Origin of the sequence: Nitrospirillum guaranorum, assembly GCF_034653275.1 — a bacterium.
Classification (GTDB): domain Bacteria; phylum Pseudomonadota; class Alphaproteobacteria; order Azospirillales; family Azospirillaceae; genus Nitrospirillum.
On sequence record NZ_JAYEES010000003.1, the window covers coordinates 5,001 to 230,877 of the forward strand.

The following is a 225,877-nucleotide window of genomic DNA, read 5'->3' on the forward strand; positions in this document are numbered from 1 at the left end:
TTTCATCGTGCGGCGTTCACCGCGTCGATGGCCAAACATCTAATCGCTCATCACGTCGCCGTCAAGTATCTTTTTTCGTCGTCGTTCATTTTCTCAAATCAACGTCGACGCCGCAGATATGACACGGGCCATTCTATGGCTATTTGCGGCGAGACCATGAACTATAGGTGATCCATTTAGATCGCCACTAACCCATAAGATCCGCGACAAGACCCACGTTACTGGCCGATGCAGCGTTAGATGTTTTTACTTTTCAGAGAACCATGTCGCCGTTACTTGCGACGCCTAACCCACTGTTCGATTGCTGGGCAACCGCCCCTGGGGTCAGGGCGGCGGGTTATAGGGGAAGGTCCGGGGGCTGTAAAGCGCTTTCTTCACCCTTTTCGCTCCGCCGCCGCTGAAGGCTGCCTTGAGCGAATTCGGCATGTCGCCGGCTTGAATTAGCGGGGTGACCGCCACGGGCGGATGCGGGTCGCGTGTCCACGCGCCGCCATGGCCCGTCTCACGCGCTCTGCTTCTTTGCGCCGAAGGTGGGATTTTCCGACAGGTCGCCCTCATGCGGCACCACGTCCAGGATTTCATACCCCTGGGCGGCAGGGAAACGCAGCTGCGCCTTGCGCCGGGCCCGCGTGAGGTCGCTGGCGAAGAAGAAGAAGTAGCGTCCCTCCTCCCACAGCTTCACCACCCGGGTGGGCTCCATGGGCAGGCCCTCGGTGCGGCGGATCAGGACGATCCAGCCGGTTTCCTGCAAGCCGCGCCGCTCATCCGTCACCAGGATGCGGCGGTCCACCGATTCCAGGCTGTTGACCTGGTCGGCCAGCCCTTTCACATGACTGGTCAGTTCGGCCGATTCCACATCGTCGGCGGCGCTGGTCAGGCGCTGGGACAGGCTTTCCCGCGCCAGGGTGCGCACCTGCTGGCTCAGCACGAAGCGCCGGCGCTGCAGATCTTTGATGTTGCGGCGGGTGCGCCTGATCTGGCGCTGCGCCTTTTGAAAGGCGGGCTTCACACCGATGAGGACGATCATCACGCCCAGGACGATGCCGAACCAGTTCACGGCGCCGCCTCCAGCGCCATGGTGGCCGGATCGGTCAACGCCACGTCGGTGGGCAGGGACTGGGCATGGGTGATCTTGAAGCCCAGGGTCCGGGGAAAGGCGCGCTCGAACTCCGCGCGCGCCTCTTCCATGTTGGCGGCCCAGACATGGACCGGCACCGGCCGCGCCCAGCTGCTGTCGAAGAAGGCGTGCCGCTCCCCCCGCTTGACCTGGTGGGAGACGGAGCTGTTCATGACCAGGAATTCGAAAGGGCGGTTGGGCAGCAGCTCATGCCCCAGGATGCGCACGAAACGGTGGGGCGACGCCTCCAGCTCCCGCACCTTTTTCTTGAGCTGGGCTTCCTGGCGTTGGGTGGAAAACAGGACGGTGGCGGCCCCGGCCGCCGTGGACTTGCGCGCCTCCACCCGGTCCGACAGGCCGCTGGCGATGCGGGCGTAGCGGGCCAGGCGCTGGCGCAGGCCGCTGACGTCGGCCGTATGCTCCAGCACCATGCTATAGACGTGGGCGACCAGGGACACGAGCACGCTTATTCCGGCGGTGGCCAGAAAAACGAAAAGCCCGAACTCCAATATGGCGATAACGCCCTCGCCCACCCCAACGCCCCCTGGCGATGTTCTCAACCCCCAATACTGTAAATTATCCGGTGGCGGCGGCAAGCGATTATTTGAACCGGCCAATATAGTTAATGGCCGGTTCACGCGACTACATGAACAACGCTTCCTTCTCCAATCCCTTGTATAGTCCGGCCACCTGGGCACCATAGCCGTTGAATATCTGCGTAGGCACCGACTCGTTGCTGCCCAGCAAACGCTCGTGCGCCTGGGACCAACGGGGGTGGGGCACAGCCGGGTTGACGTTGGCCCAGAAGCCATATTCGTCGGCGTTCAGCAGGGCCCAGAAGGTCTTGGGCTTCTTGTCGGTGAAGCTGATTCGCACGATGGACTTCACCGACTTGAAGCCATACTTCCACGGCAGGGTAAGGCGTAGCGGCGCGCCGTTCTGGCCCTGCAAGGGCTTGCCGTACAGGCCGGTGGAGATGAAGGCCAGGTCGTTCGTCGCCTCCGCCATCGTCAGGCCCTCGACATAGGGCCAGGGATAGAAGGGCTGGCGCAGGCCGGGGGCGGCGTAGGTGTCGCGGCCGAAGGTCTGCAGCTCCACATAAGTGGCGGACGAGAGCGGCTTGGCGAAGGCCACCAGCTTGGCCAGGGGGAAGCCCATCCACGGCACGGCCATGGCCCAGGCCTCGACGCAACGGTGCCGGTAAAGGCGCTCTTCCACCGGCATGGCCTTCAGCAGGTCGTCGATGCCCAGGGTCAGGGGCTTTTCCACCATGCCGTCGATGCGCAGGGTCCAGGGACGCAGCGGCATCTTCTGCGCCGCCGTCACCACATCCTTGGACGTGCCGAACTCATAGAAATTGTTGTAGCTGGTGGCGGCGGCCTCCGGCGTCACCGGCCGGTCCAGCGTATAAGCGGGATTGCGCACCGGGGCGTCGGCCGCCCGCGCGACCCCACCGCCCCCCAGGGCCAGGCCACCGGCGATGGCGCCGGCGCCGGCCATGAGCGCACGGCGGTTGATGTAGACCGATTCCGGCGTCGCCGCCGATTCCGGCAATTCCCAGTCCCGCGTGGTCCTGATCAGCATGATGCCGTTCCCTCGTTTCCGTCGCGCTGGGCGATGTCCGCCCATTCCCGGCGCACCTTATAAAGAGGGGACGGCCGTGGCCATATCAAGGACCCAGCCGGCTATGGATTCGATAGCCGGCCGCGGCATCGGCCCCGCCCGCCGCCGAATCGGCCCTGGACTCGCTTTTCACTCGACAGCCGGGCGGGGCGGGTGTGTCATCATGCCTCGGGAGGAAGCGGGTGCCCGGACTGGATCCGGCCGCCGTTCCCCGGGCGCCCCAACGTTCCTGTCAGCAACGTTTCCATCGCCAGCATCTCGTCACCGCCTTCGCGTACCATGGCGCCCCCGGCTCGGCATGACCGCCCAGCACCAGGCCCCGGACAACGAGATCCGGAGGCTAAGGATGAGCAACGGCACAAGAACGGCGCCGCGGTGCGCGGCCCTGGTGGGGCCCTACCTCAGCGGCAAGACCACTTTGTTGGAAAGCCTGTTGATGGCCACGGGCCAGATCGTCCGCAAGGGCAGCGTCCAGGACGGCACCAGCGCCGGCGACGCCAGCGCCGAAGCCCGGGCGCGCCATATGAGCACGGAGGTCAGCGTCCACACCTGCGCGTATCTGGGCGACCCTTGGCACATCCTGGACTGTCCCGGTTCCATCGAGCTGGCGGGCGATGCCGCCCGCGCCCTGATGGTGGCCGACGTGGCCGTGGTGGTGTGCGAGCCGGTGCCGGACAAGGCCGCCATGCTGGCCCCCCTGCTGCGCTTCCTGGATGAGAACGCCATCCCCCATCTGCTGTTCGTGAACAAGGTGGACCAGCTGGGCAGCGGCGACGTGCGCGTGGCCGATTTGATGACGGCACTGGAGGGGGTGTCGCAGCGGCCCCTGGTACTGCGACAAGTCCCCATCCGCCAGGGGCGGGCCGTCACTGGCTATGTCGACCTGGTGAGCGAGCGCGCCTATCGCTATTGCGCCGGCGCCAGGTCCGAGACGGTGCCCATGCCCGACGCGGTGCTGTCGCGGGAACGGGCCGCCCGCCAGGATTTGCTGGAGGCCCTGGCCGATTTCGACGACGCCCTGCTGGAACAGCTGCTGGACGACGTGTCGCCGCCGCCGGCCGACGTCTACCGCCAGCTGAGCCGCGACCTGGCCGATGACCTCATCGTCCCCGTCTTCCTGGGGTCCGCCCAGAACGACCACGGCGTGCGCCGCCTGTTGAAAGCCCTGCGGCACGAGGCGCCGCCGGTGGACGTGACCGCCCGGCGCCTGGGCCTGGACGGCCCAGGGGGAACGGGGTCCGCGTTGGTTCAGCCCTTCCGCATCCACCATGCCCCGCACAGCGGCCGCCTGGCCTATTGCCGCGTCTGGCAGGGGGATGTGGCGGACGGCCAGGTCCTGGGGCCCGACCGGGTGGGCGGCATCTTCGCCCTGGGCGGGAGCACGCCCACCAAGATCATCGGCGCCGGGCCGGGGGCGGTGGTGGCGCTGGCCAAACTGGAGCATGCCCAGCCCGGCGCCCTGTTGTCCGCCAAGGGTGAGGCGGGCACGCCCCCGTCGTGGCCGGCGCCGGCGGAGCCGGTGCACGCCCTGGCCGTGCGCGCGGAGCAGCGTGCCGACGAGGTGAAGCTGACGGGCGCCCTGGCCAAGCTGCTGGACGAGGATCCGGATCTGCGCCTGGCGATGGAGGACGGGGAGATGGTGCTGTCCGGCCAGGGCACGGTGCATCTGGGCATCGCGCTGGACCGGCTGCGCGGCCGCTTCGGCCTGGCCGTCACCGGGCGACCGCCGGCCGTGCCCTACCGCGAAAGCATCCGGCGTATGGTGGCGGAGCACGCCCGTTTCAAACGCCAGTCCGGCGGCCACGGGCAGTTCGCCGACGTGCACCTGACGGTGACGCCCCTGGGCCGCGGCGACGGCTTCCGTTTCGAGGACAAGGTGGTGGGCGGCGCCATCCCCCGCCCCTTCATCCCGGCGGTGGAGGACGGGGCGCGGGAGGCCCTGGCCTGCGGTCCCCTGGGCTTCCCGGTGGTGGACGTATCCGTCACCCTGACCGGTGGCCAGTTCCACGCCGTGGACAGCAGCGAACAGGCCTTCCGCACCGCCGGCCGCATGGCGGTGCAGGAGGCGCTGGCCAAGGCGGAACCGGTGCTGCTGGAACCCGTGCTGCTGGTCACGGTCCACACGCCCACCGAGTTCACGGCCAAGGCGCAGCGGCTGCTGAGCGGCCGGCGGGGGCAGATCCTGGGCTTCGACGTGCGACCGGGCTGGACCGGCTGGGACCAGGTGACGGCCTACGTGCCCCAGGCCGACATGGGCGACTTCATCGTCGACCTGCGGTCCCTGACCCTGGGCCTGGGCGGCTATACCGCCCGCTTCGACCACCTGGCGGATCTGATGGGCCGCCTGGCAGACCGCGTGGTGGAAGGGCGCCAGGCCGGATATGCCGCGCAATGAGGAAAGAAAAGCGTTATGGTTAGCGATCGATAACTTCAAACAACAGGGAGGGGCCGGTGGCGGACACGGTGTTCGAGCGCCAGATGGCCATGTACACGACCTATCATCGCGACCGCCGCAACAAGGCCACCCATGCCGTGGGCATTCCAGTGATCGTCTTTTCCGTGGTGCTGGCCTGTAGCCTGGTGCGGCTGGGCGAGGTGGCGGGCCTGGGGACGGTGACCCTGGGCCTCGCCCTGTCGGCCGTGGTCTGGGCGCTGTGGATCGCCCTGAACCGCCCGGTGGGCCTGGCGCTGGGCCTGCTGGTGGTGCCGTCGGTGCTGCTGTCGGACTGGCTGGTGGAGCGGCTGTCCGTCGGCGCCGTGCAGGGGCTGGCCGGCGGCCTGTTCGTGGGCGGCTGGGTGCTGCAGTTGCTGGGCCACGTCTATGAGGGCCGCAAGCCGGCCCTGGTGGACAATCTGTTCCAGGCCCTGATCGGCCCCATGTTCGTGGCGACGGAGGCCCTGGTCGCCCTGCGCCTGGCCCCCGCCGGCCTGCATGAGCGCATCGAGCGGCAGGCGGCGCTTCGTTGAGGGGCCCTCAAGCGCCGGGCGTGGTCGCGCCCTGTTGAAAGAATGAATGGCTTGAAAGAACGAAAGGCGGCCCCGCGAGGCCGCCCTTCCCATAAGTACCGATGATCGGCCGGTCAGCCTTCCAGCATGGCCCGCAGCATCCAGGCGGTCTTCTCATGCACCTGCAGGCGCTGGGTCAGCAGGTCGCAGGTCGGCTCGTCACTGGCGCTCTCCGCCACCGGGAAAATGGAGCGGGCGGTGCGGGCCACCGCCTCCTGCCCCTCGACCAGCTGCTGGATCATCTCTTCCGCCTTGGGCACGCCGCGCTCTTCCCGGATGACGGTCAGCTCGGCGAACTGGGCGTAGGAACCCGGGGCCGGAAAGCCCAGGGCGCGGATGCGTTCCGCGATGTCGTCCACCGCCACCGACAGCTCGGTATACTGGGTCATGAACATGGTGTGCAGGGTGTTGAACATCGGCCCGGTAACGTTCCAATGGAAGTTATGGGTCTTCAGGTACAGCGTGTAGGTATCGGCCAGCAGGCGGCTGAGCCCCTCGGCGATGGCCTTGCGGTCCTGTTCGGAGATGCCGATGTCGATAGCCATTCTTGTTTCCTTCCGTTCTCTGGTCTGCCGGTCAAGGTAACCCCTTGGACAGTGGTCGGCAAGGGGATTTAGAATTATTCTAAATTCCGCCGTCGCACCGTTCCCCCTCCCCGCCTCGTCTCCGGGGGCCGGAATAGCGAGGCGGTTTGTCACCCCCGATGGACTTTTCCGGCGCCTGTGCTTAGGGAAAATGTCCACGGATCGGCGCGCGGATTGTGGCACACTTGCGCGTCGAAAATACAACCTGCCTTCGAGGGGCGCTTTATGGGTTTCGCCGGCGGCACCGATCACGGTCGCGCGATGATGAAGACCGGCCGGCGGGCCGGCACCGCCTTGGGTTCCTGCGTGGCGGCTTGCTTGGCGCTGACCCCCATGGTCCGCGCCGCCGCCGCCGACCTGACGGTGACGGTGGTCGACGGCGCCGGCCATCCCGTCGCCGACGCGGTGGTCACCGCCACGCCGGACGGCCCGGCCCTGCCGCCCGCCACCCCGCCGTCGTCGCTGATCGTGGACCAGATCGACGAGGCCTTCGTGCCCTATGTCATGGTGGTGCCCAAGGGCGGCACGGTCACCTTCCGCAACAGCGACCTGACCCGCCACCACGTCTATTCCTATTCCGAGGCCGCGAAGTTCGAGTTCGTGCTGTCGCCCGGGCAGATCGGCCAGCGCAAGTTCGACCAGGCCGGCATCGTGGCGCTGGGCTGCAACATCCATGACCATATGATCGCCCACCTGTACGTGACGGCCGCCCCCTTCGCCGCCGTGACGGGCAAGGACGGCAAGGCCGTGCTGGGCGGATTGCCCGCCGCGGGCGTCACCGTGGCCGCCTGGCAACCGCGCCTGAAGCCCGGCGGCACGGCGCCGCAGCAGACCGTGGCCGCCGCGGCGATCGGCACCCCCGTCACCCTGACCCTGCCCGCCCTGCTGCCCGACACCCGGCAGGGCGTCGACCCTGAACGCGGCGGTTACTAAGAAACGACAGGACGCGCCCCCGTGGCTCTCGGCTTTCGAAATCGACTGGTGTTGTTCCTGGTCGCCAGCCTGGCCGTCGTGCAATTGGGCACCATGGTCATCCTGTACGGCGTTGCGCGCTCGGCCCTGATCGACACCGGCAAGCAGCAGTTGGTGACCAGCGCCCAATCCTTCTCGCGCCATCTGGACACCCTGGCCGGCCATCTGGCGGAAGACGCCAAGATCATGTCGCTGGACTACGCCCTGCGCCAATCGATCGCGGTGCATGACAGCGGCACGGCCATCAGCGCGTTGCGCAATTTCGGCCGGCGCGTGGGCGCCAGCCGGATGATTCTGATCAACCTGGACGGCACCATCGCCGCCGACACCGCCCGCCCGCGCGAGTTGACCGGCCTGGGCCGCTTCGCCTTCCCCGACCTGCTGCCGCTGGCGGGCGAGTCCGGCCGGGCGGCGGCCTCCGGCGTGGTGGACGGTGTGCCCTACCGCCTGGTGGTGGTGCCGGTGCTGCTGCCCGATCCCATCGCCTGGATCTGCATCCTGGTGCGGGTGGACGACCGCTTCGCGGAGGAGCTGCGCGCCCTGTCCCCCCTGCGCAAGGATATCGCCCTGGCCGGCCAGACGGCGCCGGACGCGCCCTGGTCCGTGGTGGCCTCGGCCGGCGACCCCATGGACCCGCTGGCCGGCATCGCCGCCCCGGGGCAGCTGGCGGCGGCCGAGCCGCAGCTGCTGACCAAGCGCGGCGCCGAATACCTGGTGCTGACCACGCCCATCCCCACCGCCCCGGGCAGCCTCCCCATGATGGCCGTGCTGCAATACCCGCTGGACGAGGCGCTGGCCCCCTATCGCAAGATCATGCTGTACATGGGCGCGCTGATGGCCGGCGGCCTGGTGGCAGCGTTGATTGGCATCGGCCTGATCGCGCGCGGCGTCACCCGCCCGGTGACGGCCCTGGCCGCCGTGGCCCGGCGCATCGCCGACGGCGACTACACCCCCCTGCCGCCGGTGCGCACCAGCGACGAGATCGGGCAGCTGACCGCGGCCCTGGACGACATGGCCCAGGCCATCGCCGACCGTGAGGAGCATATCCGCCACCAGTCCCTGCATGACGCCGTCACCGGCCTGCCCAACCGCCTGAATTTGGAAGAGCAGGTGGACCAGGCCATCGACCAGGGCCACGGTGTGGCCCTGCTGCTGGTGGGACTGGACCGCCTGCGCGAGGTGACCAACACCCTGGGCCACGACCTGGCGGACCGCGTCGCCCGCGATGCCGGCGACCGCCTGGCCCGCGCCCTGGCCGCCAACGGCGCCGGCGACGCGGTCATCGCCCGGGTGTCGGAACACGGCTTCGCCGTCCTGCTGGTGGACCGCGACGCCGCCGCCGCCCATGCGCTGGCCCCGGCCCTGGTCGCCGCCTTCGACGCGCCCTACACCGAGGCGCCGTATGGCGAGGCGGACGTGACCGTGGACCTGGCGGCGGGCGTGGGCATCGCCGTCTACCCCGACCCCAACCCGGGCGCGCCGCCCTCCGACACCGCCAGCATCCTGCTGCGCCATGCCGACGTGGCGGTGTTGAACGCGCGCGCGGCCGAACCATACGTCCGCCTCTACGACCATGCCGCCGACCCGCACCGGCCGGAACGGCTGTCCCTGATGGGTGATTTGAAGATCGCCATCGAGCAGGACGCCCTGGAATTGGCCTATCAGCCCAAGCTGGAGCTCCAGACCGGCCGGGTGGTGGGGGCGGAGGCGCTGGTGCGCTGGACCCATCCCCGGCGCGGCTTCGTCCCACCTGACAGCTTCATCCCCCTGGCGGAAGAGACGGGCGCCATCCGCCACCTGACCCGCTGGGGCCTGCGCCGGGCCCTGCGCCAGTCCGCCGCCTGGGCGGCGGCGGGCCATGACCTGCGCATGTCCGTCAACCTGTCGGTGCGCGACCTGGGCGACGCCGGCCTGCCGGACCGCATCGACGCCCTGCTGGCGGAGACCGGCCTGAAGCCGGACCGGCTGATGCTGGAGATCACCGAAAGCGCCATCATGGGCGAGCCGGAGGCGGCCATCGTGCTGCTGCGCCGCTTGGCCGACCGGGGGGTGGAGTTGTCCATCGACGATTTCGGCGTGGGCCAGTCCTCCTTCGCCTATCTGCGCCGCCTGCCGGTGCGGGAGATCAAGATCGACCGTTCCTTCGTCAAGGCGCTGGATGAGACGGCGCAGGACCAGGCCATCGTCGATTCCATCATCAAGCTGGGCCACAGCCTGGGCTACAAGGTGACGGCGGAGGGGGTGGAGAACGGCGCCAGCCTGAACCTGCTGGCGAAGATGGGGTGCGACTTGGCCCAGGGCTATTATATCGCCCGCCCCCTCATGCCAGGCGCCTTCAACGACTTCCTGGCCAGCCACGCGGCCGGCGAGATTCCCTGGCAGGCCACCCTGCGGGAGGCGCGCGCATGAGCCACCGCGCCGCCCCGCGGCCGCTCCTTTTGGCCGCCGGGGCGATGCTGCTGGCCGGCGCTTCCGCCGTGGCGCCCCCCGCCCAGGCGGATGACGGCTTTCCGGATATCGAGTTCCACGGCCTGCTGGACGCCCGGGTGGCGCGAACCCCCGACGACCGCAGCACCTTCGACGGCGGCCTGGGCAAGCTGCGCACCGGCGGCGACCCGGGCTCGCGCACCACCACGCTGGAAGAGGCGTCGCTGACGGCGACCGCCCACCTGATCCCTGGCCTGGACGTCTACACCCATGTGCGGGCGGAAGGGGAACAACGCACGGCGGTGGACATCATCGAGGCCTATGCGCGCTGGCGCCCCGCCCCCACCAGCCCCTTGTCCTGGCAGGTGAAGGCCGGCGCCTTCTTCCCGCCCATCTCTCTGGAAAACGACGGGATCGCCTGGACCAGCCGTTACACCCTGACGCCCAGCGCCATCAACAGCTGGGTGGGGGAGGAACTGCGCACCGAAGGGTCGGAGGTCACGTTGACCTGGCGGCCGGACGGGCCGGGCGGTAGTCGTTTCGACCTGATCGGCGCCGTCTTCGCCGGCAATGACGGCACGGGCGAGATGCTGGACTATCGCGGCTGGGCCCTGATCGAGCGGCCGGCCGGCCTGCTGGACAAGTTGCGCCTGCCGGACGAGGTGCCCATGCACCAGCACCGCAGCCCGCCCGCCAGCTTCCAACCCTTCGCGGAGATCGACCACCAGCCGGGCTTTTATGTCGGCGGGCGTTGGACGGACCCGCTGGGAGGTGAGCTGTCCTACCTGCATTGGGACAATCGGGGCGATCCCAGCGTCACCAACGGCAAGGGCTACGCCTGGGACACCGACTTCGACAGCGTCGGCTACAGGATCACGCCGGCACAGGGCCTGACCCTGCTGGCCCAGGCCATGCGCGGGGGCACCCGCATCTACCCCACCGCCGCCAGCGAGAGCGACGGCCGTTTCCAGGCGCTATACCTGCTGGCCAGCCAGGAATGGGGCCGCTTCCGTCTCAGCGGGCGCTTCGACGCCTTCGGCACGCACGAGGACACGCCCGTCACCTCGCGCCCCCATTTCGATGAACACGGCAAGGCCTACACCGCCGCCCTCTCCTACCGGCCGCTGGCCTGGATGCGCTGGACCCTGGAGGGCGTGCACATCGACAGCCGCCGGCAGCAGCGCCTGAACGTCGGCCTGCCCATCGAGGCGCACGAGAACCAGGCGCAGCTGGGCGTCCGCCTGTTCTTCTGACCCCCACCCGGGTATCAGGCGGTGAAGGCGGGTTCCGCCAGCCGCAGGGCATGGGTGCGCACGTCGGTGGGCCAGCCCTGGCTGTACGTCTCCAGCCCCGCGCGATCGCCGGCGAACAGGGCGCGCGCCGCCTCCTCGAAGCCGGGGCGGTCGCCGGCCATGGTGGACATGAAACGGTAGGCCGCCTCCCGCGCCTGGCGCACACGGTCGGCGCCTTCGTTGGCGTGGCGGGCGGCGTCCACCAGCTTGCGCAGGGCGACGGAGGCCCCGCCCGGCTGGCTGTTCAGCCATTCCCAATGCCGGGGCAGCAGCGTGACCTCGCGCGCCACCACGCCCAGCTTGGGCCGGCCGGGACGCGGCGGGGTCGGCGGCGGGGGCGCCAGATCGGCCGGGAACACGGGCGCCAGGCGGCCGCGCACGGCCTCCACGGACCCGCGCAGGTCCACGTCCACCGCCCGCCCCGTCGCCTCATTGAAGATGAAGATCAGGCCCTCGTCGCCGGCGTCCTGCGCCCCCTTGGCCGCCAGCGCCGCCTCCATCAACGTGCCGGTGGCGAGAAAGCGCGTGCCGGCAAAGGCGGTGCAGCGCATGTCCGGATCCAGGCCCATCACATCCTCCATTCCCATGAACGACGCGATACCTAGGCCCGAAAACGCCTCAAGTCAATATTACCCGGGTAAATTTAATTACGGCCCCTTGCGCCGCCGCCCGCCGGGCTTGCTGCCGGCCGGACGGCCGGCGGGGATGGGCGCCTTGATGTTGGACCTCTCGCCCACGGTGCTGGCGCGCCCCTTTTCTCCCATGGCGCTGGCCCGCAGGGGTGTGGCGCCGGGATCCAGGCCCAGGTCGATGGCCTCCAGACGGCGGATCTCGTCACGGATGCGGGCGGCCTCCTCGAACTCCAGGTCGGCGGCGGCGGTGCGCATCTTCTTTTCCAGGTCGGCGATGGCGGCCTTGAGGTTGTGGCCCACCAGGCTGCCCTCTTCGGCGAAGCCGGTGTTCACGTTCACCCGGTCGCCGCGTTCGTAGACCGAGTTCAGCACGTCGGCGATCTGCTTCTTCACCGATTCCGGGGTGATGCCGTGGGCCTCGTTATAGGCGCGCTGCTTTTCCCGGCGGCGGCTGGTTTCCTCCAGCGCTGCGGCCATGCTGGCCGTCGTCTTGTCGGCATACAGGATGGCGCGGCCGTCGACGTTGCGCGCCGCGCGGCCGATGGTCTGGATCAGCGAGGTGCGGGAGCGCAGATAGCCTTCCTTGTCCGCGTCCAGGATGGCGACCAGGCCGCACTCCGGAATATCCAGTCCCTCGCGCAGCAGGTTGATGCCGATCAGCACGTCGAAGGCGCCCAGGCGCAGGTCGCGGATGATCTCGATACGCTCCAACGTTTCGACGTCGGAATGAATGTAGCGGACCTTGATCCCGGCCTCGTGCATGTAGTCGGTCAGGGCCTCGGCCATCTTCTTGGTCAGGGTGGTGACCAGGACGCGTTGGCCCTTGGCGATACACTCGCGGCACTCCGCCATCACGTCGTCCACCTGGGTCTCGGTGGGGCGGATGATGACCTCAGGGTCGATCAGGCCGGTGGGCCGCACCACCTGTTCCACGAAGACGCCGCCCGTCCGTTCCATCTCCCACGGGCCGGGGGTGGCGGAAACGAAGACGGACTGGGGCCGCATGGCGTCCCATTCCTCGAACTTCAGGGGGCGGTTGTCGATGCAGGCCGGCAGGCGGAAGCCGTAGTCCGACAGGGTCGACTTGCGCATGTAGTCGCCCTTATACATGCCACCCACCTGGGGCACCATGACATGGCTTTCGTCCACGATCAGCAGGGCGTCCTGCGGCAGATATTCGAACAGGGTGGGCGGCGGCTCGCCCGGGGCGCGGCCCGACAGGTAGCGGGAATAGTTCTCGATGCCGGCGCAGGAACCGGTGGCCACCATCATCTCGATGTCGAAGGTGGTGCGCTGTTCCAGCCGCTGGGCCTCCAGCAGCTTGCCTTGGGCGGTGAACTCCTCCAGCCGCAGCTTCAGGTCACGCTTCATCTGCTCCACGGCCTGCAGCAGGGTGGGCTTGGGCGTGACGTAGTGGCTGTTGGCGTAGATGCGCACCTCTTTCAGGCTGGCGATCTTCTCGCCCGTCAGGGGATCGATCTCCTGGATGGCCTCCAGCTCATCCCCGAACAGGGAGAAGCGCCAGGCGCGATCCTCCATGTGGGCGGGGAACAGCTCGATGGTGTCGCCGCGCACACGGAAGGAACCGCGGCCGAAGCCGATGTCGTTGCGGCGGTACTGCAATTCCACCAGCCGCTGCAGGAAATGGGTGCGGTTCAGCACATGCCCCACCTTCACCGGCAGGGTCATCTCCGAATAGGTCTCGACCGAGCCGATACCGTAGATGCACGACACCGAGGCCACGATGATGCAGTCGCGCCGCTCCAGCAGCGAGCGCGTGGCGGCATGGCGCATGCGGTCGATCTGCTCGTTGATCGAGCTTTCCTTCTCGATATAGGTGTCGGTGCGCGGAACGTAGGCCTCGGGCTGGTAATAGTCGTAATAGCTGACGAAGTACTCCACCGCGTTGTCGGGGAAGAAGCTCTTCATCTCCCCATACAGCTGGGCCGCCAGCGTCTTGTTGGGCGCCAGGATCAGGGTGGGCCGCTGCAGCCGTTCGATGACGTGCGCCATGGTGAAGGTCTTGCCCGAACCGGTCACGCCCAGCAGCACCTGGTCGCGCTCCCCGCCATGGATACCTTCCAGCAATTCCTTGATGGCCTGCGGCTGGTCGCCGGCCGGCTGGAATTCAGAGTGGATGCGCAGGGGGACGCCGTCCATGGCCGGCGGCAGGGCGCTTCCCCGCGGCATGGTCATGGGCAACGGCAGGTTGGGTTCGATCGTATGGGCATCGTGCGGCATGGCCTCAAGGTAGGCTGCGCCGCGCCACTTTTCCAGGCCGCTTGGCGGCTTTTGCGGGGGGCCGCCCTTTCGCGCCGCCTTCCTCGTCGCGGCCGGCGTTGCTGGTGTTGGCCCCGCTGCGCGCCAGCGCCTTGGACAGGGGCTCCCACGCCGCGGCCATGGCCTCGCTCTCCGTTCCGTCCTCGCGCGCCATGGACTTCAAGGTCGCCAGGAAATCACCCGCCAGGCAGGCGGTGCTGGGCACGCCGCTGGTGAACTCCGTCCCGTCGGGGAACACCACCAGCACGCGCAGGCGCACCATGGGGAAGCGCGCCTTCATGATGTGGATCAGCGGCTGGACCTGGACCACGGGGTTCACGAAGAAACCGACCCGGCCGCTGGCCGCCAGATAGCGCCACTGCCCCGCCTTGGTCTGGGCGCTGATGCGGCCACCCATGTCGGCCGGCGCGCTCATCACCATCAGCACGCTGGCCGGCAGGCGGATCAGGTGGTCGACGCGCAGCGCCTTGCCCTGCTTGTCCCGGATGTAGATGCCATGCACCACGGAATAGCCGGCGTCGTCCAGCGCCAGCTTGCGGCGGTAAGCCTCGGCGTTGTAGCGCCGGCGGGACAAGGCGCGGGTCTTGGGCCGCAGGGCCCACATCACCACCAGCATGAGCACGATGATGACAAGCGCCACCGTGCCGATGGTGACCATCTGGCTGACGCCCATGAGCTGGGGGGCCTGATCGCTGATATCCTGCGCCATGCCGGTTGATTACCCCATCCGCGCCCGGGCTGTCATCATGGCCACGCGTGGCGGCACGCATCTTAATGTCGCGGGTCCCACGGCGGGGCAGGCGCGGCATGCGCGGGCTGCGGTTGTGCCCATTTTTTGCCGGGCGTAAGGTCCGCCGCGGATTTTCCTTTCCCAACAAGGGTAGCCGTCATGTCGATCGTTGCCGAGCGTCTCGCCCGGATTAAACCGTCCCAGACCATCGCCGTCACCGCCAAGGCCCGCGCGCTGAAGGCCGCCGGCCGCGATATCATCGGCCTGGGCGCCGGCGAACCGGATTTCGACACGCCCGACAACATCAAGCAGGCCGCCATCCGCGCCATCCAGCAGGGGCAGACCAAGTACACCGACGTCGACGGCACGCCGGAGCTGAAGCGCGCCGTCTGCCTGAAGTTCAAGCGCGAGAACGGCCTAGACTACAAGCCGGAGCAGGTCAGCGTCGGCACCGGCGGCAAGCAGGTGATCTTCAACGCCATGATGGCCACCCTGTCGCCCGGCGACGAGGTCATCATCCCCGCCCCCTACTGGGTCAGCTATCCCGACATCGTGCTGATGGCCGAGGGCACCCCGGTGTTCGTGGAGTGCGGGGCCGAGAGCGGCTTCAAGATGCGGGCCGACCAGCTGGAGCGCGCCATCACCCCGCGCACCAAGTGGGTCATGCTGAACAGCCCGTCCAACCCGTCGGGCGCGGCCTACACCTATGACGAGATGAAGGCCCTGACCGACGTGCTGGTGCGCCACCCGCACGTCTGGGTGTTCACCGACGACATGTATGAGCACCTGGTCTACGACGGCTTCACCTTCGTGACCCCGGCCCAGGTGGAGCCGGCCCTGTACGACCGCACCCTGACGGTCAACGGCGTGTCCAAGGCCTATGCCATGACCGGCTGGCGCATCGGCTACGGCGCCGGTCCCACGCAGCTGATCAAGGCCATGGCCAACGTGCAGAGCCAGTCCACCAGCAACCCCTCCTCCATCAGCCAGGCGGCGGCGGTGGAGGCCCTGGTGGGCCCGCAGGACTTCATCAAGGAACGCGCCGAGGTCTTCCGCCAGCGCCGCGACCTGGTGGTGTCCATGCTGAACCAGGCCACCGGCATCCATTGCCCGCGCCCCGAAGGCGCGTTCTACGTCTATCCGTCCTGCGCCGGCACCCTGGGCAAGACCACGCCCAGCGGCGCCGTGCTGAACACGGATGAGGACTTCGTCACCTATCTGCTTGAATCGGAAGGGGTGGCCGTGGTCCAGGGCAGCGCCTTCGGCCTGGCCCCGCATTTCCGCATCAGCTACGCGACCTCGACCGAGGCGCTGGAGGAAGCCTGCCGCCGCATCCAGCGCGCGACCGCCGCGCTGCGCTGAGCAGCGGCTTCATAGCGAACGGCAACGGCCGCCCCATCATTGGGGCGGCCGTTTTCGCTTGGGGCTTACTTGGGACTCCACCGTGGGCTGTCGGGCGATTCCGCCGGGGTGCGCAGGGGCTGGGCCAGGACCACCACCCAGATGTAGGCGTCGTTGGGCCCATTGGGCGTGGGGTTGGCCACGCGGGCCACGCCCACGTCGGTCATGCCGGGGGTGGCCAGGGCGCCGACGGTGGAGCCGGTGTCCTGCCAGATGGCCAGCGGCTGGCCGGGGTCGCCGGACGCCCGCGCCTCCAGCGCGATGTCCTGCATGGGAACGTAGAGCGAGTGGATCAGGCCCTGGCGCAGGTCCGGCGTCTCCGTCCCGCTGGCCAGCGCCATCGCCCGGGCGGCGGCGGCATCGTCCAGCACCGGCTGGCGGCTGAGCGCCGGCAGCCCGGCCTGGATGCGTGTCTTCTGCAGGAAGTCGACGAGCGTCTCCGCCGCCTGGCGGTCGGCGGCGTTCATCGTGACGGGCGTGCCGGCGGGCACGGCCGCCACCGCGTGGTTGAACAGGCCATCCATCGCACCACCCGACGCCAGCAGGGCGGTCGTGAGCATCAGGGTCTTCAGCACGCGCATGGGGTACTCCATTCTTATTTGTCGTGTTGGGCGACCCGCCGCTGGCGGGAATGGCAGCCATCGCCTATCGCGATCCAAACCCAGCTTAGGATGTGAGTGTGGCGGAAAATCGACCATGGGTGGCAAGGCATACTTGCGTATGAGCTTGGTCCGCCTTGGTGATTCTTTCCCGGCGTTCAAGGCCGCCCCAAGCCCGCCCTAGGAAATCCCTGGAAATCGGCGTACGGGGTGAGTTTTACACAACGGCCGGACGCGGTTGGCGGCCAACCCTGTCAATCCCTTTTTTGCCTATAATGAACTATTTGTTAGATATTGACAGATCGTGTTTCCATAAAAATCAACGCGTTAGTGTTTTATGCCTATTTTATAGGCAAAATCCGGAAAGCCTTGCGGCGCCTGCGTCGGCACACGCTATCAAAGGCTTTTCCGCAAACTTATCCACAGCTTCCGTGGACGACAGCGGCGTTTTCCCCACCCCCTCGAACAGGGGATGATTCGTTCCCCCTTACCCCGGAAGCGATAGGGGGTGACCGGACGTTTTCCAGGCGGGCCGCCGCACAACCGGGGGAGCGCGAACGCGACGCGATGGCCATTGACCCGGGGCCGCCAATGGGCAGAGTGTCCGCCCCATGGCCATGACCGACACCACCCCCGACACGCCCATTGAAACGCCCGAGGCGGCGCCCCCGGACACCGCGTCCGGCCAGACGGCGCCCAAGGTGCGCCGCCGCACCGTGGCCGACCTGAACCGGGGGGTGGAGACCATCAAGGCCTACCTGCGCACCCTGCCGGTGACGCCGGGCGTCTACCGCATGATGAACGAGGGCGGGGACGTCCTGTACGTGGGCAAGGCGCGCAACCTGAAGCGCCGGGTGGCCAACTACACCGTGCCGGCCAAGCTGCCCGTGCGGCTGCAGCGCATGGTGGCCGAGACGGTGACCATGGAGTTCGTCACGACCCATACCGAGGTCGAGGCGCTGCTGCTGGAATCCAATCTGATCAAGCGTCTGATGCCGCGGTACAACGTGCTGCTGCGCGACGACAAGACCTTCCCCCACATCATGATCACCCGGGACCATGACTACCCGGCCCTGATCAAGCACCGGGGCGCGCGCGACCGGGCCGGCGACTATTTCGGGCCGTTCGCCTCGGCCGGGGCGGTCAACCGCACCATCACCGCCCTGCAGCGCGCCTTCCTGCTGCGCAACTGCACCGACAGCGTGTTTTCCACCCGCACCCGCCCCTGCCTGCAGTTCCAGATCAAGCGCTGCACCGCCCCCTGCGTCGGCCGCGTCAACCGCGCCCAGTATGGCGAGCAGGTGGACGAGGCCGCCGCCTTCCTGGCGGGCAAGAGCCGCGACATCCAGACCCGCATGGCGCGCGCCATGATGGCGGCGTCGGAGGCGCTGGACTTCGAGACCGCCGCCAAGATGCGCGACCGCATCCGCGCGTTGACCGCCATCCAGGCGCACCAGGACATCAATGTCGAGGGCATGGAGGACGCGGACATCATCGCCGCCTACCAGGACGGCGGCAGCACCTGCATCCAGGTCTTCTTCTTCCGCGGTGGGCGCAACAACGGCAACCGCGCCTATTTCCCCAGCCATGACAAGAACCAGGGCACGGCGGAGGTGCTGTCCGCCTTCATCGCCCAGTTCTACGACAACCGCGCCGCCCCCGGCCTGGTGCTGATCAGCGAGGACGCGGAGGAGCAGGCGTTGCTGGCCGAGGCCCTGACCCTGCGCGCCGGCCGCAAGGTGGAACTGGCCGTGCCCAAGCGCGGCGACAAGAAGCGCCTGATGGACCACGCCCTGACCAACGCGCGCGAGGCCCACGGCCGCCGCCTGTCCGAGACGGGCAGCCAGGCCAAGCTGCTGGCCGGCGTGGCCGAGCTGTTCGGGCTGGAGGCGCCGCCCACCCGCATCGAGATTTACGACAACAGCCACATCCAGGGCGCCCACCCCATCGGCGGCATGGTGGTGGCGGGGCCGGATGGCTTCATCAAGAACGCCTACCGCAAGTTCAACATCCGCGACCCCAAGGCCGCCGGCGACGACTTCGCCATGATGCGCGAGGTGCTGACCCGCCGTTTCGAGCGCGCGCTGAAGGAGGATCCGGAGCGCACGGGCGACACCTGGCCCGACCTGCTGCTGATCGACGGCGGCGAGGGCCAGCTGGGCGTGGTGGTGGAGGTGCTGGCCGAGCTGGGCCTGTCCGATATCGCCCTGGTGGGCATCGCCAAGGGCCCCGACCGCGACGCGGGGCGCGAGCGTTTCTTCATGCCGGGCCGGGCACCCTTCGGCATGGATCCGCGCGACCCCGTGCTCTATTTCCTGCAGCGCCTGCGCGACGAGGCCCACCGCTGGGCCATTGGCAGCCATCGCCAGCGCCGGGAAAAGGCCATCAGCGCCAGCCCGCTGGACGAGGTGGCAGGCATCGGACCCAAGCGCAAGAAGGCCCTGCTGCTGCATTTCGGCTCCGCCCAGGCCGTTTCGCGCGCAGGACTGGCGGACTTGCGCGCGGTGGACGGGATATCGGACGCCGTCGCCAAAATCATCTATGACCACTTCCATCCGGACGGCTAAACTCCCGTCCAACGGACTCTCACCCGACGGACCGCCGCCCGTGGGCTTCCGTCAGGTGCCACCGACCTGCCGGCAATTCCATCGTGCCGCCTGAGATCGCCCCAGGACCGCTTCATGCTGACCAGCCTGCCCAACCTGTTGACCCTGTCGCGGATCGTGCTGATCCCCGTCATCCTGGCCCTGCTGTGGTTTCCGGCGACCTGGACGGCCTGGACGGCCGCCGGGCTGTTCGCGCTGGCCGCCATCACCGACTATTTCGATGGCTACCTGGCCCGGGCGTGGCACGAGGAATCCATCATCGGCCGCTTCCTTGACCCCATCGCCGACAAGCTGCTGGTGGCGGCGGTGCTGTTCCTGCTGGTGGCCGATCACAAGATCGTGGGCCATGCCGTGCTGCCCGCCGTGATCATCCTGCTGCGCGAGGTGGCGGTGTCGGGCCTGCGGGAGTTCCTGGCCGGCCTGCGCGTCGGCGTCCCCGTCTCGCGCTTGGCCAAGTGGAAGACCGCCATCCAGCTGATGGCCATCGGCTGGCTGATCGTGGGCGACCACGGGCCCGACTGGCTGTATGTCCGCCCCATCGGGGAAATCGGCCTGTGGGCCGCCGCCGCGCTGACGCTGATCACGGGCTGGGATTACCTGCGCGCCGGCCTGCGCCACATGCTGGCCCCGGCGGGCGCCCCCGCCCAGGTGGAGCCGGCGGCCAAGGCGCCGGCGGCCGCCCCCGTGCGCACGGGGGCCTGACCGCCATGCGCATCCTCTATTTCGCCTGGCTGCGCGCCAAGATCGGCACCGCGGAGGAAGAGGTGGCGCCGCCCGCCGGCGTGGCCACCACCGGCGACCTGATCACCTGGCTGCAATCGCGCGGCCCCCATTACGCCGACGCGCTGGCCAACCGCGCGGTGGTCAAGGTGGCGGTGAACCAGGACTACGTCGGCCTGGACCATCCCGTGGCGCCGGGGGACGAGGTCGCCCTGTTTCCGCCGGTCACCGGGGGCTGACATGGCCATACGTGTCCAGGCGGAAGACTTCGACGTCGGCGCCGAACTGGCGGCCCTGACCGACGGCAACCCGTCCATCGGCGGCGTGGCCAGCTTCGTCGGGCTGGTGCGCGACATGTCCAAGGGTGACGGGGCCGGCGGCGACACCGTCAGCGCCATGACCCTGGAGCACTATCCCGGCATGACGGAGCGGCAGCTGGCCGCCATCGAGGCGGAGGCGCGGGCCCGCTGGCCCCTGGACGGCGTGCTGATCATCCACCGCCATGGCCGCCTGCTGCCCGGCGACCGCATCGTGCTGGCCGCCTGCGCCAGCGCCCACCGCGCCGCCGCGTTCGAGGCCTGCTGGTTCCTGATGGACTGGCTGAAGACCAAGGCGCCCTTCTGGAAGCAGGAGGAGACGCCGGCCGGGGCCCGCTGGGTGGCTGCCAAGGAGGAGGACGACCAGGCGGCGGAACGTTGGTACAAACGCACGCCGTGATACCGGTCTCACCACCCTAAGCGCTCACAAAACCTTGAAAAATACCGGGAAATTTTTAGGCAATGAGTCAACCGAGTCGTTTACGCCCGGTTCACATACCGAATCTAATACCTCTTGGCTAGTCTCTGACTCGTTAACTAAACCTTTGGCCAAGACTTTGCTTTTAGTGCCGGCCACGCTCACGGCCCGGGACAAAGGTACGGGAATCCTGTAAAGTGGGGGATCAGCTTTAGAGACCCCATGTCCGAACTATTCAAGACCTCGGCCAACCTCCTGGCCCAAGATCAACGCAACGCCACCGTCCTGCTGGTCGACGGCAACCAGGGATTGCTGATCTCCCTGGTGGATTTGTTGCGCCAGGGGGGATTCCGCTTCGTGCATTGCCGGCAGGATCTGCGGGATCTGCCGCAGTACTGCCGTGACCTGTCCCCCGACGTGCTGGTGCTGAACCAGCCGGGCGACAGCCCAGCCGCCGTCAGCGCCCTGATGGCCACCCTGGGCATGGTGGCCCAGATGCCGTCGGGCGAGCGTCCCACCCTGCTGCTGCGCACCGGCGTGCTGGACGCCGCCGCGCGCGAGGAAGCGCGCCGGCGGGGCGTCAGCGATTTCATCGCCCACAATTGTGACCCGGTGGAGGTGGTGACCCGCGTGGCCGGCGCCGCCCACCTGCAGTTCCTAAGCCGCCAGGTGGCGCAGCAGCAGCGGCAGGTGGACATCCAGGTCAAGGACCGCACCGCCCGCCTGCTGGAGTCGCTGGAAACGATGCAGGAGCGGGAGCGGACCCTACTGGCGGCGCTGGAGCAAACCCGCACGGAAATTCGGCAGAAGGCGGAGTTCCTGGCCCATGCCACGCACGAACTGCGCACGCCCCTGAACGCCATCCTGGGCTTCGCCGACCTGTTACGGCGGGAGTTCCATGGGCCGCTGGGCGACGCCCGTTACCTGGAATATGCCGAGGATGTGCACGCCGCCGCCAGCCACATGGCCGCCGTCGTCGATGACACGCTGGATCTCAGCCGCGCCGAATCGGGCCAGGTGACCCTGGACATCCGCGACATCGACATCGGCCGCGCCGTGCAGGACAGCACCCGCATGCTGCGCACCCTGGCGGCCGACTGCGGCGTGGACCTGACGGTGAAGGTGCCGGAGCAGCCGTTGCGCCTGCGCACCGATCCGGAGAAGGTGCGCCAGATCATCCTGAACCTGGGCTCCAACGCCCTGAAGTTCACGCCGCGCGGCGGCCGGGTGACGGTGGAGGTGCAGGCCGACGACAAGGGCGGCGCGCTGATCCTGATCGTGCGCGATACCGGCGTGGGCATGGCCCCGCATGAACTGCCCATCGCGCTGAAACCCTTCGGCCAGGTGCGCGGGGCGCAGCAGCCGGGCGTGCGCGGCACCGGCCTGGGCCTGCCCCTGACCAAGCGCTTCGTGGAGATGCTGGGCGGCAGCCTGGACATCGCCAGCGTTCCCGGCCGGGGCACCATCGTCACCGTGCGCCTGCCCGCGCCGGAGAATGAGGCCGGCAACGCGCGGGCGACCGCCTGACGTCACGCGGGTCGCAGGGGAGCACCTGCGCCCGGAAGGGCCGATCAAGGCCAGCCCCCACCCACCCCTTTACGTTTAGGGAAACTTGACCGGCGCCATTTTTGCCGGTGAAAAAGGAAAAGCCTGCGGGAGGTGCGTCCTTCCTCCCGCAGGCTTTACGCGTCCGGTGGACCTGAACCCGACCGGATGCGATCTCGATGGTAGCCGGCCCATCAGGGCCGGGTATCGGCGGCGGGGGCGCGTCCCCCGCCGCCTGTCCCTTCTAGACCTCAGGCCTCAGCGCACGCCGGACCGGCGCAGGCTGTCCGGCGAGAAGTCGGCCGCCGTCAGGGTGACGTTGAAGTTGTAGGGCTTCTCCTGGTTGGTGAAGCCGCTGGCGGTGTACCGGCCCGACTGCAGGTCGTACACGGCGAACAGGCCCGCCCAGAAGGTCTGGACATCGTAGAAGTTGATGCCGTGGGCCTCGGTCACGCGCCACAGCTGGTCGCGGCTGTCGTACTGGTCGGCGACCAGGATGCCCCAGCTGTCCTCGTCCACGTAGAAAGTGCGGCGGGGATAGATGTGGCTGGTGCCGGACTTCAGCTTGCCCTCGACCACCCACACCCGATGCAGCTCATAACGGGCGTAGTCCTGGTTGATGTGCTTGGCCTTGATCAGCTGGTCGTAGGTCAGCTTGTCGCTTTGCAGCTGATAGGCGTTGTAGGGGACGTACATCTCCTTCTTGCCCACCAGCTTCCACTCGTACCGGTCGGGGGAGCCGTTGAAGACGTCCAACTGGTCGGAGGTGCGCAGGCCGTCCGAGGCCGTGCCCGGGTTGTCGTAGGCGACGTTGGGCGCGCGGCGCACGCGGCGCTGGCCGGGATTGTAGGTCCAAGCGTTACGCGGCTCCTTCACCTGGTCCATGGTCTCATGCACCAGCAGGATCTCGCCCGCCAGGCGGGCCGGCGCCGTCACTTCCTGCTGGAAGAACAGCGAGGTCTGGCCTTCCGGACCGGTGTCGGAGTACAGGAACTTCGACTTCTCGTTGATGTTGATCATCGTGTACGAGCCGTCGGACTGCGGGTTGGCGGCGCCGTAGCTGCGCTCCAGCTGCTTACCCTTCCAGCGCAGGATGTGGTTCCACACCACCTCCACGCCCGTCTTGGGAATCGGGAAGGGCACGCCCACCTTGGCGCCCTCGACGCCGTTGCCGTCGTCCACCAGCTTGGCGCGGGTGGCGTTGGCCAGCGTCTCGTCATAGACGCTCTTGGGCAGCGAGGCGCTGCGGTGCGTCGGATAGACGTTCATCTTGTAGTCGGGGTACTGCTTCAGCAGGGCCTTCAGGCCCTCCGGCAGCTTGTCCGCGTACTGGGCCATGTTCTGGCCGGTGATGGTGAACAACGGCTTGTCGCTGGCGTAGGGATCGACGTAGACGCCACCAGCCTTGTACCCCGCCGGCGGGGCGGTGATGCCGCCCGTCCATTCCGGGATGGTGCCGTCCTTGTTGCCCGCCTTTTCGGCGCCGTTCGGCGTCAGGGTCTTGCCCAGATCAGCCGCGGACTGCGCCATGGCGACGCCCGCCATGCCCCCCAGAAAGACGGCGAAGGCGCCGCCGACCAACGCGGTGTTGCTCCACTTCATCCTTTTTCCTCCCTTATGCGGCCGGCTGTCCGCCGACGCGCGCGTCTCATTAGCCGAGTGGGTCTTGGTTCAAACGCACATTCCCAAACGCCCAATTCAAGGATCCCCCACCTCTGGGACAACCGTCCCGGGATTGGCGTTTGATCCTCTCATTTCAATAGTTTGGTCGATGCCGGGGCGACGCGCAATGGCTGTCGAACCGGCGTCGACGGAGAAAAAGCGGGTGTGAGCCTCAGAACAGGTCGGCCTCCAGGTCCATGACGGTCTTGGCCCCCGACATCAGGGCCTTGAAGCGGAAATCCACCTCCGGCAGCAGGCGCTGGACGAAGAAGCGGGCGGTCTTGATCTTGGCCTCGTAGAAGCCGGACTTGCCGTTGCCGCCCTCGGCCAGTTTGGCGTTCGCCACCTTGACCATGCGCAGCCACATCCAGCCCAGGGCCACCAGGCCGAAGATGCGCAGGTAGTCGGTGGAGGCGGCACCGGCCTCGTCCGGGTTCTTCATCCCCCTCTGGGCGACGATGGCCGTGGCCTGCTGCAGCTTGCCGAAGGCCTTGGCCAGCGGACCGGCGAATTCCAGCAGGTCGGTGTCTTCCATCGCCGACTCAAGCTCACCCGCCAGCGGGTGGAAGAAACGGCGCAGCAGGCGGCCCATGTCCTGGCCCAGCTTGCGGCCCACCAGGTCCAGCGCCTGGATGCCGTTGGCGCCTTCGTAGATCATGGCGATGCGGGCATCGCGCACGAACTGCTCCATGCCCCATTCGCGGATGTAGCCGTGGCCGCCATACATCTGCTGGGCCATGGTGGCGCACTCATAGCCCATGTCGGTGAAGTAGGCCTTCACCACCGGGGTCAGCAGGGCCACGAACTCGTCCGCCTCGGCGCGGGCCTTGGGGTCCGGGTTGTGGTCGGCCTGGTCCAGCTGGATGCCCACCCAGTAGCCCAGCGCGCGGGCGCCCTCGGTGAAGGCCTTGATGGTCATCAGGTTCTTGCGCACGTCCGGATGGACGATCAGCGGATCGGCCGCCTTCTCCGGCTCCTTGGCGCCGGTCAGCGCGCGGCCCTGCAGGCGCTCCTTGGTGTAGGTCAGCGCGTTCTGGTAGGCGACGGTGGCGATGCCCAGGCCCTGCATGCCCACGCCCAGGCGGGCGGCGTTCATCATGGTGAACATGGCGCGCATGCCCTTGTGGGGCTCGCCCACCAGCCAGCCCTTGGCGTCGTCGAAGTTCATGACGCAGGTGGCGTTGGCCATGATGCCCATCTTGTGCTCGATGGAGCCGCACATGACGCCGTTGCGCGGGCCGGGCTGGTTGTCCTCGGTCGGCAGGAACTTGGGCACCAGGAACAGGCTGATGCCCTTCACGCCCGGGGGCGCGTCCGGCAGCTTGGCCAGCACCAAGTGGATAATGTTGCTGGTCAGGTCGTGCTCGCCGGCGGAGATGAAGATCTTGGTGCCGGTGATGCTGTAGCTGCCGTCGTCGTTGGGGACGGCCTTGGTCTTGATCAGGCCCAGGTCGGTGCCGCAGTGCGGCTCCGTCAGGCACATGGTGCCCGACCACTCGCCCGTGGTCATCTTGGGCAGGTAGGTGTCCTTCAGCTGATCGTTGGCATGGGTGTGGATGGCGTTCCACGCCCCCTGGGTCAGGCCCGGGTACATGGCGAAGGCCATGTTGGCGGAGATCAGCAGTTCTTCCAGCACGAAGGTGATGGCGTGGGGCAGGCCCTGGCCACCGTACTTCGGATCCATGGACAGGCCCTGCCAGCCGCCGTCGACGTAGGCCTGGTAGGCTTCCTTGAAGCCCTTGGGCGTGCGCACCACGCCGTTCTCGTAGTGGCAGCCTTCCTCATGGCCGGGGCGGTTCAGGGGCTGCAGCTCGTTCTCGCAGAGCTTGGCCGCCTCTTCCAGGATGCTGGAGACGAGGTCGCGGGTGGCGTCCTCGAAGCCCGGCAGCTTGGTCAGATTCTCGGCCTGCAGCAGGTCGTTCAGGACGAAATCGATGTCTTCGAGCGGCGCCTTGTAGGTCGGCATCGGAGAATTCCTTGAATTCCAAGGGTTCTGGGGGAAGACGCCGGGGCGATCGCCCGCCCCGGCCCCCATGAGAACGTCAGTTGCGCAGCGGCTTGCCGGTGGACAGCATGTGGTCGATGCGGTCGATGGTGCCGGGCGTGCGCACCAGGCGCATGAAGGCCTCGCGCTCCAGATCCAGCAGGTCGTCCTCGGTCAGCACGGTGGTGATGTCGGTGTCGCCACCGCTCAGCACCCAGGCCAGTTCGCCGGACACCACCACGTCGTGGTCGGTGGCCTTGCCCTGGCTGTGGAAGCCGTCCACCGCCATTTCCAGCGCCGTGCGGGCGCCGGGACCGGGCAGGCGGATTTCCAGCGGCTCCGGCGCCGTGTAGTCCTTGGCCAGTTCCAGGGCCTTGGCCTTGGCGTCGGCCAGCAGCCGGTCGCGGTTCATGGTGATGCCGTCGGTCGGGCGCAGGATCAGCATCTCCTTCGCCTCGAACGCCGACTTCGCCACCTTGGCCGTGCTGATGTACTCGAAGGCCTTGGCGATGGGGGGCATGGGGCCGCCCGGGCGCTTCTTGTTGTAGGTGTGGCGGAACAGCATTTCCTTGCAGCCGCCCCAGCCGGGGACCAGGCCGACGCCGACCTCGACCAGGCCGATGTAGCTTTCGGCGTGCGCCTGCACCGCGTCGCAGTGCAGCAGGATCTCGCAGCCGCCGCCCAGGGCCATGCCCGAGGGCGCGCCCACCACCGGGAAGGGCGCGTACTTCAGCGCCTTGTAGGTCTGCTGGCCTTCGGCGGTCGCCTGCTCGATCTGCGGCCACAGGGCGATGTTCAGCGCGAACAGGGCCAGGCCCAGGTTGGCGCCGACGGAGAAGTTGTCGCCCTCGTTGTGGATGACCAGCGCCTTGTAGGCCCCGGACTTGCCGTCGCCGATGATCTCAATGGCCTTGCGGTAGAGCGCCATCACCTGGTCGTCCAGGGCGTTCATCTTGCCGGTGAATTCCAGGCACAGCACGCCGTCGCCGATATCCCACAGGGCCGCCGACGCTGTCTTGGCCACGGGCTTCGACGCCCGCTTGACGTCCGACAGCAGCAGCACGCCCTCGGGCCGTTCCACCACGGCGTACTCGCCCTGCGTGGTCAGGTAGTGCAGGCGGCCGTCCTCCACCTTGTAGAAGGGGCGCCCGGCGGCCAGCGTCACCAGGGCCGGCACCGGCAGGCCGGCCTCGGTCAGCTTCTCGGCGAACCAGGCCGTGCCCAGGGCGTCGATCATCTCGAACGGGCCCTGCTTCCAGTTGTAGCCGAGGCGCATGGCGGCATCGACGTCCAGGATGGTGTCGGCGATCTCCGGCACCAGGCTGGCGGCGTAGGCCAGCGCCTGGCTCAGCACCTTCCAGGCGTACTGGCCGCCCTTGTCGCTGTGGGTCACCAGGCCCTTCAGGCTGCGCTCCTTGGCCGACGCCAGCTCGGCCTTCACGGTCGGGCGGTAGGCGCCGGTCTTCAGGTCGATGGTCTCGCGCACCCGCTTGCCGTCCGGCGTCTTGGTCTGGCGGTAGAAGCCGCCCTTGCCCTTACGGCCGGTGTAGCCCTCCGCGATCATCTTCGCCTGCAGCGGATTCTCACGATAGACGCGGCGGTAGTCGTCCTGCGCCGGCAGGGTGGACAGGAGGCTCTTGGCGATGTGCGGCCCCAGGTCGATGCCGACCAGGTCCAAGAGGCCGAAGGTGCCGGTCTTGGGCAGGCCCATGGGCTTGCCGGTGATGAGGTCCGTCTCCTCCACCGTCAGGCCCAGATCCTCGGCCGCGTTCACCGCCGCCTGGAACCAGTAGGTGCCGATGCGGTTGGCGATGAAGCCGGGGGTGTCCTTGCAGTGCACGACGCCCTTGCCCAAGCGCACGTCACACACCTGGCGGATGATGTCGACGGCATCCTTGCGGGTCTTGGGGCCCGCCACGATCTCCAGCAACCGCATATAACGCGGCGGATTGAAGAAGTGGGTGATCATGAAGTCGGCGGCGAACTGGTCGCTGGCGCCTTCCAGCAGGATCTCCAGCGGGATGGTGGAGGTGTTGGAGCTGACGACCGAGCCCGGCTTGCGCACCGCGTCCAGGCGGCGGTACAGCGCGTGCTTGATGTCCTTGTTCTCGATCACCGCCTCGATGATCCAGTCGACGTCCTTCAGCTTCTCCAGGTCGTCTTCCGTGTTGCCCGGGGTCACCAGGCGGGCGGCGTCCTTGTGCATGAAGGCGGCGGGTTCCGTCTTCAGCAGCTTTTCGACCGCCCCCTTGGCGACGACGCTGCGGTCACCGCCATTGTCCTTCACCGCCTGGGGAACGATGTCCAGCAGGAAGACGGGAATGCCCGCGTTGGCGATGTGGGCCGCGATGCCGCTGCCCATCACCCCGGCGCCGATGACGGCGGCGCTTTTGATTTCCATGGGGTCTCTCCTCAACCGGGGCCGATCAGACCGCTTCCAGGACGGTGGCGATGCCCTGGCCGCCGCCGATGCACTGCGTGGCCAGCGCGAACTGCTTGCCTTCGCGCTTCAGCAGGCTGGCGGCCTTGCCGGTGATGCGGGCGCCGGTGGCGCCCAGCGGGTGGCCCAGGGCGATGGCGCCGCCGTCCAGGTTCACCTTGGCGGGGTCGAAGCCCAACTCGCGCGCCACGGTCATGGACTGCACGGCGAAGGCCTCGTTGCTTTCGACGATGTCGATGTCTTTCACCGTCAGGCCGGCGCGCTCCAGCGCCTTGCGCGAGGCCGGCACCGGGCCGTAGCCCATGATGGTGGCGTCGCAGCCGGACACGGCGACGGAGCGGATACGGGCCAGGATGGGCAGGCCGTGGGCCTTGGCGTATTCCTCGCTGGTCACCAGCGTGGCCGACGCGCCGTCGGTCAGCGGGCTGGAGGTGCCGGCGGTGACGGTGCCCTCCTGGTCGAAGGCCAGCTTCAGGCCGGCCAGGCCCTCGGCGGTGGTCTCCGGACGGATGCAGCCGTCCTTGTCCACCAGCTTGCCCTTCACGTCGATGCCGACGATCTCATCGGCCAGGCGGCCAGCGGCCTGCGCGGCGGCGGCCTTCTGGTGCGAGGCGACGGCGTAGGCCTCCTGGTCGGCGCGGCTGAAGCCGAACTTCTTGGCCAGGTTCTCCGCCGTGATGCCCATGGCCATGTAGGCGCCGGGGTTGGCGGCGTGCAGGGCCGCGTTGGGCATGGGGTTGAAGCCGCCCATGGGGATGCGGGTCATGCTCTCGACACCGGCGGCGATGAAGGCCTTGCCGGCGCCCAGGGCGATGGCGCCCGCCGCCATGTGGATGGACTGCATGGAGGAGCCGCAGAAGCGGTTCACGGTGGTGCCCGCAACCGCCTGGGGCAGGCCGGCGATCATGCCGATCAGCTTGGCGACGTTGAAGCCCTGCTCCCCTTCCGGGAAGGCGCAGCCGACGATCAGATCTTCCAGATCGGCGGTGTTCACGCCCGTGCGCTCGACCAGCGCCTTGACCACCGTCGCGGCCAGATCGTCGGGGCGGACCTTCACCAGGTCGCCCTTGTTGGCCAGCGTGAACGGGGACCGGGCGTAACCGGCGATAACGGCTTTAGTCATTGGTGTGTTCCTCGCCTTGGCAAACGGGGCGGCGCCTCATTTGGCGGGCGCCGGATGGGGGATGACGCGGGAAAGGCCGGACCGGGATGCGTCCCCGGTACGGCGTGAATGAATGTGGGAAGGCGGCGGCCGTCTTTTCAGACGTCCAGGGCGCCCTTGCGAGCCAGGTGATCGACCACCAGGCCCTCGATCTCCTTCAGGTCGACCAGGGTCTGCTGCACGTCGCGCAGCTGCTGTTCCAGGGTGGCGATGCGGTCGCGGGCGCTGCTCAGCAAGAAACGCATCTGCGGCACCTGGGCGTCGCCCACCTCATAGAGGTCGAGGAAGTCCTTGATGCCGGCGATGGTGAAGCCCAGGCGCTTGCCGCGCATGATCAGCTTCAGGCGCGCCCAGTCGCGGTGGGTATAAACCCGCTGCTGCCCCTCGCGGCGCGGGGCCAGCAGGCCTTCGTCCTCGTAATAGCGGATGGTGCGGGGCGTCAGCTCGAACGCCTCGGCCAGTTGACTGATGGTGTAGGTTTCTTCCACCGCCGTCACGGGCGCTCCATCGGGCATCTGTCCTCTCCCTGGGCTAGCCGAACTCCTCTCTTTCAGTGGAGGGACGGCGCCTTACGTTTACGTAAACGTAAAGTGAGAGGCGGCCGATGTCAATCGCCTGAATCAACTTTCAACTTCACCCGTTCGGGGTAATGGTTGGCTTCATAAATCACGCCATCAAGCGCCGGGCGCCAGCATCCGCTGGTCCCTCCGCCCAACCAGGAAAGTATCCGTAGACTGCGGCCGCCGTAGCGAGCACCGCAGGGCGCAGCGAGGATAGCCAAAGGCCCGGATAGGCCTGCCGGCGCCAGTGGGTCAGATGAAAAAGTGTATCTGCGTCCGGTCGTAGCCGGTGCCCAGCAGCATGGGCTGGCCCTGGGCCACCGGGAAGTCATGGCCGAAGAAGTAGACCGCCTGCTTCCAGTGGTTGGTACGGGCGGCGGAGCGGGAGCTGTAGACCACCTCCTCGTCCATGTGCAGGTCGAACCAGAAGGCGACACCCTGGACCAGGCCCGGCTTGGTCGCCTGGATGGTCAGGCTTTTCAGGTCGCTGTCCGGCATGCTGACGCGGAAGTCGAAGAACCAGGCCGGGAACGGATCGGACAGCATCTGGTGGGTGTCGGCGGCCAGGTCGATCTGCTGGTAGCCCGGGGCGCGGAACTGGTCGAAACGGCTCATGTCGAAACCGCTGACGCTGCGGATCGGGCTGACGTTGCGCAGGTCGTCGGCCTGGATCAGCTGGGCCCAGACGGTGGCGGCGGCGGGGATGACGCGGGCGCCGGGGCGGGCCAGGTTGCGGCGGGCATGGTCCAGGATGGCCAGCATGTCGGGCGCCAGCATGCCGACGTTGACGATGTCGGACACCAGCACGTCGGCCGGGCGCGGCAGATCCACGCCCAGCTTCAGATCCTGGGGCTTCTTGGCCACGATGGTGACGCGGTCGGCGTAGCCGTTCAGGGCCACGGTCTCGCGCGCCACGGTGGCCAGCGCGGCCAGCGGCTCGGACGCCACCACGCGGGCGGCACCGGCGCGGGCCGCCATCATGCTGACCAGGGCGGAACCGGCGCCCAGTTCCAGCACCAGGTCGCCCGGGCGGATGGCGCGCAGCAGGGCGGCCTCATAGGCGTCGTTGCGCTCGTGGTCGTTCAGGCGGGGGATGTGCCAGGCCGGCACCTGCGTGCTGCGCAGCAGCTGCAGGGCGTACTGCACCGCCTGGTTTTCCGGCAGGCGGGTCTGCACGCCGGTCAGCAGGGCGACGGCGTCCTCCGTGCGGTCCTGGCCCTGGAACACCTGGGCCAGGCAGATCGCGGCCTCATACCGGCTGCTGTCGGCGGCCAGCACCTGGGCGAACAGGCCGCCGGCCTCGTCCAGCCGGCCGGTGTAGAGCAGCAGGGTGCCGAGGTTGTACAGCGCGTCGAGATTGTCGGGCAGCAGACCCAGGGAGTGGCGCAGGCAGAACTCCGCCTCCTCCAGGTTGCCCAGCTCACGCAGGGTGTTGCCCAGGTTGTTGTGCGCCTCGGCATAGCGGGGGTTGATCTCCACCGCCTCGCGGAAGCGGGCCTCCGCCTCGGCCAGGCGGCCCAGGGCGCGCAAGGCGTTGCCCAGGTTGTTCTGGCTGATGGCGTCATCGGGGTTGAGGGTGACGGCGGTGCGGAAGCAGACCTCCGCCATCTCGAACTGGCGGCAGCCGTACAGCAGGACGCCACGGCTGTTGTGATATTGGAAGTTCTCGCCATCCAGCTCGATGGCCCGCTCAAACAGGTCGTTGGCCTCGATCGGCCGGTTGGCCTTCAGCGCGATGACGCCCAGCAGGTGGGTGGCCTCGGCATGGACGGGGTTGGTCGCCAGCGCGGTGCGGCAACTCATCTCGGCTTCCGCCAGGAAACCGGCCATCAGATGCTGGCGGGACAGGTCCACACAATCCTGGACGAAGGACATCCACTCCTCCTCGGGGGCTAGGTCGCGTCTTTGCGCGGGGAGGAGAGCAAGGGGTGTGCCACTTGGGCATGCCCCCGAAGGCCTTGGATTTCCACACAGGATTGCAAGGAACTTGCCCGGTGGCGGTGGTCCCGAACCGCCGCCGGGCAAAGCTTGCCGGGTAGGTTTAGACCAACAGGGCCAGCACCTCGTCGGCGGTGGGCATGGCGTCGCCCGCCCCCACCCGCGTCACGGCGATGCTGGCCGCGACGTTGGCGTGGCGCATGGCCTGGGGCAGCGTGTCGCCCAGGGCCAGGCGGGCGGCCAGGGAGCCCACGAAGCAGTCGCCGGCACCGGTGGTGTCCACCGCCTTGACGCTGCGGCCGGGAACGATGACCTGGTCATCCGCCGTGACCGCCAGCGCGCCGCGCACACCCAGGGTGGCCACCACGGTCTGGCCCGGGCGGCGCATCAGGCGGCGGGCGGCGGCGGCCACCTGATCCTCCGGCGCGTCGCCGGCCAAGTCCACGCCGGCGAAGTGGCCCAGTTCCGTCTCGTTCACCACCAGGATGTCGACGTCGGCCCACAGGCTGTCGGGCGCGTCGTCCAGCGCCGGGGCGGCGTTGAGGATGGTGGTGGCGCCGACCGCGCGGCCCCGGCGGAAGAAATCGGCGATGGTGGCCCGGGGAATTTCGAACTGGCTGACCAGGATGTCGCCCGCCTGGAGGGCGACGGCGTCCAGGTCGGCCGGCGCCACCTCGCCATTGGCGGCGGGGATGACGACGATGCTGTTCTCCGCATGAGCGTCCACCATGACGATGGCGGTGCCGGTGGCGGTGTCCGTCCGGGCGACGCCGAGGGTGCCCACGCCATTGGCCTGCAGGAAGGCCAGCGCCTGGTCGCCGAAGGCGTCACGCCCCACACGGCCGATGAAAGCCACGTCCACACCCTGCCGGGCGGCGGCCACGGCCTGGTTCAGGCCCTTGCCGCCCCGGCCGAAGGCCACGGTGTCACCGCTGACCGTCTCCCCCGGGCGTGGCGCGCGCTGCATGGTGGTGAGCACATCGGTGTTGATGCTGCCGGCGACGACGACTTTGGGCATAAGTGAACCTGATCACGGGGGTGGAAAAAGATCGGCGGCGATGCAGGGCACCGCCGCCGATCCAGTCTACAAAATCAAACGCGGCGGTGTCAGGAGGCCTTGGCCTTCTGCGCCTCCAACTCGTCCAGCAGGGCCTTGCGCGACAGCTTGCCGATCATGGTCTTCGGCAGCTCGGTGCGGAACTCCACCTGCTTGGGCAGCTCGATGGCCGACAGCTTGTCGCGCAGGAAGTCGCACAGCTCCGCCTGCGTCAGGGTGTGGCCCTCGGTCAGCTTGATGTAGGCCTTCACCGTCTGGCCGCGGTAGGGATCGGGCACGCCCAGCACGATGCACTCGTTCACCGCCGGGTGCAGATAGATCGCCTCTTCCACGTTGCGGGGATAGACGTTGTAGCCGCCGGCCAGGATCATGTCCTTGATGCGGTCGACGATGTAGATGTAGCCGTCCTCATCCATGTAACCGACGTCGCCGGTGTGCAGGCGGCCGTTGCGCAGGGTCAGCGCCGTCTCATCCGGGCGCTTCCAGTAGCCCTTCATGACCTGCGGGCCACTGATGCAGACCTCGCCCCGTTGGCCCTGGGCGACCGGGGTCTTGCCGTCCTCCACATCGATGATCTCGATGACGGTGCCGGGCACGGGCAGGCCGATGGAGCCCACCTTGACCTTGCCGCCCACCGGCCCGTCGATGGGATTGACCGTGGCCACGGGCGACGACTCGGACAGGCCGTAGCCTTCCACCAGCTTGCAGCCTGTGTGGCCCTCGAAGGTCTGGCAGACATCCAGCGGCAGCGGCGCGCCGCCGGAAATGCTGAAGGCCAGCGAGGACAGGTCGTACTTGGCCCGGTCCTTGTAGTTGTTGATGGCGGTGTAGATGGTGGGCACCGCCGGGAACTGCGTCGGCTTCTTCTTGTCGATGGTGTCCAGAACCTGCTCGATCTCGAACCGGGGCAGCAGGATCATCTCCGCGCCCAGGTAGATCGACAGGTTCATGACGCCCGTCATGGCGAAGACATGGAACAGGGGCAGCACGCCCAGCATGCGTTCCTGCCCCGGCCGGCCCTGGTAGAACCACAGCGCCGACTGCACCGTGTTGGCGGTCAGGTTGGCGTGGGTCAGCATGGCGCCCTTGGGCACGCCGGTGGTGCCGCCGGTGTACTGCAGCACGGCCACGTCCTCGACCGGGTTGATGGTCACGGGGGCGTAGCGCCCGTCGTTGGCCGTCAGGGCGCGGAAGCTGAGGTTATGGCCGTCGGCCGGCGGATGGGCGATGTCCTTCCGCTTCACCAGCGGGTACAGCAGGCTTTTGGTGAAGGGCAGGATGTCGGCCATGCGGCCGGTGACGATGGTCTTCAGGCAGGTCTGGCCCAGCATCAGGACCAGCTTGTCATAACACTGCGGCACGTCGACCGTGATCATGATCTCCACCTCGGAGTCATTGATCTGCTTGACGAGCTCGCGCTCCGCGTACAGCGGATTGAAGTTCACCACCGTGGCGCCGGTCTTCAGGATGCCGTAGTAGCAGAAGACGGAATAGGGGGTGTTGGGCAGGAACAGGCCCACGTTGCTGCCCCGGCCCACGCCCCGCGCCTGCAGCCCCTTCGCCACCCGGTCCACCATGTCGGCGCCCTGCCGATAGGTGTAACGTTTTCCCAGGAAATCGATGAAGGGCCGGTCGGCGAAGCGCGCGGCGGAGCTGTCGAACAGGTCCGTCAGGGGCTTCACCGGTATGGGCGCGTTCCAGTCCACGCCCGTCGGATAGCTATGTTCCCAAATGTGCGCCGCACTCACGGCCGGGTCGGCCATCATACGTTTTCTCCCCAGGGGCGGCCCCCCACTCAGGTATGGGGGTGCCACCGCTCCAATTCGTGATTTGAAGCTCAGGGTGCCGACCTGGCGACGAGGGACGCATACCCGGCGGTCGTATCGGCAACCGATATGCCGGGGCATCCATCCCCGGTCTAGGGCGGTAACGTGCCTGCATCGCGGACGCTACTCAAGCGTTTCGTGCGGCGGAGGGGTGCGGGGCCACGCCTATAGGGGCCGGCGACCGGCAACCCCAAGTTGCCGCCAGGATTTGGGCGCCGCCATGAAACCGGCCCCAGCCGGAGGCCCAAGCCCTGTGGATGAAAGGAACGAAGCCCCTGCCGCAGCGCAACATTTCCCCACACATTACAGTAGCGGTCCCCAGGAGTTTATGTTTACCATTAAGACGGGTTAAGCTGCCGCATTGAAGAAAACCAGGGACCGTTCCGGACGCACCGGACGCACCCGGAACGGCGGTTGTTGGGAGGTGAGATCATCGGGCCGGCGCCCGTTCGGGCGAACCCGGCGCAATCGGGAAGGTACTGCCTCGTGCCACGCTTCGGATCGTATGACGCCTTCAGCCAGGAGGAGGGTCTCCCGGCCAAGGCCCAGGTTAAATGGTTCAATACCTCGAAGGGATTCGGCTTCGTCGCCCTGGAGGATGGAACGCCTGACGCCTTCCTGCACATCTCGGTGATCAGCCGCGCCGGCTTGGCCGACATCACCGAGGGGACGGAACTGCTGTGCACCATCGGCGCGGGCCCCAAGGGGCCCCAAGTGCTGCGCATCGTGGAGGTGACGGGCACCGCGGCACCGCCGGAACGCGGCGGCGGCCCCGCCCCCCGCACCCGCGACCGGGTCCCGACCGGGTCGGAGATCGAAATCGACGGCACCGTCAAATGGTTCAAGGCCGACAAGGGCTTCGGCTTCGTCCTGGCCGACGACGGCGGCAAGGACGTCTTCGTGCACAAGAGCGTCCTGCGCCGCTGCGGCATGGACCACCTGGACGAAGGCCAACGGGTGCAAATGCGCATCGCCGACGCGCCCAAGGGCCGTGAAGCGGTCTGGGTGGCCCTGGCCTAAGGCCCGCCCCTCCCCCGCCCCGAAAAGATCACAGCCCCGGAAGCCATGGCCTCCGGGGCTGTTTTTTGCCCAATTCCACGTTTTCGGGGAGCGGCACGAACCGGAAGACGAGGATCAGGCAGGCGGGTGGGCGGATGCCCGCGCCCGCCGCCCGAGGTTGCAATCAAGGGACAATCGTCAGGCTGCCGGCGGCGCTGGTGGCCTGGTGGTTGGGGGAGGCCCATTCCTCCACCTGCGACGGCGCCAGGGAGTAGGTGCCGGGCAGGACGGCCCGCACGAGATAGACCAGGCGGAATTCGCGGCGGTCCACCGGCAGGTCCACGGCGGCGACGTAGCGATCCTCCCGCGCCTCGACATGGGTGGCGTCGCTGAGGTCGCCCACCGCGCCCGCCAACTCCGGCGGCAGGCCGCCCCGGGCGATGCGCACCGTCTCGATGGCGAGTCCGGCGGCCACCGGGTCGCTGACCAGCACCTGGGTCGGCGCCGTGCCCTCCACCTTGCCGGACAGCACCACGGCCAGCAGGTCGTTCTGGTGGATGCGCGCCGGGTCCACCGGATGGCCCTTCAGGTCCAGCAGGCGTCGTTCTATGGTATAGCCCTGGCCATTCGCGTTGGGGCTCGCCGGGGCCGGTGCTTCCGCCAGGGGAACGCCGGCAACGGCAACCGTGCGTTGTATCGGCGCCTGGCCACCATTGTTGACGGCCAGGGGGCGGCCACCGATCTCCAGCCGGCGGACCAGCGGACGGGTCTCGGCCGGCGCCTGGCCGGCCAGGCCCAGGGTCATGGACCCGGCCCGCTGCATCAGGCCGCGGCTGGCCACCAGCAGCCAGGCGCGTTCCTGGCTGCTGATCAGCGCCGGCTCACGCAGCAGGCCCTGCACTTCCTTGGCCTGGGCGGTCACGCGGTCCAGCGGGGCGTTGCCCTCCGCCAACAGCGCCAGGCTGGCCGCCCGGTCGCGCAAGTCGGAACCGAAGTCGCGCATGCCAGGCAGGGTGATGCGCAGGCCGTCGACGCGGTTGTAGGCGTCCTGGGCCTGGGGCAGGCCCACGGCGGCCAACGCGGCCGCGACGTGGGCGCGGGCCAGGCGGGTGGGCAGCTTGTCCCAGAAGGTTTCGTAGAAATAGCGGACCGGCGTGGCGTCTACCGCCTTGGCCTTGGCCACCACGGCCAAGCCGTAGGCGCGGGCCGGCAGATCCGCCGGTTCCACCCAGCTGTTGCCGATGCTGCGCACCAGCCAGTCCAGGCCCTTGCGATAGGGCGCGTCCGGCACGGCATGGCCGGCGTCGCGCGCCCGGGTCAGCACGTCCATGACATAGGCGGACAGCCAGGGCTCCGCCGGGCCATCGGCCGACCACAGGGCGAAGCCGCCGTCGGCCCGTTCCAGAGTCAGCAGCTTGTCGATCGCGCGGTCGATGCGGTCCCGTAAGGTGGCGTCGGTGTAAAGGCCCAGCGCCTTGCCGGCGTCCCCCAGGTAGAGCAGCGGCAGGGCGCGGCTGGCGATCTGTTCCGACGAGCCGTAGGGGTTGCGGTCCAGGGTCATCAGCAGGCCCGGGACGTCCAGCTCCGGCAGGGGGCTGAGCGCCAGGCCCGACACTGCCGTCTCCGGGCGTAGGCCCTGGGCCGACTCGGCCGGAACCTGGACGGTCGTGGCGGGGCGGATGTCCACGGTCTGGTGCCGGGTGACCACGGGCAGGTTGCCCCGCACCGGCACGGCGAACTCGCGGGTCAGCACCACGCCCTCCGGCCCCTTGACCGTCATCAGCAGGCGCCCGGCGCCCACGGCCACCCCCTTCACCACGCGGTTCAGGGTGACCTTGCCGCCCTTGGCCAAGCCGTGGAAGACGACGACGATCTCACGGGGTTCCGGCCGCACCACGTCCTTGCCCTTGCGCTTCTTGGCGCCCACGCCGCGGTTCGCGGTGTCGACGGGGAAGGACAGCGGCCCCTCGGCCTGCAGGGTGACGGTGTAGCTGCCGCGCGTGCCGCTGACATTGTTCAGGGTCAGGGCGAGACGGGCGGTGTCGTCCGGCGCCAGGAAGCGGGGCAGCGCCATGTCGGCCTGCACCGGGTCGCGCACCGACAACACCCGGTCGGCATGGCCCACGGCGCCGGCGGACCAGACGGTGGCCATCAGGCGCAGGTGGCCCTGGAAGTCCGGCAGGGCCAGCGGCACCTGCACCTTGCCGTCGTTGCCCACGGGCAGGATGCCGGAATAGAGCGCCACCACCGGGGCGCCGCGCGGCGGCACGGCGTCGGAGGAGGTGGGGGCCGGCGCCGGCGGCGCGGTTCCAGCGGCACCGTGGGGCGCCGTCAGGCGGCCGTAGACATCATGGATGTCCACGCCCAGTTGGCGCTGGCCAAAGAACCAGGCCTCGGGATCGGGCGTCTTGTAACCCGTGAGGTCCAGCACGCCCTGGTCGACGGCGGCCAGCACCAGGTGCACGCCCTGGCCCGCCGCCACGCCCGGCACCTGGATGGGGATGTGCACGGTCTGGCGCGGCTTGGCCTCCGCGGGGCCGTCCACCTTGGGCGCCAGCGTATGGCCGGCCATGGCGACCGGCAGATAGTCCACGCCCACGGCGCGGCGCGGCAGCGAGCGTCGGCCGGCCTCCACCGGGGCGAAGGCGTTGGCGATGACGTAGGCGCCGCCGCCGATATCGGTATCGACCGGGATTTCCACCAGGGCGCCCTCGGCCCCGATCTCGCGGGTCAGGGTCTGGCGCACGGCGCGGTCGGCCAGGGTGATCAGCACGGTGCTGCGGTAGGGCGGGCGCACGAATACGGCCGCCTTGGCCCCGGGCACCAGCGGGCCCCCGCCCACCGCGCCCTTCACCGTCACCTCCACCGCGTCCGGCGTCTCACCCAGCCGGGCGCTGACCCAGGAACCGGCGGCGAATTGCACGCTGCCCGCCACGCCGGTGGCCGGGTCGTACACCTCCAGCCGGTAGCGGCCGGAGGACACGGGCACCTCGACGCCCGCCGGCGCCTTGGCGCTGGCCGCCAGCGTGCCGCCCGTCACCTTCTGGTCGTGCACCTGGGGCTTGTAGTCCCAACTGCCGTTGGCCTCGAACCAGACGTAGTCCAGGCGTTCCTCATAGAGGTCATAGGACAGCTGGCCCTTGTCCAGCTGCTTGCCGTCCGGCGACACGGCGATGACGTCGAAGGCGGCGGTCGCCCCTTCCGGCACGGCGTCGTCGTTGAAGCGGGGGCGGATGCCGATGGTGTAGGGATGGCGTTCCACCGGCACCACCAGGTCGTGGCCGGTGGTGCCGCCGCCCACGTCGAACAGGGCGGCGTGCACCACCGCCTCCAGCGGGCGGGAGCCGTCCAGCTTGCCCTTCAGCGACACGGCCACGCTGGCCACGCCATTGGCGTCGGTGGCGAAGCCGGGCAGCGTCTCCTGCCGCGGGGTCGCGTCCTCCTGCGCCAGGCCATAGCGATAACCCTGGAACTGGGGGCCCTTCAGGTCGGGGAAGGGATCCGCCGCCGGGCGCAGGGTCACCGACAGGGTGCCGGCCAGATTGGCGGCCGGGGCGCCGCTGGGCGTGCGGCCGGTGATGTCCAGCGTCAAGGCGCCGTCCGGCCCCACGCGGGGCTGGTCGGCGGTCAGGTCCAGGTTCACGCGCGGCGGCACGAAGTCGGCCACCTGGAAGCGCAGGGCGCCCACGGCCGGGCCGTCGGGATCGGCATGGACCGTCACCGTCCAGGCGCCGGTGGCGGCGTTGCCGGGCAGGTCCACGGTGGCGGCGAAACCACCCATGCCCCTGTCGGTCAGGGCGAAGCGCTCGATCTCCAGGCCGTCGGGCCGCTGCACCTTCAGGGTCAGCGGACGCCCCGCCACCGCCAGGCCGGCGGCGTCACGCAGCAGGGCGGTGACGTGCACCGTCTCGCCCGGGCGGTAGATGCCGCGCTCGGCGAAGACGTAGGCATCCAGCGCCCCGGGGGAGGGCCGGCCGGCGGCGCCGCGCGCGGCCAGGTCCAGGCCGGGGGCCGACAGGTCCAGGAAGCTGAAGTCGCCGTCCTTGGTGCTGGCGAACAGGGCCTGGCCCTTGGCGGCGCCGGAGGCCGGGTCGAAGCGGGCGGCGCCGTCGGCGCCGGTCAGGTTCTTGCCCAGTTCCTTGTTGTCGCGGGCGGCCACGCGCACCTCCACCCCCGCCAGCGGCGTCGCCGTACGCAGGGAATGGACGTAGACCAGCAGGCCGTTGCTGCCCGACAGGGTGGTCAGGCCCAGGTCGGAGACGATGAACCACTGGGTGGCGCGCCCTTCCCAGCCGGCGGTCTTGGCGCCGGCATCCTCCGCCACCGCCACGTAGACACCCGGCTTCAGCTGGCCCAGGACGGCATCGATGGGGAAGGGCGTCACCTGCGCCTGGTTGCGCTTGGCGCCCACGGCCATCTCACCGCGCCACACCAGCTCCCCGTTCTTTTCCACCAGGGAGCCGACGTCCAGGTCGTTCAGCGTCTGGTTCAGGCGGCCGTAATAAATCTGCTCCACCAAGGAACGGTCCTTGATGTGCAGCACCTGCAGGCGGGCGCGGTCCACGTTGATGGTGCGCAACGGCAGGCCGTCACGGCCGATGCGCGGCAGGATGTAGCCGCCGCCGCGGAAGGACAGCACCGGCCGGCGGTTCAGCACCTCGATCTCGCGCGTCTGCGGCTGGGACAGGGTCTCGGTTCCGCCGGCGGCGGGCAGGCCGGCCTTCAGGGTCACGGTGTAGTGGTGGCCGTGCTCCAGCTTCTGGACGCACAGGGTTCGGTCGCGCGCCACCACCGGCTTCTGCGTGGGCGTGCCGGGATCGGCGCCGGCGCCGCTGGCGGCTGTCTTGGCCAGCACCTCGACCTTGCCGGCATAGGGATCCTGCAGGCCGGGGCGGGCCTTGGCCAGAGGACGGTTGAAGGTGAAGCAGGCCTCCGGATCATCCCGCTCGGCATTCACCTCCAGCCCGGTCAGGCCGAAGGGGCCCGTGTCCGCCGGCGCCTGAGTCGCCCCGGCGGGAGGTGCCCCAGGGGGGGCGCCCGGGGGTGTGCCGGCGCCGGGCTTGGCCGGCTGGGCCGGGGCGGTCGGCGGGGACGCCGGCGCGCGCTCTTGGGGGAAGCTGTGGCGGCGGCGGGCAGGAAGACAGCCAAAGCGAGGGCCGCGGCGAAGCTACGCACCATGGGCAGCGGGGCCTCCACCCCGATAGATAATAACGGCAAGAAACCAGGAGGACCGGCGCCCGTATAGATGGGCATCCGGCCAGTCAGGGCGCCAGAGGACGATGTTTTGGACGGTATTGCAACAGGCGCGTTGTCGGTACGGCCCGCCATTCGACCTTGCCCCGGTAGGCCAAAGGCCATAGCGGGCGCTGAAACGGGATGAAACGGCGATAGGGCGCCACCGCACCGCCTTTGACCCCCGGCTTATTCCCTCGGTCGAAACGCCGGGCCGGCCTTTCCTCTTGTCCTCTTGCCCCGCGCGGGCCGGCGGCTTAACGCTGGACTTCCCCTTCCCCAGATCGCCGGGGCCGTCGTCCATGGCCGTTTTCAATCCGCTTCAGCCCTTCCGCCACCACCCCAGCCTGTACATCGGCCTGGCTTTCAGTATCGCCGCCGGCTTGGGCGCCTCGCGCGCGACCGCACCGGTCAGCGCCGTGCTGATCGGCTGGTGCGCCGGTATCATCCTCTATATCGCCCTGGTGCTGATCCATTTCGGCCGCGCCAACCTGGACAGCATCCGCGCCCGCGCGCGCGAATTGGAATCGGGCAAGTGGATCATCCTGCTGGTCACCAGCACGGCGGCGCTGGCGTCCCTGGCCGCCATCGTCATGGAGGTGGCGGACGCCAAGGGCACGGCCCATGTGGGTGGCAGCGCCGCCCTAGGGGCGGCCACCGTTTTCTGCTCGTGGAGTTTCGTCCACGTCATCTTCGCCCAGCACTACGCCCATTCCTATTGGCTGGAGGGCAAGGGCATCGACTTCCCCGGCTGCAAGCAGCCCGACTATTGGGAATTCCTGTACTTCGCCTTCACCGTCGGCATGACCGCCCAGGTGTCGGACGTGACGACCCAAGGGCCCGCCATCCGCCGCGCCGTGCTGGCGCACAGCCTGCTGTCCTTCGTCTTCAACACCGCCATCCTCGCCCTGGGCGTCAACCTGGGGGCGGGATTGTTGGGGAACTAGTTTTGGTCCCCCCTCAAGCGCCGGCGGCCCCGGTGGGGGCCTGCATACAATGAAAACGGACGGGCCCCGAAGGACCCGCCCGCCTCAATTTCACGCGCAAACTTGAAGCTTACTCGGCACCCTTCACCACCGGGTGCAGGGGAATGGCCTGGGCCGGGCCGTCCTTCGGGGTGATGAAGCGGCCGAATTTGGGCGACAGCCACTTGTTGATGTCGTCCACGATGGTGAACACCGCCGGCACGAACACCAGGGACAGCAGGGTCGAGGTGATCAGGCCGCCGATCACGGCCGTGGCCATCGGCTGCTGGAAGGAGCTGTCGTTGCCCACGCCGACGGCGATGGGAACCATGCCCGCCACCATGGCGATGGTGGTCATGATGATGGGGCGGGCGCGCTTGGCGCCGGCGTCCAGCAGGGCCTCGCGCCGGCTCATGCCCCGGTCGCGCATCGAGACGATGGCGTATTCCACCAGCAGGATGGAGTTCTTCGTCACGATGCCCATCAGCATCAGGATGCCGATGAGGGCCGGCAGGGACAGCGACATGTGGCCGATCAGCAGGGCCGCGAAGGCGCCGCCGAAGCTGAGCGGCAGGGCGGTCATGATGGTCAGCGGCTGGAAGAAGTTGCGGAACAGCAGGACCAGCACCGCCAGGATCAGCAGGAAGGCGGTGGCCAGGGCGATGGCGAAGCCGATCATCATGTTCTGCATCTCCTGCGTCTGCCCGTAGGCGGGCTTGGAGATGCCAGGCGGCATGTGGGCCATGGAGGGCAGCTCATTGATCTTCTTCATGGCCTCGCCCACCTCGATGCCGCGCAGGTCGGCCTCGACCGCGATCTTGCGGGCCCGGTCGAAGCGCTCGATCTCCACGGCGCCGGCGCCCATGCCGATGTTGGCCACGGCGCGCAGCGGCAGCAGGTCGCCGGCCGAGGTGCGGACGCGCAGGTTCTCCATCACGTCCATGTCGGCGCGGTACTTAGGATCGATCTGCACCCGGATGGGAACCTGGCGATCGCCCAGGTTGAACTTGGCCACACTGGTGTCCAGGTCGCCCAGGGTGGCGATCTTGGCCACCTGGCCGATGGCGGCCACGGACACGCCCTGTTCCGCCGCCCGGTCGAAGAAGGGTCGGATCTGGATTTCCGGGCGCAGCAGGGCCGCGGTGGAGGTGACGTTGGCCAGGAAGGGCTGCTGCCGCATCTCGTCCAGCACCTGGTTGGAGAAGCGTTCCAGCGCGGGGCCGTCGTTGCTGGTCAGCAGCACGCTGATGTCCTTGGCCCCCCAGCCGATGGACGAGTTGAAGCCGATGTGGGCGCCCGGCACGCGGTTCAGGTCCGGCGTCACGGCTGCCTCGAAGTCCTGCTTGCTCATGCGCTCGGACTTGGGCTTCAGGATGGCGGTGACGGCACCGTTGCGCAGCTGGTTGTTGCGGCCGGCGCGGGTCCAGACGTGCAGCACCTCGGGCCGCTTGGCCAGGATGTTGCCCACCATCTGGGTGGTGGCGTCCGTCTCCGCCAGGGTGGCGCCCGGGGGCAGGATGACCTGCACCGTGGACAGGCCATTGTCGCTGGGCGGCACGAAGCCGGAGGGCAGCATGGCGGCCATGAACAGCGACACCGCGAAGATGCCGATGCCGGCCAGCACGGTCAGCCAGCGGTGGTTCATGCTCCACCCCAGCAGCCGGCTGTACTGGCGCATCCAGCGGCCGTCCTCGCTGTGATGGTCGGGCTGGGCCGGCTTCAGCATGTAGGCCGCCATCAGGGGCGTGATCAGACGCGCCACCAGCAGCGAGAACAGCACGGCCACGGCCACCGTGACGCCGAAGGACTTGAAGTACTGGCCGACGATGCCGGACATGAAGGACACGGGCAGGAAGACCACGACGATGGTCATGGTGGTGGCGACCACCGCCAAGCCGATCTCGTCCGCCGCCTCAAGCGCCGCCTGGAAGGGGCGTTTGCCCATGCGGATGTGGCGGACGATGTTTTCGATTTCCACGATGGCGTCGTCGACCAGGATGCCGACCACCAGCGACAGGGCCAAAAGGGTGATGCCGTTGAGCGAGAAGCCGAACCACTTCATGGCCAGGAAGGTCGGGATGGTCGACAGCGGCATGGCCACGGCCGAGATGAAGGTGGCGCGGCCGTCACGCAGGAACCACCACACCACCAGGACCGCCAGGAAGGAGCCCAGGACCAGGGCCTCGACCGAACCGGCGAAGCTCTGCTTGGTGTACTTGACGTTGTCGAAGATCAGGTTGAAGTGGACGTCGGGATACTGCTTGCTGAGCCTGTCGATTTCCTCGTCCACACCCTTGGCGATGGTCACTTCCGAGGAGTGGGGGGCGCGGCGGATGCTGAAGCCCACCGTGGGATGGCCGTCATAACGGGAGATGTAGCGCATCTCCGACGTGCCGTCGGTCACGGTGCCCAGGTCGCTCAGGCGGACCTTGGCGGCGGAGCCGGCGAAGGTGCCGAAGTAGACCGGGATGGTGATCTCGGTATTGGCCAGATCCTCCACCGTGCGGGCGGAGCCCAGGGTGCGGATGGACTGTTCCTTGGTGCCCACGGCGCCGCGGCCACCCGGCAGGTCGACGTTCAGCGCCCGCAGTTGGGAATTGACCTCGTCCGCCGTGATGCCCCGCGCCATCAGGCGGTTGGGATCCAGGTTGATGCGGATTTCACGGTCCAGGCCGCCGAAGCGATCCGTCGCGCCCACGCCGGAGACATGGGTGATGGCGCGGCTGATGTCGTTGTCGATCAGCCATGACAGCTCTTCCACCGACCGGGTGTCGGACGAGACGGCGTAGGTCAGGATTTCGTCGCCGGTGACGTCCTGGCGTTCCACCTGCGGCTCGTAGATGTCGCCCGGCAGGTTGGAGCGGATGCGGGCCACGGCGTTGCGCACGTCGTTCACGGCGCGATCGGTGTCGTAGCCGATCTTGAATTCCAGCACCGTGTTGGACAGGCCGTCGGTGATGTCGGACGACACGTGGTCCAGGCCCACGATGTTGGACACCGCATCCTCGACCAGCTTGGTCACCTGGACTTCCATTTCCGACGGCGCGGCACCCGGCCGGCTGACCGTCACGGTGACCACGGGGAAATCGAGATCCGGGCTGCCGGTCACGTCCAGGCTGAAATAGGCGACGATGCCCGCGATGATCAGGACGATGAACAGGACGATGGGCGGGATGGGATGGCGGATGGCGACCGCGGAGATATTGCCGCTGCTCATGATAGGGCCCCCTTTTCCCGGTTCACTGCTGCACCGGCAGCGGCTTGACCGCGCCGTCAACGGCCTTGTCGACCACGGTGACCACGTCGCCGTCCTTGAGGTAGCCGGCGCCGGACAGCACCACCTTCTCGCCCGCCTTCACGCCGGACACGATGGCGATGTTGCCGTCTTGCCGGGCGCCGGTGGTGACGCTGCGGGCAGCGACCTTACTGTCCTGGTCCACCACGAAGACGACCGGTCGCACCTCGCGATAGACGATGGCGGCTTCCGGCACCACCAGGCCGTCGGCCTGGCCCACGGCCACGCGGCCGGTGACGAACATGCCGGGGCGCAGGTCGGGGTTCCGTTCCAGGTCGATACGCAGGCGGCCCAGGCGGGTCTTGTTGTCCACCGTCGGCTCCACCACGCGGATGGTGCCAACGTAGTGGTGGGCCATGTTGTCGCCGTCGATGGTGATGTTCACGGTCTGGCCGGCCTTGGCCACCATCATGTCGTTCTCGGGCACCTCGGCCACCAGCTCCACCCGGTTCTCGCGGATCATGCGGAACAGTTCGGTCCCGCCGGCGGACAGCACGGCGCCGATGCGGGCGGAGCGGGCGGTGATGGTGCCGTCGGACGGCGCCCGCACCTCCGACTGCTTCAGCCGGGCGATCGACAGGTCGCGGTTGGCTTCGGCCACGCCGACGCGGGCGCGCATGCTGACAGCCAGGGCCCGGCGGTTGTCCAGGTCACGCGCGCTCATGGCGCCGGTGCGCACCAGGTCCTGGGCGCGGGCGTAGTTGGCGTCGGCCTCGACCACGTTGCCCTTGGCCTCGGTCAGCAAGGCTTCTTTCTCGGCCAGGTCGGCGCGCAGCACGCTGTCGTTGAAGCGGGCCAGCAGCTGACCCTTCTTCACCGCGTCACCGATGTCGACCAGCACCTCGGACAGGGCCAGGCCCGACGTTTCCGTGCCGATGGGCAGATCGTCGAAGGCGGCCAGCGAACCGGTGACCAGCAGGGTGCGGGTGACGGGGGCCACGACGACCGGCGCCACCGTCACCGGCAGGGCGGACACCTTGGCGGGGGCGGCGGCCGGGGCCGCCGGCTTGGCGCCCGAGCGCATGAGGACGGTGGCGGCGATGGCGCCCAGGACGACGACACCCCCGGCCAGCAACCACCAGCGGTAGCGCTTGAGCCCCGACCGGCTCCGCAGGCGGCCAGGGGCCCCCGCCGGTGCGTAGGCGCCCAGGTCGGTCCGATCGGCCGGAAGTTCTGCGGAATGGATGCTCATCGTCTTTTAGCCTTCTGTCCAGCCGGCACCCAAGCTGCTGCCGCGTTGGGATGACGGGATTGGCGGTGGCACGGACGATGGAAGCAAGGGCTCGTGCGGGCACAGTCCAGCGCTTTTGGGGGAACCCAAAAGGGGCGTGCCTGCCAGCGAACCCACGGCCCCCGCGACCGTGGTGGCGGACAACGCCTGATTTACAGCGGAAGATCTGACCAAAAGCCTAATCTCCGCAGGTCCGCCTGTTTCGAGGCTGAACCTACAGAGGGTTGTGTTACGGGAAAAGCCGCTCTTTGTATCGTTTTGTAACGGAGCTTTACGGGCCCCTTCCGAGCCTCCCGGCCGCTACCTCCAGGGAAGTAGGCTTTCCCCCTCGCCCCCCTTTATTTTGTATGCGACCCTGGGTCCAGAGGCCAACCGCTTGACATGGGGGGGTGATCGGCCATCTACAACGGGTGTGTATCGGATAGGGTCGGACCGGTGCCGCGGCCCCGCCGCGCGTTTACGCGAAATCGGGATGCCCATCCCTACGTAGGGGATGAAAACGGTAATGGGAATGTGGACCTTTACCGGCGTATACCGGGTTCCCCCGGGGCGGGCGGCTTCTCGCCCCCCGGGCTCAAGGGTGGGACGTTGATGCTCAGCGGTTCGTTGATCGCCGAACGGATGGAGGCGGAGGGGCCCGGCCAGCAGCCGGCCGACCCGCATCACGGCCTGGCCGGCGCCCAGACGCTGGCGGCCCTGTTCCTGGCGCGCGTGGCCGCCACGCCGGCCCTGCCGGCGGTGGAAACCGGCGACGGCTTCATGCTGACCTGGGGCGACATGGGCGAACGGGCCCGCCGTGTCGCCGCCACCCTGGCCGCCCGGGGTGTGGGCCCCGGCGCGCGAATCATGCTGCGCGGCCGGGGCAACGCCGAGTTATACGCCTGCCTGTTCGGCATCCTGTTGCGCCGCGCCGCCTATATTCCCATCGACGCCAGCTGGCCCGCCGCCCGCGTGGCCAGCATCGCCGAACAATCCGACAGCCTGCTGATGGTCGACGCCGCTGGCGACTTCGCCGTGCCCGGTGTCGCCTCGGTGGCGCCGGAGGATCTGATCGGCACCGCCCTGTTGGACGATCCCATCGTCTCGGCCCATGGCCTGCCGGACGCGGTGTTGCCGGCCACGCCGGCCGACACCTGCTATCTCATCTTCACCTCCGGCACGACCGGCCTGCCCAAGGGCGTCGTGTTGTCGCACGGCGCCGTCATGACCTACGTGCGCGGCGCCTCGCAGGTCTATCAGCTGACCGAAACGGACCGGGTGTGGCAGGGCTTCTCGTTGGCCTTCGACGCCTCGGTGGAGGAGGTGTGGCTGGCCGTGGCCGCCGGCGCCTGCCTGCTGCCGGCCTCGGGCCTGGTCATGCGCGACCCGCAGCTGCTGGCCAGCGAGCTGCGCTGCCGCCGCGCCACCTTCTTCTCCACCGTTCCCACCCTGCTGGGCCTGATCGACGAGGATCTGCCCGACGTCCGCCTGCTGGTGGTGGGGGGTGAGACCTGCTCCGCCGCCCTGGTCGACCGTTGGGCGCCGGGCCGGCGCATGCTGAACACCTATGGCCCCACCGAGGCCTCGGTGGTGGCGACGGCCGACGAGGCCCGTGCCGGCCAGCCGGTGACCATCGGCCGGGGGCTGCCGGGCTACCGCGTGCTGGTGCTGGGCCCGGACGGCCTGCCGGTGCCGGTGGGCGAGACGGGGGAGATCCACATCGGGGGCCCGGCCCTGGCCGACGGCTACCTGAACCGGCCGGAGGAAACGGCCAAGCGCTTCAAGGTGGACGCCGCCGGCCAGCGGCTCTACGCCACCGGTGACCTGGGCCGCCCCCTGATCGACGGCCGCGTCGATTTCCTGGGCCGGGTGGACAACCAAGTGAAGCTGCGCGGCTTCCGCATCGAGCTGGGCGAGATCGAGGCCATTGCCGCCGGCTGCCCCGGCGTGCAGCTGGCCGCCGCCGCGGTGCGCCCGGTGGCCGGCGTGGACAGCATCGTCATCTGGTACGTCGGCGCGGCCGACCGCAACACCCTCGCCGCCCACGTCGCCGCCTCCGTCCCCGCTTACATGCGCCCCAGCTTCCTGGTGAAGGTGCCGGCCATGACCCGCACCGTGGGCGGCAAGATCGACCGGCGTGAGCTGCCAGAACCCACGCCCCGCGATGTGCCCGAGGACATCGGCGACCCGCCCCAGGGCGAGGCGGAGGAAGAGGTGGCCGACGCCTTCGCCCATGCGCTGGGCCGGCCCATCCGCGCCCGCGACGCCGACTTCTTCATTGATCTGGGCGGCCATTCGCTGGCCGCGGCCTCGGCCATCTCGCGCCTGCGCCTGCGCCACCCCGGCGCCACCGTGCGCGCCCTGTACCTGAACCCCACCGTGCGGGGCCTGGCGCAGGTGCTGGCGGCGCCGCCGACTCCCAAGGTCACCAGCGAGACACGGCGCGCCAGCACCCGCCGCCACCTGGCCTTCGGCCTGGCCCAGGCGTTGACCCTGCCCCTGGTGACGGCGCTGGGCGGCCTGCCCATGCTGGTCATGCTGGGCGTGCTGGTCCACCACGGGATGACCGGGCGGCTGAGCCCGCTGTCCTTCGTCATCATGGCCGGGCTGTCCATCGCCGCCCTGCCGGTCTCCTTCGCCCTGGCCATCGCCGCCAAATGGCTGCTGCTGGGCCGGATACGCCCGGGACGCCACCGCCTGTGGGGCCTGTGGCACTGGCGCTGGTGGACGGTCAGCCATATCGAGGCCGCGCTGCCCATGTCCTGGATCGCCGGCACGCCGCTGATGCGGCTGTACGCCCGCGCCATGGGCGGGCGCATCGGCCACGGCAGCTTCCTGGGATGCCACGGCGGCATGCTGTGGGACCTGATCACCATCGGCGATCACGCCACGGTGGGCGAGGACACGCTGCTGCTGACCCACCATGTGCGCGCCGGCCATATCGAGGTCGGCACCGTGGCGATCGGCGCCAACGCCACGGTGGGCGCCGCGTCCATCGTCGGCCTGGGCAGCGCGCTGGAGGCCGGGGCCGGCCTGGACGCGCGCAGCTGCCTGATCGACGGGGCCGTGGTGCCGGCGGACGCGGTATGGGCGGGGTCTCCCGCCGGCCCGTCGTCGCGGCCGGACTGGATGGTGGGCCGCGCGGACGGCCCCTTGCGCCCCCGCGCCGGCCGCTACCTGCTGGGACTGGCCGGGCTCAGCCTGGTGCGCTTCCTGACCCTGCTGCCCTTGGCCGTCGCCTTCGCCCTGGTGCTGGGCACCGAGCTGCCCATCGCCCGCATGGGCCCGCTGCTGGTGCTGGCCGGCGTGGTGGGCGGGGCGGTGTGCATGCCCTGGACCGCCCTGGTGCTGCTGGCCGCCCGCCGTCTGGTGCCGCCGGTGGTGGGCCGCGCCAGCGTGCGCCTGGACAGCATGGTGGAATGCCACCGCTGGTTCGCAGACCGCGTCCACCGCATGGCGGTGGAGCAGCTGTACACCGTCTACGGCAGCCTGTTCTCCGCCACTTGGCTGCGCCTGCTGGGCGCCAAGATCGGCCACGCCTGCGAGGTGTCGACCGTGGCCCATGTGGTGCCGGAACAGCTGGAGGTGGGGGACCGCGCCTTCCTGGCCGACGCCTCGCTGGTGGGCAGCCCCGCCATCCACGGCGGGCTGGTGCGCTTCGCGCCCACCCGCGTGGGCCACGACACCTTCGTCGGCAACTCCGCCTTCCTGCCGGCCGGGGCGGACCTGCCGGACAATTGCCTGGTGGGTGTGCTGTCCACCGCCCCCTCGGATGCCGACCGCCAAACCGACTGGCTGGGCCTGCCGCCGGTGCGCCTGCCCCGGCGCCAGAAGGTGGAAGGCATTTCCGAGGCCTACACCGTGGCGCCCACCGCGCGCCTGGTCGCCACCCGCGCCGTCATCGAGGCGCTGCGCATCCTGGTGCAGGGCGCCATCACCGGCACCGCCACCGTGGGGGCGTTGTGGCTGGCGGCCCACGCCCTGGCCGTCTCCAGCCTGTGGCTGGCCCTGCTGTGGCTGGGCCTGGGCCCGCTGGTCATCTGCGTCAGCGCGGCCCTGCTGCTGGCCTGCGTGAAGTGGGGGGTGATCGGCCGCTTCCGCCCCGGCATCCACCCGCTGTGGAGCACGGCCGTCTGGCGCATCGAGTTCGTGACCTCGCTGTACGACGCCCTGGCGGGCTGGGTCCTGGGCCCCTTCCTGGGCACGCCCTTCCTGCCGCTGTACATGCGCCTGCTGGGTGCCAAGGTGGGCCGCCGCGTCTATCTGGAAACGGCCTATCTGTGCGAACTGGACATGATCCACATCGGTGACGACGCCGCCATGGGACCCGGCGTCACCCTGCAGACCCACCTGTTCGAGGACCGGGTCATGAAGCTGGGCCCCGTCACCATCGAAGACGGCGCCCATGTCGGCGCCGGGTCGGTGGTGCTGTACGATTCGGTGCTGGGCCGGGGCTCCGAGCTCGGTCCCCTGTCGCTGGCCATGAAGGGCGAGCATCTGCCCGCCGGCAGCCGCTTCATCGGCTGCCCGGCGCAGCCGGTCTGAGTTCCTTAGGCGACAATAAAGGGCGCCCAACATGGGGCGCCCTTTATTATTTCGACATCAGAATAAATTAGAGGGGAATACCCTCGATGCCCTGCTGCACCGACTTGAACTCACCGGTGGCCTGGTTCAGCAACAGCAGGTCGGCATCGGCGACGTCGAACAGGCAGCCGTGCAGGCGCAGGCCGCCGGCCTCCACCGCCGCCTTGATCCAGGGGAAGGTCAGCAGGTTGGCGATGGTCAGGCGGATGACCTCGCGCTCGGCGTCGGCCACGTCGTTCGCCTTGCCGCGCACGCTCTTGGCGATGGACATCCAGTGGCCGATGAAGTCGCCGTCGGCCTCCCCCTCCGCCATCAGGGCTTTCACGCCACCACAGTGGGTATGGCCCATGACGATGATGTCGCCCACGCGCAGCTGGCGCACGGCGAATTCCAGCGCGGCGCTGGTACCGTGGAAATCGCTGTTGGGTTGGTAGGGCGGGATCAGGTTGGCGACGTTGCGGATGATGAACAGGTCACCCGGCCCCGCCGAGAAGATCATCTGCGGGTCCACCCGGCTATCGCAGCAGGCGACCACGGCCGCGCGCGGATTCTGCCCGACCTCGGCCAGCCATTGGAAGCGGCGTGCGTATTCGGGAAGGGCGCTGGCGCGGAAATTCAGAAATCCCTCGATGAGCTTCCGCATAAAGGTGTCTCCCGAAGTCACTGCTGGCCCGACGTCACTGCTGGACCATCGGAGCCGCCCCGATTGGTGGCCGTCGGTCCTTGGTCTACTGGCTGACGGCGGCAAAATCCAGTCCCGTCGGCGGGACGGGCCCTTGCGCCGAGAGCGACCGGCACCCTCCACGGCCTGGTTAACCCGGTCGGCGGGGCCCACATAAAGGGGTGGCCCGGGCGGGGGAAAGTCCGCAAGCTGATCGGCCAGGAAAGTTGCAGACCCTGAACACGCCCGCATGAACCATCGCCAAATCCTGGATGCGGCCCTGCGCAGCCAGCCCGCGCCCCGCAGCCGCTACCTGAACCTGGTCGCCGACCGGGTGGAGCGCGACGGCCGCTTCGCGGACCGCACCCATCTGCTGTACCCCGTGCTGGCGCGCGCCGCCGGGACGGTGGAACCCATGCTGGAACCTGTGGAATTCGTCGATCTGCTGGCGGAGTTCCTGGCCCACCACGGGGCGGCCATTGGCGCCGCCCTGTACGACCGCACCTACCTCAAGGACCCGGACCGGGCATTGGCCGGGCCCGCCAGCCTGCTGTCGGGCTGGATATCCGCCCGCATCCTGGACGGCCTGCAGTCCGGCCGCTATCGCCCGCCGGCCGACCGCACCTATTGCTTCCATTCCGACAGCGGCGACATGGACGGCGCCCTGCGCGGCTTCCCCTTCCAGGAGGAGGATGCCGCCGCCGACTGACGGGCCGGCGGCTGATCGCCGCAACCCGAGGCGGCCATGGGAACCGGCCGCCCGCCGTCGGGGTTTCGACGGGGCGGGTGGTTCCGTCCCGTCGGGGCCATATGGTCCGGGACAGCGCCGCCGGGCGCCGTCATCATGAGGCTCGTCACACCCCTCGGGATGCCCATGCCTGACCATTCCCTGCCCCTGCCCTTCGACCCCGCCACCGCCGGCGACCGCGCCGCCGCCCTGCGCCGCTGGCGGCGCATCGCCGGCCTTTACCTCGCCATCGTCGCCTGCCTGTGGCTGGCCGCCCGGCTGGTGCCGCGCCTGCTGCCCGACTATATCGGCTGGCCCTGGCCCGGGTTCTGGAGCCTGCTGCGCGCGGTGGGGGAAGCGGGACTGGTGGGCGGGCTGGCCGACTGGTTCGCCGTCACGGCCCTGTTCCGCCATCCGCTGGGCGTGCCGGTGCCGCATACCGCCCTGGTGCCACAGAACCGCGACCGCATCGCCGACGGTATCGCGACCTACATCGACAGCGAATTCCTGGCCCCCGACCGGCTGCGCGGCCAGGTGCAGCGCCTGAACGCCGCCGACCAGCTGGCCCGCGCCCTGGCCGACCCCGCCAACCGCGCCCAGCTGGCGGACCTGGCCCTGGCGTCCCTGCCCCGGCTGCTGTCGCGAGGGCGGGCCCGGGGACAAGAGGCGGCGCTGCGGGAGGCGCTGGCGCGGGCGGCGATGGAGGGCCTGCGCGCCATGGACATGCGGCCCATGGTCGCCCGCCTGCTGCGCGACGCCATCAACAGCCCCCTGTTCGAGGCCCTGATCCAAGAGGTGTCGGACTACGGCGTGGTGCTGATCCACGGCAGCCGGTCACACATCCGCGACGCGGTCGCCAACCGGTCGAAATGGTGGATGCCGCGAACCCTGGACCGCAGCCTGGCCGACCAGGTGACGGACGCCTTGGCCGGCCACCTGTTCGACCTGCGCAGCCCCCACAGCGAGGCCGGCCACGCCCTGCGGCAATGGCTGGCGGAGATTCCCGACCGCATCCTGGACGGCGATCCGCTGGGCGACCGGCTGGCGTCGGTGCTGCGCAACGCGGTGGACATCAAGACCCTGCGCCTGTTGCTGCATCATCTCATCGGCCGACTGAAGTCGGCGGCGCTGGAGGACGCGGCCAAGCCGGACGGCGTGTTGCGCGACGCCCTGGACGCCATGTTGTTGTCGTTGGCGCAGGAACTGGAGCAGCCCGCCACCCGCGCCCGGCTGGACGCGGCGGTGGAGGGCGCCTTCCTCGCCGCCATTCCCGGCTGGCGCGTGTCCATCCGCAGCTTCATCACCGACACCCTGAAGGCGCAGGACGCGGCCGATTTCGCCCGCCGCCTGGAGGAGGGCGTGGGCAAGGACCTGCAGTTCATCCGCATCAACGGCACGGTGCTGGGCGCCCTGATCGGCGCCGCCCTGTACCTGCTGGACCTTACTTTCGGCTAAGCCGTCCCCAACCCCATTGGCTCTTTTGCGCCGCCCCGCTTTTGACAGAAGACGGGTGTAGGGGTTGACGAGCACCCGTTCCATCCCGCAGGGTCGCCCCGCCAGGGATTAACCCTATCCTTCCGTGGCAGCGGTGTCCCCATCGGGGGCCGCGGCGATGGGGGAGGCGGTTGCCCCCGAAATTCGACCTTGGCCCCTTCGACGCGACGCCGGACCGGGCCATCACGTGATTGCCATCGACGAGGACCGAATGCGCGCCAAATTCTATCCCCTCATGCTGGGTGCCCTGCTGGCCGCCGGCATCGGGTCCGCCCAGGCCAAGGACAAGGACAAGGCCGACGCCACGCCGCCGGAAAAGCAGATCAGCAAGGAGCTGACCCCGTCGCTGCAGGCCGCGCAAAAGGCGCTGGACGAGAAGAACTACCAGGCCATCATCGACGCCACGGCGCAGGCCGAGGCCGCCAAGGCCGACCGTACGCCGTACGAGAACTTCTTCATCGCCGAGATGCGCGTGCAGGCCTACCTGGGCCTGAACGACACGCCGCACCTGATCGACGCGCTGGAAGCCGAGCTGGCCACCAACCAGCTGCCGGAAGCGGACGCCGCCAAGCGCGAGCGGACCCTGTCGCAGCTGTACTACCAGAACAAGGATTACGCCAAGTTCCTGGCGAAGTCGGACGCCGTGATCCAGAAGGGCGGCGCCACGCCGGAAATGTACACCCTGCGCTGCCAGGCCTCCTGGTCGCTGAAGGACTGGGCCGCGACCGACACGAACTGCAAGCAGGCCATCGACGCCGACGAGAAGGCCGGCAAGCCGGCGCAGGAGCAGGTCTACCAGATGCTGGTGGACAGCGCCGCGCAGCGCAAGGACTACAGCAGCTACGTCGACTACATCGCCATCCTGCTGCAGCACTACCAGAAGCCGGACTATTGGTCCGACTATCTGGCCTTCCTTCCGCGCAAGCCCGGCTTCTCCGACCGGCTGGCGCTGGACCTGTACCGCCTGAGCGCGCGCGTCGGCGCCCTCAAAGGCGGCAACGAGTACCTGGAGTACGCCGACCTCGCCACCCGCGCCACCCTGCCGGGCGAAGCCAAGGCCGTCCTGGAAAAGGGGCAGAGCCAGCTGGCCGGCAACCCGACCGCCAAGCAGATGCTGGCCGAGGCGACGAAGGCCGCCGCCGAGGACCAGAAGGGCATCGACAAGCAGGTCGCCGAGGTCTCCAAGGCCCCCACAGGCCTGCCGCTGGAGAAGCTGGGTGAGGCCTATGCCAGCTATGGCAACCAGGCCAAGGCCATCGAGCTGATCCAGAAGGGCATCGACAAGGGCGGCCTGAAGAACCCCAACGACGCCAAGCTGCACCTGGCCGTCGCCTACCTGAACGCCGGCCAGAAGGACCAGGCCCAGAAGGCGTTCCAGGAACTGACCAGCGCGCCGGAAGGTGTCGGCGAACTGGCCAAGGCCTGGCTGCTGTACCTCAACCAGCCAGCGTAACATTGGCCCCGGGGCATTTCCCCCAGACCTCTCCTGTGCCGATGAAGGCCAGCGACCGCTGGCCCCGCAGCGAGCACCGAAGGCCGGAGCGAGGATAGCCAAGGCCACGAACGTGGCCGCCCGGCGCCTGAGGGAACAAAAAAGCGCAATAAAGTAAGGAACGGGGTCGGCCCAGCGCCGGCCCCGTTTCTTTTTGGCGGGAAAGCCCCGGATTCTGGCCTTGTCCGCCCTGGCCGATCTCGACGGGGCGGGGGGCGCCCGCTAAACTCCCCGCCCATCCAGTCCGGCGCCCGCTTGAAGGGGCTCACAAAAAGCGGCCGGCGCCTACACGACGACGTCGATACGACGCAGATGGGGATTCCTCACATATGACGGATTTCATCCGATGACCCGGTTCGCGCGCAGCTCGATTAGGGAACTGACCCTGCGCGGCATCATCCTGGGTGCCCTGATCACCGTGGTGTTCACCGCCGCCAACGTCTACCTGGGCCTGAAGGTGGGCCTGACCTTCGCCTCCTCCATCCCGGCGGCGGTCATCTCCATGGCGGTGCTGCGCCTGGCCAAGGACAGCACCATCCAGGAAAACAACTTCGTGCAGACGCTGGCCTCATCCGCCGGCACCCTGTCGTCCGTCATCTTCGTGCTGCCCGGCCTGGTCATCGTCGGCTACTGGACGGGCTTCCCCTTCTGGCAGTCCGCTGGCATCTGCGCCGTGGGCGGCATCCTGGGCGTCATGTACACCGTGCCCCTGCGCCGGGCCATGGTGGTGCAGGGCAACCTGCCCTACCCCGAGGGCGTGGCGGCGGCCGAGGTGCTGAAGGTTGGTTCCCCCGACACGGCCGGCGAGGCCGGCGCGGATGAGGCCGCCAAGGGCGCGGGCCTGCGCGACGTGATCGCCGGCACCCTCGTTTCCATCGGGTTCTTCCTGATGACGGCGATGCGTTTCTTCACCGAGCAGTTCCAGGGCTTCCTGCGCATCGGCAATGCCGTCACGGGCCTGGGCACCGGCCTGTCCATGGCCCTGCTGGGCGCCGGCTATCTAGTGGGCGCCACCGTGGGCTTCGCCATGTTCGTGGGCGTGGCCATCGCCTGGTTCGGCGCGGTGCCCATCCTGACCTGGCTGCATCCGCCGGTCGACGGCATGGACCTGATCAAGTACGCCAACGGCGTCGTCTGGCGCCAGCAGGTCCGGCTGATCGGCGCCGGCGCCATCGCCGCCGCCGCCATCTGGACCCTGATCGTCCTGGCCAAGCCCATGACGGACGGCATCCGCGCCTCGCTGAACGCCATGAAGACCGTGCGCGCCGGCAACGCCCACTCCGTCCCCCGGGTGGAGCAGGACATCCCCTTCCACTACGTCATGGCCATCGCCGCCGTGCTGCTGGTGCCGCTGGCGGGCCTGTTCATCTCCTTCATCCTGGGCACGCCGCTGTCCACCCACCTGGTGGTGCTGGTCCTGGCCGGCGTCGTCTTCGCCGCCGTCATGGGCTTCATCGTCGCCGCCGCCTCGGGCTACATGGCGGGCCTGATCGGCAGTTCCAACAGCCCCATCTCCAGCATCGGCATCCTGGCGGCCATCGCCTCGTCCCTGCTGCTGGTGTCCCTGCTGGGCAAGGACGGCGTGGCCGATCCGGTCATCCGCGCCGCCGCCGTGGCGCTGGCGCTGTTCACCACCTCGGTCGTGCTGACCATCGCCACCATCGCCAACGACAACCTGCAGGACCTGAAGACAGGCCAGCTGGTGGGCGCCACGCCCTGGCGTCAGCAGGTGGCCCTGGTGCTGGGCTGCATCGTCGGCGCCGCCGTCATCCCGCCGGTGCTGAACCTGCTGCAGCACGCCTACGGCTTCGCCGGCGCGCCGCTGGATCCGGGCATGGACCCGGCCAAGACCCTGGGCGCCCCGCAGGCGACGCTGATGGCCACCCTGGCTACCGGCATCCTCAGCGGCAAGCTGGACTGGTCCATGCTGGGCATCGGCGCCGTGGTCGGCATCTGCCTGGTGGTGGTGGACGAGGTGCTGAAGGCCACCACCCGCCGCTTCCGCCTGCCGCCGCTGGCCGTGGCCCTGGGCATCTACCTGCCCATGACGGTCACCGTGCCCGTCAGCCTGGGCGCCCTGCTGGCCTATATCGTCGACCGCGTGCTGGCCCAACGGGCCAAGGCGGCCGGCGTGCCCTTCGAGAAGTTCGCCGACGTGCCCCAGCGGCGCGCCATGCTGCTGGCCTCGGGCATGATCGTGGGTGAAAGCCTGTTCGGCGTGGCCCAGGCGGCCATCATCTCGCTGACCGGCAACCAGGAACCGCTGGCGGTCATGGGCGACGGCTTCGCCGGGGCGGCTGAATGGCTGGGCGGCGCCGTCTTCCTGGTGGCCTGCCTGTGGAGCGTCCGCTGGGTGCTGGCCGAACGGAAGTAACCGGCACCGGATAACAAGTGGGGCGAAAAGCCTCATCCCGAAAGGATTAGAAAGGGGGTCCCAATGGGGCCCCCTTTTCTATCCATAGTTCCTACCGCTACTGGCGGACGCCGGGTTGGAGGCGGAAATAGAGTAGCATGGGGGTCGGATCGATTGATCGAAGGAGGGCCGGGAATGGTCGTCCCCACCCCAGTTGCGGCCGCTGGCGCCGCCCCGTCGCAGGAATGGATATTCCTCAACCGCTTCGCCTATGGCCCCCGGCCGGGTGACGCGCAGGCCCTGAAGCAACAGGGCATCCCGCATTGGCTGGACGAGCAGCTGCGCCTGGCCGCCGCCGGCACCAGCCCCGGGCCGGAATGCCAGCAGAAGCTGGACAGCGCGGTCATGCGCATCAAGTACGACGCCGGCGAAGGATGGGCCGCGCTGGACGAGATGCGGCCGCTGCGCACCCTGGACCAGCCGGTGGACGCGCTATGGTCGCTGAACCAGCCGGACCGCAAGCTGCCCTACCAGGAACGGGTGCGCCCGCGTCTGGACCTGGCCGCCGCCACCGTCATCCGCGCCGTCTATGACCCCGCCCAGCTGCGCCAGGTCATGACGATGTTCTGGCACGATCACTTCTCCGTCAACGCGGCCGACAGCTACACCGCCCCGGCGCTGCCCGCCTATGACGCCGCCTTGCGCGCTCACGCCCTGGGCAATTTCCGCGACCTGCTGGAGGCGGTGGCGACCAGCCCCGCCATGCTGATCTACCTGAACAACCGGTCCTCGCGCGGCGGGGCCGCCAACGAGAACTACGCCCGTGAGCTGTTCGAGCTGCACACCCTGGGCCGCGACGCCTACCTGAACACCCAGTACGACCGCTGGCGCGACGTGCCCGGCGCCCTGAAGGGCGCGCCCGAGGGGTACATCGACCAGGACGTCTATGAGGCCAGCCGCGCCTTCACCGGGTGGAGCATCCAGAGCGGCCAGGACCTGGGCGGCTACAAGGCGCCCAACGACGGCCGCTTCACCTACATCGAATCCTGGCACGACAATTACCAGAAGCGCGTGCTGGCGGCGGAGTTCGACAGCTACCAGCCGCCGCAGAATGACGGGCACAAGGTGTTGGATCTGGTGGCCAACCATCCCGCCACCGCCCAGTTCATCTGCACCAAGATGGTGCGCTCCCTGCTGGGTGGGGAACCGTCGCCAGAGCTGGTCAGGGCCGCCGCCGCGACCTGGCTGGACAGCCGCCAGCGCCCCGACCAGATCGCCCGGGTGGTGCGGCTGATCGCCCTGTCGCCCCAGGCCACGGCCAACTGGGGCGCGCGGCCCAAGCGGCCGCTGGAGTTGGTGGCCAGCTTCGCGCGCGCCACCGGCATCCCCGTCACCGCCAGCGAGCCGCTGGTGGGCACCATGGATAGCGCCGGGCAGAAGCTGTACGCCTGGCCCAGCCCCGACGGGCACCCCGTAGCCGACGATTACTGGCTGGGCGCGCAGAACATGCGGGCGCGCTGGAATCTGGCGCTGGGCCTGGCCGAAGGGTGGTGGATGCCCCCGGGGCTGTCCGCCACCGCCCAGATGGGGCCGGCCGCCGCCCACAGCGGCCAGGCGGTGGCCTTCTGGTCCGACCGCCTGCTGGGCAGCCCCACGGCCGTCGACACCGCCGCGCTGCTGGGCGGCCTGTCGCTGACCGCCGACGCCCCGCCCATGGTGGACAACAAAACCGGCGAGTTCGCCAACCGCCGCCTGGCCGCCTACGTGGCGATGAGCCCGGCGTTCCAGCTGCGCTGAGCGGGAGGAGGAGACGATCATGGCGTTCAATACAGGCGGCGTCCGGCGCCGCGACATCCTGAAGACCCTGGCCGCCGCCGGCGCGCTCACCACCATGCCCGGCCTGGGCCAGCTGGCCTTCGCGGCACCCGGCGGCGCGCAGGAGGCGAACGGCAAGATCCTGGTCGTGCTGTTCTTCCGCGGCGGCATGGACGTGCTGAACTTCATCGGCCCGGCCAACGACGCGGTTTACATCGACGCGCGACCGGCCGACCTGCGGCTGCTGGACAGCGGCGACAAGGCCGGCATCGCGCTGGACAGCGGCCTGGCCCAGGGTGTGGACTTCCGCCTGCATCCCGAGGCGGCCGCCCTGCACGAGATTTACCGCCAGGGCGACCTGGCTATCGTCCATGCCACCGGTCTGTCCAACGCCACGCGCAGCCATTTCGAGGCGCAGGAACTGATGGAACGCGGCTTGGCGGAGGAGCCCAAGGGCAACGGCGTCCTGGGCACGGAGGGCGGCTGGGTCGCCCGCCTGTTGCGCCAGATGGGAAGCAATGGCGAGCTGGTGGCGGTCAGCACCGCCGGCGGCGTGCCAAAGCTGCTGCAAGGCTATCCCGAGGCCCTGTCCATTCCCGATCTGCGCGGCGGCTTCGGTCTGCCGGGGGGCCCGAGCACCCAGGCGGTGCTGGAGCGGCTATACCCGGCCGGCGGTCAGCCGGCTGGGTTCAACCCCAACGTGGCGCGCGGGGGCCGTGTGGCGCTGGACGCCGCGCTGCGCCTGAACGGGGCCCTGCCCAAGGGGCCGGACGGCAAGGTCCTGGCCTACCAGCCAGAGCATGGCGGCGCCTTCGAGGGGGATGTCGGCCGCTCGCTGGAAACGGTGGCCCGCCTGATCCGCATGGACGCCGGCCTCAAGGTCGCCTGCGTCGACATGGGCGGCTGGGACACGCACGAGGGTCAGGCCGGTCGCTTCAAAAGCCTGGTCCACCAGCTGTCAGGCTCGCTGGCCACCTTCTGGAACGACCTGTCGGCCTATCACGACCGCATCACCCTGGTGACGGTCAGCGAGTTCGGCCGCCGCCTGCGCGCCAACCGCAGCGGCGGCACCGACCACGGCCATGGCTCGCTCATGATGGTGCTGGGCGGCGGTGTGGCGGGCGGCCGCCTGCTGGGCCGCTGGCCGGGCCTGCAGCCGCAGGACTTGGACGAGCGGGTGGACCTGGCCGTCACCACCGACTATCGCGAGGTGCTGACCAGCGTGCTGAAGCATCGCATGGGCGTCGGTCAGGTTGACGGCGTCTTCCCGGGCTTCCACCCGGGCAGCGGCGATCCGGCCCTGTTCCGGGCGTAGTTCGCTTCCAGAAGCGACAGGCGGGCGGCCCAGGCGGGCGACGTGGGGGGAGACCTCACGCCGCCCGCAGCTGTTCAGCGCGCCAGGACGTTCGCGGCCTCCTTGGTGGTGGCGACGGCCCCGCCCACCTGTGCGATGGCCGCGGCGATGCTGCCGAGGTTGTTGGTCACCGTTTCCACCGCCGCGGCCATGCCTTGCATGCTGGAGGACATGTTGCGGGTCACCGCACTCTGTTCCTCCACGGCGCCGGCGGTGGAGGTCACGAATTCCCGCACCGTGCCGATGGACTGGCGGATGGTGCTCAAGGCGCCCACCACTTCGCCGGAGACGGCCTGCATGCCCTCGATCTCATCGGAGATCTGCTGGGTGGCGTTGGCGGACTGGGTGGCCAGGTTCTTCACCTCCGTCGCCACCACGGCGAAGCCCTTGCCGGCGTCGCCCGCCCGTGCCGCCTCGATGGTCGCGTTCAGGGCCAGCAGGTTGATCTGGCCCGCGATGCCCCGGATGACCTCGACCACCCCTTCCATGGAGCGCGCCACCTCGGCCAGCCGCTGGGTGGAGGCGTCGGCCTGGTCGGCCAGTTCGGCGGCACTTTCGGCCGCCGTCCGCGATTGCGCCATGCTTTGCGAGATTTCTCGGATGGACGCCGCCAGTTCCTCGGCGCTGGACGCCATCATCTGCACGGCGCCCGAGGTTTCGCCGGCGGCGGTCAGGGCGTCGCCCGACTGCTGCGTCGTCTGGTCCATGGCGCGGTCGATCTCCCCGAAGTTCTTGTCGATCAAGACCTTCAGGTCGGCCAGCATCTGCACCTGGCGGGTGATGTCGGTGGCGTACTTCACCACCTTGAACGGCCGGCCATTCAGATCAAAGATCGGGTTGTACGACGCCTCGATCCAGACCTCCTTGCCGCCCTTGCCCAGGCGGCGGAACTGCGCCGCCTTGTACTCGCCACGGCGCAGCGCGTCCCAGAAGGCGCGGTAATCGGCGCTGTCGCGGTAGGCGGCGTCCACGAACATAGCGTGCCGCTTGCCCTGCACCTCCGCCAGCGTATAGCCCAGGGTGTTGAGGAAACCCTCGTTCGCGGTCAGGACGGTACCGTCCATGGTGAACTCGATCACCGCCTGCGACTTGCGGATGGCGTCCATCTGGCCCCGCAGATCGGCGTATTCCATCTTTTGCGCGGTGACGTCGGTGGCGTACTTCACCACCTTCAGCGGCCGGCCCTTGGTGTCGAGGATGGGGTTGTACGAGGCCTCGATCCAGACCTCCTTGCCGCCTTTGCCGATGCGCTTGAACTGCGCCGCCTGGTATTCCCCGCGCCGCAGCGATTCCCAGAATGTCTTGTACGCGGCGCCGTTCCGCTCCGCCTCTTCCACGAACATGCCGTGGGACTTACCCTGGATCTCCGCCAGGGTATAGCCCATGGCCTTCAGGAAGTTCTTGTTCGCGGTCAGCACCGTGCCGTCCATGGCGAACTCGATCACCGCCTGGGACCGGTCCAGGGCCGTCAAGGTGGCCGCCATGACCCGGAACTTCTGAAGGAAACCAGCCAGCACGATTCACACTCCCAAAAAGAGATCCAAGATTTCCAACCCCGCCACCACGGCGGAGTCACGATATCCCTAATGCTCGTTTGTCGACGCCATGATTGGAGCAATCCAGGAGCATTGGATACTTTATGAGGTATGACAAAAATCTTGCCAACTTCCTAATGTTCGCGCGCCGTTAACATCTCCAGGGGGATATATACGCGAAAGGTTATGTGGCGCCCTGCCTCAGGCAGGCCTTCGATGGAAGGCCCAGGTGCTGCGTTCCCTTGGACGCGGCGTCATAAGGTTAAATCCCGAGCGAAAACCGACGCCCCTGCGCCGTGGCCGTCACGATCAGGGCAAGGGCGACCAAGCCGCCCGCCGCCAGGAAGGTGACGCGCATGCCGGTGGCGACCGCTCCCGCCGGGGCGGTGGTGATATCGGGCACGCCGGCGGCCAGGGCGAACACCGCGCCCAGGGCCGAGGCGCCGGTGATCAGGCCCAGGTTGCGCGCCAGGTTCAGGATGCCGGAGACGACGCCTCGCCGGTCGGCCGGCACACCCGACATGACGGCGGTGTTGTTGGCCGCCTGGAACAGGGCGTACCCGGCGGTCAGCACGGCGATGGGCCCGACATAGCCGGCGGCGCCCAGGATGGGCCCCCGCAAAACCAGCCCCGCCAACGCCATCAGCACCGTCCCCGCCACCATGGCGGCCAGGCCGGCGACACTGACGCGCGCCGCGTCGAAGCGGTCGACCAGCCGGCCCGCCGGCACACCGGCCAGGGCGGACATCAGGGGTCCGGCCGACATCACCAGCCCCACCCCGGCGGGGCTTAGGCCCAGGGCGCGGGCCAGATAGAATGGCCCCACCACGAAGGTGGTCGCCATCACCGTCGCCACGGCGCCACTGCCCGCCAGGCCGGGTCCCACCACCGGGTCGCGCAGCAGACCCAGGCGCACCAGGGGCGAGGCCACCCGCGCCTCCACCACCGCGAAGAGCCCGGCGCCCACAGCCGCGCCCGCCAGCAGCGCCAGGTTCAGCCACCCCCAGTGCCCCCGCCCCAACGTCATGGCCAGGGCATACAGTGCCAGGGTGCCGCCCAGCAGCACCGTGCCGACGGCATCGAAGCGGGGTCGGTTCGAGGTTGCGGGCGTCCCGTCCGCCGGTAGCGCCCGCCAGGCCAGCAGCAGGGCCAGCCCGCCCAGCGGCAGGTTGACCAGGAAAATGGCCCGCCAGCCCCAGGCGGCGATCAGCACGCCGCCCAGGGACGGGCCCAACGCCGTGCCCACGGCGGACATGGTGCCCATCCAGCCCATGGCACGCCCGATGCGATCCTTGGGCACCGTCCCGCCCACGAACGCCAGGGCCAGCGCCATCATGGCGGACGCCCCCAAGCCCTGCGCCGCCCGCGCCGCCACCAGGACGCCCAGGCCGGGCGCCAGCCCACAGAGGGCCGAGGCGCCGGTGAACACGGCGAGGCCCGCCAGCAGCAGGCGGCGACGGCCCGTCAAGTCCCCCAGCCGCCCCACGCTGACGATCAGGGTGGTCATGGCCAGCAAATAGGCCAGCACCACCCATTGCACCTGCTGGAAGGGCGCGCCCAGGGCCCGTGCCAGGGTGGGCAGGGCCACATTGGCCACGCTGGTGCCCAGGGAAGACAACAGCACGCATAGCGACAACGCGGCCAGGACCCACCGGGTCCCCACCGGCGCCGCCTCCGCCACCACCGTCATCGGTTGATCCATACGCATTGAGGCCATGTCACCCTCCGTTCATCCGTCGAGGCGGAAGGTAGTGACCGGGGTGACATGGCGGAACGCGCATGGATTGCAGCATATTCGTGCACGCGGCGCGCTATGTTACGTCCCGCGGCATGCTAGGATGACCCCCATGGCCACCCTGCCCGACCTGAACCTGCTGATCACCCTGGACGTGCTGCTGACCGAGGGCAGCGTGGCCAAGGCCGCGCGCCGCCTGCGGCTGAGCCCCTCGGCCATGAGCCGGGCGCTGGCCCGCCTGCGCGAGGTGACGGGCGATCCGCTGCTGGTGCGGGCGGGCCGGGGCCTGGTGCCGACACCCCGCGCCCTGGAGTTGCGCGAGCGGGTGGCGCCCCTGGTGCGGGAGGCGGAGGCCGTGCTGCGGCCGGCGGAGGGGCTGGATTTGGCGCGCCTGACCCGCACCTTCACCCTGCGCACACGAGAAGGATTCGTGGAAAGCTTCGGCGTGGCACTCGTCAACCGCGTGGCGCGGGAGGCGCCAGGCGTACGCCTGCGCTTCGCCCCCAAGCCGGACAAGGGCAGCACGCCGCTGCGCGACGGTGCCGTGGACCTGGAAACCGGGGTGGTGGGCGACAGCATGGGGCCGGAGGTTCGCGCCCAGGCCCTGTTCCGCGACCGCTTCGTCGGCGTGGCACGGGCCGGCCACCCCTTGGGCCAAGGCACCCTGACCCCCGCCCGCTTCGCCGCCGCCCGCCACATCGCCGTGGCCCGCCGCGAGCATGATCCGGACCGGCGCCACGCCCCGGTGGACGCGGCGCTGGAACCGCTGGGCCTGGCGCGCGACGTGGCGGTCATCGTCGGCGACTTCTCCGCGGCGCTAACCCTGGCCCGCGCCACCGACCTGGTGGCCACGGTGCCGGAGCGGCACACCCTGAACCTGCGCGACGGCCTGTTCAGCTTCGCCCTGCCGGTCGATGTGCCGGAGATCACCGTGTCACTGCTCTGGCATCCCCGCCTGGACGCCGACCCCGCCCACCGCTGGCTGCGCGGATGCGTGCGCGAGGTCTGCGCCGCCTGAGCCCTGAATGAATCCCCACGGGCCCTACACCTCCAACCTGAACCCGACCTCCATCACCTGCTCCGGCGGCAGGTGGAAGTAATCCGACGCTCGCAGGCCCAGGCGCTGCATCAGGTGGTAGGCGGTCCAGATGGGGCCGGACAGGGCGGGGTTCCGCTCGGCGCGGATCAGCCGCTCGTGCGAGATGTAGTAGGTCACCTCCTCCCGGCAGAAGGCCAGGCCCAGGCGTGCCAGCCCGCGCATCACCGTGGGCACGTCCGGCTTCTGCATGAAGCCGATGCGCACCGTCACCCGCCAGAAGCCGTTGCCCACCTGCTCCACCGCCAGGCGCTCACCGGCCGGCACGCGGGGCCGCTTGGTCGGCACCAGGGTCAGCAGGATGACATGCTCGTGCAGCACGCGGTTGTGGGTGACATGGTGCACCAGCATGGGCGACACCCGGTCGGCCGTGCGGGTGACGAACACCGCCGTGCCCGGCAGGCGGTGAACCACCGTCTCCTCCACCTGCCGCATGAAGTCGGCGAAGGTGGTGCCGCCCTCGCTCAGCTTGATCTGCACGACGGCGCTGCCCTTGCGCCAAGCCACCATGAGGAAGGCGATGAAGCCGCCGATGGCCAGCGGTAGCCACCCGCCCTCCAGCAGCTTGGTGCTATTGGCCACCAGGAAGGCCAGGTCCACGGCGGCGAAGAAGCCCATCATCAGGTTGGTGGGGATGGCTGGCCAGTTCCACAGCTCACGCATCACCCGGCGCAGCAGGATGGTGGTGATCAGCATGGTGGCCGACACGGCGATGCCGTAGGCGGCGGCCAGCGCCTCGGAATGGCGGAAGCCCAGCACGATCATCAGGGTCGCCAGCATCAGCAGCCAGTTGACCACGCCCACATAGATCTGGCCGTAGGACTTGCGCGAGGTGGGGGAAATGGACATGCGCGGCAACAGGCGCAGGGTGATGGCCTGCCGCGTCATGGAAAACACGCCTGAGATCAGCGCCTGGCTGGCGATGACCGTGGCCATGGTGGCCAGGATGACCAGGGGCACCAGCGCCCAGTCCGGCGCCAGGCGGTAGAAGGGGTTGTCCACCGCCTCGGGTTTGTCCAGCAGCAGGGCGCCCTGGCCCAGGTAATTCAGGATCAGGGCGGGAAAGACGACAACGAACCAGGCCCGGCGGATGGCGCCGGCGCCGAAGTGGCCCATGTCGGCATACAGGGCCTCCGCCCCCGTCAGCGCCAGGAAGACGGCGCCGAAAACGGCGAAGGCTACGCCCGGGGCATGCACCAGCAGGTGTTCGGCCGACAGCGGGTTGAAGGCCATCAGGATGTCCGGCCGCTGCACCACGTGCCATAGGCCGGCGGCCGCCAGCACGCCGAACCACAGGGCCATGATGGGCCCGAACAGGCGGCCGATGACGCCGGTGCCGCGATACTGGATGGCGAACAGGGCCACCAGCACCGCCACGGTCAGGGGCAGGACGAAGGCGCCCAGGTGGCTGTCGGCCACCACCAGGCCTTCCATGGCCGACAGGACCGAGATGGCCGGGGTGATGGCGCCGTCACCGAACAGCAGGGCGGCGCCGCAGATGCCCAGGAACACCACCATGGGCACCATCTCCTTGGCGCTGGGCGGATGCACCAGGGACAGGAGCGAGAGGATGCCGCCCTCGCCGTCGTTGTCGGCGCGCAGCACCAGGGCCACGTACTTCACCGCCACGATCAGGATCAGCGCCCAGATGATCAGGCTGACCACCCCCAGCACGTCGCCCTCGCTGGGCGGGCGGCCGTGATGGGTGACGGCGCCCAGCGCCGTCTGCATGGCATAGAGGGGGGAGGTGCCGATGTCGCCGAAGACCACGCCCAGCGCCCCGAGCATCAGCATGCCGCGGCTGCCATGGACATGGCCGTGGCCGTGCTGTTCATGCAGGCCATCGATCGCCGGGGCACCCCCGTCCTTCGCCATCGGTTCCGCGTTGCTCATTCGTCCGGTCCCCGCCCCAATCCCCGCAAAGGTCGCCTACCCTAGATAAGCCACCCCGTCCGACCTTCTACCGTTGGGGCGGTCGGGGCGGCAATGCGGCGAATGGGGCTTCAAAAACCGGACGCCGGATCAGGAGGCCTTCCTGGTCAGCGGACAGGCGCCCTTGTCCTGGGCCTGGTACGCCTCCTCGCCCGGGATGGTGCGCAGCAGCTTGTAATAGTCCCAGGGCTTTTTGCTCTCCTCGGGCTTCTTCACCTCGAACAGGTACATGTCGTGCACCATGGTGCCGTCCTCGCGCACCGTGCCCTTGGCGAACATGTCGTCCACCGGCAGCTCGCGCATCTTGGCCGCCACCGCCTTGGCGTCGGTGGTGCCGGCCGCCTTGACGGCCTTCAGGTAATGCAGGACCGAGGAATAGGTTCCGGCCTGGATCATGTTGGGCATGCGCTTCGTCTTCTGGAAATAGCGCTCGGCCCATTGCCGGCTGGCGTCGTCGCGATCCCAATAGAAGGCCTCGGTCAGCACCAAGCCCTGCGCCGTCTTCAGGCCCAGGGCATGCACGTCGCTGAGGGTGAACAGCAGGCCGGCCAGCCGCTGCCCGCCCTTGGCGATGCCGAATTCCGCCGCCTGCTTGATGGCGTTGGTGGTGTCGGTGCCGGCGTTGGCGAGGCCGATGACCTGGGCCTTGGACGCCTGCGCCTGCAACAGGAAGGAAGAGAAGTCGCTGTTCTGGAAGGGCGCGTTGACCGCTCCCACCACCGTGCCGCCCTTGGCGGTCACGAAGTCGGTGGTGTCCTTTTCCAGCTGGTGGCCGAAGGCGTAGTCGGCGGTGATGAAGAACCAGGACTTGCCGCCCGATTCCACCAGCGCCCCGCCGGTGCCCCGCGCCAGGGCATAGGTGTCGTAGGCCCAGTGGAATCCGGTGGGCGAGCAGGCCTCATTGGTCAGCTTGGACGTCGCCGCCCCCACCACGATGTCGATCTTGCCCTTGGCCTTGGCCAAATCCTGCACCGCCAGGGCGACGGACGAGGTGGTGAGTTCGCCGATCATGTCGACGGCGTCGGCGTCGAACCACTGGCGCGCGATGGCGACGCCGGTGTCCGGCTTGTTCTGGTGGTCGGCGCTGAGCAGCACGATCTTGCGCCCCAGCACGCTGCCGCCGAAATCGTCGATGGCCATTTGCGCCGCGACGACCGAGCCCCGGCCACCGAAATCGGCATAGGTGCCGGACTGGTCGTTCAGGATGCCGATGCGCACCGGCTTCGCCGTGTCCGCCTCCGGCGCCGCCCGGGCCGCCCCCAGCGCCAGCAGGCCGAGCGCCGCGGCGCCCAGCGTTGCCCCGAGAACCACGCGGCCGCGCCGTGTCAGAGTTCCGCTCATCCGGTTCCTCCCGATATCGTTATGGTCGGCGCCCGACCCTGCCGATCCCGGCGCCGCAGGGCATCACTATGCCCCATCCCGGGCGATCCGGGAATGCAACACCTTGAAATATCTTGATGCGCTGGGCCTAATGGTCGTGGGAGACGGAAGGGCCGGCGGCAAAGCCGGCGAGGATGCGCGACAGGGCGGGCCAATGACCGAGGCGATGATGGACGTGGTCCTGGAAACGCGGGGGCTGACCAAGTCCTTCCGGGGGTTTACCGCCGTGCGCGACCTGGACTTCACCGTGCGCCGGGGCACCATCCACGCCCTGATCGGGCCCAATGGCGCCGGCAAGACCACCGTGTTCAACCTGCTGACCAAGTTCCTGGCGCCGACCGCCGGCCACATCCTGCATGACGGCGTGGACATCACCGGCGCCAACCCGGCCGCCATCGCCCGGCGGGGCATCGTCCGCTCCTTCCAGATCTCCGCCACCTTCCCCCACCTGACGGCGCTGGAAAATGTACGCGTGGCGCTGCAACGGCGCACGCCCGGCCGTTTCCACTTCTGGCGGCCGGAATCCACATTGGCCGCGCTGAACGACCAGGCATTGGCCCTGCTGGCCGAGGTCGGGCTGGAGGCGCGCGCCCAAGAACCGGCTGGCACCCTGCCCTACGGCGGCAAGAAGGCGCTGGAGATCGCCACCACCCTGGCCCTGGACCCCGACGTGCTGCTGCTGGATGAGCCGCTGGCCGGCATGGGGCGGGAGGACGTGGCCCGCACCGCCGCCCTGATCCGCCGCGCGGCGCAACGGGAAAGCGGCCGGCGCACGGTGGTGATGGTGGAGCATAACCTGGGCGTGGTCGCCGACCTGTCGGACCGCATCACCGTGTTGCAGCGGGGGGAAATCCTGGCCGAGGGGACCTACGCCGACATCGCCGCCGACCGCGCGGTGCGCGAGGCCTACATGGGGACCGGGCATGCCTGAGACGATGCTGTCGGTCAGCGACCTGGACGGCCATTACGGCGACAGCCAGGTGCTGCACGGCGTCGACTTCAGCATCCGGACGGGGGAGCTCGTGACCTTGGTCGGCCGCAATGGCGCGGGCAAGACCAGCACCCTGCGCGCCATCATGGGCCTGTTGCCCCGCCGTAGCGGCTCCATCGAATTGAACGGTCGGCAGTTGATCGGCCTGCCGCCGCACCGCATCGCCCGCGCCGGCATCGGCTACGTCCCTGACGACCGGGGTATTTTCGCCACCCTGTCGGTGGCGGAGAATCTGGCCCTGCCACCCCGCACCCGGGCCGGGGCCCTCAGCGACGATGAGATCGACGCCCTGTTCCCCCGCCTGAAGGAACGCCGCGCCAGCCCCGGCACCAAGCTGTCGGGCGGGGAACAGCAGATGCTGGCCATCGCCCGCGCCCTTCGCACCGGCGCCCGCCTGTTGTTGCTGGATGAACCGACGGAGGGGCTGGCCCCCGTCATCGTGCAGCAGATCGGCGCGATCCTGCGCGACCTGAAGGCGCGCGGCCACACCGTGCTGCTGGTGGAGCAGAACGTGCATTTCGCCGCGTCCGTGGCCGACCGCCATATCGTCATGGAAAACGGCCGGGTGGTGGACACGTTGGACAATGCCGAGCTGGCGGCCGACCCCGGCCGGCTGGACCGCTTCCTGGGTGTTTAGGCCAAGGCCGGCGACCCCGTGAGTACCGAAGGGCGGAACGAGGATAAGCCAAGCGGGGGGATGCCCGCGCCCGGCGTTCGAGGGAGAAACGAAAGCATGTCCGTCCAGATCCTGTCCGGCCAATTGCTGCTGGGCCTCATCAACGGCGCCTTCTACGCCCTGCTGAGCCTGGGGCTGGCCGTGATCTTCGGCGTGCTGGGCATCATCAACTTCGCCCACGGCGCCTTCTACATGGTGGGGGCCTTCGCCGCCTGGGGCCTGGCGACGTATCTCGACATCGGCTATTGGCCGGCCCTGGTGCTGGTGCCCCTGACACTGGGAGTCCTGGGCATGGCGGTGGAACGGCTGATGCTGAAGCGCCTGGCGGGGCTGGACCCGCTGTACGGCCTGCTGGCCACCTTCGGTCTGGCCCTGGTGCTGGAGGGGACGTTCCGGCAAATCTACGGCTCCTCCGGTCAACCCTACCCCGTGCCGGACGCGTTGCAGGGCGGGGTGAATTTGGGCTTCATGTTCCTGCCGCTCTATCGCGGCTGGGTGGTCGCGGCCTCCATCGTCGTCTGCCTGGCCACCTGGCTGGCCATCGAGCGCACGGCCCTGGGCGCCCGCCTGCGCGCGGCGACGGAACGGCCGGACGTGGCCCAGGCCCTGGGCCTCAACGTGCCCCTGCTGGTCACCGTCACCTTCGGCGTGGCGGTGGCGCTGGCCGCCTTCGCCGGTGTCATGGCCGCCCCCGTCTACCAGGCCAACCCCCTGATGGGCAGCAACCTGATCATCGTCGTCTTCGCCGTGGTGGTCGTCGGCGGCATGGGGTCGCTGTTCGGCGCCATCGTCAGCGGTTATGGCCTGGGCTTGGCCGAAGGGTTGACCAAGGTGTTCTATCCCCCCGCCGCCAACATCGTTGTGTTCGTCATCATGGCATGCGTGCTGATGGTGCGCCCCGCCGGGCTGTTCGGGCGGGCCACCTGATGCGCGCGTCCCCCCTCGCCATCCTGGCCCTGGTCGCCCTGGCCCTGCTGGTGGCCGCCCCCTGGGTGGTCTATCCCGCCTTTTTGATGAAGGCGCTGTGCTTCGCCCTGTTCGCCGCCGCCTTCAACCTGTTGCTGGGCTATGCCGGCCTGCTGTCTTTCGGCCATGCCGCCTTCTTCGGCGGGGCGGCCTATGTCACCGCCCACGCCGCCAAGGTTTGGGGCTGGCCGCCGGAGCTGGCCATCCTGGGCGGCACGCTGGCCGCCGCGGCACTGGGCCTGGTCCTGGGCGCGCTGGCCATCCGCCGCCAGGGCATCTATTTCGCCATGACCACGCTGGCCCTGGCGCAGATGCTGTTCTTCCTGTTCCTGCAAGCCCCCTTCACCGGCGGTGAGGACGGCATCCAGGCCGTGCCCCAGGGCCGACTGTTGGGCCTGGTCGACCTCGGCCAGCCCACCGGCGCCTATTACGCCGTGTTGGCCATCGTGGCCCTGGGGCACCTGGCGCTCCACCGCATCGTCCATTCGCCCTTCGGCCAGGTGCTGAAGGCGGTGCGCGACAACGAGGCCCGCGCCCGGTCCCTGGGCTATGAGGTCGACCGCTACAAGCTGGCGGCCTTCGTGCTGTCGGCCACCTTTTCCGGCCTGGCCGGCGGCACCAAGGCCCTGGTCTTCCAGATCGCCACCCTGACCGACGTGCAGTGGCAGATGTCGGGCGAGGTGGTGCTGATGACCCTGCTGGGCGGCATCGGCACCATGGCAGGCCCGGCGGTGGGCGCCTTCCTCTCCGTCGGGCTGGAAAGCGCGCTCGCCACCAGCGGCCTGCCCGTCGCCGCCTTCATCGGCGCCGTCTTCATCGCCTGCGTCCTGGTCTTCCGCCGGGGCCTGGTGGGCGAGATCGGGGCGCGGCTGAAGATCAGGATTTGAAAACAATCTGCGGCTTGCGTTTGGTGGGAAAGAATACCACCATATTGGAGACATGGAGGGTGCCATGACCAAATCGAGCACGGTCGCCAAACTCAGCATCGCGCTCACGCCGGAACTGGCGGACGCGGTGAAAAGCGCGGTCGCCAGCGGCGACTACGCGTCGGACAGTGAGGTCATCCGCGAGGCTCTGCGCGAATGGAAACAGCGCCGCGCCCCGGTTCTGCATGGGGAAACGGAACTGCGCCGTTTGTGGGCGGAGGGTTTGGCCAGCGGCGCCGGCCGGTTCGACGATATTGACGCCATCAAGCGCGAGGCCAGGCGGCGCCTTGAAAGCCGCACGGCGTCGACCAAGAACTGAGGGCCCCTTTGGCGCGCGTCATCCGCACGGCGCAGGCCGAAGAAGACCTGATGGACATCTGGATCCATATCGCCCAGGACAATCCCCAGGCGGCGGACGCGCTGCTCACCCGGATTGACCACGCTTGTTGGCGGTTGGCGGCTTACCCGGGCATGGGACCTGCCCGGCCCGATTTGGCACCAGGCCTGCGGTATACGGTTGTCGGCGCTTATCTCATCCTTTATCGCATCGCCGGCCCCAATATCGAAGTCGTGCGCGTCATCCATGGTGCCCGGCATCTACCGGATATCTTTTAACTCACCCCCCCAGATGTGGGCCGAAGCCCGGTGGCGGCGACGCTGGCATCGAGGCCTAGCGGGCGGCCTTCACGAGCCTGGTCACCGCCGGCAGGATGGCGAACTCCAGCTCGGCGCCCGGCTCCGCCGCCTCCGCCAGCGCCTTCTCGGCCGCGGCACGACCGGCCAGGGGCTGGCCCGTGGCCACGGCGTCGGCGGCGGCCAGCCCAACCTCGGCCAAGCGGGTCAGCTTGGCCGCCGGCCCGGCCAGTTCCGCCAGCAACGGTGTGGCCTGGCGGAAAGGAGCCAGCAGCGTCTCCGCCGTCCGCCAACGCTCCAGCAGGCTGCGCACCTGCGTCCGGGCTACGGTGTCGCCGGGCTGGGCGATGAGGCGGTCGACCGCCAGGCCGAACTCCCGCGCCACCGCGCTTTCCGCCGGGATGGCATCCACCAGGCGGTTCAGGGGCGTGGACTGCACGGCGTCCGGCCGCTGGGTGGAGCGGTTGTAGTCCTTCAGCGGCTCCACCGCCTGGGCCAGGGGCCAGACGGCGCCCACCCCCGCCGGTCCCGCCACCCGGGCCAGCATGGCGTCATGCGCCGCCCGGTGCCGCGACCCGGCGGCGGCCAGGTCGTCGGCCACGGTCGCCAGGCGGGCGTACATGGCGGGAACGTCCCCCGTCATATCCTTGGGCGACCACAGCTTTTCCGCCACCACGGCGGCGCGGGGCCACAAGCGGATATCCAGGTTCTCCGGCGACAGCCGCTCGCTCCAGGCGCAGGCCTCACCGCCCAGGATCAGGCCCTCCAGCCCCACCGGCAGGTTCTCCGGCATGGGGTCGGCGGCGTAGTGGCGGCCGGCCGGCCAGCTCAAGTCCAGGTAATAGGGGGCGGAGAGGATGCCGGCATGGCCCGCCAGCGCCGCCTTCCTCAGCGATTCCGCGTCGCGCCAGGACTGCACCACCACGTCCTTGGGCATATCGCCGTCCATGATCTCGTCCCAGCCGATGGCATGCTTGCCATGGTGGGCGACGATGGCCTGCACCTTGGTGGTGAACAGGGCCTGCAAGGCGGCGGTGTCCTTCAGCCCATGGGTCTTCATGTAGGCCTGGACGGCGGGGCTGGCCTTCCACTGTTCGCCGTTCACCTCGTCCCCGCCGATGTGGAAGTAAGGATCGGGGAACAGCGCGGTCATTTCGCCAACGAGACGATCCAGGAATTGGTACGTGCTATCGCGCGTCGGGTCCAGCGCCGGGTCGAAGACGCCCCAGTGTCGCTCGATGGCGTAGGGGCCTGGCGCGCTGGCCAGCTCCGGATAACCCACCAGCCAGACGGTGGTGTGGCCGGGCATGTCGAATTCCGGTACGACGCGGATGCCCCGGTCGGCGGCATAGCGGATGACCTGGCGCACCTGGTCCTGGGTGTAGAAATCACCATCCGAGCCCAGCTGGTGCAGCCTGGGGAAGACCTTGCTTTCCACACGGAAGCCCTGGTTGTCGCTGAGGTGCCAGTGCAGCACGTTCAGCTTCACCGCCTGCATCAGGTCGATGGTGCGCTCCACCGTGGCGATGGGCATGAAGTGGCGCGAGACGTCCAGCAGCAGCCCGCGCCAGGGGAAGCGCGGCTGGTCATGGACGGTCACCGCCGGCACGGCCCAGCCCTGGGGACCATTGGCCACCAATTGGGCGAAGGTGGCGACACCCCGGTTGATGCCGATGGATGTCGCGGCCGTGATGCTGGCGCCGCCAGGCGTCACGGTCAGGGTATAGGCCTCATCCTCCTTGGGCGCCGGCACGGCGGCGCTGACGCCCGTCACCGTCAGGGTCAGGGTGGCCTGGCCTTTGGTCACCGGCGCGCCGGCCAGGAACTGCCCGGTCTTGGCCGACAGGCGCTGGATCAGGGTGCGGGCGGCGGCGTCCAGGTGCGGATCGGCAGGCCCCGCCAGCGCCACCGTGAAGCCGCCATCCACCAGCAGCAGGCCCGTGCCCGCGCTCATGGCCGCCGGCAGGGGCATGAGCGTCGCCTGCTGGGCGTAGGCGGCGGGACCGACACTGGCGGCCATCAGGGTCACGCCGGAGACAAGCAAGGCCTTCAGTCGCATGGGTAAATGCCCTTGAGGAAAGCGGAAGCGTGGAAGCGGGATGGGCCGTCAGCCCCTGGCCATGGCGTGGGTCAGGGCGTCGGCCAGCGGGGCGGCGGGGCCCCCCAGCAGCAGATGCAGACGGCCGGAGCCGACGCGCGCCACGCCGCGCAGTCCCAGGGACAGCAGGCGCCCCTCGTCCACGCCTGCGGCGTCGGCGACACCCAGCAACAGGCGGGTGGCGCGGGCCTCCACCGCCTGGACGTTGGCCGTGCCGCCCAGGGCCGCCAGCACGGCGGCGGCGTCGGGCAAGGGTGCCGCGGCCGGCACGGGCGCGGGCTCCTCCGCCGCCACGGCGACGGCAAGCGCGCCGCCGGTCGCCAAATGCCCCACCGGCGTACGGGCCAAGGCCTTGCGGATCTCGCCCGCCACCTGGTCGGCCACGGGCCCCAGCACCACCTGCAGGGCGGTGGCGTTGGGGCGGACCACGCCGCGCGAGCCCAGGGCCGTCAGTGCACTCTCATCCACCGCGCGGTTGTCGGCCAGTACCAGGCGCAGGCGGGTGGTGCAGGCGTCCACGGTGCGGATGTTGCCGGCCCCGCCCAGGGCCACGACGAAGCCGCCGCCCCGGCCCCCCTCGGCCGGCGCCGGGGGGAAACGGCCGCCACCGGCGCATCCTCCCGCCCAAGGGTCTTGAGGTTGAAGCGGCGGATGACGAAGGCGAAGGCGGCGTAATAGACGGCGAAGTAGGCGGCACCCACCGGCAGCAGCAGCAGAGGCCGCGTCGCCTTGCCGAAATTGACGATGTAGTCGACCAGCCCGGCGGAGAAGGTGAAGCCCAGCTTCACCCCCAGCACGTCCATCACCACCATGGCCAGGCCCGTCAGCACGGCGTGCAGGGCATAGAGGGGCGGGGCCACGAACATGAAGGTGAACTCGATGGGCTCGGTCACGCCGGTCAGGAAAGCGGTCAGCGCCATGGATAGCAGCATGCCGCCGATGGCCGCCCGCCGTTCCGGCTTGGCCGCGCGGTACATGGCCAGGCAGGCGGCCGGCAGGCCGAACATCATGACGGGGAAATAGCCGGCCATGAAGCCGCCGGCCGTGGGGTCGCCGGCGAAGAAGCGCTTCAGGTCGCCGGTGGCCCCCTGGTAGTCGCCCAGGATGAACCAGGCGACGTTGTTCAGGATGTGGTGCAGGCCGGTGATGATCAGCACGCGGTTCAACAGGCCGTACAGGAACAGGCCGACGTCACCGGCGGACAGCACGGCGCGGCTGAGCCCGTCCAGGCCCGCCTCCAGCACGGGCCAGCCGAACCCGAAGACCAGCGCCAACCCCAAGCCGGCGAAGCCGGTGGCGATGGGCACGAAGCGGCGGCCGCCGAAGAAGGACAGGAACTCCGGCAGCTTCAATTCGCTGTAGCGGTTGTACAGGCCGCCGGCCAGCAGGCCGGACAGGATGCCGGCCGGCACGCCGATCTTGGCCACCGCCTTGATCTTGTAGCTGGTGGCGGCGGCGTCCAGCGCCGTTCCGGTAAGGCCGGCCACCACCTCGGGCGGCACGCGCACCAGGGCCTGCGCCCCCTGCGTCGCCACCAGGAAGCCGACCACGCCGGCCAGGCCGGCGGCACCGTTGTTCTCCCGCGCCAGGCCCACCGCCACGCCGATGGCGAAGACCAGGCCCAGGTTGGTGAAGATGGCCTCGCCGGCGGCGGCGATGAAGGGGATGCCCAGCAGGTCGGGCTGCCCCAGGCGCAGCAGCAGGCCGGCCACCGGCAGCACGGCGATGGGCAGCATGAGGGCACGGCCCAGCTGCTGTATCAGGGCGAAGCGGTCGCGCATCAGGCGGCTCCCTCGGTGATGGCGACGGCGAGGCCGGCGCGGGCCAGCAGGCTGCGCACGGCGGCGGCGGACTCCTGCGCCAGGGCCTCGGTGGCGAGCGCCACGCACGCGGCCTTGTCCAACGGGCGCAGGGCGGCCTTGATCTCCGGAATGGTGGGCGGCGTGGCCGACAGCTCCGTCACGCCCAGGCCCACCAGCAAAGGGGCCGCGGCCGGGTCGGAGGCCAGCGCGCCGCACACGCCCACCCAGCGGCCGTGCTTGGCCGCCCCCTCCGCCGTCTGGCGGATCAGGCGCAGCACGGCGGGGTGCAGGGCGTCCAGGCGGGCGGCCAGGTCGGGGTTGCCCCGGTCCATGGCCAGCACGTACTGCGTCAGGTCATTGGTGCCGATGGACAGGAAATCGGCCTCGGTGGCGAGCTGGTCGGCCGTCACCGCCGCCGCCGGCGTTTCCACCATGACGCCCAGCTGCACCGGCGGGGCGTGGCCCAGGGCCTCGCGCTCATGGTCCAGCATGTCGCGCACGGCCCGCACCTCATCCAGGGTGGCGACCATGGGCACCATGATGCGGCACTGGCCCACCGGGCGGACGCGCAGGATGGCGCGCAGCTGGGTGCGCAGGATTTCCGGCCGGCGCAGGCCGATGCGCACGCCGCGCAGGCCCAGGATGGGGTTCTCCTCCCGCGGCAGAGGCAAGTAGGGCAAGGGCTTGTCGCCGCCCACGTCCAGGGTGCGGATGATCAGCGGCCGGCCGGCCAGGGCCGTCGCCACCGCCTGGTATTGGGCGGCCTGCTCATCCTCGTCGGGCGCCGTCTGGCGGTCCAGGAACAGGAATTCGGTGCGTAGCAGGCCGCAGCCCTCCGCCCCTTTGGCCACCCCCTTCACCGCGTCAGCCACCTTGCCGACATTGGTGTAGACCTCGATGCGGGTGCCGTCGGCCATGACGCAGTCGGCCGCCGCCGCCTTCAGGTTGGCCTCGGCCAGCACCTTGCGCCGCGCCGTCTCGCGCTCCAGCTTGGCCAGATCGTCGGCCGGCGGCTGCACATGCAGCAGGCCGCGGTCGGCATCCAGGATCAGCCGCGCGTCATCGGGGATGCGCAGCACGGCCGCCCCGCCCGCCACCAGGGCCGGCACGCCCATGGAGGCGGCCAGGATGGCGACATGGCTGGTGGGCCCGCCACGCGCGGTGCAGAAACCCGCCAGGCGGCTGGCGTCCAGGTTGCTGAGCTGGCTGGGCATCAGCTCCTCCGCCACCAGGATGGCGCCTTGGGGCAGGATCACCGGCTGCGGTTCCCGCCCGGCCAGGGCCAGCATGACCTGGCGGCGCAGGTCGATCAGGTCGGCCGCGCGCTCCGCCATGCGCGGGTTGCCCAGGGCGCGCAAGGCGGCGGCGGACCGGTCGGTGGCGGCGCGCCAGGCGGTTCCGGCGGACCCGCCACCGGCGATGGTGGCCCGCGCCTCGTCCAGCAGGTCGGGATCATCCAGGATGGCCAGGTGCGCCTGGAAGATGTCGCGGCGCTGGGTCTGGCGCGTCTCCTCCGCGTGGGCCACGGCGGCGGCCAGGCGGGCGCGCACGCGGTCCAGCGCGGCGGCCAGGGCCGCCTGCTCGGCATCCGCCCCCAGGCCGCTGGCCGGCACCTCCACCTCCTCTTCCTGCAGGCGGAAGGCGCGACCCAGCGCCAGGCCCGGGGCGGCGGTGACGGCGCGGATGACGGCCGTCTCACCGGGGGCGAAGGGCGGCTGGGCCTCCAGCGCCGGCGGTTCGTCGTGCGGCGGCACGGCGGCGCTGGGCAGCGATGGCACGGGCAGCGCCTCGGCAAGCGCCACCGGTTTCTCGCCCAGGCCGGCGGAGATCGCGGCGGCCACGGCGGCCACGGCGGCGGCGGCGTCCTCGCCTTCCGCCAGCACGGTCAGGGCGTCGCCGTGGCGCAGGCCCAGCGCCATGGCGGCCACCGCACTCTTGGCGTTGGCGCGGCGGCCCTGCGCCGCCAGGAAGACGGCGGAGCCATAGGGCTTGGCGGCGGCGGCCAGCACGGCCGAAGGACGGGCGTGCAGGCCGTGCACCAGGGGCAGCACCACCGACTGTTCCGCGCGCGGCACACGCTCCGTGGACGGAGCGCTGGCGGCGCCATCGCCCTGGACCAGCAGGGTCAACAGCACCTCGCCGGCGCGCACCGGCGTGCCGGTCTTGGCCTCCACCACCGTGGTGGCCGGGCCACCGGCGATGATCAGGGGGGTCAGCAGGCTTTTGGCCTCACGGGCCAGCAGGTCCATGTCGAAATCGATCAGCGCGTCGCCGGCGCGCACCACCGCGCCCTCCGCCACGTGGACGGTGAAGCCGCGCCCGCCCAGGGCCACGGTCTCCAGCCCGACGTGCATGAGGATTTCCACGCCGCAATCGGCGCGCAGGGTCACGGCGTGGCGGGCGCGATGGACGGTCAGCACCACGCCGTCGCAGGGGGCCCGCAGGCTGGCGCCGGTCGGGTCCAGGGCCAGCCCCTCCCCCATCATGCGCTGGGCGAAGACGGGATCGGGCACCTCGTCCAGCGGGGTCGCCCATCCGTCCAGCGGGGCCAGCAAGGTGAGCCGCGTCACGTTTGCCGTGCCCGGCGCCGCATCGGCCGGCGCCCCATTTCCCACCATCGAACCGCCCACGCCTTTTCCTCTTTTCCCGGCGCCGCCGGCGCCGTTCCAGACATCAACCCACCCAAAAACGATCAGGCCGGCCGTGGCGGCTGTGACGCCCACCACCCCATCCGGCCTGCCCCGAGGGACCTTGGTGTCGTGCGGGAACGGAGAGCGGGCGAGGCACTGCGCCGTCCATCGCCGTTCCCATCCCCAGCCCGTGGTGCCGACCTAGGCCCCGCATCCCTAAAATCCTCCGCCGTAGCGTCTTATTCCGTCGTCAGCCTCCCCGGGGAAAAGGGGGCCCGGACCGACGCCCGGGCCCTTTCCAAGTTCGGGGAGATCGAGAGCACAATCCAAAGAAAGTACGCCCTCACGGAAACAACCCGCCGTCCGTGACGAACCAGCCGACGGGGCACTGGCGGCGGCCGGGGGCCAGGGGAACGTCCCCTGGGCCGGCCGCCACACACTCATGAACCTCAGTACTTGAAGTGGGCACCGAAGTAGAACTGACGGCCGTTGTCGTAGAGGGCACGCGGCTGATCGGTGTTGTTGGCGTAGTACTTCATCAGCTCGTCCGTGATGTTCAGGGCCGAGAAGGTCAGGCTGATGTAATCGTTGACGGGCACGTTGATGGAGGCGTCCAGGGTGCCGAAGTCATCCTGGTTTTCCAGGGTGCTGCGGTCCAGGCCCACCACGAAGTGCGAGCGGAAGGTGTAGGACAGGTGGGCGCTGATCCAGTCGTTCTCGTAATAACCCGTCAGGTTGTAGGTGTGACGGGAGTTGCCGATCATCGGCGCGCCGCTTTCCTCGGTGCCATAGGCGTAGGTGTAGTTGGCCTGGACGCCGAAGCCGCCGTAGATCGGCTGCTGGATCGCCAGTTCAAAGCCGCGGTTCTTGGCCGAGGTGTTGAACGGGTGGGTCACCTGATAGGTGTGGTTGGCCTTGTAGAAGTCGGAATAGAAGGTCTGCGGCGTGACGCCGTAGGTCACGTACGAGTTCATGTCGTTGTAGAACACGGCGAACGACAGCAAGGACTGCGGGCCGTAGTACCATTCCAGCGACGCGTCGTAGTTGGTGGACTCGATGGGCTTCAGGTCGGGGTTGCCGCCCGAGCCGGAGGAGGCCACGTCGTTCAGGCTGACCGAACCGCCCAGGGCGCTGTAGTCGGGCCGCGCCATGGTCTTGGCCACCGCCAGGTGGGCCACCACGTCGTCCGTCACCTCCAGCTTCAGGTTGGCGCTGGGCAGGACGTTGACGTAGTCGTGGCTGATGTTGGTCGGCACATAGGGCCCGAAGGCGGAGGTGTTGATGGCCCCCGGCGCCCCGGCGGTGGAGGCGAAGTACACCAGGCTGGTCAGGTTGGTGTCGACGAAGCGGACGCCGAAGTTGCCCGACCAGCCGGCGCCGCCGACATTGGCCATGACATAGGCGGCACTGTCGGTCTCCGACACCTTGAAGGAGCCCGGCCAGTAATAGCGCGACGTGCCGTCGGCGCCATTGATGGGGTCGGCGTTGCCGATGCCGTAGGAATTGAAGAACGCCGCGATCTGGTCGTTGGACAGGTTCCATATGTTGCTGAGAACGGGACCGCCCAGGTTGGAACCGAAGCCGGCGGGATAGGTGCCGCTGGACGTGGGCGTGGCCACACCCCAGCCGCCGTTGGCGCAGCAGCCGCCGTCGACCTTGAACTGGGTGTTGCGCTGGTGGGCGCTGACGCGCACGCCGGCCTTCACCGAGTCCCAGATGCCGGACTTGACGTCGTACTTGGCGTCCAACTGGCCGTAATATTCCTGGTCCACCGCCGTCAGCACGTCGGTCCAGGCCCAGCCGGTGGCGTAATTGCCGTTCTGGGTGCCGGTGGGAATGCCGAAATTGACGGTGGCAGGGGCCGACAGGCCGTTCAGGGCGTAGCTGGCCGACGAGGCGGCCACCGCCTCATACGCCGGCTCGGATGGCGTGTCGCCCAGGCCGTAGGTGTAGCCGACCTTGCCGGTGAAGCTCAGGCGGTCGGTCGCCTGATAGGTCAGGTCGGCATCGATGTAGGACGTCTCGGCCGAGGCGCCGGGGCGCGAGATCAGGTCGTAGACGATGGCGTTGGTGACCGAGGGCGTGGTGGCCGAGGTCAGGGTGTGGTTCTTAACGGTGTAGGCGGTGGGCACCGCCTGCTGCGTCGAGAAGATGCTGGAACCCCAGTACATGAAGTTGCGGTTGGAGTTGTCGGCGTCCATGTGGGAGTAGAAGCCGTTGACGTCCACCGTCAGCTTGTCGGTCGGCGTGAATTCCACGTCGATGTCGCCGCCCATGCGCTTGCGCTTCTGCTGGAACAGGGCGGAACCGATCAGGGTGGGGTAATAGACGCCGTTCAGTTCCGGGTGCGCCTTGACGGCGGCGTCGGTGGACTGGAACTGCGAATAGCCCAGGACCTCCTGGCCTTCGCGCTGCACGTCGCGCTCTTCATAGAAGGCCTGCGCCAGGACGCCGAAGGTGTTGGACTTGTTCTTCCACGACACCAGGCCGTTGAACTGGGGCGCCACCTTCTCGGCCATGTCACCGTACACGCCCTCGATGTCGGCGGCGGCGGTGAAGTTTTCCTTAAAGTCCAGCGGCTTGCGGGTGATGATGTCGATGGAGCCGGCGACGCCGCCCTCGACCAGGTCCGCCTGCTGGCTCTTGTACACCAGGGTCTGGGAGACGATTTCCGACGGCAGCAGCGAGAAGCTGACCGAGCGGCCCACGGTGGAGAACTGGTCCAGCAGGAACCAGTCGCCGGTGGCCACGCCATGGCCGTTGATGGTGGTGTTGGTCAGCGAGGGGCTGGAGCCGCGGATGCTGACGCGGTCGGCCTCGTCGAAGCCGCCCTCACCCGAGGCGGCGGATTGGATCATGACGCCGGGCACGCGCTGCAGCGCGTCGGCCACGTTCTTGTCGGGCAGCTTGCCGATGTCCTCGGCGCTGACCACGTCGACCACGGCGGTCTTGTCGCGCTTCACATCAATGCTGTCCTGGATCGACTTGCGGAAGCCCGTTACGACGATTTCGTCCAGGCTGGAGTCCGCCGCCGGGGCGGGCGCGTCGGCCGCATAGGCCGTGGCCGACATGGCCAGCACCGCCACCACGCTGGCGGAACCGCGCAGCATCTTTCTCCCAAATCCCATCAAACCCTCCTCTGGCCCATCTTTTGTGTTTACCGGCGCGGCCAACCGTCAGACCCAACCGACGGCGCCACGCCTGGAACCAGACACCGCCAACCCCCTCTTGCCCGATTGGGGAGCCCACCGGGGCAACCCGGGGTGGCCGTGCGTTCCGGCATATCAGGCATGAGAGGGGGGCGGGGGCGAAAGGCTGGTTCCGGCAGAATGTCGAAAATGACGGCAAAATCGGGGATTTTGACTGTCGGCGCCGATGAAACCTGTAACATTACAATGTATTACTTATGGGCTCGGTGACGCGTTTGGCGGCGCTATATGCGCTCGGCATGCCGCAGGTGCTGTTTCAGCCGGCCCAGGGCCTCGCGCACCCCCTCACGCTCCACGCCCGCGTCGGGGCAATGCCGCAGCACGAATTCGGCCGTGCGCACCACGTCGCGCCAGCGGGGGTTGCGGGGCAGCGTTTCCACCAGCAGGTATTTGTCCAGCGTGCGGGTCTGCAGCGAGCTGCGGTCCATATAGACACGCCACAGCCCGCTTTCCTCCGCCAGCTCGATCTTCCCCTTGCGCTTGGCGTGATGCCAGAAGTCCAGCGCCAGGGTCATGACGTCGACGATGCAGCGGCGGAACTCCTCATTGGCGTCCAGGTCGTTGGCGGGCTCCCCCTCCGGGACCGGCGCGGGGGCCGGCGCCGGGGCGGGCGGCACGTCCATCACCGGTTCGGGCGGGGGCGGCACGGCGGCGACCGGCGGCGGGAGGATGGCGGCCCGCGCGGGCATGGGTGACGGTGCGGGCGCCGGCACTCCGGCCGCCAGGGGTTGCTGGGGCGCGGCGCGACGCGATTGGCGCCAGGTCCAGCCCCCGGCGGCGGCGCTGGTGAGCGCCAGGCCCCAGGTCCACCAACCCAGCCAGCCCGACAAGGCCCAGCCGCTGGACAGCACCTGGAACTGCCAGGGCGACCCCGGCACGCCATACACACCATAAGGGGAGAGGCCGCGGGCGGCGGGCGGCTGGTCCGCCGGGTGCCCGCCGGCATCGATGAGCGCGAAGCCGATGCCATGCCGCGCCAGCGTGCCCAGGCGCCGGTCCACCGTGGCCAATGGCAGGCGGAAGGCCACCACGCCCTCCACCGAGCCATGGCGCACCACCGGCCGGGCCACCAGGATGCCCACGCCCTCGAGTCCGTCGCTGGCGGTGGCGCCGTCCAGATCCTTGGGCGGGGTCACCACCAGCACCTGCGTGGGGTCGTCCACCTTCTGCAGCCGGGCCATGATCTCGCGGAACACCTCGCCCAGGGGGGTGTCGCGGGCATGGGCGTCGTTCAGGTCCTGGCCGAAGGCGCCGTCCTTGCGCAGGCTGTAGACCACGCGGCCCAGCCGATCGATGAGGTAGAGGTCGTTGAAGACGGACGAGCCGATCATGTCCACGAAGCTGGCGTGGAAACGGTCGTGCACCGCCATGTAGGGGGCGAGGGCGGAGGAGGCGCCCTGCTGCTGCGCGTCGCCGGCCGCGAAGGCCGTGCGCAGCAAGGCGGCGGCCCGTTCGGGGTTGGGCGAAATCTGCGCGAAGGCGGAGGCGAAGCCGTAGTAGCGGCCCACGCTGTAACCGATGAAGCTGGTGCTGGAGAAGGCGGCGCTCTGATCGCGGGCGGACTCATACAGGATGCCCAGGTCATGGGCCGCCATGTCGCGGGCGGTGGCAACGGCCGTGTCGGTGCGATCCATGACGGCGTACAGCGCCGTCATCAGCGACAGGCAGAGCAGCACCCCAAGCGTGACGAGGCCGGCCGGCGCCCTGATAGCCCACCTCTCAAACCCGACCACCCCGATCACCCCCTGTCTTTTTGATGGGGACAGGAATACATCCAAATCCACCGACATCACTGTTTTTAAATCGGCTTTACCGGCGCGCGGCTGCGAGCATACCGTCAATTTCGTCAATCCGCAAAGCTGGCCTTGATCGCCGGGGCCCGTCCGCGCTCCCCTGCCGGGGCCCGCGACCGGCCCGCCGAGGCGCGGATTTCCTTGATATTCCGGCTCCGCCATCCACGCCGGCCCGTGCTCTCGCGGGGCCCCGCGCCGGCCCACGCGCCCGCGCCCCCAGCCCCCTCCTGAAAGGTGATGTCCCATGACCCTCAGTACCCGCCAACCGCCGCTCGCCGTCGTCTTCGGGGTACCGGGGCTGGAGATGACGGCCGAGCAGAGGGCCTTCTTCCGCGACGCCGATCCGCTGGGCCTGATCCTGTTCAAGCGCAACTGCGGTACACCCGATCAGGTGCGCCGTCTGTGCGACGATTTCCGCGACGCCGTCGGCCGCGCCGACGCCCCCATCCTGATCGATCATGAGGGCGGACAGCACCAGCGCATGGACCCGCCGGCGTGGCCGGCCTTCCCCCCGCCGGCCCGCATCGGCGCCCTGTACCGCCGCGACCGCCAGGCCGGGCTGGCGGCGGCCCACCTGGATGGCGCCGCCATCGGCAGCCTGCTGCGCCAGCATGGCATTTCCGTCGATTGCGCCCCCCTGGCCGACGTGCCGGCGCCGGGCAGCCACGAGGTCATCGGCGATCGCGCCTTCAGCGACACGCCGGCCGAGGTGGCTGAGCTGGCCGGCGCCTTCATGGCCGGCATGATCGCCGCCGGCGTCACCCCCATCATCAAGCACATCCCCGGCCACGGCCGCGCCATGGTGGACAGCCATGAGCGCCTGCCGGTGGTGGACACCGACCTGGACACCCTGGCCGACAGCGACTTCCTGCCCTTCCGCCGGCTGGCCGCCACCGCCCCTTGGGCCATGGTGGCGCACATCGTGTTCAGCACCGTGGACCCGGCCCGCCCGGCCTCCATCTCCCCCACCGTGGTGGAACAGGTGATCCGGGGCCGCATCGGCTTCGACGGGGTGCTGATTTCCGACTGCATCTATATGGAGGCGCTGGCCGGCACCCTGGCCCAGCGCTGTGCCGCCGTGCTGGCGTCGGGCATCGACATCTGCCTGTCCAGCCATGGCGACGTGGCGGAGTGGCGGCCCATCGCCGCGGCGGCCCGCCCCCTGACGCCCGCCAGCCTGGCGCGCCTGGCCCGCGCGACCGTGCCCGCCAACGGCACCCCCGGCGGCCTGATCGGCGACGTGGCCGCGGCCGCCCGCGACCTGGCCGCACAGCTGGCGTGACGCGCCTTAACGGCGCTCTGACGAAACTGACGAGTTTGCGCCCTGGCCTGGGGCGTCGCGGGCGGCGACAGTGAGGGCGGGACGGCGCGCCGGAGACCGATTAGAGTCGATCAGCGCTTCCGTCAGGGAGCTTGACGGTATCCTTCGATACCCTAGGGGACGGCCTTGATCCGACGTTTCGTTTCCATCACGGGTGTGGCACTGGCGCTGGCCGCCGCGACGGCGGTGGCGGCCCCCCCTGTGACGACGCTCCAGAAGGCGCCCCCGGCGGCGCCCACCACGTCTGACAGCCAGCCGGCCCTGGCGCCGGCGCCCCCGACGACGCTGACGGTGCTGGCCGCCATGTCCAGCGGCTGGGTGCGCAACTTCAACCCGTTCAACGAGACGAGCCGCCTGCCCAGCGTGCGCGAGTTCATCTATGAGCCGCTGGTGGTCTTCAACTCCATGTACGGCGGCCGGCCGGAATACCGCCTGGCCACCGACTACGCCTTCTCCCCCGACCTGTTGAAGCTGACCTTCAAGCTGCGTGACGGGGTGCAATGGTCGGACGGCCAGCCCTTCACCGCCGCCGACGTCGCCTACACCTTCGACCTGCTGCGCCGGTTCAAGGCGCTGGACACGCTGGACATGGGCAACCGCGTCGCCGCCGTGGAGGCGATCGACGCCCACACGGTGGTGTTCACCCTGAAGAAGGTGAACACCAGCATCGTGTTCGAGATCGTGCGCGTGCCCGTGGTGCCGCGCCATGTCTGGTCCAAGGTCGCGGACCCCGTGACCTTCACCAACGACAATCCCATCGGCACCGGCCCCATGACGGAGGTGAGGCGCTTCACCCCGCAGGTCTACGTGCAGTGCCGCAACCCCAATTACTGGGACGGCGCCGACCTGAAGGTCGACTGCATGAGCTTCCCCCAGGTGCGCAACAATGAGCAGTTGCTGACCGCCGCCGCCGAGGGGCGGCTGGACTGGTTCGGCGCCTTCCTGCCGGATATCGAGCGCACCTACGTGGCGGCCGATCCCAAGCATCACCGCTACTGGTTCCCGCCGGGCGGCACGGTCGCCATCGACATCAACCTGAATAGCCCCAGCCGAGGCAACCGCGCCGCCTTCCGCAACGTCAATTTCCGCCGCGCCGTCAGCATGGCGGTGGACCGGCGCGCCATCGTGGACATCGCCGGCTACGGCTATCCCGAGGTCAACGAGTACGCCAGCGGCATCGGCCGCACCTACCAGGACTGGGTGAACCCGGAGGCGGAGCGCCAGTACGGCAAGTTCGCCCATTTCGACAAGAACGGCGCCCAGGCCCTGCTGGCCGAGAGCGGCTTCCGCGACGTCAACGGCGACGGCTACATCGACAATGCCGACGGCAGCCCCATCGCCTTCGACATCCTCGTGCCCACCGGCTGGACCGACTGGGTCAATTCCACGCAGCTGGTGGCGGAAAGCCTGAACGCCCTGGGCCTGAACGTGCGCGTTTCCACCGTGGAGCCGGCGTCCTGGGCGCAGAAGCTGATCAGCGGCGACTACGACATGGCCATCAACGGCCTGTTCCCGGGCGAGACGCCCTACCGCAGCTTCGACACCGGCTTCCATTCCCGCTACAGCGGCAAGACGCGCTTCGCCCCCACCCGCTTCACCGATCCCGACCTGGACAGCGCGCTGGACGCCTTCGTGGCCACCATCGACCCCACGGAGCAGCGGCGCGCCATGGACAAGGTGCAGATGATCGTGGCGGCCAACAGCCCCTACGTGCCGCTGTTCAGCAACCCCACCTGGTACGAATACAACACCCGTCGCTTCAAGGGCTGGTTCAACGCCGACAACCCGGTGGCCCGGCCCGATGTCTTCGACGGCACGCCCGAACGCCTGCTGCACCTGCTGGCGCTGGAACCCGTGAAGGGCCAGTCCGCGGCGGCGGCGCCACCGTCCCCCTCCGCCGGCGGCGGGTGATCCCGCCGCCCCCCGTCAGATGAGACCGGGGCGCTTTCGGGCCGCCCCTCGGACACCCAAGGCCAAGGCTGATATCCCATGTCCTTCCTGCTTCGCCGGGCCGGATTCTATGTCGTCGCCTTCATCGTGGCCGCGACCTTCAACTTCCTGCTGCCGCGGCTCATGCCCGGCAACCCGGTCGACATCATGTTCGCCCAGGCCGGCACCGTGCTGCCGCCGGAAAGCCTGGAAGCGTTGAAGGCCACCTTCGGCTTCGTCGACGGGCCCTGGCCGGTGCAGTTCGGCCGCTACCTCGCCAGCGTCTTCACCTTCGACCTGGGCCTGTCGGTGCGCTTCCACCCGCTGACGGTCAACGCCGTGCTGATGCAGGCCCTGCCCTGGACCCTGCTGCTGGTCCTGACATCCTCCCTCATCGCCTTCCTCCTGGGCTCGGCGCTGGGCGTCCGCGCCGCCTGGCGGCGGGGCGGGGCCTTCGACAGTTTCGGCGCGCCGGCGGCCCTGATGATCCAGGCGGTGCCCCCGCTGGTGACCTCGCTGGTCGCCCTGTTCGTGCTGAGCATCCGGCTGAAGTGGCTGCCCACCGGCTACGCCTGGGCGCCGGAGCTGGACCCCGGCTTCACCCTGGCCTTCATCGGCAGCGTGCTGGTGCACGCGGGCCTGCCCATCCTGACCCTGGTGGTGGCCCAGATCGGCGGCTACCTGGTCACCATGCGCAACAGCATGATCAACCTGCTGGGCGAGGATTACATCACCCTGGCGACGGCCAAGGGCCTGTCGGACGGGCGGGTGCGCTACGCCTACGCCGCGCGCAACGCCCTGCTGCCCACCGTCACCAGCTTCGCCATGACCCTGGGCGCCACCTTCGGCGGGGCGCTGATCACCGAAATCGTCTTCAACTATCCGGGCCTGGGCTACACCCTGTACCAGGGCATCACCGCCCGCGACTATCCCCTGATCCAGGGCCAGCTCATGCTCATGACGCTGGCCATGCTGACGGCGAACTTCGCGGCGGACCTGCTGTGCCTGGCCCTGGATCCCCGTTTGCGGAGGGCCTGAGCGCCATGCGCGCCTTCTTCACCTCGCTTCTCGCCAACCGCAAGGCCAGCGTCGGCGCCGGCATCGTGGCGTTCTTCCTGGCGCTGGCGGTGTTCGGGCCCCTGGTGGCGCCCGCCGGCCCCAACCAGCGCGTGGGCCGCCCGCACGAGGCGCCCAGCGCCGCGCACCTCATGGGCACCACCCGCATGGGCCGCGACGTGCTGGCCCAGACCATCCACGGCACCCGTACCTCGCTGCTGGTGGGCCTGACGGCCGGGCTGATGATCACGGCCATCGGCACCGCCGTGGGCGTCACCGCCGGCTACCTGGGCGGCCGGGTGGATGAGGCGCTGAACCTGATCACCAACGTGGTGCTGGTCATCCCCAACCTGCCCCTGATGCTGGTGCTGGCCGCTTTCATCGGCGCCGCCAGCCCGGCCACCATCGCCTTGATCATCGCCGGCACCGCCTGGGGCTGGGGCGCGCGCGTCACCCGCGCCCAGACCCAAAGCCTGCGCAACCGCGACTACATCCATGCCGCCGAACTGCTGGGCGAGCCCACCTGGCGCATCCTGGCCTGCGAGTTGCTGCCCAACCTGGTCTCCATCATCGGCTTCAACTTCATCGGCAGCGTGCTCTACGCCGTGGTGACGGAGGCGACCCTGGAGTTCCTGGGGCTGGGCGACGCGCTCAAGGTCTCCTGGGGCACCCTGCTGTACAACGCCCAGACCACGTCGGCCTTGCAGGTGGGCGCCTGGTGGGAGGTCGCCTGCCCCTGCCTGGCCCTGGTGCTGTTCGGCAGCGGCCTGTCGCTGATCAACTTCGCCATGGACGAGGTCGCCAACCCCCGCCTGCGCACCCTGCGCCTGAAGCTGAAGCAGGTGACGGCATGAGCGCGCCCTTGCCGCCCCCATCCCCGCTGCCCCAGCCCCTGCTTCAGGTGCGCGGCCTGACGGTCGACTACGCCACGCCGCACGGTGCCACCCGCGCCGTGGACGGCGTGTCCTTCGACCTGGGCGCCGGTGAGGTCATGGGCCTGGCCGGCGAGTCCGGATCGGGCAAGAGCACCTTGGCCTTCGCGATCGCCCGCCTGCACCGTCCGCCGGCCCACATCACTGGCGGCAGCGTCACCCTGGCCGGCACCGACGTGCTGGCCCTGACGCCCAAAGACCTGCGGCAGTGGCGCTGGCGCGAGGTCAGCGTGGTGCTGCAAAGCGCCATGAACGCCCTGAACCCGGTGTTGCGCGTGTCCGACCAGTTCCGCGACATGTTCCGGGCCCACGGTATCACCCACAAGGCGGAGGTGGCGGAGCGCAGCGCCGACCTGTTGCGCCTGGTGGGCATTTCGCCCGATCGGCTGCGCGACCATCCCCACCAGCTCTCCGGCGGCATGCGCCAGCGCCTGGTGATCGCCCTGGCCCTGGCGCTGAAGCCCAAGCTGGTCATCATGGATGAGCCGACGACCGCCCTGGACGTGGTGGTGCAGCGGGAGATCCTGGAACAGGTGGCCGACCTGCGCCGCCGCCTGGGCTTCTCCGTCCTGTTCATCACCCATGACCTGGCGCTGATGAGCCAGTTCTGCGACCGGGTGGGCGTGATGCTGCGGGGCCGGCTGGTGGAGCTGACCACGCCCGCCGCCATCGCGCGGGGTGCCGGGCATCCCTATACCCGCCACCTGTGGGACAGCATCCCGCCGCTGCACCCGGCCGCCCCCGTCCGCGCCCAACCCGACCTGGTGATGCCATGACCGCCCCCGTGCTTCAGACCGAAGGCCTGTCCATGGTTTTCCCCGCCCAAAACGCCCACGGCGGCCACAAGGCCCTGGATGCCGTGGACCTGACCCTGCACCCCGGCCGCGCCCTGGCCCTGGTGGGCGAGTCGGGATCGGGCAAGAGCACCTGCGCCAAGCTGCTGACCCATATGCTGCGGCCCACGTCCGGCCGCATCCTGTTCCAGAATCGCGACGTCACCGGCCTGTCCGGCCGGCGGGCGCTGCTGGACTATCGCCGCGTCGTGCAGATGGTGTTCCAGGACCCCTTCGCCGCCCTGAACCCCGCCCACACCGTGGCCCATCATCTGGCCCGCCCCCTGGCCCTGCACCGGCCGGATCTGGACCGCGCCGGCCGCGACGCCGAGGCACGCGCCCTGCTGACCCAGGTGGAGCTGGACGCCGAAGCCCTGCTGCACCGCTTCCCGCATGAGCTGTCGGGCGGCCAGCGCCAGCGGGTGAACCTGGCCCGCGCCCTGGCGGTGAACCCGGCCGTGATCATCGCCGATGAGCCCACCAGCATGCTGGATGTGTCCATCCGCCTAAGCGTGCTGGACACCTTGCAGCGCCTGAAAGCCGAACGGGGCATCGCGCTGCTGTACATCACCCACGACATCGCCACCGCCCGCTATGTGGCGGAGGAGACGGCGGTGCTGTTCCGGGGCCGCGTGGTGGAATCCGGCCCCACGGGGGCGGTGATCGATAGCCCCCGGCATCCCTACACCCGCCTGCTGCTGTCGGCCGTGCCCGACGCCGGCCGGCCGTTCGACACGGGAGGGTCGCTGATCGGCCGCGCCGACGCCGTGCGGCGCCTGAGCGAAGGGCCCGGGAACCTGGTTTATGTGGGCCCGGGGCACAAGGCCCGGACCGTGGATGAAAGGGTTGCCGCATGAACGCCGCGACGGAAGGCGTGGGCCAGCGCTTCAAGGGCCTGGACACCTGGAGCACGCAGGACGTGCTGGAGGCCCTATGGGCCGGGCAGAGCCGGGCCGTGGCCGCCTGCCTGTCCGCCCTGCCCACCCTGGCGGCGGCGGTGGAGGAGGCCCTGGCCCGGCTGGAGGATGGGGGCGCGCTGGTCTATGTCGGCGCCGGCACCTCCGCCGTGCTGGCGGCGCTGGACGGCCTCGAGCTGGGCCCCACCTTCGGCTGGCCGCGCGACCGCCTGCGCCTGGTGCTGGCCGGCATCTCGGACCTGACCGTCGGCTTCGACGGCGCGATGGAGGATGCCCCGGATGAGGGCGCCCGGCGCCTGGCCGCCACCGGCTGCGGCCCCCGGGACGTGGTCATCGCCGTGTCCGCCGGCGGGCGCAGCGCCTTCGTGGTCGAGGCCCTGGCGGAGGCGGCCCGGCGCGGCGCCCTGACCATCGCCGTAGCCTGCACCGCCACCGCCCCGCTGTTCGATCCCGCCCGCCACCGCGTGGCCGTGGTGACGGGCGATGAAGTGGTTGCGGGGTCCACCCCGCCTGGGCGCCGCCACGGCGCAGAAGGCCGTCCTGAACCTGTTCAGCACCACCCTGATGGTGCGGCTGGGCGCCACCTACGACAACCTCATGGTCAATGTCCGCATCGACAACGTGAAGCTGCGTCAGCGCGCGGCCGGCATGCTGACGCGCATCACGGGTGCCGCGGAAGACGCGGCCCTGGCCGCCCTGGACCGCGCCGGTGGCGACATCAAGACCGCCGCCCTGTTGCTGGCCGGGCACACGCCGGCGGGCGCCGCAGCCGCCCTGGCGCGGTCCGGCGGCCGTCTGCGGCCGGCCCTTGCGGCGCCGCCATCCTGATGTGGTATTTTCCTGGACTTATACCGCCGCGTTTCGTAGCGGGACCGACGGCCCTCACCAATTCGGCGTTAGTGCTTTGTTTCTTATAGTTTATGTGCGTCACTTTGACGGTTTCGGCGGTATTTTCCGGGCAAGGTTGGGCGGCGTGGCCGCCAATCTCACAGCCGGGATTTCTGATCTGGTCCATATTTGGTATTATCACATCTCCAAACAACAGGTCCGGCAATGGGCGACTTTCTCTACATGGGCGTGGATGGCGGTGGCACCGGTTGCCGCGCGCGGCTGACCAACGCCGCCGGCGACCGGCTGGGCGAGGGCCGGGGCGGTCCCGCCAACATCCGGCTGGGCCTGGAGGTCAGCTGGGCGGCCATCCTGGCCGCGTGCGACCAGGCGCTGGCCCAGGCGGGCCTGGGCCGCGACGCCCTGCCCCGCGCCCATGTCGGCCTGGGCCTGGCCGGCATCTGCCGGGCGGAGGATGAGCGCGCGGTGGAGGCCGGCGCCCCCCTGCGCTTCGCCGGCATCAACGCCCGTAACGACGCCCACACCGCCTGCCTGGGCGCCTTCGATGGGGCCGACGGCGCCATCCTGATCGCCGGCACCGGCAGCATCGGCTACGCCCTGGTGGGCGGCATCGGCCGGCCGGTGGGCGGCTGGGGCTTCGAGGTGTCGGACGAGGGCAGCGGCGCCCATCTGGGGCGGGAGGCGGCGCGCGCCGCCCTGCGCGGCCATGACGGCCTGGGGCCGCACACCCCCTTCACCCTGCATGTGCTGACGCGACTGGGGGGTGATCCCGCCGCCGTGGTGGCCTGGGCCGGCATGGCCAGGCCCGGCGACTATGGCACGCTGGCGCCCCTGACCCTGGATTTCGCCGCCGCCGGCGATCCGGTCGCCACCCAGCTGGTGGAGGCCGCCGCCGGCCAGTTGACCGCCCATGTCCGCCGCCTGGTGGAGCTGGGCGCCCCCAAGGTCTGCCTGATGGGCGGCCTGGCCCCGGTGATCGAGCCGTGGATGGCCCCCTGGGCCCGGCGCCTGCTGGTGCCGGCCCGGGGCGACGCGTTGGACGGCGGCCTGCACCTGGCCCGCGCTGCCGCCCGCCACCTGGCGGAGCGCGCCGCATGACGACACACACCGATATCGCCACACAGGAACCATCATGACCGCCGCCGCCCATCCCACCCCGTTGATGGCCATCGAGGCCGCCGAGTCCGGTGCCGCCAGCGCCCGCCAGATCGAGCGCGCCGCCCCCTTGTTCCGTGATCTGGGCGTCCGCCTGCGCGCGCTGAAGCCCAAGGTGGTCATCACCTGCGCCCGGGGCAGCAGCGACCACGCCGCCGCCTACGGCAAGTACCTGATCGAAACCCGGGTGGGCGTTCCGGTCGCCTCCGTCGGGCCGTCCGTCATCTCGCTCTACAACGCGCCGCTGCAGATGGAGGGCGCCCTGTTCGTGGCGGTGTCGCAGTCCGGCCGCAGCCCCGACCTGCTGCGCCTGGCGGAGGCGGCCAAGGCCGGCGGCGCCCTGGTGGTAGGCTTCGTCAACGACGAGACCTCCCCCCTGGCCGAGTTGGCCGACGTCTTCATCCCGCTGTGCGCCGGGCCGGAGAAGAGTGTTGCGGCCACCAAATCCTACCTGACCGCCTGCGTCGCCTTCCTGCAGCTGGTGGCCCATTGGCGGGAGGATGCCGGCCTGCTGGACACGGTGGCCAAGGTCCCCGGCTGGCTGGACGCCGCCGTGGCCCTGGATTGGTACCCCGGCCTGCGCCGGCTGGAGCTGGCCACCGGCCTCTATGTCCTGGGCCGGGGCATCGGCAGTGGGGCGGCCGCCGAAATCGCGCTGAAGTGCAAGGAGACGTCGCGCCTGCATGCCGAGGCCTTCAGCGCCGCCGAGGTGGTGCACGGCCCCTTCGCCCTGGTGGGCCCCGGCTTCCCCATCCTGGCGCTGACCCAGGACGACGTGACGGCGGAGGTGACGCGCGGCACCCTGGCCAAGGCGGCGGGCCTGGGCGCCCCCATCCTGGCCACCGAGACCGGCATCGACGGTGTGGAGGCCCTGCCCGTGGTGGCGGGCCTGCCGGCGGAGGTCGGGCCCCTGGCGGCGGTCGCCAGCTTCTACATGGCCATCCACAAGGTGGCGCGCGCCCGGGGCCTGGACCCCGACGTGCCGCCCAACCTGCGCAAGGTGACGGAGACGGTGTGATGCGGACTTTCTTCCACGGGTGCCCGGTCTTCACCGGCGATCAGACACTGGAGGGCATCGGCGTCCTGGTGGAGGAGGGCCGCGTGCTGGACCTTCTACCCCGGCCGCCGGCCGGCGCCGTGGAGGAAGTGGCCCTGGAGCCCGACAGCCTGTTGGCGCCGGGCTTCGTCGACACCCAGGTGAACGGCGGCGGCGGCGTGCTGTTCAATGAGACGCCGACGGCGGCGGCGGCCCTGGCCATCGCCAGCGCCCACCGCCGCTTCGGCACCACGTCCCTGCTGCCCACCTTCATCACCGACGCCGCCGGCAAGTGGCGCCTGGCGGTGGACGCGGCCGCGGAGGCCGCCCAGGTCCCCGGCGGCGGCGTGGTCGGCATCCATCTGGAAGGCCCCTTCCTGAACATGGAGCGCCGGGGCGTGCATGAGGCCGCCTATGTCCGCGCCCCCACGGACGAGGACATCGCGTTCCTGCTGGGCCTGCCCGCGCGCTTTCCCGGGGGCCGCGTGCTGCTGACGCTGGCGCCCGAAGTGGTTGGTGATGAGACCCTGGCGAGGCTGGCGGAGGCCGGCCTTATCCTGGCCGGCGGCCATTCCGCCGCCACCTACGCCCGCACCGATAGCGCGCTGAACCACGGCCTGACCGGCTTCACCCACCTGTTCAACGCCATGCCCCCCTTGATGAACCGGGAACCGGGTATCGCCGGGGCGGCCCTGTCCAGCCCGCGCGGCTGGTGCGGCGTCATCGCCGACGGCGTGCACGTCCACGGCGCCATGCTGCGCCTGGCCCTGGCGGCCAAGGGGCCCGACCGGGTGTTCCTGGTGACCGACGCCATGTCGCCCACCGGCACCGACGTCGACAGCTTCGAGCTTTACGGCCACACCATCTACCGCCGCGACGGACGGCTGGTGACGGCGGACGGCGTGCTGGCCGGGGCCGACATCGACATGGCGGCGGCCGTGCGCGGGGCCATCCGCCTGATGGGCGTTGCGCCGGAGACGGCCCTGACCATGGCGGCGCGCGTGCCGGCCACCTTCCTGGGGCTGGACGATCTGGGCCGCATCACGCCGGGCGCGCGGGCGGACTTCGTGGAGCTGTCGCAGGCCCTGACCGTGCGGCGGGTGTGGAGCGCCGGCGCGGAACGGTAGGGCCAAAGAAGACGAGCAGGGCCAAGAGCGGGAGAGGGGCAATGAAACGGAATCATTCCGCCGAGGAGATCGCGCAGTGCCTGGCCAAGGCCGACGGCCTGCTGGAGCAGGGGGCGAAGGTGGTGGACGTGGCGCGCATCCTGGGCGTCAGCCGCATGACCTATTATCGCTGGCGCCGCGACCAGGCCCAGGCGCCCGGCGATGCCGACCTGCGTCGCCGCCTGACGCGGCTGGAGGAGGAGAACGCCGCCCTGCGGCGACAGCTGGCGCAACTGACGGCGGGCACCACCGACGCCCAATCCTTGGGCAGTCTCGCCTTCGCCTAAAACGCAGGCGAATCCCCCCTCCCCCACACCTTGGTTTCCTGGGCATACTGGCCCCGAATGCGAAACGGGGCCGAAACGGGGGCAAGGGGCATGGCGACGGACGGGGCCGGGCTGAGCAAAAGCCTGGGCGGGTGGCATCTCTGGGGCATCGCCGTCGGGCTGGTGATCTCCGGCGAGTATTTCGGGTGGAGCTATGGCTGGGCCCAGGCCGGCACGCTGGGCTTCCTCGCCACCACCATCTTGGTGGCGGTGCTGTACACCACCTTCATCTTCAGCTTCACCGAACTGACCACCGCCATCCCGCACGCCGGCGGCCCCTTCGCCTACAGCCATCGCGCCTTCGGGCCGCTGGGCGGCTTCATCGCTGGCTACGCCACGCTGATCGAGTTCGTCTTCGCCCCGCCGGCCATCGCCCTGGCCATCGGCGCCTACCTCAATGTCCAGTTCCCCGGTCTGAGCCCCAAGCTGGCGGCCGTGGGCGCCTATGGCGTCTTCGCCGCCCTGAACATCGCCGGCGTCACCATCGCCGCCACGTTCGAGCTGTGTGTCACCTTGCTGGCCATCGCCGAGCTGCTGGTGTTCATGGGCGTGGTGTCGCCAGGCTTCACCTGGGGCCACTTCGCCGCCCACGGCTGGTCGGGCGACGCCGGCCCCCTTTCGGCCCCGGCCCTGGGCGGCATCTTCGCCGCCATCCCCTTCGCCATCTGGTTCTTCCTGGCCATCGAGGGCGCGGCCATGGCGGCGGAAGAGGCCAAGGACCCGGCGCGCACCATCCCCCGCGCCTACATCGCCGGCATCCTGACCCTGGTCGCGCTCGCCTTCGGCACGATGGTGCTGGCGGGCGGGGTGGGCGACTGGCGCGACCTGGCCAACATCAACGACCCCCTGCCCCAGGCCATGAAGGCGGTGGTGGGGGCGGACAGCGGCTGGCTGCACATGCTGGTGTGGATCGGCCTGTTCGGCCTGGTGGCCAGCTTCCACGGCATCATCATGGGCTATTCCCGCCAGATCTTCGCATTGGCCCGCGCGGGCTTCCTGCCGGCGGGCCTGAGCCGCCTGCATCCCACGCGGCGCACGCCGCATTGGGCCATCCTGGCGGGTGCCGTGGTGGGCATCGCCGCCATCTTTTCCGATGAGGTGCTGGCCTTCGGCGGCCAGCCGCTGACGGCCAACATCGTCACCCTGTCGGTGTTCGGCGCCATCGTCATGTACATCATCAGCATGGCCAGCCTGTTCCGCCTGCGCCGTATGGCGCCGGACATGGAGCGCCCCTTCCGGGCGCCGGGATACCCCCTGGTACCGGCCGTGGCGCTGGGCCTGGCCTGCCTGTGCCTGGCGGCGATGATCTATTACAATCTGGTGCTGTTCGGGGTTTTCGTGGCCCTGCTGGCCCTGGGTTGGCTGTACTGCCGCCTGACCGTCCTTCGTCGGCAGGGGGCGGCCGTGCGGCCCGTGACTGAAACCAGCCTGTAGAAAGATGAATGGCCCGGGCGAAGGCGCCCGGGCCGCTTCATTGCCGTCTTGACACGCTGTCGGCGTCAGCGCGCCAGCATGCTGTTGGTGATGCCCGGGGTGGGCACCTCCAGGTCGGGGCGGCCCAGGCGGCCGGCCATCTCGGCGCGCACCACCTTCAGCCGTTCCAGATATTCCTCGGCCTCGTCACCGGCGGTATCGGTCAAAATCAGGCTGTCGCTGCTCCACCGTTCGATCAGGGGATCCAGGTCGGCGATGCGCTCCTGCAGGATGCGGGCGTACGCGGCGCTCTGGTTCGTGCTCATGGCTTTCCTCCTGCTGTGATGCGTCTCTCAAGCCTTTCAAACGCGGGGAAGATCGGCAACGGGGCAATGGTTCAAGGCCCCTACGCCGAAAGCCCGTAACGCCCCCAGCTCCTATGCGGTCCGACTAGGTGCGGCCGGCTACGTCCGGCGGACGATCCTGGCCAGGGGGCGATGACCTATGGCGGACGTCCCACCCCCTCCCGGTGCCTTTCACGGCGGCCCGTCATAGCGAATGACCTGCCGTGTGATTATTGAAGATCACGCCCCAAGAAATTTCAATATAAGATGGGAAATTCATAGTATTTGTTGGATGATGAATGATGCATCCGGTCAATCAACAGCGCCACAAATCTTATGAGGACCTGGCGGCGCTGGGCATCGGCACGCTGCTCGTCTCGCTGGGGACCGTCCTGTACGCCAAGGCGACGCTGCTGGTGGGCAGCATCGCCGGCTTGGCGCTGCTGTTGCATTATGTGACCGACCAGGGCTTCTGGATGTTCTTCTTCGTGCTGAACCTGCCCTTCTACGTCCTGGCCTGGCGGCGCATGGGCTGGCGCTTCACCGCGCGGACCTTCGCCGCCGTTTGTCTGGTGACGGTGGAAACGCGGCTGACGCCCGGTTGGGTGGATTTCGCCCTGCTGAACCCGGTCTACGCGGCGTTGGCCGGCGGGGGGTTGATCGGCACCGGCCTGCTGATCCTGTTCCGCCACCGCATCGGCCTGGGCGGCATCAACATCCTGGCGTTGTACCTGCAGGAACGCTTCGGCATCCGCGCCGGTTATGTCCAGCTGGGCCTGGACGCGGCCATCCTGGCGGCCGCCTGCTTCGTGCTGACGCCCCAGCGCCTGGCCCTGTCGGTCATGGGCGCGGTTGTCGCCAACATGATCGTGGCCATGAACCACCGCGCCGACCGCTACCTGGGCCTGACCGCCGACCCGGCGCGCTGACGATTGGCCAGCCGTGCGGACGCCGGGCGCAAAACCACCCGGCCCCGCGTCCGCCACCGGGGCGGAGCGCGGGTGACGGGAATTTCCCTGCCGCCGCTAACGGACCGTCATGCCGTCGGCGACCTGGGAGGCTGTGCGGCCGTCCAGATCCGGCCGCGTCATGCGGCTGACCAGGTCGGCCCGCAACTCCTTGAGACGGTCCACAAATTCCTCAGCCTCGTCATGGGCGGCGCCGCTCAGCAGGAAATGCCCGCTGGTCCACCGGTCGATGAGGGGGTCGAGATCCGCGATGTGCTCCCTCAAAACGAGGGAATAGGTGCTGTACTGGGTCATGGGACACCTCCACCTTGATAGTCCCATGAAAATCCCGGGCGACTTCCTCCGCAACTGTTCTCTGGTATTGGTCCACCTATTTGACGCACATCAAGTAATCGGCACGAGTATTTATCTGATAAAGCAGATGGATCGCCAAACCATGCCCTCAGCCACCGGCATCGATCACCGTGGGCCGCCAGCCCGAGGGGCGGCTCAGGGGACGCAAATCCACATCCAGCCGCCGCGGCCGGTCCAACGCCTTGGAGAACAGCCAGCCTTGGCCCAGGGCGCACCCCAGGCCGCGCAGGCGCAGCATCTGCTCCGGTGTCTCCACATGCTCGGCGATGGCGGTGACGCCCAAGCCCCGGCACAGGGCCAGCATGCCGGTCACGATGGCCTCCTCCCGCTTGTTCACGCACATTTTGGCGATGAAGCTGCCGTCCAGCTTCACATGGTCGAAGTCCAGCGCGCGGATATAGGTGAACGAGGCCATGCCCACGCCGAAATCGTCCAGGCAGAGGGGATGGCCCAGGCGGCGCACGGCCGCCAGCACGTTCCGCGCCCTGTCCAGATCGCCCAGGTTGCCGGTTTCCGTCACCTCGAACATCAGGCGGCCGGACAGGCCGGGCTGGGTCTTCAGCTGGGCCAGCAACGATTGCATGAACAGGTCGGAGCCGACGGACACGGCCGATAGGTTCACCGCCAGGATGATGTCCGCAGGCGCCGTTTCCAGCTCGCGCATCGCCAGGCTGCACACCAGCATGTCCACGTCGTTGATGACGCCCAGCTCTTCCGCCAGGGTGATGACGGAACCGGGGCGGTCGCCATTGAAGCGGCTTAGCACCTCCAGATGGTGCATGCGCCCGGTCTTGAGATCGACGATGGGCTCAAACACCAGGGAGAGGCGGTTGCCGCCCAGATCGTCGCGCAGGCGGGCCAGGCAACCCACCGCGTCCTGGACGAAGCCAGCCGCGGCCGACTGGCCCGACAGCATGTCCACCGCGCCAGCACCCGCCTCGGCGAAGCGGCGCAGGGCGTGCAGCAGCAGGCGCGACCGGTCGGCGCGGCTGAGACCGAAGCTGTTGCTGTCCAGGGTGCGGGCGTCCACCTCCAGCGGCTGGTCCAGGCCCAGGTCGGCGGCGACGCGGGCGATGTCGCGGGTGATCTGCTCCGCCAGGCTGGCGGTGGCCATGACGCCGAAGCGGTGGTCGGCCACGCGGCCGGCCACGGCCCCGCCATGCTGGCGGAAGACGGCCCCGATCTCCGTCATCAGCTGGCCGTCCGCCTCGGCCGTGAGGCGGGTGCGGACGTCGGCCAGGTTGTTCATCTCCAGCAAGGTCAAGGCGCCGCAGGCCGGCGGCTCCACGCCACCGGGGGCGAAGTTGACGGCCGCCGCCTGGGCGAAGGCGGCCGGGGTCAGCAACTCGGTCGCGGGATCGACATCCTGGGGCGCCGGCAACGCCGCCGCGCCGGCGGCCAGCTGACAGAAGGTTACGCTCACCAAGGGGCTGCCCTGCATGCGGTAGGCGGCCAGGGCGCAGACCACCTCCCGCCCGTCGCGCCGCCGCAGGCGCACCGGCCGGGGGCTGCCGCGGCCATTGTCGCCCAGGGCGCCCAGCACGCGGCGCACCAGGGCGCGGTCGGCCGGCGCCAGCAGGTCCGCCAGCGCGCGGCCCGCCAGTTCGGCGTCGCTGTGGCCGGTCAGCGCCAGGGCGGCACCGGCGGCGAACTGCACCGCGCCGTCGCCATCCACCTCCATCAGCAGGTCGGCGTTGGCGAAGGCGAATCCCAGATACCGCTGAATCCGCTTCATACTCACTGCTTCCCGGGCGAAAGGGCGCAAGGGTGGCCCCATGCGCCGCATCCTGGTCCCGGCATGTTTAACATCGCGTGAAGGGCGGTAACGGCGGCGCCCACCCCGCGCCGCCGCACCGACTTTCCGCATCCTTCAGGGTGACGATGGCTCCTGTGGTTTCAGCGCCCGACCGCCTGGTTCACCACCCAGGCCAGGCGCACGCCGGCCATTTCCAGGCGCATGCGGACCAGCGGCCAGGCGGCAGTCTCGTAACCCTGGGCCAGGCGCTCGACCCCATCGGATTCCGGCGCCCGCAGCAGGCCATAGACCACGTCGCGGGCCAGGCCGTGGCTTTCCTCGCCCCAGGCCTGCACGGCCTTGTCCAGGCCGGCGCCCTTGAACGGGGGCTTGGTGGACGGCGTCTTGGGCGTCCACGCCTTGGCGTCATAGGCGGTGATGGCGGGCTCCAGCGTGGCGGCGGCCGCCTTGGCCTTGGCCAGGTCGATGGAATAGTCCTTGTTCACGGACAGGCCCAGCTCACGGTCGACGATGGAGCCATCCCACACCGAATGCAGGTTCAGGTGACCGTTCCGGTCGTCATCGAAATAGCGGACCTTGACGTCGTTGCCGCCCTTGTCGTGGTTACGCTCGGCGGCATGCAGGGGCTGGTGCAGGTCGCCCACCAGATGCACCACCCACTTCAGCGCGGCCAGCCGCGCCTCGGGCGCCGCCTTGGTGTCGGCCAGCAGGCGGGCCTGTTCCGGCAGGCGGGCGAGCACGCAGTTGTCGTCGGCGCAGTCGCGGGCGGCGTCATAGGCCGGCTGGTCGGTGGGCACGTCGACATAGTGCCAGGGCAGCGTGTCGGGCAGGCCGCCCTTGTCCTTGGGCAGGTGGCCCACGGTGTCCGGCCAGCTCGCCACCTCATCCAGGGTGTGGTGACCCTCCAGCGACAGCAGCTGGTCCACCACCGCCTTGGCCTTGGGCGTCAGCCGGTCCTGCGCGATGTCGCCGACGATGGCATGCCCGTTGGGGCCCCAGGCCAGCGCCGGCCCGGCGGTGAGGGTGACGGCGGCGGTGGACATGGCGGCGGCGATGGCGAGGCGGCGAAAGGCGGTCATGGAGGGTCCCGATCTGGAGAAGGCCGCCAAATTAACCGCTTAACATTGCGCTGTCATGTCGGGTGCGACAGCGGGGCGCTGGGCGCGGACACAAAAAATGGCCCCAGGAGGGCCATCTTTGACAGTCGGCGATTTCAAAGGATTGAAGTGGTGCCCCCGGTCGGACTCGAACCAACACGACCTTGCGGCCAACAGATTTTGAGTCTGAAAACTGCCGGCTAGGCTTTCCGCGCCTCTGGGCGATATAACCTCAGAACCCATTGTCATCACAGCACTTTTCCTTGCCAAGCATAGCCAAAGGTGCGACTCTAATTGCCAGAGTTTGCCGCCATCTGTGCGGACACAGGTGCGGACACGGTACGAAAGGATGGCGATGGCCGTCAAATTAACCGAGCGCGTTGTCAAGGGGCTGGAGCCCCCGGCAAGCGGAAATAAGATCACCTACGACAGCGAAGTCAGCGGGTTCGGGGCCCGGGTCACCGCCCTAGGAAAAGTGTCCTTCGTCCTGAATTATCGGGCCGAGGGCGGCAGGGAACGGCGCATCACCATCGGGAGCTGGCCAGACTGGCCGGTGGAAACGGCACGCAGTCGAGCGAAAGAGCTGAAACGCCAAGTCGACCTGGGGGAGGATCCTATGGGCGACCGACACGCCCGCCGCGCGGCGCCGACGGTGCTGGACTTGGCGGAGCGCTATCGGGAGGAGCATCTACCCAAGAAGCGCGCCGGCAGCGCCAAGGAAGACGAGCGGAACCTGCGCGTTCATGTGCTGCCGCGCCTGGGTAAGATGAAGGTGGCCGACGTCCGATTCTCCGATGTGGATCGCCTGCACCAGGATATCAGCCGGACGGCCCCTTATGCCGCCAATCGGGTCCTGTCCCTGTTGTCGAAGCTGTTCAACCTGGCCATCAAATGGGAGGTGCGCACCGACAACCCGGTCAAGGGTGTCGACAAGAACGCCGAGGAGAAGCGCAAGCGCTATCTCTCCGGCGTCGAACTGGTGGCATTGACCGAGGTGCTGCAGGCCCACCGTGAGCGCAGCAGCGCCAACGTCGTGCGCCTCCTCCTTCTCACCGGTGCCCGCCGTGGCGAAGTGCTGAGTGCGCGATGGGATCAATTCGACCTGACGGCCGGCCTGTGGGTGAAGCCAGGCGCCACCACCAAACAGAAGACGGAACACCGCGTGCCCTTGAGCGCACCAGCCCGCCAGCTCTTGGCCGAAATGCGGGCCCAAGCGGAGAAGGTCGCGCCGGCCAAGCGCAGCCCTTTCGTGTTTCCCGGCGACACGCCCACTAGGCCGATGAAGGACATCTCATCGTTCTGGCGCGCCGTCACTGAGCTAGCGTCGGTCAGCCTGTTTGCTGCCCAGCCGGAGACGCTGGCGGGCCGAATTGCAGCCGCGCTGCAGGCGAAGCTGGGGCGTCTGCCGACATACAGGGAGTGGTTGGACGCCGCCAAGGCGGAATGGGCAGGACGCCCAGGCGAGAGCATCCCCGCCGGCCTGACGGACGTGAGGGTTCATGACCTGCGCCACACCTACGCGAGCATCTTGGTCAGTGCTGGCCTGTCCCTGCCGATCATCGGCGCGCTGTTGGGGCATACCCAAGCCCAAACGACAGCCCGATACGCCCATTTGATGGACGATCCATTGCGGGCGGCTACGGAGCGCGTGGGTGCGATTTTGGAATCTACGGCTCGGCCGACCGCTGAAGTTGTGAACATTCAGGAGCGGGTGAAATGACGCGCTCAGAGGTTCTGGGAACAGAAGATATCGAGGATGATTTCCCGGAGGCATTCCTCGATACAATTGGCCGATGGTTCGCAAAGCGGATGATCGACGAAGTTCGCCCCAATGGGATTCCCAAGCTACGCTTAATAAGCCTGAAAGAAGCTGGGGCACTTGTCGCCAACTTCCTTGGCGAAAAGCGTGTGCATGTGGCGCTGGCACAAAATCTTATTGAAACCTCTCTACTAAAAGGTGAAATATTATGTACCGCAGATTCGCTTAGCATTTGGGAAGATGGCAGATCTTCTCCATATGGAACCTGGAATGGACTTGATGAAGTTAGCCAGTTTGGGTTGGACTTAAATAGTCTTCCTGGCTACCCCTACGAAAACACGCTTGGTCTTGATCGTACTGATAGCATAAAAATCTTCTGGGGCGCGCCGAATATTAACCAGGATCCGGCGCGAGCAAAGCGCATATTCACCTCAGATCTTGGCTTTGGACGAAAAAATTACATTATGTTGGCCGAAAATCTGAAAGTAACCGTCCAAGATATAATTCTTAAGTTTATTGAGAGTTCGCCGATGGCAGAGCGGGAGCTTGATAGGTTGGATATAGAGCAACCATACGAGCATGTGGCGGACGATGATTATCAAAGAATTCGTGGGGGAGGGCAGAACAGGGAAGATGTTAACGATTTTTGGAAAGAGATAATACGCCGGCTCGGAGAAATGAGCCAAAATTCCTTCAACGAGCAGAAATTCTTTGATGATATGTATAATTGGACCGTCGAAGGTAACAAAAAAATCGGCGAAACCATGATCCAACCAAGGATAAAGTATGCCCTACATATGACTGGATACGCCGTAAAGGCAAAAACCCCAACTACGTCGCATCTCTCTCCATTTGATATTTTCTGGGCAGAAGTGGCAAAAAGGAAAATTAACGGCGAATATCCGCTCTATGACGGCGTTTCCGGTGACGAAATCGCGAGAGCACTAGCTGAATGGGTTGCTAAAACGCGGCATAAAAACAATCCGCTACCAATCGGCACGAACTGGATCAAGGCTCAGCTGCAGCTGGAATAATAGAGGCTCTCATAGGCCGGTTCCTGTCAGTTCCGGCCGGTTCCTTTCAATATCCGACGCTCTGCCAAAAAATGCCCCTTGTCTTGGCACCGTATGCGGTGTTTTTGTCAAGGAGAACGAGCGTGCTGGACAGTGAAACGGCTAAGCCGTCTATCGACATTTTCCATGGCCTACTTGACCGCGAGCAGGCTAAAGCCGCTCTCGGGCGCAACGGGTACCCGATGTCAGACCGCACCTTCGCGCGGTTAATCGAAGAGGGGCTCCCATTCATCGCTCTCCGAGGGCGCAAGTACTATCGCATCGAGGCCATTCGGGCCTGGCTGCTGTCGCGGGAAACGTCGCGCTCCGCCACTCCCACCGCCCGCCGGCGCAAGACCCCGCGGGGTGCCCGGTATGCGGCCTAAAACGAACCCCCGGCCCAAGCAGGCGTTGGCGCGCCAGATGGGTCCGGGGGTTGTGATTGGTGAGTTTGGTCGCTCCACCGGTCGCAACGATATCACCCTCCCCCTCATCCTGGAAGACTTGGCAGCGCGGCGTATCGCGCACCGCTGCGGCTTCAACGCGGCGACGGCGCGCACCATCGCGGAATTGGCCGGCTTCCGCCAGGCGGTGGCCCATGGGTGACGTGATCCACTTCCGAGCCCGGCCGCAGGCCCCACTGGTCCGCATGATGCCGCCCCGGCCCAGCACCGAGGCGGCCTTGCGGGGGCTGCTCCGCGACATCCACGCTGATGTCGCGTCGTTCCACGGCCAGCCCGATGCCGCCGCGACCATCGCGAGCTATGCGAACCGGTTGCGCATCATCTTGACCAACATGGATGACGCAGGGGGTGCCGCATGACCGCCCCCCTGATCATCGGCATCGACCCCGGCTTGTCCGGGGCGATTGCCATCCTGTCGGCGGACGGCGGGCTCACCGTCCACGATATGCCCACCCACCGGTTGACCCGCACTGAACTGGACCTGTCGGCCCTGGCAACCATCTTCGACAACCTGACCAAGGCGACTGCGCCCGTCGCCTTCCTGGAACGGGTCGGCGCGATGCCGGGCCAAGGCGTCGCCTCGATGTTCAAGTTCGGCACCTGCTACGGCGCGTTGCAAGGGCTGCTGGCGGCCCACTTCATTCCTGTGACCCTGGTGACGCCCCAGTCCTGGAAGCGCGCCATGGGCTGCCCGGCGGGCAAGGATGGCGCCCGCGCCCGGGCATCGCAACTCCTGCCCCGCCACGCCGGCCTGTGGCCGCTGAAGAAGCACGACGGCCGGGCCGAGGCGGCACTGATCGCCCTCTACGGTCAGCGCCAAGGAGGTGCAGCATGACGGATCGTCCCTCCTTGGAAGTCGAGTTCGCCCGCGCCGAAGTGCGCGTCTCCTGGGGCCACGCCCAGCGGCTTTTGGCCGCTGGCGTGCCGGCCACCGCCCTATGGCGCCCGACCTTGGTGGGCGTGCTCGACGGCACGCTGGTGGTGCCGGCCGGCTGGGCGGACTGGGAAGAGGACGCGCCCGGCTGGGCTGAGATCCGGGACATGGTGCAGATCGACCCGGAAAAGCCCGAAACCTGGCAGCCCGTCTATGGGACCTGCCCCGTCCTCGGGTTGGAACAGGTTGAGCACGCGGTGGTCTACGGCCATGCGCTCCAACTCCACCGCCACCCCCTGGACTGGATTCGCGCCCGGGGCAGCGGCGCGTGCATCATAGATTGGAGTTGCGATCCCCGACGGTGGATCGGCCAGGCGCCCGCCATCACCTGCGCCACGCCCGGCCTGGCGCGGCAACTGCAGAACCGGATGGAGGAGTGCGCTCGCTGGCACAGGCCACGCATCACCGTCGCGCAATCCTGGAGGGCTGCGGCTTGAACCGGAACCCCTACAGCGCCCCGCCGGAGGAGACTCCCTTCGGCGGGAACCGCCGTCGTCGCGATAGCGGCCCGGCCAACCCCAACGGTCTCATCGCACGTCTGGAAACCGTCTGCGCCGCATCATGGGCGGGAAGGCCTGTGCCGGAGCGGCAATGGCTGGTGCCGGACTTGCTCCCCTTGCGCAACGTGACCCTACTGACCGGCGACGGCGGTTTGGGCAAGACCCTGCTCGCCCTCCAACTGCTCGCCAGCTCCGCGCTGGGCGTTCCCTGGCTGGGTCGCGAATGCCGACGAGTGAAAACCCTGGGAATCTTCTGCGAGGATGAAGATGACGAACTCCATCGCAGGCTAGCGGACATCGCGAGCGCTTATGGTGTGGATCTTGGGGACCTGGAGCACATCGAAATCGCCGGCCGGGTGGGTGAAGACAACGCCCTATTAGCCTTCGGCCGTCCCGGTGAAGGCGCCGACGCGACCCCTTTCTTCCATTCCATCCGGAACCGAGCCAGGGAGTTGGGCGCGGAGTTGATTGTACTCGACAGCCTCTACGACTTCTTCCCCGGCAATGAGAATGCCAGGACTGAGGTTCACCGCTTCGGTGGTCTGCTGCGGTCGTTGGCTCTGTCAACAGGCGCGGCTGTTCTTGTGTGTGGCCACCCATCCCGTGCCGGCATGGCGGAGGGCTCTGGATTGTCCGGTTCCACGGCTTGGAACGCCGTGGTCCGGAGCCGCTTGTACCTGACCAAGCCCTCTAATGACGATGGCGCCCCGGCCGACCCTGACGCCCGAGTTCTGGCCACCAAGAAGGCCAACTATGGCCCGGTAGGGAGCGACATCGGCCTCACATGGCAAGGCGGCGTCTTCGTCCCCAACCGCGCCAACGGCCCTGACATCGTTGACCGATTAGATCGCGACAACCATGCCAGGGATATCGTTCTCGCTGCCGTGGATCGCTTCAACGCCCAGGGGCGCCCGGCGGTCGCTGCCCCCGCGCAAGCCAACTCGCTTCCCAACAGGATCGCAAAGGAAGGGCTATCCCATGGTTTGAAGAAGGCCGAACTTCAGCGCGCCATGGTCGCCCTATTCGATCGAGGCGAACTGATAACGGGCGTTGTTGGCTACCACGCTAATAGGACCCCACGTATGGGCGTCAGACGACCGGATGGAGGGGAGAAGTAGTTGCTCAGGCGCTGCTCAGGCGTCTCGCTAAGCCATTGATATAATTGATTGCTGGCGCCTTGCTCAGGCGTGCTCAGGCGCCTCTTAAGTCATTGATATCATTGCTCAGGCGTTGCTCTCTCGCGCCCCCCATACCCCTATATACCCGCCGCCTCATCTTGGAGCGGCTGGCGGGTATAGAAATCGGAAAGCCCGGAGAGCCGGACAACCGGAAAGCGTCCTTTGGACAGGGGGGGATGCCAGATGTGGAGATTGAGCCAAACCGGCCGCCCAATTTTCGTTCGCGTGCTTCGCGCCCTTCCCTCGATTTGCATTCCCGTTCAGCCAGCAGCCAATCGGCGGCAATCTCGGTCCCCATCCGAAAAAATTTCGGCGTCCTATTTACGGCAGAAACTGATTGTTAATCAGTTAGATTTGCCAAATTTTGCCATTTATATCAGTGTGTTAGATATTTTGAATCGTTGACAGTCCGCGTCATGTCCCCATACTCGACAATATCAGCGAGATTGGATGGAGAAATGGACATGTCGAAGGCTGTTCAAGTGCCGGTTGGGTATCGGTCTAGCACCGCTCGCCTTACCGCCCAGGACGGCCGGTCGCGCAACGCCCGTTTCCTGCGCGACATCCGCGCCGAGCTGACCGCCCATGTTGGCACCCCCACCGCTCCGCAACGCATGCTGATCGACCTGATCGCCGCGACTGCCCTGCGCCTGCTGCTGTTGAGCGAGAAGATTGGCACCGACGCGGCGCCTTGCGAGACGGACCACCGCTATTGGACCGTTTACGCAAACAGCCTGGCGCGCTCGCTGGATAAGCTGGGTCTGCACGCGACGCCCGGTAAGGCCCCTACCCTCAAAGACGTTCTCTCGGGTCGTGGGGTGGCGGCATAACCATGTTCCGCGATGCTCCACATCCCATGGCCTTCTTTGACCACCTTATTTGGCTGGACGGCCGGCCGCTGGTCGACACGATCGAGCCCTACCGCCGCGCCATCTTCGAACGCGCGCTCTACACCTTCGACGGCAAGGGGCTGCCGGTGGCCAACCTGGTGCTGAGCGGTCGGGCGAAGAAGAACTTCAAGACGTCCGACCTGATTCTGGCCGGCCTGTACAGGTTCCTCGCGTGGCCGTCGTCCCAGGGCAACGACTGCTTCATCCTCGCCAACGACGCCGACCAAGCCGGCGACGATCTCGACCTGGCTAAGAAGTTGATTGCGGTGAATCCGATCCTGGACGCCGAAGTGACGGTGCGGACGAAGGAAATCATCCGCAACGACGGGCGCGGCACTCTGGAAATCCTGCCGGCCCGCGACGTGGTGGGCCAGCACGGCAAGACCTATCTGTTTGTCGGGTACGATGAGATCCACGGCTACCGGAACCATGATCTATTTGAGGCCCTGGCGCCCGATCCCACGCGGCTGGATGCCCTCCAGTGGATTACGAGCTACGCCGGCATCCGCCATGCCCCGGGCATCCCCCTGTATGACCTGATGCAGGCCGGCAAGAAGGGAGAGGACCCGCGCATGGTCTTCACCTGGTACAGCGGGGAATACTGCACCGATCCCGACTTTGCCGACCTGCCACCCCAGGAACGCGCCAACCCGTCCATGATGTCGTGGGGCAACCCCGGCTATCTGGAACAGCAGCGCAAGCGCCTGCCGACGCATAAGTACCGCCGCCTCCATCTGAACCTGCCCGGCGCACCCGATGGCGCGGCGCTCTCCGCCGATGGCGTAATGTCCGCCATCGTCACCGGTCGCAAGCAACTCACCCCCGAGCAGGGCCGGCGCTACTCCGCCTTCGTGGATATGTCGGGCGGCAGCAGCGACGACGCCGTGCTGGCGATCAGCTACCAGGACGAAGCGACTAAGCGCGCGGTCCTGGCTTGCCTGGTGCCCCAGAACGGGCCGGTCCCTTTCAACCCGCGCCATGCGGTCGCCAAGTTCGTTGGCGTGCTGAAGCAATACGGTGTCACCAGCGTCACCGGTGACGCCTACGCCGGTCAGACCTTCCGCGCCGACTTCCAGGATGCTGGTATCACCTACACCGTTGCGGGCGTGCCAAAAAGCGACCTTTACGATGCCCTGGAACCGCGCCTGAACGCTGGCGAAGTCGAGTTGCTGGATATCCCCACCCTGCAGGAACAGCTCCTAACGCTGGTCTGGCGCGGGAACAAGATCGACCACCAACCGGGTGATCATGACGACTGGGCCAACGCCGCAGCGGGCGCTATCTGGCTCGCCGCCGAATCCCGCAAGCCGATGGTTATCCCTGACGCCGTGCTTCAGCGCGCCGCGTTGCCCGGCCCCTACGCCAACCGTCGGCTCGGTGCCCACCGCCACTATTGAGAGGTTCGAATGCCGTCCCCCATGCCTCAGCTTTGCCGCGAACGAGTCCCGCTCCGCACCAAGGGCGCCCGGCCGCGCATGGCCATGGATGCCGCGTTCCCGGCCGCGCGCCCCACCCCTATGGGAATCCTAACCCGCCTCGCCAAGCGGTGCAGCCCCGAGGAGTGGGCTGAATTCCACCGGTTGTTGCGTGGTGATGAGGGCGCCGTCGATAACGACAACCCCGACACGCAGGCTGATGAGCGTGACCGGCCGCCGGCCATGGATGCCGCGATGCGCGGCTTGATGGGCCGTGAACTTGGGCGGATCGCCATCGATACAACGGGAATCCAACCCGCGCCCCGCCCTGCCGTCGTCAAGCCTGCCGCCGCTGCCGACTTCTATACCCGTTTCCCCGAAGCCAAGAGGACCGTCTGATGAAGCTCGCCACCATCGGCCGCCGGCCGCCGAACGATCCCGCGCGCACAGCCTTAGCCGCCGCCATCAAGGAAGCCAACGAAGCCGACGCCCGCCTGCGGGCCGCCACCACTGCCGCTAGCCGAGCCAGGGAAGCGCTGTATGCCGCGTCCGCCCAGGTCGAGGAGGCGGCCAACGCCATCGATCAGGCAAAGGCGGAAATGACCTACCGCATCGTTACCGCTGCGGCGGCGGGCGGTGACATGCCGGGCGGCCACTCGACCGGCGACCGCCAGCGCTTGGCCGAAGCCCAGGATATGCGAGACGCCGCGCGGGCTGCCCTAACCCAACTGGAGGCGGAAGAAGAGAGCGCGAGGGACGCGGCCCAGATCACCGCTCGGGCGGTTGATCGTGCCGCCACCGATATCCTGATCGCGCAGATGGGCCCCGTGGCGGAAAGGGCGCTTGCAGCCCAGCGAGATTGGATTCGTGCCCGCCGCGAACTGGCGTTTCTGTTCAATCAGTGCGCTTGGCCGTGGACTGATGAACAGCAGCGCTGTCGTCGGATCGCCGAGGGCTACAACAACGTCGACACCAAGGATGAAGTGGACCCCGCCGCCACTTGGCAGGCAGCGCTGGACGCCCTGAAGAAGGACGCAAACACGCCGTTGCCCGCAACCTAAACCGAGACGCGACATGCGGGTGGTCAATGACCGTCGCATGTCGACACCCGCGCATTTCACCGCGCGGAGCGACCAGCCGGCGGTGTCGCGAACAACACCGGCAGCGGCCCGGTCCAGTCCTCGAACCCGAAGCCGCCCCTACCCCGACCGAGTCCTTGGGCAAGGCTCACCCCAGCGCCGTCGCGATGACGCCGTAAGCCCTCAGATGGAGCCCTTTATGTCCGGAACCTATCCAACGCCACAATTTAAGGCGTTAACCCTCAGGGAAGATACAGGCGCCACCGACGCCCACCTTCTGGAGTGCAAGAGCGGAGGAACTGTGGTGGGAGGCCTGGCTTTAGTCGGAGGCGCCTTCTTCGCTGGCGAGTTATCTGACGCCCGTACAAAGGAATTCGAGGGCAATGCCAACGTAGCCGATATTTTGGCTCAGCTCTGCGCTGTGCCTATTCATATGGGGCGGCGTAGGCAATCGCCGAATACCCCCCTCCGGCCCATGGTGGCCGCACACGAGGTGCAGGCCCGATCTTTCTTAGCCGGAGCAGTCACCGGCCAAAAGAGCGACATCCAGATGCAACAGGTCGCCTACGGTGGCAGCGCTTGGGGCGTCGCCATGCTGGCAGGCATACAGGCATTGGCGGCTGAAAATAAGGTTCTGCGCCGCCGGCTGGCAGCCCTTGAAGCGCTGCCCGCTGAGTAAGGGCAAATCCTATCAATCCGATGCCGTCGCGATGACGCCGCAGTCCCTCAGATGGAGTTTTTCAATGAAGCGCGCTCTGGTCAGTTTGATTATGGGGGCAGCAGTTGCCGCAACCCTCTTTTCTCCATCGACGCTGGCGCAAACTGGGTGGGCGTCCGGCGCGGGCGCGCTCCAAGCAAAGGTCGGCGGGAGCGATGCGCCGGCTTCAGTCGATGCAAATGGTTATAACGGGACTGGTTCGGCGTTGGGGGTGACCGCTACCGGCACAACTACAGCAGCCAACTTGGCGGATCGCTTCGCACGCACGATCAATGTCCTTGATTTCGGCGCTGATCCCGCCGGGATCAACGATAGCACAGCGGCAATTCAGCATGCGATCAACGCCGCCTGCGTGACGCGCACAAAGACTTCACCAGGGCAAATCTACCTACCGGGCGGCAGCTACAAGACGACTGCCACTATCACCATCGGCTGCGACAACGTCACCGTCGCCGGAGCGGGGCGAAACGTGACGGTGATTTACCCGACCAACAACGGTGATGTATTCTACGCCTATAATCCCAGCTGGTCGCCCTCGACGCCGTATTCTTATGGCAAGAATTTCAAGGATTTCCGGATTTACCGGGCTGACAACCCTTCCTCTGGTGCTGGCATCCATTTCGAACATGTCGCTATTGGTGGCGCCACGCATGTGGATGTCAGCGGCATGTACGTCGGTATCGAGATTGAGAGCAGCATCAGCCTGAATTTTGATGACATTACCCCAGGAGGCATCAACACCGTTTCGGGATCTCGGCTTTGGTGGGTCCATCGCTCAAGCGCCACCGACACCAATCCCTCTGAGAACTTCATAAGCAATACGAACTCGCGGGCTGGTTCGGCTGGGGGTTACACGTACGGAATTCTCATCCAGGACACTGATGGCTTCAACATGGCCAACTACCATGTCGGTTTCACCTCAGGTCCGGCGCTCATGGTTCGGCCGGAATACACTTCGGATGTGATCTTCGGCCTGACGTTCTCCAACGGCGGTTTCGACACGGCTCAGTACTGCATCTATTCGACCGGCCTGGCCGGCGAGACGGGCGGCCGCAGTTCGTGGAATTTCGACGGCGTGTTGTGCGAGCTATCCAGCCTGGATGGCTTCTACAACGACGATCCAAATCTGAAGTACGTCACGGCGGTGGGTTCGCAGTTTTTTCTGAACGGGCGCCATGGCATCAATGTCTCCGCCGGTACTGGCTACAAGTTCACCGGCTCATATTTCATCGACAATAACCTCCTGAATGCTAGCGGCAACCATGTTGTCTTGAGCAACACTGCAGCCGACATCAACTTGGACGCCGCCAGCTTCGTGCGGAACGGCAGTCCCTACGCGGTCGGCTACAACGTAGCCATCTCTGGTTCCGCCGATCAGATCAGCATCAAAAATGCCAAGTACGCCGGTGCCGGCACCGCCGACCTGAGCAACACATCGTCTGGTGGTAATATCTACTACTCCACCATCTATACCGACAAATCGAGCGCACCCAATAACCCCGGCCCTACAACTCCAATCGCCAATGGCACCGCGCTGTGCAACATCTCCGGTTCCGTCGCCGCACCGGGAAGCTGCACCGCGACCCAAATGGCCCAGTTCATGGGGTTAAGCTATCCCGGCGGCAACCCGTCCGGTCACTCCTCTCTTATTGGCGACGGCGGCCACTTCCTAAACTTCGCCGGCTCCTACTACGGCTTCAACCTCTACTACAATGGTGGATGGAAATACGCCGACAGCAACGGGTACGGCGCCATTTGGGGACAGGATAGTAGCGGCAACCTTTGCATGAGCTACGCCCCATCAGGCACTGCTGGCGGCACGCCCTCTAGCGTCACTGCGGGCACCTGCCTCAATTATGGCGGGGCGAGTATCCGTCTACCGACCTCCACCACGCCCTCTAGTTCGTCCGCCGCTTGTGCAGCCGGCTCGCTCTATTGGGACAGCAACTACCTCTACGTCTGCACCGCGACGAACACATGGAAGCGGTCTGCTTTGGGGTCATTTTGATCCTGCGGGATTGGCCGAGTGCTGCATCAAGACCGCCCGCTGAACGGGGCCGCCGCCATAGCGAAGGCGGCCCCGGCCCCTCCCGCCGGCGGTCATGAGCGGCAAAGCGGGAGGCCATCAAGGGCATGAAGCCGGAACTGCTGCGGCGCGTCCGCGCCACGTCGAGCGCTCGCGGGCGCAGATTATCACCTGTGGCACCGCGTGCGTATCCCTGGTGAAAACCCCGGACCGCGCCGAGGGCAACCGCCGCCAGCGCCGGGCCACTTGAACCGAAGGCCCAAGTTGGACCTTCATCCCCTCTTTCGGCGGACCATTCCTGGAAACGGGGAATTGGGGGCAAAGACTTCTGCCGGCAAACTGAGGGGAACTCCCTTAGTTGCGGACTTGAATCGCAGTCATCGGCTCGAAGCAGAAATCATAATGATCGAAATCCAGCCTGAGATTGACCATCTCAGCAATAGCGCGTGCCTGATCGCGCTCGAGCGGATATGTGAGTGCCCCCTCGGGGTCGGTATCATCTACACCGGCAATCTTTGCCACTTCATCAAATTTTAAGTCAGCGATGTTGTAGGCAATTTCCGCGCGGCCCGTTCCGAGATTGTAGCCCACAAGCTGGTGATGTACTCGCATCTCATGGCTCCACTGTACGTGTGCGATCAGGCCCATTGAGTATTTTCCCCGTCCGAGGGTCGAATTCACCCTGGTGTTCGCCCCTCAGATTATACGCTTCAACGGTCCCGTGTTGGCTGTCCCACTCGTATAGCCGTTTCCCGTCCGTCCATCGTCTCCTCAATCCTGCGCCGGCAACCCGCGTCTTGCTCCGAATCTGCCAGACACCTGGAAACCCAGGGAGGCTTGGCGGCGGCGGCACGTGCTCAGCTAGAGGAATGCCCCCAGAATATGGCATCTTTAAGCCTGTTCAATTTAGGGTCAAGATCCATGGAATCCCTCCCCAAACTGAAGCACAACTTATAATCGATGTAACGGAAAATAATTAAAATCGTCTTACCTAGGACTCCGCACGATAAGCCGAGGGAATGGGGGCTGCCCAAAATTGAGCACTCCTCCTGACCTACAGGGGTATCGCTTTAACCGACACCCTCGGCAAAGGGTCTATGGTGAACATAGACCCCAGTCTTGGTTCCCTAAATCCGGGGAGCGCAAAAGCGACACCATGCCGCTTTTGAAAGAAAACTTCTCGGTGGCGTGAATCTTGGTGGGGATACCTTACGCCGCTTCGGCGGCGTGCCAGTCGCCGTCGCGTTCCTCAAAGGTCTCGATGCCGTGCTGCTGTCCATCGATCTCCGTCAGGAGTTCGGATATCCGTCGTGCGGTCTCATCGCCGGCACGGTTCAGGGCATAGTAGAGCCGCAGGACGCGGTCTTGGCCCGCGGGGATCGGCGTGTTGGGTCGCCCTTCCCAACGAGCCACCGCCGGGCGGGATGAGCCCACAATTGCTGCGATCCCGCTCTGGGAAAGGTGCAGCATAGACCGAAGGAAGCGTACCTCCTGACCCCGGAGACGATCGGGGGAAAGGATGATGGCGCGGGCAATGACTTCGTGCAGCTCATCCATCTTCTCGATGGAGAAGCCCTTGCCATATTCGGTGTCATGGATCGTGTAGCCGTTGCGCAGATACACGTAGTCCAGCCCACACTGGGTGTAGTGAAATCCGTCGCTCATGATCACTTATCCATCCATTCCACGGTAACTACAAATAGGCTCTTGCTTGGTGGCCTGAATATGACGGTGACCACACCGGCATTCCGGCCACCAGGCATCCTCAGTTGGACCAGGGCTTTCCAGTCAACGCCGTTCGCGCATAGGACAGGAATCCCAATCACACTGCCAGAAGCCAGGATGCGAAGCGCGTCGTTGGCGGTGATAGACCGCTGCTCGACGCGCTCGAACGCATGGTCTCCGAAGATGACCGATGAGGCGTCCGAAACGCGCTCCCTGATCACCTTCTGAGCTTCATCTTCGCGCAAGCCATTCCAACGGATTGGCCGGATGATCTTTGGGTCTTGTTCGTTCTTCGTCATCACTGGCCGCCCGGCGCCACCTTATGTATCGATATGATACGTTCTCATGATGGGTCAACCCCCCATCATCCTTATGGCTATGATGGCGCTGGGCGCGTGGCATTCGTGCAACGCCGATGTATTGGGTCGCGAGCTTCCATGCAGGGTCGCCCGGGGTGGGCAATTTGGGAGCACCGATACCCTGTCAGCTTTTATGGAAGCCAAGCTCATATCGCCCTCACTCTTCTTGGCCTGAAACGGCCTTGCGTAACCTCACCCCAGCCCCAGCCCCATTCTCAGGGATGAACTCCACGCCGGCGGCTTCCAGGGCGGTGCGGATAGCGAACAGGGTCGCAGGCTTTAGCTCTTCGCCGCGCTCGAACCTGGAGATCGTCTGCGTTGAGACGTCAGCCGCTTCAGCTAGTTCGCGAACCCCTAAGCCTAGCGCCACCCGCGCCATGCGACATTGAACCGGGATCATATTCACAACCCTGTTGTGATTTCCATTGACGGAAAATGTTAACAGTGTTGTGATTGAGGGGCAATAGAAACGGCCGAGTGAAGTGTTTGCACAACCCCGCTCGGCCTGACCACCATCACCCTGGTTAGGAGGGCAGCAATGGCTGTTTCCCAGAATACCCGAGCTTTGCCTGAAAAAACTGCATCTTCGCAGCAAATGGAGCCGCGCGGCACGACCCGCCGCGCCTTGTTGCCGGCCTTGGCTGCGGCAGCGGTAGCCGTATCCGCCACGAGCACGGTGATGGCCGCGCCGGACGTTCAGCTAACCCATGAAGCAGACGCCGCGCTGCTGGACGCTTGGAACCGCCACGCACGCGCCTACCGTGCTTGGCGGGCCCTTCCCGACCACGAGACGGACACCCGCAGTGAGTCCGCTGCGGCTGCGGCAATCTGGGAAGCATCGGAAGCCGCTCTGGGCGAATTCGAGGCGCTCACTCCGTATACGACCGCCGGATTTGCGCTGAAGCTCAGATGGATGTTTCTGGACTTATGTTGTTTGGCCTCCGTTGAACGGTACGTCTACGACGGTGAGCCGGTGGATTTGGCGCAGATAAAGGCTGATAGCCATGATCAACATCTTATTGCGCTAACGTTTCTGAGCATGATCGAGCAATGCGAAGGGAGGACGGCATGAGCACGGCAAATGCTAATGACACGCATTTGGTCGATCTATGGAACCGCTATCTTCAGGCATACCGGGATTATGACGCCTGCCCAAATGCTTGGGAAAATCCGGACGACCACACGCCTGAGGAAACCACCCTCTACCTGCAAATGGACGGGTTGGAGCGGGAATTTGAACATACGCCGGCGACTACCCCGCCCGGCTTCGCCCTGAAACTCCGACATTTCCTTCGCCGTGGCGTGTCCCGTCCGTGGATTACCGATTGGGTAATCTACGGCAAGCCCATGCGGCTGGACAACGAACGGGCGGACATGGAGCGCCGGAAGATGGATTACGGCAGTGACTTCGAGGTGACACAGATGGCGCTGGACCTCATAAGGCAATGCGAACAAAAGGCAACATAGGCATTGGGCGGGGCGGCTCGCAAGGGCCGCCCTTACCCGTGGATAACCTTCAGGCAGGGCTGGGACGTTTGGCTCCCAGGTTACCCCTCCTTCATTCCAGATAGAGCCCTCCCTTGGTAAGGGAGAGGTCGAGATTCGTGTCTGCAGACAATAACGCTTATGCGGACACAACCTGGATTTAGAACGGTCCCGATTTCGGACATGGTGCGGACACGGGCTTTTGGTGAGTTCTTCACCCAAGCCGATCAACAGCTAACCCTTTGATTTTGCAGGGTTTTTTGGTGCCCCCGGTCGGACTCGAACCAACACGACCTTGCGGCCAACAGATTTTGAGTTTGCCGCGTCTACCATTTCGCCACGGAGGCACCGGGCGCTTTCAAGCGTGCGGCGGATCATAGCGATAGAAAGCCGGGGGTCAAGCGCCGCATGAGGCCGGCGGATCATGCGCAGGCCACGCGGTTGACACGCGGCGAGGCGGGGGCGGCGGTTGCGGGCGCGGTGCGCACCTGATAGACGGGTAGCGCCCGGCCCCGCCGCCCTTTGGCCTGTCGCCACAGGGAATGGGGCCCCGCTGTCGGAGATGCCCGTTGCTGCGTAGCCTTTATGACCGCACCCTCGCCCTCGCCGGCCACCGCCATGCCGTCTGGGCCCTGGCGGGTATTTCCTTCATCGAAAGCTCGGTCTTTCCGATTCCCCCGGATCTGCTGCTGATCCCGCTGATCCTGGCCGACCGGCGCCGGGCCTTCTTCCTGGCCACGGTCTGCACCGTCGCCTCGGTCCTGGGCGGCTTCCTGGGCTACGCCATCGGCTATTATTTCTGGGACACCATCGGCCATCGCGTCATCGAGGCCTACGGCCTGATGGGCAAGTACATGGAATTCAAGCAAGGCTTCGACGAGAAGGGCGCCTGGATCATCATCCTGAAGGGGATGACCCCCATCCCCTACAAGCTGGTGACCATCGCCAGCGGCGCCTTCCAGTTCGACCTGGCCACCTTCGCCGGCGCCTCGCTCATCTCCCGCGCGCTGCGCTTCTTCCTTGTCGCCGCACTCCTCTGGAAATTCGGCGAGCCTATCCGCACATTCGTGGAAAAGCGCCTGACGCTGGTCACCACCGTGGCCCTGCTGCTGATCATCAGCGGCTTCATCCTGGTGAAGTACCTGCATCTCTGAGCCCCCGCCGCCCGAACCGGAAGCCGCCCCATGACCGCATACGCGCCCAGCCCCACCGCCGCCCCGTCCCCGCTGGCCCATCCCCGCCTGCCGCAGGCGGCGCTGGTGCTGGCGTCGGTCGGCGCCCTGGGCACGGCGCTGCTGTCGCAATATGTCGGCGGCCTGCACCCGTGCGAGTTCTGCATTTGGCAGCGCTGGGCCTATGTCGCCGCCATCGTGGCGTTGCTGCCCGGCCTGGCGAATCCGCGCTTGCGCACCGCCTCGCTGGTCCTGGGCGGCCTGGCCTTCTTGGGTGGTGCCGCCATCGCCGGCTTCCACACCGGGGTGGAGCAGCACTGGTGGGAGGGGTTCACCACCTGCAGCAGCAGCATGCCCAAGAACCTGACGCTGGATCAGCTGCGCGAGCGCCTACTGTCCGCCCCGCTGGTGCGCTGTGACGAGGCGCAGTGGACCTTCCACGGCATCTCCATGGCCGCCTTCAACTTCCCGGCCTCGCTGATCCTGGGCCTGCTGGCCTGGGCCGCCGCCCGCGCCGGCGCCAAGCGGGCCTGAGGGAGGCACCCATGACCGCCACCACCGACACGAAACCCGCCGAGCGCCTAGCCCGCCGCCCCCTGCCGGGCGATCTGGGCACCGAGGCGCAGATCGCCCGCATCATCCGTGTGGACCAGGCGGGCGAGTACGGCGCCGCCCGCATCTATGCCGGCCAGCTGTCGGTGCTGGGCAAGAGCCCCGTGGGCGCCACCATCCGCCATATGGAGGAGCAGGAGCGCGTCCATCTCGACACCTTCAACCAGATGATGGTGAAGCGCCGGGTGCGCCCCACCGCGCTGCAGCCGTTGTGGAAGTTGGCCGGCTACGCCCTGGGTGCTGCCACCGCCCTGATGGGCGAACGGGCGGCCATGGCCTGCACCGTGGCGGTGGAGGAGGCGATCGACGCCCACTATGCCGAGCAGGCGGAGCGCCTGGGCCCGGGCGAGGCGGAGCTGAAGGCCACCATCGAGAAATTCCGGGCGGAAGAACTGGAGCACCGCGACATCGGGCTGGCCCATGACGCCGAGCTGACGACCGGCTACCCCGTGCTGTACACCCTGATCAAGGCGGGCACCCGCGCCGTCATCTGGGTGGCGGAACGGGTTTGATCCCGGCGGGAATCAGGGCGCGGCGGCATCGTCGCCGCCCAGCTTGTAGGTCAGCCTGAGATAGACGATCCGCCCCGGCACGGCCAATTCGGACCGTTCCAGGTACTGCGGCGTGTCGATCCACGTGACATGGCGCACGCCATTGAACACGTCGTTGGCGGTGACGATCAGTTTCAGCCGGGATGTCACGTCATGGCCATAGGACAGGGTCAGCGACTGATAGCCGGACCGCGTGCCGCCCGCTTCCAGCGACCGGCCATGCAGTTGCGCCTGCAGTTGCAGGCTGTCGCCCTGCTCCGGCGTCCAGGTCAGGTTGACCTTGGTCAGGTGCGTGAACAGGGCGCCGCTGTATTCCCCGCCACCAACGGGCATGGATTCCCGCAGGTGGGACAGGTCGGAACTGAGGCCGACCGCCCAGTCCGCCCCCAGGTGGAAATCCACCGCCAGGTCCAGGCCGGCCGACGTGCCGCTGCCCGCGTTTTCCACCGTGGAGACCAGGGCCGTGTCGCCCGGTGCCGCGGCATAGCGGTAGTCCACGATATCGTCGGTCAGTTGGCGGGCGTACAGGGTGCCGCTGGCCGTCACCATCGCCGCCGTATAGGTGTAGCCGGCCTCCACCGAGTCCGTGCGGCTGGGCCGCAAGCCGGTATTGCCCAGGATGGTGGTCGCCCCGACGATGGTCTGAAGCGGATTCAGTTGCTCCGTCGTCGGCCGGTCGATGCGCCGGGTATAGCTGAACGTCAGGCGGCTCTCGGGACTGAGGTCCCGGCCCAGGGACAGGCTGGGCAGCCAGCGTAGGTCATCCGAATCCGGCATGCCGTCCGCCGTCGCCAGGAACCGCATGGCCATCGACTCCACCCGCAGCCCGGCCTTGACCAGCCAAGGGCCCAGCAAACGCTGATAGCTGGCGTATCCGGCGCTGAGGGTGCGATTGAGGCCGAAGCGCGCGGCAGGGGGGACGCCGAACCCACCTTCGCCCGGATCGCCCACCGCCCCCGCCAGATAGGCCGACTGCACCCGGTCCGACTCGACCTCAAAGCCCAGCTTGAGCTGCCCCTCCCGGGGCAGCGGCAGGACATAGTCGCCGCTGACGGTATCGATCAGCTCACGTTCCGTGTGCCGCTGGCGATAGATGTCCTCCACAGGGGCCGGAACCTGGAAGAGCTGGTCGTCGGTCTGGTCGCGCAGCGTCTCATGATCCTCATGGCTGGCCTTCACCGTCAGCGTGTCGCCGCCGACCACGCCCTTGCGGACGTAATCGCCGGTCACGGAGGCATGGTCGAAATGCTGCGGGGCACGGTCCTGGGTGACGCTGCGGCTGGTCACCCCACCGTCGGGGCCATAGACGTCCAGATCGTCCTGGTATTGGCGCGGCCGGTGGCGCAGGGCCCCTTCCCCGCCGAGGCTGATCGTGTCGTGGTCCGACACGGCATAGGCCACGGTCAGGGCGCCGGTGGTGTTGGTGTAAGGTACGAAGGTGGCGCGATGCTCCACCAGGCGACCGGCGGCCGACCCATCGGCATTCTTGGCCGTCCGGTCGATGCCCAGCAGGTCGTAGCGGATGTCGTCGCGCACGTCGGCCGAGCCGCTGAACGTCCAGGCCCCCATCCCGAAGGAACCGGCGGCGGAGCCGCTGCGCCGCCCGTGCGGACCGATACCCGCCGTCAGGTCCGCCTTGGCCGCGGGGTTGCGCGGCGTGCGCGTTACCAGGTTGATGACGATGCCGGCATCCCCCCGGAACTCCGACCCCGGATCGGTGATGACCTCGATCTTGGCGATGGTGTTGGCCGGCATGGATTGCAGGGCCGTCGCCAAGGGCATGCCGCGCAACGCCGGGGAGGGCTTGCCGTCCACCATCACCGTGACGGCGGCACCGTGCACGCGGACCTTGCCCGCTGCATCGACACTGACGGCGGGCAGGGCGGTCAGGACATCGGCGACGCTGCCGCCCCCCTTGGCCTGGAGGTTGTTCGCCAAATCGTAGACCGTGCGGTCGTCCAGGCGCGTGGCTTCCGGCGGGGTGGCGGTGATGGTGATTTCCGTCTGCGCCAGCGCCGATGGCGCGGCGACGGCGAGGCTGGCGATGAGCGCGTTTCGAAACCCCCTGGCGTTCACACTGGCACCCTTCACGCGGTCTGGCGCGGGCACGCGGATGCACACTCCCGACGGCGTGGGTCGGAAGGTCGCAAGCGCGGCGCGTGGCTGGATAACAAGGGGAGTGTTTCCCGGAGAAGCGGGAAAATCCCCCGCTTTTCTCGGGCCACCCGCCCCCTATCAATCGGTAATGCCTTAAAATTCCAGCCTTTGATCGCCAACGCAAACGACGATACCTTAGCGTCATCCTGAATTTTTCTAAGGATGGGCCCATGCCGCTCAGCGCCATCTCCTTGAACGCCCTGCGGGCCTTCGAGGCCGCGGCCCGGCATCTCAGCCTGACCCGGGCGGCGGCGGAGCTGCACGTCACGCAGTCGGCCGTCAGCCATCAGGTGCGCGGGTTGGAGGAGCAGCTGGGCGTCAGCCTGTTCCGCCGCAGCACCCGGGGATTGATCCTGACGGATGAGGGCCAGGCCCTGGCGCCCACCATCCTGGAGGCGTTCGCCATGATGGGGCGGACGCTGGACGCCGTCAGCGCGACCGGCCCGGCGGAGATCGTGAACCTGGGCGTGGTCGGCACCTTCGCCGTGGGCTTCCTGTTCGAGCGCCTGGCCGCCTTCCGGGCCCACCATCCGCGCGTCGACCTGCGCATCATGACCAACAACAACAAGGTCGACCTGTGGACGGAGAGCTTGGATTTGGCCATCCGCTTCGGCGATGGCGCCTGGCACGGGGTGGAAGCGCATCGCCTGATGGACGCGCCCATGGCGGCGCTGTGCGCGCCGGCCCTGGCCGCCGTCCTGAAAACGCCGGCCGACCTGGCCGCGCATCCGCTGCTGCGGTCCTATCGGTCCCAGGATTGGCCCGCCTGGCTGAAGGCCGCCGGCGTGCCCGGCATCCCGGCGCGGGGCCCCCTGTTCGACGCCTCCACCCTCATGATCCAGGCGGCCATGCTGGGGGAAGGCGTCGCCCTGGCGCCGCCCGCCATGTTCCGGCGCGAACTGGCGGAGGGCCGGCTGGCACAGCCGTTCCCGGTGACCGTGGATACCGGGTGCTATTGGCTGACCCGCTTGTTTTCCAAGCCGCTGACGCCGGGCGTGAAGGCCTTCCAGGATTGGATCCTGGCCTGCACGGCGCCCCACCGATGACCGGGCATCAGAACGGGTCCAGCTCGGTATCCCAATAGAGGAAGTCGCGCCAGCTCTCGTGCAGGAAGTTGGGCGGGAAGGCCCGGCCGTTTTCCTGCAGCTGGAAGACCGTGGGCTGGAAGGGGGGGCTGAGGGGGATCATGCCGCACACGTGGGGCAACCGGTTGCCCTTGGCCAGGTTGCAGGCGGAGCAGGAGGTGACGACGTTGTCCCAGGTGGTGCGTCCGCCGCGGGAGCGTGGGATGACGTGGTCGAAGGTCAGTTCCTGGGTGGGGAAAGGCTCACCGCAATACTGACAACAGAAGTGATCGCGCAGGAAAACGTTGAAGCGGGTGAAGGCCGGCCTTCGTGTCGCCGGTATGTATTCCTTCAAACTGATGACGCTGGGTATTCGGATTTCCGCGGTGGGCGACCGGACGACGCGGTCGTACACGGAAATGATGTTCACCCTGTCCAGGAAGACAGCCTTGACGGTGTCTTGCCAGGACCAGAGGGACAAGGGGAAGTAACTGAGCGGCCGAAAATCGGCGTTCAGCACCAAGGCCGGACAACTGTCTAGTGGTGGAGACAATACCACCCCCGCACCGTTCCCGAGGACGGCCGCGGGCCGAACCCACGGCCAGAAATCACCGTCTTATTAGCCTTTCCCGCCCGTCTCGGCAATCCTCGCCTTTGTGAGGGGCCCGCTATTTCACGATAACGTCATACCGCTACCCACAAGATGTGGGGTCGATGTCCCGGCCTACCCCTTTTTATAGGCCCGCCCCCACACATCACCCCCGCGACTCGGGATGACGGGACGGGGGTGGGCATCGGCCGCCCGCCGGTGGTATCAGGGGACATGAACCAGCCCGTCACCCGCTTCGCCCCCAGCCCCACCGGCCTGCCCCATATGGGCCACGCCTATTCCGCCCTGTTCGGCTGGCATGCCGCGAAGGAAGCGGGCGGCACCTTCCTGCTGCGCTTCGAGGATATCGACCCCAACCGCTGCCGGCCAGAGTTCGAGGCGGCGTTCATCCGCGACCTTGGCTGGCTGGGCCTGAGCTGGCCGCAGCCGGTGCGCCGCCAATCGGAGCATATGGCCGACTACCGCGCCGCCCTGGACCGTCTGGCGGACCGGGGCGTGCTGTACCCCTGCTTCTGTTCGCGCAAAGACATCCAGGATGAGATCGCCCGGGCCGGGGCGGCGCCCCACGGGCCGGAGGGACCGCTCTATCCCGGCACTTGCCGTCACATGGACCCGGGCCGCCGGGCCGAGCTGCTGGCCGCCGGCGCGCCGCACGCCCTGCGCCTTGATGTCGCGGCCGCCATCCGTCAGACCGGGCCGCTGACCTGGACCGACCGCGAGGCCGGCGCCCAGGCGGCCCAGCCCGGCATCCTCGGCGACGTGGTGCTGGCCCGCCGCGACGTCGCCACCAGCTATCACCTGGCGGTGACGGTGGACGACCATCTGCAAGGCGTCACCCTGGTGACCCGGGGGCGGGACCTGATGGAGGCGACGCACGCGCATCGCTTGTTGCAAGCCCTGCTGGACCTGGACGTGCCCACCTGGCATCACCACCGCCTGCTGGTGAACGAGCGGGGCGAACGGCTGGCCAAGCGCGACGGCGCCGCCAGTCTGGCGGCCTTGCGTGACAGTGGCGCCACACCGGCCGAGGTCTGTCATCGCCTGGGCATGGAAACGCCTTGATCGCGAAACGACTTGATCAACAATGGGTCGCGCTCATCTAGCCATGCGCACACGCTTCGCTTTTTAGCGAATTTTTCGCCACCCAGACGGAAGGCCCCGTGGTAAGAACGCGCCATGCCTGATGCCGATACACTCGCCCACTACCGCACCCTCGTCAAAGACACGACGATAGACGGCAACACCCTGCTGTCGACGGACTACTTCAATCACTTCAACGAAGTGATCATGCTGTTGTCCATGCTGGGCGACATGCCGGAGATGCTGGACGAGATCCGGGCCTGGCAGCCCAAGACCTATAAGCAGCATTTCGAAGGCAGCGGCCTGGGCTTCGCCGCCCTGGCCATCGATGCCTACGACCATGTGCCGCCGGAGTATCGCGAACCCTTCGATCGCGTCATCGCGGAGCTGGAGGCGACCATCGCCGAGGCGGTGGTGGTGCTGGAGGCGGAACTGGGCTCGCCCGAGGTGTTGGGCTTCATGGCGTCGGATTACTGGCAGCGCCTGCAGAAGCTGGTGGACCGGGGCAGCGCCATCGTCCATGGCGCCACCGAACAGGCCACGCTGGACCAGGACGCGATCGACGCGCTTTTCTGAGTCCTCAGGCGCCGGCGGGGCGTTCGCCCCTTGGCTTATCCTCAGTTTCCAGTCCGCTACGCTCCCCGGAAACTTCCGGCGGACGCGGTCGCGTCCTATTTAGGCGCCTCAAGCGCCGGCGGGGCGTCCGCCCCTTGGCTTGTCCTCAGTTTCCAGTCCGCTACGCTCCCCGGAAACTTCCGGCGGACGCGGTCGCGTCCTAAAGGAACGTTGGGCGGGAGAAGCTGTCGCGCTTCAATCCACCGCCCTCAAACCCGTCACCAAATCCATGTAATCCGGCTCATGATCCGGGCTCAGTTGGCCGTGGCGGATCAGGAAGTCGATCACCACCAGGTTGACGTTGAACTTCCAGTCGTCGGTGGTGCGTACGCTGTCGGCCACGCGGGCCAGGGGCCAGAGCTCGAAGGCTTCGACCTCGCCGTCCGTGTTGCGCGGGATGATGTCGCGGCTGAGCGCCAGGTCATAGCAGAACAAGGTGTCGCGCCGCAGGCCGGCCATCGTGTCGAAGACGTAGGTGATGGCGCCCACCGGCACGGCGGCGCGGGCTAGGCCGGGATCCAGCCCCGCCTCCTCATGCGCCTCCTTCACCAAGTTTTCCGCCAGGCTGAGGCCGGCCGGCTGACCACCCGCCACCATGTTGTCCAGCTTGCCCGGGGCCACGCCCCGATCACGGGCGCGGCGCCCCACCCACATCTCGATGCGCCCGTCCGGGCCGGGCACATAGCCGTTCACATGCAGGCCGAAGCCGCGCACGCCGAAACCGGGAACGGCCGCCCGATCGATTTTCAGCAGTTCCGGCTGGCCCCACTGCGCCAGCACCGGAAAATCCTCCCCGCGCAAGGGCGGCACCATCCCCTCCGCCGCCAGCACCGCCACCACCTCGGCCACCGCCTGGCTGCGGCGCGCGGGATCGGGGAGCAGCAGGTCCAGCAGGGGTGCCGCCCCGCCCGTCAGGCGGAAAGCGTCGCTGAGGCCGGCCACCCGGTCGGCGAAGGCGTGGCGCACGTGCCCCACCCGCTGTCCATTGACCGCGAAGGGCAAGAAGGCCGCCGCGTCGTGGGCGTTGCACGCCCGGATGTGTCGGATGAAGGCCATGCCCCGGTTTAGCCCTGTCGCCGCGCGGATGCAATGCCGCCGGTGGCGGGCCGGAGGGCGCGATTGATCTACATCAATTACCTTTTCCAAAGGGTTAGGCCGAACCGTGCGACCAGTTGTCTTTACGGATGATTCATCAACCCGGCGTGATTTTGACCGGACCGTACGCTGTCCCCCCAGTGCCGCATTTACGACCAGGAGAAAATCATGACCACCGGTGACGACTCCATGCAGCGCCAATTCCAGGAACGCCTGGCCTTTCTGGAAATCGACGCCGTGACCCGGGACGACCTGCGCAGCTTGCGCCCGCATGTCGAACGCGAGTTGCCCGCCATCCTGGACCGGTTCTACGCCAAGCTGCGCACCCAGCCGGAAATCTTCAAACTCTTCGGTGGCGACAAGCACCTGTCGCACGTGAAGGACATGCAGGTGCGCCATTGGGCGGCCATCGTCACCGGCACCTTCGATGGCACCTACCTGGACAGCGTCATCCGCGTGGGCCGTGCCCACAACCGCCTGGGACTGGAACCGCGCTGGTACATCGGTGGCTATGCCTTCATCACCGGCGAACTGCTGGCCATGGTCACGCGCATGGACCGGCGCGGGCCCTTCGCCTGGCTGCGGCCGCGCCGGGACGTGGCCCGCCTGCAGCAGGCCCTGCTGCGCGCCGTCATGCTGGACATGGACTTGGCCATCTCCGTCTATATCGAGGAGGGGCGCAAGGACCGGCAGCGGGTGCTGGAAGGCTTGGCCCGGAATTTCACCGACACCATGGCCGGCGTCATCGATGGCATCGGCGGCGCCGTGGGCGGGCTGCGCCAGGACGCCAGCCTGCTGACGCAAGCCGCCGACCAGTCGCTGGCGGAAAGCACGCAGGCTGACACGGCCGCCGGCAGCGCCGCCAGCAACGTCCAGTCGGTGGCCAGCGCCACCGAGGAACTGTCGGCCTCCATCACCGAGATCAGCGCCCGCGTCGTGCAATCCAACAAGATTTCGGCGCAGGCCATGGAAACAACCCGGCGCACCGACGGCGCGGTGCGCGGCCTGGTGGCCGCCGCCGGCCGCATCGGCGACGTGCTGAGCCTGATCAACACCATCGCCAGCCAGACCAACCTGCTGGCCCTGAACGCCACCATCGAGGCGGCGCGGGCCGGCGAGGCGGGCAAGGGCTTCGCCGTCGTGGCGGGTGAGGTCAAGGCGCTGGCCACCCAGACAGCCAAGGCGACGGACGAGATTTCCGCCCAGGTGAACGCCATCCGCCACGTGTCGGAAGAAGCGGTCTCGGCGATCAGCCAAATCGGCAGCGTCATCGCCGGCATGGATGAGATCGCGACCTCCATCGCCAGCGCGGTGGAGGAACAAAGCACCGCCACCCGGGAAATCGCCCGCAGCATCGCCCAGGCGGCCACGGGCACCGCCAGCGTCTCGGCCAACATCAGCCATGTGGCCGACGCCGCCCGCCAGACGGGGGCGGCGGCCGGCCGCCTGAGCCAGTCGTCCGGCGACCTGGGACTTCAGGCCCAGCGCCTGCGCGAGGGGGCGCAAACCTTCGCCGCCCGCTTGCGGGAAAGCGCGTGATCGCCAGAGGGGGAATGGGCCCCAAGCCGATGGGCAAGCACGCCCGCGCACGCTATAATCGCGTCCATGGGCACATTCCTCTTCTTTTGCCTGGGCGCCACCATGCTGGCCGTGCTGGGCACCCTGATCCTGGGCCTGTTCACCATGGCCCGGGGCGGCGACAAGGCCGGCACCACGGGTAACCGTCTGATGTGGTGGCGCATCCGCCTTCAGATTCTGGCGGTGGTGCTGTTCATCCTCACGGCGTTCGCCCTGGGGCACCACGCATGACGGCGCGCGGGGCGGCATGGTCACACTGACCCGCATCTACACACGGGGCGGCGACAGGGGCCAGACCTCGCTGGGCGACGGCCGCCGCGTGGCCAAGCACGACCTGAGGGTCGAGGCCTACGGCACGGTGGACGAGGCCAACGCCGCCATCGGCCTGGCCCGCCTGCACACCGCCGGGACGCCGGCGGACGCCCACCTTTCCCGAATCCAGAACGACCTGTTCGACCTGGGTGCCGACCTGTGCACGCCGGAACAGGAAAACCCCCAATACCCGCCCCTGCGCATCGTCGATGCCCAGGTCGACCGGCTGGAACGGGAAATCGACGCGCTGAACGCCGACCTGGCGCCGCTGTCGTCCTTCATCCTGCCCGGCGGCACCCCCGCCGCCGCCTTTCTGCACCAGGCCCGCACCGTCACCCGCCGGGCGGAGCGGCTGGTAGCCGGCCTGGCGGAACGCGAGCCGGTGAACCCGGCGGCCTTCAAGTACCTGAACCGCCTTTCAGATTTTCTGTTTGTGCTGTCGCGCCATGTCAATGACAAGGGGGCCGGCGACGTCCTATGGGTGCCCGGCGCCAACCGCGAGGGGCGGTAAACCCTTGGGTTTAGGCCATATTGCAGTGCAACAGGGCAGCGTTGACAGCTTTGTGGGACAATCCTATTTTTGCCGACCACGTCCGATGGCTCGATCCGCCGGACGGGGAAAATAACCAGAACCCGCCAGATCGAGGGTGGAGCGTCACACCGGGCGGGCGCCCTTCCCAAGAAGTGCCAAAGGATGGCTTGAGACATGAAGATACTGGTCGCGGTCAAGCGGGTCGTTGACTACAACGTGAAGGTACGCGTGAAGGCGGACGGCACGGGTGTGGAGACGGCCAACGTCAAGATGTCGATGAACCCGTTCGACGAGATCGCGGTTGAGGAGGCGGTTCGCCTGAAAGAGGCGGGCAAGGCCACCGAGATCGTGGTGGTGAGCGTGGGCCCGGCGCAGGCTCAAGAGACGCTGCGCACGGCGCTGGCCATGGGTGCCGATCGCGCCATCCTGGTGCAGACGGATGTGGAGACGCAGTCGCTGGGCGTGGCCAAGGCGCTGAAGGCGCTGGCGGAGAAGGAACAGCCCGGCCTGGTGATCCTGGGCAAGCAGGCGATCGACGACGACGCCAACCAGACCGGCCAGATGCTGGCGGCGCTGCTGGGCTGGGCCCAGGGCACCTTCGCCAGCAAGGTCGTGCCGGCCGAGGGGCCAATGGGAGCCAGCGTGGCCGTGACGCGCGAGATCGACGGCGGTCTGGAGACGGTGGATCTGAAGCTGCCGGCGGTGGTGACCACCGACCTGCGCCTGAACGAGCCGCGCTACGCCTCGCTGCCCAACATCATGAAGGCCAAGAAGAAGCCGCTGGAGACGGTGGACGCCGCCGCCCTGGGCGTGGACCTGACGCCGCGGCTGAAGACGCTGAAGGTGGCGGAGCCGCCGAAGCGCGCCGGTGGGGTGAAGGTGGGCTCCGTCCAGGAGCTGGTGGCCAAGCTGAAGACCGAAGCGCGGGTGATCTGACCATGACAACTCTTGTTATCGCTGAGCCCTCAGTCGAGGGCGTGAAGGTCCCGACGCTGACCACCCTGGGTGCCGCATCCAAGCTGGGCGGCGACGTGCATGTGCTGGTGATCGGCCAAGGCGTGGGTGCCGTGGCGGACGCCACCGCCCAGGTGGCCGGTATCGCCAAGGTGCTGACGGCCGACGCCGCCGAACTGGCGCACGGGCTGGCGGAGAACGTGGCGCCGCTGGTGGTGAACTTGGTGAAGGCCGGCGGCTACAGCCATGTGCTGGCGCCCAGCACCACCTTCGGCAAGAACGTGGCGCCGCGCGTGGCGGCCCTGCTGGACGTGGCGCAGATCAGCGACATCACCGGGGTGGAGGGTGCGGACACCTTCACCCGTCCCATCTACGCTGGCAACGCCATCGCCACTGTGCAGTCGTCCGACCCGGTGAAGGTGGCGACGGTGCGCGGCACGGCGTTCGAGGCGGTGGCCGCCACGGGCGGCAGCGCGGCGGTCGAGGCCGTGTCGGGTGCCTCGGACGCCGGCCTGTCCAAGTTCGTGAGCCAGGAAGTGTCGAAGTCCGAACGGCCGGAGCTGACCAGCGCGCGCGTCATCGTCTCGGGTGGTCGCGGCATGCAGTCGGGCGACAACTTCCCCCTGCTGGAGGCCCTGGCCGACAAGCTGGGTGCCGCCGTGGGCGCCAGCCGCGCCGCGGTGGACGCCGGCTTCGTGCCCAACGACTACCAGGTCGGGCAGACGGGCAAGATCGTGGCGCCGGAGCTGTACATCGCCGTGGGCATCTCGGGCGCCATCCAGCACCTGGCCGGCATGAAGGACAGCAAGGTCATCGTCGCCATCAACAAGGACGAGGAGGCGCCGATCTTCCAAATCGCCGACTATGGCCTGGTCGCCGACCTGTTCAAGGCCGTGCCGGAATTGACCGAGGAACTGGGCAAGGCGGGCTGATCCCAGCCCGTTCAACACCCTACCCTACTTCTTGATAAGGGTCCCCCGGCGGTATCGGGGGACCCCGCCAGGGTGGCCTTGCAAGGACAGACACCATGATACGCACGATCGGCATCATCGGTTCGGGGCAGATGGGCACGGGCATCGCCCACGTGACATCGCTGTCCGGCCATACGGTCCGGCTGATGGACACCAGCCCGGAATCGCTCTCGCGGGCCATGCAAGCCCTTGAGAAGAACCTCGACCGCCAAGTCTCCAAGGGCAAGATCACCGAGCTGGAAAAGGATGAGGCCCTGGCCCGCATCTCCACCGGCACGGAGATGTCGACGCTGGCCGATTGCGACCTGGTGATCGAGGCCGCCACCGAGAACGAGGACATCAAGCGCGGCATCTTCAAGGATCTGGTGCCGCACCTGAAGGCCGACGCGCTGGTGGCCACCAACACCTCGTCCATCTCCATCACGCGGCTGGCGGCCTGCACCGACCGTCCGCACAAGTTCATCGGCATGCATTTCATGAACCCGGTGCCGGTGATGCAACTGGTGGAGATCATCCGGGGCATCGCCACGGATGAGGAAACCTACCAGGCCATCCGCGAACTGACGTTCAAGCTGGGCAAGACCCCCGCCGTGTCGGAGGACTTCCCCGCCTTCATCGTCAACCGCGTGCTGCAGCCCATGATCAACGAGGCGGTCTACACCCTGTATGAGGGCGTGGGCTCGGTCGAGGCCATCGACACCGCCATGAAGCTGGGCGCCAACCACCCCATGGGCCCTTTGGAACTGGCGGATTTCATCGGCCTGGACACCTGCCTGTCGGTGATGCAGGTGCTGTATGAGGGTCTGGCCGACAGCAAGTACCGGCCCTGCCCCCTGCTGGTTAAGTATGTCGAGGCCGGCTGGCTGGGCCGCAAGGTGGGCCGCGGCTTCTACGACTATTCCGGCGACACGCCGCGCCCGACACGCTGACGGGCCTGTCTCTGGAAGGGTCACAACAAAAGCCCGGCGCCGGATCACACCGGCGCCGGGCTTTTTTCATTTCCGGTAATACTTGATCAGGGCCTGCGCCTCGGGCGAATTCCAATCGGCGTCGCCTTCCAGGCGGCCGATCTCGCGCCCCTGGGCGTCGATCAGCAGGGTGGTGGGCAGGCCACGCGGCTTCAGCACCGACATGGCCGTGCTCTTGGGGTCCAGCCAGGTCGACAGGTGGGTGATGCCATGGTTCTGGATGAAGGGCGTCACCACCCGGGCGCCGCCCCGGTCCAGGGACAGGGCCACGACCTCGAAACTCTTGTCCCCCAGCGCGCCCTGCAGCTTGTCCAGGGACGGTAGTTCCTGGACGCAGGGGCCGCACCAGGTGGCCCACAGGTTCAGCAACACCAGGTGGCCCTTCAGATCCGACAGGTGGATGCCGCTGCCATCGGGGCGGGTCAGCGCCAGGTCGGGAACCTGGGGATGGTCCGGCGTTTCGGTGAAGGGGGTGATGCCGCCCTTCAGCACGGGGGCCGCATTACCGGCCGCGCATGCCGCACCAGCGCAGAAAACGACCGACGCGACCACGCCAATCCTTGCGAGAAACCGCAAAATCGCCATTCTTGCCATCACCCTCGTTCACCGGGCCCCAACGCCGGCCCCGCTACAATTGGTCCCCGACCCCTGATGACGTCAACTCCCGCGACCCCGGAAAACACCGCGCCCGACCAGAATGCCGCAGCGAGCGGCGCGGTAAACGAGCTGTGGGGCGGCCGCTTCAGCCGTGGCCCGTCGGAGATCATGGAGCGTATCAACGTGTCCATCGGCTTCGACAAGAAGCTGTGGGCGCAGGACATCGCCGGGTCCAAGGCGCACGCCACCATGCTGGCGGCCCAGGGCATCATCACGCAGAACGACGCCGACGCCATCCTGAAGGGCCTGGACCAGGTGGCCGAGGAAATTCGTGACGGCCGCTTCGTCTTCAAGACCGAGCATGAGGACATCCACATGAACGTGGAGTCCCGCCTGAAGGAACTGATCGGCGAGCCGGCCGGCCGCCTGCACACAGCGCGCTCGCGCAACGACCAGGTGGCGACCGACTTCAAGCTGTGGGTGCGCGGCGCCCTGCAGCGCCTGGACGGCGACATGAGGGCCCTGCAGGCCGCCCTGATCGAGCAGGCCGACCGCAACGTCGACACCATCATGCCGGGCTTCACCCACCTGCAGACGGCCCAGCCGGTGACCTTCGGCCACCATCTGCTGGCTTATGTGGAGATGCTGGGCCGCGACCGCGCCCGGGTGCGCGACGCCATCGCCCGCCTGAACGAATGCCCGCTGGGCAGTGCCGCCCTGGCCGGCACGCCCTATCCCATCGACCGCGACGCCACCGCCGCCGCCCTGGGCTTCGACCGGCCGACGGCCAATTCGCTGGACGCCGTGTCCGACCGCGATTTCGCCCTGGACTACCTGGCCACCGCCAGCATCTGCGCCATGCACCTGTCGCGCCTGGCGGAGGAGATCGTGCTGTGGTGCACGACCCAGTTCCGCTTCATCCGCCTGTCGGACGCTTTCACCAGCGGCAGCTCCATCATGCCGCAGAAGAAGAACCCGGACGCGGCCGAGCTGGTGCGCGCCAAGTGCGGTCGCGTCATCGGCGCCCTGTCGGGGCTGCTGGTGGTGATGAAGGGCCTGCCGCTGGCCTATTCCAAGGACATGCAGGAAGACAAGGAACCGGTGTTCGAGGCGGACGACACGCTGGCCCTCTGTTTGGCGGCCACCACCGGCATGATCCAGGACATGACGCCCGACCCGGCGGCCATGCGCCGCGCGGTGGAGGCGGGCTTCCCCACCGCCACCGACCTGGCCGACTGGCTGGTGCGCCGCCTTGGCCTGCCCTTCCGCGAGGCGCATCATGTCACCGGCCGCATCGTCCGCCTGGCCGAGGAACGGGGATGCGGCCTGTCGGACGTGCCATTGGATGTCATGCGCGGCGTGGACGCCCGCATCACCGGGGAGGTCTACGCCGTGCTGAGCCTGGAAGCCTCCGTCGCCAGCCGCACCAGCTTCGGCGGGACGGCCCCTGAACGCGTGCGCGCGGCCGTGGCCGCCGCGCGGGAACGGTTCCTGTGAGGGTACGCCAAATGACGTCTAAGGTTCTGATGATGGCCGGCCTGGCCGCCGCCCTGGCGCTGTCGGGTTGCGGCAAGATCGCCCACACCCTGGACACACCGGATGGGGAGGATCATCCGCTGAACTTCTACCCCAACCCCAAGCTGGATCCGCAGCCCAACGTGAAGGAGGCGCTGCCCAGCTCGGCCGACCAGCCGGCCGGGTCGCCCGCCACCATCCAGCCGGGGACACCGTATGGCGTCATGCCGGACAGCCCCGTCATCACCAACAGCGGGCCGATGATGGGCGGCACCACCACTCCTTCCTCCTCCGGTTCCTCAACGCCCCAATAAGGGGGCCCCAGCAGACGCGACGGTTTGGATTTCGATGGCCTTCTCCTATGTTTCCGGCGTGCTGACCGCCGACGGCGTTCCCCTGGACCGGTTGGCAGAGGCCGTCGGCACCCCCGTCTATGTCTATGCCGCCAGCCGCCTGCGGGCCAATTACCAGGCCTACGCCCGGGCCTTCGCCCGTGATCCGGTGGACGTCTGCTTCGCCCTGAAGGCCAATTCCAACCAATCCATCATCAGCCTGTTCGCCCGCCTGGGCGCCGGCGCCGACGTGGTCTCGGAGGGGGAGATGCGCCGCGCGCTGGCCGCCGGCGTGCCGCCGGAAAAGGTGGTGTTCTCCGGCGTGGGCAAGACCCGGGACGAGCTGGCGGCGGCGCTGGTGGCCGGCATCCACCAGATCAACGTGGAAAGCCTGCCGGAGCTGGAGGCCCTGTCGGCCGTGGCGACGGAGCTGGGCCGCACCGCCCCGGTGGCCCTGCGCATCAATCCGGACGTGGACGCCGGCACCCATGGCAAGATCGCCACGGGCCGCAAGGAGGACAAGTTCGGCATCGACCTGGGCCACGCGGTGGCGGCCTATGCCAAGGCCAGCGGCCTGCCCGGCCTGGCGCCCAAGGGCTATGCCGTCCACATCGGGTCGCAGTTGCTGAACATCAGCCCCTATGACGACGCCTACGGCCACCTGTCGGACCTGGTGATCGCCACCCGTGAGGCCGGCCTGAAGATCGAGCGCCTGGACCTGGGCGGCGGCCTGGGGGTGCCCTACAAGGGCGAGACGGCGCCCGACCACGACGCCTATGCCGGCATCGTGCGCAAGCGCCTGGGTAACCTGGGGTGCCGCCTGACGCTGGAGCCCGGCCGGTCGCTGGTGGGCGACGCCGGCGTGCTGCTGGCCCGGGTCATCTACGTCAAGGAAGGGCTGCACCGCCGCTTCCTGATCGTGGACGCGGCCATGAACGACCTGATGCGCCCCACGCTGTACGACGCCTATCACGGCATCCGCCCGGTGCTGGAACCCGCGGCCGACGCCCCGCTTTCCCCCATGGACGTGGTGGGCCCCATCTGCGAGACGGGCGACACCTTCGCCCGCCAGCGGGAGCTGCCGCCGGTGGGCCAGGGCGAACTGGTGGCTTTCATGACCGCCGGGGCCTACGGCGCCGCCATGTCGTCCACCTACAACTCCCGCCCGCTGGTGGCGGAGGTGCTGGTGGATGAAGGCCAGTGGGCGGTCATCCGCCGCCGCCAGACGTTCGAGGAAATGCTGGCCCTGGACGTGGCGCCCCAATGGCGCCACGTTTAAGGCGCAGGGCATAGGGCCCACACCAGAGGGCACGGGGCAGCCGAAAGGGCACCGACGGCATGGCTGAAAGGGCACTCACCTCCCGCAAGGACGGTCGACGGGCATCCGATGCCGCCGCGCCCGCGGGCATCGTCGTGCCGTTTTCCCGCCTGTCGGGCGGTCCCCTGGTCCCGCCGCCGCTGAAACCCTGGCGCCGCTCCTTGCGCGCCGCCTGGCTGTCGCTGGCGGCTGAGCGGGTGGGCCTGCGGCTGTGGCCCCTGCCCGGCCTGCTGATGCTGGGCCTGGCGCTGGCCTGGTCCGGCGCCCTGCCCCACCTGCCGCCCTGGGCCCATGGCCTGGCGCTGGCCGCCTTCGCCGCCGCCGTCATCGCCCTGCTGGTCCGCCGTTTGCGCGGCCTGCGCCTGCCCGACCGCGACGCCGTGTTCCGCCGGCTGGAGCGGGACAACAACCTGCGCCACCGTCCCTTCGACCTGCTGATCGACACCCCCGTCGCCCAGGCGAAGGGCGAGCAAGGCGGCCCCGCCGCCACCCTGTGGGCCGCCGCGCAGGACCGCGCGCGCAGCACGCTGGCGGGGGTGCGCGCCGGCTGGCCCGTCCTGGATCTGCCCAGCCGCGACCCCTGGGCCTTGCGGCATGTCGCCGTGCTGCTGCTGGCGATCGCGGCCGTCATGGCCTGGGGTGACTGGCGCCCCCGCCTGATCGAGGCGCTGGATCCGGGATTCGAGGCGCCGCCCGCCGGTGCCGAGGCCGACCTGGATGTCTGGATCACCCCGCCGGAATCGACCGGCCTGCCGCCTCAGTTCCTGACCCGCCGAGGCAAGGCCCCCCAGGGCGACGGCGCGGTTGACTCCCGGGGCGACGCCAAGGGCGCGATTTCCGTGCCGGCGGGCGCCACCGTCACCGCGCGTCTGGGACCCCACCACCGTGCCCCCACGCTGTCGCTGGATGAGGACGCCGTGGCGTTGGACACGGCCGCGACCGGCGGCTTCCAGGCCAGCCGCCCCGTGACCAAGGGACAGCGCATCACCATCGCCGACCGGGGCCGCACCCTGGGCAGCTGGCCCATCCGCATCGTCGCCGACGACCCGCCGGCCATCGCCTTCCGCGAAAAGCCCAGCGCCACCGAGCGCTACGCCCTGCGCCTGGATTACACCGCCGCCGACGACTACGGCATCGCCAGCGTGACCGCCACCGTGACCCCGACCACGCGGGCGGAAGGCGCGACGGTGGAACCCCTGGTTCTAACCCTGCCCGTGCCGGCACGGCCCAGCCGCGAGGCGTCCAGCGCCGGCACGCCGGTGGTGGCCAACGCCAGCGGCTATTTCGACCTGACGGCCAGCCCCTGGGCCGGGCAGCCCGTGACCATCCAGCTGACGGCCACCGACACCGCCGGCCAGACGGCCACCAGCGACACCCAGACCACCACCCTGCCGGAGCGGGTGTTCAACAACCCCACGGCCAAGGCCGTCATCGCCCAGCGCCGCGCCTTGCTGGACAAGGGGGAGGAAGCGCGCAAGCCCGCCGTCTCCGCCCTGCTGAACCTGGCGGGTGAACTGGACGGCTATGCCGGCGATCCCACCGTGTTCATGGCGCTGTACGCCGCCGCCCGGCACCTGGGCCTGAACGATGACGCGAAATCGCTAAGCGACGTCGCCGACCTGTTGTGGGACACGGCGCTGAAGATCGAGGACGGCAGCCTGGCCTCAGCGGAGACGGAGCTGCGCGACGCCCGCCAGCGCCTGGCCGACGCCCTGGACCGCAACGCGCCGGAAGCGGAAATCCGCCGCGACCTGGACGCGCTGAAGTCGGCGCTGAACCGCTACATGCAGGCTCTGGCGGAAAAGAGCGACCAGCAGCAGGGCCAGAACGGCGCCCCGCCGCCGGACGACCAGAACGGCCAGACCATCGACATGGGCCAGATGATGGAACAGCTGGAGCAGATGGCCCAGACGGGCGCCCGCGACGCCGCGCGCAAGATGCTGGACCAGATGCAGGACCTGATGGAAAGCGTCCAGACCGGCCCGCAGAAGCCGCCGACGGAAGCCGAGCAGCAGCAGATGCGCCAGAACCTGCAGATGCTGGAAAAGCTGCAGGACCTGACCAGGCGCCAGCGCGAGCTGATGGACCAGACCTTCCGCCAGGGCGACCGGGGCGAAGCTGAGGACAGCCCGCCGCAACCCGGCACCCGGGGCGACGGTCCCAACCGCTCCACCCCCAACCGCCAGGGCGCCGCCCCCCGCCAGCCTCAGCGCGACCCGTCCGCCGAAGCCACGGCCCGCGACCTGGCCAAGCAGCAGGACGCCCTGCGCCGCGAGTTGCAGGCCCTGATGCAGCAGCAGGGGGCGCAGGCCGGCCCGCAATCCGATGAAGGCCAGGACCAGCAGGGGGACGCCCAGCAGGGCCAGGACCAGCCTGGCGGGCAGGAGAATGGCAACGGCGGCGGCCAGGGCCCCGGCCAGGCGCCCTCCCCCCTGGACAAGGCGGACCGCGCCATGGGCCAGGCCGGCCGCGCCCTGTCGGAAGGATCGCCCGAGGACGCGGTGGAGGCCCAGGGCCGGGCGTTGGAGGCCCTGCAGGACGGGCTGAAGGGCATGGCGCAGCAGATGGCCCGCCAGATGGGCCGTGGCACCCGCGTGGCCCCCCGCAACGCCACCAACGGCCGGGGCCAGAACACCGACCCGCTGGGCCGCCAGATGACGGGCCAGGGCGCCACCAGCACCGACAGCGTCAAGATCCCCGACCATGGCGACCTGCAGCGCGCCCGGGAGATCCTGGAAGAACTGCGCCGCCGCGCCAGCGAGGCCGGCCGGCCCAAGGAAGAGCTGGACTACATCGACCGCCTGCTGAAGCGGTTCTGAGGCCACCCTCAGTTCGGCAGCACGAATTCCGGGCGGATCTGCGCCGCCTGGCCGCCCTTTTCCACGATGTTGCCGTGGTAGACGGTCTTCTCGCCGGGGAACAGGCGGCGGGCCTTGGGCTGCATGCGCCAGCGCTGGAAAGGTTTGCCGTCGGCGCCCAAGGCGGAAGCCATGAGGTCGGGCACGTCGCGCTGGCGGTCGGACTTGTTCTGCACGGTGATGTCGACGAACAGCATGGACGTGCCTTCGACGTCGCGGAATTCCGTCTTGCTGTCCACCATCTCCAGCCCCGTGCCGGGCGGTTCCACGCCGAAGCCGAAGGCGTCGTAGAGACGGGCGGCGGCGGGCCAGGCAGTGACCACGGCGTCGCGTTCCACCGCCAGGCCGGTGATGCCGCCGGCGATGAGCACGGCCAGGACACCCCAGCGCACGGCCGCGAACAGGCGGCGGGGCTTCTCCTCCGGTTCCGGGATCGCCATGGGCGAGGGCTGGCGCAGGCGGCCCAGCGACAGGGGCGCCGGGGCCGGCGTCTCATCTGCCGCCATGGTCAGGACGTCGTAGGCCGTCTCCCGCTCCATGGCCGCGGCCAGGTCGGCGAAGGAGGACGAGGACGGGGCGGACGACATCCAGTCGTCACCATCGTCCGCCGGCGGGGCGGCCACCGCCGGGCGGCCGGCCGTTTCCGGCACCTGATGCCAGACGGAACCGCAGGCGCTGCACCGCACGCGCCGACCCCGCCCCAGCAAGGCGTCGTCGACCCGGAAGCGCGTGGCGCAGGACGGGCAGGTTGTTATCATGGGAGGCAGGGCCAGGCCGAAATCCTTAAGAGGCGCCTTAGACTTAAACGAAAAGGTCGGGGATGCGCAAGGTGGGCCCCGGCCCTGGCCCCGACGGCGAAACGGCCTATCCCGTTCTGGCAGGCGGCCCTGATGCCGCAGCCGTGATGCCGCCGGCCGACGCGCTGGACGCCCGCCACCCCGCCGTGCCATCACTAGGACCGATACCGTTCCCCTGGCCCGTTCCCTTGGAGAGGCAGTCCCCATGAGCCGGCGCGGCCCCGCCGTCCTGTCCCTACGCCGCGATGCCACGGGCCGCTTCCTGCCCTGGCTGATCGCCCTGATGGTCTTCCTGTCCACCCTGGCGGTGGCGGCGGCGCAGCTGCTGTCCGGCTGGGCGCAGCGCTGGGACAGCGGCCTGGACGGCAGCCTGACCATCCAGGTCAGCCCGGTCGGGGACGTGAAGAAGGGCGACGGCACCACCGCCCCCCTGGATGAGCGGGTGCAGATGGTGCTGCACGCGCTGGGCGGGGTGCCCGGCATCATCAACGCCCGCCCCGTGCCTATGGCCGACGCCGCCCGCCTGGTGGAGCCCTGGCTGGGTGATGGCGCCCTGCTGCAGGATCTGCCCCTGCCCGCCCTCATCGACGTCACCGCCGGCCCGGCCGTGGACGTCGCGGCGCTGCGCCAACGCCTGGCGGCCGCCGTGCCCGGCACGTCGGTGGAGGAGCCGGGCGTGTGGCTGCGCGACCTGCGCCGCCTGGCGCGGCTGGTGGAGGCCGTGGCCCTGGTCATCGTGGCCCTGATCGGCGGGGCCGCCGTGGCCGTGGTGGTGTTCGCCGCCAAGGCCGGCCTGGCCATGCACCAGGACGAGGTCGACCTGCTGCACGTCATGGGCGCCACCGACAGCCATGTGGCCAGCCAATTCCAGCGCCACATCCTGCGCCTGTCGCTGACCGGCGGCGTGGGCGGCACGGCCGTGGCGCTGGTCACCCTGGCCGCGCTGTCGCTGCTGTCCCGCACGGTGGAGGGCACGCTGCTGCCGCCGCTGACCCTCGCCCCCCTGCAATGGCTGGTACTGACCGCCGTGCCGGTGGTGGCCGGCGCCCTGGCCGCCATCAGCGCGCGGCTGACCGTGCTGCGCGCGCTGGAGCGGCTGCCGTGACCTTGCCCGGGGCGCCCCTCGGGACGCGTCCGCCGCAGGCGGAACCGTCCCCCCTGGCGGGATCCGGCGCCCGGCTTTGGGGGCGCCTGCGCCGCCTGACCAGCGTGGGCGCCGCCCTGGGCGCGCTGTGGCTGGCGGGCCTGCTGACCTTCGCCGCCCACATCCCCCGCGCCCCGGAGGAAGAGACAGCGGCCACTGACGCCATCGTCGTGCTGACCGGGGGCAGCGAGCGGCTGGAGGCCGGATTCGACCTGCTGGCCGCCGGCCGGGCCCGGAAGCTGTTCATCTCCGGCGTCTATCGCGGGGTGGACGTGCGGGCCCTGCTGCGCATGTCGCAGGCGACGCCGGCCGCCCTGGAATGCTGCGTGGTGCTGGGCTACAGCGCCGACGACACGGTGGGCAACGCGGCGGAAACGGCGCGGTGGATGCAGGCGGAGGGTTTCCATTCCCTGCGCCTGGTCACCGCCAACTATCACATGCCGCGCAGCCTGGTGGAGTTCCGCCACGCCCTGCCCGACGCCCGCATCGTGCCCCACGCGGTGCAGCCGCCCAACGTGCGCCTGGACGGCTGGTGGCACTGGCGCGGCACCGCCGGCCTGATCGTCAGCGAATACGACAAGTACCTGGTGGCCTTCCTGCGCCACGCCCTTGGCCTCTGACCACCTCTGACCGCCTCCGGACCCCCTTCGACGCTTGGGGGGGAGTGGACAGGCCGCGCCGCAGGCACTATCCCTGCACCCATCAACCCTGGTCACGGCGGTTACGGGCGATGCTGGTTCTGCGATCCCTGCTCTTCAACATCGTCTTCTACATCTGGACGATGCTCTGGTGCTTCGGCCTGCTGTGGACCCTGGTGGTGCCCCATCGCACCATGATCTGGGCCATCCGCGGCTACATGCGCACCCTGAACTTCTGGGAACGCACCATCATCGGCCTGAAGTACGAGGTGCGCGGGCTGGAGCACCTGCCCAAGTCCGGCGCCTTCCTGGTGGGTGCCAAGCATCAGTCGATGTGGGAGACGATGAAGCTGCACCTGCTGATGGACGATCCCGCCATCGTCCTGAAGAAGGAGCTGACCTACATCCCCATCTGGGGCTGGTACGCCGCCAAGGCGCGCATGATCGCCGTGGACCGGGGCAAGCGCGGCGCCGCCATCCAGTCGCTGCTGCGCGGTGCCCGGGAGCGTGTGGCCGAGGGCCGGCCCATCGTGATCTTCCCCCAGGGCACCCGCACCGCCGTGGGTGCCTGGCGGCCCTACAAGATCGGCATCGCCCTGCTGTATGAGGCGCTGGACGTGCCGCTGGTGCCCATGGCGCTGAACTCCGGCCTGTTCTGGCCGCGCCACAAGTTCCTACGCCGCCCCGGCACCATCGTCATCGAGTTCCTGCCCCCCATCCCCCCTGGCCTGTCCAAGGACCAGGCGCTGGCCCACCTGGAGGCGGTGCTGGAGCCCGCGACCGATCGGCTGGTCATGGCCGCCGGCGGCCCGGCGACGGAGCGCCCGCCCAACGCCCCGCCCCTGGTCGAGGTGGCCGCCGCCGGCTGAGCGGGCCTTTCAGCCTACGCTGGGGGCGCGATTGACCGCCCCCCTCCACCGGCCTACCCTTCACCGGAGCAATCATCCGGGACCGGAGGGTGCGCATGGTCGGGCGTGAAGGGCAGGCGGCGGCAGTTCCCGGGGCGGACCCCCCCATCGAGACGCGTCCCGACTGGCCGGCCATCTCGTCCCAGGTCTGGGACATGAAGTACCGGTTCAAGCAGCCGGACGGCGCCCCCATCGACCAGACCGTGGACGACAGCTGGCGCCGCGTGGCCAAGGCCCTGGCGGAAGCGGAGCGCGACCCCGCGCTGTGGGAGCCCCAGTTTTACGAGGCGCTGAAGGACTTCGCCTTCCTGCCGGCCGGCCGCATCCTGGCCGGGGCCGGCACGGGGCGCACCGTCACCCTGTTCAACTGCTTCGTCATGGGCACGGTGCCCGACGACATGGGCGGCATCTTCGCCGGGCTGCGCGAGGCGGCGCTGACCCTGCAGCAGGGGGGTGGCATCGGCTACGACTTCTCCACCCTGCGGCCTCGGGGGGCGCCGGTGGCGGGCGTGGGGGCGGACGCCTCCGGCCCCATCTCGTTCATGGACGTTTGGGACGCCATGTGCCGCACCATCATGAGCGCCGGCAACCGCCGGGGCGCCATGATGGCCACCCTGCGCTGCGACCACCCGGATATCGAGTCCTTCATCGACGCCAAGCGCGACCCCGGCCGGTTGCGCATGTTCAACTTGTCGGTCCTGGTGACCGACCCCTTCATCACGGCGGTGCGCGAGGACGGCCCCTGGGATCTGGTGTTCGAGGGCAAGGTGTGGCGCACCGTGCGGGCGCGCGAGCTGTGGGACCGCATCATGCGGGCCACCTACGACTATGCCGAGCCCGGCGTCATCTTCATCGACCGCATCAACGCCCAGAACAACCTGGGTGGGGTGGAGGTCATCAGCGCCACCAACCCCTGCGGGGAGCAGCCGCTGCCGCCCTACGGCGCCTGCCTGCTGGGTTCCGTCAACCTGGCGGCCCTGGTGGTGGACGGCTTCACCCCCGACGCGCGGCTGGACCTGGACCGCCTGGCCCGCCTGGTGCCGGTGGCGGTGCGCATGCTGGACAACGCCATCGACGTCTCGCGCTTCCCCCTGCCGGCCCAACGGCAGGAGGCGCAGGCCAAGCGCCGCGTCGGCCTGGGCGTGACCGGGCTGGCCGATGCCCTGATCCTGTGCGGCGTGCGTTACGGCACCCAGAAGGCGGTGGATTTGACGCGGCAGTGGCTGGGCGCCGTGCGCCGCCACGCCTACCGCGCCAGCGCCGGCCTGGCGGCGGAGAAGGGCGCCTTCCCCCTTTATGACCGGGAGCGATACCTGGCCCGGCCCATGATCCAGGGCCTGGACGACGTGACCCGCGCGGCGGTGGAGCGCCACGGCGTGCGCAACGCCCTGCTGACCTCCATCGCGCCCACGGGGACCATCTCGCTGCTGGCGGGCAACGTGTCCTCGGGCATCGAGCCGGTGTTCACCTGGGAATACGACCGCGCCGTCCTGCAGCCCGACGGCAGCCGCAAGGTCGAGCGGGTGGCGGACTACGCCTATCACCGCTTCCGCCGGACCTTCGGCCCCGACGCGCCCCTGCCCGACAGCTTCGTCGACGCGGGCACCCTGCCCCCCGCCGCCCATCTGGTGATGCAGGCGGCGGCGCAGGGCGAGGTCGACAGTTCCATCTCCAAGACCATCAACTGCCCGGCGGACATTGACTTCGAGACGTTCAAGGACGTCTACCTGCAAGCCTACGACCTGGGCTGCAAGGGCTGCACCACCTACCGCCCCAACGCCATCACCGGGTCGGTGCTGTCCGCACCCGCCGCCCCACCGGCGCCCGACACTTCGCCCCCTCCTGCCCAAACACCAGCCACCGGCGGTGCCGTGCCCCTGGACCGGCCGGAGACGCTGGTGGGGGCGACCTACAAGGTGCGCTGGCCGGGCAGCGACCACGCCCTCTACATCACCATCAACGACATCGTGATCGAGGAGCGGCGACGGCCGTTCGAGGTCTTCATCAACTCCAAGAACATGGAGCACTACGCCTGGACGGTGGCGCTGACCCGCATGATCTCCGCCGTGTTTCGGCGGGGCGGGGACGTCGCCTTCGTGGTGGAGGAGCTGAAGGCCGTGTTCGACCCGCGCGGCGGGCAATGGATGAAAGGCCGCTACGTCCCCTCCCTGCTGGCCGCCATCGGCGAGGTCATCGAGCGGCACATGCTGGAGACCGGATTCCTGATGCGCGCCAGCGGCCTGCCGGCCGTGCATGAGGATGCCGCCGGCACGCCGGCCCAGGCGGAAACGGGCGCCGAAAACCGGCCCCCCCGGCCCAATGCCCCCGCTGCGGCCAGGCCAGCCTGGTGCATCAGGAGGGGTGCGACACCTGCCTGTCCTGCGGCTACTCCCGCTGCGGCTGATCCCCCTGGTCCCTGGCGCGCGCCGGCCATTGATCGAAAGAGATAGAGGCCCGGTTCTCCCGTGCCGTCGGCGCGTCGCGCCCGCGCCCCGGCCTTTGCCGGAAGGCATAGGCCGCACCCGGGGTGGCACGGCGCCCGGCCACCACGCCCCGCTGCGAGGCAGTGGGGCGCTCAACCAGAGGGCGTGCGACACATCGCCCGACCCCAAGGTTTCCGCCAACCTGGGCAAGGCCTTGGGGCGGCCGGCCGCCTTCCCGCCGCCTGTTAACATGGGACGGCCCAGACCATTCCAATACCAGGGGTCCAATGTTAACAGAAGCGGAAGCTAGGCCGTGCGCCTATTCCCTCCGCCAGGGTGACGAAGGGCCTATTGGCGGGGCCGGCTATCCCCCGAATAAGCCCGGTCGATGACGGCCGATTATATCAAATTAGAGAAATTAGACCCTTTGGTGGTGGTAATAGCCGCCTAGGACCTGGGCCAGCCTAAGGCAAGCTTGGGTTATGCCCTGTGGGTGATCGACTTTTTCCCGCGATATTTCAGTGCTCCGATCGGTCATTACTGTCTCACCGATCCCGCAAATCCACGTGGGGTGCCGACCCGGAGGAATAGGCCACCGGGGCGCCCCATCCGGGACCGACACTGACGGAAGCCTTGGCGCAACGCCGGGTGCCCCGACAGAGGTCGATGCCGGGACTGCCAAGATGGAGGGGAGCATGGCGCACATCGACGATCCTCAGACCCAGAAGGCCAACCTGTCCTTCATCAAGGCGTCCATGAAGGCGCCGTTGCTGAGCCGGGACCATGAGTTCGAGCTGGCCCGCCGCTGGCAGCAGAACCGGGACGAAAAGGCGCTGCACGCCCTGGTTTCGTCCCACACCCGCCTGGTCGTGGCCGTCGCCAGCCGCTTCCGCAATTACGGCCTGCCGCTGGGCGACCTGGTGCAGGAGGGCAACCTGGGCCTGATGCAGGCGGCCAGCCGCTTCGAGCCGGAGCGGGAGGTGCGCTTCTCCACCTACGCCGCCTGGTGGATCCGCTCCACCATCCAGGAATTCGTGCTGCGCAACTGGTCCATCGTGCGCACCGGCACCACGGCAGGGCAGAAGTCGCTGTTCTTCAACCTGCGCCGCCTGCGCGCCCGCATCGACAACAACCCCTCCGCCACCTCGCTGACCGCCGAGGGCCGCCGCAGCGTGGCCGAGGAGCTGGACGTGAGCGAGCATGAGGTGGAGACCATGGAAATCCGCCTGACCGCCACCGACCAGTCGCTGAACCACCCGTTGAGCGAGGATGGCGGCGAGTGGCAGGATTTCCTGGCGGACGACGGCCCCTCGCCCGAACAGATCGTCATCGGGCTGAAGGACAGCCGCAGCCGCACCGCCTGGCTGAGCGAGGCCATGGACACCCTGTCGCCCCGCGAGCGCACCATCATCGCCGCCCGCCGCCTGCGCGAGGACGGCGCGACGCTGGAGGAGCTGGGCCACACCCTGGGCGTCAGCAAGGAGCGCGTGCGCCAACTGGAGCACCGCGCCATGGGCAAGCTACGCCAGAGCATCATGCGCCACGTGGGCCGGCCGGAAGAGCTGTTCGTGGAGGCTTGATCCGGGCCCTCAAACACCGGGCAGCCACATCCGTGGCCTCGGCTCATCCTGGCCTTTCAGTCCACTGCGTTCCCCGAAAGGCTCCGGCGCCCGCGGTCGCGGGCTAGTCGCTCCGCTCCGAAACAGGTAACGGCCGGGCCCTGGATGCCCGGCCGTTTTATTTGAAGTCTCAGATTTCCCTCAGCGCCTGCACCAGCCTGGCCATGTCGTCCGGTGTGGTACTGAAGCCGGGGGTCACGCGCAGGCAGGCGCCGGTGCCGAGGCCGGTGCGCACCACGGTGAACAGACCGTGCCTCTCCAGCAGGCGGGCGGCCAGGGCGGTGTTGGCCGCCGGCGTCGTCTGACCCTTCACCCGGAAGCTGGTCATGCCGGCGCACAGGCGCGGGTCGTCGGGGGTCAGCACCTCGATGTTGGCCAAGTCGCGTGCCGGCAGGGCCCACAGGTCGCGCAGGTGGCGCAGGCGGGCGCCGACGACGGGGGTGCCCAGGGCCTGGTGGAAGTCCAGCGCGTCGATGGCCGCCATCTGCACGGCGAAATTGGCCATGCCGGTGTGCACCCGGCCCAGGATAGGGTCGCGCTCCGACGGTTCCTCGCCCATGAAGGGCTCGATGTCGGCGATGCGGTCCTTGGCGATGTAGAGGGCGCCGACGCCCAGCGGGGCGCCGATCCATTTGTGCAGATTGAAGACGGCGAAATCGACGCCGTCGCCGTGCACGTCCACGGGGCCCTGGCCCCAGGCCTGGGCGCTGTCCACCACCACGTCCACGCCGCGCCGGCGGGCCATGGCCACGATCTCGCGCACCGGCTGGCGCAGGCCGTCGCGGTGGCTGAGATGGGTCAGCAGCATCAGGCGCACGGTGGGATGGGCCGCCAGCGCCTGGTCATAGGCGTCGATCAGGCCCTGGTGCGTCGCCGGATACGGCAGATCGATGCTGATGACCGTGACGCCCCGCCGCCGTTCCAGCCAAGAGGCCGCCATGCGGGCGCTGTCATAGTCATGGTCGCTCATCAGCACGGCGTCGCCGGGCTTGAGCCGGGCATAGCCGCCGATGACCGCCTGCAGCGACTCGGTGGCGTTGCGGGTGATGACGATCTCGGCCGGGTCGGCATGGACCATGGCGGCGATGCGCTGGCGCAGCGCCTGGTAATAGCCCACGAAATCCCGGCGCACGAAGGTGGCGCCTTCCTGGTTCACCTTGGCGGTGTAGCGCTCATACGCCGCCTGGATGGCCAGCGGCATCTGGCCGAAGGCGCCGTATTCCAGGTTGATGACGCCGGTCTGCAGCCGGGCGGGATAGGCGGCCGCGACGGCGGCCCAGCCGGTCTCGTCATCCGCCGCCGGCGGGGCGGCGCCGGGGGCCAGGGGGCTGGGCAAGGGGCCTGGCAAAGGGCCGGACTGGGCGGACACCGGCACGGCGGAACCGCTGAGCAAGCCGCCGGCGCCACCGGCCAGGGCCGCCTGAAGCAAGGTACGTCGACGCATAAGGACCACTCCCTGGGTGCCGCCCCGGATGGGAGGTCGGGACGGCACCCCCTGCAGACATCAAACAGCGGCTTGAAGGTGACAAATCAGAAGGCGGCGTTGAAGCGCACGTAGTAGCGGCCGCCATAGGTGTCATAGGGGGCGTTGCGCGAATATTCGATGCCGCGGCTGGCCTGGTAGATGGCCTTGGCCGGATAGGTGTCGAAGATGTTCTCGCCCGCCACCTTGACCGCCAGGTTGTCGGTGATGTGATAGGTCACCGACAGGTCGACGAAGGTGATGCCGTCGAAGGTCTGGAAGATGTCGCCGGTGGAATTGCCGCTGCTGTCCGTCCAGCCGCCGTAGTAGCGGACGCGCACCTGGTAATCGAAGGGGTTGTCGCTGTAGGTCAGGCTGCCGGTGATGTTGTTCTTGGGCAGGCCCTGTTCATACAGCACCTTCTGCGTGGGGTTGGCGTTCAGGCTGCCGCCCGTCACCATGGTCAGGTTGTGGTTGTAGGCCAGCTTCATGTCGATGCGGGCGGTGTCGAACACCGGCTGGGTATAGTCCAGCACCACGTCCAGGCCTTGGGTGCGGGTGTTGAAGTCGTTGGTGAACCAATAGACCGAGGTGAAGTTGTCCGCCCCCGGCACGCCCTGGGCCACCAGCTGCGCCTTCTGCGCCGCGGTCAGGTTGATGGTGGGCGAGCTGGAGAAGCGGTTGTCGACATCCACCTGGTAGGCGTCGACCGAGCCCGACAGGCCGATGTCGGTGCGCCACACGCCCCCCACGCTGTAGTTCCGCGACGTCTCGGGCCGCAGCGGCTGGGCGCCCAGCGCCACAGCCAGCGGGTTGTCCGGCGACAGGCGGCCGCTGGTGAAAAGCTGCAGGGTCTTGGTGTCCAGCCCCTGTGAGGTGCTGAGCGAGTTGATCTGCCCCGGCGTGGGCGCGCGGAAGCCCGTGGAGTAGGAGGCGCGCAGGGCCAGGTCCGGCGTGATCTCATACCGGGTGGAGGCCTTGTAGGTCATCTTGTCGCCGAAGCCGGAATAGGTCTCGTACCGGCCGGCGGCGCCCACGGTCCAGTCCGGGGTCAGCTTCGCTTCCATGTCGAGGTAGCCGGCATAGCTGGTCTGGTACCAGGACCCGGCCTGCAGGTTGCTGAAGCCGGGAAAACCGTTGGCGCCCGAGGCCAGGCCGGCGGCGGCACCCGGCCCCACCTGGTAGGAGGCCGTGTCGCCCGCCTCCACCGTGTAGATCTCCAGCCGGCGCTCGGCGCCGAAGGCGATGTTCAGCGGCTCATCCAGGCCAGCGTCCAGGCGATAGACACCATCGGCGTTCAGGTTGAACTCATCCTGCCGCTGGGTACCCAGGTTGAAGTTGTAGGGGCTGGTCGGCCCCAGGGACGCGTTGATGGAATTGTTCAGGAAAAACCGGCTCTCGTTCTCGCCATAGGTGCCGCTCAGGTCCCAATCCAGGTCGCCGCCAACATGACCCCGGGCGCCCCAGGCGGCCTGGTAGTCGGTGTACTTGATGCCTTCCTTGGGCGTGAAGCCGTTGGGGTAGACGCTGCGCAGGTCCCAGCCGGGGAAGACCTTGGGCGCAAGGCCGTAGACGCTGGCGTTGCTCTTGGGGTCGGGGATACGCCAGTTGATGTCGTTCATGCCCTCGCCGGTGGAGATGGTCATGAAGCCATAGAGCTCCACGGCGCCCACGGGCAGCAGACCGTCCACGGCGTAATGGTAGCTGGTCTCGTCCGGCCGACCCCAGCGCTGCACCGGGTTGGCGATGGTCAGCTGCGGGTTGGCGGCCTGGAAGGCCTTGGCGTCGTCGCGCTGATGGGTGCGCGAGGTCAGCGTGCCGTCCGACCATTCGGCCGTGGCCATGAGGTGGCCGCCATCGCCGATCTCGGTGGCGCCCCGCAGGCCGCCGTTCCAGGTGGTGCCGTCACCGGCGTAGTACTGCGAGCCCTGCATGTAGCCGTAGACGCCGGGCCGGTCGTCCAGCTGGATGTTGATGACGCCGGCGATGGCATCGGAGCCGTACTGGGCCGAGGCGCCGTCGCGCAGCACCTCGACCCGGCCGATGGCGAAGTCCGGGATCTGCGCCAGGTCGGGGCCCTGGGCGCCCCGGGTGCCCAGGTAGGCGGTGCGGTGGAAGCGCTTGCCGTTGATCAGCACCAGGGTCTGGTCGGGCGACAGGCCGCGCAAATGGGCCGGGCGGATGAACTGCCCGCCGTCGGAACTGGGCAGCTTCTGCACGTTGAAGCCGGGAATGACCTGGGTCAGGTTCTCCAGCAACTGGTTGGAGGCGCCGTCCTGCAGATCCTTGGCCGACAGCACGTCGACCGGGGTCATGGTGGTGAACTGGGTGCGGCCGCGGTCGCGGGTGCCGGTCACCACCACCTCATCCAGGCTGCCACCGGCGGCATCGGCCACCTGCACCTCGGCCGGCGCGGGCGCCGCCTGGGCCTTGCGCGGCGGGGCACCGGTGGAAACCGGCGTGGGCGCCAGCTTCAGCACCACGGTGTGGCCATCGTCCGACGCCACCACCAGGGGCGTGCCCTTCAGCAGGCGCGCCAGGGCCTGGTGCCGGTCCAGGTCCCCCTGCAGCGCCGCCGTGGAGATGCCGTCCAGCTGGTCGGTGGGCGCCAGGATCTGGATGCCCGCCTGCTGGGCGAACAGCGGGATGGAGCGAACGGCCGGCTGGGCCGCCAGGTCGAAGTGCGCGCTCTGCGCCCAGGCCGGAACCGCCCACCCCATCAACGCCGTACTGCACAGAGCAAAGAAACTGCCATATTTCTTAATCATGACGATCATTCCCCAACAATGGTTGGCGATTTGGCCGGTCGTTGCCGCCTATCGCACTCGTTTCCGCGTTCATACTGGGGAGAGAGCAGTCGGATTATCTTTCCGCCACTGCGTCATTTAAGTTTAACAGGCCACCTTGAGCTGCCGCGAACTGGCCACGGCCAACTCAATCATAAAGAACTATGGAATCACCCTCTTCCCGATACTTGGCGCTGAAGCCGACGGCCACGGCCCGGGCGAAGCCGGCCAGATCGGTGGCCTGGAACAGGCCGGAAATGTGGCGCTGCGCCAGCCGATCGCTGGCCAGGACGATGCGCCGGTGGGAATAGCGGGCGAACTGCGCCGCCGCCTGGGCCAGCGTCTCGCCTTCGAAGGCCAGGCGCCCTTCCCGCCACATCAGGGCGCGATCAAGGGCGCCGGGGGCCACCGCCTCGAAACTGACCAGGCTGCCGTGGCCGGCGCCGCCGGGACGCACGCTGACCTCCTGCCCGCCGCTCACCAGCACGGCGTCCCGCGCCCCCAGGCGCAGGGTCCAGTCGCGGCCGGTGACGCGGTCCAGCGTTTCCGCCAGGGGCGAGGGCGCGCCCTCCACCGCCACCCTGCCCGACAGCACGGCCACGGTCATGACGCCATCGCCGTTCAGGCGGGCGCAGCAGGCGCCGCCCGTGGTGGACAGCTGGGCCAGCGGGCTGCGCACGACGAAGGGACGGTCGGAAACGGCGGCCACATCGAAGAACGCCTCGCCCCGATCCAGGTACAGCAGCCGCCGCCCGGCCGCATAGGCCAGGGTGACGGAGGTGTCGGTGTTCAGCGTCAGGGTGGAGCCGTCGTCCAGCGGAATGTGCCGCACCTCGCCCACGGCGGAGCTGTAGGTCTGCCGGGCCGCCGGCTGGCGCATCCCGGCCCCCAGCGCCGCCAGGCCGGCCACGCTGGCCGCCGCCGCCAGCAGGCGACGGCGGCTGGGCAGGGGCGCGCTGTCGCGGGGGGCGACAGCCTGCTCGATGGAGGCGGTTGTCCCGTCCTGCCGGCTCAGCAATAGGGCGCGGGCGCGGGCCAGCGCGCCCAGGTGGCGGGGGTCGGCGGCCAGCCAGGCGTCCAGCTCCCCCCGTTCGTCGGCGGTCAGGGCGCGCGCGTCCATCCGCGCCACCCAGGCGGCGGCGGCCAGGTCGATCGCCCCGGCGGCTTGTCGTGCGCTCACGCTCATCGGGTCCCTTGCCAACCGATCACCGCTCCCCCCGGCCGAAGCGCTCCGCCAGCAGCTTCAGCCCCCGGGTGATGTGTTTTTCCACGGTGTTCTCCGACAGGCGCATCCGCCGCGCGATCTCCTGCTGCGGCAGGCCCTCCACCCGGCGCATGACGAAGGCGCGGCGGGTCTGGCGCGGCAGATCGGCGATGGCGTCCTGGATCAGACGCAGTTCCTGGCGCGCCGACGTCACCTCTTCCGGCGAGGGGGCATCCACCACCGCCTCCAGCGTCGACAGGTCGGCCACGGCGGCGATGGGCACCACGCGTGATTGCCGCACCAGGCGCAGCACGACCGAATAGGCGGTCTGGAAGGCATAGGCGCGCGGGTTCTCGATCCCGGCGACACAGGCCTTGGCCACCAGGATGGCGTAGGTTTCCTGCACCACGTCATCGGCATCGAAGCCCAGGAAGGACTTCGACCGCAGCCAGGCCCTGAGCCCGTGCTCATGCGGCAGGATGTGGGCGGCCAGCCACCGCGCCCTCTCGTCACTGAACGGGGCGTCCCTGAACGGGGCATCGCCAAGGGGCGCGGGTTGCGGCCCGTCCTGCGGGCGGGCGATCGCGTCGTGTCGATCCTGCACGGGGGCGTCATCCACTGGAGGTGCATCCCTCAACGGCCGCCTCGGGGTGGGGCGGCGCCGGGATACTAGGGGGTGGATGCGCCGGCGGGGGACTTTCCCCCACCCGTCATAAAAATTTTACACCCGCGGCAGGAGGCGTCGCGTGGTGCCGCTCAGCCCACGACCGCAGGTGCCCGGCGTTTGACGGGGGCGTTTATGATCAACGGCCCGCGGGCAGCTCGGGGCAGACCGGTTCCAGGCCCGGTTCGCCGATGGTCTGGCCCGTGGGGCCCACCGGGTCCCGGGGACCGTGCACGCCGTCGGCCAGCTGCCACACCCGCACCTGCCCGGTGCGGCCGCGCAGGCTGAACTCACCCACGTCGGTCATGGGCACGCCGCAGTCGGCGGCGGCGTCCACCGTGTCGGCGCTGGCCAGCACGATGCAGGCCGCGGCCGGGTCGGCCAGGTCGGCGCCCAGCGCCTCCAGCCGGGCGGCGGCGTTCACCGTGTCGCCCACGATGGTGTAGTTGATACGGCTGCTGGTGCCGATGTTGCCCACGACCACCGGGCCGGAATGGATCCCGACGCGCAGGCGGATGGCGGGCCGGCCCTGGGCCACCGCCTCGTCATAGCTCTGGCGGATACAGCGGTTGATGGCGGCGGCGGCGCGCAAGGCGCGGGCGGCATGGTCCGCCTGTTCATCCGGGGCGCCCCAGAAGGCCATCACGGCGTCGCCGATGAACTTGTCCACCGTGCCGCCTTCCGCCTCGATGCAGGCGGACAGCAGCGTGAAATGCTCGTTCAGCAGCGATGCGGTCTGCGCCGGGGTCATGTTCTGGGCCAGGGTGCTGAAGCCCTTGATGTCGGTGAACATGACGGTGACGTCGCGCTCCTCCGACAAGATCGAGCCGGCATGGTCGCCGCGGCGGATGAGGCGCAGCACCAGGGCCTTGGGCACGTAGGACTCGAACCAGCGCAGGCCGGTCAGCATGGTGTTGAAGGCGGCGGCCGCGTCCGACAGTTCGCGCAGGCGGCTGTCGGGCAGGTAGGGCACGGCGTGGAAGTCCAGGTCGCGCAGCGACGACGCCGCATGCGACAGGCCCCGGATCTGCCGGCTGATGGTCTTGCCCAGGATCAGGCTGAGGGCGACCGACACCAGCAGGATGGCCACGCCACCCAGACCGAACCAGCGCACGCGGCGGATTTCCTGGTCCACCTCGCGCTGCGGCAGGGCCATGACCAGGGTCCAGTTCTGGGCGCCGTAGCCGCTGAGGTCCCGCAGGAGATAGACATAGTCGACGTCGCCGACGCTGGCCTGGCGAAAATCCAGGTCGCGCAGCTTGCCACCCATGCCGTCGCGGGCCACCACGCGGCCGGGGGGCTGGCGCTGCCAGATGCCGGCGGCGACGGGATCGCCCAGGTCCGACAGCGTGGGCAGGGGCGGGTTGCGGCCGGCCAGGTTGAAGGTGCGGCCGATCAGGGCCGGGTGGGCCAGCACGTGGTCGGCGTCGAACAGGATGAAGGCGGTGACGCCCTGGCTGCTGTCCAGTTCGCCCAGGAAGCCCGACAGGTCGGCGAAGCTGACGCCCACCAGCACGGCGCCCAGGAACTTGCCGCTTTTGGACCGCACCGGTGCGCGCACGGTGAGGAAGCTGGTGCCCTCCTCCTCCGACCACACGGGGTCCACCCAGCGGGCGACGGGCGCCGCCTTCATCTCCTGCATCAGGAAATCGCTGTTGGGCGGCGGCGGCATGGTGATGACTTCGGCGTCGTTGGGCCCCGTGCGGCGCGCCACGGTCCAATGGCTGTCGGCGGACAGGAAGCTGACCGCGGTGATCTGGGGCGAGGCCGCCAGGGCCGAGCGCAGGTTCTGGCCCAGCCGCGTCTCATCGCTGGTGTCGATCTCCCCCCGCTGGATGGACGCCACCAGGAATTCCGCTTGGTATTGCGCCGGGTCCAGCTGGGCGCGCACCCGCACCGTCATCCCGTCCATGGCCAGGATGACCTTGTCGGTCAGCAGCGCCGCGGTGTTGCGGGTGGAGGTGCTGAAGCCCAGGATCAGAACGCTGGCCACCGCCACCAGGACCAGCGTGCCGAAACCCAGCAGCAGCGCGGTGGCGATGGAGACGCGCACGGCGGACCGCCGGATGGGACATGCCCCCGCCGGGCTTTCCAGGGCCTGTGTCGTTTCGCTCATGGCCGCACGGTAGCCGTCGGGCGGGCCGACGGCAACTGCGGCAAGCGGGCAGGCCCCTTGCGACTGGTATGGGCCTAATTCCATCTTAGCATATTGCATAGTGCAAACAGCGCGCTGTGATCTGGCGCATATTGCATTACGCAATACATAATGCATCGATTGGCGGATGCTGTACCCACAACCGGTCCGCACCAGACCTGACGCCGGTTGGGAAAATGGCCGGAAAAAGCCAATAAATAGTTAACGCGACAAGCCGCCGCATCCTGGCCCACCCTTTGCATAGGTTGGCATGTCTAGCAGAACAACCCAGTAAGGGACCCGCAGACGATGGAACCGACGGAATTTGCCCCTTCAGCGTTTTTGGCTTCGCGTCCCTGACAGTCCGGGGTCGAGGCGACCCTGGAGGAAAGGCAGGAACACCTGACGCCCCATCACCGGCATACGCGGCCGTGCCATCAATCGGTTCTGGCAGAACGCGTAAACTATCCAACGGCGCGGATCCAGGTGGTCCGCGCCGTCTCTTTTCTTCGCATCCCCCGTGCCGTATCGTCATCGCGCCCTGGTTGCCGGAAGCCCATCGCGATGCACGCTTGGCGACTCGCCCTGTTGCCACTGCTGATCCTGACGGCGGCCCTCCAGCCGGCCGAGGCCCGGACGCATGGCGCGCACCACAAGCCGCACAAGGAACACGCCGCGAAGGGGACCCACGGCCTTGTCCGCGCCGGCAGCGGCGTGGTCATCGGCGTGCTCAGCGGCGACACCGTCACCCTGCGCGATGGCCGGGTGGTGCGCCTGGCGGGCATCCTGGCGCCCAAAACGGGGGTGTCCAAGGCCCCCCGCACCGCCCACGTTGAGGGTTCCCAGGACGAGATCGCCGGCCGCGCCGCCTGGCCCCTGGCGGAAGAATCGCGGCATGCGCTGGAAGCGCTGGTGCTGAACCGCACGGTCAGCCTGATGCTGGGTGGGGTGGACCATGACCGCTACGGCCGCGTCCTGGCCCACCTGATGGTGCGCGACGGGCGCCGCCTGGTGTGGGTGCAGGACGCCCTGCTGCGCCGGGGGTGGGTGGAATTGGCGCCCCATCCCGACGCGCCCAAGGGTCTGGCCGCCCTGCGCCGCGCGGAGGATCACGCCCGCGACGGCCAGCTGGGCCTGTGGGCCGACGGCTTCTACGCCGTGCGCGACCCCGACACGGTCTTCCGGGCCCAGGGCCGCTACGCCGTCGTCACCGGCAGGGTGCTGGACGCGGCCGACGCCCGCGACCGCGTCTACCTCAACTTCGGCGCCGACCGGCGCACCGACTTCACGGTGGAGATCGACCGCCGCGACATGGCCGCCTTCCGCGCCCGCCACCTGGACCCGCTGGACCTGAAGGACCGGGCGGTGGAAGTGCGTGGCTGGGTGGAGGAGCACAACGGCCCCATGATCCGCGTCACCAACCCCGACCAGATCATCACCACCGACGGCCGCTGGCCCCGCCGCCGCCCCATCCGGGGCAAGGGCAAGAAAGAGGACAAGGACGGGGGCGACGCGACCCCGGCGGCGTCGGATCCGTGAGCGCCGATTATTACCTGGCAGGTAGTTGAGAGCCGGACGGCTGGGCGGGATTTTGAGGGCGTCCCATCATCCGCTTTCGGAGCACATCCCATGACGACCTTCCCCATCCACACCCTGGACACCGCGCCGGCCGCCGCCCAACCGGCGCTGCACGCCCTGCAATCGGCCTTCGGCTTCATTCCCAACATCGCCGGCGCCATGGCCACCTCGCCCGTGCTGATCAACAGCCTGACCGGCCTGTTCCAGCAGGTGCACGGCGGCAGCTTCAGCGAGGCGCAAATCCAGGTGCTGCTGCTGACCAACGCCGTGACCAACCGCTGCGACTGGGCCATCGCCTTCCACCGCGCGCTGGCGTTGAAGGAAGGCATCGCCCCCGCCGACGTCGCGGCCATCCGGGCGGGCGGGGTCCCCGCCTGCCCCACCGGCGGCGCCCTGTCGCGCCTGGCCCGCACCCTGATCGAGACGCGCGGGCGGCTGGATGACGCGGACAAGGACGCCTTCCTTGCCGCAGGCTTTAGCCAGGACCACCTGCTGGAGGTCATCGCCGTCGTCGCGGCCTCCACCCTCACCAACTACAGCGGCAGCGTGACCCGCCCGCCGCTGGAACCCGCCTTCGCCGCTCACGCCTGAACCCAAACGGGGCCTTTCCGCCGCGGAAGGCCCCGCCCTTCAAGGCCCTTTTCCTCAAGGATGCCCGTCGTGAACCAGTCCCTTGCCTCCGCCACCGCCGGCAGCCTGCTGCGACACTGGCGGGGGGCGCGCGGCAAGACGCAGCTGGACCTGTCCTTCGACGCGGGCGTGTCGCAGAAACACATCAGTTTCGTGGAGAGCGGTCGCAGCGCGCCCAGCCGGCAGATGCTGCTGGACCTGGCCCAGGCGCTGGACGTGCCCTTGCGCGACCGCAACACCCTGCTGATGGCGGCCGGCTACGCCCCCGTCTATGCCGGCGACAGCCTGGATGATCCCGGCATGGCGCCGGTGGCCAAGGCCCTGGGCCGCATGCTGCGCCAGCAGGAACCCTTCCCCGCCCTGGTCATGGACCGGCGCTGGACCGTGCAACTGACCAATGAGGCGGCGCCGCGCTTCTTCAGTTGTTTTATCGACCTGGCGGCCTGGCCCAAGCCGCGCAACCTGCTGCACCTGATGTTCGATCCGGCCGGCCTGCGCCCCCACCTCGCCAACTGGGAGGAGGCCGCCCCCAGCCTGATCGCCCGCGTCCATCGCGAGGCGCTGGGCCAGGTGGTGGACGCCGGCACCCGCGCCCTGCTGGGGCAGCTCATGCGTTACCCGGGGGTGGATCCGGCCTGGCGGACGCCCCTGCCGGGCGGCGACCTGCCGTTGATCCCGCTGACATTCACCAAGGGCGGGACCACGTTGCGCTACTTCTCGATGGTCACGACGGTGGGCACGCCGCAGACGGTGGCGGCGCAGGAGTTGCGCCTGGAATGCCTGTTCCCGGCGGACGAGGCGACGGAGGATGCCCACGACGCCTTCGTCGTGGCCCACGCCCGCGATTAACGGAGGAAGGCGCCAGCGTCCTCACCGCGCGCCACCGCCAGGCCCATCTGCAGGCCGCGGCCGATGCGGGCGCTGACCTCGGCCAGGCGGTCCGCCGCCGCCGCCGTGAACAGGCCCTGGGCCGTCTCCTGGAACAGGGCCAGCCAGCGGCGGAAGTGGTCCGGCCCAATCATGGGCAGGGCGGCATGCACCACCATGGGCCGGCCCTCGTAACGGCCGGTGGACAATAGGACGGAGGACCAGAAATCCACGATGCGCGCGCGGTGGCGGTCCCATGCCCCCTCGGTGGTGCCGAGGGCGCCCTCGAAGACCGGCCCCAGCAGCGCGTCCTGGCGCGCCCGGTCGTAGAAGACCCGCACCAGGACGGCCAGCGACTCCTCTGTGAAGGCGGCGAATGGTTGTGACATCGCTGTAAAAACTCCCGCGAAACAGGCTGGGCGGAACCGGCCGGGCTTGGTTGGGTTTGCGCTGGGGGCCGGCCTTGGCCTACACTTCGGCCCTTATTCGAGCAAACTGGTGTACCGACCCATGGCGCGCGGCGATCTCTTCCCACCCCTGGAACCCTACCGGACGGGCACGCTGGCCGTCAGCGGCCTGCATACCATCTATTGGGAGGAAGCCGGCAACCCCGACGGCGCGCCCGTGGTCTTCCTGCATGGCGGCCCCGGCGCCGGCGCCTCGCCCACGCACCGCCGCTTCTTCGATCCCCGCCATTACCGCATCGTCATCCTGGACCAGCGCGGCGCCGGCCGGTCCACCCCGCTGGGCGAAATCCGCGAGAACGGCATTCCCGATCTCATTTCGGATCTGGAACAACTGCGGGCGGTGCTGGAGATCGACCGCTGGCTGGTGTTCGGCGGCTCGTGGGGCTCCACCCTGGCGCTGGCCTACGCCCAGGCCCATCCGGAGCGGGTGAAGGGTCTGGTCCTGCGCGGCATCTTCCTGATGCGCCAGCAGGAGATCGACTGGTTCCTCTACGACATGCGCACCTTCTTCCCCGAGGCCTGGTCCACCTTCGTGGCCCACATCCCGGTGAATGAGCGTGGCGACCTGCTGGAAGCGTACTACCGCCGCCTGACCTCCGCCGATCCGCAGACCCGCATGGCCGCCGCCCGGGTGTGGAGCGTGTACGAGGGCGCCTGTTCCACCCTGCTGCCCAGCCCGGAACTGGTGTCGGCGTCGGGCGAGGACAACCACGCCCTGGGCCTGGCGCGCATGGAGGCGCACTACTTCCGCAACAACAAGCTGTCGCCGGAAGCGGCCCTGCTGGAGAACATCGACCGCATCCGGCACATCCCGGCCATCATCGTCCAGGGCCGCTACGACGTGGTCTGCCCCATCCGCACGGCGGATGAGCTGCACCGCGCCTGGCCCGAGGCCGACTACATCATCGTGCCGGACGCCGGCCACAGCGCCATGGAACCGGGCATCCGCTCGGCCCTGGTGCAGGCGACGGAGCGGTTCAAGACCCTCTGACAGCCCTGGGGCGCCCGCGGTCTAGAAATCGCTGCAGCGGCCCTTGCGTTCCCAGTCGCCGTAGCGGGTGGGTTCGGGGCCGGTGGGGCCGCCGATTTCGCGCACGGCCGGCTGGTCCGCCGCCGGGGCCTTGGCGGGCTCGGGCTTCGTCTCAAGCATGGCCGGGGTGGTGGGCGCCACGTGCGTCTTGAACACGGGGGCCTTGGTTTCGGGCAGAGGGGGCTCGGGCAGGGGGGGCAGCTTGCTCATGGGGCTATAATTGGTCCCGCCGCCCGCCGCCGCCAAGGGCTTTTGCCGGAGGACCGCCTTTCCCGCCCGAATCCATGCCGGAAACGGGGGGCGGGTGGCCGAAAGGGGCCGGTGACAGCGGGCCCGTTCCGGGGTACACCCCGCCCCCATGAATACCGAAACGCTGGCCGCCCGCCGGGTGGTCCTGGATCTCTTGGAAAGCGTGCTGCGCCGCCGCGTGCCGCTGGATGACGCGTTGGACCAGCACCGGGGCCTGCCCGGCCTGGAGCCGCGCGACCGCGCCTTCGTCCGCCTGCTGACCGCCACCGTCATCCGTCGCCTGGGCCAGATCGACGCCGTGGTCATGGCGCTGCTGGCCCGCCCGGACCTGCCCAAGGCCGGCGTGCTGGACATCCTGCGCGTCTCCGCCGCCCAGCTGCTGTTCCTGGGCACCCCCGCCCACGCCGCCGTGGACACCGGCGTGGAACTGGCCGTGGCCAAGGGCCTGGCCGGCATGAAGGGCCTGATCAACGCCGTGCTGCGCCGCCTGGCGCGCGAGGGCGCCGACCTGCTGGCCGCGCAGGACGCCGGCCGCCTGAACACGCCCGACTGGCTGTGGCTGGCCTGGCGCCAGCACTACGGCACCGGCCACACCCGCGCCATCGTCGACGCCCACCTGGTCGAGGCGCCGCTGGACATCACGGTGAAGGGCGACCCGCACGCCTGGGCGGAACGGCTGGAGGCGACCGTGCTGCCCACCGGCACCCTGCGCCGCGCCGCCGGCGGATCGGTCACGGAGCTGCCGGGCTTCACCGAGGGCGCCTGGTGGGTGCAGGACGCCGCCGCCGCCCTGCCCGCCCGCCTGCTCGGCGACGTCGCCGGCCTGACCGTCATCGACCTGTGCGCCGCCCCGGGCGGCAAGACCGCCCAGCTGGCCGCCGCCGGCGCCAAGGTGACGGCGGTCGACCGCTCCGCCCCCCGGCTGGACCGGCTGTCGCGCAACATGGAACGCCTGGGCCTGTCGGTCGCCACGGCGGTGGCCGACGCCACCAAGTGGCTGCCGGACGAACCGGTCGACGCCGTGCTGCTGGATGCGCCGTGCAGCGCCACCGGCACCATCCGCCGCCACCCTGACGTGGCGCGGCTGAAGACGCCGGAAGACGTGGGCCGCCTGTCGGGCGTGCAGCGCCGCCTGCTGGACCGCGCCATCGACATGGTGAAGCCCGGTGGCCTGGTGGTCTACTGCACCTGCTCCCTGCAGCCGGAGGAAGGCGAGGAGCAGTTGTCCAAGCTGCTGTCGCGCCGTCTGGACGTGATGGTGGAACCCGTCATCCCGGTGGATTTGGCCTATGGTGCGGACGCCGACGCCACGGCGCTGGCCCCCCTGGTGACCGACAGCGGCGACGTGCGCACCACGCCCGGCCACTGGGCCGAGCTGGGCGGCCTCGACGGATTCTTCATGACCCGCCTGCGCCGCACCGCCTAGCGGTTGGCAAAGCCTTCTCGAGTTGATAGCCATTGAGTCGATAGGAACGAAAGTCATCATGCAGCAGCCGGTACGCATCGCCCCCTCCATCCTGTCGGCCGACTTCGCCAACCTGGGCGCGGAGGTGCGGGCCGTGGACACTGCCGGCGCCGACTATATCCACATCGACGTCATGGACGGGCATTTCGTGCCCAACCTGACCATAGGCCCCATGGTGGTGCAGGCCCTGCGCCCGCATTCGGCCAAGGTGTTCGACGTGCACCTGATGATCTCGCCGGTGGACACTTTCGTCACCGCCTTCGCCAAGGCCGGCGCCGACATCATCACCGTGCACCCGGAGGCCGGCGCCCACACCCACCGCACGCTGCAGCTGATCCGCAGCCTTGGGAAGAAGGCCGGCGTTGCGCTGAACCCGGCCACCCCCGTCTCGGTCCTGGATTACATCATGGACGACGTCGACATGATCCTGGTCATGTCGGTCAACCCCGGCTTCGGCGGCCAGTCCTTCATCAACAGCCAGAAGGACAAGATCAGGGCCATCCGCCAGCGCATCGACGCCGTGACGGCCGGCACCTCCCGTGTCATCGACCTTGAGGTCGACGGTGGCATCAATGCCGAGATGGCGCCTGTGGCGATATCCGCCGGCGCCGACGTGCTGGTGGCCGGCACCGCCACCTTCCAGGGCGGCCCGGACGCCTACGCCGACAACATCCGCCGCTTGCGCGGCCCGCTGGTCTAAGGGGTCGAACGGCGCATGGCCCGTGTCAACTCCGGCATGAGACGGTTCCGCGCCGGCCCCGGCGCGCTGGTCTACCGGACGCCGCTGTACGGCGTGCTGCTGAAAAGCCGCGCGCCCCAGGCGCTGGGCGTGGTGCCGGTCGACCCATGGCCGGGCGATCTCCGCCAGGGTGAGGCGCTGCTGGCCGGCCGCTTCGCCTTCGCGGGTGAGGAGCGCCAGGCCGACCTGCCGCCGTGGCTGGACCTGTCCGCCGGATCCGCCTGGCTGACAGCCCTGCACGGCTTCGACTGGCTGCGCCACCTGAAGGCCGCCGGCGGCGACGCCGCCCGCCGCCAGGCCCGCGTGCTGGTCACCAGCTGGCTGGACGGCTTTTCGTCCTGGCATGCCGTGGCCTGGGCGCCGGAGGTGACGGCGCAGCGCATCGTCGCCTGGATCGGCGCCCACGACTTTTTCCTGGCCAGCGCCGATGACGGCCTGCGCGCCCGCGTCTTCGACAGCCTGGCCCGCCAGATCCGCCACCTGGCCCGCCTGGTGCCCGGCCGCCTGCGGGGCGTGGATCTGATCCTGGGCATCAAGGGCCTGGTCTATGGCGGCTTCTGCCTGCCGGGCCGGGGCCGCACCGCCCAGCGGGCCCTGTGGCTGCTGAACCGCGAGCTGACCCGGCAGGTCATGCCGGACGGCGGCCATGTGCAGCGCAGCCCGTCCCTGCAGTTGCAGGTGCTGCGCCACCTGATCGACATCCGCGGCGTGCTGCGCGCCGCGCGGGCCGACATGCCCGACGCCCTGCAGCATTCCATCGACCGCCTGACGCCCACCCTGCGCTTCTTCCGCCACGGCGACGGCGGCCTGGCCCTGTTCAACGGCGGCTGGGCGGAAGACCCGGCCTTCATCGACACGGTGCTCAGCCAGGCCGACGCCCGCGGCCGGCCCCTGCGCTCCGCCCCCCATGTCGGGTTCGAGCGGCTGGCGGCGGGCCGCGCTTGCGTGCTGTTCGATGCCGGCGCGCCGCCGCCGGCCGGCCTGGACGCCCGGGCCCACGCCGGCAGCCTGTCGTTCGAGATGAGCGTGGGGCGTGAGCGCCTGATCGTGAACTGCGGCAGCCACCCGTCCGAGACCGGTGCCTGGCGCGGCGCGTTGGCCTCCACCGCCGCCCACTCCACCCTGGTGGTGGCCGACACCAATTCCGCATCCGTGCGCGAGGATGGCGGCCTGGGCCGCCGCCCGCATCCCGTTGAGGCCAAGCGGCGCGAGACGGGCGGGGCCGTGCTGGTCGAGGCGGCGCACGACGGCTATCGCGACGGCTTCGGCCTGATCCACCACCGCCGCCTGTACCTGGCGGAGAATGGTGAGGACCTGCGCGGCGAGGATAAGCTGGAGGGTGGGTCCGGCGGCCAGTCCTACACCCTGCGCTTCCACCTGCACCCCGGCGTGCACGCCAGCCTGTCCCAGGGCGGGGACGGCGTGCTGCTGCGCCTGCCATCGGGCGCCGGCTGGCGCCTGCGCCTGTCGGGCGGCACGGTGGGGCTGGAGGAAAGCGTCTACCTGGGGGATGGGCCCGAGCCGCGCGGCACCCTGCAAGTGACCGTGCGCGGCACGACCGCCCCCGGCGGCGCCACCGTGAAGTGGGCCCTGCGCCGCGAAAAGAAGACCGAGGGGGCCGACCCCTGACCACTCCTGTCTGAATTTCCCTTAAGCCCGGTGTTTTGCCGGGCTTTCTCTTTTCCCCAAGTCCATCCAAGCCGGATTGCCATCATGACCAGCCCCGATCTCGTTCCCCTGCGCCGCGCCCTCATCTCCGTGTCCGACAAGACCGGCCTGATCGAGCTGGGCCAGGCCCTGGCCGCGCGCGGCGTGCACATCCTGTCCACCGGCGGTTCCGCCCAGCGCCTGGCCGAGGCCGGCGTGCCCGTGACCGAGGTGGGCGACCACACCGGCTTCCCCGAGATGATGGATGGCCGGGTGAAGACCCTGCACCCGCGCATCCATGGCGGCATCCTGGCTCGCCGTGACGACGACGGACACGTGGCCGCCATGAACACCCACGACATCCCCGGCATCGACCTGGTGGTGGTGAACCTCTACCCCTTCGAGGCGACGGTGGCGAAGGGCGCCGACTTCGAGACCTGCATCGAGAACATCGACATCGGCGGCCCCAGCCTGATCCGGGGCGCGGCCAAGAACCACGACTTCGTGGCCGTGGTGACCGACCCGTCCGACTACGCCCCCCTGCTGGCCGAATTGGCCGCCCATGACGGCCAGACCACGCTGGACCTGCGCCGCCGCCTGGCCGCCAAGGCCTATGCTCGCACCGGCGCCTATGACGCCGCCATCGGCGCCTGGTTCGCCAACCGCCTGGGCCAGACCTGGCCGGAGAGCGTGACCGTGTCCGGCACCCTGCGCCAGACCCTGCGCTATGGCGAGAACCCGCACCAGACGGCCGCCTTCTACGTGACGGGGGAGCGCCGCCCCGGCATCGCCACCGCCACCCAGCTGCAGGGCAAGGAGCTGTCGTACAACAACCTGAACGACACCGACGCGGCCTTTGAGCTGGTGGCCGAGTTCGACCGCCCGGCCATCGCCATCATCAAGCACGCCAACCCCTGCGGCGTGGCCGAGGGCGATGACCTGCCCACCGCCTACGCCCGCGCGCTGGCCTGCGACCCCGTGTCCGCCTTCGGCGGCATCATCGCCGCCAACCGTACCCTGGATGCCGTGACGGCCGAGGCCATATCGCGGCTGTTCGCCGAGGTGGTGATCGCCCCCGACGCGGACGAGGCCGCCCGGGCCGTGCTGGCGGGCAAGAAGAACCTGCGCGTGCTGCTGACCGGCGACCTGCCCAACCCGGCCCAGGCCGGCACCCTGATCAAGACCGTGGCCGGCGGCTTCCTGGCGCAGAGCCGGGACGACGGCCGCGTCCTGCCGGGCAACCTGAAGGTGGTGACCAAGCGCGGCCCGACGCCCAAGGAGCTGGCCGACCTGCTGTTCGCCTTCCGCGTGGGCAAGCATGTGAAGTCCAACGCCATCGTCTATGCCAAGGACCTGGCCACGGTGGGCATCGGCGCCGGCCAGATGAGCCGAGTCGACAGCAGCCGCATCGCGGCCATCAAAAGCCGAGAGGCCGCCGAGGCCGCCGGCTTGGCCGAGCCGGGCACCAAGGGCAGCGTGGTGGCGTCCGACGCCTTCTTCCCCTTCGCCGATGGCCTGATCGCGGCAGCGGAGGCCGGCGTGACGGCCGTCATCCAGCCCGGCGGCTCCATGCGTGACCAGGAAGTGATCGACGCTGCGGACGAACGCGGCCTGGCCATGGTATTTACCGGCATGCGTCATTTCCGTCACTGACAGCGGCAGGGACAGGGGGGACGGTTCCGTATCAGGGAACCATCCCCCTTCCACCCCGCCCCCCATCCGTGCAGGGCGGGTGTTCAGGGATGGCGATGACCGATGGGGTAAGCCCGGGGGCCGCGAGGCATGCGGTAGTCCGGGCCAAGTAGGACCAGGGCCGCCCGTATGAACGCCTCCGCGCCAGACCACGCTGCTTCGGCCGGCGCCCCCCTTCCTGATCTTCTGGCCGGCGGCGTTCCCGTCCCAGATGGCCCCGTCCCAGATGGCCCCGTCCCAGATGGCCCCGTCCCTCCCGACGTGGCCACCGTTCCCTTGATCCCGTCCGCCGGGCGCCCCGTGGCGGCCCTGCTGGTCATGAGTCTGGCGCTGACGCTGTTGGTCTTCGCCTGGGCCGCGTGGGACAATCATCGCCGCGTCTGGGACGACGCCCGCGAGCAGGTGGTGGACGTGACCCACGTGCTGGAAGAGCACGCGGGCAAGATCTTCAGCATCCATGCCACCAGCCTGCGCTACGTCGAGCGCCTGGTGGAGGACGCCGGCTGGAAGGACATCGCCGGCGACAGCCGCTTTTACGACCGCCTGCGCGAAATCTGGCAGGCCTCTCCGGAGTTGGAGAGCGTGTGGGTGGTGGACCCCGCCGGCATCATCCGCGTGAACACGGTGCAGTGGCCCACACCGGCGCTGGATGTCAGCGACCGTGAGTATTTCCGCGCCCAGCTGAAGCCGGGCGCCGGCATCTTCATCGGGCAGCAGTTGCGCGGCCGCATCTCCGGCGCGGCGTTCCTGCCCATCAGCCAGCGCATGGAAACGCGGGACGGCCGGTTCAACGGCGTGGCCCAGCTGTCGCTGAAGCCGGACTATTTCATCGGCTTCTACCGGTCGCTGTTCTCGGCCGATCCCAAGACCATGATGCTGGTGCGCGAGGACGGCGCCCTGCTGCTGCGCGAGCCGGCCCCCGCCGATGGCGACTTGCAGCAGGGCTTCTATCCCGAGCTGCTCAAGACGCCGGAGGATGCCACCGGCACCTTCATCCTGACCTCGCCCATCGACGGGATGCAGCGGCTGTACGCCCGGCGCAAGGTGCCCAACCTGCCGCTGTTCGTCCTTTACGGCATCACCACGGAGAGCATCGCCAAGGATTGGGAGGACAGGGCCCTGGTTTACGCCGCCGTGGCCGTTCCGGCCTCGCTGGCGCTGATGTTGGTGGCCTGGATCGCCATCCGCCGGTCGCGCGACCTGGCGCGCGCCGACCGGATCCTGCGCCACGCCAACACCCTGCTGGAGGCGCGGGTGGCCGACCGCACCCGGCACCTGGACCGCGCGCTGGCGGACCGCGAGATACTGCTGCGCGACACCCACCACCGGGTGAAGAACAATTTGCAGGTCGTCTCCAGCCTGTTGCAGCTTCAGGCCAGCATGAACCCGGCGCTGCGCCCCGCCCTGGGCGACGCCCTGCGCCGCATCCACGCCATGGGCATCCTGCACGAGCAGCTGCACCGCGCGTCGGACGTCGACGTGGTGCAGCTGGACCGGGTGATCACCGCCCTGGCGCGCGAGATCGACAATATCCACCAAGGGGAAGGACACGTGGCGGGCGGTCCGCGTCGCGTGACCGTGGTGCTGGACCTCGCGCCGCTGGAGAGCGACCTGACGGCGTCCGTGCCCGTGACCCTGGTGCTGAACGAGGTGCTGTCCAATGCCTTCAAGCACGCCTATCCCGACGGCCGCGCCGGCACCTTGGCCGTTACCCTGCGGCGGGAGGAGGCGGAAGGCGTGCTGATCGTCGCCGATGACGGCGTCGGCATGCCGGACACCTCCGCCGTTGGAGCGGGCCGCAAGAGCCTGGGCCTGCTGCTGATCGACGCCTTCACCCGCCAGCTGCGTGGCCGCTTCCTTTATGAGGCGGCCATGCCGGGCACGCGGTTCACGCTGAGGTTCCCGCTGGGGTGAGCCCCATTGGCATAATATGCCAATGGGGCTTAAGCTAAGGTTTCCGAACTGATGGCAGGAGCATTCCCATGCCGACACGCAACGTGGTGCTGACCGACCACAATGAGCGGGTCATCGAAGACTTGGTCCGGACAGGGCGTTATCAGAATGCCAGCGAAGTGCTGCGTGCCGGCCTGCGCCTCATCGAGCGGGAGGAAAATGAGCACGCCGCCAAGTTGAAGGCGCTACGCGAGGCCGCTGATGTTGGGCGCCGTGATATTGCGGCGGGACGTTTCGATCTGATTGAGAACGACGAGGATCTCGAAGAATACATTGCCAATTTAAGTGGAGAAGATATTGGCGGGCATTGAATACAATGCCCAAGGTACGTATCGCGGCTGCCGCTCAAGCTGACCTCAGGGCCATCCTCGCACACTCCCATCAAGCCTTTGGCAAAGAAGCGCTACGTCGGTATCAGGCGTTATTGCTTCAGGCTATTCGAGACCTTCGTGTTGATCCCTGTCGGCTGGGAAGTGTCGATTGGCCCCAGGAATCCATACGAACTTATCATCTAAGGCACAGCCGCAAGCGAGCTCGTGTATTTGGCCAAGCGGTTCTCGAACCTCGCCATCTCTTTGTCTACGAATTGGTTGAACCTGACACAGTCAACATCCTGCGCGTCCTTCATGACGCCATGGACGTTGAACGGCATATTCCTGGCGCAACCGAAGACATCCCCTGAAACGCAAACCGGCCGCCCGTGAGGGCGGCCGGCGCGATGGGCACGTCTTGAGGGCGACGGCGATCAGCCATCGCCCATCTTGAGGGCGGCGATGAAGGCGCTCTGCGGGATTTCGACCTCGCCGAACTGCCGCATGCGCTTCTTGCCTTCCTTCTGCTTGTCCAGCAGCTTGCGCTTGCGGCTGATGTCGCCGCCGTAGCACTTGGCCAGCACGTCCTTGCGCATGGCGCTGATGGTCTCGCGGGCGATGACGCGGCTGCCGATGGCGGCCTGCACCGCGATCTTGAACAGCTGGCGCGGGATCAGTTCCTTCAGCCGTTCGCACAGCAGGCGGCCACGGTGCTCGGCCTGGCTGCGGTGGACGATGGTCGACAGGGCGTCCACCGGCTCGGCGTTCACCAGGATGGACATCTTGACCAGGTCGCCGGTCTCGTACCCGTCCATCTGGTAGTCGAAGCTGGCGTAGCCGCGGCTGATGGACTTCAGCCGGTCATAGAAGTCGAACACCACCTCGTTCAGCGGCAGCTTGTAGACCAGCATGGCGCGACCGCCGACATAGGTCAGGTCGATCTGCTGGCCGCGACGCTCGGTGCACAGCGCCAGGATGCCGCCCAGGTACTCGTCGGGCAGCATGATGGTGGCGCGGATCCACGGCTCATCGATGTGGTCGATGCGGATGGGGTCCGGCATGTCGGCCGGATTGTGCATGTCGATGACCGACTTGTCGGTCATGTGGACCTTGTAGATGACGCTGGGCGCCGTCGTGATCAGGTCCAGATTGAATTCGCGCTCCAGGCGTTCCTGGATGATTTCCAGGTGCAACAGGCCCAGGAAGCCGCAACGGAAGCCGAAGCCCAAGGCGGCCGACGTTTCCGCCTCGAACTGGAAGCTGGCGTCGTTCAGGGCCAGCTTGCCCAGGCTCTCGCGCAGATGCTCGAATTCGGCCGCGTCCGTGGGGAACAGGCCGCAGAACACCACCGGCACGCTGGGCTTGAAGCCTTCCAGCGGCTCGGCCGCCGGGCGGCGCTCCTCGGTGATGGTGTCGCCGACCTTGGTCTCGCGGATGTCCTTGATGCCGGCGGTGATGAAGCCCATCTCGCCCGGGCCCAAGCGGCCCGACTGCACGGCCTTGGGCGTGAAGTGGCCGACGCGGTCGGCTTCCTTCGCGGCACCCGTGGCCATCATGCGGATCTTCTGGCCGACCTTCAGCTCGCCATCCACGACGCGCACCAGGATGACCACGCCCAGGTAGGGGTCATACCAGCTGTCGACCACCAGGGCCTTCAGCGGCGCGTCCAGGTCGCCCTTGGGCGGCGGCAGGCGGGTGACGATGGCCTCCAGCACGTCCTTGATGTTCAGGCCGGTCTTGGCCGAGATCATGACGGCGTTGCTGGCGTCCAGGCCGATGACGTCCTCGATCTGCTGCTTGATGCGGTCGGGCTCGGCCGCCGGCAGGTCGATCTTGTTCAGGACCGGGACGATCTCGTGATTGTGGTCGATGGCCTGGTAGACGTTGGCCAGCGTCTGCGCCTCCACCCCCTGCGAGGCGTCCACCACCAGCAGCGAGCCCTCGCACGCCGCCAGCGACCGCGAGACCTCATAGGCGAAGTCGACGTGGCCAGGCGTATCCATCAGGTTCAGCTGATATGTGCGCCCGTCATCGGCCTTGTAGGTCAGGCGCACGGTCTGCGCCTTGATGGTGATGCCGCGCTCGCGCTCGATATCCATGCTGTCGAGCACCTGCTCGCGCATCTCGCGGGCGTCCAGGCCGCCGCAATACTGGATCAGGCGATCGGCCAGGGTCGACTTGCCATGGTCGATGTGGGCGATGATGGAGAAATTGCGGATGTGCGAAAGGTCGGTCATGACGGGCCGGTCTGGAAAAATTCCCGCGACCATAGGATGCCCCGCGCTCTGGCGCAACCGCGGGGTTGGCGGGGCGTTCATGTGCGGGCGGGGTGCTTAGGACCCGATGGCCGCCGCCAGGTCACGCAGGCCGGAAACGGTCACCGTCGGCGGAATGTCCCAGGGGTCGAACAGCGCCTGGGGCGAGCGTTTCACCCAGGCCGCGGGCCACCCGGCGGAGAGGGCGCCGATGACATCGAAGGGGTTGCTGGAGACCAGCCAAGTGTCGGCCCGCGTGGCCGCCGCCGCCCGCAGGAAATGGCCGTAGACGGCGGGGTCGGGCTTAAACGACCGCAGGTCGTCCGTGCTGACCACGCCCAGGAACAGGCCGCTGATGCCGGCGGCGTCCAGCAGGGTGTGCACCGCCTCGGCGGCGCCGTTGGAAAAGGCGTAAAGGCGGAACCCGGCCGCGCGCAGCTGGGCCAGCCCGTCCGCCACGTCGGCGAAGGCCGGTAGCGTGCGGTAGGCGGTCAGCAGGGCCGTGCGCTGGTCCTGGCTCAGCGGCGACCCATAAAAGGCATTGGTATGGTCGAGGGCCTGGGCGGTGCAGACGCTGAAGGGAACGTAGGTGCGCATCAGGGCCCGGCGGAAGGCGTATTCCAGCTGCCGCTCCCGCCAGGTGCGCGAGAAGTCGGCCGCGCAGTCGCCGACCATGCCACCCAGCATGGCAACCAACCCATGGGTGTCGATCAGCGTGCCGTAGACGTCAAAAGCCAGTGTCGCCGTCATCAGGCCCCTCCCTCACCGGAGGGACGATCCTACCCTGCCCGCACCTTGGTCAGGAAGCCCGCCACCTGATGACGCAAATGGTCGGATTGGGCGACCAGGTCCTGGGCGGCGTGCAGCACGTCCACGGCCATGGTGCCGGTCTCGCTGGCGGCGCGGGTCACCTGGCCGATGGTGCTGGACACGTCGGAGGTGCCGGCGGCGGCCTGGGCCACGCTGCTGGCGATCTCGTTGGTGGCCGCACCCTGCTGCTCCACCGCCGCGGCGATGGTGGTGACGATGTCGCTGATGCGGCCGATGGTGCCGCTGACGCCGTGGATGGCGCCGGCGGCACTGCCGGCCACGGCCTGGATCTCGCCGATCTGGGCGCTGATCTCCTCCGTCGCCTTGGCCGTCTGCGTCGCCAGGGTCTTCACCTCGCTGGCCACGACGGCGAAGCCCTTGCCGGCCTCACCCGCGCGCGCCGCCTCGATGGTGGCGTTCAGCGCCAGCAGGTTGGTCTGGCTGGCGATGTCGCTGATCAAGCGCACCACGTCGCCGATCTTGCGCGCCGCCTCCACCAGGCCGCCCACGGTGTGGTTGCTGCGCTCCGCCTCCACCACGGCGTTCTGCGCGATCTGTGAGGATTCCTCCACCCGCCGGCCGATCTCCTGGATGCTGGCGGACAGTTGCTCGGCCGCCGCCGCCACGGTGTTGACGTTGCCGGCCGCGGCCTCCGCCGCGCCGGCGACCGCCAGGGTTTGGTGGTTGGTCTGCTCGGCGATGGCCGACAGGCCCTTGGCGTTGCCCTGCATGCGGTCGGCGGCGCCGGCCACCCCCTCCACCACCTGGTTCATGCTGGCTTCGAACTCGTCGGCCAACTGGGCCAGGGCGGCCAGACGCTCGGCCTGGGCCTGGGCCTTCATCGTCTCCTGCTCATGGCGCAGGGTGTCGGCCTCCACCATGGTGCGCTGGAAGATACGCAGCGCCCGCACGGTGGCGCCGATCTCATCCCGCCGGTCGGTCGCCCGCACCTCCACGTTCTGGTCGCCGTCGGCCAGGGCCGTCATGGTGTCGACGATGCGCTTCAGCGGGCGCGACACGCTGGCCCAGGCGATCCACAGCGCCAGCGCCATGATCAGCACGGCGCCCGACAGGCCGGCCACCAGCGTCACCCAATAGGTGCGCTCGTTGCGGGCCTTGGCGGCAGCCTCGCCCTTGCTCAGATTCTCGTCCACCGCCTTGGTGATGACGGTCAGCCGGTCCAGCAGCTTGGACAGGCGGATGTCGAACTCATCGGTCAGGGTGGCGGCGCCGGCCTTGGTGTTGCCGGCCGCCATCTGTTCGCGCGCCTCTTCCGCGAACTTCATCATGGCCTTGAACTCGTCCCGGGCCATGGCCAGGTCGTCCTTGGACCCGGGGTTCAGCTTGGCCACGCTGTCCAGGTACTTGGAGAGGTCGCCGGCTTGCTGCCCGATCTCATCCTTCATGCTGTCGATGATGAACTTGTCGGTTTCCGCCAGCATCATGTAGCTGATGCGGCCGATGTTGGCGGCGGCGCCATTGGCCCGGTCGATGGCCTTCAGGGCCTCCGCCTCGCCGCGCAGCAAGTGCTGGTACTGCGCAGCACCGGTGTTCATCTGCGACAGGGTGTAGAGGGAGGTGCCGAGCGTCACCAGCCCCATCAGGATCAGGGGCAGCAGCAGCTTCTGGATGATGGGCAGATCCCGGAAAAACTTCATGCCGTCTGTCCTCCCCCAACGGGTGACGCCATAAGTGTAGGCGTCAGTTTCCGCTTTTTATCTTTGGAAAGATAGTAAGGGGTGGGGGTACGGGCGGTGCAAGCGGTTAAAGTAGTCTAAAATTCACAATAAATTGGTTAAAAGGAAAGGCGCCCCCTGAAAGCCAAGGGGCGCCTACTGCAGGCTTGCGGCCTCTGTGTCAGCCGCGCAACACGGCGCCGGTCGCTTTGGTGACGGCGGCGACGACTTTGGCGGCCACGGCCTCGATTTCCGCATCTGTCAGGGTCTTGTCCACCGGTTGCAACGTGACCGACAGGGCGATGGACTTGAAGCCGGTTTCGACTCCAGGCCCCTGGTAGACATCGAACAGCTGCACGCCGGTGATCAGGGCCTTGTCGGCCCCCTTGGCGGCGCGGACCAGACGATCCGCCTCCACCCCGGCCTCCACCACGAAGGCGAAGTCGCGGCTGATGGGCTGGAAGGCCGACAGCTCCAGCTTCGGCTTCTCCGTCCCGCCCTTCTTCTTCGGCTGCGGGATCAGGTCCAGGAACACCTCGAACGCCACCAGCGGGCCGGTCAGGTCCAAGGCCTCTAGCACCGCCGGATGCAGCTCGCCGAAGCGGGCCAGCACGGTGGGCCCCAGCCGCAGGCAGCCGGAGCGGCCCGGGTGGTACCAGCCGGGCGCATCGGTGGAGACGATCAGGTTGGCCGTGGGGGCGCCGGCGGCCTCCAGCGCCGCGAGGGCGTCGGCCTTGGCGTCATAGGCGTCCACGGGGCGGGTGCCCTTGGCCCAGTGGCGGGCCACGGCCAGGCCGGCGCGCACACCGGCGGCCACCAGGTCCTGCCCCTTCTCGCTGCCGTCGCGGAAGGCGGGGCCCACCTCGAACAGCGCCAGGTCGGCATAGCCGCGCGCGGCGTTGCGGCCGGCGGCGGCGGCCAGGTTGGCCAGCACCGACGGGCGCATGATGGCCAGGTCGGCGCTGATGGGGTTCAGCAGGGCCAGCTCATCCGGGGCGCCACCGAACAGCTTGGCCGTCTCGGGCGCCAGGAAGGACCAGGTGATGGCTTCCAGCATGCCGCGGCCGGCCAGCAGGCGGCGCACGGTGGCGGTGCGGCGCTGCTTGGGCGTTACGGCGACCTTTGGCAGGCCCTCGTCCCGGGGCAGGCTGGTGGTGGGGATGGTGTCGAATCCGTGGATGCGCAGCACCTCCTCCACCAGGTCGGCCTCGCCCTGCACGTCGGCGCGCCAGGACGGCGGCACGGCGTGGATCAGGCCGTCCGTCCGGCTGGTCTCGAAGCCCAGGGCGGCCAGGATGCGCAACTGGTCGGCCTCTGGAACGTCCACGCCGCCCAGATGGGCCACGCGGGCCGGACGCAGGGTCAAGGGACGGCGCCAGGCCGGCTCGGCACCGGCCACGAACACCTCCCCGGCCTGGCCGCCGCAGAGGTCCAGCACCAGGCGGGTCGCCTGCTCGATGCCGCTGACCACCGTGGCCGGGTCCACGCCGCGCTCGAAGCGGTAGCGGGCGTCGCTGTCGATCTGCAGGGCGCGGCCGGTTTCCGCCACCTTGGCGGGCTCGAACAGCGCCGCCTCGATGATGACGTCGGTGGTCGTCTCCGACACGCCGGTGCTCTCGCCCCCCATGACGCCGCCCAGGGACAGGACGGCGCCGCTGGCGTCGGCGATGACGGTCAGGCCAGCCGGCAGGGTGTATTCCTTGCCGTTCAGGGCCAGCAGCGTCTCTCCCGCCTTGCTCTCGCGCACGGTCAGGTCGCCCTGGACCTTGGCCGCGTCGAAGACGTGCAGGGGGCGCACCTGGTCCAGGGTCATCAGGTTGGTGATGTCCACCAGGGCCGAGATGGGGCGCAGGCCGACGGCGGTCAGCTTGTCCTGCAGCCACTGCGGGCTGGAGCCGTTGCGCACGCCCCGCACCACGCGGGCGGCGAACTGCGGGCAGGCGGCCGTTTCCAGTATCACCTTCACCGGGGCGGGGAAGACGCCGGGCACGGGCGCGGTGTTCAGGGGCTTCAGCGTGCCGACGCCGGCGGCGGCGAGATCGCGGGCGATGCCGTGGACACCGGCGCAGTCCACGCGGTCGGGGGTCAGCGAGATCTCGATGACGGCGTCGTCCAGCTTGCGCCAGGCGGCGAAGCTGGCACCCACCGGCGCCTCCTCCGGCAGCTCGATGATGCCGTTGTGCTCGTCCGACAGGTTCAGTTCACGCTCGGAGCACAGCATGCCTCGGCTTTCCACGCCGCGGATGGCGCCCACCTTCAGCGTGTCGCCCGTGGCGGGGATGACCGCGCCGGGGCTGGCGAACACCACGGTGATGCCGGCGCGGCAGTTGGGGGCGCCGCACACCACCTGGACGGGTTCGCCCGTGCCGGTGTCGACCATGGCGACGCGCAGCTTGTCGGCGTTGGGGTGCTTCTCCGCCGACAGCACCTTGGCGATGACGAAGGGCGCCAGCGCCTTGCCGGTGTCCTCCACGCCCTCGACCTCCAGGCCCAGGGCGGTCAGCTTGTCGGTGATGACGTCCAGCGGGGCGCCGGTTTCAAGGTGCTGCTTCAGCCAGGAAAGGGTGAACTTCATCGCTACCTGCCGTTCTTCGGGTGGGGCGCCTGGCGTTTAAAGCCGGCTGCCGCTCTTGGGATGGGTTATCGGGCTAGGCCCGTTAGCGGGTCAGACCTTGGGCCAAGCTGGGCACGTCCAGCGGCACGAAGCCGTAGTGCTTCAGCCAGCGCAGGTCGGCCTCGAAGAAGGTGCGCAGGTCGGGAATGCCGTACTTCAGCATGGCCACGCGCTCGATGCCCATGCCGAAGGCGAAGCCCTGCCAGCGGGTGCTGTCGATGCCGCAGTTCTCCAGCACCTTGGGATGGACCATGCCGCAGCCCAGGATCTCCAGCCAGTCGCCATGGTTGCCCAGCTTCAGCTCGCCGCCCTTGCGCGAGCAGCCGATGTCCACCTCCGCCGACGGTTCGGTGAAGGGGAAGAAGCTGGGGCGGAAGCGCAGCGGCAGGTCGTCCACCTGGAAGAAGGCGCGGCAGAACTCCAGCAGCGTGCCCTTCAGGTGGCCCATGTGGATGTTCTCGCCAATCACCAGACCTTCGATCTGGTGGAACATGGGGGTGTGGGTCTGGTCGTAGTCGGACCGGTAGGTGCGGCCCGGCGCGATGATGCGGATGGGCGGCTCCCCCGCCAGCATCGTGCGGATCTGCACCGGGCTGGTGTGGGTGCGCAGCACGCGGGTGCCCCCGTCCGGCCCGTTGGGCAGGTAGAAGGTGTCGTGCATCTGCCGGGCGGGGTGCTCTGGCGGGATGTTCAGGGCGGTGAAGTTGTTGAAGTCGGTCTCGATGTCCGGCCCCTCCGCCACGGTGAAGCCCATGTCGGCGAAGATGGCGATCATCTCCTCCACCGTCTGGCTGATGGGGTGGACGCGGCCCTCGACCTCGGGGCGGGGCGGGAGGCTGACGTCGATGCGCTCCGCCTCCAGCTTTTGCGCCAGCGCCTCGGCCTTCAGCACCTGGCGGCGGGCGTCCAGCGCCTGGCTGATCTCTTCCTTCACGGCGTTCAGGGCCTGGCCGCGTTCCCGCCGCTCATCCGGCGTCAGCGATCCCATGTCCTTCATCAGGCCGGTGATGCGGCCCTTCTTGCCCAGGGCGTCCACCCGCACCTCTTCCAGGGCGGCCAGGTCGGGGGCGGCGGCAGCGGCGGCCAGCAGGTCGGCCTTGAGGCTGTCGAGGATGTTCATCGCGACGATCCGTCTTTTGGGGCCCGTTCAGCGGGGGCAAGTGGGGCAGGGGTACCAGAAATCAGGCAGAAAAAAGGGGAGCGGGCCCGCCGGGCCTGCTCCCCTTCTTTCGGTAGCCGTTGATCCGGGTAGGATCAAGCGGCCTTGAGAGCGGCCTGGGCTTGATCGACCAGGACCTTAAACGCCTCCGGCTCGCGCGCGGCGATGTCGGCGAGGACCTTGCGGTCAACGTCGATGGCGGCGCGCTTCAGGCCGTGCATGAACTGGCTGTAGGTCAGGCCGTGGATGCGGGCACCGGCGTTGATGCGCTGGATCCACAGGGCGCGGAAGTTACGCTTCTTGGCGCGACGGTCGCGGTAGGCGTAACGCAGCGCCTTCTCGACCTTCTCGATCGCGATCCGGAAGCAGTTGTTGGAACGACCCCGGTAGCCCTTGGCCAGCTTCAGGATCTTCTTGTGACGGGCGTGGGTGGTCACGCCCCGCTTAACGCGAGCCATGGTTCAGCCCTCCTTACGGTACCCGGATGAAATTCTTGGTGATGATGATACCGTCCTGCTTGGACAGGGTCATCATGCCGCGGGCGTTCCGCTTCATCTTCTGCGGACGCTTGCGCATGCCGTGGCGCTTGCCGGCGGCCTGGGCGCGAACGAGACCGGAGGCGGTCAGCTTGAACCGCTTCTTCGTCCCGCTGTGATTCTTCAGCTTGGGCATTTTGGTTCCTCACGAAAGAATAACCGCCCCTGGGGGACACCCCTGGGGACGGCGGTGGATCCATTTGAGCGGGTGGGCATGCCCTGGACCTTTCGGTCCGGCCTCGCCGCCAAAATGAAGCGCGGTTTGTACACGGGGGCGGGACGTATGGCAAGGGCCGAGCGCGGCGGAATGACTCATTTCCAGGCACATCCGCCCCTTGCCGGACACAGGGCTGGGGCCCACTTCTGGAAAACGCCCAACGCAAACCACCGACTTCCCCGCCAGGAGGCGCCCGCCCGTGCCCGAGCTATACACCATAGGGTATGAGAAGGCGGGCCAGCCGGCGCTGGTGGAGCGCCTGGTGCGGGCCGGCGTGCGCACCCTGATCGACGTGCGCGAGCTGCCGTTGTCGCGCCGCGCCGGCTTTTCCAAGGGGCCCCTGTCGGCGGCCCTGCGCCAAGCCGGCATCGAGTATCTGCACCTGAAGGCGCTGGGCACGCCCAAGGAGGGGCGCCTGGCCGGCCGTGCCGGCAACCAGCCGCTGTTCTGGTCCATCGTCGACAAGGCCCTGGCCCGCCCCGAAGCCCAATATGAGCTGGGGGTGGCCGCCGCCACCGCGCTGAACCAGGGCCCCGCCTGCCTGCTGTGCCTGGAGGACGACCCGCACATCTGCCACCGCTCCCGCGTCGCGGCCGACATGGCGGCGGGCTGGGGCTTCGACGTTCACCACCTGTCGGTGGACGCCGCCTTCTAGCCCGCCCCGGATTCTCCGCCCCCAAATTTGCCAGCGGGCGCCGCATGGCGGACACAATGGGCGGCGAGAAGAACCAGGTGGCCGGCGGATGGGACCCGAAAGGGACGCTGGCCCAACGGACAGCTAGTCCAAGGGCTTGGGGCTAGGGTAAGCCTCAGGCGGTTCGGGTCAACGGGGCGCCTGAAGCGGTCGCCCGGGGGGAGCAAGTCGGCCAGTGCATCACGTCGACACCATCATCTTCGCGCTCGGGTCGCTGCTGATGCTGGCCATCCTGGCCGGCCGCGCCTCCTCGCGTGTCGGCGCGCCCCTGCTGCTGGTGTTCCTGGCGCTGGGAATCGCCGTCGACAAGCTGGCCAACTTCCAGTTCAACGATTACCGCCTGGCCTCGCTGGTCGGGTCCATCGCCATCGCGGTCATCCTGTTCGACGGCGGGCTGCGCACGCCCAAGGCGGTGTTCAAGGTGGCGCGCTGGCCGGCCCTGGTGCTGTCCACCATCGGCGTGCTGATCACGGCCGGCGTCACCTGCGTCGTGGCGCGCTGGCTGCTGGGCGTGGGCTGGGCCCAGGGTTTCCTTATCGGCAGCATCGTCGCCTCCACCGATGCGGCGGCCGTGTTCCTGCTGCTGCACCAGCGGGGCCTGCGCCTGCGCCCCCGCGTCTCCGCCCTGCTGGAGGTGGAGTCGGGCCTGAACGACCCCATGGCCGTGTTCCTGACCCTCCTGTCCATCCATGCGGTGCAGGGGGCGGGCTTCGGCTGGGCGCAACTGGGGCAGTTCGCGCTGGAGATGGGCGGCGGCGGCGTCATCGGCGTGGCCGGCGGCTTCGCCCTGTCGGCCATCATCAACCGGCTGGAGCTGTCGGCCGGCCTCTATCCCATCCTGGCGCTGGCCGGCACGCTGTTCATCTTCGGCGCCACCCAGACCATCGGCGCCTCCGGCTTCCTGGCCGTCTACCTCGCCGGCTTCATCATGGGCAACCGCCGGGTCAAGGCGCGGCAGATCATTGAGCGCTTCCACGACGGGCTGGCGTGGCTCAGCCAGATCTCGCTGTTCCTCATGCTGGGCGTTCTGGTCTCGCCCGACACGCTGGTGCGGGTGGCGCTGCCGGCCCTGGTGGTCGCCGTCGCCCTGATGGTGGTGGCGCGGCCCCTGGCGGTCACGCTGTGCCTGTCCTTCTTCGGCTTCGCCTGGAACGAGCGGCTGTTCATCTCCTGGGTCGGCCTGCGCGGCGCGGTGCCTATCTTCCTGGGCCTGCTGCCGGTGCTGTCCGGCCTGCCGGGGGCCGAAACCTATTTCGGCATCGCCTTCGCCGTGGTGCTGCTGTCCCTGCTGGCCCAGGGTTGGACCATAGGCCCGGCGGCGCGGCTGCTGGACGTGGAAATCCCGGCCGATCCCGAACCGCCCGGCCGTGCCGACATCGACCTGCCGGTGGACGGGCCGCAGCAACTGGCCATGCTGACCGTGGCGCCGGAGAGCGAGGCGGCGGTGCGCGGCCTGGGCCGGCTGGTGGTGCCGGAATCCGTGCGCGTGCTGGCCATGATCCGTGAGGGCCACCCCGTGGCGCCGGAGGAGGTGCGCGTGCTCTACCCCGGCGACGCCGTGCTGGTGCTGGGCGAGCCGGCGGCCCTGACTGCCATGGAACGCCTGTTCGGCCGCCGCGACCACGGCCGCCGCGCCGCCGGGCTGGGCGATTTCCAAGTCAAGGGCGACACGCCCCTGGCCACCGTGGCCGGGCTTTATGGGTTCGAGGCGCCGCCCGTCGACGGCGACATCGCCATCGGTGAGCACCTGGCCCGCCGCCTGGGCCGCCGCGCCTCCGTCGGCGTGCGCCTGAAGGTGGGCGAGGTCGCGCTGATCGTGGCGTCCATGGACGAGGCGCGGGTGACCGAGGTCGGCATCGACCTCACCCCCAACGAACGGCCCTGGACGCGCCTGCGCCAGGGCCTGAAGGGGCTCAGGCGCAGCGCCTGAGCCGTCCAGCCGATTGATCCGGCTGCCTTGGGGAAACCGCGCTCAGGTCCGGGGCGCGTGCTTGTTCAGGATGCGCTGCAGGGTGCGGCGGTGCATCTTCAGGCGGCGCGCGGTTTCCGAAACGTTGCGGTCGCACTGCTCGAACACCCGCTGGATGTGTTCCCAGCGGACGCGGTCGGCCGACATGGGGTGTTCCGGCGGCGGCGGCAGGGGGCCGTCGGTCAGCAGGGCGGCCTCGACCGCGTCGGCGTCGGCGGGCTTGGGCAGGTAGTCGACGGCGCCGGCCTTCACGGCCGCGACGGCGGTGGCGATGTTGCCATAGCCGGTCAGCATGACGATGCGCGCCTCTGGCCGGGCATCGCGCAACGCCTTCACCACGTCCAGGCCGCTGCCATCCGCCAGGCGCAGGTCGACCACGGCGTAGCGGGGGGCCGCCTCCTGCGCCACGTCCACGCCCAGCGCGACGCTGTCCACCGCCACCACGTCGAAGCCGCGCTTTTCCAGCGCGCGGGCCAGGCGGATGCGGAAGGGGGCGTCATCGTCCACCACCAGCAGGCTGCGCGACGCGTCCCCGGTGAAGCCGAGGCGCATGGGATCGATCACGTCACCGGTCTCAACGCTCATTCTCGAAAACCCCTTATTTTCCGGCCATGCCGCAGGACGGTTGCAAACTTACCAACGACCTTACTACGCCGTGTGTGGACGCTTCCGTGCGATTCCGACACGCGGCAAAAGGACGCCCCGTGATGGCCGGAGAGATGGACACGCGATTATGTCCATCCAAGGGCGGCAACACGCCATTGTCCACCATACGAAGGTTTCCCATTCTTTTGCGCCGTTCCGACGGCCGACGGCCTCGTCTTGCGCGGACAAGTCATTGGGCACCCGGCAGTAGTCCGCTCCAGTTCACGGTGACATGGGCGCCTGCGCCCACGGGCGTGCTGCCCGGACGGCCGTTGGCGTAGGAGACGACCGCGCCGGTGCGTTCCAGCAGGATCTGGGCGATGAACAGGCCCAGCCCCATGGTGCCGCCGCCGCCGGCGCGCACCGGCACCTGCTCCAGCCGCTCATCCCGGTCGGAAACGTAGGGTTCGCCCAGGCGTTCCAACAGGCTGACGGGGAAGCCGGGGCCGTCGTCGGCCACGGTCAGCACCAGGGCGGCGGGGTCGCAGTGCAGCGTCACGTCCACCCGGGTGGTGGCGAACTGCATGGCGTTCTGAAGGATGTTCCCCAGGCCGTGCTGCAGTTCCGGCGACAACGGCAGCGGGGAGGGCGCGCCCTCCTCCGCCCCGGTCACGGTGATCTCCAGCGCCACGTCGGCCCGGCGGTGGGGGGCGGCCACCGCCTCGATCACCTGCACGGGGCCCAGGGGGGCGTAGGGCTCCATCTCGCCCTCCGCGTCCGGGCGGCGGGCCAGGTCGGCCAATATGACGCGGCAGCGGTCCGACTGGCTCTGCAGCAGATGGATGTCCTCCACCCAGGGGCTGTCGGGCGGCATGTCGCGGGCCAGTTCCTTGGCCACCACGGCGATGGTGCCCAGCGGGCTGCCCAGCTCATGCGCCGCGGCGGCGGCCAACGCGCCCAGGGCGGAGGCCTTCTGCGCGCGGGCCAGCGACACCTGGCTGGCGATCAGGGCCTGCGACAGGTCGCGTCCGGACTGCGCCACCTTGTAGACGTAGGTGGCGATGAAGATGGCGGACAGGGTCAGCGCCGCCCAGATGCCGCCCAGGTAGATGGGCGGCAGGGTGACGCCGTTGCTGGCGGGCCACGACAGGGGCATGGCCAGGACCCAAACCAGGGTCAGGCAGGCGGTGGTCAGCGTGGTCAGCCCGGTGACCAGCCGCCGGCCCAGCATGCTGGCCCCCACCATCAAGGGCGCCAGCACCAGCACGGCGAAGGGATTTTCCAGTCCGCCGGTGAGCATCAGCAGCACGGTCAGCTGCACCGTGTCATAGCCCAGGAACAGCACCGCGCCCCGTTCGGTCAGGAAGGGGCTGCGCCGGCGCCGCGCGATGGCGTAGAGGTTGATCAGCAGCGACACCGCCGTCACCGCCAGGGCCGGCAGCAGCGGGATGTCGATGCCGACCAGATCCTCCACCGTCAGCAGGGTGACGGTCTGGCCGGCGATGGCGATCCAGCGGATGGTGTTGAGCGTGCGCAGGTTGATGCGCGCGGTGGCCCATCGGCCACCTTCCGGCCGCGCCTCGTCCGCGCCGTCATCCCTCATTGCTGTCCACGCCTGCCGCGTCATCGACCTGATCGTCCTGGGTGGGTGAAGATGGGCCTGGGTAGGCCAGCGGCAACCATGCCGGGCGTCAAGCTATAGCGCATGGGGTCACGGCGTCGCACCTGTCGGCTGGAACAGCGTCTTGCTACCCCTTGCCCCCGGCCGCCCGGCGTTGATAATTGCTGGGGGGCGGCGGCCCCCGTGGGAGTGCCCCTGTGGGAGTGCCCCCGTGGGACTGGATGCCGTCGCCCATGCCGTTGGAGAACGATCCTTGGAAAGCCAGCGCAAATTCGCGGTGCAGAAACCCCAGGGCAAGAAATGGGAAACCCTGGCCCTGGTCGACAATTTGTCGGCCGGCAAGCGGGAATTCAGCGAAGCGGTGCGCAGCCACGGCCGGGGCTATGTCCGGCTGATCCAGGTGGATTTCGAGAGTGAGGAGGCGCTGTCCAACTACGACTGGCGCCTGGTGGAACTGCACGACCCCTACAAGGGCAAGGGCCGGCCCAAGCCCACGGTGGTGGCCGGCTCCGAACGCCCCGTGAAGCCCAAGAAGGGCAAGGGCCCGGGTGAAAAGGTGGCCGTGCCCATCAAGACCTGGATGCTGGCCTGCCTGTTGGCGGTGGCCGTGGGCGTCATGTGGGTGGTGACGTATCACCGGCCCTAAGTTTGTTCGTCCGCCCCAGGCGCCGGCGGGCCACCGGGCCCTCAAGCCAGCGGATGCCGGCCCCGGCGCTTGAGGAAAACGTCAGTGCTTGGAACGGCCCTCGCCACCCCGCGTCGACACGCCGGCTTCGGCGAAGGTGGCCATGCCGGTGTGGCAAGCCACGGCGGCCTGCAGGATGGGCAGGGCCAGGGCGGCGCCGGAGCCCTCGCCCAGGCGCATGCCCAGGGTCAGCAGCGGTTCCTGGCCCAGGATGTCCAGCAGGCGGCGGTGCGCCGGCTCGGCCGACAGGTGGCCGACGATGCAATGGTCCAGGGCGCGGGGGTCCAGCTTGAACAGCACGGCGGCGGCGGCGGTGCAGGCGTAGCCGTCCAGCACCACCGGGGTGCGGGCCATGCGGGCCGCCATGATGGCACCGACGATGGCGGCCAGCTCATAGCCACCCAGGGCGCGCAACACGTGGAAGGGATCGCTCAGCAGATCGGCGTTGGCGGCCACGCCGGCCGCGACCACGGCCGCCTTGCGGGCCATGCCCTCGGCATCCAGGCCGGTGCCGGGGCCCACCCAGTCCTCGGCATTGCCGCCGAACAGGGCCAGGCACAGGGCGGCGGCGGATGTTGAATTACCGATGCCCATCTCCCCCAGGCACAGGACGTCGATGCCCGTCTCCACCGCCATCATGCCATAGGCCATGGCGCGGGCGCAGGCCTCCTCGCTCATGGCGGGGCCGTGGGTGAAGTCGGCGGTGGGGTTGTCCAGGTCCAGCTCATAGACGCGCAGGTCGGCGTCGGCCTGGCCGCACAGCTGGTTCACGGCGGCACCGCCCTGGGTGAAGTTGTGCACCATCTGGGCCGTCACCGCCGGCGGATAGGCCGACACGCCCAGGGCCGCCACGCCATGGTTGCCGGCGAACACCGCCACGCGCGGATGCTGCACACGGGGGGGCGTGCGGCCCTGCCAGGTCGCCAACCATTCGGTCAGGCTTTCCAGCCGGCCCAGCGCGCCGCGCGGCTTGGTCAACTGCACCTCGCGCTGCATGACGGTGGTGGCGGCCTCCAGATCCGGGCCCGGCAGGTCGGCCAGGACGCGGCGGAATTCGTCGAAGGAGGGAATGTCGCTCATGATGCTCCGGCCCGATAATGGGACCCGCGGTCGGGCGCCGGACTGGCGCTGGCGGGCGGACGGGACTTCCCGTATACCGGAACCATGACTGATGCAACGGGGCCGCGCCTGGGCGGTGTCTTCGCCGAATTCATAGCCGCCGTGATCTTTTTGACGCGGCTGCCCATCCGTTGGCGTGGCGACTGGCCGCAAGACCTGGATTCCCGGGCGTTGACCTGGTTTCCCATCGTCGGCACCCTGATCGGCGCCATCGGCGGCCTGGTCTACTGGGGCCTCAGCAGCGTCAACGTCCCGCCCCTGCTGGCCGCCCTGCTGACCGTGGGCGCGCTGATGGGCCTGACCGGCGCACTGCATGAGGACGGACTGGCCGACGTGGCCGACGGCTTCGGCGGCGGTCGCGACCGCGAGGCCAAGCTGACCATCATGAAGGACAGCCGGGTGGGCACCTACGGCGCCGCCGCCCTGGTGTTGAGCGTCGCCGCGCGCACGCTGGCCCTGGCGGCGATCGCCAGCCCGCACCATGTGGCCGTGGCCCTGATGGGCGCGCACGCCTATTCCCGCGCCTTCCTGCCGGGCATGAAGCTGCTGCTGCCGGAGGCGCGGCTGGTGGGCCACAGCGCCGGCGTGGGCAAACCCAACAGCGCCCGCGCGCTGGCGGCGCTGTTGGCCGGTTTCGTCCTGGCGGCCACCACCCTGACCAAGCTGCCGCTGGACGGTGGCACCACCCGCATCGCCATCCTGGCGGTGGCGGCCGGCGGCGTCCTGGTCATGGGGCAGCTGGCCCGGCGCCAGGTGGGCGGCATCACCGGCGATGTGCTGGGGGCGACGGAACAGGTGGTGGAGATCCTATTCCTGGTGGCCGTGACCGGCGCCCTGGGCGGCACCGTCGCCATGCCATGAGCACGTCCTTCCCCCCTCGGCACCCCCGCCTTTGTCGATGCCCCCCTTGGCGACGCCCCCCTTGGCAACGACGGTGCGGTGGTGGTGGGTGCGCCACGCCCCCCTGGCGCAGCCGCACCGGATCGCCGGCCAGGCGGATGTGGAGCTGGCCCTGTGGCCGGGCTCCAGCGCCCAGCTGACGGCGGCGCGCCTGCCCACCAGCGCCCTCTGGCTGGCCAGCCCCCTGGGCCGCACGCGCGAGACGGCCACGCGCCTGGCGGCCCTGGTCCCCGCCGCCCCGCCCGAGCCGGCGACCGACCCCCGGCTGATGGAACAGCATTTCGGCGCCTGGCAGGGCCACAGCTATGCCGAGCTGGAGGACGCGGGCGACCCGCACCTGGCCCCCTTCTGGGCCGACCCGGCGGGCATGGCCCCGCCCGGCGGTGAAAGCTTCGCCGACCTTTGCCGCCGTGTGGCGCGGGCGGTGGAGGAGTGGAGCGCCCGGCAGGCCGGCGACCGCGACATCATCTGCGTCAGCCACGCCGGCCCGGTGCGCGCCGCCATCGCCCAGGCCCTGGCCCTGCCCCCCGCCATGGCCCTGTCGCTGGACGTGGCGCCCCTGTCGTTGACCCGCCTGGATCGCATCACCACCGCCAATGGCCCCGTCTGGGCCGTGCGCTGGATCAACCGCATCCCCTGACCGAACCTTGCCGCACGGCCGCCTTACTTCGCCTTTAGGGTCACCCCCAAGGTGCCGGCGGCATAGGGTTCAACGAGGCGTGCCCGTCTGGGCCATGGGCGGCGGCATCCAGATATGGTAGGAATTTTGCCAACAACGTCAAAGGCTGGTTCAGCCCCGCTGAACCCCGACTAATGAGGATAAGGAAGATGATCGATCGGCGGCAGGTGTTGGCGGGTGCGGTGGCAGGCGTGGCGCTCGCGCTGGGAACCGCGATGCCGGCGCGGGCGGAGGTGACGGAGGCGCAGCTGATGGTGGAGCGCGCGCGCCTGACCGCCATGTCCCTGTTGGGCGACCCGCAATACGCCCCGCTGAAGAACCTGCTGGGCCGGGCCAAGGGCGTGCTGATCCTGCCCAACGTCATCCAGGCGGGCTTCTTCCTGGGCGGGGGCGGCGGCACCGGCGTGCTGGTGGCGCGCGGCACCGACGGGTCGTGGAGCGGCCCGGCCTTCTACACCATGGCCGAGGCCAGCTTCGGCCTGCAGTTCGGCGGCCAGCAGGCGCAGATGATGCTGGTGATCATGACCGACAAGGGCCTGAACGCCGTCATGGACCGCAGTGTGAAGCTGGGCGCCGACGCCAAGGTGGCGGTGGGTGAGCTGGGCACCCAGGTGGGCGCCGGCTATGGCGTCGGCGTGGACGCCGACATGTACGTCTATGCCAAGACCGCCGGCCTGTTCGGCGGCCTGGCCGTCGACGGCTCTGTCATCACCCCGCGCAAGGAATGGAACGACATCTTCTACGGCCAGCAGACCACGCCGGAGCAAATCCTGCTGGACCGCGCCTTCTACCGGCCGGAAGCCCAGGCTCTGGCGAGTGTTTTAAGTCAGTAAAGCGCCCCCTCAAGCGGCCCTTCGTCGCCGGGCGATCTGCTTTACGGAGCGCAGCGACGAGGACGCGACCGCGTCCGCCGGAGGTTTACGGGGAGCCGAAGGCGGACTGGAAATCGAGGATAGCCAAGGGGCGGATGCCTCGCCGGCGCTTGAGGAACACCGAATAATAAGCACTCAAGCCCAGACGAGCGCCAGCAGCGCGATGCAGGTCGCCAGCAGGCCGGCGGCGGCGGTCAGGGCCACGACGGCCCGCATGTCGCTGGCGTCGACGCGGGCGCGGCCGGTGCCCAGCCAATCCTCATAGACCACCATTTCGCCCTCCTTGCGGGGGCCGGCCAGGGCCAGGTTTAGGGCGCGGGCCACGGCGGCCACAGGCAGGGCGGCCGTGCCCTGGATGTGCTGGGTGCGCAGGGCGGCCAGGGCCGTGCCCGGGCGGCTGCCGGGCACCATCAGGCAGCCCGCCGCCAGGAACAGCACGGTCAGGCGCGCCGGGATCCAATCCATGACCAGCAGGGCGCGGCGCGCCGGCCGACCGAAGGCGGCATAGCGGGGCGAGGTGTGGCCCACCGTCACCGCCACCGTTTCCACCGTCACCCAAATCATCAGGCCGGGCAGGTCGAACAGCGCGAACCAGAACAGGGGCGCCACCAGGCCCCGGCTGACCTGGCCCACCAGCGCCTCCATCCCCGCCCGCAGCACGGCGTGGTGGTCCATGGACCAGACGGGCTTGTGCGTCAGCGGCGCCACCGCCTGGCGCAGCGCCTCCTCATCCGCCGCCGTGGCCGCCGCCAGCAGGCCCCGCATGGTGACCAGCAGGCGGCCGAAAAGCAGCGCCCGCGTCACCAGCAGCAGCGACAGCAGCCAAGCCACGCGCAAATGCGCGGCGGCGATGGTCAGCACCAGGGCCGCCAGCCCCACCCCGCCCGCCAGGACCAGCACCAGCAGGGCGCCGCGCGCCAGGCGCACGCTGTCCAACCGCTCGATCCGGTTCAGGCGCTTGTCGGCCCAGCGCACGGCAGTGGCCAGCTGCCCCTGCGGCGTCGCCAGCCAGCGGTCCACGGCGGGGAAGCCGGCGATGAAGGCGTTCAGCACCAGGGCCAGCGCCAGCAGCAGCAGCGATTCCGCCCGGGGCGGGGCGAACGGTAGGGGAATCATGTCCGTCTACCGGGCCTGAGGCTGGCCAGGGTGAACGTCGGCAGCCGGTTCGACAAGCGGCGCAGGCCACCGCCCTCCGTCCCACCGCCCTTCCCGCCGCCCGCCGGCGGTTCCGGCGGCGGCAGGAAGCCCAGCGTCTCAGCGGCGGCACTTCGTGCGGCGGCACCCGGCACGCGCCATGACAGCGTGTCGAAGCCACCGCAATGGCTGCACAGCGCCCCCCAGGCGGGGTTCACGCCGCCGCAGGCCTGGCACACCCAGGCGGGATCGGGGGCGGCCTTGCCCGCCTGGGCCAGGTGGCCGCGCTCTTCCGGGCCCTGTCCATGCTCGGCCGTCGCCAGCGCCGCCAGGCGCCGATAAACGCGGGCTGAGGGCCGGAGGGCCAGGGCGCGGGTCAAGTGGCCGCGCGCCAGGCCCCACAGGCGCGCCTCGGTCGCCGCGTCGGCCAGGGCGACGTGAGCCTCCGGCACGTTGGCATCCAAGGCCACCAGGGCCTCCAGCCGTTTCACCCGGGCCAGCGGGTCGGCGGCGGCGCCGGCCTTCTCCCCCGCCACGCCCCAGGCGGCGGCCAGCTCGGGATGGGGCGCCAACCGCCACGACTGTTCCAGGGCGCGGGTGGCGGCGCGGACGGATCCGGTGGCGGCCAGCAGGCGCGCCGCCTGCACCGCCGCCGGCACGGAGGCGGGCTCCAGGTCGTGGGCCTTGCGCGCCAGCGCCAGCGCCTGGTCCTGATTGCCGTCGGCCTCCGCCGCGCGGCTGCGTTCCACCAGCAAGGCGGCGCGGTGGCGGCGCAGAGTGTCGGCCGGCAGGGCCTTGGCCGCCGTCAGGGCGTCCAGCGTGACCGCCGCGGCCATCCAGTCGCCGGCGCGCGCCTGCAGGTCGAACTGGGTCAGCAGCGGCCAACGCGCCTTGGGCTTCAGGGCCGCCGCTTCCCGCACCAGGCCCAGCGCCCGCCGCGTCTCGCCGGCGGCCAGCGCCTGCAGGGCCAGGCCGCGCAGGCCGACGAAGGCCATGTCCGGCTGCTTCAGCGCCGCGCCCCGCTCACGCATGGCGGTGTAATGGCCGGCCGCCGCCGCCTCGTCCCCGGCCAGTTGCGCCGCCTGGGCGGACAGCAGCAGGGTCAGCGATGGTTCGTTCAGCAGGCCATCAGCCTTGGCGGCCAGGCGACTGGCACCGGCGCCATCCCCGCTGGCCACCGCCAGGAAGCCCCGGCTGAGGGCCTGGTATCCCCGCGCGCGACGGCTGGTGCGGCGCCCCGCGCCGAAGCGCCCGGGGCTGCGCCACACCAGCACGAACAGGCGCACCAGGATGTAGGCCACGACGGCCAGCAGCAGCAGGGCCACGGCCACCACGCCCACCTGGGTCTGGATGATGTACCCCTGCCAATCCAGCCGCAGGGTGCCCGGCCGCTGCGCCACCCAGACCGCCAGCGCGACGACCAGGCCCAGGCGCAGCAGGAACCACAGCGTCCGCCTCATGGATGGCCCCCATCAGCCGGCTGGGGCTGCGAAGGGGCGCCGCCCTCGGGCGGCACCGGTTCGGCCGGCTTGGCCTCCTCGGGCGACGGGGTGGGTGCGCTTTCGGCCGGCCGTTCCTTAGGGGCAGGCAGGCCGGCTTGCACGTCGCTGACGGCGCGGCGCGAGAGCCGGTTCATGGCGTCGTCGGCGCTCAGCCGCGCCTGGGCGTCGCGCAGCCAGGCCTGGACCTCGGGGGCCGCCGCCGGTGGGCCGGACAGGGCCGACATCTCCGCCACCGCCGTACCGATGTCGCCCCGGTCCAGCGCGGCGCCGGCGCGCGACACCACGGCGTCGGGCGCGTTGCCCTCCACCCGGCCGTCCTTGCGGCGGATGGTGACCAGGGCCTTGATACGACCCCATAGCTGTTGCAGCCAGTCGGCGCCCTCCGGCACCTGGGCCGCCTGCTGCGCGGCGGTGGCGGCGCGGTCGAAGCCTTCGCGCAGGGCAACGGGGCCGGCAAGTCCGGTGGCCTGGCTTTGCGCCAGCCGGTCCAGGGCCTGGCGCAGGGCGTCGTCTTCCGGCGCCAGGCTGCGCACGGCCGACAGCTCCACCCCATAGGGCCGGCCGGATAACAGGGCGGCCTGCAGCTGGTTGGTCGCCACCAGCAGGGCCTGGCCGCGACCGGCGGCGGCCGTTTGCGCCGCCAGCCGGCCGGACAACTCCTCACGCTGCTGCGCCGACTGGGCCAGCGCCTGCTCCAGCGCCCGCTGCCGGTCGGTCAGGCGGTTGAACTGGTCGGTCATCTGCTCCAGCCGGGCGGCCAGGGCGGGGTCGGGGACGGCCGGCGCCGTGGTGCCATCGCCACCCACGGCCGGCGCGGCGGCCAGCCTGGCCTTCAGGTCGGCCACCTCCTGTTCCAGCGCCTGCTGGCGCTGGCCGGCGACGTTCAGGCGGCGGGCCATCTCGGCCAAGGTCGCTTCCGTCCCCGCCTGCTCCGCCGACTGCGCCGGCTGGATGGGTGACGGCTGGGCGGACGGCAAGGCGCCGGCGGGCAGGCCGGCACGGCTCAGCCACGGGTCCAGGGCGCCGGCGCGGTACAATGACCAGCCGCCGGCCCCCAGCGCCGCCAGGGACACCAACAGGGCCAGGACCGAAACGGCCCCTTCCCCCCGACGCGGCGGCGGGGCGGCCGGCCGGGGCGGCTCCCGGCGAAGGGCATCAGGCTTGGGCATATCCATACGCGGGGCATCGGCGCGGGGCGGTTCCGCCTTGGGCCGGGGCGGTTCCGCGATGGGAACGTCCGTCTTCGGCAATTCCATGCGGGGGCGATCGGCGCGGAAGGTCTCTCCCGGAGGCGGAGGGAACGGCGGGGGCGGAGCGTCGTCGGGCCGGGCGCCCAGGCGATAGCTGCTGGCGGGGGCGGGCGGCTCCCTATCCAGGGAGGGCGCGCCGGCGAGGGAACCGGGACCGGGCGACAGGAGACGATCTTCCGGCCCCGGCAGGGCGATGACCGCGGTGGCAGGCAGGGTGGGAGCTAGACTGGCAGGCGCCTCCAGCGCGCCCATGACGGCGTCCAGTTCGGCGGCTGAGAGGGCCAGCCCCAGGCGCGACGCCGCCGCCTCAAGGTCGGCCCGGCGGTTCGGCGGGATGTGACCGCGCTTTTTCCAGCCCTGGACCGTGGTCACGGGAATGCCCAGCTTGGCCGCCATGGGCCGGATGCCGCCGAACCGTTCGACGATGGCGTCCACCTGCGGATTGGCGCCCGGCAGGTTGGTGCCCGCCAGATTGGGGGTGGGGGACGGGGCGTCCGAACCTTCACCGCTCATACGGCGATCCTTTCATCCTAAAAACGCTTCAGGGCCCGTCGGGCGTCAGGGCCAGCAGGTCCAACAGGGCGGCCTGGTTGGGATGGGCGGCCACGGCCACGTGGCGGAACAGGGGGCCATTCCCCAGGGCGCCCGCCACCGCCGGGCTGAGGCACAGGGCTGAAACGGCACCCAGATCGGCACCGCCCTGTACCGCAAGGTTAACAAACGTACGTGCCGACCGGGGAGAAAAAAGCAGCACATGATTAACCGACCCGGCCGCCAACGCGTCGCGGACACCGGGCAGCAGGGCATCCGCCGCCACCGCGCGGTACAGGACCAGGCGCCGGGTGGTGAAGCCCTGGGCCGCCAAGGCGCCGGCGGGATCGCCCGCCACATCGGCGCCCGCGGCGTGCAGCAGCAGGCCAGCATCGGGCCGCGCCTCGGCCGCCACCAGGCGAACCAGGTCGTCGGCGTCGCCGGCGGCGGAGCGCACGGCGGTGAAGCCCAGTTCGCGCGCCGCGGCGGCGGTGCGGTCGCCCACCGCGTACAGGGGCCACGTACGGGGTGCACCCTGCCAGGCCAAGGCCCGTACGCCGTTGACGCTGGTGATCAGGACGGCCTGCACCGCGTCCGGCGGCGGCAGGGTGGCCATCACATCCTCCACCGTCAGCAGCGGGTCGATCAGAACGTCGTGGCCCAACGCCGCCACGGCCGCCGCCGTGCGGTCGGCCTCCGGCTGGGGGCGGGTGACGAGGACGGTGGCCATGGGTGCCGCCCGTCCCGCCGTCAGGACACGGCGAAGATGCCGGGCGGCAGGCGGCCCTTCAACTCGGCGCCCGCGTCCAGGCCGGCCACCAGCGCATCGGCGGCGGCGAAGCGGCGGCTGGTGGTGACGATGGTGCGGCCGTCGGGGCTGAGCGCCATGGCCTCCAGGTCCATGGCGCCGTCGGCCAACACGCGGGCCAGCGCGGCGATGGGGGTGCGGCAGGAGCCATCCAGGGCGGTCAGCACCCCCCGCTCCGCCGTCACGCGCAGGGCGGTGTCGGCGCAGTTCAGCGGCGCCAGCAGGCCGTTGGTCACGGCGTCGGCAACCCGCGTCTCGATGCCGATGGCGCCCTGGGCCACGGCGGGCAGCATCACGTCGGCCTCCAGCACCGCCGTCACCTTGTCGGCCAAATCCAGGCGGCGCAGGCCGGCCATGGCCAAAAGGGTCGCGTCCACCTCCCCCTCCGCCAGCTTGCGCAGGCGGGTCTGGACGTTGCCGCGCAGGGGCACGACGGTCAGGTCGGGGCGGCGGGCCAGCACTTGCGCCTGGCGCCGCAGGCTGGCGGTGCCGACGACGGCGCCGGCCGGCAGGTCCATCAGCGTGGCGCCGTCGCGGCTGAACCAGGCGTCGCGCGGGTCCTCGCGCGGCAGCAGGCAGGTGATGTCCAGCCCCTGGGGCAGCACGGTGGGCACGTCCTTCATGGAATGGACGGCCAGGTCGATGTCCCCCGCCAGCAGGGCGTCCTCGATCTCCTTGGTGAACAGGCCCTTGCCGCCGGCCTCCGCCAGGGTGCGGTCCAGGATGCGGTCGCCCGTCGTCTTGATGACGACGATCTCAATGGCGTCCGGCACGGCGAGGTGGGGATGGGCCGCCCTCAGCCGGTCGCGCGTCTCTTGCGCCTGGGCCAGGGCCAAGGGGCTGCCCCTTGTTCCGATACGCAGGGGCGTGCCGATGCGGAGGGGGGCCTGCGGGGTATGGGAGGGCGTCGCGGTCGTCATGCTTGCCTGTCTATCCCCCTTTGCGGTTGCGGGAAAGGGCCCGGTCGGTGACAACGGCGGAAATGATGCCGATTTGATATGGCTTAGGTCCGGCGTCCGCCGGAGGGGCCAAGGGTTTTGAGTGATGATCGTCCTGGGTATCGAGACCAGTTGTGATGAGACCGCCTGCGCCATCGTCGATGACGCGCGGGGCATTCGCGCCAACGTCGTGCTGTCGCAGCTGGACGAGCACCGCCCCTATGGCGGGGTCGTGCCGGAAGTGGCGGCCCGCGCCCACCTGCATTACCTGGATGGCCTGATCCGGCAGGCGCTGGATGAGGCGCGCCTGGATCTGGGCCAGGTGGACGCGATCGCCGCCACCGGCGGGCCCGGCCTGATCGGCGGGGTGATCGTGGGCGTCATGACGGCCAAGGCCATGGCGGCGGCGCGCGGCCTGCCCTTCGTCGCCGTGAACCATCTGGAAGGCCACGCCCTGACGGCGCGCCTGACCGATGACGTGCCCTTCCCCTACCTGCTGCTGCTGGTGTCCGGCGGGCATTGCCAGTTGCTGGAGGTGGAGGGCGTGGGCCGCTACCGGCGCCTGGGCACCACCATTGACGACGCGGTGGGCGAGGCCTTCGACAAGACGGCCAAGCTGCTGGGCCTGGGCTATCCCGGCGGGCCGCTGCTGGAGAAGGCCGCGCAGAAGGCCACCAATCCCAGCCGCTTTGACCTGCCAGCCCCGATGAAGGGGCGGCCGGACTGCGACTTCTCCTTCTCCGGTCTCAAGACCGCCGTGCGCCGGCATGTGGAACAGCTGAGTACGCCAACCGAGGCGGACGTGGCGGACCTCGCCGCCGCCTTCCATCACGCCGTGGGCCAGTCACTGCTGGACCGCTGCGACCGCGCCATCAAGGCCTTCAAGGGCCGGCATTCAGTCAATGAACAAGGAGGGGGCCAGCACCTGGTGGTGGCCGGCGGCGTGGCCGCCAACAAATACCTGCGCGAGCAGTTGGCCAAGCTGGCGGCCAAGCGTGGCCTGACCTTCACCGCCCCGCCTCTGGCCCTCTGCACAGACAACGCCGCCATGATCGCCTGGGCGGGGTTGGAGCGGTTCCGCCTGGGCCAGACCGACAGCCTGGACTTCGCCCCGCGCCCCCGCTGGCCCCTGGACCCCACCGCGAAGCCGATGAAGTTCGCGGGGGTCAAGGCGTAAGCGGCGCGTCAGCTGGCGCTATTGCTTGGACGAATCAGACATTCCGCCGGGATGCCCCATTCGCGATTGAGCTTCCATGCCATTTCCATGGTCAAAGACCGTTTGCGGGATAGGATTTCCGATGCCCGGGATCGTGACCCTAAAAGGGCGGACAGGTCGCGCTGGCTGTAGCCGCGAGCCTGCATCTGGAACTTGATGGCATCCACCGGGTCGGGAACCTCGATGGGCCAATGCTTCGCCTCGTAGTCGGCAATGACCAAGGCAAGCAAATCAAAGTCGTCTGCTTCCGCCGTACCCGGGGTGGGTTCGTTTTCAAAGAAGCGCTCAATATCGGCCAAGGCCTTTTCATAGTCCGCTTCGGACCGCAGGGGGCGGATGTTCATCACACGCTCTCCGCGTCAATCTTGTCGTATTCGGCATGCGTTCCGATGAATTTCACCAGAACGCGCCTGAACGTGTAGGACACATGGACGATCAGGCGGAATTTGTTGCCGCCAAGGTCAAAGATCACCCGGTTATCTCCCACAAAATCCACCGTCGAACCGAACTGCGCCTTGATGTCAGCGGGGCCGGCCCACTCAGCCCTGGCGGCCAGCGCGTACCATCCCCGAACGGAAGCCTCCGCCCGGGGATGCTTTACCCAGAACTGGCGAAGCGTACGCAGGGCTATGACTTGCATGATTCAACCATAGTCCGTTCCCGATCCGGGAACAAGAGGCGTTCCCGCAGCGGAAACGGGTTTGCCCCAGCCGTCACCGGCCGGGGGCCGAGCCCTCTCAATGCGCCGTGCTGGTGAACACCTGTTCGGCCCCGCCCTTCTTGAAGACGACGCCGCCCTTCATCACGAAGTCGACCTTGCCCATCAGGGTGATGTCCTTGGTCGGGTCGCCGGGGACGGCGACGATGTCGGCGTACTTGCCGGCGGCGACGCTGCCGATGTCCTTGTCCTTCTTCAACAGGGTGGCCGCGTTGATGGTGGCCATCTGCAGGGCGTACATCGCCGGCATGCCCACCTGGACCAGCAGGGGGAAGTCCTTCCAGTTGTCGCCGTGGGGATAGACGCCGGCATCGGTGCCGTAGGCGAACTTCACCCCGGCCTTGTAGGCGTCGCCCACCGTCTTCATCAGCTGCGGCCCCACCAGCAGGGCCTTGGCCTGCACCGCCGGCGGATAGGCGTGGGGGTTGCCCTTGGCCTTTTCGGTCACATAGGTGCCGGTGTAGATGGTGGGAACGTAGTAGGTGCCGTGCTCCTTCATCAGCTTCATGTCCTGGGCGTCCATGAAGGTGCCGTGCTCGATGCTGTCGGCGCCGGCGACGACGGCGCGGCGGATGCCCTCCGCCCCGTGGGCGTGAACGCCGACGATGTAGCCGTACTCATGCGCCGCCGCGACCAGGGCCTTGGTCTCCTCCTCCGTCAGCTGGCTGTTGTCGACGCTGCCCGACAGGTCCAGCACGCCGCCCGTGGTCATGATCTTGATGGTATCGACGTTCTGCTTGTAGTGCTCGCGCACCGCTTTCCAGGCGTCGGCCGTGCCGTTGATGATGCTGTCGTGCGCGCCCACATCGGGCTGCAGGTCCATGCGCAGGCCGTCGCCGTCGTCGGCATGGCCGCCGGTGGACCCGATGGCGGGCCCGGCCGTCAGGATGCGCGGGCCGGCGACCCAACCCTTGTTGATCTGGTCGCGCAAGGCCACCGTCTCATAATGGCTGTCGCCCAGGTTGCGCACGGTGGTGAAGCCGCCCAGCAGGGTGCGCTTGGCCCACACCGTGCTGCGCACCACCCAGTCGGCCAGATTGAAGTGCAGCATGTCGCTGTAGACAGTGGGGGTGAATTCGTTGCTGAGGTGGACGTGGGCGTCGATCAGGCCGGGCAGGCAGGTTTCCCCCGCCAGTTCCACCATGTCGGCCTCGGGCCGGGTGACATAGCCGGCGACCACCTCGGTCACGCGGTCGCCCTGGATGACCACACTGGTCTGGCCCAGCATCTTGCCAGCCACGGAGTCCAGCAGCGCCGGGCAATGCAGCACCACCGGCTTGGCCGCCGGGGCCGCATCCTGCGCGTGAGCCACAAGCGGGGCTCCGAAAGAGATCAGCGCGCAACCGGCCAGCAAGGCAAAGGAAAGGGCGGCGCGACGGGCGCGGCGGCCCGCCGTCGTCATGGTACCAACAGCCATTTCGGCATCCCCTTATTCAGAAGCATGTCCCTGTTTCATCCGCCGGTTCCCCGACCGGTCGGCTGGGCGCCACGGTACCATCGCTCCCGCCCGCCCGCCACCGGACCGTTGCGGAGGGCGGGGCATCCGGGGTAAGCCAAAGCCCGGCAATCGTTTATAAGGCCCGGAGGGGATGGAGATGCAGCGGATCGGTGTCATCGGGGCGGGCGCCTGGGGCACGGCGCTGGCCATGGCCGCCCGCCGGGCCGGGCGCGACGTGGCGCTGTGGGCGCGGGAGCCCGAGGTGGTGGCCGCCGTCAACGGCGCCCACGAGAACACCCCTTTCCTGGCCGGCGTGGCCCTGGATCCCGCCATCCGCGCCACCGGCGACTTGGCGGAGGCCGTGCGGGCCGACGCCGTGCTGCTGGTGACGCCGGCGCAGCACATCCGCGCCACCACGGCCAAGCTGAAGCCCCTGCTGGCCACCGGCACGCCGGTGGTGCTGTGCGCCAAGGGCATCGAGATCGCCACCGGCAGCCTGATGACCGAGGTGACGGCGGGCGAATTGCCCGACACGCCGCTGGCCGTGCTGTCCGGTCCGACCTTCGCCGCCGAGGTGGCGCGCGGCCTGCCCACCGCCGTGACCCTGGCCTGCCGCGACGGGCACTTGGGCCAGCGCCTGGCCCAGGCCCTGGGCAGCCTGACCTTCCGCCCCTATGCCAGCGACGACCTGGTGGGGGCGGAGATCGGCGGGGCGGTCAAGAACGTGCTGGCCATCGCCTGCGGCATCGTCGCCGGCCGCGCCCTGGGCGACAACGCCCGCGCGGCCTTGATCACCCGCGGCCTGGCGGAGATCGCCCGCCTGGGCCAATCGCTGGGCGCCAGGCCGGAGACCTTCATGGGGCTGTCCGGCCTGGGCGACCTGACCCTGACCTGCGGCAGCCTACAGTCGCGCAACATGTCGCTGGGCCACGCCTTGGGCCAGGGCCAACCGCTGGCCACCATCCTGGCCGGCCGCAATTCCGTGGCCGAGGGTGTCTACACCGCCGAGGCGGTGGTGCGCCTGGCGGCCCGCCGGGGCGTGGACATGCCCATCTGCCAGGCGGTGGACGCCATCCTGAACCACGGAGCCGACGTCAACGCCACCATCCAGTCCCTGCTGTCCCGACCCCTCAAGCCCGAGGGCGCGTGACCCTTACCGGAGAGCCGTTCCCCATGCACTTCGCCATCACCTGCACCGACAAGCCCGGCCACCTGGACCTGCGCCTGGCCACCCGCCCGCGGCACCTGGAGTACCTGGACACCCAGGTGGCCCACATCGTCGTGGCCGGCCCCCTGCTGGACGCCGAGGGCAAGCCCGTGGGCAGCCTGCTGGTGGTGGATTTCCCCGACGAGGCCGCCGCCCAGGCCTTCGCCGCCGCCGATCCCTATGCCGAAGTCGGCCTTTTCGCATCCGTAACGATCCAGCCCTTCCGCGTCGTTTATCCGAAGGCTTGAGGCAACAGCGCCCCAGCAGTTCCCCCCAATTTCCCTAGGACGCGAGCGCGTCCGCCGGAGATTTCCGGGGAGCGCAGCGGACTGGAAATCGAGGATAACCAAGCGGCCGGACGGCCGCGCCCGGCGTTTGAGGGAACAAGAAAACATGTCCTACTGGCTGGTGAAGTCGGAACCCTTCAAGTATTCCTGGGACAAGTTCGTGGCGGACGGCCGCACCCATTGGGACGGCGTGCGCAACTACCAGGCCGCCAACAACCTGAAGGCCATGAAGGTGGGCGACCGCGCCTTCTTCTATCATTCCAACGAGGGGCTGGAGATCGTGGGCATCGCCGAGGTGGTGCGCGAGGCCTATCCCGACCCCTCGGATGAAAGCGGCCGCTTCGTCATGGTGGATCTGAAGCCGGTGACGCCGGTGAAGACGCCCCTGACGCTGAAGGACATCAAGGCCGATCCGAACCTATCCACCATGGCGCTGGTGCGCCAGTCGCGCCTGTCCGTATGCCCCATCACTGACGCGGAGTGGAAAGGCGCCTGCCAGCGCATGGGCGTCGATGCCTGAGGCGACTCCTACGCCCCCTTGGCCGAGCCCCCTATGCCGCCTGGCCGACATCGCGGACGGCCAGGCCAAGGGGATCACCTGGGGCAGCGGCAGCGCGCGCGAGGAAATCCTGGTGGCCCGGCGGGGTGACCGGGCCTTCGCCTATCACAACCGCTGTCCCCATGTCGGCACCACCCTGGACTGGACGCCCGACCAGTTCATGAGCGCCGACGGCCGTCACCTGCACTGCGCCACCCACGGCGCCCTGTTCCGGGTGGAGGATGGCCTGTGTATCCACGGCCCCTGCGCCGGCCGCAGCCTGACGCCGGTGCGGGTGCGGGTCGAGGACGGCGCCGTACATCTGGTGATTGATCAGGCGCCCCCGATATAAGCCGCCAGTTCCTCCGGCGTGCCGGCGGGGAAAGCCTCCTTCAAGTAATCCAGGAAGGCGGAGACGCGGGCGCTGAGCAGCCGTCGCGAGGGATAAAGCGCCCACAGGGCGATCTCCGGCCCATCCACGTCCCCCCAATGCGCCAGCGTGCCGGCGGCCAGGTCGTGGCTTACCAATGAGATGGGCAGGCGCGCGGCGCCGACGCCCGCCCGGACGGCGTCGCGGACCATCACCAGCGATGACAGGCGCAGCACCGGGTCCACCGCCATGCGCACCCGTCCCGTCGGCCCCACGACGTCCCAGCCCGGCGGCCCGCCCCCCGGGCCCCGCACCACGACCGGAACCGGGCGGCCGTCCACCGGCCGGGGGAAGTGCGGGCCGGCGACGACGACCAGGCGGTCGCGCAGGAAGCTGCGCCCCACCAGGCTTTCGTCCGGATCGGGGTTCACCCGGATCACCAGGTCGTAGCCTTCCTCCACCATGTCGACGGGCCGGTCCTCCGTCGTCACCTCCAGCCGGACGTCCGGGTATTTCAGCGCGAAGCCAGCAGCGATCTTGCCCATGGCCGTCTGCGAGAACAGCAGGGGCGCGCTGATCCGCAGGCGCCCCCGCGGTCGATCCCCGCCCGAGGCGATCGCCGCCGCCGTCTCATCCAGTTCGGTCAGCAGCGCGCCCGTCCGTTCGAACAGGGCCCGCCCCTCCTCCGTCAGTTTCAAAACCCGGCCCCCCCGCTCGAACAAGCGGAGATCCAGGGCGGCCTCCAGCTCGGCCACCCGGCGGGACAGGGTCGCCTTGGGCCGGCCCGAGGCGCGGGCCGCCCGCCCGAACCCGCCATGCCGGGCGACAAGATTGAAATCGGCGAGGGCGAGCAGATCCATCTGTTCCACCATAGAGACAGTATGTCCAAATCTACCGTCTATCGGCCCATCTGTGGATCATTAAATTGGGGGTGTCTTCGGACGCCAGGCACGGCCCCGGCCGGACGCCCGGGCAAATCCCCCCGATCAAAGGAGCGCCATCATGATCTATTCGAGCGCCACCGTTCCCGTGAACCCGCAGGGCGAGGCCCCGCTGACCCGCGCCCAGGTCTGGAAGGGCCTGGTGCTGAAGGCCCGCGACGCCCGCCTGTTCCTGCCGCCCAACCTGTGCACCCGCTGTGACGTGGTGGAGGAGAGCGCCACACACATCGTGCGGGAGGCCACGATCGGCGGTGCCGACCTGCGCGAGATCATCACCTTCGAGCCTGAGACCAAGATGACCTTCTTCCAGGCCACCGGCCCGCGCGAGGGCGCCATCGTCAACGAGGTGTTCGAGGACGCCGACGGCACGCTTCAGCTTCGCTTCTATTGCTACATCGGCCTGCGCGGCAAGGAACCCAACGGGCCCGAGGAACAGGCCGAGCAGACGCAGTTCGACAGCGACCGGGGCTACAAGGCCGCCCTGCTGTCGACGCTGAAGCGGACCCGCGAGCTGCTGGCGGAAGGCCGGCTCTGATCACCCCATAACACCCTATGACACCCCATGAAACGAAACGAGAGGACGCCGGGCCCTGCCGGCCTCTCCCTTGCCGAGGCAGCCATCATGCAAGAATTCGTAGCGCACACCACCCAGCCCAAGGTCCTGGTCCTGGGTGCCACCGGCCCCACCGGCCGCCTGATCGTCCGCCAGGCGGTCGCGCAAGGGTATGACGTCACCGTGCTGGCGCGTTCCGCGGAAAAGGCGCGCGGGCTTGAGGGGGCCATGATCGTCATCGGGGACGCCCGGGACGACGCCGTACTGCGCCAGGCCCTCAAGGGGCGGGACGCCGTCATCAGCGCCCTGGGCACGCCGGCCAGCCCGTTCCGGGAGGTGACCACCCTATCCACGGCGACCCGGGCGCTGGTGGCCGCGATGAAGGCGGAGGGGGTGCGGCGCCTGGTCTGCATCACGGGAATGGGCGCCGGCGACAGCGCCGGGCACGGCGGTTTCCTTTTCGACAGGCTGATTTTCCCGCTGCTGCTGCGCAAGGTCTACGCCGACAAGAACCGGCAGGAGGCCATCGTCAGGGAAAGCGGGCTGGACTGGGTTCTCGTCCGCCCGTCCATTCTTAACAACAAGCCGGGTGGGGGTACCGTCCGCGCGCTGACCGACCTGACCGGTGTCCACGGCGGAACCATAGCGCGGGCGGACGTCGCGCGCTTCGTTCTGGAGCAGGTGCGCGGCGACACTTGGCTGCACCAGGCCCCACTGATCACCGGCTGACGGCGCGCCGGGCCGATCAGGCCGACCGGGTCTTCATGGTAGCTGCGAAATCTTCGGTGGTGGTGACCATGCGGCGGGCGATCACACCCACCTCACGCGCCACGTCTGCGACAGTGGGGGCGGACAGCGCGTCGGCGGCGTCATTGGCGACGGCCGCCGAGGACGAGCCCCCCTCCACCGTGGCCAGGCCCGCGGTGGTGCGGTTCACCGCCGGATGGGACAGGGCGCGCAGCACGCTGTCGATGGCCATAAGGCTGGTGCGGCTGCTGATCTGGCTCAGCCGGCCGATCAGATCCGTCGTGTCATGTCCCGCACCGTTGTCCCCAACACCCGTGGTCATGGGCATCCCTATCCGCGCAAAGCCTGGGGCCGGAATAATGGCCCGCCCCTAATGACAATAGCGGCATTATCAATAACACAAGATGAACACGGGCGGGAGCGGCGCCGAAGGGGAAAGGACGCGGAAAAACCATCCTTTCGCATCACCCTGAATGGTTGGCGGGGTGATCCATGTCATGGACCGGCCGTCCCGCCCTGGTTTTTCATGATCTTCGGCCCTGGAAAAGTCGGCAAACCCGTGAATTGCCGCGAATTTACCGGTGGCCGCAACGGCCCCGTGCTTGTGGAATGCGGGGGCAAGAGGGATACTCGGCCCGGCAAGCGATGGCGATCGCCGCGCCAGGCCCGACGGATAGGGCCGGCCAGAGCCCCCCGGGTGCGGAGGGGCCAGGCCGGACACGGGTGGCGGCCTCGGCAGGCCCCGGCCGGCGACAACACATCAGGGAAGGAAACCAAGGTCCCATGAGCAACAACACCCTGTTCCCCGTTCCCGACGCGGTGGCGGCAGACGCCTGGGTCGACGCGACGAAATACCAGCAGATGTACGACCGTTCGATCAGCGATCCGGACGGGTTCTGGGGCGAGCATGGCCGCCGGCTGGATTGGATCAAGCCCTACACCAAGGTGAAGAACACCAGCTTCACCGGTGACGTGTCCATCCGCTGGTACGAGGACGGGGTGCTGAACGCCTGCGCCAACTGCGTGGACCGCCACCTGCCCGCGCGCGCCGACCAGACCGCCATCCTGTGGGAGGGCGACAGCCCGTCCGAACACAAGCACATCACCTATTCCGAGCTGTACGACAACGTCACCCGCCTGGCCAACGTGCTGAAGGCGCGCGGCGTGAAGAAGGGTGACCGGGTCACCATCTACCTGCCCATGATCCCGGAGGCGGCCTACGCCATGCTGGCCTGCGCCCGCATCGGCGCCGTCCATTCCGTGGTGTTCGGCGGCTTCTCCCCCGACAGCCTGAAGGACCGGGTGCAGGACTGCGGCAGCACCGTGGTCATCACCGCGGACGAGGGCCTACGCGGCGGCCGCAAGGTCGGCCTGAAGGTCAACGCCGACCAGGCGCTGAAGGCCTGCCCCGGCGTGGACACCGTCATCGTCGTGCGCCGCACCGGCGGCGCGGTGAACTGGGTCGAGGGCCGGGACATCTGGTACCACGAGGCCGTGGCCGCCGCCTCGCCCGACTGCCCGCCGGAGCCGATGAGCGCGGAAGACCCGCTGTTCATCCTGTACACCTCCGGCTCCACCGGCAAGCCCAAGGGCGTGCTGCACACCACCGGCGGCTACCTCGTCTATGCCAGCATGACGCACCAGTACGTCTTCGATTACCACGAGGGCGACGTCTACTGGTGCACGGCGGACGTGGGCTGGGTCACGGGGCACAGCTACATCCTGTACGGCCCCTTGGCCAATGGCGCCGTCACCCTGATGTTCGAGGGCGTGCCCAATTACCCGGACAGCGGCCGGTTCTGGCAGGTCATCGACAAGCACAAGGTCAACATCTTCTACACCGCCCCCACCGCCATCCGCGCCCTGATGCGCGAGGGCGAGGGGCCGGTGAAGCGCCATAGCCGCAAGAGCCTGCGCCTGCTGGGCTCGGTGGGTGAGCCCATCAATCCCGAAGCCTGGCTGTGGTACCACTCCGTCGTGGGCGACGACCGCTGCCCGGTGGTGGATACCTGGTGGCAGACGGAGACGGGCGGCATCCTGATCACCCCCCTGCCCGGCGCCACCGACCTGAAGCCCGGCTCCGCCACCCTGCCCTTCTTCGGGGTGAAGCCGGTCATCGTCGACAACGAGGGCCACGTGCTGGAAGGCGCCACCGAGGGCAACCTCTGCATCGCCGACAGTTGGCCGGGCCAGATGCGCACCGTGTTCGGCGACCACGAGCGCTTCAAGCAGACCTACTTCTCCACCTTCCAGGGCAAGTACTTCACCGGCGACGGCTGCCGCCGGGACGAGGACGGCTATTACTGGATCACCGGCCGCGTGGACGATGTCATCAACGTCTCCGGCCACCGCCTGGGCACGGCCGAGGTGGAAAGCGCCCTGGTCGCCCATCCCAAGGTGGCCGAGGCCGCCGTGGTGGGCTACCCGCACGACATCAAGGGCCAGGGCATCTACGCCTACGTCACCCTGAACGCCGGGGAAAACCCGTCGGAGGAGTTGCGCAAGGAACTGGTGGCCTGGGTGCGCAAGGAGATCGGGCCCATCGCGACGCCCGACCTGATCCAGTGGGCGCCGGGCCTGCCCAAGACCCGCTCCGGCAAGATCATGCGCCGCATCCTGCGCAAGATCGCCGCCAACGAGCATGAGGCGCTGGGCGACACCTCCACCCTGGCCGACCCCACCGTGGTCACCGACCTGGTGGACAGCCGCATGAACCGGGGCTGAGGGTCGAAGCGTTGATTTGGGAAAGCCGGCCGGGGCGACCTGGCCGGCTTTTTTCTTGGCCTCACAACGCCGTCGGCCTCGGGTCTTCCACCTGGTGCAGGCGCTGGAAGGCCTGCATGGCGACGCGCAGCAGCAGGGTCTTGCGCCGGGTGGCGTTCAGCTTGACCTCGGGACCCTGGCGCAGGATTTCGGCGCCGTAGCCATCGGCCACGATCAGCCCGCATTCCTCGGGGATCAGTTCCTGGGGGAAGTCCTCGCCCACGGCGAAGTAGAACCGGTCGCAGAACTCCAGGTAATCGCCCCATTTGTGGTCGGCGCGGAAATCGGCGACGGAGCTCTTGATCTCGATGATGGTGACGGTGCCGTCACCGGCCAGGGCCAGGATGTCGGCGCGGCGGTTGTTGGCCAGCGGCACCTCCAGCATCGAACGCATGCCATGGTGGACCAGCATGCGGCGCACGCCGCGCGCCAGCAGCAGGGCGCGTTCCATGCCCGGCCGGCCGAAGAAGGGCGGCACGGTGGCGGGAATGACGAAGTCGGCTTCATCGCCCGGCGACGATGGGTCGGACGGCACGGACATGGGATTTAGCCCCGCTTGAAACGCTCCACCTTCTGGACACGATAGCCCAGGCTGGTGGGGAAGCGCTGCTCGGCACGGAAGCGGGCGTCACGGTCGGTGGTGGCGCCGAACAGGTAGACCTGGGCCCCCACCTGGGCCCCCTCGATCAGGCCGGCGGGGTCCGCGCCGTCGGTGTTGGCGGCGACGCTGTTTGCCGCCGGAACAACCGTCACCTCCCACAGCCGGCCGTGCACCAACACCGTCTTGTCCGGCACGATCAGGCGGCGGCGGGGGGCGGACTGCAATTCCCGCAGCTTGGCATCCGCCTCGGCCCGGGTGGCGCGCAGGGTGGCGACCGCCTCCTCCAGACCGGCGACCTCGCGCGCACTGCCCTCGGCCGTGGCCTTGGCATCGTTGGCGGCGGCGGTGGCGTGGCCCAGTTCCTCCTCCAGCCGGCCCAGGCGGCGTTCCCGCACGCGGCGGTCATCCTCAATGTTGCGCGCGGTCAGCGCGAACTGGATCAGCGAATAGAGCAACAGGATGATGAGGCCGATATTGGCGAGAAGGGCCGCCGACATCAGGACGCCACCGCCTGCTGGACGGCGCCATCCGGCACCGGCAGCATGCTGGACAGGATGAAGCCCGCCAACTCGGGAAAAGCCTGGCGGGCCAGGCGCATGGCCTCCGCCTGGTTCTCGGCCCACACCTCCACCACATGGGGACAGCCGCGCAGATGGCTGTGGGTGGTGGCCGTCTGATTGATGGTGAGCGTCGGGCCCAGGGCCAGGCTGCCGGTGTACAGGCGGCGGCCGGTCCCCGGCTCACCCACCTCATGGATCAGCTCGAAATTGTCGGCCTGGGCGGCGATCAGCCGGCGCTGCGCCTCCGCCAACTGGTTCTGGATCATGCGCCGCTCTTCCGCCAGGTCGCGGCCGCGGGCCAGGTTCTGGTCATGCGCCTTCACCGCCTCATCCAAGGCGGTGCGGGTCCTGGCCACCTTGCCCTCCAGTTCCGCCACCGCGTTACGGGTGGCGTAGAGCAGGGTCTGGCGGAACAGCACCATGGCCACCATGCCGACCGCGCCCAGCAGCGCGATCACGAACAGGCTGATGCTGAATTCCTCAAGCACGACCGCGGCGATCCTTTCGGCGTTCCCATAGAGCCTAGCATTGCCGACAATTTTCCACAAATTGCCGATGATGCCGCCAAGCCAATCCGCCGAGCATATCAGGCCGGCCGTTCATAAATGGTTATCATGGCTAACGATACTGGTCGACTAGGCCGAAAGCAACCTGGGCGTGAGATTATGGCGCTACCTCACGCAGCGCTTTGTGCGAATCCCCGGCCCGCGATCTCCCTCAGGAAGGCGCGGTCGACGGCGGGATAGCGCGAGGGCATTTCGCGCTCGATCGTATCCAGCAGCGTGCGCGCCGCGTCGCGGCCGTTGATCTCGGCATACAGCAGGAACCAGGCGGCATAGGTGCGACCCAGGCCCACGGCGGCGGGGCCGACGGCAACCTCGCTGTCCGTCGGCATGACCCAATAGCCCAGGGCGCCGTCGCGGCGCAGCCCAACGAAGGGCAGCTTGGCCAGCGGCAGCCGGGCTGGGGTGCCGGTAGGCGGCGCGGCATTGGACGAGGGTGGGACGGGGGCCATCGCTTGCCATGACAAGGAATGGTTCAGGCCCCAAGCATTGAGGTGCGGAGCCGGCGAACCTACTGGCCCTGGTATAACCCGGCGAGTCGCGGTCCGCTATCAGTGCGGAAGAATAGGTCCCCGCGCCGGGGTGCCGGACATCCGCTCCCCGGCGCATGACATGCCGGGCCCACCGGCCCGGCCGCCGCTGAAAATTCCGGCCGGGACCGCCGTCTTAGTGGCCGTGGCCGGCGTGCTTAGTGGCCGTGGCCGGCGTGGGCCTTGCCCGCCTCGGACAGGACGAAATGGCGGCCGCAGTAGGGGCAGTCGATCTTGCCGTCCTTTTCCATGGTCAGATAGACCAGCGGATGGCCCAGGGCGCCGCCCCCGCCATCGCACCCGACGGACGGGGTGTCGACATAGATCGTCTCAATCGGCTGCATGGCCTCGGGCGCTCCATAATAAAGGTCCAGGGCGGGACGACCGTCCCGCCGACGCCCGGATCATAGCCAAGCGCGCCGCCGGATCAAGCGTGAGGCGCCGCGCCCAGTTCCCGCCCAGTCCCCGCCTGACTCCCCGGGGGCGGACCTCCTTGGTGGGGGGTGTGACGGCCGTGGTTGACCGTGGTCAAGGCGGGGGTGTACGCCTTTTTGGCCCCGGCGTTCCCGGGCCTTCCCCTTATTCGGGCCCGCCTGTTTCCCGGCCCCGTCATCATGGACCGTTTCGACCCCATGCCCGACACGCGCGCGCCCGACGCCCATCCCGCCCCCATCCCGTCCGCCCCCACCGGCAGCCCGCCCGAGCTGGCGATCGAGCTGCGCGGCCTCACCAAGACCTATAAGGCCTCCGGCAAGGCGCCGGCCAAGCTGGCGCTGAAGGGCATCGACCTGGCCATTCCCCGCGGCTCGGTCTATGGCCTGCTGGGTCCCAACGGCGCCGGCAAATCCACCATGATCAACATCCTGGCGGGCCTGGTGACCAAGAGCGGCGGCACGGCCAAGATTTGGGGCATCGACATCGACCAGGACCCGCGGGCCGCCCGCGCCGCCATCGGCGTGGTGCCCCAAGAACTGAACATGGACCCCTTCTTCACCCCGCGTGAGCTGCTGGACCTGCAGGCCGGCCTGTACGGCGTGCCCAAGCGCGAGCGGCAGACCGACCGCCTGCTGGAGGCGGTGGGCCTGAAGGACAAGGCCAACGCCTATGCCCGCACCCTGTCGGGCGGCATGCGCCGCCGCCTGATGGTGGCCAAGGCCATGGTGCACACCCCGCCGGTGCTGGTGCTGGACGAGCCCACGGCCGGTGTGGACGTGGAACTGCGCCAGTCGCTGTGGGCCCATGTGCGCGAGCTGAACCGCGCCGGCACCACCGTGGTGTTGACCACCCACTACCTGGAAGAGGCGCAGGAGCTGTGCGACAGCATCGCCATCGTCAACCACGGCCAGGTGGTGGCGTGCGACAGCACCGACCGCCTGCTGCGCACCCTGGACCGCAAGGACCTGGTGGCGGTGGTGGACCAGGACCTGACCGAGGTGCCCGCCACCCTGGCGGGTTTCGAGGTGACGCTGAAGGGCCGCCAGCTGACGGTGCAGTACCCGCCCAGCCGCGTGAAGGTGGGGGAGGTGCTGAACGCCATCGCCGCCGCCGGCCTGACCATCGTGGACCTCAGCACCAAGGAATCGGACCTGGAGGACATCTTCCTGCAGCTGACCCGCGCGCCCGCCACCGGTAATGGCGCGGGCTGACGACAACGTCCTTTCCCCCACCGCACCGCGCTGGCGCCCCCGCTGGCTGGCGGCGGTGGCACTTGGCCTGTCCGTCACGGCCTGCGCCCCCACCGCACGGCTGGCCGGGCCACCGGTGGTGGTCACCCCGCAGCTGACGGCGGCGGGGATCACCGCGCGCGACGGCGCGATCCTGCCCACGCAGTCCTGGTTGCCCCCGGAGGGTCCGCCCCGCGCCGTCATCCTGGCGCTGCACGGCTTCAACGACTACGCCAACTCTTATGACGCGCCCGGCCGCTGGTGGGCGCAGCATGGCGTTGCGACTTACGCCTATGACCAGCGCGGCTTCGGCCGCAACCCGCGCCCCGGCGTCTGGGCCGGCGGCGACGTCATGGTGCGCGACATGTGGGACGCCGCCGCCGCCCTGCACGACCGCTATCCCGACACGCCGCTGTTCCTGACGGGGGAAAGCATGGGCGGGGCCGTGCTGATGACAGGCCTCGCGGGGCACGCCCTGCCGGCGGGCTTCAAGGGCGTCATCCTGACCGCGCCGGCCGTGTGGTCGCGGGGCACCATGCCCTTTTACCAGCGCTGGGCCCTGGCTATCGCCAACTGGACCGTCCCCTGGCTGAGCCTGACGCCGCCGCGCGGCCTGATCCACGTGCAGGCGTCGGACAACATCCCCATGATGATCGCGCTGGGCCGCGATCCCCTGGTGGTGAAGGCGACGCGCGTGGACGCGCTGGAGGGCCTGACCGACCTGATGGACGCCGCCATGGACGCGGCCCCCCGCTTCAAGGTGACGTCCCTGGTGATGTACGGCCAGCATGAGGAGCTGATCCCGCGCGAGCCGATGTGCAAGGCCCTGGCCCGCCTGCCGGACGCCAGCCAGGGCGGCCCGCGCATCGCCTTCTACCCCACGGCCTGGCATATGATGCTGCGCGACCTGCACGCCCAGATCGTGTGGCAGGACATCCTGGCCTGGATCGCCGACCAGACCGCCCCCCTGCCCAGCGGCGCGGACGTCAATCCGGAAATCCCCACGCTGCTGGCCGAGGGACGCACGCCATGACCGCGACCGTCATCCTGAACGCCGACGACTACGGCTTGTCCCCGGGAGTCTCGCGGGGCATCCTGGCCCTGATCCGCCAGGGGCGCCTGTCGGGCACCAGCTGCATGACCGCCACGCCCTTTTGGCCACAGCATGCGCCTTGGCTGGCGGAGGTGGCGGACCGGGCGGACATCGGCCTGCACCTGACCCTGACGGACCAGGAACCCGCCGGCCCCTGCCCTACCCTGGCACCCGGCGGCCGCTTCGGCACCGTGGGCGACCTGATGATCCGGTCCCTGACCGGCCAGCTGAGGAGCGCCGCCGTGCAGGCCGACCTGAAGGCCGAGATCGAGCGCCAGCTGGATCTGTTCGAGGCCCACACCGGCCGGCCCCCGTCCCATGTCGATGGGCACCAGCATGTGCATCTTCTGCCCGGCGTGCGCGGCCTGGTGCTGGACGCCGTGGCCCGCCGCTACTCCCGGGGCAGCGTCTACATTCGCGACTGCGCCGAGCCGATGGCCACCGTGCTGGCGCGTGGGGTGGACAGCGTGAAGGCCCTGATCATCGCCAGCCTGGCGCGGGGCCTGGCCGCCGCCGCCGCCCGGCGCGGCATCCCCACCAACCGGGGCTTTCGCGGCGTCTACGACTTCGGCCCCGGCCGCGACTTCCCGGCGCTGATGGCCAAGTTCCTGGCGCCCGCGCGCGACCGCGTGCTGATCATGGTGCACCCGGCCCTGCCGGATGAGGTCCTGGCCGGGCTGGACCCGGTGGTGGCCAGCCGGCAGGTGGAGCAGGCCTATCTGTCGGGCGACGCCTTTCCCCAGGTGCTGGACCGCATGGGCGTGCGCCTGGGCCGCCTTCAGGCCCAGCACCAGGGCTGACACAAAACGGGTTGACCCGATGAGGGTCCCCGGCGCTTCATGCGGCCCCATCACAGCCATTCGCGATCGAGGACCAGGGATGCCGGACCCCCGCAGCGCCAAAGGGCCGTCCAAGGCCGCCCCCAGCAAGCCCATCGCCACCGAGGGCGCGGCGGGGGAGAGCATCCGGCGCAAGGCCTTCCGCATCCTGGGCCTGCCGGCCGTGACCGCCCTGTTCGCCCGCGACCCCGACCGGGTGGAGCGGCTGTTCTTCGACGATCGCATGAAGGAGAAGGTGGGCGCCTACTGCGCCGGCCTGGCCCAGGCGCGCAAGGTCTACCGCCTGCTGCCGGCCGACGAGATGGAGAAGGTGGCGGGCACGCCCCTGCATGGCGGCGTGGTGGCCGTGGCCGCCCCCCGCCCCGTCCTGCCCCTGGACATCGACGAGGCGGCGCGATGGGCGGCGGCGGGCGAGCCGCTGATGATCCTGGACGGCGTGGGCAACCCGCACAACCTGGGCGCCATCGTCCGCACCTGCGCCTTCTTCGGCATCAACCGCCTGGTGCTGTCCGACCATGCCGAACAGGCCCTGCCGTCCGAAGCGGCCTACCGCGTGGCCGAGGGCGGGTTCGAGTATGTGACGCTCTACCAGTTGCCGCGCTTCGCCCAAAGCCTGCGCCATTTGCGCGCCCACTACCGCATCGTGGGCACCGCTCTGGGCGACCATCCCGACCCGGCCGCCGTGCTGTCGGCCGCCCCAAATGGGGCGGGGCCCGCCAAGCCCGCCGCCCTGATCCTGGGCAATGAGGAGATCGGCCTGCCCGCCACCACGCTGCAGGCCTGCAACCAGCTGGTCACCCTGCGCGGCAGCGGCCAGGTGCAATCGCTGAACGTCTCCGCCACCGCCGCCATCCTGGTGCACGCCTTGGCCGCTCCCGCCTTGACGCCCGCCGGGCCCCTGCGGGCCTGAGATGCCCCGGCTGATCCTGTTCAACAAGCCCTACGACGTGCTGTCGCAGTTCAGCGATGACGGCGGCCGGGCGACGGTGAAGGATTACGTCGACGTGCCGGGCGTCTACCCGGCGGGACGGCTGGACCGGGACAGCGAGGGCCTGCTGGTCCTGAGCGACGACGGCCCCTTCATCCACCGCGTCGCCGACCCCAAGCACAAGCTGGCCAAGACCTATTGGGCGCAGGTCGAGGGCGTGCCGGACGAGGCGGCGCTGGCGGCCCTGCGCCGGGGTGTCACGCTGAAGGACGGTCCCACCCTGCCGGCGGGCGCGCGCGTGATGGACGAGCCGGCGGCCCTATGGCCCCGCGATCCACCCATCCGCTACCGCGCCGCCATCCCCACCAGCTGGATCGAACTGACCCTGCGCGAGGGGCGCAATCGCCAGGTCCGTCGCATGACGGCGGCCGTCGGCTTCCCCACCCTGCGCCTTGTGCGCTGGGCCGTGGGCAACTGGACGCTGGAGAACCTGGCGCCGGGGGAATGGCGCGATGTGCCCCCTCCCCCTCGGCCCGCGCCGGCTAAAGCGCCCGCTAAGGCGTTTCGACGATCAAGGTGACGCGCCGGTCGGCGGCGCGGTCATGGTCCGGCGCGGTGGGGTCGGCATTGGCCCCCGTTGGCGACACATGCGGCCGGGTGTCGGCATAGCCCACCGCCCGCAGGCGGTTGGCCGGCACGCCATCGCTGATCAGCATGCGCACGACGGCGGCGGCACGGGCGGCCGACAGTTCCCAGTTGCTGGGGAAGCGGGCGGTGCTGATGGCGTTGCTGTCGGTGTGGCCCTCCACCGTCACCATGCCCTTCAGCGACTGTAGCACCGGCACCAGGCGCGACAGGATCTGCTGACCCTCATCCCCCAAGTCGGCGCGGCCGGAGGCGAACAGCACCCGGTCCTTGATCTCGATGGACAAGCCCTTGCCCCGGGGCGTGACCTGCACGTCGGGCGGCAGATCCTGCGCCTCCAGGTCCTGGGCCAGGCGCTTGGCCTCCTCCGTCGGCTCTTCCGCCGGACCGGCCTCTGGAAGGGCGTCGGCGGGCGGCCGCTGCGGCGGATAGGGGGGCGCCGGCGGCAAGGTGGGGCTGGACATGGAGGCGGCCGTGGGATTCTTCGCCATGTCGCGGGCGGGGGCGCCCACCGGGTTGGCCGAGACGGCCACGCGGCCGGCGCCCGGCTGGGTGTTGTCGGACTTCAGCTTCAGCCGGCCGTTGATGCCCAGGATGGCCACCATGCCCAGGAACACGATCATCAGCAGCGTGACCATGTCCATGTAACTGATGACCCATTCCTCGGACTCCTCCGCCGGCTCGCCCGGCATGCGGCCGGGGACGGTGCGGTGCTGGGTCGGGCGTCCGCCACGGGCGGGACCACGCGCATGGCCACCCGGCCGGCCGGGGGCCTTGGCCTGGACCGGCGGCGGCGCGGGCGGCGTGGCGCCCGGCATCACCGGCGGCGGAACGGGAAGGCCGGAGGCGTAGACGCGGGCGGTATGCCGGGGCTTGGGCGGCGGGGGCGGGGGCGGATCGCCGCCACCGCCGGCCCCGCCGCCGGACTGGTCACTAGGCGCCACCCCAGTCCTCCTCCCGCGCGTCGCGCAGGTAATGGTCCAGGCTGTCCTGGATGATGGTGGGGGAGCGGCCGAGATGGGTCAGCACCACGCCCTCCAGCAGCACGTTCATCAGGGCGACCCGGCGGCCGGTACGCTGTTCCAGCTTGATGGCGATGGGCTTGAATACCAGGTTGGCCAGCACCAGACCGTAGAGGGTGGCCAACATCGCCACCGCCATGCTGCCGCCGATGAGGCCGATGTCGCCCTCGCCCAGGTGCTTCAGCATGCCGACCATGCCGGCCAGCGTGCCCAGCAGGCCGAAGGCGGGGGAGAAGGTGGCCAGGGTGCGGAAGAATCGCGACTGCCCGGCCTCCAGCTCCATCTGCTTCTGGATGCGCCAGTTCATGACCTGCAGCAGGTCTTCCAGCGGCTGGGCGTCCACCACCATCTGCAGGCCCAGCCGCAGGAAGGGGTGGGCCACGCGCTGGGCCCGTTCATCCGCCGCCTGGATGCGCTTCTCATGCAGGTGGCGGGCGACCTCCATCAGTTCGGCGACGTCGGCGCGGATGCTGTCGCGGTCGCGCACGATGCCGACCAGGGCGCCCAGGGCTGCGCGGATTTCATCGCCACGGAAGGCCAGCAAGGCGACGCAGACGACGCCGCCCAGCACGATCAGCAGGCCCTCGGGATTGTAGTAGAAGTGCCAATTGCCGCCGGCGGAGACGACGAACCACAGCAGGGCGACGGTGGCCAGCACACCCGCCAGCGTCGTGCCGATGAAGCGGGAGGTGACGCCCCCCTTGGCGGGCCCCCGATTGCCGGACCCGCGATTGCCAGACCCGGGCCTGGCGGCCGGCGCATTGCGCACCGGGCGCGCGCCGCGTTCGTTCACAGTCACGCCCTTGCCCCTAATAACAACGGTACAGGTGCCGCCTGCCCCGGCGGCGTGAGCCACAGATTAACCGAGTGGCCCCGGCGAAAACACCCCGCTCAGAAGATCAAGGATTTAGGCCGCCGCGAAACGGCGACGGCCCCGCCCGGGTGTTCCAGGCGGGGCCGTTGTGTCAGCCGGACCGGTGGGGTGGTCGGGGGCGGGGTCAGCGGCCCTGGATGGTGATGGTGAGGGTGTCGGTGTAGCTGCCGGCGATGGCCTGGGCGTTGGCGGGGACGGTGACGGCGACGGTGGCGGTCTTGTTGAACTGGGCGGAGGAGCGGACGACGTTGACGCTGCTGCCGCTGGACTGGCCGTCGTAGATGGGGGTGTAGCTGATGGGCTGGGCGCCGGTGGCGGAGGACTTCAGGGTGCCGCCGTTGGCGGAGGAGACGCTGATCTGGTAGCCGGCGCCGTCGTTGCAGGTCTCGACGACGCTGCCGACGGTGACGGCGCTGGAGCCGGCGAGGATGTTCAGCTGGGTGCCGGCGTCGGTGACGGCGACGGTGCAGGTCTGGGCGACGGTGCTGTTCAGCTGGATGGTGCCGGAGGCGGCGGCCGTGGCGGCGAAGGCGGGGGTGCCCAGGGAGATGGCGGCGACGGCGATCAGGGCGGCGGCGGAGCGGATCATGATGAGGGTCCTATCGGTTCGGCTGGGCTTGTTGCCCGATTGCTTTGATGGAAGATGTAAAAGCAATCGTGGTGCCAGAACCGGGGCCGGGTTGGCATGAACTGGTTAATACATTGATATCGTTAATTTATCAGATTTATGGCGACACTCCCGTCCCGCGCATGCCGTCCGGGCCGTTGCGTTGCGCACCATGCGAAAGGTTAGGAACGCAAGCGAATCAATGCATTAGGATTTGCGGTTCGCCAGATGGCGGGCACGCGAAAGGGCGCCCCGGCGTGGGGCGCCCTCTCCCGAACCTGAGGTGACCGTCGCGGCTTACTTGCCGGCGATGGTGATGGTCAGGGTGTCGGCGTAGCTGCCGGCGATCGCCTGGGCGTTGGCCGGGACCGTGACGGAGACGTTGGAGGTCTTGTTGAACTGGGCGCTGGAGCGGGTGACCGCGAAGCTGCTGCCCGAGCCGTTGGTGCCGTCGTAGCTGGTGGTGTAGCTGATGGCCTGGGCGCCGGTGGCCGAGGACTTCAGCGTGCCGTTATTGGAAGAGGCGACGGTGATGGTGTAGCCGGCGCCATCGTTGCAGTTCTCGACCACGCTGCCGACGGCGACGTTGCTGGAGCCCGACAGGATGTTCAGGGTGGCGCCGGCATCGGTGACGGCCACGGTGCAGGTCTGGGCGACGGAGCTGTTCAGCTGGATGGTGCCCGACGCGCCGGCGGCGGCGAAGGCGGGGGCGGCGGCCAGGGAAGCGGCGGCGATCAGGGCGGCGGCGGCGAAGCGGATCATGGCGTGGGTCCTATCGGTTCGGTGGGCGGCTTCAGCGGCCCGGTTGGTTCATGCCTCGTTATAAGCACCCATCGTGCCAGCGGAACGAGGTCGCCACCGTTCCGTCACCAAATCTCAATGAATTCAATCTATTATGCGGAAAAATCAGAGCCGTGGCCGTCATAAGCCTTTTTGCATAGGCCTTCTCCAAGGCCCTACATTGCTTACCGCATCGCACCCTTGGGATAGGGTCTTTTATTTGTGCAACGCATTACGCAACAGTCTGTATTCCACCCGCCGCTCTCCTGTCCGCCGATGGCGGCACTTCTTCTTTCGACGCTCCCCATACGGGTGGGTGATGGGCGAGAACCCAGACTCGTGCTAGGGTCCCGCGGGATATCACGCTCGTGTAAACACCCTGGTGGGTTCGCCCACCGCATCGCCAAGTACCCTCCGGAGACATGTTCCTATGGCCAAGGCCTCTGCCACCCCCGTCCTCGTTGTTGACGACTACGCCACCATGCGCCGCATCGTGCGCAACCTGCTGACCCAGATCGGCTTCACCCAGATCGAAGAGGCCGCCGACGGCGCCGAGGCCCTGGGCAAGCTGCGCGGCTCCAACGTCGGCCTGGTCATTTCCGACTGGAACATGGAGCCCATGACCGGCCTGCAGCTGCTGAAGGAAGTGCGCGCGGACGTCCGCCTGAAGAGCACGCCCTTCATCATGGTGACCGCCGAATCGAAGACCGAGAACGTCGTTGCCGCCAAGGAAGCCGGCGTCAACAACTACATCGTGAAGCCGTTCAACGCCGAAACGCTGAAAAAGAAGATCGAGAGCGTCCTCGGCACGCTGGAGTAACCCGCATGGGCCAGAAGACGGGTGTGGTTGAAACGGCGGCCCTCACGGCCGCCGATTACACGGCTATTGAGGCCGAGTTGCTGAACGATCCGCGGACCCGCGCCTTTCTGGAAAAGCGCGACGCCCACATGCGGAACGTGGGCGCGTCCACCGGCGGGGATTTGCTGGGCATCCTACGGGCCGAGGTCGGCAAGCTGCAGTCCATGAGCCATCAGCTGAGCGAAGGCAGCATCGCCATCGCCGGCCAGCATCCGCACATGCACATGATGCGGCAGGAACTGCGGCAGCTGTCCTCGCACATCGAGCAGACCAAGCAGGAAATCGCCCAGATGGTGCCCAAGGATTCGGCCAACAGCCGCATCCTGGCCGCCACCTCGGAACTGGACGCCATCGTCACCGCCACGGAACGGGCGACCAGCGATATCCTGTCCGCCGCGGAGGCCATCCAGGCCACCACCGAACGTCTGGCCCGCACCGGCCACATCGACGTGATCGAGATCGCCACCGATATCGAAAACCACGTCATGTCCATCCTGCTGGCCTGCAGCTTCCAGGACATCACCGGCCAGCGCACCACCAAGGTGGTGAACACGTTGCGCTATATCGAGCATCGCGTGGCGGCGATGATCGGCATCTGGGGGGTGGAGGGCAACGGCGACCCGATGATGTCGACCAAGCCCGGCGACACCCGCCCGGACGCCCACCTGCTGAACGGCCCGGCCCTGACGGACGTCAGCCAGGACAACATCGACGCCCTGTTCAACGCCGCCGGTGACGAGGCGCCCAAGCCCGCCAAGCCCACCGGTCCCAGCAGCCAGTCGGACATCGACGCCCTGTTCGATTAAGACCGCCGCCCGAGGGGCGGCACGCCAGCATCTGAAAGTGTTGAAAGCGGTCCGTCAAAGGCCGCTTTCGCATTTTCGGGCCTTGCGGTTTCTTCGCCTTGGGCACACCCTGCGACTTGACCATTTGGTCAGGTTATGGCGGTGTCGCCATGCCACCCTGTTGGTACCGCCCTATCCCACCTTCCGCATCACCGGATCAGGAGACGCCGACGGCCATGACCGCCACCCCGCCCGCCCCGGCCCCGACCCCGGCCGTGCCCGAGCTGTTCGCCGCCGCCGCGTCCGCGCGTGGCCATGCCCACGCGCCCTATTCCCGTTTCCTGGTGGGGGCGGCCCTGCGCACGCCGGATGGCGCCGTCTTCGCCGGCGGCAACGTGGAAAACGCGGCCTATCCCCAGGGCCAGTGCGCGGAGGCCAGCGCCATCGGCGCCATGGTCGCGGGCGGAAAGAAGCGCATCGCCGAGATCGTGGTCATCGGCGCGCCGGCCGACCCGGCCGCGGACGCGTCGGGCCTGTGCACGCCCTGCGGCGGCTGCCGCCAGCGCCTGCGCGAATTCTCCACCCCCGACACTCTGATCCATGTGGCGGGGCCGGAGGGGGTGCGTGCCACCTTCACCATGGACCAGTTGCTGCCCTTCTCCTTCGGGCCGGACAACTTAAGTTTCTAATCGGGTTACGTTCCCAATCGGGTTGAGCCGCCGACCGCCATGACCGATCCGCAATCGCCAGAGGGCCAGGAATTGGCCCGCCGTGCCCTGCCGCTGCTGGACCTGACCAGCCTCAACGAGGAAGAGGACGAGGCCACGACCGACGCGCTGTGCGCCCGGGCCGTCAGCCCGGCCGGCCGCGTGGCCGCCGTCTGCCTGTGGCCCAGCTTCGTTCCCCAGGCGCGCGCGCGCCTGGCCGGCACGGGCGTGCGCATCGCCACGGTGGTGAACTTCCCCGGCGGCAGCCTGTCGCCGGAAAAGGTGGCGGAGCAGACCCTGGCCGCCCTGGCCGACGGCGCCGACGAGATCGACGTGGTCATCCCCTACCACAGCATCATGCACTACCCCAACAGCACCCAGCCCGATGAGGTGCTGGCCGCCACGCGCGAGGCGGCGGGCGACGCCGTCATGAAGGTCATCCTGGAGACCGGCAGCCTGGCCAAGCCCGTCTTCATCGAAAGGGCGGTGGAGATCGCCGTGCGCAACGGCGCCGATTTCCTGAAGACCTCCACCGGCAAGGTGCAGATCGGCGCCACCCTGGGGGCCGCCCGCATCATGCTGGAAGCCTGCCGCGACAGCCTGAAGCCGGACGACGACGGCCCCCCCCGCCGGCCCGTGGGCTTCAAGGCGTCCGGCGGCATCCGCGACCTGGACGGGGCGCGGGACTACCTGGCGCTGGCGGACAAGATCTGCGGCCCCGGCTGGGTCAGCCCCGCCACCTTCCGCTTCGGCGCCTCGGGCCTGCTGGACGCCCTGCTGGCGGCCTTGGGCCAGGGCGACGGACACCCGGCGGTATCCAGCGGGTACTGAGCCCCTTCCATCGACCCTTTCCGCGCCGCCCCATCGGCGGGCGCCCCTATTCGCGAACGGACCATCCCATGCTTCCCCAAGAAATCATCCGCCAGAAGCGTGACGGCGGCCGCCTGGCCGCCGCCGACATCACCGACTTCGTGCGCGGCCTGACCGACGGCCGCGTCACCGAGGGCCAGGCCGCCGCCTTCGCCATGGCCGTCTATTTCCAGGGGCTGGAGATGGAGGAGCGGGTGGCCCTGACCCGCGCCATGACCCAGTCCGGCACGGTGATGGAATGGCGCTCGCAAAACCTGCCCGGCCCCATCCTGGACAAGCATTCCACCGGCGGCGTCGGCGACAAGGTCAGCCTGCTGTTGGCGCCCCTGGTGGCGGCCTGCGGCGGCTTCGTGCCCATGCTGTCCGGCCGGGGCCTGGGCCATACCGGCGGCACCTTCGACAAGATGGAAAGCATCCCCGGCTATGTCGTGCAGCCGGACCTGGCGAAACTGCGCCAGGTGGTGCGCGAGGTGGGCTGCGCCGTCATCGGCGCCACGTCCGACCTGGCGCCCGCCGACCGCCGCCTCTATTCCATCCGCGACGTGACCGCGACGGTGGAAAGCATCGACCTCATCACCGCCTCCATCCTGTCCAAGAAGCTGGCCGCCGGGCTGGACGGCCTGGTCATGGACGTGAAGTTCGGCAGCGGCGCCTTCATGGCCCAGTACGATGACGCCCGGGCCCTGGCCCGCAGCATCGCCAGCGTGGCGCGCGGCGCCGGCCTGCCCACCGTGTCGCTGCTGACCGACATGAACGAGGTGCTGGGCACCACCGCCGGCAACGCGGTGGAGGTGGCGGAGTGCGTGGCCATCCTGAAGGGCGAGGCGCCGGAGGCCCGCCTGTGGGACGTGACGCGGGAGCTGACGGCCGAACTGGTGCTGCTGGGCAAGCTGGCCGCCGACCTCGATGAGGCGCGGGCCAAGGTGGACCGGGCCCTGGCCGACGGCAGCGCCGCCGACCGCTTCAGCCGCATGGTGACCGCCCTGGGCGGCCCGGCCGACTTCCTGGAACGGTCGGAGACGTACCTGGCGGCGGCGCCGGTGGTCCGCGACATCCATGCGGTGGAAGCGGGCATCGTCACCGCCGTGGACACCCGCGCCGTGGGCATCGCCGTGGTGGCCCTGGGCGGCGGCCGCACCCGGCCGCAGGATGGCGTGGACCATCGCGTCGGCTTCACCGGCATCGCCGGCCTGGGCGACCAGGTCGATCCCACCGGCCGGCCGCTGGCGCGCGTGCACGCCGCGACCGAGGCGGACGCCGATGCCGCCGTGGCGGCCTTGGCGGCGGCCTTCACGCTGGACAACGGTCCGGCCCGGCGCGGCCCCACGGTGACGGAGCGTATCGTCGGTTGATGACCCGGCGCGAGGCCCCGGCCATCATTGGCTAAAGCGGCCACGACGCCGTCACGCACATGTATCAGGGGGCCCACCGTCCCCCTGATTTCAGAACTCGCCCAAGGAGAATACCAGCGGGTCTTGGCGGCTTGACCGCCACTATCGGGGGCATCCTTTCGGATCTGGCCCCCTGTTCTCGCATTTATTGCATTCTTGACGGTAAACGGCCATGATTCGCTGGCGTCGTTGGGATGTCGGAATGACCACCCGCGATTCGTCCCCTGGTCCCCTGAGACGCCGGCCCGCCGGCCCTCGCCGCCTTGAAGCCTGCCGCCCCCATGGCCACCGATCTCAGCAAGATCCAGACCCTGCTGGTTGATGCCGACCTGAACACCCGGCGCATCCTGCGCGCCATGCTGGCCCGCATGGGCATGGACAAGGTGACGGAGCATGCCAACCTAACCGACGCCGCCGGCAGCCCGGCCACCATTGACCTGGTCATCCTGGACGCCGACCAGGCGGAGGGGGCCGCCCTGCGCTGGATCCACGCCATCCGCCACGGACTGACGACGCTGAACCCCTTCGTGGGCGCCATCGTCATGACCTGGAATCCCACCCAACAGATGATGATCCGTTTCGCCGGTTCCGGCGCGGACGACATCCTGGTGAAGCCCTATTCGCCCAAGCAGGTGCAGGACCGGCTGGTCAACCTGATCGAGAACCGCAAGAAGTTCGTCGTCACCAGCGACTATATCGGGCCGGACCGCCGCCGCAGCCCCCGCGAGGGCCAGGTGGTGCAGTTGATCGACGTGCCCAACCCCCTGCGCCTGAAGTGCACGGGGGAGTTCGACCGCGTGAACATCCATGAGCTGACGGCCCACGCCGCCCAGGTCATCGATTCGGAAAAGGTGATCCGCCACGGCTTCCAGGTGGCGTTCCTGGTGGAGTTCGCCCTGCCCGGCCTGTCGGTGCATCCGCCGGAAAAGCGCGCCATGGACCACGCCCTGCGGGTGGCCCATGTGCTGGAAGACCTGGAGCGGCGCCTGCCCCCGGGGGACCTGCGGCTGGAGGCCACCACCCATGTCCGCCGCATGGAAAACCTGCTGGGTATCCTGAAGGCCCGCGGCGCCCTGCCCGCCGACGAGGTGGAGGCGTTGCGCCGCGAGGCCCACGCCCTGATGGGCCTGACCAGCCGGGTGGATGATCCGGAAAAGCGCATGAACGAGGTGCTGGCCGCCGTCGCCGGCTATCGCACCCGCCTGGACCAGCTGACCCTGGCCAAGACCACCGAGGCGGCGGCCGCCGCCGGCGGCGCCAGCGCGTAAGCCCCTGCGGCATAAGCCCGCCGGAGGCCAAGCGGGTGGCGCCCCTGGGGTCGCCCACGGTATGGTTGCCGCCCGACCACCCCTGAGCCCGTCCCCGAAGCCCATGGCCCCGCACGACCACGACCATCCCAAGTCCGCCCCGGCGCACGGCCACGATCACGGGCATGAGCATGAGCATGAGCATGAGCATGAGCATAGCCATGACCACAGCTGCGCCGGGCATGACCATGGGCACGATCATCACGGCCCCGGTGCGCATGATCACGGCCACCATGATCACGGGCCTCACGATCACAGCCACGATGATGGTCATGGCCACGACCATGCCGGTCACGATCACGACCACCATGGCCACAGCCATGGCCTGGGTGGCCACCACCATGCCGCCCCGGCCGACGCCGGCACGGCCTTCGCCATCGGCATCACCCTGAACCTGGCCTATGTGGGGGCGGAAGCGTTCTACGGCTTCGTCAGCAACTCGCTGGCCCTGCTGGCGGACGCCGGCCATAACCTGTCCGACGTGCTGGGCCTGGCCGCCAGCTGGGTGGCGGTGATCCTGGCGCGGCGCCGGCCCTCAAGCCGCTACACCTACGGCCTGGGCGGCAGCTCCATCCTGGCGGCGCTGGCCAACGCGGTGGCCCTGCTGCTGGTCACGGGCGGCATCGCCTGGGAAGCCGTGCGTCGCTTCAGCGAGCCCGAGCCCGCCGCCCCCACCATCATGATGTGGGTCGCGGCCGGTGGCATCCTGGTCAACGGCGGCACGGCCCTGCTGTTCATGCGCGGGTCGGAACATGACTTGAACCTGCGCGGCGCCTTCCTGCACCTGGCGTCCGACGCCCTGGTCACGCTGGGCGTGGTCATCGCTGGCGCCCTGATCCTGTGGACGGGATGGACTTGGCTGGACCCGGTCATCAGCCTGGTCATCAGCGTGGTGATCGTGCTGGGCACCTGGTCGCTGCTGCGCGAATCGCTGAACCTGGCCCTGGACGCCGTGCCGGCCGGGGTGGATCTGGCCGCCGTGCGCGCCTATCTGGCGGCCCTGCCCGGCGTGGCGGAGGTGCACGACCTGCACGTCTGGGCGCTCAGCACCACCGACACCGCCCTGACCGCCCATCTGGTCCGCCCCGACAATCGCGATGGCGACCCGCTACTGGCCCAAATCTGCCGTGAGCTGAAGACCCGCTTCCGCATCAACCACGCCACCGTGCAGATCGAGACCGGCCATGGCGAGCCCTGCGCCCTGGCGCCGGACAGCGTGGTGTGACCCCTATTCCGCGTCTTTATGGCACGACGCCTTGGTCGCGCCGCCGGCCTCGCACAGCATGCCGGTCGAGGATCTGAAGTTGCCGCCGGCAACCCGGCGCATGCTGACGCCGTTGCTGAATTGCACCCAGCTGCCAGCCCCCCAATGGGCGGTGATGCCGTTGGAGAAAGACAGGCTGCCATCCGGCAGGCGGAAGACCGCCACGCCGTTGTCGTAGTGGATGACGCCCTTCTCCTCCGTCGCCGACAGGCCGTTGGTGCATTCCACTTGGGCCACCGCCCCCTGGGGTATCCCCTCGTCCTTCTGCTCGCAGAAGAATGGGGTCTTGCCGCCGGTCAGCACCAGGGCGTAGACGGCCACTTCAAGGACGGTCATGGGGCCTCTTGCGGGAGAAAGGGGGCAGGGCGCGCCATTTTCCGCCTATCCGCATTCCCCGTCAATTTCAGGACGCCCGCGTGGCCACGATGAACAGCCGGCGGAAGGGGAACAGGGTGCGGCCGTCGGCACGGCGCGGATAGGCGGCGGCCAGGGCCGCGCGATACCGCTCCATGAAATCCGCCAGTTCAGCACCCCGCAGCGTTTCCAGCACGGGCAGCATGGCCGTCGCCTTGGTCCATTCCAGCACCGGGTCGGGACCATCCAGGACGTGCAGATACTCCGTCTCCCACACGTCCACGTGCGACGCGGCCGGGGCCAGCCAGTCGTAATACTGGGCCGGATCGTGCACCGGCGCCTCGCGCAGCCGGCCCTCCAGCGCCGCCGCCCAGGGCCCCTCCGCCGCAACCTGGCGCAACAGGGTGTGGGAGGGGGAGGCGAAGTTGCGCGGCATCTGCACCGCCATCACGCCGCCGGGCGACACCCCCTTGAACAGGCGGGGAACAGGGTCCCGTGCCCCTCCACCCACTGCAGGGCCGCGTTGGAGAACAGCACGTCCACCGGCGCCTTGGGCGTCCACTGACGGATGTCCCCCAGTTCCCAGGCCACGCGGGCGTCCAGCAGGGCGGCGCGCCCCAGCATGGCGGCGGAACTGTCGATGCCCGCCACCTCCGCCGCCGACCAGCGGCTGGCCAGCGCCATGGTCAGCTTGCCGGCGCCGCAGCCCAGGTCCACCACGGTGGCGGGCTTGCACGGCGGCAAGGCCGCGATGAGGTCATGCCCCGGGCGGGCGCGGGCCGCCTCGAACAAACCGTACTGCGCGGGATCCCAGGCCATGGGCGGCTCCTCCTTCCTCTTGGTTCCACCTTATATGTGGGGCCGAATCGGCCGAACGCGACTCAGGCACCCCGCCGCCAATGGCGAATCGCCACCGGCGCCAGGGCCAGCAACACCAGCAGGGCCAGGGGCCCGCCCACCTCGGGCCGCAGCACCAGCCCCAGGCCCGGCCGCTCCCCCGCCGCCAGCAGCGCCGGCAGCCGCGCACCCAGCAAGGCATAGAGGAATTGCGGGGGATAGGCGCCCAGGGCCGTGCCGATGATGAAGATGGGGACCGGCATGCGAATCGCCGCCGCCAGCACGTTGATGGCGGAAAAGGGCATGATGGGCAGCAGGCGCAGCACCAGGATCACGGCCCAGGGCTGGCCCGCCACAGGCTTCAGCCAGCCGGGCAGCCGCCCCGCAAGTCCGCCCACGCCGGCCCGGCGCAAGGCCAGGAAGACCAGGGTTCCACCGAGGGTGCCGCCCGCCACGGAGAGCAGCGCGCCCAGAGTGGCGCCAAAGGCGTATCCCGCCGCCAGGCTGACCACCGTGGCCGCCGGCAGGGACAGGGCGGCCACGGCCAGCGCCACGCCGAACACCGCCGCCGCGGCCCGGAGGGAATGGTCGGCGACCAGGGCTGAGAGTTGCGTCAGCCGGCCGGACAAGGTCTCAACCGTCAACCAATGGTGCCCGCCGGCCGCCAACACCACAATAAGACCCGCCACCAAAAGGCCAAGGGGCGCCAGGCGCCGTATCCAAGACACCAGCGGGCGGGGCAAGGGGCAGGGTGGACGGCCAGCGCCAGAGCTTTCATAATCGTCGGACGCCCTCTCCACAGGCAATGCGGCCATCCTTTCGATGGGAAACAGGCGCATTGACTCTGCGCCGGGCCGCCACTATACAACGCCCTTCCATTTTCCAGTTTTATATCCGGAGTATCAGTCGTGAAGCGTACGTTCCAGCCGAGCAAGCTCGTGCGTGCCCGCCGCCATGGCTTCCGCGCCCGCATGGCGACCCCCGGCGGTCGCAAGGTGCTGGCCCGCCGTCGCGCCCAGGGCCGCAAGCGTCTCTCCGCCTAAGGCAGGGAGATGGCGCCCCGGCGCATAGCCGTGGTGGGGCGCCTCTTGAAACGGTCGGAGTTTCTGGCCGTTGCCGGGGCGCGCCGTAAATGGGCAACCCCCGGCCTGATTTTGCAAGCCCGTGCCCACGACGATCGCCAGCGGCCCGCCGCCGGCGACGTTTTGGTGCGCGTGGGCTTCACCGCCAGCAAGAAGGTCGGCAACTCCGTCAAGCGCAACCGCGCCCGGCGACGCCTCCGCGCGGCCGTTCGCGCCGTGCTGGCCCTTCATGGCAAGCCCAACACCGATTTCGTCGTCATCGCGCGCAGCGAGACCGTGACCCGGCGGTACGCCGACCTGTTGGCTGACCTGACCCTGGCCTTGAAAAAGCTGGGCGCCTGGACCGAGGGCGCCCAGGCTTTCGTCATGTCCGCGCCCCCGCCAGCGGGGGCGGACGTCGGCCCGGCGTCATGAGCCCGCTGGCCCGCGCCCTGCGCCTGCCCATCCATCTCTACCGGCTGTTGCTGGCGCCCCTGCTGGGCCCGCGCTGCCGGTTCGAGCCTAGCTGCTCGGCCTACGCGCTTGAGGCCTTGGCGGCGCACGGCGGGCTGAAGGGCGGCTGGCTGGCGGCGCGACGCATCGCCCGCTGCCACCCCTGGAACGCCGGGGGGCTGGATCCGGTGCCACCAGCGGACCATATGCCGCCGGAATCGTCGCATTTCCGGCGTCATTCGCCTGACATTCAATGCTGCCATATGGACGGGGGACGCGCGGCCCGTTAGGGTCCTGCCGCATTCGTTTTAAGACTGCCGTCGTCGCCGGCCGGGCCTAGGCCCCGGTATCAAGGACTGGGGTCGTGTGGGAAGTGAATACATGAGCGATCAGAAGAACCTGTTCATCACCATCGGCCTGTCGGCCGCCATCCTGCTGGGCTTCCACTTCTTCTACGAGGCCCCGCGCCAGCGCGCCCTGCAAGAGGCGAAGGCCAGGCAAGAGGCGGCGCAGGCCCTGGCGGCGCCGCCGGCCCCCGGCGCCGCGCCCACGGGCGCGCCGGGGGCCGTCGCGTCCGGCGGCGTGGCCGACGCCCTGCGTGACCGCGCCACGGTGCTGGGCGAAGGGCAGCGCATCACCATCCGCACCCCGCGCCTGGCCGGCAGCCTGAACCTGCGCGGCGGCCGCTTCGACGACCTAAGCCTGCAGGACTACCGCGAGACGGTGGACAAGAGCAGCCCGGCCGTCACCCTGCTGTCGCCCAGCGGCGCCCCCGGCGCCTTCTTCGCCGAATACGGCTGGACCGCCAACGGCGCCGCCGTCCCCGGCCCCACCACCGAATGGCAGGCCGACGGGACGGAACTGACACCGGACCACCCGGTCACCCTGCGCTGGGACAACGGCCAGGGCCTGACGTTCGAGCGCACGGTGGCGGTCGACGCCAACTACATGTTCACCATCAGCCAGAAGGTGACGAACACCGGCGCCGCCGCCGTCACCCTCTACCCCTACGCCCGCATCGCGCGGGCCAGCCACCCGACGCTGGTCGGTTCCTACATGCTGCACGAGGGCCCCATCGGCCTGATGGACGGCACGCTGAAGGAGATCAGCTACAAGGACGTGGCGGGCGAGACCTCCAAGTCCTTCGACACCAAGGGCGGCTGGCTGGGCATCACCGACAAGTACTGGCTGGTCAGCCTGGTGCCGGACCAGGCCAAGAGCCTGACGGCCCATGTCGCCCACCAGGAAAAGGGCGACCTGTACCAGACCGACTACGCCGAGCCCTCGGTGACGCTGGAGGCCGGGCAGAGCACGGAGAGCAGCGAGCGCCTGTTCGCCGGCGCCAAGGAGATGAAGCTGCTGGACAGCTACCAGGATGAACAGCACATCCCGCTGTTCAACCGGGCCATCGACTTCGGCCACCTGTGGTTCCTGACCATGCCGTTCTCGCTGGCGCTGGACTTCTTCGGCCGCCTGCTGGGCAACTTCGGCCTGGGCATCATGCTGTTCACCATCTGCCTGCGCACGCTGATGTTCCCGCTGGCGCAGAAGCAGTTCCGCAGCGCCGCCAAGATGAAGAAGCTGCAGCCGCAGGTGGAGGCCATCCGCAAGCGCGCCGGCGACGACAAGCAGAAGGCGTCCATCGAGATGATGGCGCTGTACAAGAAGGAAGGCGCCAACCCCATGACGGGCTGCCTGCCCGTCCTGATCCAGATGCCCATCTTCTGGTCGCTGTATAAGGTCCTTTCGGTCACCATCGAGATGCGGCACGCGCCCTTCTTCGGCTGGATCCATGACCTGTCGGCGCCCGACCCGACCAGCCTGTTCAACCTGTTCGGCCTGCTGCCCTTCACCCCGCCCACCTTCCTGCACCTGGGCGTTTGGCCCATCCTGCTGGGCTGCACCATGTTCCTGCTGCAGAAGATGACGCCCACCCCGGGCATGGATCCGACGCAGCAAAAGGTGATGATGACCATGCCGCTGGTCTTCACCTGGATGATGGGCTCCCTGCCCGCCGGCCTGGTGATCTACTATGTGTGGTCCAACCTGTTCAGCGTGACGCAGCAGTACGTGCTGATGCGCCGCATGGGTGTTAAACCCACCTGACCAGGCGCCAAACGCCAGGTTTTCATACCGCCGGGGGCATGGGACAAGGTTCCATGCCCCCGCGCTATTTCCAGATCATGAGAGAGTACGGCCCATGGCCATCCAGCTGCCCCCCCTGCCCGCCCTGACCCCCATCTCGCCCGAGGCGCTGGAGCAGGGCCGCCTGCTGTTCGCCAAGGAGTGCGAGTTCAAGTGGGGCGCCTCGGCCAAGGACAACCTGCCGCCGCAGGGCCTGCCGGAGGTGGCCTTCGCCGGCCGGTCCAACGTGGGCAAGTCCAGCCTGGTGAACGCCCTGACCGGCCGCAAGACCCTGGCCCGCACCTCGCATACCCCTGGGCGGACGCAGCAGCTGAACTTCTTCGACCTGGGCGACCGGCTGTCGCTGGTGGACATGCCCGGCTACGGCTACGCCAAGGAGAGCAAGGAAAAGGTGGAGGCGTGGAACGAGTTCGTGCGCGCCTACCTGAAGGGCCGGGTGACCCTGCGCCGCTGCTGCCTGCTGATCGACAGCCGCCACGGCTTCAAGCCCATCGACATGGAGGTCATGGGCATGCTGGACAACGCCGCCGTCGTCTATCAGGTGGTGCTGACCAAGACCGACAAGCTGACCCGCCAGGCCCTGAACCACGTGCACGCCGCCACCCAGGCCGCGATCAAGAAGCACCCGGCCGCCCATCCCGAGGTGCTGTTCACCAGCAGCGAGACGGGCCAGGGCGTGCCGGAACTGCGGGCCAGCCTGGCGGCTTTAGCCAATCCGTAACACGCATGACCGGCCGGCGCGGCTATGCTGGCCCCATCGTCGCACCGTCCGTAACGGGGGATTGCCCCCGGGCCGGGTCGGGTATAGATACGGACCGCCCTTCCATCCCGTGACACGGATCCCAGCCGATGACCGCTGCCACCGCCGCTTCCCCCTCCCTGGCCGCCTCTCGTGAGGAGTGGCTGGGCAAGGCCCTGACCCTGTCGGAAGCGCTGCCCTACATGCGCCGTTACGCCGGCCAGACCTTCGTCGTGAAGTATGGCGGCCACG

Annotated in this window: 202 protein-coding genes, 2 tRNA genes and 2 pseudogenes (1 of these 206 running past the window's edge); 120 read left to right on the forward strand and 86 right to left on the reverse strand. The window is 68.9% G+C overall.

Annotated elements, in window-relative coordinates; genetic code table 11:
- Positions 1-502 precede the first annotated feature (502 nt).
- From UAJ10_RS08850 to msrP, 3 genes are all read right to left on the reverse strand, one after another.
- Positions 503-1,057, reverse strand: coding sequence for a hypothetical protein (locus UAJ10_RS08850; RefSeq protein WP_322915024.1), 555 nt, complete (start codon positions 1,055-1,057; stop codon positions 503-505).
- The gene (locus tag UAJ10_RS08855) at positions 1,054-1,581 is read right to left on the reverse strand and encodes a hypothetical protein (protein ID WP_322915025.1); all 528 of its coding nucleotides are present in this window, start codon (positions 1,579-1,581) and stop codon (positions 1,054-1,056) included. Before UAJ10_RS08855 ends, UAJ10_RS08850 begins: the two co-directional genes overlap by 4 nt.
- Before the next feature lie 178 nt (positions 1,582-1,759).
- The gene (gene msrP / locus UAJ10_RS08860; protein ID WP_322915026.1) at positions 1,760-2,701 is read right to left on the reverse strand and encodes a protein-methionine-sulfoxide reductase catalytic subunit MsrP; all 942 of its coding nucleotides are present in this window, start codon (positions 2,699-2,701) and stop codon (positions 1,760-1,762) included.
- A 385-nt stretch (positions 2,702-3,086) separates the two neighbouring features.
- On the opposite strand from msrP, the gene UAJ10_RS08865 reads away from it, so the two are divergent.
- A complete protein-coding gene (locus tag UAJ10_RS08865) occupies positions 3,087-5,135 on the forward strand; it encodes an elongation factor G (RefSeq protein ID WP_322915027.1) in 2,049 nt (682 codons plus the stop codon).
- Positions 5,136-5,191: 56 nt separating this feature from the next.
- Entirely contained in the window at positions 5,192-5,707 is a 516-nt protein-coding gene (locus UAJ10_RS08870) for an Mpo1 family 2-hydroxy fatty acid dioxygenase (protein ID WP_322915028.1), read from the forward strand.
- A 113-nt stretch (positions 5,708-5,820) separates the two neighbouring features.
- Here the strand turns inward: UAJ10_RS08870 and UAJ10_RS08875 are convergent, their stop codons facing one another.
- Positions 5,821-6,291 carry a Dps family protein gene (locus tag UAJ10_RS08875; RefSeq protein ID WP_145613550.1) on the reverse strand — a complete coding sequence of 157 codons (471 nt, stop codon included), beginning with the start codon at positions 6,289-6,291 and terminating at the stop codon, positions 5,821-5,823.
- Positions 6,292-6,555: 264 nt separating this feature from the next.
- Here UAJ10_RS08875 and UAJ10_RS08880 point away from each other — a divergent pair, with 264 nt between their 5' ends.
- The 3 genes from UAJ10_RS08880 to UAJ10_RS08890 are packed head-to-tail and all read left to right on the forward strand — an operon-like array spanning position 6,556 to position 10,982.
- On the forward strand, positions 6,556-7,263 hold the full coding sequence (locus UAJ10_RS08880; RefSeq protein ID WP_322915029.1) for a cupredoxin domain-containing protein: 708 nt from the start codon (positions 6,556-6,558) through the stop codon (positions 7,261-7,263).
- A 48-nt stretch (positions 7,264-7,311) separates the two neighbouring features.
- Positions 7,312-9,711, forward strand: a complete 2,400-nt coding sequence (locus UAJ10_RS08885; protein ID WP_322915030.1) for a putative bifunctional diguanylate cyclase/phosphodiesterase — start codon at positions 7,312-7,314, stop codon at positions 9,709-9,711.
- Positions 9,708-10,982, forward strand: a complete 1,275-nt coding sequence (locus UAJ10_RS08890; RefSeq protein WP_322915031.1) for a hypothetical protein — start codon at positions 9,708-9,710, stop codon at positions 10,980-10,982. Before UAJ10_RS08885 ends, UAJ10_RS08890 begins: the two co-directional genes overlap by 4 nt.
- Before the next feature lie 14 nt (positions 10,983-10,996).
- Here the strand turns inward: UAJ10_RS08890 and UAJ10_RS08895 are convergent, their stop codons facing one another.
- The 3 genes from UAJ10_RS08895 to UAJ10_RS08905 form a co-directional block, all read right to left on the reverse strand.
- Positions 10,997-11,590 carry a DUF2239 family protein gene (locus UAJ10_RS08895; protein ID WP_322915032.1) on the reverse strand — a complete coding sequence of 198 codons (594 nt, stop codon included), beginning with the start codon at positions 11,588-11,590 and terminating at the stop codon, positions 10,997-10,999.
- Between the two features lie 78 nt (positions 11,591-11,668).
- The gene (gene uvrB, locus UAJ10_RS08900; protein WP_416235390.1) at positions 11,669-13,849 is read right to left on the reverse strand and encodes an excinuclease ABC subunit UvrB; all 2,181 of its coding nucleotides are present in this window, start codon (positions 13,847-13,849) and stop codon (positions 11,669-11,671) included.
- A gap of 49 nt (positions 13,850-13,898) precedes the next feature.
- Positions 13,899-14,642: an NERD domain-containing protein gene (locus UAJ10_RS08905; protein ID WP_322915033.1), complete on the reverse strand. Its 744-nt coding sequence runs from the start codon at positions 14,640-14,642 to the stop codon at positions 13,899-13,901.
- A 180-nt stretch (positions 14,643-14,822) separates the two neighbouring features.
- Here UAJ10_RS08905 and UAJ10_RS08910 point away from each other — a divergent pair, with 180 nt between their 5' ends.
- The gene (locus UAJ10_RS08910) at positions 14,823-16,025 is read left to right on the forward strand and encodes a pyridoxal phosphate-dependent aminotransferase (protein WP_322915034.1); all 1,203 of its coding nucleotides are present in this window, start codon (positions 14,823-14,825) and stop codon (positions 16,023-16,025) included.
- Between the two features lie 65 nt (positions 16,026-16,090).
- Here UAJ10_RS08910 and UAJ10_RS08915 read toward each other — a convergent pair whose 3' ends face one another.
- Positions 16,091-16,645, reverse strand: coding sequence for a hypothetical protein (locus tag UAJ10_RS08915; RefSeq protein ID WP_322915035.1), 555 nt, complete (start codon positions 16,643-16,645; stop codon positions 16,091-16,093).
- Between the two features lie 635 nt (positions 16,646-17,280).
- On the opposite strand from UAJ10_RS08915, the gene uvrC reads away from it, so the two are divergent.
- From uvrC to UAJ10_RS08940, 5 genes are all read left to right on the forward strand, one after another.
- A complete protein-coding gene (gene uvrC, locus UAJ10_RS08920; RefSeq protein ID WP_416235391.1) occupies positions 17,281-19,230 on the forward strand; it encodes an excinuclease ABC subunit UvrC in 1,950 nt (649 codons plus the stop codon).
- Between the two features lie 114 nt (positions 19,231-19,344).
- Positions 19,345-19,971: a CDP-diacylglycerol--glycerol-3-phosphate 3-phosphatidyltransferase gene (gene pgsA, locus UAJ10_RS08925; RefSeq protein WP_322915036.1), complete on the forward strand. Its 627-nt coding sequence runs from the start codon at positions 19,345-19,347 to the stop codon at positions 19,969-19,971.
- A 5-nt stretch (positions 19,972-19,976) separates the two neighbouring features.
- Complete coding sequence (moaD, locus tag UAJ10_RS08930) at positions 19,977-20,228, forward strand: molybdopterin converting factor subunit 1 (protein WP_322915037.1); 252 nt, start codon at positions 19,977-19,979, stop codon at positions 20,226-20,228.
- A 1-nt stretch (position 20,229) separates the two neighbouring features.
- Entirely contained in the window at positions 20,230-20,706 is a 477-nt protein-coding gene (locus UAJ10_RS08935) for a molybdenum cofactor biosynthesis protein MoaE (protein WP_322915038.1), read from the forward strand.
- Positions 20,707-20,946: 240 nt separating this feature from the next.
- Positions 20,947-22,251, forward strand: a complete 1,305-nt coding sequence (locus tag UAJ10_RS08940; RefSeq protein WP_322915039.1) for an ATP-binding protein — start codon at positions 20,947-20,949, stop codon at positions 22,249-22,251.
- 276 nt (positions 22,252-22,527) lie between these two features.
- Here the strand turns inward: UAJ10_RS08940 and UAJ10_RS08945 are convergent, their stop codons facing one another.
- The 8 genes from UAJ10_RS08945 to UAJ10_RS08980 all read right to left on the reverse strand — a co-directional run bounded on the left by UAJ10_RS08945 (position 22,528) and on the right by UAJ10_RS08980 (position 34,838).
- Positions 22,528-23,871 (reverse strand): DUF1329 domain-containing protein, encoded by a 1,344-nt coding sequence (locus UAJ10_RS08945; protein ID WP_322915040.1) that lies wholly within the window; start codon positions 23,869-23,871, stop codon positions 22,528-22,530.
- Between the two features lie 232 nt (positions 23,872-24,103).
- Complete coding sequence (locus UAJ10_RS08950) at positions 24,104-25,897, reverse strand: acyl-CoA dehydrogenase C-terminal domain-containing protein (RefSeq protein ID WP_322915041.1); 1,794 nt, start codon at positions 25,895-25,897, stop codon at positions 24,104-24,106.
- 76 nt (positions 25,898-25,973) lie between these two features.
- A complete protein-coding gene (locus UAJ10_RS08955) occupies positions 25,974-28,316 on the reverse strand; it encodes a 3-hydroxyacyl-CoA dehydrogenase/enoyl-CoA hydratase family protein (RefSeq protein WP_322915042.1) in 2,343 nt (780 codons plus the stop codon).
- Positions 28,317-28,341: 25 nt separating this feature from the next.
- Positions 28,342-29,478, reverse strand: coding sequence for a thiolase family protein (locus UAJ10_RS08960; protein WP_322915043.1), 1,137 nt, complete (start codon positions 29,476-29,478; stop codon positions 28,342-28,344).
- Positions 29,479-29,615: 137 nt separating this feature from the next.
- Positions 29,616-30,032: a MerR family transcriptional regulator gene (locus UAJ10_RS08965; RefSeq protein ID WP_322915044.1), complete on the reverse strand. Its 417-nt coding sequence runs from the start codon at positions 30,030-30,032 to the stop codon at positions 29,616-29,618.
- Positions 30,033-30,329: 297 nt separating this feature from the next.
- On the reverse strand, positions 30,330-31,952 hold the full coding sequence (locus UAJ10_RS08970; RefSeq protein WP_322915045.1) for a tetratricopeptide repeat protein: 1,623 nt from the start codon (positions 31,950-31,952) through the stop codon (positions 30,330-30,332).
- A 166-nt stretch (positions 31,953-32,118) separates the two neighbouring features.
- Complete coding sequence (locus tag UAJ10_RS08975) at positions 32,119-33,033, reverse strand: ribokinase (protein WP_322915046.1); 915 nt, start codon at positions 33,031-33,033, stop codon at positions 32,119-32,121.
- An 89-nt stretch (positions 33,034-33,122) separates the two neighbouring features.
- On the reverse strand, positions 33,123-34,838 hold the full coding sequence (locus tag UAJ10_RS08980; RefSeq protein ID WP_322915047.1) for a long-chain-fatty-acid--CoA ligase: 1,716 nt from the start codon (positions 34,836-34,838) through the stop codon (positions 33,123-33,125).
- A gap of 546 nt (positions 34,839-35,384) precedes the next feature.
- Here UAJ10_RS08980 and UAJ10_RS08985 point away from each other — a divergent pair.
- Positions 35,385-35,918 (forward strand): cold-shock protein, encoded by a 534-nt coding sequence (locus UAJ10_RS08985; protein WP_322915048.1) that lies wholly within the window; start codon positions 35,385-35,387, stop codon positions 35,916-35,918.
- A gap of 163 nt (positions 35,919-36,081) precedes the next feature.
- On the opposite strand, the gene UAJ10_RS08990 is transcribed toward UAJ10_RS08985, so the two are convergent.
- On the reverse strand, positions 36,082-40,854 hold the full coding sequence (locus UAJ10_RS08990) for an alpha-2-macroglobulin family protein (RefSeq protein WP_322915049.1): 4,773 nt from the start codon (positions 40,852-40,854) through the stop codon (positions 36,082-36,084).
- A gap of 577 nt (positions 40,855-41,431) precedes the next feature.
- On the opposite strand from UAJ10_RS08990, the gene UAJ10_RS08995 reads away from it, so the two are divergent.
- The gene (locus UAJ10_RS08995; protein ID WP_322915050.1) at positions 41,432-42,076 is read left to right on the forward strand and encodes a DUF1345 domain-containing protein; all 645 of its coding nucleotides are present in this window, start codon (positions 41,432-41,434) and stop codon (positions 42,074-42,076) included.
- A 109-nt stretch (positions 42,077-42,185) separates the two neighbouring features.
- Here UAJ10_RS08995 and UAJ10_RS09000 read toward each other — a convergent pair whose 3' ends face one another.
- Positions 42,186-45,311 carry an efflux RND transporter permease subunit gene (locus UAJ10_RS09000; protein WP_322915051.1) on the reverse strand — a complete coding sequence of 1,042 codons (3,126 nt, stop codon included), beginning with the start codon at positions 45,309-45,311 and terminating at the stop codon, positions 42,186-42,188.
- A 22-nt stretch (positions 45,312-45,333) separates the two neighbouring features.
- Entirely contained in the window at positions 45,334-46,581 is a 1,248-nt protein-coding gene (locus UAJ10_RS09005) for an efflux RND transporter periplasmic adaptor subunit (RefSeq protein WP_322915052.1), read from the reverse strand.
- Positions 46,582-47,211: 630 nt separating this feature from the next.
- On the opposite strand from UAJ10_RS09005, the gene UAJ10_RS09010 reads away from it, so the two are divergent.
- On the forward strand, positions 47,212-51,144 hold the full coding sequence (locus UAJ10_RS09010) for a Pls/PosA family non-ribosomal peptide synthetase (RefSeq protein WP_322915053.1): 3,933 nt from the start codon (positions 47,212-47,214) through the stop codon (positions 51,142-51,144).
- Positions 51,145-51,211: 67 nt separating this feature from the next.
- Here the strand turns inward: UAJ10_RS09010 and UAJ10_RS09015 are convergent, their stop codons facing one another.
- Positions 51,212-51,826 (reverse strand): carbonic anhydrase, encoded by a 615-nt coding sequence (locus tag UAJ10_RS09015; protein WP_322915054.1) that lies wholly within the window; start codon positions 51,824-51,826, stop codon positions 51,212-51,214.
- 268 nt (positions 51,827-52,094) lie between these two features.
- Between UAJ10_RS09015 and UAJ10_RS09020 the strand changes: the two genes are divergently transcribed.
- The 6 genes from UAJ10_RS09020 to UAJ10_RS09045 all read left to right on the forward strand — a co-directional run bounded on the left by UAJ10_RS09020 (position 52,095) and on the right by UAJ10_RS09045 (position 61,040).
- On the forward strand, positions 52,095-52,553 hold the full coding sequence (locus tag UAJ10_RS09020) for a hypothetical protein (protein ID WP_322915055.1): 459 nt from the start codon (positions 52,095-52,097) through the stop codon (positions 52,551-52,553).
- Between the two features lie 165 nt (positions 52,554-52,718).
- Positions 52,719-54,026, forward strand: coding sequence for a DUF445 domain-containing protein (locus tag UAJ10_RS09025; protein ID WP_322915056.1), 1,308 nt, complete (start codon positions 52,719-52,721; stop codon positions 54,024-54,026).
- A 250-nt stretch (positions 54,027-54,276) separates the two neighbouring features.
- Positions 54,277-55,518, forward strand: a complete 1,242-nt coding sequence (locus UAJ10_RS09030) for a tetratricopeptide repeat protein (RefSeq protein ID WP_322915057.1) — start codon at positions 54,277-54,279, stop codon at positions 55,516-55,518.
- Between the two features lie 385 nt (positions 55,519-55,903).
- Positions 55,904-57,931, forward strand: a complete 2,028-nt coding sequence (locus UAJ10_RS09035) for an OPT family oligopeptide transporter (protein WP_322915058.1) — start codon at positions 55,904-55,906, stop codon at positions 57,929-57,931.
- A 174-nt stretch (positions 57,932-58,105) separates the two neighbouring features.
- Positions 58,106-59,707 carry a DUF1800 domain-containing protein gene (locus tag UAJ10_RS09040; protein WP_322915059.1) on the forward strand — a complete coding sequence of 534 codons (1,602 nt, stop codon included), beginning with the start codon at positions 58,106-58,108 and terminating at the stop codon, positions 59,705-59,707.
- Between the two features lie 19 nt (positions 59,708-59,726).
- Positions 59,727-61,040 carry a DUF1501 domain-containing protein gene (locus UAJ10_RS09045; protein WP_322915060.1) on the forward strand — a complete coding sequence of 438 codons (1,314 nt, stop codon included), beginning with the start codon at positions 59,727-59,729 and terminating at the stop codon, positions 61,038-61,040.
- A gap of 74 nt (positions 61,041-61,114) precedes the next feature.
- On the opposite strand, the gene UAJ10_RS09050 is transcribed toward UAJ10_RS09045, so the two are convergent.
- Together UAJ10_RS09050 and UAJ10_RS09055 are read right to left on the reverse strand one after the other, a co-directional pair.
- Positions 61,115-62,596 (reverse strand): methyl-accepting chemotaxis protein, encoded by a 1,482-nt coding sequence (locus tag UAJ10_RS09050; protein ID WP_322915061.1) that lies wholly within the window; start codon positions 62,594-62,596, stop codon positions 61,115-61,117.
- Positions 62,597-62,876: 280 nt separating this feature from the next.
- Complete coding sequence (locus tag UAJ10_RS09055; protein ID WP_322915062.1) at positions 62,877-64,331, reverse strand: MFS transporter; 1,455 nt, start codon at positions 64,329-64,331, stop codon at positions 62,877-62,879.
- 130 nt (positions 64,332-64,461) lie between these two features.
- On the opposite strand from UAJ10_RS09055, the gene UAJ10_RS09060 reads away from it, so the two are divergent.
- Positions 64,462-65,367: a LysR family transcriptional regulator gene (locus UAJ10_RS09060; protein ID WP_322915063.1), complete on the forward strand. Its 906-nt coding sequence runs from the start codon at positions 64,462-64,464 to the stop codon at positions 65,365-65,367.
- A 24-nt stretch (positions 65,368-65,391) separates the two neighbouring features.
- On the opposite strand, the gene UAJ10_RS09065 is transcribed toward UAJ10_RS09060, so the two are convergent.
- Positions 65,392-67,338: a potassium transporter Kup gene (locus UAJ10_RS09065; protein WP_322915064.1), complete on the reverse strand. Its 1,947-nt coding sequence runs from the start codon at positions 67,336-67,338 to the stop codon at positions 65,392-65,394.
- A gap of 129 nt (positions 67,339-67,467) precedes the next feature.
- Positions 67,468-68,718, reverse strand: a complete 1,251-nt coding sequence (locus tag UAJ10_RS09070; RefSeq protein ID WP_322915065.1) for an ABC transporter substrate-binding protein — start codon at positions 68,716-68,718, stop codon at positions 67,468-67,470.
- 193 nt (positions 68,719-68,911) lie between these two features.
- Here UAJ10_RS09070 and UAJ10_RS09075 point away from each other — a divergent pair, with 193 nt between their 5' ends.
- The 6 genes from UAJ10_RS09075 (at position 68,912) to UAJ10_RS09100 (ending at position 72,931) form a co-directional block, all read left to right on the forward strand.
- On the forward strand, positions 68,912-69,688 hold the full coding sequence (locus UAJ10_RS09075) for an ABC transporter ATP-binding protein (RefSeq protein ID WP_322915066.1): 777 nt from the start codon (positions 68,912-68,914) through the stop codon (positions 69,686-69,688).
- Entirely contained in the window at positions 69,681-70,385 is a 705-nt protein-coding gene (locus tag UAJ10_RS09080) for an ABC transporter ATP-binding protein (protein WP_322915067.1), read from the forward strand. Before UAJ10_RS09075 ends, UAJ10_RS09080 begins: the two co-directional genes overlap by 8 nt.
- A 96-nt stretch (positions 70,386-70,481) precedes the next feature.
- Positions 70,482-71,351: a branched-chain amino acid ABC transporter permease gene (locus tag UAJ10_RS09085; protein WP_322915068.1), complete on the forward strand. Its 870-nt coding sequence runs from the start codon at positions 70,482-70,484 to the stop codon at positions 71,349-71,351.
- On the forward strand, positions 71,351-72,277 hold the full coding sequence (locus UAJ10_RS09090; protein ID WP_322915069.1) for a branched-chain amino acid ABC transporter permease: 927 nt from the start codon (positions 71,351-71,353) through the stop codon (positions 72,275-72,277). The genes UAJ10_RS09085 and UAJ10_RS09090 overlap by 1 nt, the downstream gene beginning before the upstream one ends.
- A gap of 64 nt (positions 72,278-72,341) precedes the next feature.
- The gene (locus UAJ10_RS09095) at positions 72,342-72,635 is read left to right on the forward strand and encodes a ribbon-helix-helix domain-containing protein (protein WP_322915070.1); all 294 of its coding nucleotides are present in this window, start codon (positions 72,342-72,344) and stop codon (positions 72,633-72,635) included.
- 8 nt (positions 72,636-72,643) lie between these two features.
- Positions 72,644-72,931 (forward strand): type II toxin-antitoxin system RelE/ParE family toxin, encoded by a 288-nt coding sequence (locus UAJ10_RS09100; protein WP_322915071.1) that lies wholly within the window; start codon positions 72,644-72,646, stop codon positions 72,929-72,931.
- Between the two features lie 55 nt (positions 72,932-72,986).
- On the opposite strand, the gene UAJ10_RS09105 is transcribed toward UAJ10_RS09100, so the two are convergent.
- The 6 genes from UAJ10_RS09105 to UAJ10_RS09130 form a co-directional block, all read right to left on the reverse strand.
- Positions 72,987-75,008 (reverse strand): beta-N-acetylhexosaminidase, encoded by a 2,022-nt coding sequence (locus tag UAJ10_RS09105; protein WP_322915072.1) that lies wholly within the window; start codon positions 75,006-75,008, stop codon positions 72,987-72,989.
- Positions 75,009-75,056: 48 nt separating this feature from the next.
- Entirely contained in the window at positions 75,057-75,599 is a 543-nt protein-coding gene (locus UAJ10_RS09110; RefSeq protein ID WP_322915073.1) for a PTS transporter subunit EIIB, read from the reverse strand.
- Positions 75,497-76,828 (reverse strand): PTS transporter subunit EIIC, encoded by a 1,332-nt coding sequence (locus UAJ10_RS09115; RefSeq protein WP_322915074.1) that lies wholly within the window; start codon positions 76,826-76,828, stop codon positions 75,497-75,499. Before UAJ10_RS09115 ends, UAJ10_RS09110 begins: the two co-directional genes overlap by 103 nt.
- Positions 76,828-79,479, reverse strand: coding sequence for a phosphoenolpyruvate--protein phosphotransferase (gene ptsP / locus UAJ10_RS09120; protein WP_322915075.1), 2,652 nt, complete (start codon positions 79,477-79,479; stop codon positions 76,828-76,830). The genes UAJ10_RS09115 and ptsP overlap by 1 nt, the downstream gene beginning before the upstream one ends.
- Positions 79,480-79,928: 449 nt before the next feature.
- The gene (locus UAJ10_RS09125) at positions 79,929-82,589 is read right to left on the reverse strand and encodes a TonB-dependent receptor (RefSeq protein WP_322915076.1); all 2,661 of its coding nucleotides are present in this window, start codon (positions 82,587-82,589) and stop codon (positions 79,929-79,931) included.
- 323 nt (positions 82,590-82,912) lie between these two features.
- Positions 82,913-84,364, reverse strand: coding sequence for a hypothetical protein (locus UAJ10_RS09130; RefSeq protein WP_322915077.1), 1,452 nt, complete (start codon positions 84,362-84,364; stop codon positions 82,913-82,915).
- Between the two features lie 361 nt (positions 84,365-84,725).
- Here UAJ10_RS09130 and nagZ point away from each other — a divergent pair, with 361 nt between their 5' ends.
- The 13 genes and pseudogenes from nagZ to eat all read left to right on the forward strand — a co-directional run bounded on the left by nagZ (position 84,726) and on the right by eat (position 97,435).
- The gene (gene nagZ, locus UAJ10_RS09135; protein ID WP_322915078.1) at positions 84,726-85,763 is read left to right on the forward strand and encodes a beta-N-acetylhexosaminidase; all 1,038 of its coding nucleotides are present in this window, start codon (positions 84,726-84,728) and stop codon (positions 85,761-85,763) included.
- Between the two features lie 165 nt (positions 85,764-85,928).
- Positions 85,929-87,713 carry an ABC transporter substrate-binding protein gene (locus tag UAJ10_RS09140; RefSeq protein ID WP_322915079.1) on the forward strand — a complete coding sequence of 595 codons (1,785 nt, stop codon included), beginning with the start codon at positions 85,929-85,931 and terminating at the stop codon, positions 87,711-87,713.
- Between the two features lie 78 nt (positions 87,714-87,791).
- On the forward strand, positions 87,792-88,769 hold the full coding sequence (locus tag UAJ10_RS09145) for an ABC transporter permease (RefSeq protein ID WP_322915080.1): 978 nt from the start codon (positions 87,792-87,794) through the stop codon (positions 88,767-88,769).
- 5 nt (positions 88,770-88,774) lie between these two features.
- A complete protein-coding gene (locus tag UAJ10_RS09150) occupies positions 88,775-89,641 on the forward strand; it encodes an ABC transporter permease (protein ID WP_322915081.1) in 867 nt (288 codons plus the stop codon).
- Complete coding sequence (locus UAJ10_RS09155) at positions 89,638-90,495, forward strand: ABC transporter ATP-binding protein (protein WP_322915082.1); 858 nt, start codon at positions 89,638-89,640, stop codon at positions 90,493-90,495. The genes UAJ10_RS09150 and UAJ10_RS09155 overlap by 4 nt, the downstream gene beginning before the upstream one ends.
- Positions 90,492-91,409 (forward strand): ABC transporter ATP-binding protein, encoded by a 918-nt coding sequence (locus UAJ10_RS09160; protein ID WP_322915083.1) that lies wholly within the window; start codon positions 90,492-90,494, stop codon positions 91,407-91,409. The genes UAJ10_RS09155 and UAJ10_RS09160 overlap by 4 nt, the downstream gene beginning before the upstream one ends.
- A pseudogene (locus UAJ10_RS29855) lies at positions 91,406-91,909 on the forward strand (SIS domain-containing protein); the annotation flags it as partial. The gene UAJ10_RS09160 and the pseudogene UAJ10_RS29855, both read left to right, overlap by 4 nt.
- A 43-nt stretch (positions 91,910-91,952) precedes the next feature.
- Positions 91,953-92,297, forward strand: a complete 345-nt coding sequence (locus UAJ10_RS09165; protein WP_322915084.1) for a hypothetical protein — start codon at positions 91,953-91,955, stop codon at positions 92,295-92,297.
- Between the two features lie 225 nt (positions 92,298-92,522).
- Positions 92,523-93,416 carry a glucosamine kinase nucleotide-binding domain-containing protein gene (locus UAJ10_RS09170; protein ID WP_322915085.1) on the forward strand — a complete coding sequence of 298 codons (894 nt, stop codon included), beginning with the start codon at positions 92,523-92,525 and terminating at the stop codon, positions 93,414-93,416.
- Positions 93,417-93,450: 34 nt separating this feature from the next.
- Positions 93,451-94,491 (forward strand): SIS domain-containing protein, encoded by a 1,041-nt coding sequence (locus UAJ10_RS09175; protein ID WP_322915086.1) that lies wholly within the window; start codon positions 93,451-93,453, stop codon positions 94,489-94,491.
- Complete coding sequence (gene nagA, locus UAJ10_RS09180) at positions 94,491-95,636, forward strand: N-acetylglucosamine-6-phosphate deacetylase (RefSeq protein ID WP_322915087.1); 1,146 nt, start codon at positions 94,491-94,493, stop codon at positions 95,634-95,636. Before UAJ10_RS09175 ends, nagA begins: the two co-directional genes overlap by 1 nt.
- A gap of 41 nt (positions 95,637-95,677) precedes the next feature.
- Entirely contained in the window at positions 95,678-95,962 is a 285-nt protein-coding gene (locus UAJ10_RS09185) for a transposase (protein WP_322915088.1), read from the forward strand.
- A 90-nt stretch (positions 95,963-96,052) separates the two neighbouring features.
- Positions 96,053-97,435 (forward strand): ethanolamine permease, encoded by a 1,383-nt coding sequence (eat, locus tag UAJ10_RS09190; protein ID WP_322915089.1) that lies wholly within the window; start codon positions 96,053-96,055, stop codon positions 97,433-97,435.
- A 65-nt stretch (positions 97,436-97,500) separates the two neighbouring features.
- Here the strand turns inward: eat and UAJ10_RS09195 are convergent, their stop codons facing one another.
- The gene (locus tag UAJ10_RS09195; protein WP_040846647.1) at positions 97,501-97,740 is read right to left on the reverse strand and encodes a hypothetical protein; all 240 of its coding nucleotides are present in this window, start codon (positions 97,738-97,740) and stop codon (positions 97,501-97,503) included.
- Between the two features lie 317 nt (positions 97,741-98,057).
- Here UAJ10_RS09195 and UAJ10_RS09200 point away from each other — a divergent pair, with 317 nt between their 5' ends.
- Positions 98,058-98,687, forward strand: coding sequence for a YitT family protein (locus tag UAJ10_RS09200; protein WP_322915090.1), 630 nt, complete (start codon positions 98,058-98,060; stop codon positions 98,685-98,687).
- 96 nt (positions 98,688-98,783) lie between these two features.
- On the opposite strand, the gene UAJ10_RS09205 is transcribed toward UAJ10_RS09200, so the two are convergent.
- The 4 genes from UAJ10_RS09205 to UAJ10_RS09220 all read right to left on the reverse strand — a co-directional run bounded on the left by UAJ10_RS09205 (position 98,784) and on the right by UAJ10_RS09220 (position 102,139).
- The gene (locus tag UAJ10_RS09205) at positions 98,784-99,020 is read right to left on the reverse strand and encodes a hypothetical protein (protein ID WP_322915091.1); all 237 of its coding nucleotides are present in this window, start codon (positions 99,018-99,020) and stop codon (positions 98,784-98,786) included.
- Positions 99,021-99,168: 148 nt separating this feature from the next.
- Positions 99,169-100,815, reverse strand: coding sequence for an EAL domain-containing protein (locus UAJ10_RS09210; RefSeq protein WP_322915092.1), 1,647 nt, complete (start codon positions 100,813-100,815; stop codon positions 99,169-99,171).
- 161 nt (positions 100,816-100,976) lie between these two features.
- On the reverse strand, positions 100,977-101,915 hold the full coding sequence (locus UAJ10_RS09215; protein ID WP_322915093.1) for a S1/P1 nuclease: 939 nt from the start codon (positions 101,913-101,915) through the stop codon (positions 100,977-100,979).
- Between the two features lie 148 nt (positions 101,916-102,063).
- A tRNA-OTHER gene (locus tag UAJ10_RS09220) sits at positions 102,064-102,139 on the reverse strand.
- Between the two features lie 143 nt (positions 102,140-102,282).
- On the opposite strand from UAJ10_RS09220, the gene UAJ10_RS09225 reads away from it, so the two are divergent.
- From UAJ10_RS09225 to UAJ10_RS09285, 13 genes are all read left to right on the forward strand, one after another.
- Positions 102,283-103,653, forward strand: coding sequence for a tyrosine-type recombinase/integrase (locus tag UAJ10_RS09225; RefSeq protein ID WP_322915094.1), 1,371 nt, complete (start codon positions 102,283-102,285; stop codon positions 103,651-103,653).
- Complete coding sequence (locus tag UAJ10_RS09230; protein ID WP_322915095.1) at positions 103,650-104,726, forward strand: hypothetical protein; 1,077 nt, start codon at positions 103,650-103,652, stop codon at positions 104,724-104,726. The genes UAJ10_RS09225 and UAJ10_RS09230 overlap by 4 nt, the downstream gene beginning before the upstream one ends.
- Positions 104,727-104,848: 122 nt before the next feature.
- Positions 104,849-105,130: a hypothetical protein gene (locus UAJ10_RS09235; protein WP_322915096.1), complete on the forward strand. Its 282-nt coding sequence runs from the start codon at positions 104,849-104,851 to the stop codon at positions 105,128-105,130.
- Positions 105,131-105,342: 212 nt separating this feature from the next.
- Positions 105,343-105,567, forward strand: a complete 225-nt coding sequence (locus UAJ10_RS09240; RefSeq protein WP_322915097.1) for a hypothetical protein — start codon at positions 105,343-105,345, stop codon at positions 105,565-105,567.
- Complete coding sequence (locus tag UAJ10_RS09245; protein ID WP_322915098.1) at positions 105,564-106,043, forward strand: RuvC family protein; 480 nt, start codon at positions 105,564-105,566, stop codon at positions 106,041-106,043. Before UAJ10_RS09240 ends, UAJ10_RS09245 begins: the two co-directional genes overlap by 4 nt.
- Positions 106,040-106,579, forward strand: a complete 540-nt coding sequence (locus tag UAJ10_RS09250; RefSeq protein WP_322915099.1) for a hypothetical protein — start codon at positions 106,040-106,042, stop codon at positions 106,577-106,579. Before UAJ10_RS09245 ends, UAJ10_RS09250 begins: the two co-directional genes overlap by 4 nt.
- Positions 106,576-107,760, forward strand: coding sequence for an AAA family ATPase (locus UAJ10_RS09255; RefSeq protein WP_322915100.1), 1,185 nt, complete (start codon positions 106,576-106,578; stop codon positions 107,758-107,760). Before UAJ10_RS09250 ends, UAJ10_RS09255 begins: the two co-directional genes overlap by 4 nt.
- A 518-nt stretch (positions 107,761-108,278) precedes the next feature.
- Positions 108,279-108,650 carry a hypothetical protein gene (locus tag UAJ10_RS09260; protein WP_322915101.1) on the forward strand — a complete coding sequence of 124 codons (372 nt, stop codon included), beginning with the start codon at positions 108,279-108,281 and terminating at the stop codon, positions 108,648-108,650.
- A 2-nt stretch (positions 108,651-108,652) separates the two neighbouring features.
- Positions 108,653-110,107, forward strand: a complete 1,455-nt coding sequence (locus UAJ10_RS09265) for a hypothetical protein (protein WP_322915102.1) — start codon at positions 108,653-108,655, stop codon at positions 110,105-110,107.
- Positions 110,108-110,185: 78 nt separating this feature from the next.
- On the forward strand, positions 110,186-110,524 hold the full coding sequence (locus tag UAJ10_RS09270; protein WP_322915103.1) for a hypothetical protein: 339 nt from the start codon (positions 110,186-110,188) through the stop codon (positions 110,522-110,524).
- Complete coding sequence (locus tag UAJ10_RS09275; RefSeq protein WP_322915104.1) at positions 110,524-111,186, forward strand: hypothetical protein; 663 nt, start codon at positions 110,524-110,526, stop codon at positions 111,184-111,186. The genes UAJ10_RS09270 and UAJ10_RS09275 overlap by 1 nt, the downstream gene beginning before the upstream one ends.
- Positions 111,187-111,403: 217 nt before the next feature.
- Positions 111,404-111,883, forward strand: a complete 480-nt coding sequence (locus UAJ10_RS09280) for a hypothetical protein (protein ID WP_322915105.1) — start codon at positions 111,404-111,406, stop codon at positions 111,881-111,883.
- A gap of 64 nt (positions 111,884-111,947) precedes the next feature.
- A complete protein-coding gene (locus tag UAJ10_RS09285) occupies positions 111,948-113,930 on the forward strand; it encodes a glycosyl hydrolase family 28-related protein (protein ID WP_322915106.1) in 1,983 nt (660 codons plus the stop codon).
- A 372-nt stretch (positions 113,931-114,302) separates the two neighbouring features.
- On the opposite strand, the gene UAJ10_RS09290 is transcribed toward UAJ10_RS09285, so the two are convergent.
- The 5 genes from UAJ10_RS09290 to UAJ10_RS09305 form a co-directional block, all read right to left on the reverse strand.
- Positions 114,303-114,596 (reverse strand): DUF7683 domain-containing protein, encoded by a 294-nt coding sequence (locus UAJ10_RS09290; RefSeq protein ID WP_322915107.1) that lies wholly within the window; start codon positions 114,594-114,596, stop codon positions 114,303-114,305.
- Positions 114,562-114,837 carry a colicin E3/pyocin S6 family cytotoxin gene (locus tag UAJ10_RS29860; protein WP_416235353.1) on the reverse strand — a complete coding sequence of 92 codons (276 nt, stop codon included), beginning with the start codon at positions 114,835-114,837 and terminating at the stop codon, positions 114,562-114,564. Before UAJ10_RS29860 ends, UAJ10_RS09290 begins: the two co-directional genes overlap by 35 nt.
- Positions 114,838-115,157: 320 nt before the next feature.
- Positions 115,158-115,613, reverse strand: coding sequence for a hypothetical protein (locus tag UAJ10_RS09295; protein ID WP_322915108.1), 456 nt, complete (start codon positions 115,611-115,613; stop codon positions 115,158-115,160).
- A gap of 2 nt (positions 115,614-115,615) precedes the next feature.
- Positions 115,616-115,972 (reverse strand): DUF4258 domain-containing protein, encoded by a 357-nt coding sequence (locus UAJ10_RS09300; RefSeq protein WP_322915109.1) that lies wholly within the window; start codon positions 115,970-115,972, stop codon positions 115,616-115,618.
- 217 nt (positions 115,973-116,189) lie between these two features.
- Positions 116,190-116,432: a helix-turn-helix domain-containing protein gene (locus UAJ10_RS09305; RefSeq protein WP_416235354.1), complete on the reverse strand. Its 243-nt coding sequence runs from the start codon at positions 116,430-116,432 to the stop codon at positions 116,190-116,192.
- A 138-nt stretch (positions 116,433-116,570) separates the two neighbouring features.
- On the opposite strand from UAJ10_RS09305, the gene UAJ10_RS09310 reads away from it, so the two are divergent.
- Together UAJ10_RS09310 and UAJ10_RS09315 are read left to right on the forward strand one after the other, a co-directional pair.
- Positions 116,571-117,104: a hypothetical protein gene (locus UAJ10_RS09310; protein WP_322915110.1), complete on the forward strand. Its 534-nt coding sequence runs from the start codon at positions 116,571-116,573 to the stop codon at positions 117,102-117,104.
- Complete coding sequence (locus tag UAJ10_RS09315) at positions 117,101-117,499, forward strand: hypothetical protein (RefSeq protein ID WP_322915111.1); 399 nt, start codon at positions 117,101-117,103, stop codon at positions 117,497-117,499. Before UAJ10_RS09310 ends, UAJ10_RS09315 begins: the two co-directional genes overlap by 4 nt.
- Before the next feature lie 279 nt (positions 117,500-117,778).
- Here UAJ10_RS09315 and UAJ10_RS09320 read toward each other — a convergent pair.
- Positions 117,779-117,864 (reverse strand) — tRNA-Leu (locus tag UAJ10_RS09320).
- Positions 117,865-118,086: 222 nt separating this feature from the next.
- Here UAJ10_RS09320 and UAJ10_RS09325 point away from each other — a divergent pair.
- From UAJ10_RS09325 to UAJ10_RS09335, 3 genes are read left to right on the forward strand one after another with little or no spacing between them, the layout of a single operon-like run.
- The gene (locus UAJ10_RS09325) at positions 118,087-118,671 is read left to right on the forward strand and encodes a YqaA family protein (RefSeq protein WP_322915112.1); all 585 of its coding nucleotides are present in this window, start codon (positions 118,087-118,089) and stop codon (positions 118,669-118,671) included.
- Positions 118,672-118,701: 30 nt separating this feature from the next.
- Positions 118,702-119,223 carry a disulfide bond formation protein B gene (locus tag UAJ10_RS09330; protein WP_322915113.1) on the forward strand — a complete coding sequence of 174 codons (522 nt, stop codon included), beginning with the start codon at positions 118,702-118,704 and terminating at the stop codon, positions 119,221-119,223.
- Between the two features lie 11 nt (positions 119,224-119,234).
- Positions 119,235-119,813 (forward strand): demethoxyubiquinone hydroxylase family protein, encoded by a 579-nt coding sequence (locus UAJ10_RS09335; RefSeq protein ID WP_322915114.1) that lies wholly within the window; start codon positions 119,235-119,237, stop codon positions 119,811-119,813.
- Between the two features lie 12 nt (positions 119,814-119,825).
- On the opposite strand, the gene UAJ10_RS09340 is transcribed toward UAJ10_RS09335, so the two are convergent.
- Positions 119,826-121,961: a TonB-dependent receptor gene (locus tag UAJ10_RS09340; protein WP_322915115.1), complete on the reverse strand. Its 2,136-nt coding sequence runs from the start codon at positions 121,959-121,961 to the stop codon at positions 119,826-119,828.
- 218 nt (positions 121,962-122,179) lie between these two features.
- On the opposite strand from UAJ10_RS09340, the gene UAJ10_RS09345 reads away from it, so the two are divergent.
- On the forward strand, positions 122,180-123,055 hold the full coding sequence (locus UAJ10_RS09345) for a LysR family transcriptional regulator (protein WP_322915116.1): 876 nt from the start codon (positions 122,180-122,182) through the stop codon (positions 123,053-123,055).
- Positions 123,056-123,062: 7 nt separating this feature from the next.
- Here UAJ10_RS09345 and UAJ10_RS09350 read toward each other — a convergent pair whose 3' ends face one another.
- On the reverse strand, positions 123,063-123,632 hold the full coding sequence (locus UAJ10_RS09350) for an HNH endonuclease (protein ID WP_411861176.1): 570 nt from the start codon (positions 123,630-123,632) through the stop codon (positions 123,063-123,065).
- Positions 123,633-123,896: 264 nt separating this feature from the next.
- Between UAJ10_RS09350 and gluQRS the strand changes: the two genes are divergently transcribed.
- Together gluQRS and UAJ10_RS09360 are read left to right on the forward strand one after the other, a co-directional pair.
- The gene (gene gluQRS / locus UAJ10_RS09355) at positions 123,897-124,745 is read left to right on the forward strand and encodes a tRNA glutamyl-Q(34) synthetase GluQRS (protein WP_322915117.1); all 849 of its coding nucleotides are present in this window, start codon (positions 123,897-123,899) and stop codon (positions 124,743-124,745) included.
- Positions 124,746-124,859: 114 nt separating this feature from the next.
- The gene (locus UAJ10_RS09360) at positions 124,860-125,339 is read left to right on the forward strand and encodes a hypothetical protein (protein WP_322915118.1); all 480 of its coding nucleotides are present in this window, start codon (positions 124,860-124,862) and stop codon (positions 125,337-125,339) included.
- 234 nt (positions 125,340-125,573) lie between these two features.
- Here the strand turns inward: UAJ10_RS09360 and UAJ10_RS09365 are convergent, their stop codons facing one another.
- Positions 125,574-126,434: a DUF4743 domain-containing protein gene (locus UAJ10_RS09365; RefSeq protein ID WP_322915119.1), complete on the reverse strand. Its 861-nt coding sequence runs from the start codon at positions 126,432-126,434 to the stop codon at positions 125,574-125,576.
- A 207-nt stretch (positions 126,435-126,641) separates the two neighbouring features.
- Between UAJ10_RS09365 and UAJ10_RS09370 the strand changes: the two genes are divergently transcribed.
- The 6 genes from UAJ10_RS09370 (at position 126,642) to UAJ10_RS09395 (ending at position 131,749) form a co-directional block, all read left to right on the forward strand.
- On the forward strand, positions 126,642-128,012 hold the full coding sequence (locus UAJ10_RS09370; protein ID WP_322915120.1) for a globin-coupled sensor protein: 1,371 nt from the start codon (positions 126,642-126,644) through the stop codon (positions 128,010-128,012).
- 66 nt (positions 128,013-128,078) lie between these two features.
- Positions 128,079-128,282 (forward strand): twin transmembrane helix small protein, encoded by a 204-nt coding sequence (locus UAJ10_RS09375; protein WP_322915121.1) that lies wholly within the window; start codon positions 128,079-128,081, stop codon positions 128,280-128,282.
- Positions 128,283-128,298: 16 nt separating this feature from the next.
- On the forward strand, positions 128,299-128,874 hold the full coding sequence (locus tag UAJ10_RS09380; RefSeq protein ID WP_322915122.1) for a cob(I)yrinic acid a,c-diamide adenosyltransferase: 576 nt from the start codon (positions 128,299-128,301) through the stop codon (positions 128,872-128,874).
- A gap of 195 nt (positions 128,875-129,069) precedes the next feature.
- Positions 129,070-129,831, forward strand: a complete 762-nt coding sequence (locus UAJ10_RS09385; protein WP_322915123.1) for an electron transfer flavoprotein subunit beta/FixA family protein — start codon at positions 129,070-129,072, stop codon at positions 129,829-129,831.
- Positions 129,832-129,833: 2 nt separating this feature from the next.
- Positions 129,834-130,781 (forward strand): electron transfer flavoprotein subunit alpha/FixB family protein, encoded by a 948-nt coding sequence (locus tag UAJ10_RS09390; protein ID WP_322915124.1) that lies wholly within the window; start codon positions 129,834-129,836, stop codon positions 130,779-130,781.
- A gap of 95 nt (positions 130,782-130,876) precedes the next feature.
- Positions 130,877-131,749 carry a 3-hydroxybutyryl-CoA dehydrogenase gene (locus UAJ10_RS09395; protein WP_004272959.1) on the forward strand — a complete coding sequence of 291 codons (873 nt, stop codon included), beginning with the start codon at positions 130,877-130,879 and terminating at the stop codon, positions 131,747-131,749.
- Between the two features lie 66 nt (positions 131,750-131,815).
- On the opposite strand, the gene UAJ10_RS09400 is transcribed toward UAJ10_RS09395, so the two are convergent.
- Positions 131,816-132,280, reverse strand: coding sequence for a TlpA disulfide reductase family protein (locus UAJ10_RS09400; protein WP_322915125.1), 465 nt, complete (start codon positions 132,278-132,280; stop codon positions 131,816-131,818).
- A gap of 156 nt (positions 132,281-132,436) precedes the next feature.
- Here UAJ10_RS09400 and argH point away from each other — a divergent pair, with 156 nt between their 5' ends.
- The 4 genes from argH to UAJ10_RS09420 are packed head-to-tail and all read left to right on the forward strand — an operon-like array spanning position 132,437 to position 138,369.
- On the forward strand, positions 132,437-133,882 hold the full coding sequence (argH, locus tag UAJ10_RS09405) for an argininosuccinate lyase (protein ID WP_322917301.1): 1,446 nt from the start codon (positions 132,437-132,439) through the stop codon (positions 133,880-133,882).
- An 11-nt stretch (positions 133,883-133,893) separates the two neighbouring features.
- A complete protein-coding gene (locus UAJ10_RS09410; RefSeq protein ID WP_322915126.1) occupies positions 133,894-134,214 on the forward strand; it encodes a hypothetical protein in 321 nt (106 codons plus the stop codon).
- Positions 134,215-134,248: 34 nt separating this feature from the next.
- Positions 134,249-135,511: a diaminopimelate decarboxylase gene (gene lysA, locus UAJ10_RS09415; protein ID WP_322915127.1), complete on the forward strand. Its 1,263-nt coding sequence runs from the start codon at positions 134,249-134,251 to the stop codon at positions 135,509-135,511.
- Between the two features lie 59 nt (positions 135,512-135,570).
- Positions 135,571-138,369, forward strand: a complete 2,799-nt coding sequence (locus UAJ10_RS09420; protein WP_322915128.1) for a TIGR02302 family protein — start codon at positions 135,571-135,573, stop codon at positions 138,367-138,369.
- Positions 138,370-138,377: 8 nt separating this feature from the next.
- Here the strand turns inward: UAJ10_RS09420 and UAJ10_RS09425 are convergent, their stop codons facing one another.
- On the reverse strand, positions 138,378-139,166 hold the full coding sequence (locus UAJ10_RS09425; protein ID WP_322915129.1) for a zinc-ribbon domain-containing protein: 789 nt from the start codon (positions 139,164-139,166) through the stop codon (positions 138,378-138,380).
- 244 nt (positions 139,167-139,410) lie between these two features.
- Between UAJ10_RS09425 and UAJ10_RS09430 the strand changes: the two genes are divergently transcribed.
- From UAJ10_RS09430 to UAJ10_RS09450, 5 genes and pseudogenes are all read left to right on the forward strand, one after another.
- On the forward strand, positions 139,411-140,310 hold the full coding sequence (locus UAJ10_RS09430) for a cell division protein FtsX (RefSeq protein WP_322915130.1): 900 nt from the start codon (positions 139,411-139,413) through the stop codon (positions 140,308-140,310).
- Positions 140,307-140,969, forward strand: a complete 663-nt coding sequence (locus UAJ10_RS09435) for a YdcF family protein (RefSeq protein ID WP_322915131.1) — start codon at positions 140,307-140,309, stop codon at positions 140,967-140,969. The genes UAJ10_RS09430 and UAJ10_RS09435 overlap by 4 nt, the downstream gene beginning before the upstream one ends.
- 110 nt (positions 140,970-141,079) lie before the next feature.
- A complete protein-coding gene (locus UAJ10_RS09440) occupies positions 141,080-141,856 on the forward strand; it encodes a lysophospholipid acyltransferase family protein (protein WP_322915132.1) in 777 nt (258 codons plus the stop codon).
- Positions 141,857-142,050: 194 nt separating this feature from the next.
- A pseudogene (locus UAJ10_RS09445) lies at positions 142,051-144,299 on the forward strand (adenosylcobalamin-dependent ribonucleoside-diphosphate reductase).
- Positions 144,300-145,013: 714 nt separating this feature from the next.
- Positions 145,014-145,898: an RNA polymerase factor sigma-32 gene (locus tag UAJ10_RS09450; RefSeq protein ID WP_322915133.1), complete on the forward strand. Its 885-nt coding sequence runs from the start codon at positions 145,014-145,016 to the stop codon at positions 145,896-145,898.
- Between the two features lie 169 nt (positions 145,899-146,067).
- On the opposite strand, the gene UAJ10_RS09455 is transcribed toward UAJ10_RS09450, so the two are convergent.
- The 5 genes from UAJ10_RS09455 to UAJ10_RS09475 form a co-directional block, all read right to left on the reverse strand.
- On the reverse strand, positions 146,068-147,381 hold the full coding sequence (locus tag UAJ10_RS09455) for an aminotransferase class V-fold PLP-dependent enzyme (RefSeq protein ID WP_322915134.1): 1,314 nt from the start codon (positions 147,379-147,381) through the stop codon (positions 146,068-146,070).
- 86 nt (positions 147,382-147,467) lie between these two features.
- Positions 147,468-150,167 carry a TonB-dependent receptor gene (locus UAJ10_RS09460; protein ID WP_322915135.1) on the reverse strand — a complete coding sequence of 900 codons (2,700 nt, stop codon included), beginning with the start codon at positions 150,165-150,167 and terminating at the stop codon, positions 147,468-147,470.
- 166 nt (positions 150,168-150,333) lie between these two features.
- The gene (locus UAJ10_RS09465; RefSeq protein ID WP_322915136.1) at positions 150,334-151,365 is read right to left on the reverse strand and encodes a FecR family protein; all 1,032 of its coding nucleotides are present in this window, start codon (positions 151,363-151,365) and stop codon (positions 150,334-150,336) included.
- A gap of 25 nt (positions 151,366-151,390) precedes the next feature.
- Positions 151,391-151,993, reverse strand: a complete 603-nt coding sequence (locus tag UAJ10_RS09470; RefSeq protein WP_322915137.1) for an RNA polymerase sigma factor — start codon at positions 151,991-151,993, stop codon at positions 151,391-151,393.
- Positions 151,994-152,192: 199 nt separating this feature from the next.
- The gene (locus tag UAJ10_RS09475) at positions 152,193-154,169 is read right to left on the reverse strand and encodes an adenylate/guanylate cyclase domain-containing protein (protein WP_322915138.1); all 1,977 of its coding nucleotides are present in this window, start codon (positions 154,167-154,169) and stop codon (positions 152,193-152,195) included.
- Positions 154,170-154,751: 582 nt separating this feature from the next.
- On the opposite strand from UAJ10_RS09475, the gene UAJ10_RS09480 reads away from it, so the two are divergent.
- The 3 genes from UAJ10_RS09480 (at position 154,752) to UAJ10_RS09490 (ending at position 157,244) form a co-directional block, all read left to right on the forward strand.
- On the forward strand, positions 154,752-155,726 hold the full coding sequence (locus UAJ10_RS09480) for a thermonuclease family protein (protein ID WP_322915139.1): 975 nt from the start codon (positions 154,752-154,754) through the stop codon (positions 155,724-155,726).
- Positions 155,727-155,816: 90 nt separating this feature from the next.
- Entirely contained in the window at positions 155,817-156,356 is a 540-nt protein-coding gene (locus tag UAJ10_RS09485; RefSeq protein WP_322915140.1) for a carboxymuconolactone decarboxylase family protein, read from the forward strand.
- A 69-nt stretch (positions 156,357-156,425) separates the two neighbouring features.
- Positions 156,426-157,244 (forward strand): helix-turn-helix domain-containing protein, encoded by an 819-nt coding sequence (locus tag UAJ10_RS09490; RefSeq protein ID WP_322915141.1) that lies wholly within the window; start codon positions 156,426-156,428, stop codon positions 157,242-157,244.
- On the opposite strand, the gene UAJ10_RS09495 is transcribed toward UAJ10_RS09490, so the two are convergent.
- Positions 157,241-157,651: a group III truncated hemoglobin gene (locus tag UAJ10_RS09495; protein ID WP_322915142.1), complete on the reverse strand. Its 411-nt coding sequence runs from the start codon at positions 157,649-157,651 to the stop codon at positions 157,241-157,243. The two genes, UAJ10_RS09490 and UAJ10_RS09495, sit on opposite strands and share 4 nt — an antisense overlap.
- A 121-nt stretch (positions 157,652-157,772) precedes the next feature.
- On the opposite strand from UAJ10_RS09495, the gene pip reads away from it, so the two are divergent.
- On the forward strand, positions 157,773-158,720 hold the full coding sequence (gene pip, locus UAJ10_RS09500; protein ID WP_322915143.1) for a prolyl aminopeptidase: 948 nt from the start codon (positions 157,773-157,775) through the stop codon (positions 158,718-158,720).
- 21 nt (positions 158,721-158,741) lie between these two features.
- Here pip and UAJ10_RS29865 read toward each other — a convergent pair whose 3' ends face one another.
- Positions 158,742-158,969, reverse strand: coding sequence for a succinate dehydrogenase assembly factor 4 (locus tag UAJ10_RS29865; RefSeq protein WP_416235355.1), 228 nt, complete (start codon positions 158,967-158,969; stop codon positions 158,742-158,744).
- A gap of 148 nt (positions 158,970-159,117) precedes the next feature.
- Between UAJ10_RS29865 and UAJ10_RS09510 the strand changes: the two genes are divergently transcribed.
- The 7 genes from UAJ10_RS09510 to UAJ10_RS29870 all read left to right on the forward strand — a co-directional run bounded on the left by UAJ10_RS09510 (position 159,118) and on the right by UAJ10_RS29870 (position 167,186).
- Positions 159,118-160,434 carry an RsmB/NOP family class I SAM-dependent RNA methyltransferase gene (locus UAJ10_RS09510; RefSeq protein WP_322915144.1) on the forward strand — a complete coding sequence of 439 codons (1,317 nt, stop codon included), beginning with the start codon at positions 159,118-159,120 and terminating at the stop codon, positions 160,432-160,434.
- Positions 160,435-160,492: 58 nt separating this feature from the next.
- Entirely contained in the window at positions 160,493-161,173 is a 681-nt protein-coding gene (gene rpe / locus UAJ10_RS09515; protein WP_322915145.1) for a ribulose-phosphate 3-epimerase, read from the forward strand.
- A 15-nt stretch (positions 161,174-161,188) separates the two neighbouring features.
- Entirely contained in the window at positions 161,189-162,841 is a 1,653-nt protein-coding gene (locus UAJ10_RS09520) for a heparinase II/III family protein (protein ID WP_322915146.1), read from the forward strand.
- 84 nt (positions 162,842-162,925) lie between these two features.
- Positions 162,926-164,512 (forward strand): bifunctional phosphoribosylaminoimidazolecarboxamide formyltransferase/IMP cyclohydrolase, encoded by a 1,587-nt coding sequence (gene purH, locus UAJ10_RS09525; RefSeq protein WP_322915147.1) that lies wholly within the window; start codon positions 162,926-162,928, stop codon positions 164,510-164,512.
- A 315-nt stretch (positions 164,513-164,827) separates the two neighbouring features.
- Positions 164,828-166,465: a sensor histidine kinase gene (locus UAJ10_RS09530; protein WP_322915148.1), complete on the forward strand. Its 1,638-nt coding sequence runs from the start codon at positions 164,828-164,830 to the stop codon at positions 166,463-166,465.
- A gap of 68 nt (positions 166,466-166,533) precedes the next feature.
- Entirely contained in the window at positions 166,534-166,815 is a 282-nt protein-coding gene (locus UAJ10_RS09535; protein WP_322915149.1) for a type II toxin-antitoxin system ParD family antitoxin, read from the forward strand.
- 5 nt (positions 166,816-166,820) lie between these two features.
- Positions 166,821-167,186 (forward strand): type II toxin-antitoxin system RelE/ParE family toxin, encoded by a 366-nt coding sequence (locus UAJ10_RS29870; RefSeq protein WP_416235356.1) that lies wholly within the window; start codon positions 166,821-166,823, stop codon positions 167,184-167,186.
- A gap of 63 nt (positions 167,187-167,249) precedes the next feature.
- Here the strand turns inward: UAJ10_RS29870 and lepA are convergent, their stop codons facing one another.
- From lepA to rpmI, 7 genes are all read right to left on the reverse strand, one after another.
- A complete protein-coding gene (gene lepA / locus UAJ10_RS09540; RefSeq protein WP_145751405.1) occupies positions 167,250-169,052 on the reverse strand; it encodes a translation elongation factor 4 in 1,803 nt (600 codons plus the stop codon).
- A 96-nt stretch (positions 169,053-169,148) separates the two neighbouring features.
- Positions 169,149-169,820 (reverse strand): haloacid dehalogenase type II, encoded by a 672-nt coding sequence (locus tag UAJ10_RS09545; protein ID WP_322915150.1) that lies wholly within the window; start codon positions 169,818-169,820, stop codon positions 169,149-169,151.
- Positions 169,821-169,849: 29 nt separating this feature from the next.
- The gene (locus tag UAJ10_RS09550) at positions 169,850-171,538 is read right to left on the reverse strand and encodes a methyl-accepting chemotaxis protein (RefSeq protein ID WP_322915151.1); all 1,689 of its coding nucleotides are present in this window, start codon (positions 171,536-171,538) and stop codon (positions 169,850-169,852) included.
- Positions 171,539-171,737: 199 nt separating this feature from the next.
- On the reverse strand, positions 171,738-174,131 hold the full coding sequence (gene pheT, locus UAJ10_RS09555) for a phenylalanine--tRNA ligase subunit beta (protein ID WP_322915152.1): 2,394 nt from the start codon (positions 174,129-174,131) through the stop codon (positions 171,738-171,740).
- Between the two features lie 82 nt (positions 174,132-174,213).
- A complete protein-coding gene (pheS, locus tag UAJ10_RS09560) occupies positions 174,214-175,290 on the reverse strand; it encodes a phenylalanine--tRNA ligase subunit alpha (protein WP_322915153.1) in 1,077 nt (358 codons plus the stop codon).
- 134 nt (positions 175,291-175,424) lie between these two features.
- Complete coding sequence (gene rplT / locus UAJ10_RS09565) at positions 175,425-175,787, reverse strand: 50S ribosomal protein L20 (protein WP_040843389.1); 363 nt, start codon at positions 175,785-175,787, stop codon at positions 175,425-175,427.
- Positions 175,788-175,800: 13 nt separating this feature from the next.
- Positions 175,801-176,001 carry a 50S ribosomal protein L35 gene (gene rpmI, locus UAJ10_RS09570; RefSeq protein WP_004271784.1) on the reverse strand — a complete coding sequence of 67 codons (201 nt, stop codon included), beginning with the start codon at positions 175,999-176,001 and terminating at the stop codon, positions 175,801-175,803.
- A 280-nt stretch (positions 176,002-176,281) separates the two neighbouring features.
- Here rpmI and UAJ10_RS09575 point away from each other — a divergent pair, with 280 nt between their 5' ends.
- Together UAJ10_RS09575 and UAJ10_RS09580 are read left to right on the forward strand one after the other, a co-directional pair.
- On the forward strand, positions 176,282-176,737 hold the full coding sequence (locus tag UAJ10_RS09575) for a DUF488 domain-containing protein (RefSeq protein ID WP_322915154.1): 456 nt from the start codon (positions 176,282-176,284) through the stop codon (positions 176,735-176,737).
- 214 nt (positions 176,738-176,951) lie between these two features.
- Complete coding sequence (locus UAJ10_RS09580; RefSeq protein WP_322915155.1) at positions 176,952-178,706, forward strand: potassium/proton antiporter; 1,755 nt, start codon at positions 176,952-176,954, stop codon at positions 178,704-178,706.
- A gap of 42 nt (positions 178,707-178,748) precedes the next feature.
- Here the strand turns inward: UAJ10_RS09580 and UAJ10_RS09585 are convergent, their stop codons facing one another.
- The gene (locus UAJ10_RS09585) at positions 178,749-179,330 is read right to left on the reverse strand and encodes an ActR/PrrA/RegA family redox response regulator transcription factor (protein WP_322915156.1); all 582 of its coding nucleotides are present in this window, start codon (positions 179,328-179,330) and stop codon (positions 178,749-178,751) included.
- 250 nt (positions 179,331-179,580) lie between these two features.
- On the reverse strand, positions 179,581-180,933 hold the full coding sequence (locus UAJ10_RS09590) for an ActS/PrrB/RegB family redox-sensitive histidine kinase (protein ID WP_322915157.1): 1,353 nt from the start codon (positions 180,931-180,933) through the stop codon (positions 179,581-179,583).
- Between the two features lie 229 nt (positions 180,934-181,162).
- On the opposite strand from UAJ10_RS09590, the gene UAJ10_RS09595 reads away from it, so the two are divergent.
- The gene (locus UAJ10_RS09595; RefSeq protein WP_322915158.1) at positions 181,163-181,597 is read left to right on the forward strand and encodes a hypothetical protein; all 435 of its coding nucleotides are present in this window, start codon (positions 181,163-181,165) and stop codon (positions 181,595-181,597) included.
- Positions 181,598-181,678: 81 nt separating this feature from the next.
- On the opposite strand, the gene cobT is transcribed toward UAJ10_RS09595, so the two are convergent.
- Positions 181,679-182,716 carry a nicotinate-nucleotide--dimethylbenzimidazole phosphoribosyltransferase gene (gene cobT / locus UAJ10_RS09600; protein ID WP_322915159.1) on the reverse strand — a complete coding sequence of 346 codons (1,038 nt, stop codon included), beginning with the start codon at positions 182,714-182,716 and terminating at the stop codon, positions 181,679-181,681.
- A gap of 84 nt (positions 182,717-182,800) precedes the next feature.
- Here cobT and cobS point away from each other — a divergent pair, with 84 nt between their 5' ends.
- From cobS to UAJ10_RS09615, 3 genes are all read left to right on the forward strand, one after another.
- Complete coding sequence (gene cobS / locus UAJ10_RS09605; protein ID WP_322915160.1) at positions 182,801-183,616, forward strand: adenosylcobinamide-GDP ribazoletransferase; 816 nt, start codon at positions 182,801-182,803, stop codon at positions 183,614-183,616.
- Positions 183,617-183,662: 46 nt separating this feature from the next.
- Entirely contained in the window at positions 183,663-184,295 is a 633-nt protein-coding gene (locus UAJ10_RS09610; RefSeq protein WP_322915161.1) for a histidine phosphatase family protein, read from the forward strand.
- Positions 184,296-184,483: 188 nt separating this feature from the next.
- Positions 184,484-185,167, forward strand: coding sequence for a lipid-binding SYLF domain-containing protein (locus UAJ10_RS09615; RefSeq protein WP_322915162.1), 684 nt, complete (start codon positions 184,484-184,486; stop codon positions 185,165-185,167).
- Positions 185,168-185,341: 174 nt separating this feature from the next.
- Here the strand turns inward: UAJ10_RS09615 and UAJ10_RS09620 are convergent, their stop codons facing one another.
- From UAJ10_RS09620 to hemC, 5 genes are read right to left on the reverse strand one after another with little or no spacing between them, the layout of a single operon-like run.
- On the reverse strand, positions 185,342-186,322 hold the full coding sequence (locus tag UAJ10_RS09620) for a cobalamin biosynthesis protein CobD/CbiB (protein ID WP_322915163.1): 981 nt from the start codon (positions 186,320-186,322) through the stop codon (positions 185,342-185,344).
- The gene (locus UAJ10_RS09625) at positions 186,319-187,800 is read right to left on the reverse strand and encodes a heme biosynthesis protein HemY (protein WP_322915164.1); all 1,482 of its coding nucleotides are present in this window, start codon (positions 187,798-187,800) and stop codon (positions 186,319-186,321) included. Before UAJ10_RS09625 ends, UAJ10_RS09620 begins: the two co-directional genes overlap by 4 nt.
- Positions 187,797-189,605, reverse strand: a complete 1,809-nt coding sequence (locus UAJ10_RS09630) for a COG4223 family protein (RefSeq protein ID WP_322915165.1) — start codon at positions 189,603-189,605, stop codon at positions 187,797-187,799. The genes UAJ10_RS09625 and UAJ10_RS09630 overlap by 4 nt, the downstream gene beginning before the upstream one ends.
- A 28-nt stretch (positions 189,606-189,633) precedes the next feature.
- Complete coding sequence (locus tag UAJ10_RS09635; RefSeq protein ID WP_322915166.1) at positions 189,634-190,353, reverse strand: uroporphyrinogen-III synthase; 720 nt, start codon at positions 190,351-190,353, stop codon at positions 189,634-189,636.
- 20 nt (positions 190,354-190,373) lie between these two features.
- Positions 190,374-191,351: a hydroxymethylbilane synthase gene (gene hemC / locus UAJ10_RS09640; protein ID WP_322915167.1), complete on the reverse strand. Its 978-nt coding sequence runs from the start codon at positions 191,349-191,351 to the stop codon at positions 190,374-190,376.
- Between the two features lie 124 nt (positions 191,352-191,475).
- Here hemC and tsaD point away from each other — a divergent pair, with 124 nt between their 5' ends.
- A complete protein-coding gene (gene tsaD / locus UAJ10_RS09645) occupies positions 191,476-192,546 on the forward strand; it encodes a tRNA (adenosine(37)-N6)-threonylcarbamoyltransferase complex transferase subunit TsaD (protein ID WP_322915168.1) in 1,071 nt (356 codons plus the stop codon).
- 8 nt (positions 192,547-192,554) lie between these two features.
- On the opposite strand, the gene UAJ10_RS09650 is transcribed toward tsaD, so the two are convergent.
- The 3 genes from UAJ10_RS09650 to UAJ10_RS09660 form a co-directional block, all read right to left on the reverse strand.
- Positions 192,555-192,929, reverse strand: coding sequence for a helix-turn-helix domain-containing protein (locus tag UAJ10_RS09650; RefSeq protein ID WP_322915169.1), 375 nt, complete (start codon positions 192,927-192,929; stop codon positions 192,555-192,557).
- A complete protein-coding gene (locus tag UAJ10_RS09655) occupies positions 192,929-193,225 on the reverse strand; it encodes a type II toxin-antitoxin system HigB family toxin (protein WP_322915170.1) in 297 nt (98 codons plus the stop codon). Before UAJ10_RS09655 ends, UAJ10_RS09650 begins: the two co-directional genes overlap by 1 nt.
- A gap of 97 nt (positions 193,226-193,322) precedes the next feature.
- Positions 193,323-194,615, reverse strand: coding sequence for a metal-dependent hydrolase family protein (locus UAJ10_RS09660; protein WP_322915171.1), 1,293 nt, complete (start codon positions 194,613-194,615; stop codon positions 193,323-193,325).
- A gap of 283 nt (positions 194,616-194,898) precedes the next feature.
- On the opposite strand from UAJ10_RS09660, the gene UAJ10_RS09665 reads away from it, so the two are divergent.
- The 4 genes from UAJ10_RS09665 to UAJ10_RS09680 all read left to right on the forward strand — a co-directional run bounded on the left by UAJ10_RS09665 (position 194,899) and on the right by UAJ10_RS09680 (position 197,125).
- Positions 194,899-195,891, forward strand: a complete 993-nt coding sequence (locus UAJ10_RS09665) for an NAD(P)H-dependent glycerol-3-phosphate dehydrogenase (RefSeq protein WP_416235357.1) — start codon at positions 194,899-194,901, stop codon at positions 195,889-195,891.
- Between the two features lie 23 nt (positions 195,892-195,914).
- Positions 195,915-196,196, forward strand: a complete 282-nt coding sequence (locus UAJ10_RS09670; protein ID WP_322915173.1) for a YciI family protein — start codon at positions 195,915-195,917, stop codon at positions 196,194-196,196.
- A 145-nt stretch (positions 196,197-196,341) separates the two neighbouring features.
- Positions 196,342-196,755, forward strand: coding sequence for an EVE domain-containing protein (locus UAJ10_RS09675; protein ID WP_322915174.1), 414 nt, complete (start codon positions 196,342-196,344; stop codon positions 196,753-196,755).
- Positions 196,748-197,125 carry a Rieske (2Fe-2S) protein gene (locus UAJ10_RS09680; protein WP_322915175.1) on the forward strand — a complete coding sequence of 126 codons (378 nt, stop codon included), beginning with the start codon at positions 196,748-196,750 and terminating at the stop codon, positions 197,123-197,125. Before UAJ10_RS09675 ends, UAJ10_RS09680 begins: the two co-directional genes overlap by 8 nt.
- On the opposite strand, the gene UAJ10_RS09685 is transcribed toward UAJ10_RS09680, so the two are convergent.
- Positions 197,107-198,003, reverse strand: a complete 897-nt coding sequence (locus tag UAJ10_RS09685; RefSeq protein ID WP_322915176.1) for a LysR family transcriptional regulator — start codon at positions 198,001-198,003, stop codon at positions 197,107-197,109. The two genes, UAJ10_RS09680 and UAJ10_RS09685, sit on opposite strands and share 19 nt — an antisense overlap.
- 142 nt (positions 198,004-198,145) lie before the next feature.
- Here UAJ10_RS09685 and UAJ10_RS09690 point away from each other — a divergent pair, with 142 nt between their 5' ends.
- Together UAJ10_RS09690 and UAJ10_RS09695 are read left to right on the forward strand one after the other, a co-directional pair.
- Positions 198,146-198,619: an SRPBCC family protein gene (locus UAJ10_RS09690; protein ID WP_322915177.1), complete on the forward strand. Its 474-nt coding sequence runs from the start codon at positions 198,146-198,148 to the stop codon at positions 198,617-198,619.
- Positions 198,620-198,706: 87 nt separating this feature from the next.
- A complete protein-coding gene (locus UAJ10_RS09695; RefSeq protein WP_322915178.1) occupies positions 198,707-199,366 on the forward strand; it encodes an NAD(P)-dependent oxidoreductase in 660 nt (219 codons plus the stop codon).
- Between the two features lie 16 nt (positions 199,367-199,382).
- Here the strand turns inward: UAJ10_RS09695 and UAJ10_RS09700 are convergent, their stop codons facing one another.
- Complete coding sequence (locus UAJ10_RS09700) at positions 199,383-199,706, reverse strand: hypothetical protein (protein WP_322915179.1); 324 nt, start codon at positions 199,704-199,706, stop codon at positions 199,383-199,385.
- Positions 199,707-200,167: 461 nt separating this feature from the next.
- Between UAJ10_RS09700 and acs the strand changes: the two genes are divergently transcribed.
- The gene (acs, locus tag UAJ10_RS09705; protein ID WP_322915180.1) at positions 200,168-202,108 is read left to right on the forward strand and encodes an acetate--CoA ligase; all 1,941 of its coding nucleotides are present in this window, start codon (positions 200,168-200,170) and stop codon (positions 202,106-202,108) included.
- 61 nt (positions 202,109-202,169) lie between these two features.
- Here the strand turns inward: acs and UAJ10_RS09710 are convergent, their stop codons facing one another.
- From UAJ10_RS09710 to UAJ10_RS09730, 5 genes are all read right to left on the reverse strand, one after another.
- Positions 202,170-202,688: an MmcB family DNA repair protein gene (locus UAJ10_RS09710; protein WP_322915181.1), complete on the reverse strand. Its 519-nt coding sequence runs from the start codon at positions 202,686-202,688 to the stop codon at positions 202,170-202,172.
- Positions 202,689-202,693: 5 nt separating this feature from the next.
- Positions 202,694-203,245, reverse strand: a complete 552-nt coding sequence (locus UAJ10_RS09715) for a hypothetical protein (RefSeq protein WP_322915182.1) — start codon at positions 203,243-203,245, stop codon at positions 202,694-202,696.
- Positions 203,245-203,796, reverse strand: a complete 552-nt coding sequence (locus UAJ10_RS09720) for a hypothetical protein (RefSeq protein ID WP_322915183.1) — start codon at positions 203,794-203,796, stop codon at positions 203,245-203,247. The genes UAJ10_RS09715 and UAJ10_RS09720 overlap by 1 nt, the downstream gene beginning before the upstream one ends.
- 188 nt (positions 203,797-203,984) lie before the next feature.
- Positions 203,985-204,338: a hypothetical protein gene (locus UAJ10_RS09725; RefSeq protein ID WP_322915184.1), complete on the reverse strand. Its 354-nt coding sequence runs from the start codon at positions 204,336-204,338 to the stop codon at positions 203,985-203,987.
- 221 nt (positions 204,339-204,559) lie between these two features.
- Entirely contained in the window at positions 204,560-204,745 is a 186-nt protein-coding gene (locus UAJ10_RS09730; protein ID WP_322915185.1) for a zinc-finger domain-containing protein, read from the reverse strand.
- 288 nt (positions 204,746-205,033) lie between these two features.
- Between UAJ10_RS09730 and UAJ10_RS09735 the strand changes: the two genes are divergently transcribed.
- The 5 genes from UAJ10_RS09735 (at position 205,034) to UAJ10_RS09755 (ending at position 209,505) form a co-directional block, all read left to right on the forward strand.
- Complete coding sequence (locus UAJ10_RS09735; RefSeq protein ID WP_322915186.1) at positions 205,034-206,047, forward strand: ABC transporter ATP-binding protein; 1,014 nt, start codon at positions 205,034-205,036, stop codon at positions 206,045-206,047.
- Positions 206,034-207,098 carry an alpha/beta hydrolase gene (locus UAJ10_RS09740; RefSeq protein WP_322915187.1) on the forward strand — a complete coding sequence of 355 codons (1,065 nt, stop codon included), beginning with the start codon at positions 206,034-206,036 and terminating at the stop codon, positions 207,096-207,098. The genes UAJ10_RS09735 and UAJ10_RS09740 overlap by 14 nt, the downstream gene beginning before the upstream one ends.
- The gene (locus tag UAJ10_RS09745; protein ID WP_322915188.1) at positions 207,095-207,958 is read left to right on the forward strand and encodes a ChbG/HpnK family deacetylase; all 864 of its coding nucleotides are present in this window, start codon (positions 207,095-207,097) and stop codon (positions 207,956-207,958) included. Before UAJ10_RS09740 ends, UAJ10_RS09745 begins: the two co-directional genes overlap by 4 nt.
- Before the next feature lie 79 nt (positions 207,959-208,037).
- On the forward strand, positions 208,038-208,907 hold the full coding sequence (locus UAJ10_RS09750) for a TrmH family RNA methyltransferase (protein WP_322915189.1): 870 nt from the start codon (positions 208,038-208,040) through the stop codon (positions 208,905-208,907).
- A gap of 1 nt (position 208,908) precedes the next feature.
- A complete protein-coding gene (locus UAJ10_RS09755; protein ID WP_322915190.1) occupies positions 208,909-209,505 on the forward strand; it encodes an rRNA large subunit pseudouridine synthase E in 597 nt (198 codons plus the stop codon).
- Here the strand turns inward: UAJ10_RS09755 and UAJ10_RS09760 are convergent.
- The 4 genes from UAJ10_RS09760 to UAJ10_RS09775 all read right to left on the reverse strand — a co-directional run bounded on the left by UAJ10_RS09760 (position 209,480) and on the right by UAJ10_RS09775 (position 212,835).
- On the reverse strand, positions 209,480-210,514 hold the full coding sequence (locus tag UAJ10_RS09760; protein ID WP_322915191.1) for an OmpA/MotB family protein: 1,035 nt from the start codon (positions 210,512-210,514) through the stop codon (positions 209,480-209,482). The two genes, UAJ10_RS09755 and UAJ10_RS09760, sit on opposite strands and share 26 nt — an antisense overlap.
- Complete coding sequence (locus UAJ10_RS09765) at positions 210,504-211,391, reverse strand: motility protein A (RefSeq protein ID WP_322915192.1); 888 nt, start codon at positions 211,389-211,391, stop codon at positions 210,504-210,506. Before UAJ10_RS09765 ends, UAJ10_RS09760 begins: the two co-directional genes overlap by 11 nt.
- Positions 211,392-211,590: 199 nt before the next feature.
- On the reverse strand, positions 211,591-212,055 hold the full coding sequence (locus UAJ10_RS09770) for a spore coat protein U domain-containing protein (RefSeq protein ID WP_322915193.1): 465 nt from the start codon (positions 212,053-212,055) through the stop codon (positions 211,591-211,593).
- Between the two features lie 315 nt (positions 212,056-212,370).
- A complete protein-coding gene (locus tag UAJ10_RS09775; protein ID WP_322915194.1) occupies positions 212,371-212,835 on the reverse strand; it encodes a spore coat protein U domain-containing protein in 465 nt (154 codons plus the stop codon).
- Positions 212,836-213,283: 448 nt separating this feature from the next.
- On the opposite strand from UAJ10_RS09775, the gene UAJ10_RS09780 reads away from it, so the two are divergent.
- The 7 genes from UAJ10_RS09780 (at position 213,284) to UAJ10_RS09810 (ending at position 219,997) form a co-directional block, all read left to right on the forward strand.
- Positions 213,284-213,673 carry a response regulator gene (locus tag UAJ10_RS09780; protein WP_004272313.1) on the forward strand — a complete coding sequence of 130 codons (390 nt, stop codon included), beginning with the start codon at positions 213,284-213,286 and terminating at the stop codon, positions 213,671-213,673.
- A 5-nt stretch (positions 213,674-213,678) separates the two neighbouring features.
- Positions 213,679-214,518 (forward strand): protein phosphatase CheZ, encoded by an 840-nt coding sequence (locus tag UAJ10_RS09785; protein ID WP_322915195.1) that lies wholly within the window; start codon positions 213,679-213,681, stop codon positions 214,516-214,518.
- A 215-nt stretch (positions 214,519-214,733) separates the two neighbouring features.
- Positions 214,734-215,186 (forward strand): cytidine deaminase, encoded by a 453-nt coding sequence (gene cdd / locus UAJ10_RS09790; RefSeq protein ID WP_322915196.1) that lies wholly within the window; start codon positions 214,734-214,736, stop codon positions 215,184-215,186.
- A gap of 39 nt (positions 215,187-215,225) precedes the next feature.
- Positions 215,226-216,035: a deoxyribose-phosphate aldolase gene (deoC, locus tag UAJ10_RS09795; protein WP_322915197.1), complete on the forward strand. Its 810-nt coding sequence runs from the start codon at positions 215,226-215,228 to the stop codon at positions 216,033-216,035.
- A 68-nt stretch (positions 216,036-216,103) separates the two neighbouring features.
- Positions 216,104-217,426: a thymidine phosphorylase gene (gene deoA / locus UAJ10_RS09800; RefSeq protein WP_322915198.1), complete on the forward strand. Its 1,323-nt coding sequence runs from the start codon at positions 216,104-216,106 to the stop codon at positions 217,424-217,426.
- A gap of 320 nt (positions 217,427-217,746) precedes the next feature.
- Positions 217,747-218,733, forward strand: a complete 987-nt coding sequence (locus tag UAJ10_RS09805; RefSeq protein ID WP_322915199.1) for a response regulator — start codon at positions 217,747-217,749, stop codon at positions 218,731-218,733.
- 103 nt (positions 218,734-218,836) lie between these two features.
- Positions 218,837-219,997 (forward strand): cation diffusion facilitator family transporter, encoded by a 1,161-nt coding sequence (locus UAJ10_RS09810; RefSeq protein ID WP_322915200.1) that lies wholly within the window; start codon positions 218,837-218,839, stop codon positions 219,995-219,997.
- 3 nt (positions 219,998-220,000) lie between these two features.
- Here UAJ10_RS09810 and UAJ10_RS09815 read toward each other — a convergent pair whose 3' ends face one another.
- The 4 genes from UAJ10_RS09815 to UAJ10_RS09830 form a co-directional block, all read right to left on the reverse strand.
- The gene (locus UAJ10_RS09815) at positions 220,001-220,372 is read right to left on the reverse strand and encodes a hypothetical protein (protein WP_322915201.1); all 372 of its coding nucleotides are present in this window, start codon (positions 220,370-220,372) and stop codon (positions 220,001-220,003) included.
- A 67-nt stretch (positions 220,373-220,439) separates the two neighbouring features.
- A complete protein-coding gene (locus UAJ10_RS09820; protein ID WP_322915202.1) occupies positions 220,440-220,838 on the reverse strand; it encodes a hypothetical protein in 399 nt (132 codons plus the stop codon).
- Positions 220,838-221,209: a methyltransferase domain-containing protein gene (locus UAJ10_RS09825; protein WP_322915203.1), complete on the reverse strand. Its 372-nt coding sequence runs from the start codon at positions 221,207-221,209 to the stop codon at positions 220,838-220,840. The genes UAJ10_RS09820 and UAJ10_RS09825 overlap by 1 nt, the downstream gene beginning before the upstream one ends.
- A gap of 62 nt (positions 221,210-221,271) precedes the next feature.
- On the reverse strand, positions 221,272-221,871 hold the full coding sequence (locus tag UAJ10_RS09830; RefSeq protein WP_322915204.1) for a TVP38/TMEM64 family protein: 600 nt from the start codon (positions 221,869-221,871) through the stop codon (positions 221,272-221,274).
- Positions 221,872-222,135: 264 nt separating this feature from the next.
- Here UAJ10_RS09830 and rpmH point away from each other — a divergent pair, with 264 nt between their 5' ends.
- The 6 genes from rpmH to argB form a co-directional block, all read left to right on the forward strand.
- Positions 222,136-222,270: a 50S ribosomal protein L34 gene (gene rpmH, locus UAJ10_RS09835; RefSeq protein WP_044558639.1), complete on the forward strand. Its 135-nt coding sequence runs from the start codon at positions 222,136-222,138 to the stop codon at positions 222,268-222,270.
- A gap of 9 nt (positions 222,271-222,279) precedes the next feature.
- Positions 222,280-222,723, forward strand: coding sequence for a ribonuclease P protein component (rnpA, locus tag UAJ10_RS09840; protein ID WP_322915205.1), 444 nt, complete (start codon positions 222,280-222,282; stop codon positions 222,721-222,723).
- Positions 222,720-223,031: a membrane protein insertion efficiency factor YidD gene (yidD, locus tag UAJ10_RS09845; RefSeq protein ID WP_322915206.1), complete on the forward strand. Its 312-nt coding sequence runs from the start codon at positions 222,720-222,722 to the stop codon at positions 223,029-223,031. The genes rnpA and yidD overlap by 4 nt, the downstream gene beginning before the upstream one ends.
- Positions 223,032-223,122: 91 nt before the next feature.
- Positions 223,123-224,847 (forward strand): membrane protein insertase YidC, encoded by a 1,725-nt coding sequence (gene yidC, locus UAJ10_RS09850; protein WP_322915207.1) that lies wholly within the window; start codon positions 223,123-223,125, stop codon positions 224,845-224,847.
- A gap of 94 nt (positions 224,848-224,941) precedes the next feature.
- Entirely contained in the window at positions 224,942-225,607 is a 666-nt protein-coding gene (yihA, locus tag UAJ10_RS09855) for a ribosome biogenesis GTP-binding protein YihA/YsxC (protein WP_322915208.1), read from the forward strand.
- Between the two features lie 128 nt (positions 225,608-225,735).
- On the forward strand, positions 225,736-225,877 hold the 5' end (the start) of the coding sequence (gene argB / locus UAJ10_RS09860; RefSeq protein ID WP_322915209.1) for an acetylglutamate kinase. It continues 785 nt past the right edge of the window; the window shows 142 of its 927 coding nt (coding positions 1-142); its start codon is at positions 225,736-225,738; its stop codon lies beyond the right edge, outside the window.

What these genes read in the sequence shown, in the direction of transcription:
- UAJ10_RS09730 (WP_322915185.1), bottom strand. Translation starts at nt 204,745, where the DNA reads ATGCAGCCGATTGAGACGATCTATGTCGACACCCCGTCCGTCGGGTGC.
- pip (WP_322915143.1), top strand. Translation starts at nt 157,773, where the DNA reads ATGGCGCGCGGCGATCTCTTCCCACCCCTGGAACCCTACCGGACGGGC.
- UAJ10_RS09215 (WP_322915093.1), bottom strand. Translation starts at nt 101,915, where the DNA reads ATGACCGCCTTTCGCCGCCTCGCCATCGCCGCCGCCATGTCCACCGCC.
- UAJ10_RS09315 (WP_322915111.1), top strand. Translation starts at nt 117,101, where the DNA reads ATGAGCACGGCAAATGCTAATGACACGCATTTGGTCGATCTATGGAAC.
- uvrC (WP_416235391.1), top strand. Translation starts at nt 17,281, where the DNA reads ATGACCGACACCACCCCCGACACGCCCATTGAAACGCCCGAGGCGGCG.
- UAJ10_RS09085 (WP_322915068.1), top strand. Translation starts at nt 70,482, where the DNA reads ATGTCCGTCCAGATCCTGTCCGGCCAATTGCTGCTGGGCCTCATCAAC.
- UAJ10_RS09805 (WP_322915199.1), top strand. Translation starts at nt 217,747, where the DNA reads ATGGCCACCGATCTCAGCAAGATCCAGACCCTGCTGGTTGATGCCGAC.
- UAJ10_RS08950 (WP_322915041.1), bottom strand. Translation starts at nt 25,897, where the DNA reads ATGCCGACCTACAAGGCGCCGCTCGAAGACATCGATTTCGTCCTGAAC.
- cobS (WP_322915160.1), top strand. Translation starts at nt 182,801, where the DNA reads ATGACTGATGCAACGGGGCCGCGCCTGGGCGGTGTCTTCGCCGAATTC.
- UAJ10_RS08980 (WP_322915047.1), bottom strand. Translation starts at nt 34,838, where the DNA reads ATGATGGCCGACCCGGCCGTGAGTGCGGCGCACATTTGGGAACATAGC.
- UAJ10_RS09185 (WP_322915088.1), top strand. Translation starts at nt 95,678, where the DNA reads ATGAAACGGAATCATTCCGCCGAGGAGATCGCGCAGTGCCTGGCCAAG.
- UAJ10_RS08970 (WP_322915045.1), bottom strand. Translation starts at nt 31,952, where the DNA reads ATGTCCTTCGTCCAGGATTGTGTGGACCTGTCCCGCCAGCATCTGATG.
- UAJ10_RS08945 (WP_322915040.1), bottom strand. Translation starts at nt 23,871, where the DNA reads ATGAAGTGGAGCAACACCGCGTTGGTCGGCGGCGCCTTCGCCGTCTTT.
- UAJ10_RS09195 (WP_040846647.1), bottom strand. Translation starts at nt 97,740, where the DNA reads ATGAGCACGAACCAGAGCGCCGCGTACGCCCGCATCCTGCAGGAGCGC.
- UAJ10_RS09015 (WP_322915054.1), bottom strand. Translation starts at nt 51,826, where the DNA reads ATGCGGAAGCTCATCGAGGGATTTCTGAATTTCCGCGCCAGCGCCCTT.
- yidD (WP_322915206.1), top strand. Translation starts at nt 222,720, where the DNA reads ATGAGCCCGCTGGCCCGCGCCCTGCGCCTGCCCATCCATCTCTACCGG.
- UAJ10_RS09205 (WP_322915091.1), bottom strand. Translation starts at nt 99,020, where the DNA reads ATGACCCAGTACAGCACCTATTCCCTCGTTTTGAGGGAGCACATCGCG.
- UAJ10_RS09030 (WP_322915057.1), top strand. Translation starts at nt 54,277, where the DNA reads ATGCGCGCCAAATTCTATCCCCTCATGCTGGGTGCCCTGCTGGCCGCC.
- gluQRS (WP_322915117.1), top strand. Translation starts at nt 123,897, where the DNA reads ATGAACCAGCCCGTCACCCGCTTCGCCCCCAGCCCCACCGGCCTGCCC.
- UAJ10_RS08935 (WP_322915038.1), top strand. Translation starts at nt 20,230, where the DNA reads ATGGCCATACGTGTCCAGGCGGAAGACTTCGACGTCGGCGCCGAACTG.
- UAJ10_RS09070 (WP_322915065.1), bottom strand. Translation starts at nt 68,718, where the DNA reads ATGAGCGGAACTCTGACACGGCGCGGCCGCGTGGTTCTCGGGGCAACG.
- UAJ10_RS09780 (WP_004272313.1), top strand. Translation starts at nt 213,284, where the DNA reads ATGGCCAAGGCCTCTGCCACCCCCGTCCTCGTTGTTGACGACTACGCC.
- rplT (WP_040843389.1), bottom strand. Translation starts at nt 175,787, where the DNA reads ATGGCTCGCGTTAAGCGGGGCGTGACCACCCACGCCCGTCACAAGAAG.
- UAJ10_RS09010 (WP_322915053.1), top strand. Translation starts at nt 47,212, where the DNA reads ATGCTCAGCGGTTCGTTGATCGCCGAACGGATGGAGGCGGAGGGGCCC.
- UAJ10_RS08875 (WP_145613550.1), bottom strand. Translation starts at nt 6,291, where the DNA reads ATGGCTATCGACATCGGCATCTCCGAACAGGACCGCAAGGCCATCGCC.
- UAJ10_RS09245 (WP_322915098.1), top strand. Translation starts at nt 105,564, where the DNA reads ATGACCGCCCCCCTGATCATCGGCATCGACCCCGGCTTGTCCGGGGCG.
- UAJ10_RS09020 (WP_322915055.1), top strand. Translation starts at nt 52,095, where the DNA reads ATGAACCATCGCCAAATCCTGGATGCGGCCCTGCGCAGCCAGCCCGCG.
- UAJ10_RS09535 (WP_322915149.1), top strand. Translation starts at nt 166,534, where the DNA reads ATGCCGACACGCAACGTGGTGCTGACCGACCACAATGAGCGGGTCATC.
- UAJ10_RS09105 (WP_322915072.1), bottom strand. Translation starts at nt 75,008, where the DNA reads ATGCGACTGAAGGCCTTGCTTGTCTCCGGCGTGACCCTGATGGCCGCC.
- UAJ10_RS09285 (WP_322915106.1), top strand. Translation starts at nt 111,948, where the DNA reads ATGAAGCGCGCTCTGGTCAGTTTGATTATGGGGGCAGCAGTTGCCGCA.
- UAJ10_RS09005 (WP_322915052.1), bottom strand. Translation starts at nt 46,581, where the DNA reads ATGAGCATCCATTCCGCAGAACTTCCGGCCGATCGGACCGACCTGGGC.
- UAJ10_RS09265 (WP_322915102.1), top strand. Translation starts at nt 108,653, where the DNA reads ATGTTCCGCGATGCTCCACATCCCATGGCCTTCTTTGACCACCTTATT.
- pgsA (WP_322915036.1), top strand. Translation starts at nt 19,345, where the DNA reads ATGCTGACCAGCCTGCCCAACCTGTTGACCCTGTCGCGGATCGTGCTG.
- UAJ10_RS08895 (WP_322915032.1), bottom strand. Translation starts at nt 11,590, where the DNA reads ATGGGCCTGGATCCGGACATGCGCTGCACCGCCTTTGCCGGCACGCGC.
- UAJ10_RS09420 (WP_322915128.1), top strand. Translation starts at nt 135,571, where the DNA reads ATGGCTGAAAGGGCACTCACCTCCCGCAAGGACGGTCGACGGGCATCC.
- UAJ10_RS09280 (WP_322915105.1), top strand. Translation starts at nt 111,404, where the DNA reads ATGTCCGGAACCTATCCAACGCCACAATTTAAGGCGTTAACCCTCAGG.
- UAJ10_RS09065 (WP_322915064.1), bottom strand. Translation starts at nt 67,338, where the DNA reads ATGAGCAACGCGGAACCGATGGCGAAGGACGGGGGTGCCCCGGCGATC.
- UAJ10_RS09375 (WP_322915121.1), top strand. Translation starts at nt 128,079, where the DNA reads ATGGGCACATTCCTCTTCTTTTGCCTGGGCGCCACCATGCTGGCCGTG.
- UAJ10_RS09690 (WP_322915177.1), top strand. Translation starts at nt 198,146, where the DNA reads ATGATCTATTCGAGCGCCACCGTTCCCGTGAACCCGCAGGGCGAGGCC.
- UAJ10_RS09670 (WP_322915173.1), top strand. Translation starts at nt 195,915, where the DNA reads ATGCACTTCGCCATCACCTGCACCGACAAGCCCGGCCACCTGGACCTG.
- moaD (WP_322915037.1), top strand. Translation starts at nt 19,977, where the DNA reads ATGCGCATCCTCTATTTCGCCTGGCTGCGCGCCAAGATCGGCACCGCG.
- UAJ10_RS09000 (WP_322915051.1), bottom strand. Translation starts at nt 45,311, where the DNA reads ATGAGCAGCGGCAATATCTCCGCGGTCGCCATCCGCCATCCCATCCCG.
- UAJ10_RS09270 (WP_322915103.1), top strand. Translation starts at nt 110,186, where the DNA reads ATGGCCATGGATGCCGCGTTCCCGGCCGCGCGCCCCACCCCTATGGGA.
- UAJ10_RS09440 (WP_322915132.1), top strand. Translation starts at nt 141,080, where the DNA reads ATGCTGGTTCTGCGATCCCTGCTCTTCAACATCGTCTTCTACATCTGG.
- UAJ10_RS08960 (WP_322915043.1), bottom strand. Translation starts at nt 29,478, where the DNA reads ATGACTAAAGCCGTTATCGCCGGTTACGCCCGGTCCCCGTTCACGCTG.
- UAJ10_RS09700 (WP_322915179.1), bottom strand. Translation starts at nt 199,706, where the DNA reads ATGACCACGGGTGTTGGGGACAACGGTGCGGGACATGACACGACGGAT.
- UAJ10_RS09090 (WP_322915069.1), top strand. Translation starts at nt 71,351, where the DNA reads ATGCGCGCGTCCCCCCTCGCCATCCTGGCCCTGGTCGCCCTGGCCCTG.
- rpe (WP_322915145.1), top strand. Translation starts at nt 160,493, where the DNA reads ATGCAGCAGCCGGTACGCATCGCCCCCTCCATCCTGTCGGCCGACTTC.
- UAJ10_RS09395 (WP_004272959.1), top strand. Translation starts at nt 130,877, where the DNA reads ATGATACGCACGATCGGCATCATCGGTTCGGGGCAGATGGGCACGGGC.
- UAJ10_RS08905 (WP_322915033.1), bottom strand. Translation starts at nt 14,642, where the DNA reads ATGGCGCAGGATATCAGCGATCAGGCCCCCCAGCTCATGGGCGTCAGC.
- UAJ10_RS09345 (WP_322915116.1), top strand. Translation starts at nt 122,180, where the DNA reads ATGCCGCTCAGCGCCATCTCCTTGAACGCCCTGCGGGCCTTCGAGGCC.
- UAJ10_RS09520 (WP_322915146.1), top strand. Translation starts at nt 161,189, where the DNA reads ATGGCCCGTGTCAACTCCGGCATGAGACGGTTCCGCGCCGGCCCCGGC.
- UAJ10_RS08995 (WP_322915050.1), top strand. Translation starts at nt 41,432, where the DNA reads ATGGCCGTTTTCAATCCGCTTCAGCCCTTCCGCCACCACCCCAGCCTG.
- UAJ10_RS09820 (WP_322915202.1), bottom strand. Translation starts at nt 220,838, where the DNA reads ATGGCGGTGCAGATGCCGCGCAACTTCGCCTCCCCCTCCCACACCCTG.
- UAJ10_RS09210 (WP_322915092.1), bottom strand. Translation starts at nt 100,815, where the DNA reads ATGAAGCGGATTCAGCGGTATCTGGGATTCGCCTTCGCCAACGCCGAC.
- UAJ10_RS09545 (WP_322915150.1), bottom strand. Translation starts at nt 169,820, where the DNA reads ATGACGGCGACACTGGCTTTTGACGTCTACGGCACGCTGATCGACACC.
- UAJ10_RS09625 (WP_322915164.1), bottom strand. Translation starts at nt 187,800, where the DNA reads ATGAGGCGGACGCTGTGGTTCCTGCTGCGCCTGGGCCTGGTCGTCGCG.
- UAJ10_RS09710 (WP_322915181.1), bottom strand. Translation starts at nt 202,688, where the DNA reads ATGTCCGTGCCGTCCGACCCATCGTCGCCGGGCGATGAAGCCGACTTC.
- UAJ10_RS09665 (WP_416235357.1), top strand. Translation starts at nt 194,899, where the DNA reads ATGCAGCGGATCGGTGTCATCGGGGCGGGCGCCTGGGGCACGGCGCTG.
- UAJ10_RS09175 (WP_322915086.1), top strand. Translation starts at nt 93,451, where the DNA reads ATGACCGCCGCCGCCCATCCCACCCCGTTGATGGCCATCGAGGCCGCC.
- UAJ10_RS09510 (WP_322915144.1), top strand. Translation starts at nt 159,118, where the DNA reads ATGAATACCGAAACGCTGGCCGCCCGCCGGGTGGTCCTGGATCTCTTG.
- UAJ10_RS09230 (WP_322915095.1), top strand. Translation starts at nt 103,650, where the DNA reads ATGACGCGCTCAGAGGTTCTGGGAACAGAAGATATCGAGGATGATTTC.
- UAJ10_RS09045 (WP_322915060.1), top strand. Translation starts at nt 59,727, where the DNA reads ATGGCGTTCAATACAGGCGGCGTCCGGCGCCGCGACATCCTGAAGACC.
- UAJ10_RS09615 (WP_322915162.1), top strand. Translation starts at nt 184,484, where the DNA reads ATGATCGATCGGCGGCAGGTGTTGGCGGGTGCGGTGGCAGGCGTGGCG.
- UAJ10_RS09770 (WP_322915193.1), bottom strand. Translation starts at nt 212,055, where the DNA reads ATGATCCGCTCCGCCGCCGCCCTGATCGCCGTCGCCGCCATCTCCCTG.
- UAJ10_RS09335 (WP_322915114.1), top strand. Translation starts at nt 119,235, where the DNA reads ATGACCGCCACCACCGACACGAAACCCGCCGAGCGCCTAGCCCGCCGC.
- UAJ10_RS09115 (WP_322915074.1), bottom strand. Translation starts at nt 76,828, where the DNA reads ATGCGCGACCGCTTCGCCCTGATACAGCAGCTGGGCCGTGCCCTCATG.
- UAJ10_RS09165 (WP_322915084.1), top strand. Translation starts at nt 91,953, where the DNA reads ATGAAGTGGTTGCGGGGTCCACCCCGCCTGGGCGCCGCCACGGCGCAG.
- UAJ10_RS08965 (WP_322915044.1), bottom strand. Translation starts at nt 30,032, where the DNA reads ATGCCCGATGGAGCGCCCGTGACGGCGGTGGAAGAAACCTACACCATC.
- UAJ10_RS09480 (WP_322915139.1), top strand. Translation starts at nt 154,752, where the DNA reads ATGCACGCTTGGCGACTCGCCCTGTTGCCACTGCTGATCCTGACGGCG.
- UAJ10_RS09060 (WP_322915063.1), top strand. Translation starts at nt 64,462, where the DNA reads ATGGCCACCCTGCCCGACCTGAACCTGCTGATCACCCTGGACGTGCTG.
- hemC (WP_322915167.1), bottom strand. Translation starts at nt 191,351, where the DNA reads ATGACGACCGCGACGCCCTCCCATACCCCGCAGGCCCCCCTCCGCATC.
- UAJ10_RS09680 (WP_322915175.1), top strand. Translation starts at nt 196,748, where the DNA reads ATGCCTGAGGCGACTCCTACGCCCCCTTGGCCGAGCCCCCTATGCCGC.
- UAJ10_RS09200 (WP_322915090.1), top strand. Translation starts at nt 98,058, where the DNA reads ATGATGCATCCGGTCAATCAACAGCGCCACAAATCTTATGAGGACCTG.
- UAJ10_RS09170 (WP_322915085.1), top strand. Translation starts at nt 92,523, where the DNA reads ATGGGCGACTTTCTCTACATGGGCGTGGATGGCGGTGGCACCGGTTGC.
- UAJ10_RS09145 (WP_322915080.1), top strand. Translation starts at nt 87,792, where the DNA reads ATGTCCTTCCTGCTTCGCCGGGCCGGATTCTATGTCGTCGCCTTCATC.
- UAJ10_RS08955 (WP_322915042.1), bottom strand. Translation starts at nt 28,316, where the DNA reads ATGGAAATCAAAAGCGCCGCCGTCATCGGCGCCGGGGTGATGGGCAGC.
- yihA (WP_322915208.1), top strand. Translation starts at nt 224,942, where the DNA reads ATGGCCATCCAGCTGCCCCCCCTGCCCGCCCTGACCCCCATCTCGCCC.
- UAJ10_RS09450 (WP_322915133.1), top strand. Translation starts at nt 145,014, where the DNA reads ATGGCGCACATCGACGATCCTCAGACCCAGAAGGCCAACCTGTCCTTC.
- UAJ10_RS08910 (WP_322915034.1), top strand. Translation starts at nt 14,823, where the DNA reads ATGTCGATCGTTGCCGAGCGTCTCGCCCGGATTAAACCGTCCCAGACC.
- UAJ10_RS09095 (WP_322915070.1), top strand. Translation starts at nt 72,342, where the DNA reads ATGACCAAATCGAGCACGGTCGCCAAACTCAGCATCGCGCTCACGCCG.
- msrP (WP_322915026.1), bottom strand. Translation starts at nt 2,701, where the DNA reads ATGCTGATCAGGACCACGCGGGACTGGGAATTGCCGGAATCGGCGGCG.
- UAJ10_RS09785 (WP_322915195.1), top strand. Translation starts at nt 213,679, where the DNA reads ATGGGCCAGAAGACGGGTGTGGTTGAAACGGCGGCCCTCACGGCCGCC.
- UAJ10_RS08915 (WP_322915035.1), bottom strand. Translation starts at nt 16,645, where the DNA reads ATGCGCGTGCTGAAGACCCTGATGCTCACGACCGCCCTGCTGGCGTCG.
- UAJ10_RS09290 (WP_322915107.1), bottom strand. Translation starts at nt 114,596, where the DNA reads ATGGGCCTGATCGCACACGTACAGTGGAGCCATGAGATGCGAGTACAT.
- UAJ10_RS09300 (WP_322915109.1), bottom strand. Translation starts at nt 115,972, where the DNA reads ATGACGAAGAACGAACAAGACCCAAAGATCATCCGGCCAATCCGTTGG.
- uvrB (WP_416235390.1), bottom strand. Translation starts at nt 13,849, where the DNA reads ATGACCATGCCGCGGGGAAGCGCCCTGCCGCCGGCCATGGACGGCGTC.
- cdd (WP_322915196.1), top strand. Translation starts at nt 214,734, where the DNA reads ATGACCGCCACCCCGCCCGCCCCGGCCCCGACCCCGGCCGTGCCCGAG.
- UAJ10_RS09825 (WP_322915203.1), bottom strand. Translation starts at nt 221,209, where the DNA reads ATGGCCTGGGATCCCGCGCAGTACGGTTTGTTCGAGGCGGCCCGCGCC.
- UAJ10_RS09745 (WP_322915188.1), top strand. Translation starts at nt 207,095, where the DNA reads ATGACCGCGACCGTCATCCTGAACGCCGACGACTACGGCTTGTCCCCG.
- rpmI (WP_004271784.1), bottom strand. Translation starts at nt 176,001, where the DNA reads ATGCCCAAGCTGAAGAATCACAGCGGGACGAAGAAGCGGTTCAAGCTG.
- UAJ10_RS09495 (WP_322915142.1), bottom strand. Translation starts at nt 157,651, where the DNA reads ATGTCACAACCATTCGCCGCCTTCACAGAGGAGTCGCTGGCCGTCCTG.
- eat (WP_322915089.1), top strand. Translation starts at nt 96,053, where the DNA reads ATGGCGACGGACGGGGCCGGGCTGAGCAAAAGCCTGGGCGGGTGGCAT.
- UAJ10_RS09815 (WP_322915201.1), bottom strand. Translation starts at nt 220,372, where the DNA reads ATGACCGTCCTTGAAGTGGCCGTCTACGCCCTGGTGCTGACCGGCGGC.
- UAJ10_RS09685 (WP_322915176.1), bottom strand. Translation starts at nt 198,003, where the DNA reads ATGGATCTGCTCGCCCTCGCCGATTTCAATCTTGTCGCCCGGCATGGC.
- pheS (WP_322915153.1), bottom strand. Translation starts at nt 175,290, where the DNA reads ATGAACATCCTCGACAGCCTCAAGGCCGACCTGCTGGCCGCCGCTGCC.
- UAJ10_RS09475 (WP_322915138.1), bottom strand. Translation starts at nt 154,169, where the DNA reads ATGAGCGAAACGACACAGGCCCTGGAAAGCCCGGCGGGGGCATGTCCC.
- UAJ10_RS09675 (WP_322915174.1), top strand. Translation starts at nt 196,342, where the DNA reads ATGTCCTACTGGCTGGTGAAGTCGGAACCCTTCAAGTATTCCTGGGAC.
- UAJ10_RS09305 (WP_416235354.1), bottom strand. Translation starts at nt 116,432, where the DNA reads ATGATCCCGGTTCAATGTCGCATGGCGCGGGTGGCGCTAGGCTTAGGG.
- UAJ10_RS09630 (WP_322915165.1), bottom strand. Translation starts at nt 189,605, where the DNA reads ATGAGCGGTGAAGGTTCGGACGCCCCGTCCCCCACCCCCAATCTGGCG.
- yidC (WP_322915207.1), top strand. Translation starts at nt 223,123, where the DNA reads ATGAGCGATCAGAAGAACCTGTTCATCACCATCGGCCTGTCGGCCGCC.
- UAJ10_RS09655 (WP_322915170.1), bottom strand. Translation starts at nt 193,225, where the DNA reads ATGCAAGTCATAGCCCTGCGTACGCTTCGCCAGTTCTGGGTAAAGCAT.
- UAJ10_RS09240 (WP_322915097.1), top strand. Translation starts at nt 105,343, where the DNA reads ATGGGTGACGTGATCCACTTCCGAGCCCGGCCGCAGGCCCCACTGGTC.
- acs (WP_322915180.1), top strand. Translation starts at nt 200,168, where the DNA reads ATGAGCAACAACACCCTGTTCCCCGTTCCCGACGCGGTGGCGGCAGAC.
- UAJ10_RS29865 (WP_416235355.1), bottom strand. Translation starts at nt 158,969, where the DNA reads ATGAGCAAGCTGCCCCCCCTGCCCGAGCCCCCTCTGCCCGAAACCAAG.
- UAJ10_RS09740 (WP_322915187.1), top strand. Translation starts at nt 206,034, where the DNA reads ATGGCGCGGGCTGACGACAACGTCCTTTCCCCCACCGCACCGCGCTGG.
- UAJ10_RS09055 (WP_322915062.1), bottom strand. Translation starts at nt 64,331, where the DNA reads ATGGCCTCAATGCGTATGGATCAACCGATGACGGTGGTGGCGGAGGCG.
- UAJ10_RS09485 (WP_322915140.1), top strand. Translation starts at nt 155,817, where the DNA reads ATGACGACCTTCCCCATCCACACCCTGGACACCGCGCCGGCCGCCGCC.
- UAJ10_RS09410 (WP_322915126.1), top strand. Translation starts at nt 133,894, where the DNA reads ATGACGTCTAAGGTTCTGATGATGGCCGGCCTGGCCGCCGCCCTGGCG.
- UAJ10_RS09715 (WP_322915182.1), bottom strand. Translation starts at nt 203,245, where the DNA reads ATGTCGGCGGCCCTTCTCGCCAATATCGGCCTCATCATCCTGTTGCTC.
- UAJ10_RS09025 (WP_322915056.1), top strand. Translation starts at nt 52,719, where the DNA reads ATGCCTGACCATTCCCTGCCCCTGCCCTTCGACCCCGCCACCGCCGGC.
- UAJ10_RS09550 (WP_322915151.1), bottom strand. Translation starts at nt 171,538, where the DNA reads ATGAAGTTTTTCCGGGATCTGCCCATCATCCAGAAGCTGCTGCTGCCC.
- UAJ10_RS09695 (WP_322915178.1), top strand. Translation starts at nt 198,707, where the DNA reads ATGCAAGAATTCGTAGCGCACACCACCCAGCCCAAGGTCCTGGTCCTG.
- UAJ10_RS09755 (WP_322915190.1), top strand. Translation starts at nt 208,909, where the DNA reads ATGCCCCGGCTGATCCTGTTCAACAAGCCCTACGACGTGCTGTCGCAG.
- UAJ10_RS09330 (WP_322915113.1), top strand. Translation starts at nt 118,702, where the DNA reads ATGACCGCATACGCGCCCAGCCCCACCGCCGCCCCGTCCCCGCTGGCC.
- UAJ10_RS09810 (WP_322915200.1), top strand. Translation starts at nt 218,837, where the DNA reads ATGGCCCCGCACGACCACGACCATCCCAAGTCCGCCCCGGCGCACGGC.
- rnpA (WP_322915205.1), top strand. Translation starts at nt 222,280, where the DNA reads ATGGCGCCCCGGCGCATAGCCGTGGTGGGGCGCCTCTTGAAACGGTCG.
- UAJ10_RS09385 (WP_322915123.1), top strand. Translation starts at nt 129,070, where the DNA reads ATGAAGATACTGGTCGCGGTCAAGCGGGTCGTTGACTACAACGTGAAG.
- deoA (WP_322915198.1), top strand. Translation starts at nt 216,104, where the DNA reads ATGCTTCCCCAAGAAATCATCCGCCAGAAGCGTGACGGCGGCCGCCTG.
- UAJ10_RS09750 (WP_322915189.1), top strand. Translation starts at nt 208,038, where the DNA reads ATGCCGGACCCCCGCAGCGCCAAAGGGCCGTCCAAGGCCGCCCCCAGC.
- UAJ10_RS09310 (WP_322915110.1), top strand. Translation starts at nt 116,571, where the DNA reads ATGGCTGTTTCCCAGAATACCCGAGCTTTGCCTGAAAAAACTGCATCT.
- UAJ10_RS09455 (WP_322915134.1), bottom strand. Translation starts at nt 147,381, where the DNA reads ATGCGTCGACGTACCTTGCTTCAGGCGGCCCTGGCCGGTGGCGCCGGC.
- UAJ10_RS08940 (WP_322915039.1), top strand. Translation starts at nt 20,947, where the DNA reads ATGTCCGAACTATTCAAGACCTCGGCCAACCTCCTGGCCCAAGATCAA.
- UAJ10_RS09425 (WP_322915129.1), bottom strand. Translation starts at nt 139,166, where the DNA reads ATGATAACAACCTGCCCGTCCTGCGCCACGCGCTTCCGGGTCGACGAC.
- deoC (WP_322915197.1), top strand. Translation starts at nt 215,226, where the DNA reads ATGACCGATCCGCAATCGCCAGAGGGCCAGGAATTGGCCCGCCGTGCC.
- pheT (WP_322915152.1), bottom strand. Translation starts at nt 174,131, where the DNA reads ATGAAGTTCACCCTTTCCTGGCTGAAGCAGCACCTTGAAACCGGCGCC.
- cobT (WP_322915159.1), bottom strand. Translation starts at nt 182,716, where the DNA reads ATGAGCGACATTCCCTCCTTCGACGAATTCCGCCGCGTCCTGGCCGAC.
- lysA (WP_322915127.1), top strand. Translation starts at nt 134,249, where the DNA reads ATGGCCTTCTCCTATGTTTCCGGCGTGCTGACCGCCGACGGCGTTCCC.
- UAJ10_RS09635 (WP_322915166.1), bottom strand. Translation starts at nt 190,353, where the DNA reads ATGGCCACCGTCCTCGTCACCCGCCCCCAGCCGGAGGCCGACCGCACG.
- UAJ10_RS08865 (WP_322915027.1), top strand. Translation starts at nt 3,087, where the DNA reads ATGAGCAACGGCACAAGAACGGCGCCGCGGTGCGCGGCCCTGGTGGGG.
- UAJ10_RS09365 (WP_322915119.1), bottom strand. Translation starts at nt 126,434, where the DNA reads ATGGCCTTCATCCGACACATCCGGGCGTGCAACGCCCACGACGCGGCG.
- UAJ10_RS09275 (WP_322915104.1), top strand. Translation starts at nt 110,524, where the DNA reads ATGAAGCTCGCCACCATCGGCCGCCGGCCGCCGAACGATCCCGCGCGC.
- UAJ10_RS08880 (WP_322915029.1), top strand. Translation starts at nt 6,556, where the DNA reads ATGGGTTTCGCCGGCGGCACCGATCACGGTCGCGCGATGATGAAGACC.
- UAJ10_RS29860 (WP_416235353.1), bottom strand. Translation starts at nt 114,837, where the DNA reads ATGCCATATTCTGGGGGCATTCCTCTAGCTGAGCACGTGCCGCCGCCG.
- UAJ10_RS09225 (WP_322915094.1), top strand. Translation starts at nt 102,283, where the DNA reads ATGGCGATGGCCGTCAAATTAACCGAGCGCGTTGTCAAGGGGCTGGAG.
- UAJ10_RS08975 (WP_322915046.1), bottom strand. Translation starts at nt 33,033, where the DNA reads ATGCCCAAAGTCGTCGTCGCCGGCAGCATCAACACCGATGTGCTCACC.
- UAJ10_RS09250 (WP_322915099.1), top strand. Translation starts at nt 106,040, where the DNA reads ATGACGGATCGTCCCTCCTTGGAAGTCGAGTTCGCCCGCGCCGAAGTG.
- nagZ (WP_322915078.1), top strand. Translation starts at nt 84,726, where the DNA reads ATGACCCTCAGTACCCGCCAACCGCCGCTCGCCGTCGTCTTCGGGGTA.
- UAJ10_RS09075 (WP_322915066.1), top strand. Translation starts at nt 68,912, where the DNA reads ATGACCGAGGCGATGATGGACGTGGTCCTGGAAACGCGGGGGCTGACC.
- UAJ10_RS09295 (WP_322915108.1), bottom strand. Translation starts at nt 115,613, where the DNA reads ATGAGCGACGGATTTCACTACACCCAGTGTGGGCTGGACTACGTGTAT.
- nagA (WP_322915087.1), top strand. Translation starts at nt 94,491, where the DNA reads ATGCGGACTTTCTTCCACGGGTGCCCGGTCTTCACCGGCGATCAGACA.
- UAJ10_RS09735 (WP_322915186.1), top strand. Translation starts at nt 205,034, where the DNA reads ATGCCCGACACGCGCGCGCCCGACGCCCATCCCGCCCCCATCCCGTCC.
- UAJ10_RS09150 (WP_322915081.1), top strand. Translation starts at nt 88,775, where the DNA reads ATGCGCGCCTTCTTCACCTCGCTTCTCGCCAACCGCAAGGCCAGCGTC.
- UAJ10_RS09125 (WP_322915076.1), bottom strand. Translation starts at nt 82,589, where the DNA reads ATGCTGCGCGGTTCCGCCAGCGTGGTGGCGGTGCTGGCCATGTCGGCC.
- UAJ10_RS09620 (WP_322915163.1), bottom strand. Translation starts at nt 186,322, where the DNA reads ATGATTCCCCTACCGTTCGCCCCGCCCCGGGCGGAATCGCTGCTGCTG.
- purH (WP_322915147.1), top strand. Translation starts at nt 162,926, where the DNA reads ATGACCAGCCCCGATCTCGTTCCCCTGCGCCGCGCCCTCATCTCCGTG.
- UAJ10_RS09155 (WP_322915082.1), top strand. Translation starts at nt 89,638, where the DNA reads ATGAGCGCGCCCTTGCCGCCCCCATCCCCGCTGCCCCAGCCCCTGCTT.
- UAJ10_RS09430 (WP_322915130.1), top strand. Translation starts at nt 139,411, where the DNA reads ATGAGCCGGCGCGGCCCCGCCGTCCTGTCCCTACGCCGCGATGCCACG.
- UAJ10_RS09460 (WP_322915135.1), bottom strand. Translation starts at nt 150,167, where the DNA reads ATGATTAAGAAATATGGCAGTTTCTTTGCTCTGTGCAGTACGGCGTTG.
- UAJ10_RS09260 (WP_322915101.1), top strand. Translation starts at nt 108,279, where the DNA reads ATGGACATGTCGAAGGCTGTTCAAGTGCCGGTTGGGTATCGGTCTAGC.
- UAJ10_RS29870 (WP_416235356.1), top strand. Translation starts at nt 166,821, where the DNA reads ATGCCCAAGGTACGTATCGCGGCTGCCGCTCAAGCTGACCTCAGGGCC.
- UAJ10_RS09775 (WP_322915194.1), bottom strand. Translation starts at nt 212,835, where the DNA reads ATGATCCGCTTCGCCGCCGCCGCCCTGATCGCCGCCGCTTCCCTGGCC.
- UAJ10_RS09380 (WP_322915122.1), top strand. Translation starts at nt 128,299, where the DNA reads ATGGTCACACTGACCCGCATCTACACACGGGGCGGCGACAGGGGCCAG.
- UAJ10_RS09035 (WP_322915058.1), top strand. Translation starts at nt 55,904, where the DNA reads ATGACCCGGTTCGCGCGCAGCTCGATTAGGGAACTGACCCTGCGCGGC.
- UAJ10_RS08890 (WP_322915031.1), top strand. Translation starts at nt 9,708, where the DNA reads ATGAGCCACCGCGCCGCCCCGCGGCCGCTCCTTTTGGCCGCCGGGGCG.
- UAJ10_RS09360 (WP_322915118.1), top strand. Translation starts at nt 124,860, where the DNA reads ATGCCTGATGCCGATACACTCGCCCACTACCGCACCCTCGTCAAAGAC.
- UAJ10_RS09080 (WP_322915067.1), top strand. Translation starts at nt 69,681, where the DNA reads ATGCCTGAGACGATGCTGTCGGTCAGCGACCTGGACGGCCATTACGGC.
- UAJ10_RS09370 (WP_322915120.1), top strand. Translation starts at nt 126,642, where the DNA reads ATGACCACCGGTGACGACTCCATGCAGCGCCAATTCCAGGAACGCCTG.
- UAJ10_RS09040 (WP_322915059.1), top strand. Translation starts at nt 58,106, where the DNA reads ATGGTCGTCCCCACCCCAGTTGCGGCCGCTGGCGCCGCCCCGTCGCAG.
- tsaD (WP_322915168.1), top strand. Translation starts at nt 191,476, where the DNA reads ATGATCGTCCTGGGTATCGAGACCAGTTGTGATGAGACCGCCTGCGCC.
- lepA (WP_145751405.1), bottom strand. Translation starts at nt 169,052, where the DNA reads ATGACCGACCTTTCGCACATCCGCAATTTCTCCATCATCGCCCACATC.
- UAJ10_RS09390 (WP_322915124.1), top strand. Translation starts at nt 129,834, where the DNA reads ATGACAACTCTTGTTATCGCTGAGCCCTCAGTCGAGGGCGTGAAGGTC.
- UAJ10_RS09590 (WP_322915157.1), bottom strand. Translation starts at nt 180,933, where the DNA reads ATGAGGGATGACGGCGCGGACGAGGCGCGGCCGGAAGGTGGCCGATGG.
- UAJ10_RS09585 (WP_322915156.1), bottom strand. Translation starts at nt 179,330, where the DNA reads ATGAGCGTTGAGACCGGTGACGTGATCGATCCCATGCGCCTCGGCTTC.
- UAJ10_RS09650 (WP_322915169.1), bottom strand. Translation starts at nt 192,929, where the DNA reads ATGAACATCCGCCCCCTGCGGTCCGAAGCGGACTATGAAAAGGCCTTG.
- UAJ10_RS09160 (WP_322915083.1), top strand. Translation starts at nt 90,492, where the DNA reads ATGACCGCCCCCGTGCTTCAGACCGAAGGCCTGTCCATGGTTTTCCCC.